This is a genomic window from Nocardia flavorosea (assembly GCF_015477805.1).
Classification (GTDB): Bacteria; Actinomycetota; Actinomycetes; order Mycobacteriales; family Mycobacteriaceae; genus Nocardia; species Nocardia flavorosea_A.
Window position 1 is genome coordinate 1 of record NZ_JADLQL010000002.1, and the last position, 230,686, is coordinate 230,686.

Annotated in this window: 202 protein-coding genes, 2 tRNA genes, 3 pseudogenes and 1 riboswitch (1 of these 208 cut by a window edge); of the genes and pseudogenes, 77 read left to right on the forward strand and 130 right to left on the reverse strand. The window is 67.3% G+C overall.

The genetic code is table 11. The features are described from left to right. Nucleotides 1–438: 438 nt before the first annotated feature. From murA to argS, 23 genes are all read right to left on the reverse strand, one after another. Entirely contained in the window at nt 439–1,698 is a 1,260-nt protein-coding gene (gene murA / locus IU448_RS09025; protein ID WP_195055149.1) for a UDP-N-acetylglucosamine 1-carboxyvinyltransferase, read from the reverse strand. Nucleotides 1,699–1,853: 155 nt separating this feature from the next. After that, on the reverse strand, nt 1,854–2,510 hold the full coding sequence (locus IU448_RS09030; RefSeq protein WP_195055150.1) for a cob(I)yrinic acid a,c-diamide adenosyltransferase: 657 nt from the start codon (nt 2,508–2,510) through the stop codon (nt 1,854–1,856). Nucleotides 2,511–2,603: 93 nt separating this feature from the next. Next, a complete protein-coding gene (locus IU448_RS09035; RefSeq protein WP_195056184.1) occupies nt 2,604–3,026 on the reverse strand; it encodes a DUF2550 domain-containing protein in 423 nt (140 codons plus the stop codon). Between the two features lie 264 nt (nt 3,027–3,290). Continuing rightward, the gene (locus IU448_RS09040; RefSeq protein ID WP_195055151.1) at nt 3,291–3,668 is read right to left on the reverse strand and encodes a F0F1 ATP synthase subunit epsilon; all 378 of its coding nucleotides are present in this window, start codon (nt 3,666–3,668) and stop codon (nt 3,291–3,293) included. A gap of 6 nt (nt 3,669–3,674) precedes the next feature. Then, entirely contained in the window at nt 3,675–5,123 is a 1,449-nt protein-coding gene (gene atpD, locus IU448_RS09045) for a F0F1 ATP synthase subunit beta (RefSeq protein ID WP_195055152.1), read from the reverse strand. Nucleotides 5,124–5,145: 22 nt separating this feature from the next. Further along, a complete protein-coding gene (locus tag IU448_RS09050; RefSeq protein ID WP_195055153.1) occupies nt 5,146–6,117 on the reverse strand; it encodes a F0F1 ATP synthase subunit gamma in 972 nt (323 codons plus the stop codon). A 61-nt stretch (nt 6,118–6,178) separates the two neighbouring features. Then, nucleotides 6,179–7,816 (reverse strand): F0F1 ATP synthase subunit alpha, encoded by a 1,638-nt coding sequence (gene atpA / locus IU448_RS09055; protein ID WP_195055154.1) that lies wholly within the window; start codon nt 7,814–7,816, stop codon nt 6,179–6,181. A gap of 84 nt (nt 7,817–7,900) precedes the next feature. Continuing rightward, nucleotides 7,901–8,710 carry a F0F1 ATP synthase subunit delta gene (locus IU448_RS09060; RefSeq protein ID WP_195055155.1) on the reverse strand — a complete coding sequence of 270 codons (810 nt, stop codon included), beginning with the start codon at nt 8,708–8,710 and terminating at the stop codon, nt 7,901–7,903. Between the two features lie 19 nt (nt 8,711–8,729). Next, nucleotides 8,730–9,290: a F0F1 ATP synthase subunit B gene (locus IU448_RS09065; RefSeq protein WP_195055156.1), complete on the reverse strand. Its 561-nt coding sequence runs from the start codon at nt 9,288–9,290 to the stop codon at nt 8,730–8,732. Nucleotides 9,291–9,295: 5 nt separating this feature from the next. Beyond that, complete coding sequence (locus IU448_RS09070; protein ID WP_033247481.1) at nt 9,296–9,544, reverse strand: ATP synthase F0 subunit C; 249 nt, start codon at nt 9,542–9,544, stop codon at nt 9,296–9,298. 77 nt (nt 9,545–9,621) lie between these two features. Further along, the gene (gene atpB, locus IU448_RS09075; protein WP_280458110.1) at nt 9,622–10,347 is read right to left on the reverse strand and encodes a F0F1 ATP synthase subunit A; all 726 of its coding nucleotides are present in this window, start codon (nt 10,345–10,347) and stop codon (nt 9,622–9,624) included. Nucleotides 10,348–10,744: 397 nt separating this feature from the next. Beyond that, on the reverse strand, nt 10,745–11,221 hold the full coding sequence (locus tag IU448_RS09080; RefSeq protein WP_416382977.1) for a hypothetical protein: 477 nt from the start codon (nt 11,219–11,221) through the stop codon (nt 10,745–10,747). 1 nt (nt 11,222) lies between these two features. After that, nucleotides 11,223–12,389 carry an MraY family glycosyltransferase gene (locus tag IU448_RS09085; protein ID WP_195055158.1) on the reverse strand — a complete coding sequence of 389 codons (1,167 nt, stop codon included), beginning with the start codon at nt 12,387–12,389 and terminating at the stop codon, nt 11,223–11,225. Between the two features lie 52 nt (nt 12,390–12,441). Then, complete coding sequence (locus IU448_RS09090; protein WP_195055159.1) at nt 12,442–13,107, reverse strand: L-threonylcarbamoyladenylate synthase; 666 nt, start codon at nt 13,105–13,107, stop codon at nt 12,442–12,444. Nucleotides 13,108–13,831: 724 nt separating this feature from the next. Continuing rightward, complete coding sequence (gene prmC / locus IU448_RS09095) at nt 13,832–14,716, reverse strand: peptide chain release factor N(5)-glutamine methyltransferase (RefSeq protein ID WP_195055160.1); 885 nt, start codon at nt 14,714–14,716, stop codon at nt 13,832–13,834. A gap of 349 nt (nt 14,717–15,065) precedes the next feature. After that, nucleotides 15,066–16,145 carry a peptide chain release factor 1 gene (prfA, locus tag IU448_RS09100; protein ID WP_195055161.1) on the reverse strand — a complete coding sequence of 360 codons (1,080 nt, stop codon included), beginning with the start codon at nt 16,143–16,145 and terminating at the stop codon, nt 15,066–15,068. Nucleotides 16,146–16,444: 299 nt separating this feature from the next. After that, complete coding sequence (gene rpmE / locus IU448_RS09105) at nt 16,445–16,678, reverse strand: 50S ribosomal protein L31 (RefSeq protein WP_195055162.1); 234 nt, start codon at nt 16,676–16,678, stop codon at nt 16,445–16,447. A gap of 260 nt (nt 16,679–16,938) precedes the next feature. Then, nucleotides 16,939–19,041 carry a transcription termination factor Rho gene (gene rho, locus IU448_RS09110; RefSeq protein ID WP_195055163.1) on the reverse strand — a complete coding sequence of 701 codons (2,103 nt, stop codon included), beginning with the start codon at nt 19,039–19,041 and terminating at the stop codon, nt 16,939–16,941. A gap of 313 nt (nt 19,042–19,354) precedes the next feature. Next, a complete protein-coding gene (gene thrB / locus IU448_RS09115) occupies nt 19,355–20,332 on the reverse strand; it encodes a homoserine kinase (protein WP_195055164.1) in 978 nt (325 codons plus the stop codon). A gap of 2 nt (nt 20,333–20,334) precedes the next feature. Then, nucleotides 20,335–21,396 (reverse strand): threonine synthase, encoded by a 1,062-nt coding sequence (thrC, locus tag IU448_RS09120; protein ID WP_416383001.1) that lies wholly within the window; start codon nt 21,394–21,396, stop codon nt 20,335–20,337. 122 nt (nt 21,397–21,518) lie between these two features. Beyond that, nucleotides 21,519–22,895: a homoserine dehydrogenase gene (locus tag IU448_RS09125; protein WP_195056186.1), complete on the reverse strand. Its 1,377-nt coding sequence runs from the start codon at nt 22,893–22,895 to the stop codon at nt 21,519–21,521. 23 nt (nt 22,896–22,918) lie between these two features. Continuing rightward, nucleotides 22,919–24,334, reverse strand: a complete 1,416-nt coding sequence (gene lysA, locus IU448_RS09130) for a diaminopimelate decarboxylase (RefSeq protein ID WP_195055166.1) — start codon at nt 24,332–24,334, stop codon at nt 22,919–22,921. Between the two features lie 58 nt (nt 24,335–24,392). Beyond that, nucleotides 24,393–26,051 carry an arginine--tRNA ligase gene (gene argS / locus IU448_RS09135; protein ID WP_195055167.1) on the reverse strand — a complete coding sequence of 553 codons (1,659 nt, stop codon included), beginning with the start codon at nt 26,049–26,051 and terminating at the stop codon, nt 24,393–24,395. Between the two features lie 91 nt (nt 26,052–26,142). On the opposite strand from argS, the gene IU448_RS09140 reads away from it, so the two are divergent. The 3 genes from IU448_RS09140 (at nt 26,143) to IU448_RS09150 (ending at nt 27,987) form a co-directional block, all read left to right on the forward strand. Further along, entirely contained in the window at nt 26,143–27,114 is a 972-nt protein-coding gene (locus tag IU448_RS09140; RefSeq protein WP_195055168.1) for a DUF3105 domain-containing protein, read from the forward strand. Further along, a complete protein-coding gene (locus IU448_RS09145) occupies nt 27,114–27,821 on the forward strand; it encodes a DUF305 domain-containing protein (protein ID WP_195055169.1) in 708 nt (235 codons plus the stop codon). The genes IU448_RS09140 and IU448_RS09145 overlap by 1 nt, the downstream gene beginning before the upstream one ends. Nucleotides 27,822–27,914: 93 nt before the next feature. After that, nucleotides 27,915–27,987: transfer RNA gene (locus tag IU448_RS09150), tRNA-Arg, on the forward strand. Between the two features lie 119 nt (nt 27,988–28,106). On the opposite strand, the gene IU448_RS09155 is transcribed toward IU448_RS09150, so the two are convergent. Then, nucleotides 28,107–29,138: a hypothetical protein gene (locus IU448_RS09155; protein WP_195055170.1), complete on the reverse strand. Its 1,032-nt coding sequence runs from the start codon at nt 29,136–29,138 to the stop codon at nt 28,107–28,109. 259 nt (nt 29,139–29,397) lie between these two features. Further along, nucleotides 29,398–29,856 (reverse strand): nitroreductase family deazaflavin-dependent oxidoreductase, encoded by a 459-nt coding sequence (locus tag IU448_RS09160; protein WP_195055171.1) that lies wholly within the window; start codon nt 29,854–29,856, stop codon nt 29,398–29,400. A 254-nt stretch (nt 29,857–30,110) separates the two neighbouring features. Here IU448_RS09160 and IU448_RS09165 point away from each other — a divergent pair, with 254 nt between their 5' ends. Beyond that, nucleotides 30,111–30,653 carry a MarR family winged helix-turn-helix transcriptional regulator gene (locus IU448_RS09165; RefSeq protein WP_195055172.1) on the forward strand — a complete coding sequence of 181 codons (543 nt, stop codon included), beginning with the start codon at nt 30,111–30,113 and terminating at the stop codon, nt 30,651–30,653. An 87-nt stretch (nt 30,654–30,740) separates the two neighbouring features. Continuing rightward, a complete protein-coding gene (locus tag IU448_RS09170; RefSeq protein WP_195055173.1) occupies nt 30,741–31,787 on the forward strand; it encodes a hypothetical protein in 1,047 nt (348 codons plus the stop codon). 26 nt (nt 31,788–31,813) lie between these two features. Here IU448_RS09170 and IU448_RS09175 read toward each other — a convergent pair whose 3' ends face one another. The 7 genes from IU448_RS09175 to IU448_RS09205 form a co-directional block, all read right to left on the reverse strand. Next, nucleotides 31,814–32,590, reverse strand: coding sequence for an enoyl-CoA hydratase (locus IU448_RS09175; RefSeq protein WP_195055174.1), 777 nt, complete (start codon nt 32,588–32,590; stop codon nt 31,814–31,816). 103 nt (nt 32,591–32,693) lie between these two features. Further along, on the reverse strand, nt 32,694–33,512 hold the full coding sequence (locus IU448_RS09180; RefSeq protein WP_195055175.1) for an ESX secretion-associated protein EspG: 819 nt from the start codon (nt 33,510–33,512) through the stop codon (nt 32,694–32,696). Continuing rightward, entirely contained in the window at nt 33,491–34,294 is an 804-nt protein-coding gene (locus IU448_RS09185; RefSeq protein ID WP_195055176.1) for an ESX secretion-associated protein EspG, read from the reverse strand. Before IU448_RS09185 ends, IU448_RS09180 begins: the two co-directional genes overlap by 22 nt. Further along, the gene (locus tag IU448_RS09190; protein WP_195055177.1) at nt 34,291–36,975 is read right to left on the reverse strand and encodes a hypothetical protein; all 2,685 of its coding nucleotides are present in this window, start codon (nt 36,973–36,975) and stop codon (nt 34,291–34,293) included. The genes IU448_RS09185 and IU448_RS09190 overlap by 4 nt, the downstream gene beginning before the upstream one ends. Before the next feature lie 90 nt (nt 36,976–37,065). Next, entirely contained in the window at nt 37,066–37,545 is a 480-nt protein-coding gene (locus IU448_RS09195) for a YbaB/EbfC family nucleoid-associated protein (RefSeq protein WP_195055178.1), read from the reverse strand. 135 nt (nt 37,546–37,680) lie between these two features. Then, on the reverse strand, nt 37,681–38,004 hold the full coding sequence (locus IU448_RS09200; protein ID WP_195055179.1) for a hypothetical protein: 324 nt from the start codon (nt 38,002–38,004) through the stop codon (nt 37,681–37,683). A gap of 28 nt (nt 38,005–38,032) precedes the next feature. After that, nucleotides 38,033–41,986, reverse strand: a complete 3,954-nt coding sequence (locus IU448_RS09205; RefSeq protein WP_195055180.1) for a hypothetical protein — start codon at nt 41,984–41,986, stop codon at nt 38,033–38,035. Nucleotides 41,987–42,321: 335 nt separating this feature from the next. Between IU448_RS09205 and IU448_RS09210 the strand changes: the two genes are divergently transcribed. After that, on the forward strand, nt 42,322–43,008 hold the full coding sequence (locus IU448_RS09210) for a hypothetical protein (RefSeq protein WP_195055181.1): 687 nt from the start codon (nt 42,322–42,324) through the stop codon (nt 43,006–43,008). Nucleotides 43,009–43,335: 327 nt separating this feature from the next. On the opposite strand, the gene mmsB is transcribed toward IU448_RS09210, so the two are convergent. The 5 genes from mmsB to IU448_RS09235 all read right to left on the reverse strand — a co-directional run bounded on the left by mmsB (nt 43,336) and on the right by IU448_RS09235 (nt 49,293). Next, nucleotides 43,336–44,238 carry a 3-hydroxyisobutyrate dehydrogenase gene (mmsB, locus tag IU448_RS09215; protein WP_195055182.1) on the reverse strand — a complete coding sequence of 301 codons (903 nt, stop codon included), beginning with the start codon at nt 44,236–44,238 and terminating at the stop codon, nt 43,336–43,338. Next, nucleotides 44,238–45,323 (reverse strand): enoyl-CoA hydratase/isomerase family protein, encoded by a 1,086-nt coding sequence (locus tag IU448_RS09220; RefSeq protein ID WP_195055183.1) that lies wholly within the window; start codon nt 45,321–45,323, stop codon nt 44,238–44,240. The genes mmsB and IU448_RS09220 overlap by 1 nt, the downstream gene beginning before the upstream one ends. Nucleotides 45,324–45,360: 37 nt before the next feature. Beyond that, nucleotides 45,361–46,512 (reverse strand): acyl-CoA dehydrogenase family protein, encoded by a 1,152-nt coding sequence (locus IU448_RS09225; protein WP_195055184.1) that lies wholly within the window; start codon nt 46,510–46,512, stop codon nt 45,361–45,363. 2 nt (nt 46,513–46,514) lie between these two features. Then, nucleotides 46,515–48,014 carry a CoA-acylating methylmalonate-semialdehyde dehydrogenase gene (locus IU448_RS09230; RefSeq protein ID WP_195055185.1) on the reverse strand — a complete coding sequence of 500 codons (1,500 nt, stop codon included), beginning with the start codon at nt 48,012–48,014 and terminating at the stop codon, nt 46,515–46,517. A gap of 226 nt (nt 48,015–48,240) precedes the next feature. Next, complete coding sequence (locus IU448_RS09235) at nt 48,241–49,293, reverse strand: DUF2157 domain-containing protein (protein ID WP_195055186.1); 1,053 nt, start codon at nt 49,291–49,293, stop codon at nt 48,241–48,243. 722 nt (nt 49,294–50,015) lie between these two features. On the opposite strand from IU448_RS09235, the gene IU448_RS09240 reads away from it, so the two are divergent. Then, nucleotides 50,016–51,074, forward strand: a complete 1,059-nt coding sequence (locus IU448_RS09240; protein ID WP_195055187.1) for an amidohydrolase family protein — start codon at nt 50,016–50,018, stop codon at nt 51,072–51,074. A 295-nt stretch (nt 51,075–51,369) separates the two neighbouring features. Here IU448_RS09240 and IU448_RS09245 read toward each other — a convergent pair whose 3' ends face one another. Both IU448_RS09245 and IU448_RS09250 read right to left on the reverse strand, forming a co-directional pair. Then, nucleotides 51,370–52,134, reverse strand: coding sequence for an SWIM zinc finger family protein (locus tag IU448_RS09245; protein ID WP_195055188.1), 765 nt, complete (start codon nt 52,132–52,134; stop codon nt 51,370–51,372). Then, complete coding sequence (locus tag IU448_RS09250) at nt 52,134–54,938, reverse strand: DEAD/DEAH box helicase (RefSeq protein ID WP_195055189.1); 2,805 nt, start codon at nt 54,936–54,938, stop codon at nt 52,134–52,136. The genes IU448_RS09245 and IU448_RS09250 overlap by 1 nt, the downstream gene beginning before the upstream one ends. A 318-nt stretch (nt 54,939–55,256) precedes the next feature. Between IU448_RS09250 and IU448_RS09255 the strand changes: the two genes are divergently transcribed. Then, nucleotides 55,257–55,619, forward strand: coding sequence for a hypothetical protein (locus IU448_RS09255; protein ID WP_195055190.1), 363 nt, complete (start codon nt 55,257–55,259; stop codon nt 55,617–55,619). A gap of 54 nt (nt 55,620–55,673) precedes the next feature. Further along, nucleotides 55,674–56,381, forward strand: a complete 708-nt coding sequence (locus IU448_RS09260; protein WP_195055191.1) for an HNH endonuclease family protein — start codon at nt 55,674–55,676, stop codon at nt 56,379–56,381. A gap of 38 nt (nt 56,382–56,419) precedes the next feature. On the opposite strand, the gene IU448_RS09265 is transcribed toward IU448_RS09260, so the two are convergent. The 4 genes from IU448_RS09265 to pdhA all read right to left on the reverse strand — a co-directional run bounded on the left by IU448_RS09265 (nt 56,420) and on the right by pdhA (nt 61,082). Then, nucleotides 56,420–57,235, reverse strand: coding sequence for a sulfurtransferase (locus tag IU448_RS09265; protein ID WP_195055192.1), 816 nt, complete (start codon nt 57,233–57,235; stop codon nt 56,420–56,422). 105 nt (nt 57,236–57,340) lie between these two features. Continuing rightward, a complete protein-coding gene (locus tag IU448_RS09270; protein WP_195055193.1) occupies nt 57,341–58,945 on the reverse strand; it encodes a dihydrolipoamide acetyltransferase family protein in 1,605 nt (534 codons plus the stop codon). 38 nt (nt 58,946–58,983) lie between these two features. Beyond that, nucleotides 58,984–59,958, reverse strand: coding sequence for an alpha-ketoacid dehydrogenase subunit beta (locus IU448_RS09275; RefSeq protein ID WP_195055194.1), 975 nt, complete (start codon nt 59,956–59,958; stop codon nt 58,984–58,986). Continuing rightward, the gene (pdhA, locus tag IU448_RS09280) at nt 59,955–61,082 is read right to left on the reverse strand and encodes a pyruvate dehydrogenase (acetyl-transferring) E1 component subunit alpha (RefSeq protein ID WP_195055195.1); all 1,128 of its coding nucleotides are present in this window, start codon (nt 61,080–61,082) and stop codon (nt 59,955–59,957) included. The genes IU448_RS09275 and pdhA overlap by 4 nt, the downstream gene beginning before the upstream one ends. 144 nt (nt 61,083–61,226) lie before the next feature. On the opposite strand from pdhA, the gene IU448_RS09285 reads away from it, so the two are divergent. After that, the gene (locus IU448_RS09285; protein WP_195055196.1) at nt 61,227–61,721 is read left to right on the forward strand and encodes an Lrp/AsnC family transcriptional regulator; all 495 of its coding nucleotides are present in this window, start codon (nt 61,227–61,229) and stop codon (nt 61,719–61,721) included. 78 nt (nt 61,722–61,799) lie between these two features. Further along, on the forward strand, nt 61,800–62,639 hold the full coding sequence (locus tag IU448_RS09290; RefSeq protein WP_195055197.1) for an SDR family oxidoreductase: 840 nt from the start codon (nt 61,800–61,802) through the stop codon (nt 62,637–62,639). A gap of 162 nt (nt 62,640–62,801) precedes the next feature. Here the strand turns inward: IU448_RS09290 and IU448_RS09295 are convergent, their stop codons facing one another. The 7 genes from IU448_RS09295 to IU448_RS09325 all read right to left on the reverse strand — a co-directional run bounded on the left by IU448_RS09295 (nt 62,802) and on the right by IU448_RS09325 (nt 69,266). Continuing rightward, nucleotides 62,802–63,236 (reverse strand): acyl-CoA thioesterase, encoded by a 435-nt coding sequence (locus IU448_RS09295; RefSeq protein ID WP_195055198.1) that lies wholly within the window; start codon nt 63,234–63,236, stop codon nt 62,802–62,804. An 89-nt stretch (nt 63,237–63,325) separates the two neighbouring features. Next, nucleotides 63,326–64,276, reverse strand: coding sequence for an AraC family transcriptional regulator (locus tag IU448_RS09300; RefSeq protein ID WP_195055199.1), 951 nt, complete (start codon nt 64,274–64,276; stop codon nt 63,326–63,328). 279 nt (nt 64,277–64,555) lie between these two features. Then, nucleotides 64,556–65,695, reverse strand: a complete 1,140-nt coding sequence (locus tag IU448_RS09305; RefSeq protein WP_195055200.1) for a DUF5925 domain-containing protein — start codon at nt 65,693–65,695, stop codon at nt 64,556–64,558. A 159-nt stretch (nt 65,696–65,854) separates the two neighbouring features. Next, nucleotides 65,855–66,301: a nitroreductase family deazaflavin-dependent oxidoreductase gene (locus IU448_RS09310; RefSeq protein WP_195055201.1), complete on the reverse strand. Its 447-nt coding sequence runs from the start codon at nt 66,299–66,301 to the stop codon at nt 65,855–65,857. Between the two features lie 86 nt (nt 66,302–66,387). After that, complete coding sequence (locus tag IU448_RS09315) at nt 66,388–67,809, reverse strand: NAD(P)(+) transhydrogenase (Re/Si-specific) subunit beta (protein ID WP_195055202.1); 1,422 nt, start codon at nt 67,807–67,809, stop codon at nt 66,388–66,390. Nucleotides 67,810–67,812: 3 nt separating this feature from the next. Then, on the reverse strand, nt 67,813–68,133 hold the full coding sequence (locus IU448_RS09320) for an NAD(P) transhydrogenase subunit alpha (protein ID WP_195056187.1): 321 nt from the start codon (nt 68,131–68,133) through the stop codon (nt 67,813–67,815). Continuing rightward, a complete protein-coding gene (locus IU448_RS09325; protein ID WP_195055203.1) occupies nt 68,133–69,266 on the reverse strand; it encodes a Re/Si-specific NAD(P)(+) transhydrogenase subunit alpha in 1,134 nt (377 codons plus the stop codon). Before IU448_RS09325 ends, IU448_RS09320 begins: the two co-directional genes overlap by 1 nt. 276 nt (nt 69,267–69,542) lie before the next feature. Here IU448_RS09325 and IU448_RS09330 point away from each other — a divergent pair, with 276 nt between their 5' ends. Genes IU448_RS09330 through IU448_RS09340 form a run of 3 tightly spaced genes read left to right on the forward strand, consistent with a single transcriptional unit; the run spans nt 69,543 to nt 71,524 of the window. After that, entirely contained in the window at nt 69,543–69,998 is a 456-nt protein-coding gene (locus IU448_RS09330) for an HIT family protein (protein ID WP_195055204.1), read from the forward strand. Between the two features lie 46 nt (nt 69,999–70,044). Continuing rightward, complete coding sequence (locus IU448_RS09335; RefSeq protein WP_195055205.1) at nt 70,045–70,881, forward strand: maleylpyruvate isomerase family mycothiol-dependent enzyme; 837 nt, start codon at nt 70,045–70,047, stop codon at nt 70,879–70,881. A 1-nt stretch (nt 70,882) separates the two neighbouring features. Then, on the forward strand, nt 70,883–71,524 hold the full coding sequence (locus IU448_RS09340) for a Type 1 glutamine amidotransferase-like domain-containing protein (protein WP_195055206.1): 642 nt from the start codon (nt 70,883–70,885) through the stop codon (nt 71,522–71,524). Nucleotides 71,525–71,705: 181 nt separating this feature from the next. Here the strand turns inward: IU448_RS09340 and IU448_RS09345 are convergent, their stop codons facing one another. After that, nucleotides 71,706–72,116 (reverse strand): GtrA family protein, encoded by a 411-nt coding sequence (locus tag IU448_RS09345; RefSeq protein ID WP_416382978.1) that lies wholly within the window; start codon nt 72,114–72,116, stop codon nt 71,706–71,708. A gap of 265 nt (nt 72,117–72,381) precedes the next feature. On the opposite strand from IU448_RS09345, the gene IU448_RS09350 reads away from it, so the two are divergent. The 3 genes from IU448_RS09350 (at nt 72,382) to IU448_RS09360 (ending at nt 75,490) form a co-directional block, all read left to right on the forward strand. Beyond that, nucleotides 72,382–73,368: an NAD(P)/FAD-dependent oxidoreductase gene (locus IU448_RS09350; protein WP_195055208.1), complete on the forward strand. Its 987-nt coding sequence runs from the start codon at nt 72,382–72,384 to the stop codon at nt 73,366–73,368. Nucleotides 73,369–73,779: 411 nt separating this feature from the next. After that, nucleotides 73,780–75,138 carry an FAD-binding oxidoreductase gene (locus IU448_RS09355; protein WP_195055209.1) on the forward strand — a complete coding sequence of 453 codons (1,359 nt, stop codon included), beginning with the start codon at nt 73,780–73,782 and terminating at the stop codon, nt 75,136–75,138. A gap of 64 nt (nt 75,139–75,202) precedes the next feature. After that, on the forward strand, nt 75,203–75,490 hold the full coding sequence (locus tag IU448_RS09360; protein ID WP_195055210.1) for a GNAT family N-acetyltransferase: 288 nt from the start codon (nt 75,203–75,205) through the stop codon (nt 75,488–75,490). A 73-nt stretch (nt 75,491–75,563) separates the two neighbouring features. On the opposite strand, the gene cutA is transcribed toward IU448_RS09360, so the two are convergent. The 3 genes from cutA to IU448_RS09375 all read right to left on the reverse strand — a co-directional run bounded on the left by cutA (nt 75,564) and on the right by IU448_RS09375 (nt 78,340). Then, entirely contained in the window at nt 75,564–75,887 is a 324-nt protein-coding gene (gene cutA / locus IU448_RS09365; protein WP_280459160.1) for a divalent-cation tolerance protein CutA, read from the reverse strand. A gap of 221 nt (nt 75,888–76,108) precedes the next feature. Beyond that, nucleotides 76,109–76,921 carry a sigma factor-like helix-turn-helix DNA-binding protein gene (locus IU448_RS09370; protein WP_324188551.1) on the reverse strand — a complete coding sequence of 271 codons (813 nt, stop codon included), beginning with the start codon at nt 76,919–76,921 and terminating at the stop codon, nt 76,109–76,111. Nucleotides 76,922–77,935: 1,014 nt separating this feature from the next. Then, nucleotides 77,936–78,340, reverse strand: coding sequence for a VOC family protein (locus IU448_RS09375; RefSeq protein WP_195055212.1), 405 nt, complete (start codon nt 78,338–78,340; stop codon nt 77,936–77,938). Nucleotides 78,341–78,430: 90 nt separating this feature from the next. Between IU448_RS09375 and IU448_RS09380 the strand changes: the two genes are divergently transcribed. Further along, on the forward strand, nt 78,431–79,021 hold the full coding sequence (locus IU448_RS09380; RefSeq protein WP_195055213.1) for a TetR/AcrR family transcriptional regulator: 591 nt from the start codon (nt 78,431–78,433) through the stop codon (nt 79,019–79,021). 110 nt (nt 79,022–79,131) lie between these two features. Here the strand turns inward: IU448_RS09380 and IU448_RS09385 are convergent, their stop codons facing one another. From IU448_RS09385 to IU448_RS09405, 5 genes are all read right to left on the reverse strand, one after another. Continuing rightward, entirely contained in the window at nt 79,132–80,292 is a 1,161-nt protein-coding gene (locus IU448_RS09385) for an acyl-CoA dehydrogenase (protein ID WP_195055214.1), read from the reverse strand. A 114-nt stretch (nt 80,293–80,406) separates the two neighbouring features. Beyond that, nucleotides 80,407–81,111 (reverse strand): TetR family transcriptional regulator, encoded by a 705-nt coding sequence (locus IU448_RS09390; RefSeq protein ID WP_195055215.1) that lies wholly within the window; start codon nt 81,109–81,111, stop codon nt 80,407–80,409. Nucleotides 81,112–81,141: 30 nt separating this feature from the next. Next, on the reverse strand, nt 81,142–82,392 hold the full coding sequence (locus IU448_RS09395) for a cytochrome P450 (RefSeq protein ID WP_195055216.1): 1,251 nt from the start codon (nt 82,390–82,392) through the stop codon (nt 81,142–81,144). A gap of 79 nt (nt 82,393–82,471) precedes the next feature. Then, entirely contained in the window at nt 82,472–82,945 is a 474-nt protein-coding gene (purE, locus tag IU448_RS09400) for a 5-(carboxyamino)imidazole ribonucleotide mutase (protein WP_195056189.1), read from the reverse strand. A gap of 46 nt (nt 82,946–82,991) precedes the next feature. Then, entirely contained in the window at nt 82,992–84,164 is a 1,173-nt protein-coding gene (locus IU448_RS09405; RefSeq protein WP_195055217.1) for a 5-(carboxyamino)imidazole ribonucleotide synthase, read from the reverse strand. 87 nt (nt 84,165–84,251) lie between these two features. On the opposite strand from IU448_RS09405, the gene IU448_RS09410 reads away from it, so the two are divergent. Next, nucleotides 84,252–84,803 carry a GtrA family protein gene (locus IU448_RS09410; RefSeq protein WP_280426918.1) on the forward strand — a complete coding sequence of 184 codons (552 nt, stop codon included), beginning with the start codon at nt 84,252–84,254 and terminating at the stop codon, nt 84,801–84,803. Between the two features lie 36 nt (nt 84,804–84,839). On the opposite strand, the gene IU448_RS09415 is transcribed toward IU448_RS09410, so the two are convergent. The 4 genes from IU448_RS09415 to IU448_RS09430 form a co-directional block, all read right to left on the reverse strand. Next, a complete protein-coding gene (locus tag IU448_RS09415; RefSeq protein ID WP_195055219.1) occupies nt 84,840–86,150 on the reverse strand; it encodes a sensor histidine kinase in 1,311 nt (436 codons plus the stop codon). A gap of 1 nt (nt 86,151) precedes the next feature. Next, nucleotides 86,152–86,829: a response regulator transcription factor gene (locus IU448_RS09420; protein WP_068041400.1), complete on the reverse strand. Its 678-nt coding sequence runs from the start codon at nt 86,827–86,829 to the stop codon at nt 86,152–86,154. A 39-nt stretch (nt 86,830–86,868) separates the two neighbouring features. Further along, nucleotides 86,869–87,381: a PH domain-containing protein gene (locus IU448_RS09425; protein WP_195055220.1), complete on the reverse strand. Its 513-nt coding sequence runs from the start codon at nt 87,379–87,381 to the stop codon at nt 86,869–86,871. 66 nt (nt 87,382–87,447) lie between these two features. After that, nucleotides 87,448–88,245: a biotin--[acetyl-CoA-carboxylase] ligase gene (locus IU448_RS09430; RefSeq protein ID WP_324188552.1), complete on the reverse strand. Its 798-nt coding sequence runs from the start codon at nt 88,243–88,245 to the stop codon at nt 87,448–87,450. A 595-nt stretch (nt 88,246–88,840) separates the two neighbouring features. On the opposite strand from IU448_RS09430, the gene IU448_RS09435 reads away from it, so the two are divergent. The 3 genes from IU448_RS09435 to IU448_RS09445 all read left to right on the forward strand — a co-directional run bounded on the left by IU448_RS09435 (nt 88,841) and on the right by IU448_RS09445 (nt 91,599). Further along, a complete protein-coding gene (locus IU448_RS09435; RefSeq protein ID WP_195055221.1) occupies nt 88,841–90,481 on the forward strand; it encodes an acyl-CoA carboxylase subunit beta in 1,641 nt (546 codons plus the stop codon). A gap of 112 nt (nt 90,482–90,593) precedes the next feature. Continuing rightward, nucleotides 90,594–90,926 (forward strand): acyl-CoA carboxylase subunit epsilon, encoded by a 333-nt coding sequence (locus IU448_RS09440; RefSeq protein ID WP_195055222.1) that lies wholly within the window; start codon nt 90,594–90,596, stop codon nt 90,924–90,926. 25 nt (nt 90,927–90,951) lie between these two features. Next, nucleotides 90,952–91,599, forward strand: coding sequence for a Maf family protein (locus IU448_RS09445; RefSeq protein WP_195055223.1), 648 nt, complete (start codon nt 90,952–90,954; stop codon nt 91,597–91,599). Here IU448_RS09445 and IU448_RS28810 read toward each other — a convergent pair. Then, nucleotides 91,525–92,490, reverse strand: coding sequence for a helix-turn-helix transcriptional regulator (locus IU448_RS28810; RefSeq protein ID WP_228812572.1), 966 nt, complete (start codon nt 92,488–92,490; stop codon nt 91,525–91,527). The two genes, IU448_RS09445 and IU448_RS28810, sit on opposite strands and share 75 nt — an antisense overlap. A 168-nt stretch (nt 92,491–92,658) precedes the next feature. On the opposite strand from IU448_RS28810, the gene IU448_RS09455 reads away from it, so the two are divergent. The 3 genes from IU448_RS09455 to IU448_RS09465 all read left to right on the forward strand — a co-directional run bounded on the left by IU448_RS09455 (nt 92,659) and on the right by IU448_RS09465 (nt 97,081). Then, nucleotides 92,659–93,519, forward strand: coding sequence for a sulfurtransferase (locus IU448_RS09455; RefSeq protein ID WP_195055224.1), 861 nt, complete (start codon nt 92,659–92,661; stop codon nt 93,517–93,519). A gap of 684 nt (nt 93,520–94,203) precedes the next feature. Continuing rightward, on the forward strand, nt 94,204–95,991 hold the full coding sequence (locus IU448_RS09460; RefSeq protein ID WP_195055225.1) for an acetyl/propionyl/methylcrotonyl-CoA carboxylase subunit alpha: 1,788 nt from the start codon (nt 94,204–94,206) through the stop codon (nt 95,989–95,991). A 145-nt stretch (nt 95,992–96,136) separates the two neighbouring features. Beyond that, nucleotides 96,137–97,081 (forward strand): patatin family protein, encoded by a 945-nt coding sequence (locus IU448_RS09465; RefSeq protein WP_324188553.1) that lies wholly within the window; start codon nt 96,137–96,139, stop codon nt 97,079–97,081. A gap of 360 nt (nt 97,082–97,441) precedes the next feature. On the opposite strand, the gene IU448_RS09470 is transcribed toward IU448_RS09465, so the two are convergent. Next, the gene (locus IU448_RS09470) at nt 97,442–98,977 is read right to left on the reverse strand and encodes an aldehyde dehydrogenase family protein (protein ID WP_195055227.1); all 1,536 of its coding nucleotides are present in this window, start codon (nt 98,975–98,977) and stop codon (nt 97,442–97,444) included. A gap of 113 nt (nt 98,978–99,090) precedes the next feature. On the opposite strand from IU448_RS09470, the gene IU448_RS09475 reads away from it, so the two are divergent. Next, nucleotides 99,091–99,543 carry an Lrp/AsnC family transcriptional regulator gene (locus IU448_RS09475; protein ID WP_195055228.1) on the forward strand — a complete coding sequence of 151 codons (453 nt, stop codon included), beginning with the start codon at nt 99,091–99,093 and terminating at the stop codon, nt 99,541–99,543. 85 nt (nt 99,544–99,628) lie between these two features. Continuing rightward, complete coding sequence (lat, locus tag IU448_RS09480; protein ID WP_195055229.1) at nt 99,629–100,981, forward strand: L-lysine 6-transaminase; 1,353 nt, start codon at nt 99,629–99,631, stop codon at nt 100,979–100,981. A gap of 37 nt (nt 100,982–101,018) precedes the next feature. On the opposite strand, the gene IU448_RS09485 is transcribed toward lat, so the two are convergent. Then, nucleotides 101,019–101,378: a hypothetical protein gene (locus tag IU448_RS09485; RefSeq protein ID WP_195055230.1), complete on the reverse strand. Its 360-nt coding sequence runs from the start codon at nt 101,376–101,378 to the stop codon at nt 101,019–101,021. An 890-nt stretch (nt 101,379–102,268) separates the two neighbouring features. Here IU448_RS09485 and IU448_RS09490 point away from each other — a divergent pair. After that, complete coding sequence (locus tag IU448_RS09490; protein ID WP_195055231.1) at nt 102,269–104,110, forward strand: serine/threonine-protein kinase; 1,842 nt, start codon at nt 102,269–102,271, stop codon at nt 104,108–104,110. A gap of 19 nt (nt 104,111–104,129) precedes the next feature. Here IU448_RS09490 and IU448_RS09495 read toward each other — a convergent pair. Continuing rightward, nucleotides 104,130–104,732: pseudogene (locus tag IU448_RS09495) on the reverse strand (histidine phosphatase family protein). Between the two features lie 48 nt (nt 104,733–104,780). Here IU448_RS09495 and IU448_RS09500 point away from each other — a divergent pair. The 5 genes and pseudogenes from IU448_RS09500 to IU448_RS28815 all read left to right on the forward strand — a co-directional run. Continuing rightward, a complete protein-coding gene (locus IU448_RS09500; protein WP_195055232.1) occupies nt 104,781–105,020 on the forward strand; it encodes an antitoxin in 240 nt (79 codons plus the stop codon). Nucleotides 105,021–105,072: 52 nt separating this feature from the next. Continuing rightward, on the forward strand, nt 105,073–109,968 hold the full coding sequence (locus IU448_RS09505; RefSeq protein ID WP_195055233.1) for an ATP-dependent helicase: 4,896 nt from the start codon (nt 105,073–105,075) through the stop codon (nt 109,966–109,968). A gap of 266 nt (nt 109,969–110,234) precedes the next feature. After that, on the forward strand, nt 110,235–111,014 hold the full coding sequence (locus tag IU448_RS09510; protein WP_195055234.1) for a DNA-formamidopyrimidine glycosylase family protein: 780 nt from the start codon (nt 110,235–110,237) through the stop codon (nt 111,012–111,014). 114 nt (nt 111,015–111,128) lie between these two features. Next, nucleotides 111,129–111,320, forward strand: coding sequence for a hypothetical protein (locus tag IU448_RS09515; RefSeq protein WP_195055235.1), 192 nt, complete (start codon nt 111,129–111,131; stop codon nt 111,318–111,320). 43 nt (nt 111,321–111,363) lie between these two features. After that, nucleotides 111,364–111,486: pseudogene (locus IU448_RS28815) on the forward strand (SAM-dependent methyltransferase); the annotation flags it as partial. 248 nt (nt 111,487–111,734) lie between these two features. Here the strand turns inward: IU448_RS28815 and glpD are convergent. Next, nucleotides 111,735–113,468, reverse strand: coding sequence for a glycerol-3-phosphate dehydrogenase (gene glpD / locus IU448_RS09520; protein WP_195055236.1), 1,734 nt, complete (start codon nt 113,466–113,468; stop codon nt 111,735–111,737). 126 nt (nt 113,469–113,594) lie between these two features. On the opposite strand from glpD, the gene glpK reads away from it, so the two are divergent. Continuing rightward, nucleotides 113,595–115,091, forward strand: coding sequence for a glycerol kinase GlpK (gene glpK / locus IU448_RS09525; protein WP_195055237.1), 1,497 nt, complete (start codon nt 113,595–113,597; stop codon nt 115,089–115,091). On the opposite strand, the gene IU448_RS09530 is transcribed toward glpK, so the two are convergent. From IU448_RS09530 to IU448_RS09545, 4 genes are all read right to left on the reverse strand, one after another. After that, nucleotides 115,073–116,293 (reverse strand): PLP-dependent aminotransferase family protein, encoded by a 1,221-nt coding sequence (locus tag IU448_RS09530; RefSeq protein WP_195055238.1) that lies wholly within the window; start codon nt 116,291–116,293, stop codon nt 115,073–115,075. The two genes, glpK and IU448_RS09530, sit on opposite strands and share 19 nt — an antisense overlap. Nucleotides 116,294–116,374: 81 nt before the next feature. After that, complete coding sequence (locus IU448_RS09535) at nt 116,375–117,484, reverse strand: hypothetical protein (RefSeq protein WP_195055239.1); 1,110 nt, start codon at nt 117,482–117,484, stop codon at nt 116,375–116,377. 73 nt (nt 117,485–117,557) lie between these two features. Then, nucleotides 117,558–118,565: a hypothetical protein gene (locus IU448_RS09540; RefSeq protein WP_280458450.1), complete on the reverse strand. Its 1,008-nt coding sequence runs from the start codon at nt 118,563–118,565 to the stop codon at nt 117,558–117,560. Nucleotides 118,566–119,260: 695 nt separating this feature from the next. Continuing rightward, nucleotides 119,261–120,664, reverse strand: a complete 1,404-nt coding sequence (locus IU448_RS09545; protein WP_195055240.1) for an NAD(P)H-quinone dehydrogenase — start codon at nt 120,662–120,664, stop codon at nt 119,261–119,263. 211 nt (nt 120,665–120,875) lie between these two features. Here IU448_RS09545 and IU448_RS09550 point away from each other — a divergent pair, with 211 nt between their 5' ends. Then, nucleotides 120,876–121,355 carry a gamma-glutamylcyclotransferase gene (locus IU448_RS09550; protein ID WP_195055241.1) on the forward strand — a complete coding sequence of 160 codons (480 nt, stop codon included), beginning with the start codon at nt 120,876–120,878 and terminating at the stop codon, nt 121,353–121,355. A gap of 149 nt (nt 121,356–121,504) precedes the next feature. Here IU448_RS09550 and IU448_RS09555 read toward each other — a convergent pair whose 3' ends face one another. Together IU448_RS09555 and IU448_RS09560 are read right to left on the reverse strand one after the other, a co-directional pair. Continuing rightward, nucleotides 121,505–122,662, reverse strand: coding sequence for a M20 family metallopeptidase (locus IU448_RS09555; protein ID WP_416383002.1), 1,158 nt, complete (start codon nt 122,660–122,662; stop codon nt 121,505–121,507). A gap of 272 nt (nt 122,663–122,934) precedes the next feature. Next, a complete protein-coding gene (locus IU448_RS09560) occupies nt 122,935–123,639 on the reverse strand; it encodes an enoyl-CoA hydratase-related protein (protein ID WP_195055242.1) in 705 nt (234 codons plus the stop codon). Between the two features lie 107 nt (nt 123,640–123,746). Between IU448_RS09560 and IU448_RS09565 the strand changes: the two genes are divergently transcribed. Then, complete coding sequence (locus IU448_RS09565) at nt 123,747–124,526, forward strand: purine-nucleoside phosphorylase (RefSeq protein WP_195055243.1); 780 nt, start codon at nt 123,747–123,749, stop codon at nt 124,524–124,526. Then, nucleotides 124,526–126,025 carry a phospho-sugar mutase gene (locus tag IU448_RS09570; RefSeq protein WP_195055244.1) on the forward strand — a complete coding sequence of 500 codons (1,500 nt, stop codon included), beginning with the start codon at nt 124,526–124,528 and terminating at the stop codon, nt 126,023–126,025. The genes IU448_RS09565 and IU448_RS09570 overlap by 1 nt, the downstream gene beginning before the upstream one ends. A gap of 6 nt (nt 126,026–126,031) precedes the next feature. Here the strand turns inward: IU448_RS09570 and upp are convergent, their stop codons facing one another. After that, on the reverse strand, nt 126,032–126,655 hold the full coding sequence (gene upp, locus IU448_RS09575) for a uracil phosphoribosyltransferase (RefSeq protein WP_195055245.1): 624 nt from the start codon (nt 126,653–126,655) through the stop codon (nt 126,032–126,034). A gap of 157 nt (nt 126,656–126,812) precedes the next feature. Between upp and IU448_RS09580 the strand changes: the two genes are divergently transcribed. The 7 genes from IU448_RS09580 (at nt 126,813) to IU448_RS09610 (ending at nt 131,624) form a co-directional block, all read left to right on the forward strand. After that, a complete protein-coding gene (locus IU448_RS09580; RefSeq protein WP_195055246.1) occupies nt 126,813–127,127 on the forward strand; it encodes a type VII secretion target in 315 nt (104 codons plus the stop codon). Nucleotides 127,128–127,130: 3 nt separating this feature from the next. After that, a complete protein-coding gene (locus IU448_RS09585) occupies nt 127,131–128,225 on the forward strand; it encodes a C40 family peptidase (protein ID WP_195055247.1) in 1,095 nt (364 codons plus the stop codon). A gap of 63 nt (nt 128,226–128,288) precedes the next feature. Further along, a complete protein-coding gene (locus IU448_RS09590; protein WP_195055248.1) occupies nt 128,289–128,639 on the forward strand; it encodes a hypothetical protein in 351 nt (116 codons plus the stop codon). Between the two features lie 70 nt (nt 128,640–128,709). Further along, complete coding sequence (locus IU448_RS09595) at nt 128,710–129,057, forward strand: YbaB/EbfC family DNA-binding protein (RefSeq protein WP_195055249.1); 348 nt, start codon at nt 128,710–128,712, stop codon at nt 129,055–129,057. 174 nt (nt 129,058–129,231) lie between these two features. Further along, a complete protein-coding gene (locus IU448_RS09600) occupies nt 129,232–130,482 on the forward strand; it encodes a primosomal protein (protein WP_195055250.1) in 1,251 nt (416 codons plus the stop codon). Between the two features lie 181 nt (nt 130,483–130,663). Further along, complete coding sequence (locus IU448_RS09605) at nt 130,664–130,861, forward strand: type II toxin-antitoxin system VapB family antitoxin (protein ID WP_195055251.1); 198 nt, start codon at nt 130,664–130,666, stop codon at nt 130,859–130,861. A 79-nt stretch (nt 130,862–130,940) separates the two neighbouring features. Then, complete coding sequence (locus IU448_RS09610; protein WP_195055252.1) at nt 130,941–131,624, forward strand: JAB domain-containing protein; 684 nt, start codon at nt 130,941–130,943, stop codon at nt 131,622–131,624. Nucleotides 131,625–132,018: 394 nt separating this feature from the next. Here the strand turns inward: IU448_RS09610 and IU448_RS09615 are convergent, their stop codons facing one another. From IU448_RS09615 to sdhC, 7 genes are all read right to left on the reverse strand, one after another. Then, the gene (locus tag IU448_RS09615; RefSeq protein ID WP_195055253.1) at nt 132,019–132,927 is read right to left on the reverse strand and encodes a metal ABC transporter permease; all 909 of its coding nucleotides are present in this window, start codon (nt 132,925–132,927) and stop codon (nt 132,019–132,021) included. Nucleotides 132,928–132,973: 46 nt separating this feature from the next. Then, complete coding sequence (locus IU448_RS09620) at nt 132,974–133,708, reverse strand: metal ABC transporter ATP-binding protein (RefSeq protein WP_195055254.1); 735 nt, start codon at nt 133,706–133,708, stop codon at nt 132,974–132,976. Beyond that, nucleotides 133,705–134,622 carry a metal ABC transporter substrate-binding protein gene (locus tag IU448_RS09625; protein ID WP_195055255.1) on the reverse strand — a complete coding sequence of 306 codons (918 nt, stop codon included), beginning with the start codon at nt 134,620–134,622 and terminating at the stop codon, nt 133,705–133,707. The genes IU448_RS09620 and IU448_RS09625 overlap by 4 nt, the downstream gene beginning before the upstream one ends. Nucleotides 134,623–134,761: 139 nt before the next feature. Beyond that, nucleotides 134,762–135,535, reverse strand: coding sequence for a succinate dehydrogenase iron-sulfur subunit (locus IU448_RS09630; protein WP_195055256.1), 774 nt, complete (start codon nt 135,533–135,535; stop codon nt 134,762–134,764). Then, complete coding sequence (gene sdhA / locus IU448_RS09635) at nt 135,535–137,364, reverse strand: succinate dehydrogenase flavoprotein subunit (protein WP_267467060.1); 1,830 nt, start codon at nt 137,362–137,364, stop codon at nt 135,535–135,537. Before sdhA ends, IU448_RS09630 begins: the two co-directional genes overlap by 1 nt. 15 nt (nt 137,365–137,379) lie before the next feature. Then, complete coding sequence (locus IU448_RS09640; RefSeq protein WP_195055258.1) at nt 137,380–137,811, reverse strand: succinate dehydrogenase hydrophobic membrane anchor subunit; 432 nt, start codon at nt 137,809–137,811, stop codon at nt 137,380–137,382. Nucleotides 137,812–137,814: 3 nt separating this feature from the next. Next, nucleotides 137,815–138,213: a succinate dehydrogenase, cytochrome b556 subunit gene (sdhC, locus tag IU448_RS09645; RefSeq protein WP_084492922.1), complete on the reverse strand. Its 399-nt coding sequence runs from the start codon at nt 138,211–138,213 to the stop codon at nt 137,815–137,817. 692 nt (nt 138,214–138,905) lie between these two features. Here sdhC and IU448_RS09650 point away from each other — a divergent pair. From IU448_RS09650 to IU448_RS09670, 5 genes are all read left to right on the forward strand, one after another. Further along, nucleotides 138,906–139,301 (forward strand): cytidine deaminase, encoded by a 396-nt coding sequence (locus IU448_RS09650; protein WP_195055259.1) that lies wholly within the window; start codon nt 138,906–138,908, stop codon nt 139,299–139,301. A 131-nt stretch (nt 139,302–139,432) separates the two neighbouring features. Then, complete coding sequence (locus IU448_RS09655; RefSeq protein ID WP_195055260.1) at nt 139,433–140,434, forward strand: LLM class flavin-dependent oxidoreductase; 1,002 nt, start codon at nt 139,433–139,435, stop codon at nt 140,432–140,434. A 144-nt stretch (nt 140,435–140,578) separates the two neighbouring features. Beyond that, complete coding sequence (locus tag IU448_RS09660) at nt 140,579–141,877, forward strand: thymidine phosphorylase (RefSeq protein ID WP_195055261.1); 1,299 nt, start codon at nt 140,579–140,581, stop codon at nt 141,875–141,877. A gap of 331 nt (nt 141,878–142,208) precedes the next feature. Beyond that, nucleotides 142,209–143,306, forward strand: coding sequence for an adenosine deaminase (locus tag IU448_RS09665; RefSeq protein WP_195055262.1), 1,098 nt, complete (start codon nt 142,209–142,211; stop codon nt 143,304–143,306). A 198-nt stretch (nt 143,307–143,504) separates the two neighbouring features. After that, nucleotides 143,505–144,803, forward strand: coding sequence for a D-alanyl-D-alanine carboxypeptidase family protein (locus IU448_RS09670; protein ID WP_416382979.1), 1,299 nt, complete (start codon nt 143,505–143,507; stop codon nt 144,801–144,803). A gap of 27 nt (nt 144,804–144,830) precedes the next feature. Here the strand turns inward: IU448_RS09670 and IU448_RS09675 are convergent, their stop codons facing one another. From IU448_RS09675 to IU448_RS09695, 5 genes are all read right to left on the reverse strand, one after another. Further along, nucleotides 144,831–146,117, reverse strand: coding sequence for an ATP-grasp domain-containing protein (locus IU448_RS09675; RefSeq protein ID WP_195055263.1), 1,287 nt, complete (start codon nt 146,115–146,117; stop codon nt 144,831–144,833). After that, nucleotides 146,110–147,363: an MFS transporter gene (locus IU448_RS29545; protein WP_195055264.1), complete on the reverse strand. Its 1,254-nt coding sequence runs from the start codon at nt 147,361–147,363 to the stop codon at nt 146,110–146,112. The genes IU448_RS09675 and IU448_RS29545 overlap by 8 nt, the downstream gene beginning before the upstream one ends. Before the next feature lie 162 nt (nt 147,364–147,525). Next, nucleotides 147,526–148,563 carry an inner membrane protein YhjD gene (gene yhjD, locus IU448_RS09685; protein WP_195055265.1) on the reverse strand — a complete coding sequence of 346 codons (1,038 nt, stop codon included), beginning with the start codon at nt 148,561–148,563 and terminating at the stop codon, nt 147,526–147,528. A 43-nt stretch (nt 148,564–148,606) separates the two neighbouring features. Then, nucleotides 148,607–149,641, reverse strand: a complete 1,035-nt coding sequence (trpS, locus tag IU448_RS09690; protein WP_195055266.1) for a tryptophan--tRNA ligase — start codon at nt 149,639–149,641, stop codon at nt 148,607–148,609. A 21-nt stretch (nt 149,642–149,662) separates the two neighbouring features. Beyond that, on the reverse strand, nt 149,663–150,601 hold the full coding sequence (locus IU448_RS09695) for an oxygenase MpaB family protein (protein ID WP_228812576.1): 939 nt from the start codon (nt 150,599–150,601) through the stop codon (nt 149,663–149,665). Nucleotides 150,602–150,881: 280 nt separating this feature from the next. Between IU448_RS09695 and IU448_RS09700 the strand changes: the two genes are divergently transcribed. Continuing rightward, nucleotides 150,882–151,559 carry a TetR/AcrR family transcriptional regulator gene (locus IU448_RS09700; protein ID WP_195055267.1) on the forward strand — a complete coding sequence of 226 codons (678 nt, stop codon included), beginning with the start codon at nt 150,882–150,884 and terminating at the stop codon, nt 151,557–151,559. A gap of 130 nt (nt 151,560–151,689) precedes the next feature. Here the strand turns inward: IU448_RS09700 and IU448_RS09705 are convergent, their stop codons facing one another. The 3 genes from IU448_RS09705 to IU448_RS09715 are packed head-to-tail and all read right to left on the reverse strand — an operon-like array spanning nt 151,690 to nt 153,457. Beyond that, nucleotides 151,690–152,175 (reverse strand): barstar family protein, encoded by a 486-nt coding sequence (locus IU448_RS09705; RefSeq protein WP_195055268.1) that lies wholly within the window; start codon nt 152,173–152,175, stop codon nt 151,690–151,692. After that, nucleotides 152,175–152,678, reverse strand: a complete 504-nt coding sequence (locus tag IU448_RS09710) for a ribonuclease domain-containing protein (protein WP_195055269.1) — start codon at nt 152,676–152,678, stop codon at nt 152,175–152,177. Before IU448_RS09710 ends, IU448_RS09705 begins: the two co-directional genes overlap by 1 nt. Then, on the reverse strand, nt 152,675–153,457 hold the full coding sequence (locus tag IU448_RS09715) for an exodeoxyribonuclease III (protein WP_195055270.1): 783 nt from the start codon (nt 153,455–153,457) through the stop codon (nt 152,675–152,677). Before IU448_RS09715 ends, IU448_RS09710 begins: the two co-directional genes overlap by 4 nt. Before the next feature lie 137 nt (nt 153,458–153,594). On the opposite strand from IU448_RS09715, the gene IU448_RS09720 reads away from it, so the two are divergent. After that, nucleotides 153,595–154,761, forward strand: coding sequence for a phage tail tip lysozyme (locus tag IU448_RS09720; protein ID WP_195055271.1), 1,167 nt, complete (start codon nt 153,595–153,597; stop codon nt 154,759–154,761). Between the two features lie 116 nt (nt 154,762–154,877). Further along, the gene (locus IU448_RS09725) at nt 154,878–155,726 is read left to right on the forward strand and encodes an alpha/beta fold hydrolase (protein WP_195055272.1); all 849 of its coding nucleotides are present in this window, start codon (nt 154,878–154,880) and stop codon (nt 155,724–155,726) included. A gap of 227 nt (nt 155,727–155,953) precedes the next feature. Here IU448_RS09725 and IU448_RS09730 read toward each other — a convergent pair whose 3' ends face one another. After that, entirely contained in the window at nt 155,954–157,201 is a 1,248-nt protein-coding gene (locus IU448_RS09730; RefSeq protein WP_195055273.1) for an acyl-CoA dehydrogenase family protein, read from the reverse strand. Nucleotides 157,202–157,420: 219 nt separating this feature from the next. Here IU448_RS09730 and IU448_RS28825 point away from each other — a divergent pair, with 219 nt between their 5' ends. After that, the gene (locus IU448_RS28825) at nt 157,421–158,530 is read left to right on the forward strand and encodes a transglycosylase SLT domain-containing protein (RefSeq protein WP_228812578.1); all 1,110 of its coding nucleotides are present in this window, start codon (nt 157,421–157,423) and stop codon (nt 158,528–158,530) included. A gap of 148 nt (nt 158,531–158,678) precedes the next feature. On the opposite strand, the gene IU448_RS09740 is transcribed toward IU448_RS28825, so the two are convergent. After that, nucleotides 158,679–159,896, reverse strand: a complete 1,218-nt coding sequence (locus IU448_RS09740) for an NADP-dependent isocitrate dehydrogenase (RefSeq protein ID WP_195055274.1) — start codon at nt 159,894–159,896, stop codon at nt 158,679–158,681. A gap of 273 nt (nt 159,897–160,169) precedes the next feature. Continuing rightward, a riboswitch (SAM riboswitch) is annotated at nt 160,170–160,280 on the forward strand. A 184-nt stretch (nt 160,281–160,464) separates the two neighbouring features. On the opposite strand from IU448_RS09740, the gene metX reads away from it, so the two are divergent. After that, nucleotides 160,465–161,610, forward strand: coding sequence for a homoserine O-acetyltransferase MetX (gene metX / locus IU448_RS09745; RefSeq protein WP_324188555.1), 1,146 nt, complete (start codon nt 160,465–160,467; stop codon nt 161,608–161,610). A 54-nt stretch (nt 161,611–161,664) separates the two neighbouring features. On the opposite strand, the gene IU448_RS09750 is transcribed toward metX, so the two are convergent. The 3 genes from IU448_RS09750 to IU448_RS09760 form a co-directional block, all read right to left on the reverse strand. Then, nucleotides 161,665–161,910 carry a DUF3017 domain-containing protein gene (locus IU448_RS09750; RefSeq protein WP_195056196.1) on the reverse strand — a complete coding sequence of 82 codons (246 nt, stop codon included), beginning with the start codon at nt 161,908–161,910 and terminating at the stop codon, nt 161,665–161,667. Nucleotides 161,911–162,018: 108 nt separating this feature from the next. Next, nucleotides 162,019–163,083 carry a DUF6745 domain-containing protein gene (locus IU448_RS09755; RefSeq protein WP_195055276.1) on the reverse strand — a complete coding sequence of 355 codons (1,065 nt, stop codon included), beginning with the start codon at nt 163,081–163,083 and terminating at the stop codon, nt 162,019–162,021. Nucleotides 163,084–163,126: 43 nt separating this feature from the next. Then, entirely contained in the window at nt 163,127–163,450 is a 324-nt protein-coding gene (locus IU448_RS09760) for a hypothetical protein (RefSeq protein WP_195055277.1), read from the reverse strand. 282 nt (nt 163,451–163,732) lie between these two features. Here IU448_RS09760 and IU448_RS09765 point away from each other — a divergent pair, with 282 nt between their 5' ends. From IU448_RS09765 to IU448_RS09780, 4 genes are read left to right on the forward strand one after another with little or no spacing between them, the layout of a single operon-like run. After that, complete coding sequence (locus IU448_RS09765; RefSeq protein ID WP_195055278.1) at nt 163,733–164,872, forward strand: STM4014 family protein; 1,140 nt, start codon at nt 163,733–163,735, stop codon at nt 164,870–164,872. Between the two features lies 1 nt (nt 164,873). Next, nucleotides 164,874–165,770: an STM4013/SEN3800 family hydrolase gene (locus IU448_RS09770; protein WP_195055279.1), complete on the forward strand. Its 897-nt coding sequence runs from the start codon at nt 164,874–164,876 to the stop codon at nt 165,768–165,770. Beyond that, nucleotides 165,767–167,101 carry an STM4012 family radical SAM protein gene (locus IU448_RS09775; protein WP_195055280.1) on the forward strand — a complete coding sequence of 445 codons (1,335 nt, stop codon included), beginning with the start codon at nt 165,767–165,769 and terminating at the stop codon, nt 167,099–167,101. The genes IU448_RS09770 and IU448_RS09775 overlap by 4 nt, the downstream gene beginning before the upstream one ends. 6 nt (nt 167,102–167,107) lie before the next feature. After that, the gene (locus IU448_RS09780; RefSeq protein WP_195055281.1) at nt 167,108–168,031 is read left to right on the forward strand and encodes an STM4011 family radical SAM protein; all 924 of its coding nucleotides are present in this window, start codon (nt 167,108–167,110) and stop codon (nt 168,029–168,031) included. Between the two features lie 21 nt (nt 168,032–168,052). Here the strand turns inward: IU448_RS09780 and cycA are convergent, their stop codons facing one another. Next, nucleotides 168,053–169,531: a D-serine/D-alanine/glycine transporter gene (gene cycA, locus IU448_RS09785; RefSeq protein WP_195055282.1), complete on the reverse strand. Its 1,479-nt coding sequence runs from the start codon at nt 169,529–169,531 to the stop codon at nt 168,053–168,055. A 281-nt stretch (nt 169,532–169,812) separates the two neighbouring features. Between cycA and IU448_RS09790 the strand changes: the two genes are divergently transcribed. Both IU448_RS09790 and IU448_RS09795 read left to right on the forward strand, forming a co-directional pair. Next, on the forward strand, nt 169,813–170,277 hold the full coding sequence (locus IU448_RS09790; protein WP_195055283.1) for a tRNA (cytidine(34)-2'-O)-methyltransferase: 465 nt from the start codon (nt 169,813–169,815) through the stop codon (nt 170,275–170,277). Nucleotides 170,278–170,316: 39 nt separating this feature from the next. Continuing rightward, nucleotides 170,317–170,667 (forward strand): hypothetical protein, encoded by a 351-nt coding sequence (locus tag IU448_RS09795; protein WP_195055284.1) that lies wholly within the window; start codon nt 170,317–170,319, stop codon nt 170,665–170,667. Between the two features lie 94 nt (nt 170,668–170,761). On the opposite strand, the gene IU448_RS09800 is transcribed toward IU448_RS09795, so the two are convergent. From IU448_RS09800 to IU448_RS09815, 4 genes are all read right to left on the reverse strand, one after another. Next, nucleotides 170,762–170,989 carry a DUF167 domain-containing protein gene (locus tag IU448_RS09800; RefSeq protein WP_195055285.1) on the reverse strand — a complete coding sequence of 76 codons (228 nt, stop codon included), beginning with the start codon at nt 170,987–170,989 and terminating at the stop codon, nt 170,762–170,764. A gap of 5 nt (nt 170,990–170,994) precedes the next feature. Continuing rightward, nucleotides 170,995–172,122 carry a DUF4349 domain-containing protein gene (locus tag IU448_RS09805; protein ID WP_195055286.1) on the reverse strand — a complete coding sequence of 376 codons (1,128 nt, stop codon included), beginning with the start codon at nt 172,120–172,122 and terminating at the stop codon, nt 170,995–170,997. A 187-nt stretch (nt 172,123–172,309) separates the two neighbouring features. Next, nucleotides 172,310–175,864 (reverse strand): error-prone DNA polymerase, encoded by a 3,555-nt coding sequence (locus IU448_RS09810; RefSeq protein ID WP_195055287.1) that lies wholly within the window; start codon nt 175,862–175,864, stop codon nt 172,310–172,312. 8 nt (nt 175,865–175,872) lie between these two features. Beyond that, nucleotides 175,873–176,325, reverse strand: a complete 453-nt coding sequence (locus IU448_RS09815; protein WP_195055288.1) for a hypothetical protein — start codon at nt 176,323–176,325, stop codon at nt 175,873–175,875. A gap of 170 nt (nt 176,326–176,495) precedes the next feature. Between IU448_RS09815 and IU448_RS09820 the strand changes: the two are divergent. Further along, nucleotides 176,496–177,470, forward strand: a pseudogene (locus IU448_RS09820) (SDR family NAD(P)-dependent oxidoreductase); the annotation flags it as partial. Between the two features lie 36 nt (nt 177,471–177,506). Beyond that, complete coding sequence (locus IU448_RS09825; protein ID WP_195055290.1) at nt 177,507–178,070, forward strand: TetR/AcrR family transcriptional regulator; 564 nt, start codon at nt 177,507–177,509, stop codon at nt 178,068–178,070. Nucleotides 178,071–178,326: 256 nt separating this feature from the next. On the opposite strand, the gene IU448_RS09830 is transcribed toward IU448_RS09825, so the two are convergent. Continuing rightward, on the reverse strand, nt 178,327–179,727 hold the full coding sequence (locus IU448_RS09830; RefSeq protein WP_324188556.1) for a serine hydrolase: 1,401 nt from the start codon (nt 179,725–179,727) through the stop codon (nt 178,327–178,329). A 74-nt stretch (nt 179,728–179,801) separates the two neighbouring features. Between IU448_RS09830 and IU448_RS09835 the strand changes: the two genes are divergently transcribed. Continuing rightward, nucleotides 179,802–181,352 carry an MFS transporter gene (locus IU448_RS09835; RefSeq protein WP_195055291.1) on the forward strand — a complete coding sequence of 517 codons (1,551 nt, stop codon included), beginning with the start codon at nt 179,802–179,804 and terminating at the stop codon, nt 181,350–181,352. A gap of 31 nt (nt 181,353–181,383) precedes the next feature. On the opposite strand, the gene IU448_RS09840 is transcribed toward IU448_RS09835, so the two are convergent. Continuing rightward, complete coding sequence (locus IU448_RS09840; RefSeq protein WP_195055292.1) at nt 181,384–182,394, reverse strand: sulfite exporter TauE/SafE family protein; 1,011 nt, start codon at nt 182,392–182,394, stop codon at nt 181,384–181,386. A 173-nt stretch (nt 182,395–182,567) separates the two neighbouring features. On the opposite strand from IU448_RS09840, the gene IU448_RS09845 reads away from it, so the two are divergent. Both IU448_RS09845 and IU448_RS09850 read left to right on the forward strand, forming a co-directional pair. Further along, a complete protein-coding gene (locus IU448_RS09845; RefSeq protein ID WP_195055293.1) occupies nt 182,568–183,593 on the forward strand; it encodes an NADP-dependent oxidoreductase in 1,026 nt (341 codons plus the stop codon). Between the two features lie 150 nt (nt 183,594–183,743). Beyond that, nucleotides 183,744–185,996 (forward strand): hypothetical protein, encoded by a 2,253-nt coding sequence (locus IU448_RS09850; protein WP_195055294.1) that lies wholly within the window; start codon nt 183,744–183,746, stop codon nt 185,994–185,996. Between the two features lie 386 nt (nt 185,997–186,382). Here IU448_RS09850 and IU448_RS09855 read toward each other — a convergent pair whose 3' ends face one another. Together IU448_RS09855 and IU448_RS09860 are read right to left on the reverse strand one after the other, a co-directional pair. Then, on the reverse strand, nt 186,383–186,949 hold the full coding sequence (locus IU448_RS09855; RefSeq protein ID WP_195055295.1) for a DUF6069 family protein: 567 nt from the start codon (nt 186,947–186,949) through the stop codon (nt 186,383–186,385). Between the two features lie 303 nt (nt 186,950–187,252). Next, entirely contained in the window at nt 187,253–188,179 is a 927-nt protein-coding gene (locus IU448_RS09860; protein ID WP_195055296.1) for a D-isomer specific 2-hydroxyacid dehydrogenase family protein, read from the reverse strand. Between the two features lie 96 nt (nt 188,180–188,275). On the opposite strand from IU448_RS09860, the gene IU448_RS09865 reads away from it, so the two are divergent. Continuing rightward, the gene (locus tag IU448_RS09865) at nt 188,276–189,103 is read left to right on the forward strand and encodes an SDR family NAD(P)-dependent oxidoreductase (protein WP_195055297.1); all 828 of its coding nucleotides are present in this window, start codon (nt 188,276–188,278) and stop codon (nt 189,101–189,103) included. 148 nt (nt 189,104–189,251) lie between these two features. Here IU448_RS09865 and IU448_RS09870 read toward each other — a convergent pair. The 9 genes from IU448_RS09870 to IU448_RS09910 all read right to left on the reverse strand — a co-directional run bounded on the left by IU448_RS09870 (nt 189,252) and on the right by IU448_RS09910 (nt 197,620). After that, nucleotides 189,252–189,325: transfer RNA gene (locus IU448_RS09870), tRNA-Leu, on the reverse strand. A gap of 58 nt (nt 189,326–189,383) precedes the next feature. Further along, nucleotides 189,384–189,938: a hypothetical protein gene (locus tag IU448_RS09875; RefSeq protein WP_228812580.1), complete on the reverse strand. Its 555-nt coding sequence runs from the start codon at nt 189,936–189,938 to the stop codon at nt 189,384–189,386. Between the two features lie 5 nt (nt 189,939–189,943). Then, the gene (locus IU448_RS09880) at nt 189,944–191,422 is read right to left on the reverse strand and encodes an amino acid permease (RefSeq protein WP_195055299.1); all 1,479 of its coding nucleotides are present in this window, start codon (nt 191,420–191,422) and stop codon (nt 189,944–189,946) included. A gap of 38 nt (nt 191,423–191,460) precedes the next feature. Next, nucleotides 191,461–192,921, reverse strand: coding sequence for a peptide MFS transporter (locus tag IU448_RS09885; protein WP_195055300.1), 1,461 nt, complete (start codon nt 192,919–192,921; stop codon nt 191,461–191,463). A gap of 82 nt (nt 192,922–193,003) precedes the next feature. Beyond that, the gene (locus IU448_RS09890; RefSeq protein ID WP_195055301.1) at nt 193,004–193,951 is read right to left on the reverse strand and encodes a Ppx/GppA phosphatase family protein; all 948 of its coding nucleotides are present in this window, start codon (nt 193,949–193,951) and stop codon (nt 193,004–193,006) included. A 52-nt stretch (nt 193,952–194,003) separates the two neighbouring features. Continuing rightward, entirely contained in the window at nt 194,004–194,522 is a 519-nt protein-coding gene (locus IU448_RS09895) for a DUF501 domain-containing protein (RefSeq protein WP_195055302.1), read from the reverse strand. After that, nucleotides 194,519–195,112 (reverse strand): FtsB family cell division protein, encoded by a 594-nt coding sequence (locus IU448_RS09900; RefSeq protein ID WP_195055303.1) that lies wholly within the window; start codon nt 195,110–195,112, stop codon nt 194,519–194,521. Before IU448_RS09900 ends, IU448_RS09895 begins: the two co-directional genes overlap by 4 nt. An 8-nt stretch (nt 195,113–195,120) precedes the next feature. Further along, nucleotides 195,121–196,404, reverse strand: a complete 1,284-nt coding sequence (eno, locus tag IU448_RS09905) for a phosphopyruvate hydratase (RefSeq protein ID WP_195055304.1) — start codon at nt 196,402–196,404, stop codon at nt 195,121–195,123. Between the two features lie 481 nt (nt 196,405–196,885). Then, a complete protein-coding gene (locus tag IU448_RS09910; protein WP_228812811.1) occupies nt 196,886–197,620 on the reverse strand; it encodes a lytic transglycosylase domain-containing protein in 735 nt (244 codons plus the stop codon). Nucleotides 197,621–197,989: 369 nt separating this feature from the next. On the opposite strand from IU448_RS09910, the gene IU448_RS09915 reads away from it, so the two are divergent. From IU448_RS09915 to IU448_RS09930, 4 genes are all read left to right on the forward strand, one after another. Then, nucleotides 197,990–199,093 carry a DUF7373 family lipoprotein gene (locus IU448_RS09915; protein ID WP_195055306.1) on the forward strand — a complete coding sequence of 368 codons (1,104 nt, stop codon included), beginning with the start codon at nt 197,990–197,992 and terminating at the stop codon, nt 199,091–199,093. Nucleotides 199,094–199,149: 56 nt separating this feature from the next. Next, nucleotides 199,150–200,325 (forward strand): DUF7373 family lipoprotein, encoded by a 1,176-nt coding sequence (locus IU448_RS09920; protein ID WP_195055307.1) that lies wholly within the window; start codon nt 199,150–199,152, stop codon nt 200,323–200,325. Between the two features lie 122 nt (nt 200,326–200,447). Next, nucleotides 200,448–202,004 carry a serine/threonine-protein kinase gene (locus IU448_RS09925; protein WP_195055308.1) on the forward strand — a complete coding sequence of 519 codons (1,557 nt, stop codon included), beginning with the start codon at nt 200,448–200,450 and terminating at the stop codon, nt 202,002–202,004. Nucleotides 202,005–202,022: 18 nt separating this feature from the next. Next, nucleotides 202,023–203,180 (forward strand): DUF7373 family lipoprotein, encoded by a 1,158-nt coding sequence (locus IU448_RS09930; RefSeq protein WP_195055309.1) that lies wholly within the window; start codon nt 202,023–202,025, stop codon nt 203,178–203,180. An 86-nt stretch (nt 203,181–203,266) separates the two neighbouring features. On the opposite strand, the gene IU448_RS09935 is transcribed toward IU448_RS09930, so the two are convergent. The 4 genes from IU448_RS09935 to eccCa all read right to left on the reverse strand — a co-directional run bounded on the left by IU448_RS09935 (nt 203,267) and on the right by eccCa (nt 209,544). After that, nucleotides 203,267–203,575: a WXG100 family type VII secretion target gene (locus tag IU448_RS09935; RefSeq protein WP_195055310.1), complete on the reverse strand. Its 309-nt coding sequence runs from the start codon at nt 203,573–203,575 to the stop codon at nt 203,267–203,269. A 39-nt stretch (nt 203,576–203,614) separates the two neighbouring features. Then, entirely contained in the window at nt 203,615–203,941 is a 327-nt protein-coding gene (locus IU448_RS09940; protein ID WP_195055311.1) for a WXG100 family type VII secretion target, read from the reverse strand. Nucleotides 203,942–204,073: 132 nt separating this feature from the next. Then, nucleotides 204,074–205,513 (reverse strand): type VII secretion-associated protein, encoded by a 1,440-nt coding sequence (locus IU448_RS09945; RefSeq protein WP_195055312.1) that lies wholly within the window; start codon nt 205,511–205,513, stop codon nt 204,074–204,076. Then, nucleotides 205,510–209,544 (reverse strand): type VII secretion protein EccCa, encoded by a 4,035-nt coding sequence (gene eccCa / locus IU448_RS09950; protein ID WP_195055313.1) that lies wholly within the window; start codon nt 209,542–209,544, stop codon nt 205,510–205,512. The genes IU448_RS09945 and eccCa overlap by 4 nt, the downstream gene beginning before the upstream one ends. Before the next feature lie 172 nt (nt 209,545–209,716). Between eccCa and eccD the strand changes: the two genes are divergently transcribed. From eccD to IU448_RS09970, 4 genes are all read left to right on the forward strand, one after another. Next, nucleotides 209,717–211,183, forward strand: a complete 1,467-nt coding sequence (eccD, locus tag IU448_RS09955; RefSeq protein ID WP_195055314.1) for a type VII secretion integral membrane protein EccD — start codon at nt 209,717–209,719, stop codon at nt 211,181–211,183. Nucleotides 211,184–211,224: 41 nt separating this feature from the next. After that, the gene (mycP, locus tag IU448_RS09960) at nt 211,225–212,586 is read left to right on the forward strand and encodes a type VII secretion-associated serine protease mycosin (protein ID WP_280457539.1); all 1,362 of its coding nucleotides are present in this window, start codon (nt 211,225–211,227) and stop codon (nt 212,584–212,586) included. 1,439 nt (nt 212,587–214,025) lie between these two features. Then, nucleotides 214,026–214,337: a hypothetical protein gene (locus tag IU448_RS09965; protein ID WP_195055315.1), complete on the forward strand. Its 312-nt coding sequence runs from the start codon at nt 214,026–214,028 to the stop codon at nt 214,335–214,337. Beyond that, nucleotides 214,334–216,109, forward strand: coding sequence for a hypothetical protein (locus IU448_RS09970; protein ID WP_195055316.1), 1,776 nt, complete (start codon nt 214,334–214,336; stop codon nt 216,107–216,109). Before IU448_RS09965 ends, IU448_RS09970 begins: the two co-directional genes overlap by 4 nt. 756 nt (nt 216,110–216,865) lie before the next feature. Here IU448_RS09970 and eccB read toward each other — a convergent pair. After that, nucleotides 216,866–218,335 (reverse strand): type VII secretion protein EccB, encoded by a 1,470-nt coding sequence (gene eccB, locus IU448_RS09975; RefSeq protein WP_195055317.1) that lies wholly within the window; start codon nt 218,333–218,335, stop codon nt 216,866–216,868. 111 nt (nt 218,336–218,446) lie between these two features. On the opposite strand from eccB, the gene eccE reads away from it, so the two are divergent. After that, nucleotides 218,447–220,129 carry a type VII secretion protein EccE gene (gene eccE / locus IU448_RS09980; protein ID WP_195055318.1) on the forward strand — a complete coding sequence of 561 codons (1,683 nt, stop codon included), beginning with the start codon at nt 218,447–218,449 and terminating at the stop codon, nt 220,127–220,129. 81 nt (nt 220,130–220,210) lie between these two features. Here the strand turns inward: eccE and IU448_RS09985 are convergent, their stop codons facing one another. The 3 genes from IU448_RS09985 to IU448_RS09995 form a co-directional block, all read right to left on the reverse strand. Further along, nucleotides 220,211–220,984: a hypothetical protein gene (locus IU448_RS09985; protein WP_195055319.1), complete on the reverse strand. Its 774-nt coding sequence runs from the start codon at nt 220,982–220,984 to the stop codon at nt 220,211–220,213. A 230-nt stretch (nt 220,985–221,214) separates the two neighbouring features. Then, nucleotides 221,215–221,775, reverse strand: a complete 561-nt coding sequence (locus IU448_RS09990; protein ID WP_195055320.1) for an NADPH-dependent FMN reductase — start codon at nt 221,773–221,775, stop codon at nt 221,215–221,217. Nucleotides 221,776–221,810: 35 nt separating this feature from the next. Further along, entirely contained in the window at nt 221,811–222,620 is an 810-nt protein-coding gene (locus IU448_RS09995; protein ID WP_195055321.1) for an S-methyl-5'-thioadenosine phosphorylase, read from the reverse strand. Between the two features lie 119 nt (nt 222,621–222,739). Here IU448_RS09995 and IU448_RS10000 point away from each other — a divergent pair, with 119 nt between their 5' ends. After that, nucleotides 222,740–223,072, forward strand: coding sequence for a metal-sensitive transcriptional regulator (locus IU448_RS10000; RefSeq protein WP_195055322.1), 333 nt, complete (start codon nt 222,740–222,742; stop codon nt 223,070–223,072). A gap of 209 nt (nt 223,073–223,281) precedes the next feature. Here IU448_RS10000 and IU448_RS10010 read toward each other — a convergent pair whose 3' ends face one another. The 9 genes from IU448_RS10010 to infA form a co-directional block, all read right to left on the reverse strand. After that, complete coding sequence (locus tag IU448_RS10010; protein WP_195055323.1) at nt 223,282–224,109, reverse strand: LLM class F420-dependent oxidoreductase; 828 nt, start codon at nt 224,107–224,109, stop codon at nt 223,282–223,284. A 480-nt stretch (nt 224,110–224,589) separates the two neighbouring features. Continuing rightward, nucleotides 224,590–225,417 (reverse strand): tRNA pseudouridine(38-40) synthase TruA, encoded by an 828-nt coding sequence (gene truA / locus IU448_RS10015; RefSeq protein WP_324188557.1) that lies wholly within the window; start codon nt 225,415–225,417, stop codon nt 224,590–224,592. A gap of 365 nt (nt 225,418–225,782) precedes the next feature. Next, nucleotides 225,783–226,295 (reverse strand): 50S ribosomal protein L17, encoded by a 513-nt coding sequence (rplQ, locus tag IU448_RS10020; protein WP_195055325.1) that lies wholly within the window; start codon nt 226,293–226,295, stop codon nt 225,783–225,785. A gap of 123 nt (nt 226,296–226,418) precedes the next feature. After that, nucleotides 226,419–227,477, reverse strand: a complete 1,059-nt coding sequence (locus IU448_RS10025) for a DNA-directed RNA polymerase subunit alpha (protein ID WP_195055326.1) — start codon at nt 227,475–227,477, stop codon at nt 226,419–226,421. Nucleotides 227,478–227,574: 97 nt separating this feature from the next. Then, entirely contained in the window at nt 227,575–228,180 is a 606-nt protein-coding gene (gene rpsD / locus IU448_RS10030; protein ID WP_195055327.1) for a 30S ribosomal protein S4, read from the reverse strand. 22 nt (nt 228,181–228,202) lie between these two features. Then, a complete protein-coding gene (gene rpsK, locus IU448_RS10035; protein ID WP_033244291.1) occupies nt 228,203–228,616 on the reverse strand; it encodes a 30S ribosomal protein S11 in 414 nt (137 codons plus the stop codon). A 10-nt stretch (nt 228,617–228,626) separates the two neighbouring features. Further along, nucleotides 228,627–228,998, reverse strand: coding sequence for a 30S ribosomal protein S13 (rpsM, locus tag IU448_RS10040; RefSeq protein ID WP_033244290.1), 372 nt, complete (start codon nt 228,996–228,998; stop codon nt 228,627–228,629). A gap of 190 nt (nt 228,999–229,188) precedes the next feature. Beyond that, the gene (rpmJ, locus tag IU448_RS10045) at nt 229,189–229,302 is read right to left on the reverse strand and encodes a 50S ribosomal protein L36 (RefSeq protein WP_025347279.1); all 114 of its coding nucleotides are present in this window, start codon (nt 229,300–229,302) and stop codon (nt 229,189–229,191) included. Between the two features lie 287 nt (nt 229,303–229,589). After that, a complete protein-coding gene (gene infA / locus IU448_RS10050) occupies nt 229,590–229,811 on the reverse strand; it encodes a translation initiation factor IF-1 (RefSeq protein ID WP_003418601.1) in 222 nt (73 codons plus the stop codon). Between the two features lie 318 nt (nt 229,812–230,129). Between infA and IU448_RS29550 the strand changes: the two genes are divergently transcribed. Continuing rightward, on the forward strand, nt 230,130–230,686 hold the 5' end (the start) of the coding sequence (locus tag IU448_RS29550) for a MinD/ParA family ATP-binding protein (RefSeq protein ID WP_324188558.1). Its footprint extends 2,329 nt past the window's final position; the window shows 557 of its 2,886 coding nt (coding positions 1–557); it begins with the start codon at nt 230,130–230,132; its stop codon lies off the right edge, out of view.

The following is a 230,686-nucleotide window of genomic DNA, read 5'->3' on the forward strand; positions in this document are numbered from 1 at the left end:
GCCGGAATTTAGCTGACTTAAATGTTCGGCCCTCCACACGGGGGTATGAAGAACCGAAACCAAATTAAATATTTGGCACTGACATTCATCAACACACTATTGAGTTCTCAAAGAACACACGCACACACCATCTCGTGGCTTTTAAGCCATTCGATCGGTGAGGCAACTTCTCAAGCTTAGCTCATCCGCTTTCCCGATTGCAAATCGGGGGTTCCGGCGGAGCCAGTGTGATCGCCAGGCGCTCCTCGTCCTACCTCGTTTCCCTGGTCCCTCCGGCTCGGCGTTTCCGCCTCGCTCCGGGCCCCTGGTCGGTGTCCGTGTCGCTCTGACGTTGAATAAGTTACGCGGCAACCAAAACGATGTCAAATCGCCTGGTCACAGTAGGTAAATCGCGACATTCGCGTAATACCCGTGCGCACCCTTTCGGCCGAGAAACCCTCATCCTGCCGAACCCACGCGCTTCACATCCGCACCGAGCGCTTGCAGCTTTTCCACGAAGGCCGGATATCCGCGGTCGATGTGGAATACGTCGTGGACTTCGGTGACCCCGTCGGCGACCAGCCCGGCCAGAACCAAACCCGCGCCGGCCCGGATATCGGACGACCACACCGGTGCACTGGACAAGCGCGGAATGCCACGGACCACCGCGTGATGGCCATCGGTGCGGGCATCGGCACCCAGCCGGACCATCTCCTCGACGAACCGGAACCGCGCTTCGAACACGTTCTCCGTGATCATCGACGTTCCGTCGGCGATCGCGGCCAGGCCGATGGCCATCGGTTGCAGATCGGTGGGGAAGCCGGGGAAGGGCAGGGTGGAGAAGTTCACCGCGCGCGGGCGATCGGCCTGGATCACCCGGAAGCCGTCCTGTTCGAACGAGATACGCGCGCCGGCCGAACGCAGTTTGTCCAGGACCAGGGCGAGATGCTGCGGATTGACCCCGGTGACCCGGACATCACCCCTGGTCATCGCCGCGGCGATACCCCAGGTCGCAGCAACGATCCGGTCGCCGATCACGCGGTGCGTCGTCGGCGAGAGCCGCTTCACGCCCTGAATCGTCAACACCGAGGTGCCGGCTCCCCGGATATGCGCACCCATCTGGGTGAGCATCGTGCACAGGTCCACGATGTCGGGTTCGCGCGCGGCATTGTCGATCACCGTCTCCCCCTGCGCGAGCACCGCGGCCATGAGGATGTTCTCGGTCGCGCCGACCGACGGGAAGTCGAGCCGGATACGCGCGCCCTGCAGTTCGTCGGCACGGGCCACAACGCATCCGTGTTCGATCTCGCTCGTCGCCCCCAGCAACCGCAGGCCCGCCTGGTGCATATCGAGGGGCCGCGACCCGATCGCGTCACCACCGGGCAGCGCGACCACCGCGCGTTTACACCGCGCCATGAGCGGACCGAGCACGCAGACCGACGCACGGAACTGGGTCACCGCCGGGAAATCGGCGTGGTACTTGGGCTCGGCGGGAGTGTCGATGGTGACGACATCGCCCGCGATCGTGACATCACAGCCCAAACCGCGCAGGACCTCCGCCATCAAGGGCACGTCCAGTATGTCCGGGCAGTTCGTGATGGTGGTGGTGCCTTCGGTCAGCAGAGCCGCGGCCATCAGCTTCAGGACGCTGTTCTTGGCGCCTCCGACCGAGACCTCACCGACCAGCCGGTTGCCGCCAGTTACCAAAAACCGTTCCATGCCGCCTCTCCGAGTATTCGGCGCACCAGTGGGTGCAAGGATAGAGCGCTGACGTGCGCACGAGTGTGCCGGTCGCACGATTGTTCCGGCGCCGGGCGCCGGGTTCGCCCCGGCGGCCGTCCGGTACCGCTAGCACTGCCGGAACCGGATCTGCTTCAGTGTCCCGACGGATTACCGGAGCGCCCCGGCGAGGTACCGGAATCCGCTTCCGGCTCGTTACGCCCGGCAGTCTCGGGGCCCGCACGCCCGCCGCCGGGCTGCCAGAGCACATCGCCCTCCGGATTGGTGTACCGACTGAGGATGAACAACAGATCGGACAGCCGGTTGAGGTACTTCGCCGGCAGCACATTCGTATGGTCCGGATGGGCCTGCACCGCGGCCCACGCCGAACGCTCGGCCCGGCGAACCACCGTGCGGGCCGTGTGCAGCAAGGCCGCCAGCGGTGTACCGCCGGGCAGGATGAACGAATGCAGAGGTGCCAGTTCGGCATTGAACTCGTCACACCAGGCTTCCAGGCGTTCGATATACGCCTCGGTGATGCGCAACGGCGGATATTCCGGATTCGGCACCAGCGGTGTCGACAGATCAGCACCGGCGTCGAACAGGTCGTTCTGGATACGACGCAGTACCTCGACCAACTCCACGGCGGGAGCACCCAGCGCGATCGCCACACCGAGTGCGGCGTTGGCCTCATCGCAATCGGCGTAGGCGACCAGACGGGGATCGGTCTTGGCGACTCGCGAGAAGTCGCTCAGGCCGGTGGTCCCGTCGTCGCCGGTTCGGGTGTAGATCCGCGTCAGGTGCACGCTCACAGGACCCACCATAAACGCTCACCGCGTCCCGGACCGGGTTACCGATACTGCGTATATGTGCCGCGCGACACGGACGTCACCGCATACAGGTGGTCAGTGGCCGCGAAGCCGGCGGGCACGTTCGGAAGGACGTGATTCGACCCACGAAAGAAACGCCGTCAACGCGGGCCGGTCCAGTGCCAGTTCGTAGTCGCCGTTGCGGTCGGATACACCGATGACCGAGATCGCGTCGGTCATGATGTCGTACTCGTCACCCCGGGGGCCGCGGCGATCGCCGATCTCGATACCGCGGCGGCGGATCACCGAATCCGCGCCGAGCTTGAGACTGGTGAGTTTGAAGAAGACGAGATGATCCTCGTCGTACCGGATGACGCCATGCCGCCAGCGTTCCCCACCCCGGGCGGGCAGCACCCGCAGGATGGCCGCAGTGCCGCCACGACGCAGCATGACCAGGCGATAGGTGGAGACGAGGGCCAATGCGACCAGCACTGCAACCAGAATGATCGCAATCACCATCCCGGTCTGCAATGCCGCACATCCCTTCGCTCATCCGAGGCGATCGCCGGCTGGGCTCGGCCGATGCGCCCGCCGCCATTCAACCATGACCCAGTTTACAAACCGCATGCGGATGTCTCGGAAAATGCGATCTCATCCATCCAGGTGGGACAGGGTGACGGCACCCACTTCCCATCTGTGCCCGGACGAGAATCGGCTCCGGCCGGCGACGGATGCCCGTCACCGGCCGGAGCCGAAATATTCTGTTGGTCTCCGGATCGGAGATCAGGAAGCCGCGGCCTGTTCGACAGCGCGAACCCGGGCCTGTGCGGCCAGCTGGTCCGCCGGCGCGGCCGCACCGTCGGACAGCACCTTACGGGCCGCCTCGATATCGACCTCCGTGGAGAACTCGGCGGTCTCGGCCAGCACACGCACGGTATCCGCGGTGACCGAGAAGAAACCACCGTGTACCGCGGCCACGACCCGGTTGCCCTCGTTATCGACGATGGTCACCGTGCCGCCCTCGACCAACTGCCCCAGCAAGGGCTCATGACCGGGCATGATGCCGATCTGGCCCTCCGTGGTCTGGGCGCTGACGAAGTTCGCCCGACCCGACCAGAGCCGCCGCTCGACCGCGACGAGATCAACTGACATATCCGCCATGAAGGACTACTTTCCGGCGATCTTCTTCGCGGCCGCCTCGACATCGTCGAGACCACCGCAGCTGTTGAACGCCTGCTCCGGGAAGTGGTCGAATTCGCCCTTGCAGACTCGGTCGAAGTCGTCGATGGTCTGCTCCAGCGGCACGACCGAACCGGGCTGACTGGTGAACTTCTCGGCCACGATGAAGTTCTGGCCGAGGAACTTCTCGAGACGACGCGCCCGGCCGACGAGAACCTTGTCCTCTTCGGAGAGCTCGTCCATACCGAGGATGGCGATGATGTCCTGCAGTTCCTTGTACTTCTGCAGGATCCGCTTCACCTCGTTGGCCACCGCGAAGTGCCGGTCGCCGACGATCGAGGCCTCGAGGATACGAGAGGTCGAGGTCAGCGGGTCGACGGCCGGGTAGATACCCTTCTGCGAAATCGGGCGGGAGAGCTCGGTGGTCGCGTCCAGGTGGGCGAAGGTGGTCGCCGGCGCCGGGTCGGTGTAGTCGTCGGCGGGAACGTAGATCGCCTGCAGCGAGGTGATCGAACGGCCACGGGTCGAGGTGATTCGCTCCTGCAGTTCACCCATCTCATCGGCCAGGGTGGGCTGGTAACCGACAGCCGACGGCATCCGACCCAGCAGGGTCGAAACCTCGGAACCGGCCTGGGTGAACCGGAAGATGTTGTCGATGAACAGCAGCACGTCCTGGTGCTTCACATCGCGGAAGTACTCCGCCATGGTCAGCGCCGACAGGGCGACGCGCATACGGGTGCCCGGCGGCTCGTCCATCTGGCCGAAGACGAGGGCGGTGTCCTGGAGGACGCCCATCTCTTCCATTTCCAGGTGCAGGTCGGTGCCCTCACGGGTGCGCTCGCCGACGCCGGCGAACACCGAGGTACCGGAGAACTCCCGGGCGATACGGGTGATCATCTCCTGGATCAGAACGGTCTTGCCGACACCGGCACCACCGAACAGACCGATCTTGCCGCCCTTCACGTACGGGGTCAGCAGATCGAGCACCTTGACGCCGGTCTCGAGGATTTCGGTCTTGCCCTCGAGCTGGTCGAAGTTCGGCGGCTTGCGGTGGATACCCCACTGCTCGCCGTCGCGGCCGAGGCCGGGGCTGTCGAGGCAGTCGCCGAGGGCGTTGAACACGTGCCCCTTGACGACATCGCCGACCGGCACCGAGATCGGCTTGCCGGAGTCACGGACCTCGGCACCGCGAACCAGGCCGTCGGTGGGCTGCATCGAGATGGTGCGCACGATGTTGTCACCGAGGTGCTGGGCGACCTCGAGGGTCAGCGTCTTGGCCACCGACTTCAGGGTGATATCGGCGGCGAGAGCGTTGAACAGTTCAGGGATGGAACCCCGCGGGAACTCGACGTCCACGACGGGGCCGATGACGCGGACCACGCGGCCGCTGGCGGCGCTGGTCCGGCTCGAGTCTTCTCGAGTAACAGCTGCGGTCATTTCTGGTTTCTCTTCCTGCGTCTCAGTCGCGTTCCGAGCTCGCCGCCAGGGCATTCACGCCGCCGACGATTTCGCTGATTTCCTGCGTGATGTTGGCCTGCCGCAACGAGTTGGCCTGCCGGGACAGGGAACTCGCCAATTCGTTGGCGTTGTCGGTGGCCGCCTTCATTGCGGTGCGCCGAGCCGCATGCTCGGATGCCGCTGCGTCGAGCAACGACGCGTAGATCCGCGTATTGATGTACTTGGGCAGCAGGGCCGCCAGCAGTACATCGGCGTCGGGCTCGAATTCGTACTGTGCGCTCACCTCGGCCGTGGGCGAATCGGTGAGCATATCCTCGCCCAGGTCGAAGTTCTCGTCGACGAAGGAGATCTGGATCGGCGCCATCCGGCGCACCTCCGGCGTCTGCGACAGCATGCTCACGAACCGGGTGTAGACGATATGGAGCTCGTCCACGCCCGCGATCGGACCGGTGCCGTCCGGTGCCGGAACCTCGCCCGCCGACCCGGCCATGAAGCTTTCGACCAGGTGATTACAGGCCGCCGAAGCATCTGGATAGTTCGGCTGCTGGGAGAAACCGGTCCACGAAGCGACCGGCCGGCGATCACGGAAGGTGTAATACGTCAGGCCCTTGTTACCCATGACGTAGAGCACCGGCTCCTTGCCCTCATCGCGCAGGGTGGTCATCAGCTCCTCGGCGCGTTTGAGCACATTGGAGTTGTAACCACCGCACTGGCCGCTGTCGCTGGTGATCACCAGCACCGCGGCCCGTTTGGGATCGGGGCGCTCGGTGAGCAGCGGATGCGACAGATTCTTCGACGCACTCGCCAGCTCCGCGACCACCTTGGTGATCTCCTCGGAGTACGGCTTCGCGGCCGCCACCCGGGCCTGGGCCTTGGTGATACGCGAGGTCGCGATCAGTTCCTGGGCCTTGGTGATCTTCTTGATCGAGTTGATTCCACGAATACGGGAGCGCAGCTCGCGCAAGGTAGCCATCGGCGGTTCACACTCCCTTCGTTCGCGGCGTTACAGGAAAACAGCGCATGGTTCGCCCGGTCTACTTCTCGACGTGCTTGCGGGTGACCGACAGCGACTCGACCTCTTCGTGGGCCAGTTCGCCGGCTTCGGCTTCGTTCACCACGCGGCTGCCGTCGGAGGCCAGGAAGCCCTGCTTGAACTTGTCGGTGGCCGCCTTGATCTGCTCGGCCGCCTCGTCCTGCAGCACCTTGCCACCGGCGATGCTCGCGAAGGCATCGGCCGCATTGGCGTGCAGGTCCTCGAGCAGTTCGACGTTGAACCGGCGGATATCGGCCACCGGAACCGAATCGTAGTAGCCGGCGTCGACCAGGTAGATCGAGACGATCTGGTCCTCGACCGCGACCGGCGAGTACTGGTCCTGCTTGAGCAGTTCGACCCAGCGTGCGCCGCGCTCGAGCTGGGCCAGCGACGCGGCGTCCAGGTCGGAGGCGAAGGCGGAGAATGCCTCGAGCTCGCGGTACTGGGCCATTTCCAGACGCAGCGAACCGGCGACCTTCTTCATCCCCTTGGTCTGCGCGGCGCCACCGACACGGGAGACCGAGGTGCCGACGTTGATCGCCGGGCGGACGCCCTTGTTGAACAGGTCGGACTCCAGGAAGACCTGGCCGTCGGTGATGGAGATGACGTTGGTCGGGATGAAGGCCGAGATGTCGTTGGCCTTGGTCTCGATGATCGGCAGGCCGGTCATCGAACCGCCGCCCATCTCGTCGGAGAGCTTGGCGCAACGCTCCAGCAGACGGGAGTGCAGGTAGAAGACGTCACCCGGGTACGCCTCGCGGCCCGGCGGGCGGCGCAGCAGCAGCGAAATGGCGCGGTAGGCCTCGGCCTGCTTGGTCAGATCGTCGAACACGATCAGCACGTGCTTGCCCTCGTACATCCAGTGCTGGCCGATGGCCGAGCCGGTGTAGGGGGCCAGCCATTTGAAGCCGGCGGAATCGGAGGCCGGGGCCGCCACGATGGTGGTGTACTCCAGCGCGCCGTGCTCCTCGAGCGCGGATTTGACGCCGGCGATGGTGGAGCCCTTCTGGCCGATCGCCACGTAGATGCAGCGCACCTGCTTGGCCGGATCGCCCGACTCCCAGTTGGCCTTCTGGTTCAGGATCGTATCGATGCAGACCGCGGTCTTACCGGTCTTGCGGTCGCCGATGACCAGCTGACGCTGACCCCGGCCGATCGCGGTGAGCGCGTCGATGGCGGTGATACCGGTGGCCATCGGCTCCTCGACCGGCTGCCGCTCCAGCACGGTGGCGGCCTGCAGTTCCAGCACACGCCGGTCGGTGGACTCGATCTCGCCCAGACCGTCGATCGGCTGGCCGAGCGGGTTCACGACACGGCCGAGGAAGTTGTCGCCGACCGGGACCGAGAGCACGTCGCCGGTGCGGCGCACCTGCTGGCCCTCTTCGATCTCGGCGAACTCGCCGAGGATGACGGCACCGATTTCGCGGTCCTCGAGGTTCAGCGCCACACCGAGCACGCCACCCGGGAATTCGAGCAGCTCGTTGGCCATGGCCGAAGGCAGGCCGCTGATATGCGCGATGCCGTCACTGGTATCGGTGACGACACCGACTTCCTCGATGGAGGTTTCCGGGGTGTAGCTCTGGGTGTAGCTTTCGATCGCGCTACGGATCTCGTCGGAGGAGATCGTCAGCTCCGCCATGTTCTTCCTGCTCTCGGTCTCTGGTCTGGAATGTCGGGGGGTGTGGTGCGGCCGATGCGCCGGGGGATGACCCGGTGCGTACCGCTAGGTCAGCGAGCGGCGCAGCCGTTCCAGTCGGCCGATCGCACTACCGTCGATCACATCGTCACCGATGCGTACGACGAGCCCGCTCAACAGCCCGGGATCGACTTCGATATGCACGGTGACGGCCTTGCCGTAGATGCGGCCCAGCGCGCCGGCCAGCCGCTCCCGCTGGGAATCGGTGAGCTCGATCGCCGACCGCACATGGGCCACGATCTGCTGTCGCCGGGACGCGGCCAGATCGGACAGTGCGTCGAAGGCCGGACCGATACCGGAACTCTGCCGGGCCACCACCTGTTCGGCCAGGGCCTGGGTGACGGACTCGGTCTTGCCCGACAGCAGCCGCCCCAGCAGTTCGCGTTTGGCCGCCGGGGAGGCGGCACGATCGGACAGCGCCCGCTCGAGCTCCGGGTTGTCGTTGATGATCCGGCCGAGCCGGAACAGCTCGTCCTCGACCGCGGTCATCCGGCCCTTTTCGGACGCTGCTTCCAGCAGCGCCAGCTGCCCGAGCAGGACCAGGGTGTCGACCAGGTCGCGGGCACGGGACCAGTTCTGGGCCACCGCGGTGGTCAGCACCGCCTGCGTGGCAGCGCTGACCTTGCTCCCGAACACCCGTTCGCTCAGTTCGGCGCGGGCCGAACCGGGCACCGACACGTCCGCGAGCGCCACACGCAGCGGACGCTGGTCGTCCAGTACGTCGACAACGGCGAACAGTTCGGACCCCGTCGTTGCCGCGACACCGTTGCTTCCGGTCAGCGCGGCCCGAAGAGCCTCCTTGGACCGGGAGCTGGCCTCACGGCTTGCTGCGTACATGGTTCTCACGCCTCCGTCGTTACCTTCCGACCCCGATACCGGCATCCGACCGATCGATCTCATCGAGGAACCGGTCGATCGTCGCGGCCTGCTTGGCCTCGTCCGATACCGACTGCCCGATGACCTTCTCGGCCAGGTCCACCGCGGTGCGGCCGACCTCGGCGCGCAGCTCGGTCAGGATCTGCTGGCGCTGGGCTTCCAGCTGGGTGTGCCCGGCCGCGACGATACGGTCGCTCTCGGCCTGGGCGTCGGCCTTCATCTGGGCGAGGATCTGCTGTCCCTGGGTGCGGGCGTCTTCGCGGATCTTCGCGGCTTCCAGGCGGGCGTCGGCCAGCTGCTTCTGGTACTGCTGCAGCGTCTCCTGGGCTTCGGCCTGCGCCGATTCGGCCCGTTCGATGCCACCGGAGATCTTGTCGGCGCGCTCGTCCAGCACCTTCATCAGGCGCGGAACGGCGTACTTGTAGACCACGAAGGCGATAATCGCCACGCAGACCGCCGACCAGACGATGTCGTACGTCGCGGGGATGAGAGGATTCACATCCTCTCCCTCTTCCGCTGCGAGCAGAATGAACTCGTTCATCGGAATCAGAAGATGAAGCCGGCGACGAGACCGATCAGTGCCAGGGCTTCGGTGAACGCGATGCCGAGGAACATGTTGGTCCGGATGGTGCCCTGGAGCTCGGGCTGGCGGGCGATGCCCTCGATCGCCTTACCGACGACGATACCGACGCCGATGCCCGGGCCGATGGCGGCCAGGCCGTAACCGACAGCGCCGAGGCCCTTCAGCGTGGATTCGTTGGTGGCAGCTTCCTGGGCCAAGTACGAGAGGCTCATGAGTCTTCCATTCCCTTTCTGTTGCTCACCCGCCGGTCGGCGCGGTGCAGCAGGTTCTTATCGATTGTTCCGGTCGGTCAGTGATCGTCGGCGTGCTGGGCGAGGCTGATGTACACGGCCGTCAGCAACGCGAACACATAGGCCTGCAGGAAAATGACCAGCAGTTCGAAGAGGGTGAAGGCGAGTCCGCCCAGCAGCGAGAAGGGCGAGAAGATCTTCATCCAGTTGTCCGCGTCGAAGAGGAAGAACTGGGTCGCGCTGAAGAACAGCACCAGCATGATGTGACCGGCGAGCATATTCGCCATGAGTCGGACGGTCAGCGTGAACGGGCGCAGGATGAAGGTCGAGACGAACTCGATGGGAATGAGCAGGACGTGCATGGCCGGCGGAACATTCGGAACGACGACGCTGCTGCGCATATAGGTGAAGAAGCCGTACTTCTTGATGCCCACATAGTTGAACGCGATATACGCGATCGCGGCCAGTACCAGCGGCATGCCGATACGCGCGTTCGACGAGATGTTCAGACCGGGAATCACACCCGAGAAGTTCAGGAACAGAACCGTGAAGAAGATCGTCGCGATGAGCGGGAAGAACTTGCGGCCGGTTTCTTTGCCGAGGATCTCCTCGCAGATCTGTTCCTTGACGAAGACCATCCCCATTTCGCCGATGCTCTGCAGTTTCTTCGGCACCAGACGCGGGCTGCGGAAAGCCAGGAACAGGAATGCCGCCAGCACGGCGGTCATCAGAATCCGGACCAGCATCAGCCGATCGAGTTCGAAGGGAGTTCCCTCGAACAGCACCGCCGGAGGGAAGAAGTCGGTTAGCGACGGCGCGTGAAACTCCGCGGCCAAGGTGGTGACGCTCAGCGTTCTCTCCCGTGTTCGGGCCGCGGGATGTTTTCGTTCCCGCGGTTCGATCGGACATTGACGATCAATGTGGGTCGACTGAGGTCGGCTCGAAGTTCGTCAGCAGCTGTGGCGGGAGAACCGCGCTGGCGTCTGTACGTGTGTCGGCGACATCGTCGACATGCAGAACCGTGCTCTGTACAAGCCCGGTACGGCAGTAGCATAGCGGCAGCTCGCGGCACCTTGTCGGCACCCCTTACTGAGTCGCTTGCTTACCAAGACTTTACCAAGAGATCTACGACAACGTGTAGCGGGGGCGATGTTATCTACGACAGGTTGTCGTTGAGGCCGGTCAGCGTGTTTCGGAATCGCCCGCCGAGCCCTGATCAGGGAGGTTGACAATGGGCACTTTGGTGCGCAATACACCGTAAGTCTCCGCGCCCAGCACGATGATCAGCGCCCCCACCACGGTCAGGAACAATGCGAGCCGATCGTAGAACTCGAATTGCCGCAATACCGCGATAACGATCAGCGCGACCAGCAGTTTCCCGACCCAGCTTGCCAGCATTACCAGCCCGGCCGTCGTAGGCGGCAATTTGGCACCCAGCAACACCACCGCGGCCGTGGTCAGGATGAAACCGCCGCCGATCGCGGCCCCCAGCAGGGCACCCCACAGTCCGGCCACGCCGGCGGCCAGGCTCGCCAGCACGACCGCGAGCACCGTCAGCACCACCAGACCGATCAGTCCGTACCGCAGGGCGGCCCGCAACGGCGCGTCTTGGTGATCGGAGGTACCGGAACCGGTAGAGCTGATGGACACAGTCCGCACTCTACCCGGACCCCGTAGCCGACCCCGCCGCCTCCCGCCGCGCCTGCCGGCGCCACAAACCGGGAACAGCGGTCACGACCAGCGCGAACAGGAAACCCGCGGCCATCAGCACCACGACCACGCGCCGATCCATCACCGAAGTGCCCACGGCGCCGAAAGCGAGGATGCCGACCCAGAGGTAGATCACCAGCACCACCCGGCGCTGCGAATGGCCGATCTGCAACAGCCGGTGATGCAGATGCATCTTGTCCGGTGTGGAGAAACTGACCCCCGCCCGCACCCGGCGCACGATCGCCAGCAGCAGATCCAGCACCGGGATGAACATCACCGCACCCACCAGCAGCAGCGGCGAGAGCAGGCCGACGATATCGCGCGGCCCGTACCCCTGCAACGGGATCCGGCCGGACGCACTGGTGGATACGGCGGCCAGCACCAGCCCGATCAGCATGGAACCGGAATCACCCATGAAGATCCGGGCCGGGGAGAAATTATGCGGCAGGAAACCCAGACAGGCGCCCGCCATTGCGGCTGCCAGCAATGCGGGCGGATAACTGTCCACGGATCCGCCCTGCTCGGTGAGCAGACCGATCGCGAACGCGAAAACCGCCACCGAGGCGATCAGGCCCAGCCCCGCGGCCAATCCGTCCAGGCCGTCCACGAAATTCATGGCGTTGATCAACGTTACCGCCACCCCGACCGTCACCAATCCACCCTGCAGGCTGTCCAGCACAACGGTGGAATTGTTGAACGGGTCGTAGATCAGGTACCAGCCCAGGCCCATCACCGCCATCACCCCCGCGGCGGTGACCTGACCGGCGAATTTGGTGAGCGCGTCGAGACCCCACCGGTCGTCGACGATCCCGACCCCCACGATGATCGTCGCCGCCACCAGCACCGCGGCGATATCGGGCCGGTAGTCGAAACCGCGGCGCAGCGCCGGCAACTGATGGGCGAACAACACGGCCGCCACCACCCCGATGTACATGCCGACCCCGCCCATCCGCGGAATCGGTTTCACATGCACATCCCGATCACGCGGAATGGCCACCGCACCGAACCCGATGGCCAGTGTCCGGATCCCGCCGGTCGCCAGGAAGGTGACCACCGCCGAGATCAACAGAACCAGCAGGAGTTCGCGCAGCGGGACAACCGCACCCGACCCGGTCATCGCACCGACCACCCCGTCACCGCGGGTACTGCCTTCGCGCAGCCCGGAACACTCACTGCGCGACGGATCCGATCAACGCCTGGGGTGTGGTTCCGAGCACCTCGGCGACGGCCTCGGTGGACACGGCGCCCGCACGCAGAATACGCGGCTGATCGCCGGTCAGATCCACGATGGTCGAAGCGGTGGCGTGCTGCGCCGGACCGCCGTCGAGATAGACACCCACCAGGGAACCGAGCTGCGCACGCGCCTCGTCCACGTTCCCGGCCGCGGGCCGACCGGAGATATTGGCGCTCGATACGGCCAGCGGACCCACCTCCTGGAGCAACTCCAGCGCCACCGGATGCAACGGCATGCGCAGCATCACCGTGCCGCGCGCGTCACCGAGATCCCATGCCAGCGACGGCGCCTGCTGCACCACGATGCTCAAACCACCCGGCCAGAACGCCCGGATGAGATCGCGCGCCTGCGGCCGCACCGAAAAGACCAGGCCATCGATGGTGTTCCACGACCCCACCAGCACCGGCACCGGCATATCCCGGCCCCGCCCCTTCGCCGCCAGCAGCGATGCCACGGCCGCCGAATCGAATGCGTCGGCCGCGATACCGTAAACCGTATCGGTAGGCACCACGACCAACCGGCCCGATCTCAGAGCACTGGTGGCCGCGGCCAGGCCGGCGGCACGCGAATCGGGGTCGGCGCAGTCGTAGACGGTACTCACGGCAACAATCGTATTGCGCCCCCTCCGGCTGTGCCGGTTTCGGCCCCCTCGACCCTCGACGCCGGGAGTCCGCGGCCTCGCTCACGCACAGGCAGTGTCCGGCCGGGCGAGATTGCGCCGCGCGGTATCCACTGCCGGACGACGGGTCGCAGCGTCGGTGCCGAGGCCCGAATTCCACCGGGCACTCGTCGACGCCGGGACCGCGTCGACCCGGATGTATCCGGCGACGCCGCCGCGTCCGGCCGGACACCCGAGCTCGGCAAACGCCGACCGAAAGCTTGGGGGCACCGGTTCCGGCGAATCCTGCGATGCGCAGACAAACCGACCCGATCAGCGGCGGCACTCGTAGTGGAACGCGTCCACGGAACGAGGAGACTTCGGAGCCGTTCGAGAACCCGCTGCGGGGCCGGTTGCGATCACAGACGGGGAGGCGCGGCGGAGGCCGGACATACGACCGGTACCCGCCGGGTATCGGCCTGTTCCGGCTGCGCTGTGCGTCACAGACCGCCCTTACGTCTCTCGGCCGCCCCTGCCACCGGCCGGCGCGCGACAGCAGGGAGCCGGACCGGACAGCACCGGGACCGCCATGCGGCCGGCCCGTGAGAAAACGCAGCGCAGCAGGCGGCCACCACGGGCCGGCGACGTCGGCTGTGGAGTCACCGCCCGCGTGCGCTGCGGCACCGCCTCTACCCCAGGCGACCCTTCGCGCCCGATCACCGCCGGCTCAGGCAGGCGGCGCCGACGACACAGCCGCCACGAAGCGCGGCTTCCCGGCCAGATCGGGGTGTTCGGCGATATCACCGAATCGGCCGTCGGCGGCCAGCAGACGGGCCAGTTCACCGCCGTTGCTGTCGTCGTGTTCGATCGCCACGCCGCCGCCCGGACGCAGGAGCCGGCCGATGAGCGGCACCATCGGGCGGACCACATCCAGGCCGTCGGGGCCCGCGAACAGCGCACGGTGTGGGTCGTGCTCGGCCACCTCAGGCGACAACTGCGCGTCTTCCGGGATATAGGGCGGGTTGGCGACGACGATATCCACCCGGCCGTTCAATTCGGTCAGCAGATCGGGATCGGTGACATCGGCATGATGCAGGGTGATCGGGGTATCACCGGCCGCGCTGCGCACGTCGGCGTTGCGGCGGGCCCAGCGCAAGGCGTCCGGGTCCAGCTCCACCGCATGGACCTCGGCGTCCGGGCGAGCGTGTGCGATAGCCAGCGCCAGGGCGCCCGAACCTGTGCACAGGTCCACCGCGATCGGGGTGTGGTCGTGCCGGACCGCCTCCAGCCGGGCCAGCGCCCAGGCGAACAGCAACTCGGTTTCCGGGCGGGGAACGAAGACCCCGGGACCGACCTCGAGATCTATCTCACCCATGGACGACCGTCCCGTCAGATGCTGTAGCGGTACGCGCTCGGCCCGGCGGGCGACCAGCTCACGGTAAGTGGCGAGTTGCTCGGGATCGATCAGCGGTGCGAGCAGCAGCCGGCCTCTCTCCACCCCCAGCACATGCGCGGCGAGTTGTTCGGCGTCGGCGCGCGGGCTCGCCACGCCGGCTGTCCGGAGGATCTCGATTGCCTCGACGAGCACGGGGCGCAACTGCACACGGGTCACTGTGTCATTTTGCGCCGCCTGCGTCGGCGCGGGTTTCGGCCCCCTCGGCGCGGTCCGGGCGGCATCCTCTTGTTCGGCAGGGTTTCGGACGAACCCACGAGCGCGTTCGGTCGAGGTCGGCCCGGCGGGCCGGTGTGCGGGCGCTGTGTCGCGACCAGCCGACGCGCCGGTGGCGGCTGCCGAGCGGACCGACGCCATCGGTCGCGGGCCGGACGAGGCCGCCTATGTCACGGGTGCCGACTCGGCCGGCCCATGTTCGCAGAGCCACATCCGGCCATCGGATTTCCGGCCGTAGCCGCCGAATAGCGACCCCGGGCTCGCAGGTGCCGTACCGCGGGGCTCGAATGGGTTATTCGGCCGCCATCCGGGCGTTGCGATCGGCGGTGCCGAGGGCGTCCAGGAGGGCGTCCATATCGCCGTTGAGCACGGCGTCGAGGTTATGTGCCTTGTAGCCGATGCGGTGGTCGGCGATGCGGTTCTCCGGGAAGTTGTAGGTGCGGATCCGCTCCGAACGGTCGACGGTGCGGATCTGGCTGGCCCGGCCCTCCGCAGCTTCCTGCTCGGCCTGTTCCTCCGCGAGGGCCTGCAAGCGGGCGGCCAGCACCTGCATGGCGCGGGCCTTGTTCTGGAGCTGGGAGCGTTCGTTCTGGCAAGTGACGACGATACCGGTGGGCAGGTGGGTGATCCGGACCGCCGAATCGGTGGTGTTCACACCCTGGCCGCCTTTACCGGACGAGCGGTAGACGTCGACACGCAGATCGTTCTCGTCGATCTGCACCTCTTCCACCTCGTCGGGTTCGGGGTAGATGAGCACGCCGGCCGCCGACGTATGCACCCGGCCCTGCGATTCGGTCACCGGCACCCGCTGGACCCGGTGCACCCCGCCCTCGAACTTGAACCGCGACCACACCCCGTCGCGCGCGGCATCGCGGCTCTTGATCGACAGAGTGGCTTCTTTGTAGCCGCCCAGATCGGAGAACGCCGCGTCGAGCACCTCGACCTTCCAGCCGTGGCGTTCGGCGTAGCGGATGTACATGCGGGCGAGGTCGGCGGCGAACAGCGCCGATTCCTCACCGCCCTCACCGGATTTCACCTCCAGCACCACATCGTCACCGTCGTGCGGGTCACGCGGCGCGAGCAGATCGGCCAGCTGGGTCTCCAGCTCTTCGAGCTGTTGCTCCAACGCGGGCACCTCCGCCGCGAACGCCGGATCGTCGGCGGCCAGTTCGCGCGCCGCCTCCAGATCGTCACGGGTGGCGGCAAGTTTTTTGTACGTCGTCATCACCGGCGCGAGTTCGGCGAACCGCTTGCCCACCCGCCGGGCCGCCCCCGGATCGTTGTGCAGCGCGGGATCCGCCAGCTGGGCCTCCAGCCCGGCGTACTCGGCCAGCACATCGTCGATCGCCGACGGTGCGGTCTTCTCGGCCATACAGGTCTCCTACCACGCAACTGATTCCGACGGGAAAGCAAAAACTTCGAGATTCCGGCCCCCGTACCGACCCCGACAGCAGCGCCGAACTCACCAACCCGACGCGCAAACCGTGGTGCCGAGTCCAGCGAGGCCCGCGGAGGTTCGGTCCGCGAGGGCCAGAACCCGCGCCGTCGCAGGCGGCGCAAAACAACACAGCAACCTTCACGAACGGGCCGACCTCTCACCTTCCCGGCCGGCCCGTCAAAAACGCCAGCGCCCGGCCTGCACAAGGGCAGGACCGGGCGCTGGCGGGGAAGCTACTTGGCGTCGGCGTCGGCTTTCTTGGCGCGCTTGCCGTAGCGGGCCTCGAAGCGAGCCACACGACCACCGGTGTCCAGGATCTTCTGCTTGCCGGTGTAGAACGGGTGGCACTGCGAGCAGACCTCGACGGTGATATGCCCGGATTCCTTGGTGGAGCGGGTCTGGAAAGTGTTACCGCAGCCACAGACGACAGTGGTGTCGACGTAGGCCGGGTGGATTCCTGCCTTCATGGATGTCCTCTCGATATTGGTCGCCGGGTCGCTCGCGTATGTCGTCGAACGTGAACCGGAACCGACTCAGGCGGGATTGTCTGCGCGGCTCGCAGACGCACGGCGCTCGATTATGCCAGAGCCACCGATGCCTGCTGAAACGCACCTCCCTGGGTTTTTGTTCCACCGGACCGGCGCTGATGCACACCCCGGAAAACGACCCGTGGGCCGACCTCGTCGAAGGCCGGCCCACTCGGTGCCGAGTTCAGCGAGCGCACCGCTTACTCGTCCAGGGCTCCCGGTGCGGTCTTGGAGACCTGCATCAGGAATTCCAGGTTGTTCTTGCTCTTCTTCAACCGGTCGATCAGCAGATCGATCGCCTGGTGCGAATCCAGGCCGGACAGGACGCGGCGCAACTTGTGCAGGACCGCGGCTTCGTCCGGGCTGAGCAGCAGTTCGTCCTTACGGGTACCGGACGGATTGACGTCCACCGCCGGGAACACGCGCCGCTCGGCGATCTTGCGGTCGAGTTTGAGCTCGGCGTTGCCGGTGCCCTTGAACTCCTCGAAGATCACCGTGTCACCGGTCGAACCGGTTTCCACCATGGCGGTGGCGATGATCGTCAGCGAGCCGCCGTTCTCGATATTGCGCGCCGCGCCGAGGAACCGCTTGGGCGGATACAGCGCGGTGGAATCGACACCACCGGACAGGATGCGTCCGGATGCCGGCGAGGAGTTGTTGTAGGCACGGCCCAGACGGGTGATCGAGTCGAGCAGGACCACCACGTCCTTACCCATTTCGACCAGGCGCTTGGCCCGCTCGATCGCCAGTTCGGCGACCGAGGTGTGGTCGGACGGCGGCCGGTCGAAGGTGGAGGCGATGACCTCACCCTTCACCGAACGCTGCATATCGGTGACCTCTTCGGGACGTTCGTCGACCAGCACAACCATGAGATAGCACTCGGGGTTGTTGATCGCGATCGCGTTGGCGATGTCCTGCATGATCGTGGTCTTACCGGCCTTCGGCGGCGACACGATCAGAGCACGCTGCCCCTTACCGATCGGCATGATCAGGTCGATGACCCGGGTGGTCAGCTTGTTCGGCTGGGTTTCCAGGCGCAGTCGCTGATTGGGGTACAGCGGGGTGAGCTTGTTGAAATCGGGCCGCCGTTTCGCCGAATCCACCTCGGCGCCGTTGACCGTGTCCAGGCGCACCAGTGGATCGAACTTCTGTCGCTGATTGGCCTGTTCACCCTCGCGCGGGGCACGCACCGCCCCGGTGATCGCGTCACCGCGGCGCAGGCCGTTCTTGCGGACCAGGTTCATCGAGACGTAGACGTCGTTCGGCCCGGCCAGGTAACCGGAGGTACGCACGAACGCGTAGTTGTCCAGGACATCGAGGATGCCCGCGACCGGCTGCAGAACGTCGTCTTCCCGGATCTCGGGCTCACGGGCCTCGCCGCCGCCCTCACGGTCGCGGCCGCGGCGGCGCTCACGGAACCGGCGACCCCGGCGACCGCGGCCGCCTTCTTCGTCGTCGCCGCCCCGGTTGTCGCCACCCCGATTACCACCGGAACCACGCTGATCGCCCTGGTTCTGCTGGCCACCCTGGTTCCGGTCGCGTCGACGTTCGCCCTGGTCGGAGTCCTTGCCGTCCTGTTTGGGCTCGGACTTGCCGCCGTCGGACCTGCCGCCGTCGGACTTGGCGTCGTCGGGACGCGTCTCGCCGGAATCACCGGCGTTCTTGCCCTGCTGATCGCGGCCGCGACGCTGCCGGCCGCGACCACGCTGGCCGGAATCCCGGCCGGTGTCCTCGGCGTCGCCGGATTTGTTCTCCGGTTTGGCATCGGCGGATTTGCTGTCGGCCGAGGTATCGCCCTTGGCGTCGGCGCGGGCCTTCGAATCGTCGGCCTTCGCGGCCGACGCGGTGCCGTTGGCGTTCGCCGCACCGTTGGTGGCGGCCGGCTTCTCAGCGCTCTTGGTATCGCCGGACGCACTATCCGTGCCGGTCGCGACCGGCGCGGGCGCGGGGGCTTCGACCGGAGCGGCGGCGGGCGCAGCCGCAGCCGTGGCCGGCGCGGACTCCGCGGACTTACGTTCCTTGGCAGCCTTCGCGCGAGTGTTGCGCTCCGCGGCGGCAGGTCTGCCGGCCTGGTTTTCCTTGATAGCGGCGATGAGATCACCCTTGCGCATACCGGAGGTGCCTCGAATTCCGAGTTCCCCCGCCAGTGCGCGCAACTGCGGCAACAACATTCCAGTCAGCCCCGATCCGATGTCGGTGTTTTCGCTCATCTTCGAAATCTGTCCGGAGTCACTTTCGCGGTTGCCCGAGGGTACGGAGTCGGATTCCACCCCGGGTGTCGCGAGCAGGTCCGTATCTGTCACGGAGATCCTTTCCTTCCCTCGATGGCCGTGTGCTGTGTCGAGGGTTTCGTTCCGTAGCCCGATCTCGCTGCCGGACTCGGATTTGTAGCCGTATCGCCTGCCCCTCCGGGACCGGGTGCTTCGCCACCGAGGAAAATGGTGGAAGAGATCATTCCAGGTCAGAGGCTGCGCGGCACCCCCATGGCATGGAGGCTCGAGCCTGGAGCCTGCTGGAGCGATTGCCCTGATGAAGCACCGGCGTCTGATGCGCGCGATGTACGGACCTGCCCAGGATAGCGGGCAACTACGAACCTCGGCAAGACGGACGCGCCCGTCAGGCGATCCGGACGCCTTCCGCGAGGCCGGGCTCGACCACCCGCAGCCCGTCCGCCGCGGCACGCGCACGCAGTTCGTCGGGGAAAGCGCTGGTCCCGAGTGCGAGCACCGTGGGGCCGGCGCCGGAAACGGTAGCCGCGATTCCGGCGGACCGCAAGCGGTCGATCCAGGCGGTGGTCAACGGCAGCGCGGGTGCGCGCTGGGCCTGGTGCAGCCGGTCCGCGGTGGCCGGGAGCAGCAGATCGGGGCGCTGGGTCAGCGCGACCACCGCCAGCGCGGCCCGGCTCACATTGAAAGCGGCGTCGCGATGCGCGATCAGTTCGGGCAGCAGACCCCGGGTCTGTGCGGTGGAGGACCGCTCCTCGGGGACGAGTACCACCGGTCGCAGGCCGGGGTGCCCATCGAGGCGGACGGCACGGTAGATCCGCTGCGGCGCAGCGATATCACCGATGGCCTCGGGACCCGGGCCGGTCTCGGTCCAGGAGACGACGATACCGCCGAGCACGCTGGCCGCCGCATTGTCGGGATGTCCCTCGAATTCGGCGGCGAGCTGCACCATCCGGTCGGTGCCGACGGCCAGGGCGGGGTCGAATTCCGCGGCCAGCGCGCAGCCCGCGGCGATCCCGCCGACCACGGCTGCCGCCGAGGAACCCAACCCGCGGGAGTGCGGAATCGCGTTCCGGCACAGCACTTCCAGGCCGTCGGCCCATACACCGGCCGATTCCAGACCGCGTTCGATGGCCCGGACCACCAGATGCTGTGGCCCCCAGGGCACCTCGTCGGCGCCCTCCCCTTCCACGCGGATATCCAGTCCGGAATCGGCGCTGCGTACCTCGATCTCGTCGTAGATACCGAGCGCCATCCCCAGCGAATCGAATCCGGGGCCGAGGTTCGCGCTGGACGCGGGAACCCGGACGGTGACGGTGAGCCCGGCCGGCAGGGTGGGAGCGGTGAGCCGGCTCTCGCGCGTATCCAAGATCAGGCCAGTTCGAGTCGAGCGGCGACGGCCACCGGATCGACCGCGATGGCCTGCACCTCGGGCATACCGAGGAGAGCGGTATCGGGATCCTTGAGCCCGTTACCGGTGACCGTGCAGACCACCTTCAGCCCGGGTTCGAGCCAGCCGTCGGCGCGGGCGGCCAGCACCCCGGCGACGCTCGCCGCGGAAGCGGGTTCCACGAAGACCCCTTCTTTCGCAGCGACCAGCCGGTATGCCTCCAGGATCTCGTCGTCGGTGGCCGCGCGGAACGCGCCACCGGACTCCTCCTTCGCCGCGACCGCTCCATTCCACGATGCGGGCGCACCGATCCGGATGGCGGTCGCGATGGTTTCCGGTTCCTTCACCGGGGCGCCGTTGACCAGCGGTGCCGCTCCGGCGGCCTGCACGCCCAGCATGCGCGGCAGCGAACCGGTGACACCGTCGGCGTGGTATTCGCGGTAGCCGCGCCAGTAGGCGGTGATATTGCCGGCATTGCCCACCGGCAGCGCGTGCACATCGGGGGCGGTTCCGAGCACATCGCAGATTTCGAACGAGGCGGTTTTCTGACCTTCGATCCGCGCCGGGTTCACCGAGTTGACCAGCCCGATCGCCGGGAAATCGGAGGTGACCTTACGCGCCAGTTCCAGGCAGTCGTCGAAATTGCCCTCGACCTGGATCACCTTGGCGCCGAGCATCACAGCCTGGGCGAGTTTGCCCATCGCGATCTTGCCCTGCGGGATGAGCACCGCGCAGGTCATCCCGGCGCGGGTCGCGTAGGCGGCGGCCGAGGCCGAGGTGTTGCCGGTGGAGGCACACAGCACCGCCTGCTGTCCCCGGTATTTGGCATCGGTCATCGCCATGGTCATACCGCGGTCCTTGAACGAACCGGTCGGGTTGGCGCCCTCGACCTTGAGGTACACCTCGCACCCGGTGAGTTCGGACAGGTACGGAGCGGGCACCAGCGGGGTGCCGCCCTCGAACAGGGTGACCGGCTCCCAGTCGGCCGCGCCCGCGAGCCGATCCCGGTAGGCGGCGATCAGCCCGGGCCAGCGGGAATGCACGCCGGACTGCGCGGCCACGCCGGAAGGCCCGCCGCCGCCCCTGACGGAATCGCTGCGCGATGCAGTTGGCCCGCCCGTCGCCCCACCGCCGCCCCTGACGGAATCGCTGCGCGATGCAGTTGTCATTCTTCGGTGCCTTCCAATCTCAGAACGCTGGTGACAGATGTGACGGATTCCATATCCGCGAGTGCGGCCACGGTTTCGGCCAGCGCCGACTCCGTCGCCAGGTGGGTGACCACGACGAGCCGTGCCCGGTCATCGTGCCCCTCCTGCCGGACGGTGGAGATACTGACCCCGTGCTCGGCGAATTTACCCGCCACCCGGGCCAGCACACCGGGACGGTCTTCGACCTTCAAGTTCACGTGGTAGCGGGTGGGTGTATCGCCCATCGGCGCGATCGGCAGCGCCGCGTAGACGGATTCACCGGGCGCCCGGCCACCGAAGAACTTGTTGCGCGCGGCCATCACCAGATCACCCAGCACCGCCGAGGCGGTGGGCGCACCACCGGCGCCCTGACCGTAGAACATCAGCCGACCGGCGTTCTCGGCCTCGACGACCACCGCGTTGAATGCCCCGCTGACCGTGGCCAGCGGATGTTTGCGCGGAATCAGGGCCGGATAGACCCGCACCGAAACCCGTTCCTTACCGCCCTCCGCCGGCCCCGGCTCCCCCGGTCCGGCCGGAACCCGTTCGCAGATCGCGAGCAGCTTCACGGCGCAGTTCACCGCGGAGGCGGTTTCCAGATCCTCGGAGGTGATCGTGGAAATGCCCTGCCGGAACACATCGGCGGCCGTCACCCGGGTGTGGAAGGCGAGCGAGGCGAGGATGGCAGCCTTGGCGGCGGCGTCGTAGCCCTCGACATCGGCGGTCGGATCGGCTTCGGCGTACCCGAGGCGGGTGGCTTCGGCGAGGGTCTCGTCGTAGTCCGCGCCGGTTTCGTCCATGGCGGACAGGATGAAGTTCGTGGTGCCGTTGACGATGCCGACCACCCGGTTGACCCGGTCGCCGGACAGCGACTGGATCAGCGGCCGCACCACCGGAATGGCCCCGGCGACCGCGGCCTCGAAGTAGAGATCGGCGCGGCTGCGTTCGGCCGCGGCAGCCAACTCCCCGGTGTAGTCGGCCAGCAGCGCCTTGTTGGCGGTGACCACGGATTTACCGGCGTTGAGCGCGGCCAGGATGAGCGCACGAGCCGGGTCGATACCGCCGATGACCTCGACCACCACATCGACATCGGACCGGGCGACCAGGCCCTCGGCGTCGGTGGTCAGCAGTTCGGCGGGCACACCGCGGTCCCGGTCGAGGCTGCGTACCGCGACCCCGCGCAGGGTCACCGGTGCGCCGACCCGCGCCTGCAGATCGTCGGCGTGCTCGCGCAGAATCCGCACGACCTCGCTGCCCACATTGCCCATACCCAGTACCGCGACCCCAATGGGCCGATCCGGCCCCCACTGGCCCGGTACGACATCGTGCACCGCGGGCACGCTCACCTCGGGCATATCCGCCCCTTTCGTCGCGTCCATCAGACCTCCAGACCGAGCAGATCGTCGATCGTTTCCCGGCGCAGGATCAGCCGCGCCGTGCCGTCCGCGACGGCCACGACCGCGGGTCTGGTCAGCATGTTGTACCGGCTCGACATGGAATAGCAATAAGCACCCGTCCCGGCCACGGCAACGAGGTCACCGGGCCCGGCGTCGGCAGGCAGCCAAGTATCGCGAATGATGATATCGCCGCTCTCACAATGCTTTCCGACGACGCGGGCCACCACCGGCCCGGCCTGCGAACCGCGCGAGACGAGTTGGCAGTGATAATCGGCCTGATACAGCGCGGGGCGGATGTTGTCGCTCATCCCGCCGTCGACACTGACGTACCGGCGGCGCAGGCCACCGTCGAGGGAAACGTCTTTGACGGTGCCGATCTCGTACAGGGTCACCGTGCCCGGCCCAGCGATCGCCCGGCCCGGTTCGACCGCGATCCGCGGCACCGGCAGCCCGGCCGATTCGGCTTCCCGCGCCACCAGGGCCCGCAGCTTCGCGGCGAACGCGTCCAGTTCGGGCGGGGTGTCCGACGGCAGATAGGAGATACCGAGCCCGCCGCCCAGGTCGAGCAGCGATACCTGCGCGGTACGTTCGACACCGAATTTGTCGACGGCTTCCCGGAGCAGCCCGAGCATCCGGTGCGCCGCGATTTCGAAACCGTCGATTTCGAAGATCTGCGAACCGATATGGCTGTGCAGGCCGACCAGACGGAGATTATCGGCCTCGAAAACCCGGGCCAATGCCTCCATGGCATCCCCGCCGGCGATGGAGAACCCGAACTTCTGATCCTCGTGCGCGGTGGAAATGTATTCGTGGGTATGCGCCTCGACCCCGACGGTGACGCGGACCAGCACATCCTGGACCACTCCGGCCGTGCCGGCGACGGCTTCCAGCCGGTCGATCTCGACCAGCGAATCGACCACCACATGGCCGACTCCCGCCGCGACCGCGGCCTCGAGTTCGGCGACGGATTTGTTGTTGCCGTGCACCGCGATACGTTCGGCCGGGAAACCGGCGTGCAACGCGACCGCCAGTTCACCACCGGAGGCCACGTCCAGCGACAGTCCTTCGTCGCGGACCCATCGCGCCACCTCACCGCAGAGGAAAGCCTTGGAGGCATAGTGCACTCGCGAATCCGGACCGAAAGCGCGCACCATATCGCGGCAGCGGGACCGGAAATCGTCCTCGTCCACCACGAACAGCGGAGTGCCGAACTGCGCGGCGAGTTCGGTGACCGGCACGCCCCCCAGCCGCACGACATCATCGGCGTCGCGGCTGGCGTTACGCGGCCAGACATTCTCGGGCAGATCGATCATTTCGCGCGGCTCCCCGGGGCGCTGCGGCAGATTCGGCGCGTGCGGGATATCGGCGTGCCGGGGCCCGGCCGGATGGACACTCATCGGTCTCCCTTCCTCACCCACTGCCGGAACAGTCGGTCGTTGCGATAGTGGGTGGCGGTCACATCCGCTCCGGTGCGGTAACACCCAGCAAGGCCAGCCCGTTGGCGAGCACCTGCCGGGTGGCGTTGGCCAGGACCAGCCGGGCGGCGTTGACCGGGCTCACGGGTTCGTCGCCCATCGGCAGCACGCGCAGCGCCTTGTTGGACTGGAACGGATGGTAGGCGCCGGCCAACTCCTCCAGGTAACGGGCGATGCGATGCGGTTCCCGCAGAGCGGCCGCACTCGCCACCACCCGGGGGAACTCGCCGAGGGTCCGGATGAGCGCGCCTTCGAGATCGGAGTCCAGCAGTGCGAAATCCGGTGTCACCGCGTCGTATTCGAACTCGGCGGCATTACGGGCGATCGACGCGGCGCGGGCGTGCGCGTACTGCACGTAGTAGACCGGGTTGACGCTTTCCTGTTTCGTCCACAGATCCAGGTCGATATCGATACTCGAGTTCACCGAACTGCGCACCAGCGAATAGCGGGCGGCGTCCACGCCGATGGCCTCCACCAGGTCGTCGAGGGTGACGACGGTGCCGGCGCGTTTGCTCATCCGCACCGCGACGCCGTCGCGCAGCAGGTTCACCATTTGCCCGATGAGGACCTCGACGCTGTCGGGATCGTCGCCGAACGCCGCGGCGGCCGCCTTCAGGCGCCCGATGTATCCGTGATGGTCGGCGCCGAGCATATAAATGCACAGGTCGAACCCGCGTGACCGTTTGTCCTGCAGATATGCGATATCACCGGCGATATATGCCGCATTGCCGTCGCTCTTGATGACCACCCGGTCCTGATCGTCACCGTATTCGGAGCTCTTGATCCACCAGGCGCCGTCCTTCGCGTACAGGTCGCCGGAGTTCTTCAACGTCTCCACCGCGCGCTCCACCGCGCCGGAGGCGAACAGCGAACTTTCGTTGTAGTACACATCGAAATCGGTGCCGAACTCGTGCAGCGTTTTCTTGATATGGGCGAACATCAGTTCCACGCCCTCGGCGCGGAACACCTCGAGGCGCCGTTCGGGGTCGAGGTCGAGCACACCGGGATGCGCGGAAACGACCTGGTCGGCGATTTCGGCGATATAGGCACCCGCGTACCCGTTCTCCGGTGTCGGCGCGCCGGTGGCGGCCGCGACCAGCGATTCGGCGAACCGGGTGATCTGCGCACCGTGATCGTTGAAGTAGTACTCGCGGGTGACCTCGGCGCCCTGCGCGGCGAGGATCCGCCCCAGCGCGTCGCCGACGGCCGCCCAGCGAGTGCCGCCCAGATGTACGGGACCGGTCGGGTTCGCGGAGACGAACTCCAGATTGATCTTCGTGCCGGCGAGTGCGGCGGCGGTGCCGTAATTCACACCCGCGGTCAGCACCTGTTGCAAGATCACGCCCTGCGCCGATGCTGCCAGCCGGATATTCAGGAAGCCGGGGCCGGCCACCTCCGCGCTCGCCACGCCGGAGGTATCGCCGAGCGCTTCGGCCAGCCAGCCGGCCAGCTCACGCGGATTCGTACCCGCCTTCTTGGCGACCCGCATCGCCACATTCGTGCTGTAGTCACCGTGTTCGGGATTACGCGGACGCTCCACATCGACCTTGTCGGGCAGGACCGCGGGGTCCAGTCCGCGTTCGGCGAGGACCTTCGCGGCCGTCGCGTGAAGGAGATCTGCAAGGTCGGCTGGAGTCACGAGTCTCTATCCTATGGTCCGAGTGGGTGCGCGCCGCGAGTGGGCACCGCAGCTATGCACTGTTCATCACGTGGAAAGAGCTAGGACCGGTATGCCGAACAGGACCAGCGCCAAATCGGCGAAAGCCGTCAAGGCGGCGGGCAAAGCTTCTTCCGCCAAAGGCGGCGGCGGTAAGAACAGGAACAAGCCACCGCTCATGCAGCGTATCCCGTGGCTCACGGTGGGCGCCGTCGTGGTGCTCGTCGCGCTGGTCGGAGCGCTCGCGGTGAGCCTTGTCCCGAAGTATCAGGAGCAGGCCGCGCTGCGGGAACGCCAGGAGGAAGTCCGGCAGTTACGCGAATCGCTGGGCCAGCAGTTCGCGCCGACCGAGCAGAACCAGGACCCGTCCACACAGATCCAGGGCGTGGTGACCCAGGAGTATCCGGCGGGTCTGCACGTCGATGCGACCCAGCGTGTCGCCTACGACAAGACGCCGCCGTTCGGCGGCCCGCACGACGCCTCCTGGGCCGACTGCATGGGCACCGTCTACGACAAGGCGATCCGCGAGGAGAACGCCGTCCACTCGCTGGAGCACGGCGCGATCTGGATCACCTACAACCCCGAGAAGGTCGACGAGGACGGAATCGACACGCTGAAAGCCTGGGTGGACGGTGAGCAGTACATGCTCATGTCCCCGCACCCCGATCAGGAAGCGCCCATTTCGCTGCAGTCGTGGGGGCACCAGCTCAGCGTGCCGAACGCCGACGACGAGCGGATCGGCCAGTTCGTCACAGCACTGCGCTTGAACAACTACGCCTACCCGGAAGTCGGTGCCAGCTGCACCAACCCGACCTTCGGTACCGAGAATCCGCCGGCCTACGACCCGAGCGAGCCCGGCGCGGATGCGGTGCCGATGGACGGCGGCGGCATCCAGCCCGACCAGAGCGAGATGAGCGGCGCACCGGGCGGGCTGCCCGGCGGACTGCCCGGTGGTATCCCGGCCGTCCCGGGGATGCCGGGCACGCTGCCGCAACAGCAGCAGGCGCCGGCGGGTGCACAGCCGGCGCCTGGGGCCGGGCAGTAATGCCGGGTACCGAGACCGCACCGGACGAATCGCGGCCGGGGCGCGGCCGGCGCGCGCAAGTGCGCGCACAACGCGTCCCGCTGCTGATCATCGGTGCGATCACCCTGCTCGTGGCCGGGTTCGGCGCCGGTGTCCTGCTGGCGCCGGACACCACCGGTGACGGCAGTCCGGCCGGTCCGGTGGATATCGGGTTCGCGCAGGATATGTCGGCGCATCACGCGCAGGCCGTAGAGATGTCCGGAATAGCGCTGAACGGTTCCACCGACACCGACGTCCGGCGGCTGGCCTTCGACATCCTCACCACCCAGCAGGGCCAGATCGGACGAATGCAGGGCTGGCTGCAGATGTGGGATGCACCGGCGAGCCTCCCCGGCAGGTATATGACGTGGATGCCGGCGGACGAGCACGGCGGTCACGGGCACGACCACGGCGGCGTGGGCATGGCCGCGATGCCGGGGATGGCCACGACCGATGAACTCCGGCAGCTCCGCGCCGCCCGGGGCGCACAACTGGACACGCTTTTCCTGCAACTGATGCTGCGGCACCATCAGGGCGGGGTCCCGATGCTCGAATACGGCGCCGAACACGCCGAGACCACAGAGATAAAGACACTCGCCGGTCAGATGCTGCCCGCTCAGCAAGGCGAATCCCGGTTGATGACCACGATGCTCGCCGACCGCGGCGCACGACCGCTCCCGTTCGAATGAGCCGCCACCACGCGTTTTGGCCCTACCGCGACTGATGCGTTACGCTGTGGACCGCCCGATCGACCGGACTTCCGGCCCCTCGGGTGGATCCCCGCCCTCGTAGCTCAGGGGATAGAGCGTCTGCCTCCGGAGCAGAAGGCCGCAGGTTCGATTCCTGCCGAGGGCACACACAGAAGAAGCTCCCGACCAGATATTCCGGTCGGGAGCTTTTTCGTTCACTACCGGCGCTGCCGGCCGCGACAACGACCGGCAGCGCCTGAACTGTGATTGCTTTCCCTGGAGCTATCAGTCGGGAGATTCGGCGAGCTGTGCGTGCAGGTCCAGTAGGGCGGGTATCTGCTCGGCCGGGCGGCGTCCCATACCGCATTCGGTCGCGATCCCGAAACGGGGGACGAACCCGCGGGCGGTCTTGATTCGGCGCCGGGCGCCCTCCCATCCGTCGGACGCATGAACCAAGCCCAGGTACAGCGTGGTCTCCGGCCGGAGCGCGAGACCGGCGAGCGGAGCGAAATACTGCTCATCGGTGCGGTCCTTCGGCACCGGCATATGAACCCACTGCAGTGGCCGGTGCAGCGCGGTGGCCACACCCGACGCCACCGCCACCAGTTTCGACGTGTCGGCGGGTTCGACGAAATGCCGGTGTCCGAAATCTCCGTAACACAGGTGGTAACCGAGCTCTACTTCCGCGGGGACCGCATCGCCCAGGCGAGCCGCCCGTTCGATCACTCCCGCGAGCAAGCCGGCCGCATCGCCGCCGAACCATGTCGGGAACACCCCCTCGAAGAGGGCGAATTCGACCGCTGCGTCCCACTGGACGGCCAGATCGCGATGCGGAATGTTATCGACGATCTCCGTCAGCTCGGCCAGGACGGCTGCCTCGTAGCGCCGCTCCAATTCCGCTTGCGGGCCCGCCATGAAGGCGCCGACCACTGCGATCGGTGTCGGCAGACTGACCTGGAAACGGGTACCCGGTGCGATCACTCCCCGTTCACGCAACCGCTGGAAGACCTCCCAGGAATCGGCCGCCGCCTGCGCGTAGCCCAGCTTTCCCAGTTCGATGGTGGCCGGGTCGATTCCGGGCGCGGGCTGAACGCGCTCACTCGGGCCGTACTCCGGGCTCGGCGGCGGCACGGTGACGAGATCGGGGTGGTTCTGTAGTTTGGGTAGTTGCCAGACGACCCAGTTGTCGCGTTCTCCGGTCTCGCCGTCGGGGATTCGCGAGATATGCCGCCCCAACCTGGTCGCGACTTGCTCGAAAACTGCGGCAGTATCCGCAAGCGGGATGCTGCCGCACAGGTGGACACCGGGACCGGACATCGAAACCTCCACATATAACTGTTCCTGCTGAAAGAACGCCGAGTGTAGGACTGCGATCTCGATGGGCACCGCCGAGACGGCTTCCCTCCAGTGATAAGGACCGTTCAGTTTGTCTGCGGTCATCGCGGCGGCCGGGTCGCGAACCGGAACGAATCGACAGCATTCGCAGGTTCCGACCGGGCAGTCGGAGCCACCTAGGGACCAGAAGGCCGTATGGCCGGTCCCTGCCGCAGGTATATGTGGCCCGAACCCACCGCGATCAGTGCCGGGTCAATCGCACCACCGGGTATTCCCGGGCGGATTTCTGCTGATATTTGCCATACCGCGGCTGCTGCCGGGTGATGTGTTTCCATGCCTCGGCCCGGTCCTCGCCGACGAGACGGTGTGGGGTCACCGCAACGGCCGGACTGCCGTGCAGTTCGACGGATGCCTGCTCGGGATGGGCCATCAGGTTCGCGTACCAGTCGGGATTCCTTTTGCCGCCGCCCGAGGCGACCACCAGCCACCCGTCGTCATCGGGGAACCAGGTGATCGGCGTTTCCCGGGGTTCTCCGCTCCGGCGGCCGGTGGTGTGCAGGATCAGCAGGTCCATCCCCAGGTATTTACCGCCCTTCCGGCGGATTTTGCCGGCGGTCCGCGCGTTCATCTTCCGCTGCATCCACAAGGAGAGCGCGCTGGGCGAACCCTTCTTCCGTCCGCTCTTCTGCTCCTGCGACATACCCCTACCTCCCTCTCGACCCATGTGCCGAACCGAACCGATCCGCTGGACCGGCCTGTTGTACACGACGCTAGTCGCGCTCGGCTGATCAGTGCTTCTCGATTCCGGACCGGGTCTGGCCCGGGAGGACGCCGACCAAGGGCGTCTTGGAGCGCGGGCGGGCGGAAGCGGCGCGCATCGCCGGAAAAGATCACGATCACCAACGGCGAGCGCGCGGTGGGGCCGGCCCGTCGCGCCGTGCGATGATCGACCACATGTCTCGTCCCCGGCCGCTACCACTGGACCCGATACAGGAGGCCCATCGTCAATGGGTCGGCCACGGCTGGGGCGCGGTCGCCGACGGGATGGCGGCGGTGACGTCGCTGGTCCGTGCACAGCAGATCGTCATGGCCCGGGTCGACGAAGCGCTGCGACCCACCGGGCTCACCTTCTCCCGGTACGAACTGCTGCAGTTGCTGAGCTTCAGCACCACCGGTGCGCTACCGATGGCGGTGGCCAGCGCGCGCTTGCAGGTCCATCCGACCAGCGTCACCAATTCGGTGGACCGGCTCGAGGCGGCGGGGCTGGTGAACCGGGTACCACATCCGAACGACCGGCGCGCGACCCTGATCGAGATCACCGACGCGGGACGTTCGCTGGTCGCCGAGGCCACCGAGTACCTCAACGAGCGGGTGTTCGCCCGTCCGGAACTCCCGCCGGACCGGCTGCGGACGCTACTGCAGTTGCTGGCCGAGTTCCGGCATACCGCGGGCGATTTCGACACCGGCGAGGAGCCGGCCCGCTGGAACGAGCCCTGAGCCGGCGAACAACGCCCAAGCACCCGATCAGCAAATTTCTCACCGGTTCGGCTTGGCAACCCGGGCCCCACAGCGCACCATATGTTTATGGTGCTGGTTCTCGGGGTATCGGTGGGCTCCTCGGGAGCGCGCGCCGTACTGACCCATTCCGATCAACCGCACCTCCCGCCGATCGACCGCTGCCATATCCCCCGCCCGCCCGGCGCACCGCTGGCCGACCCGGTGCTCGCCGCGGTCCAGCGAATGCATACAGCGGCCCGCCGGCGCGACGAATACATCACCGGTACCGCCGTGACCTGCCGGGACCACCGGCACGCCGAACTGGTCACCGAAGCCCTGGACACCGACCGGGTCGCCCTGGTGGACGAGCCACTGGCCCAACTCCGGTACCTGCGGTTCACCGAACAGCTACCGCTGTCCGGTTCGGTGCTGCTGTTCGATCTCGGAGCGTCCGGGCTCACCCTGACACAGGTGGACTGCCGCACCGATTCGGTGATCGCCGCCGCGCACTGCCCCGGCCTCGGCGGCGACGCCTACGACGAACTGCTGTGCGAATGGCTCGACAAGGCGGGAGTGTTCACCGACGAAGCGGCCGCCCGCCGGTACCGGGAAGCGCTGAGCAGCACCCGGGTGGTCACCGCCGCCGATCCCGCCACCGCCGAGCGCACGGTGATCACCCGCTGCGATCTCACCGAACTCTGCGCCGAACCGGTGGCGGAGGCCGCCGCCCTGATCCGGCGGGTGAGCGAAAAATCGGAGGTTCCGGCCGAAACCGTCGCCCTGCTCGGCGGATGCGCCCGCAATCCGGCATTACGCTCCCGGCTGGCCGAACTGTTCGACGTACCGCTGATCTGGGACCGGGAACCGGAGTATGTCTCGGCCCGCGGGGCGCTGCTGTTCGCGGCCCGGCGACCGTCCGCCGGAGCCCACACCGCGCATATCCGGGCAGGAGGTCAGGTGGTGCCGCTGCACCCGCCGGTGGCCGGCCGGCGGCGGGTGTATGCCGCGGCGGCCGTCACCATCGGATTGGGCGCCACCGTCGCGGGCCTGCTCACCGCACAGAACGGTACGGCGCAACCGGCCCGGAACACCTACGTGCCGACCGATGTTCTCGACGCTCCGCCCGAGCCCTGACCGGGCCCGGACGCCGATTCGGTGGTTCAGCGGTTGGTGAATTCGGCCGTCCGCTTGTCCACGAACGCCGCCATCCCTTCCTTCTGATCCGCGGTGGCGAACAACGAGTGGAAGACCCGCCGCTCGAAACGCAGCCCCTCACTCAGGGTGGTTTCGAACGAGCGGTTCACGGCTTCCTTGGCGATCATGGCCACCGGCAGCGACATCGCGGCGATGGTGGTAGCGACCTCGAGCGCGGTATCGAGCAGTTCTGCCGCGGGCACGATCCGTGAGACCAGCCCGGCGCGTTCGGCTTCCTCGGCATCCATATTGCGCCCGGTGAGCACCAGATCCATGGCCTTGGCCTTACCGATGGCGCGCGTCAGCCGCTGCGACCCACCGATCCCCGGGATAACGCCCAGCTTGATTTCCGGCTGCCCGAACTTGGCGGTATCGGCCGCGATCAGCAGATCACAGGTCATGGCAAGTTCGCAGCCGCCGCCCAGCGCGTATCCGCCCACGGCGGCGATGGTCGGCTTGCGGAACTGTGCCAGCCGCTCCCACCGCGCGAAGTAGTCGTCCATGAACATGTCCATATAGGACTTGGGCTGCATCTCCTTGATATCCGCACCGGCGGCGAAGGCACGATCCGATCCGGTTATCACCACCGCGCCGATCTCGTCATCGCGTTCGAGTTCGTCGAGGGCCGCGATCACATCGTCGAGGACCTGCGCGTTCAATGCGTTCAGCGCCTTGGGCCGGTTCAGCGTGATGAGGCCGACCTTGTCCTTACGCTCCAGCAGAATCGTCTCGAAGTCGGTCACAGCACATCCTCTTCGTCGAAACGGTTACGAATACCGGTGACGATACCGTCAGGGTCCGGCGGGTCACGGTGGCAGTCCCGGCCCGGCAGATCAGGGGCGCCGGTCATTCGCCGCTGTCCAGCCGGTGCACGATGGCGTCGATCCAGCCGTCGATCCAGCCCGACAACTGCCGGTGATCCATACCGGTGACTGTCGACCGCGCCCCTTCCGAACGGATCAGGTACCGTCCGTCCCCCGGCAGGTCCCGCCATACCGCGGAGGTCTGCAGGATGCCGGGTAGCCGGAAATGCAGCCGGCTCTGCAGCACCCGCAAGTAGCCGGTACCGGCCGCGGGAGTATCGAAGAACGCTCGCGCGCCCGCCGCGGTGGTCTCGGTTTCCGACGCCGAGCCGGACTGCACGGTGAACGCGGGCCGGGCACCCGCCGTGGCCGCCGGCAACAACCCGGCCACCGCGGCGGCCAGTTCCGCCACAGGGCATTCGACCACATCGAATCCGTTGCTGTGCTGAGTGGTTTCCCCGACCCGCTGCCGAAGGACGTACCCCCGTGTGCCCTGGCGTACGGCGTGCACATAGGTGCATGATTCCGGTGCCTGCGGGTCGCGTTCGTCCCAGCCGCGGGCCACCACGATCACATCCGGCCGTACGATCGCGCCGGCCATCGCCGCGAACGCGGTATCCGAGCGGGCATCCAAGGTCCGGCGTGCGTGCTCCCGGGCGGCAGCGTACGCATCGGCCGACCGGATCCGGCTGGTGAACGTGAAGGGTTTGGGCAGCTTGCCGCGACGTAAATCGTCGCAGAGCACCTTGAATTCGATATCGGTGAACAGCCAGCGTCGCGCGGCCCCCGGTGGATCGGCGAACACATCGGGCGTACGGCCCGGCGTGGACACCGCGGCCCCTACTCGTCCTCCCAATTCCATTCCAACCGTGACATCACGAACGCAACCTGCTGGTCTACCCACTTCACCATCTCTTCGGTCCCCGAGCCCGCGGCCACCGGCGCCGGATGATCCATGGGAATCACATAGCGGCCGTCGCCGGGAAGATCACGCCACAACACCCCCATATCGATCCGGCCACGCGGCCCGAATTTCGACCGCCCCTGATAGACCCGGATATATCCACTGCGGGTGGCGGGGGATTCGAAGAACGCCGTGGCGCGGTAGGAATCGTCGTCCTCGGGTTCGTCGTTGTCCGACACCATCGAACCGCCGAGCACGAACCCGATGTCACCGGCGTTCGCCGCCGGCTGCGGGACCGGGATATCGGGCAACCGGCCGGATTCCGCGAAAGGCAGGCCCGCAAGTACCGCATCACCCAGTGACTCCGGATGGCAGGCGAGGACGTCGAATCCTGCGCTGTGCGCGAGCGTCTCCCCCGGCCGCTGTGTGACCAGGTAACCGCGCGTCCCGCGGCGCACCGCGAGCATACGGGTCCGGTCGGCCGGGTTCTCGAAATCGCCGTCGGTCCAGGACTGTGCGGCCACGTAGACATCCGGCCGGTCCAGTGCCGTACCGAGTTCGTCCAGGTCCGCATCCGCAAGTCGCAGCAACCGCCCGCGAATGTTCGCTTTCGCCATTTCGTAGTCGTCCTCCAGCCGGATCCGGCTGGTGAATGTGAAGGGACGCGGCAGGCGCGGTTGGCCGTGCTTCTCGCAGAGCACCTTGAATTCCAGGTCGGTGAGTTCCCATCTGCGGTTCACGGTTCGATCACCGGCTTCACCCGATCCGGGACGTCCCAGGCCTCATCCAGGTTCTCCCGGCCCTGGAGATACTTCGCGGACTTGTACTCGTTGTTCTGCCCGCCCGCGCTGCCGGCACCGGCGCCTGGCGCACCGCCCATCGGCGCGCCGCCCATCGGATGCGGCGAACCGGTCGGTGACTGGTAGCCGGCGGTCTCCATTCCGGGTCCCGCCAGTGCCGCCCGCGGGAACAGTTGCGCACTCTGCGGCTCCGGGTAGGGCGAAAGCGGCGGTGTGACACCGGCCCCGGGTACGCCCGCACCCGCACCGCCGCCGGCGCCTCCACCGCCCAGCGCCCCGGCCAGCTGATCCAGTTGCTCACGAGCCGGATCCAGCAGGCCCTGCACATGCTGCTGGAGCTGGGCCGGATCGAGCATGCGGGCCAGCTCGTCCATTCCGGGAAGCCCGCTTCCGAGCTGGGTGAACGCCTGGATTCCCTGGGTGAGCAGGTTGGACAGGATCCCCAGCGGATCCTGTCCGCTGGGACTCGAACCGCCGCTGCCGGTGCCCGAATCACCGGAATCCCGTCCGCTGCCCGCTCCGTCGGCACCGCCCTCACCGGTGACCGATTCGAGCAGATCGTCGACCGACGAATCCTCACCGAACAATGTATCCGCCGAACCGTACGGCGAATTCTCGTCGTAGAGCGAGGTCAGCGGCGTGTCCTTCAACCCGTCCGGCATCTCGTCCAGTGGGATGCCGGTGAGTTGGGACAGGGCATCGGCCAGGCTGGGCTCGCCCGAACCATCCGACGCGGTGATCTTGCGTCCGTCGAGCGACGCCGGTAGCTGCGACTTGGGTATACCGGTGAGTTTGCTGAGAATGTCCGCGGCAGTGGGATTCTTCGGCATCGTGCCGCTGCCGCCCCCGGAGCCGCCGAACGAACCGCCGCCGGCCCCGTCCTCGCCGCGCGAGCCGCCGGGACTCGAGCCGGAACCACCCATGAAGTCCTCGGCGGAGGGAATCCTGGGTACCGAGGGAATCGACGACCCGGTCCCACCACCACCGGCCGAACCACCCCCACCCGATCTCCCGGAGGACCCGTAGCCGCTCTGGCCGGGCCCGAGGCTACTGCTGTTGCCGGGACTCGAGCCGGAACCACCCATGAAATCTTCGGCCGAGGGAATTTCGGGTACCGAGGGAATCGACGACCCGGTCCCACCACCACCGGTCGAACCATCCCCGCCCGATCTCCCGGAGGACCCGGTCGGACTCGACTGCCCCGCGGACAAGTTGGGAATCGACGGACCCGATCCAGAACCGCCGGACCCCAGCCCGGCCCGTGAGCCGCCCAGCCCGGAGGAGCCGGAGCCACCCGATCCGGAGCCCACACCGCCCCCGGAACCCGAGCTGCCTCCCGATCCGTAATCGGAGCCCGAACCGGACCCATGACCCGAACCGCTACCGCCCAGCTCGTCCTGCGCGTCTTCGTATCCTTGTTCGTAACCGTCGTCGTACCCGTCCTGGTAGCTGCCGGTCCCCGTACCTGTGCCCGTACCTGTACCTGTCCCTGTACCCGTACCCGTACCGGTTCCAGTTCCCGTACCTGTACCGGTTCCAGTTCCCGTACCTGTACCGGTTCCAGTTCCCGTTCCAGTTCCAGTTCCGGTACCTGTCCCCGTACCGGTACCGGTACCCGTTCCGGACCCGTCCCCTTTGCCGCTGCCTGCGTCCTTGGTGACCGGCCCGTCCAGCAACGGCATACTCTCCGCCGTGTTCTTCATACCCGTGAGATAGGTCTTCTCCAGAGCGTCACGGTAGTTGTCGGTGAGGTCGTCGCAGCCGGACTTGGAATCCATATCCGGCGGCATGACCTGTTTGGTGTAGTGCAGCCAGTTCGCCGTGTATTCGAGCAGTTTGCTGACCTGGAGTATCGAGGTGAACAGCGGGTCCATGTTCTCCTGATACGAAGTGACCGCATCGGCCGCCCCCTGCGCGCCCGAGCCGACCCAGGACCGGTTCAGCGCCGCAACATCGTCCACGAACTTCGACAATTTGGTGTCGAGATCGTTGCCGAACGACTTCCAGGTGGCCGAGGCATCCATCACCGGCTGGGCCGCAATGGCCTGCCCGAGGTCGTACATCTCCCGGAACGTCACCGAATCCTTGGCCTCGACCGTCACCACAGAACCCGGATCCTTGTTCGGGAAATCCTTGATGGTGGACGGGAACTCGGTAGTGTCGATATCCTGCCAGATACGCCCCCAACTGGGCGATCCGTCGCCCAGATCGGTTCCGTCGGTACTGGGCTTGTAGGACTGCGGCTTATCCGGAAAGGTCAGCTCGCCGAGACTTTTGAAGGTGCCCGAAGAATCGGTTTCGGCGTTCTCATAGGCGCGCCCGGCGGCAATGAACAGATCACCCATCTCCCGCACGATCGTGGCGTGCTCGTTGAGCACAGTGCTGAGCCGGGTCGCCTTCTTGCTGAACACTCCGGCCAGTTCCCGGCCGGAGTTGAGAGTGCCGAACGGGGCCAGATCGTTCAGTCCAACCTGCGCCACGGCATCTGCCATACCCAGCAGGTCGTCGTGCAGATCTGCCGCCGCCTGCGCACTCTTCAACGCATCATCCGGGACGAACTGCAGTGTCCCGCCGTTGACCTGATTCGTCAGACCCGTGATAAGTCCCGGATCGAGGGGCATATGCGTTCACCTTTGCCTATCGGAAGTGCGGCCTCGCCCGTACCCGCTGTGCACCGCGGCGCCCCGGGCCCGGTCGTCGCGCGTGGAATATCAATCCCGGTCCGCAACCACCGACCGCGGACCCGAGTCATCCGGTTCATCCGGCCGGTTGCCCGGCCAGTCGGGCGAGTCCGGCGATACCGTCGGGGTCTTCGTCGGCTGCGGAATCAAGCCACCGAGATCCGGTGCTCCCTCGATCATTTCGGACAACTTCGGCATCGAGTTCCGGTGCGCCAGCAGTGGGTCCATCAGCTCCCGCGCCCGCTGCTGCACCTGAGCCGCCGCGTCCTGCACGGCCTTGGTGAGCGCTGCGGCGATCTCGTCCATGGTGAGGTCGAGAACATCGTCGGCGAACTTGGTATCGATGAGTACACCATCGGCATTCACCGTCACCTCGATCCGCTTCTCCTCGGCCAGAACCGTAGCGGTGAGCAACGAACGTTTCTTCTGTATCTCGGCGATACCACGCATCTGATGGCTCAGGCCGGACAGCATGGTCGCCATATCCTCTTGCAGGCGTTCGTTCACCACGGCGCTACCTCAGTCCTTCCGGTCCCGGGGGGCGGCACCCCACACCGGAGTGCACCCTCTGCGGATTACAGCGCACGACATTGAATATCCGGTGGCGTGCATGCAAATTCGGCGCGCTGCCCGGCCCTCGCGCACTCAGAACTGGCTGTCCATATCGTTGAGCTGGTCCACAGCATCACGCTGTCCGGTGGCGAATGCGCCGAACGTAGCGCCGATGCCGTCGACACCGTCCAACAGGTTCGGTTTCGACGTGCCGTACCCGTCGTTGTTCTTACCGTTGATGAACTTCTCGCCCATCGAATCGTTACCCCAGGGCTGTTGGGTCGACTCGTCCTCGATACCGTTCAGCCGATCGCGAAGTCGCTTTCCGACATCCAGCACCGACTCCGACACGTCCTGGGTCAGGTCTGCGGCCTGCCCCAACGCCACCGGATCGACCTCGACACGGTCTGCCATCATCTCCTCCTCACCGCCGGCTCACGCCGGCTCATTTCAAGGTGAACGGCACATCGACCGAGGCACTCCCCGGATCCGCGCCGCCGAACACTTCTCCCGGCGGCACCACGGTGCCGTCCGCAACCACGGCACCGGGAGGGATCACCGCCCCCTCGCCCACCACCACGTTCTTGCCGACCTCGGCACCCGGATGCACCACCGCGCCGCGCTCCAGGACAGTGCCGGCGCCGATCACGGCATCGGTCTCGACCGACGCACCCGAATGAACGACGGCGCCTTCCCCGATCCGGGCACCGCTGCCCACGACCGCACCGGCCTCCACCTGCGCCCCGGGACCGAGAATCGCCCCGGGATCGACCCGCGCCCCGGGGTGGACAACCGGGAGCTGCGGCGGATCGTCGGGGGGTTGCTCGCCCGGATCGACACCCGGCGGCACCGCATTCTCGGGGAGCCAGCCGTCGCCCGCGGCATCCGGTGGCCGGAACTCCGGGATCGGGTACGGCACCTTCATCGGCCAGCGCTGCGGTCGCGGTTTGCCGCGCACATCCTTGCCCTCGCCGATGAAATGGTGGTCCCGGTTCTCGGCGAACCATGCCCGGGCTGCCTGATAATGCTCCACCGAGTTCTGTTGCACTCCCAGGACCTGCCACATCTGCGGCGGCCGGCTCCGGTCGCTGTCTCCCAGCAACCCGGGTGGCACTCGGTTCCACTGCTGCTGCAGGGTTCGGTCCATCTGCTGCCGCAACTGGTCGATCGCGTCGCGCTCCTGAGCCAGCCGCTGCTCCTGGCGCAGCTGTTCCGGCGGCAACCGATTCAGCTGGTCCTGCCGCATTCTGTCCAGTTCGCGCTGTAGCTGGGCCGCCTGTGCCCGGATCGCCGGACGCTCGCCTGCCGGGGCGTGGCCGGCTGTTTCGCGCAGCAGGTCGAGCTGCGTTTGCAGCCACTGCTCGCGCTGCACCTGTTGCCGCAACCATTCGGTATAACGGCGTTGCTGTTCCAAGGCTGTCTGCTGACGATTCAGCTCCTGTTCCTCCCGGATCAGATGTGCCTGTGCCTGTGCCCGATCCTGATCCCCCGTGTGCTGATCGCGCAGCGACCGCAGCAAATCCACCTGCTGCTGCCGCCGCCGCACATCCTCCCTCAGGGTGTTTCCCGCTTCCTCCTGCCGCTGCAGCTCCCGCCGGCCCGGTGATTGCGAGTTCTGGTGTTCGGGTAGCGCCCGCCACTGGTCGAGCAGCCGCTGGCGTTCGGCCTGCGTACGCAATTCCCTTTCGTGCTGCCGCATACGGTCGACCTGCTCATCCAGCCACTGCCGGTGCGCGATCTGCTCGTCCCGATCGCCGCGCACCAACCGCCCCGGCGGTGGAGGCGGCGGCCCGCCAGGTGGAGGCGGCGGTCCGCCGGGCGGAGCAGGAGCTGGCCGCGAGGGCACCAACCAATCCGCATCACCCGGACCCCGATTCACCACCGGACCACCCTCGCCCTCGGACACGACCGGCGAACGCTCCGGCAGTGGAGGCGGCGGCCCGCCGGGCGGAGCGGGAGCCGGACGCGACGGCACCAACCAATCCGCATCACCCGGACCCCGATTCACCACCGGACCACCACCACCCGGCGGAACAGGAGCCGGACGCGACGGCACCAACCAATCCGCATCACCCGGACCCCGATTCACCACCGGACCACCCTCGCCCTCGGACACGACCGGCGAACGCTCCGGAAGTGGAGGCGGCGCGTCCTGCCCCACCGGCACACGCCCCGGCGGCTGCGGCGGAGCGGGAGCCGGCCGCGAGGGCACCAACCAATCCGCATCACCCGGACCCCATTTCACCACCGGACCACCACCACCCGGCGGAACAGGAGCCGGACGCGACGGCACCAACCAATCTGGATCACCCGGACCCCGATTCACCACCGGTCCACCCTCGCCCTCGGACACGACCGGCGAACGCTCCGGAAGTGGGAGCGGCGCATCCTGCCCCACCGGCACACGACCCGGCGGCTGGTGCCTCGAGGTGGAAATCGTCCCCTCGCCCGTGGTCGTGGAGCCGATCGGAGTCGCTCCACCGCGGGGAACGGTCTGGGAGGAGTTGGGCGGCGATTGCTGGTGCGACTGCTGCGGAGCAGGTGAGGATGTGTTTGCTGCAGCCGACTGCTGCGATGTCCCCGGCGGAGGCGCCTGCGGTTGCGGAGCCGTGGCCGACTGCCCGGACAGGTTCTGCTGCGAGAAGCTCGTTGGTTGCGATGCAGGAGCAGGAGCAGGAGTATTGCTGTTCAGGCCGATTCCGGGGGGCCCCGATGTGCCGCCGGTTATCGCCCCGCCGCCACCGTCTTCCAGAGGAGAGACCGAGCGTTCGATAAGGCGGCCCCCATCGACACTCCACCCATCCGAACTCCCCAACGGCGACACCGGGGCCTGGTAATCAGCGGGTCCGAACGCTCCTTGCGGCGCAGGCGACCAGTTCGTGTCACCCGTAATGCCGGCTCCGAAATTGTTGCCGCCGGAATGCGCCGTCTCCCCGGTCGAGTGAAACCAGGCACTCTGCGGCATCGGGTTCGACCAGTTCGATGTCGACTGCTGGCCTCCGAAGCCCGCTCCGCCCGTACCGAAATGCTGGCCACTGCCACCGGCATTCTGCCCGCCGCTTCCGCTTTGACCGCCGCCGGCAACGAAGCCCCCACCGGAGTGCGTAGAGCCGGAAACGGCGGAGGTCGCGGTGTTCAGGCTTGCCGTATTACCGACTGCCCCCGCATTACCGACCACCCCTGCATTACCAGGGTTTCTCGTGTTGTTGGTCATCGTATTGGTGGCATCGGTGGTGCCGGCGGTGTCCGGAGTGCTTCCACCAGCCGGTGCAACGCCGGTGCCACCGGACGGCCCGCCCCCGAACAGCCCCGCCTCGGAGCGAGGAAAGAACCAGGCATTGCCACGCAACCACTGGTCTTTCCGGAAGGCCGCCATATTGGTGAAACCGTCGGTAGTTTTCGGCACATAGCTGTTGAACGCGGAGGCACCGCGGGCCCCGCCGACCAGCGCGCCCTGGGCGAAGTTCCCGACCCAGCCCGGGCCGTTGGAGAATGCCGAGAAATCGCCCCCGGCGGCCAGTGCGGTGGCCAGGTTGCCGAACACCGCCCCGAATCCGTCGGACATGGCACCGATGAACATGCCGTTGGCCGTCCGGCCCGCGACGTTGTTCAGGTACTTGCCCGCCACCTTCTCGATACCTTCGCCCAGGTACCGCCCGAACTCGCGGGCCGGGATGGCCCCGGCGGCGCCGCCGAGAGCGGACAGGCCGAACTCCTGTCCGTTGAACGAGCGTCGTTTCCCGTCGGCGATCTGCCCGGCTTGGATACTGCCGTTGATCGCCATCGGGACGATGGCGCCCTCCGCGGCCCGGGCGCCGTATACACCCCAGCCCTTCGCGGTGGGCCAGCCGGGATTGCCCTTCGCCAGTTCCTTCCAGAAATGCCGCTTCGTGTTCGGCGCACCTGCCCGGCGGGCGATGTTCTGGATGGTTTTCTGCACGAAATCCTGAATGATCTTGAGGTATGACCGGGTGGAGGCGATCGCCGCGGCCTCCACTGCGGGGGCCGTCGGCGGAAATAGCCAGGCCCAGGCGATTTCGATGGCCAGCCAGCAGAGGGTGACGATGATGGTGAGCTTCGTCGCCTGAAGTTCGGTGCCCATATCGAAGGTCGAACCGTATTGGGCTTCCATCGATGTGGCGAGCTGTTCCAGCGATTGGTCCCCGCTGCGCAGCATATCGTAGCGAGCGCCCATTTCGGTGCGGGCATCACCCTCCGGGTACGCCGCCATGGTGGCCTGTTTGGCCTCGTCGATCCTGGCCAGCAGGTCGAACAGTTCCTTGCTCGCGTCTTGCCACGCCGCGGCGACTTCCCAGGCCTTGCCCTCGTCACCGTCCGGCCACTGCGCACCCGCGATCCAGCCGAGCCAGCGGAGCTCGGGGGGAAGGTACAAACTCATAGCGGCGCAGCTCCGACGGTTCGGGATCGCGGACCAGGGTCGTGTAAGCCGGATTCATCGTGGCGGAGCGCGTTGAATTCGCGATGGCGCCCAGGCGAATTCGAGAACATATCCCCGCAAAACCTGCCCGCGGCCGAGCCGCTCGGGCGAGCGTGCGCGACGGCGCCGGTGGCAATGCGGACCGCACCGTCGCACCTGGGGCGAATCGGTGAACGGCCGATGTCACGCGGAGAAATCCGAGCGGGCCACAGCGTAACCGCCCAACCGTGCGAGCTGCGGCCCGGACGTTCGGCGGTACGGTTTGCCCGATCGTGGTTGTGTCGGAAGGTCGGGAAATGGATCCGTCGCGTTGTGTTGTCCTGGTGCCGGTCGCTCACCATATCGAGAGCGGGTGTGAGGAGGCGCTGCGGAAACTGGAACGACGGGGATACCGGGTCTGGCGGCGCTTCGGCGCATCGGCCATCGATCAGGCGCGGAGCCAGCTCGCCACCGATGCTCTGGCCGAGGGGTTCGACGAGTTGATGTGGATCGATTCGGATATCGGTTTCCCGCCGGACGCGGTGGATATGCTGCGCGAGCATGATCTGCCGGTGGTCGGCGGTGTGTATGCGAAGAAGAACTCCCGGGCGATCGCCTGCTATAAACTTCCCGAATCGGAGAGTTTCGTTTTCGGCGAGGGCGGTGGTCTCACCGAACTGCACTACGCCGCGACCGGGTTCCTGCACACCAGGCGCGAGGTCTACGAGAAGATCGCCGAGAAGGAGCAGCTTCCGGTCTGCAATCTGCGCTTCGACCGGCCCATCGTCCCGTATTTCCTGCCGATGCTGCTCCCCGAGCCGGGGGACGACCACTGGTACCTCGGTGAGGATTTCGCGTTCTGTGAGCGCGCCCGGCGCAGCGGGTTCACGCTGTACGCCGATACGCGGATCCGCCTCGAACATTTCGGGACCTACGGATTCACCTGGGAGGATGCAGGTAGCGACAAACCGCGTTACGCGACATACAACTATCGTTTCGACTGAGCGCTCGGATCACGCGGGGCGCGCCCCCGTGACCACAGCGCCGATGCCTAACCGGCGATCCAGCCCAGCCAGCGCATTTCGGGCGGCAGGTAGAGACTCACGGTGGTAGGGCGGCGGCTGCTGCCGGGCTTCTCACCGCCACCTCCTCATCGGGAAACCGATCAACCCGATTACATCGGAGAGGAGTGAACAAACGATGTCGCACAGGCTAATTCACCGACCGGTTCCTCGGCGTGCACGAAACCTGAGCCGCAGGCAATTGGTCACCGACCGGGCCCGGGGCGTGGTGCAGCACACCACGCCCCGGGCCGCCGGTCTCGCGAACTCTCAGTCGGCGTTCTGCGACCCTGCGCTGCGTTCCCGCACCTCGGTGATGATCGCCGAGAAGTCCCGGCCGCCGGAGGTTTCGTTGAACTCACGGTAGATTTCCGCGGCCAGTTCGCCGATCCGGCCCGGCACCCCGTTGGCGCGCAGCGCGTCCACCGCCAGACCCAGATCCTTGTTCATCAGCGCGGTGGCGAACCCGGGCTGATAGTCGTTGTTCGCCGGGCTGGTCGGCACCGGCCCCGGAACCGGGCAGTAGGTGGTGAGCGCCCAACTCTGCCCGGAGGCCGTGGACACCACATCGAAGAACGCCTGGTGGCTCAACCCCAGCTTCTCCCCCAGCACCAGCGCCTCGGACAGTCCGATCATGGAGATCCCGAGCAGCATGTTGTTGCAGATCTTGGCCGCCTGCCCGACCCCGGCGCCACCGCAGTGCACAACCTTGGCGCCCATCACCTCGAGTACCGGCTGGGCCTCCGCGAAATCGGCCTCCGCCCCACCCACCATGAAGGTGAGCGTACCGGCGGCCGCGCCCGAAACACCCCCGGAGACCGGCGCGTCCAGCGCCCGGTGCCCGGCCGCCGTCGCCGCCTCCGCGGCCGCCTTGGCATCGGCGACATCGATGGTCGAGCAGTCGACGAACAAAGTGTTCGCCCGCGCCACCGGCAGCAGTTCGGCGTACACGTCACGCACCAGTTTGCCGTTGGTGAGCATCGTGATGACGATATCGCGGTCGGTGGCGGCGGCAACCCCGGTATCCACCAGCGCCACACCGTCTTCGCGGGCCTGTTCCCGGGCCGCGGCCGACGGGTCGAACGCGTGTACCTCGTACCCGGCCTTCACCAGGTTCGCCGCCATGGGCCCGCCCATATGGCCGAGGCCGAGGAAGCCGATCGTCTTGCTCATCACTTGTCCTCCGGAATCGTCAAACCCAGTTCCCGCGCGCCCAGTTCGGCGAAGTATGCCTCGACCTCGGCGGCGGTGACATCGGTCAGAGTGGCGGGCGACCAGTGCGGATTGCGATCCTTGTCGACAACCTGCGCTCGGATCCCCTCGACCAGATCGTGCGAGGCCAGCGAGGCGATCGACACGCGATACTCCTCGTTCAGCACCGCTTCCAGGCTCGTGGCCGTGCGGGCCGACCGCAGCGACCGCAGGGTGACCTGCAACGCGATCGGCGATTTGCCGAGGATCGCGGTGGCGGCTGCGTTCGCCTCGGTATCGGCGTGTTCCTGCAAATGAGCGACGATCTCGGCGACCGTCTCCGCGCCGTAGCAGGAATCGATCCAGTCCCGCTGTCCGAGCAGCGCCGAGTCCGGTGCCTCGGCGGCATATTTGGCGATCGCGATATCGGCGGATTCGGTCTGCAGGGTGGCCAGCAGAGCCGGAATCTGTTCGGCCGGAATGTAATAGTCCGCGAACCCGGTGGCTATCGCGTCGCCTGCTTTCATCCGCGCGGTGGTGAGCGCGATATGTGTGCCCAGTTCACCCGGTGCCCGCGACAGCAGGTACGTACCGCCCACATCGGGGATGAAACCGATCCCCACCTCGGGCATTCCGATGGTCGACTTCTCGGTGACGATCCGGTGGCTGCCGTGCGCGGACAGCCCGACCCCACCACCCATCACGATCCCGTCCATCACCGCGACATACGGTTTCGGATAGCGCCCGATGAGCGCGTTGAGGATGTACTCGTCACGCCAGAACTTGCCGGTGGCCGAATCCGCCGCCGTCCCCACATGCCCGGCCGCCTGCTGTTCTTTGGCGTCGTGATGGATGGCCACGATATCGCCGCCCGCGCACAGCCCCCGTTCCCCGGCACCGGTGAGAGCGATGGTGCGCACCGAATCATCGGTGGCCCAGGCCCGCAACTGCTCGGTGATGGTGCGCGTCATGGCATGGTTCAGCGCGTTGATGGCCTTGGGCCGGTTCAGGGTGATCAGGCCCAGGCCGTCACGCTGTTCGACCAGGACTTCGGGTTCGTCGCTCATATCGTTCCTTCCGCGCCCGCCGGCCGCTCCGGCGCGATCACGAGGCGCCCACCGCGGACGCCGTCATCGACCGGGCCACGACCAGGCGCATGATCTCGTTTGTGCCCTCCAGGATCTGATGCACCCGCAGGTCCCGGACGATCTTCTCCAGACCGTATTCGGCCAGGTAACCGTAACCGCCGTGCAGTTGCAGGGCGGCGTTGGCGACCTCGAATCCGGAGTCGGTGGCGAATCGTTTGGCCATGGCGCACAGTTCGACCTTGTCCGGCGCGTCCGCGTCCAGGGCAGCCGCGGCCCGCCACAGCAGGGTCCGGGCAGCTTCCAGTTTCGTCCGCATATCGGCCAGTTCGAACTGCAACGCCTGGTTGTTCAGCAGCGGTGCGCCGAACGCGGTGCGCTGGGCCAGGTAGGGCACGCATTTGTCGAGTGCGGCCTGCGCCCCGCCCATCGAGCACGCCGCGATATTCAACCGGCCACCGTTGAGCCCGTTCATGGCGATCCGGAAACCGTCGCCCTCGGCGCCGAGCCGGTTGGCCACCGGGACGCGGGCGTCGGTGAGGGTCACCAGCCGGGTGGGCTGGGCGTTCCAGCCCATCTTCTTCTCGTTCGGGCCGACCTCCAGGCCGGGGGTGCCGGCCGGGATCACCAAGGTCGAGATACCGCGCGCTCCGCTGTCCTGGGTGCGGACCATCATCACGTACACGTCGTTGCTGCCGGCACCCGAAATGAACTGTTTGGCGCCGTTGACGATGTAATCGTCGCCGTCGCGCACCGCCCGGGTGGTGATGGCCGCGGCATCCGAGCCCACCCCCGGTTCGGTGAGCGCATAGCTGGCCAGCAGGTCCATCCCGGTGAGCCCGGGCAGCCAGCGGCGGCGCTGCTCGTCGTCGCCATAGGCGTCGATCATCCAGGTCGCCATGTTGTGGATGGAGATATAGGCGGCCACGGCCGGGCAGCCGGTTGCGAGTTCTTCGAAGATCCGCACCGCGTCCAGCCGGCGCAGCCCGGACCCGCCGAACTCCTCGCGCACATAGATGCCGCCCAGCCCGACCGCGCCCGATTTCCGCAGGACGTCCACCGGGAAATGCTTTTGCTGGTCCCATTCCACGGCGTGCGGCGCCAGGTATTCGTCGGCGAACTCCCGGGCGGTGTCGCGGATGGCTCGCTCGTCGTCGTCGAGAGTGAACATGCTCATTCCATCGTCGGGATGACGAAGCTGTTGCTCTCCTTGAGCCCGGCGGGCCAGCGCTGCGTCACCGTCTTGGTCTTGGTGTAGAAGCGAATGGAATCGGGCCCGTGCTGGTTCAGATCGCCGAACCCGGAGCGCTTCCAGCCGCCGAAGGTGTAGTACGCGATCGGCACGGGGATCGGGACATTGATACCCACCATGCCCACCTGGACCCGGGCGGCGAAGTTACGCGCGGCGTCACCGTCACGGGTGAAGATCGCGACGCCGTTGCCGTATTCGTGGTCGTTGGCCAGCGCGAGAGCTTCCTCGTAGTCGTTCGCGCGCACCACGCTGAGGACCGGGCCGAAGATCTCGTCGGTGTAGATCGACATATCCTTGGTGACCCGGTCGAACAGGGTCGCGCCGACGAAGTAGCCGTTCTCCGCGCCCTCCACGGTGAGTTCGCGCCCGTCCACGACCAGTTCGGCGCCCGCATCGATGCCCTGCTGGACGTACTTCTTCACCCGGTCAACACCGTCGAGACCCACCAGCGGCCCGAAGTCCGCGCCCGGATCGTCGGATTTACCGACGTTGAGCTTGTGCACCCGTTCGGTGAGCTTCTCGACCAGCCGGTTCGCGGTCTCCTCGCCGACCGGTACGGCCACCGACAGCGCCATGCAGCGTTCACCGGCCGAACCGTATCCGGCGCCGATCAGCTGGTCGGCGACATCGTCGAGATCGGCGTCCGGCATGACGATGGCGTGGTTCTTCGCGCCGCCGAAGCACTGGGCGCGTTTACCGTTCGCGGTGGCGGTTTCGTAGATGTACTGCGCGATCGGGGTGGAGCCGACGAAGCCGACGGCTTTGATCCGCGGGTCGTGCAGGAGCGTGTCGACGGCTTCCTTGTCGCCGTTGACCACATTGAACACCCCCTCGGGCAAACCGGCCTCGAGGAACAGTTCGGCGAGCCGCAGCGGGACCGAGGGGTCACGTTCGGAGGGCTTGAGGATGAAGGCGTTACCACAGGCGAGCGCCGGGCCGGCCTTCCACAGCGGGATCATCGCCGGGAAATTGAACGGGGTGATGCCGGCGACCACGCCCAGCGGCTGCCGCATCGAGTACACGTCGATCCCGGTGCCCGCGCTCTCGGTGTATTCGCCCTTGAGCAGGTGCGGGATACCGACCGCGAATTCGATGACCTCGAGCCCGCGCTGGATATCGCCCCGGGCGTCGGGGATGGTCTTACCGTGCTCGCTGGAGAGCAGGGCGGCGAGCGAATCCATCTCGTCGTTGACGAGGGTCAAGAACTTCATCAAGATCCGGGCCCGGCGCTGCGGGTTCATCGCGGCCCATGCCGGTTGCGCGGCTTCGGCGTTCGCGATGGCCTGCTCGACCTCGGATTTGCTCGCCAGCGGCACCCGGGCCTGGACTTCGCCGAGGTTGGGGTCGTAGACATCGCCGAATTTGCCGGACGCGCCGGGGACCTGCTGCCCGCCGATGAAATGGGTGAGTTCTCGAACCATTGCGATTCCTGCCTCGTGTCGGGGGTGGCGGGCGCGGCGCAGCGGCCGTCCGTCACACGAAGATTATTCTTGCGGTAGTCCAATAGTTGGACGTCCAAGCAAAACGATACACCCGGCTGCGCCGACAAACCAGACTTCCCCGCAAGATATCCATCATCTGCGGAAACACCCCGCTCGACGCCCGATCGGCTGCGCCCAGCCTATCCGCCCCCGAATCCCGGCGGAACTATCTCGGCACAGACTTCTTCGCAGACCTGGTCAGCAGATAACTACCGATTCCCAGCACCACCGCACCGACCACAAGAATCGCCCCGGACGCCCCCGCCGACTCCCCCGTCCAGTCGACGACCGCCTCCACCGCCGCCAACGTCAGCGCGGCCGCGCCGCCGAGGCTCAGCACCCACGAACGATCGGTGGCGTAGAGGGCGAAACACACCACCGCAACCACCGCCGTGAGCACATACGCCGGCCACCTCACATCGACCACGTCGACGGTCTGTGCCCCGGCCACCGCCAGCACCACCCCGGCCGCATAACCGGCCCACCGCTCGAGAACGGCACCGAGCCTGGTCACGCCGAGCCAGCCGAAACCGAGAACGAGCAATCCCGGACCCGCCAGATCGTCCAACCCGAATACCTCGTCCAGCAACCCCGACACCGCGGCCGCACTGAACCCGGCGCACAGCAGCAACCCCAGCAACGAGGGCAGCGCGGCATACCCGGCAACAGCGGCCACCAAGCCCGCCACGGCGGCATACACCCAGGTGAGATCGGTGGTGTCGTTCCCGTCGTCCAGAATCGATCCGGCCGCGGCCGCGATACTCACCGCCGCCAGCGCGAAGAACACCGCCGCGAGCCGGGCACGAGCGGTATGGCCGGCAGGCGCGGATCGGCTCCACGCGGGCCGGAAGAGTGCCTGCCACCCGCCCGCGGTCGCCACACCGGCCACGGTCAAACCCACCGCTATCAGGACGAACAGTACGAACCGGCCGAGCTTGGCCATATCGTCCCAGGATTCGGCGAGGACCAGCACGAGCCCACTCAGCAGCAGCCCGGCACCCGCGTAGGCCGCGATCTCGGCGAGCAACCGCGCCGGTGTGGGCCGTGGCTCCGGCTTCGCCAGCGCGGTCACCACCGCCCCCAACTGGGTTTCATCGAGAACGCCCCGGCGTACCAGGTCGGCCAGAGACTGCGGGACCTGCGCAGATACCGGCCCCGCAGCGGCCGAAAGGCGGGGCGCTGCGGTCGGGTCATCGCTGCCGCTACCGTCGGGTGTCATTTCGCTATCCGTTCCAGACTTCGATCGCCCACGGCCGGAATCGGTGCCGTCACCGGGTACGGTCGGCGGATTCTTGCGCCGCGTGCCGAACAGGGACCGGAGACCACCGAAACCAGAGGCAACCGCGCCGCCGCCAGGCGACTCGTTTCCACCACCGATGGCGAGCCCCTCTCCACCGGCCCCGGTGAGAGCCTTGTTGCCGGCGGAACCGGCCGGTGAATCACCACCGCGGGTTGCGGTGCGGCCCGATTTTCCGCGGGTTCCCGCAGGCCCTGGACCGACTGGTCGCTGTGCTCGCTCACTGGGCCGCTCGTCGGCGGCGGAGGCATTCAGTCGCTCACCGACGCCGTATCCAGGCCCGGACTCGACCGGCCCCATGGAATCGGTACTGCGATCGGCTCCGGCCGGCGATCCAGCGCCGTGAGTGCCGGACCCGGCTTCCGCCGCCGAATGGCCGGCAGCGCGCGGGTCGCCGCTGCCACGGTTGCCCGGTATACCCGGATCGTGCGCGATCGGCGTCACGGGGACAGCGGGGCGCGACTCACCCCGGCCCCCCTGCTGCGACGCTTCCGGCGCCGAATCCTGTTCGGCCACAGCACCCAGTATGCCGCCCCGGGCCCCGGCGTACGCGGCGCGCGAGCAAACCTGCCCACCGGCGCTGGTCACGCGCTACGCTCGGGCCCGCGAACCGACGACCATCGCAGGAAGGTGCCGGCAGCGCCATGGACATCGCCGATATCCGGATCATCGACGCACATATCCACCAGTGGGACCCGTTCGGCAACCCACGCGAGTTCAGCCGGACGGCCAGACTGCTGCGCACCCTCCCGCTGCCGCTCGGGCTCGCCGTGCGGCTGGCATCGCGGCGCGACCGGGAGTTCGTCGGCGAGCCGTCGGCATATCTGGGTCCGTATCTGCCGGCCGACTACCGCACCGACGCCGGGGCGCTGCCGGTCGAATCGGTGGTGCATATCGAGGTCGAGTGGGCCGGGCCGAAGGCCGAGGAAACCCGCTGGGTCACCGCCCTGCCGTTCGGTGTGGACACTCCCGCGCTCGCGGCGGTCAGCGGTGGTGGTTCCCCGGCCGATCCGGGATTCACCGAACTCCTCGAAGCCCACCTGTCGGCGTCGCCGCTGGTACGCGGTATCCGCAGTATGGTCGCGCAGCACCCGGACACCGGAATCCGCAGCTTCGCCGACGGACCGAACGCGCTCCGCAGCCGGGCGTTCCTCGACGGTTTCGCCGCGCTCGTCGAACGCGATCTGGCCTTCGAAGCCTGGGTGTACTCGCATCAGATCCCGGAGGTGACCGCCCTCGCCCAGCGCTACCCGGAGGCGACGATCGTCCTGAACCACCTGGGCACGCCCGCGGGGATCTTCGGCCCGGTCGGTAAACACACCGGCCGTGACGCCGAAGCCCGCGCCGGAATTCTCGAACGCTGGCGCACCGATATCGCCGACCTGGCCGAATCCCCGAATGTAGTGGCGAAAGTCAGCGGCCTGATGATGCCGATTCTCGGGCATCCGGTACCGCGCGCCGGCACCCCGACGCCGGTCCCCGAACTCACCGACCGGATCGGCCCGCTGCTGCGGCACGCCGCCGACACCTTCGGCGCCGATCGCCTCATCTGGGGATCCAACTTCCCCGTCGACCGGCCTATCACCTCGATCACCGGCAGCGCTGAGGCGGTCGCGACCGTCCTGGCCGAGCACCTGGGCGACTCGGCACCACTGGAAAAGGTCTTCCGGGCCAACGCACAGCGGGTCTACCGGCTGGACTGAGCCGCGGCAACGGCCGGGCCAATTGCCCGGTGACCGATTCATCGCTTCGGCGCGGGGCGTCGATCCCAGGCCTCGGATCCCGGCATACCGGCCGCGAAGGCCACCCTCGGCGCACTGCCACCAGGTGTCGAGGACGGTGATGCCGGCAGCCCCCGACTCGGTGGCTCTGAGGGACGGGGTGGTATGCCACCGTCGCGCGCCCCGAACCGGTTGCCGGCCGATCCCGGCGCCTCAGGAGGGTTCCGGGAGCGGAGCAACTATCTGGTCCGCGATAACCATCGGATATCGGCGGTTTCTATCGCTCGGTCATCGACGAGTACATCGTGACCAGGGCGCGATTCCCCGCGGCCGCGGTGGTTTCGTCGCCGCAGAGCATGCGCAGCGCACGTCGCAGCAGCGCCGGATCCAACTCGTCGAGCACGGGGCCGCCGCGCGGGACGGGCAGCTCGGGTAGTTCGAGTGCGTTGCCGTAGGGGTCGGTGGTTTCGTCCACCTGCTCGGTGGCCGTTTCGACGCCGCCGATCAGCCGATCGATGGTCAACCCGCGCACCGCGAGCAGATCGCGGGGGTGTTCGTCGAGCCGTTCGGCCAGCAGGCAGACGACGGCGATCGCGTGTTTGCACGGCCAGCCGGGATCCGGGCAGCTACAGCCGAAGTCGATATCGGCGGCGGTGTCCGGCACCAGATGCGGGGCCAGTTCGCGGGGCAGATCGCCGGATACGATCCGGGCCAGCATGCCCGGCGCGGACCGGATCACCTCCACCACCAGTTCCACCTCCTCCGGCCGCAACCGGCGGATTTCGCAGGTGGTGGTGAACGGACGCGGCTGGCTGCCCTGCACCTCGGCGGTGACGAGCCCCGGTTCGATGCGGTAACTCACCACCTGACCGGCCCGTGCGTAGGTGCGCCCGCGCGCGAGCCGGCCGGGATCGGCGAGCCGTTCCATCACGTCGAGCAGGGCCTTGCCCCAGAAGTTGCGGGCGAATCCACCGCGGCGGTTGCGGGCCGACACCCCGCCGGTTACCGGCCGGCGCTTACCGTATTCGGCGAAATCGGCCATCACTCCCCCACCGCCTCGGCACCCAGGCGGAACAAACCGGCCAGCTCGTCGTCGCCGAGTTCGGTGATCCAGTTCTCCCCGACCCCGATCGTGAGATCCGCGAGTTCGCGTTTCCCCGTGATCATTTCGTCGATCCGCTCCTCGATCGTGTCGACGCAGACCAGTTTGCGCACCTGCACCGTGCGCTGCTGCCCGATCCGGAACGCGCGATCGGTGGCCTGGTTCTCCACGGCCGGATTCCACCAGCGGTCGAGATGCACCACATGGTTCGCGGCGGTCAGGTTCAGTCCCGTACCGCCGGCCTTGAGCGAGAGCAGCATGAGCGGCGGTCCGTCGGCCCGCTGGAATGCCTCGACCATGCCGTCGCGGCGCTTCTTGGCGACCCCGCCGTGCAGGAACGGGACCGGGCTGCCGAAACGCTCGGCGAGATACGGAACGATCAGCTCCCCGAATTCCCGGAACTGGGTGAACAGCAGCGCCTTCTCCCCTTCGGCGAGCACCGCGTCCAGCACATCCTCGACCAGCGCGAGCTTGCCGGAGCGATGCGCGCCCCGGCGCAGCACCGCGGAGGAATCGCCGAGGAAGTGGGCAGGATGGTTGCACACCTGCTTCAACCTGGTGAGTGCACCGAGTACGGCACCTTTGCGCGCCATTCCTTTGGCGTCGCGCAGTTTCTCGAGCATATCTTCGACAACCGCCTGATACAGCGCCGCCTGTTCGACGGTGAGATTGGCCCGGACCGTCATCTCGAATTTCTCCGGAAGATCATCAATCACGGCCGGGTCGGTTTTCACCCGCCGCAACAGGAACGGCGAGGTGACGGCGCGCAACCGGGTGACGGCGTTCTGATCGTTCTCCCGTTCGATCGGCACGGCGAAACGGGCGCGGAACGTCTGCGGGCTGCCCAGGAGTTTCGGTACGGCGAAGTCGAAGAGGGAACGTAGTTCCTCCAGCCGGTTCTCCACCGGGGTGCCGGTGAGCGCGAGCCGATGCCGGGCCGGTAACGCCCGCGCCGCCCGCGCCTGCCGGGTGGCGGCGTTCTTGATGTGCTGCGCCTCGTCGAGGACCACCCGCTCCCACTGCTGCCGGGACAGATCGGCGATATCGCGGGCGAGCAGCGCGTAGGTGGTGATCACCAGATCGGCATCGGTGACGGCCTCGTCCAGTTTCCCGCCCTGGGCCCGGCCGGCCCCGTGGTGGACCAGAACCCGCAGGTCCGGGGCGAACCGGGCGGCTTCCCGCTGCCAGTTGCCCACCACCGACATCGGGCACACCAGCACCGTCGGGCGCGGGGCGCTGCCGCCTTCGCGTTCGTGCAGCAGCAGCGCGAGGACCTGGATCGTTTTCCCCAGCCCCATATCGTCGGCGAGAATCGCCCCGCAGTTCAGCCGGTTCATCGTGGCCAGCCACGCCAGCCCGCGCTCCTGGTACGGGCGCAGCTGCGCTTTCAGCCGGGCCGGGGCGGCCACCGGTTCCTGCGCGCGACCGGGGTCGAAAAGATCCGCGGGCCACCCCTGCGCGGTGACCTCGGTGAGCGGTACCCGCCCGACCTGGTTCCCGGCGATCTCACCGATCAGATCGGCGAGGGTGATCTCGTCGTCGCCGGTGTGCAACGCGACGAATTTCGCGGCGGCGGCGAGCGCACCGTGGTCGGCCTGCACCCATTCCCCGCGCAACCGCACCAGATCCGATTGCACCGTGATCAGCTGCCGCATCTCGGGTTCGGACAGCACGGTATCGCCGAGTGCCAGCTCCCAGCGATAGGACACCAGTCCGTCCAGCCCGACCGTGCTCTCGGCGGCCGGCACCGCGGCACCGCTCACCCGCAGCCGCAGGCTGGGTTCGGTGATATTCCAGGCCCGCGGCAGCAGCAGCGGGATCCCGGCGGCCGACAGCGCCTGCGCGCCGTGCGCCACCAGATCGGAAACCACCTCTGTCGGCAACAGCAGGTCGAGGCTGTGCGGGTCGGCCGGGACGTCGCGGAGCCGGGGGTAGGCGCGCTGGGCTTTACCCAGCCATTCCAGGCCGGTACGCACCTCGTCCGCGATTCCCGGCACCGGAATCGGCCGCGGTGCCGCACCGTCGGCGCGCAGGCAGACCTCCAGCCGCCACAGCGCGGAATCGGCGGGTACTTCGGCGAATTCGCCGTCCGGTTCGCACAGCCGCAGCACCAGCTCGGGTTCATCGGAGGACCGGGTCTCCCGCCACCGCCGCAGCACCTCGGCCGCCTGGTGGCTGCCCGTTTCCACCGCAACGTCCATGGCCAGCGCGTGGGCCAGCGGATGTGGATGGGGCTTGGCGGCGAGCAGTTCGCGCACCATCGGATCGGTGAGCTCGGTGACCATATCGTCGAGCACATCGGCCGGTTCACCCGGGACGCGCAACGCCGGCGGTGCCAGCGCCGCGAGTTCGGCCAGCCAGGCGCGCTGGCCGGATCCCCCGGCCGGCCGCCAGCGCGCCCACCACCGGCCTTCCTCGCGCCGCAGTTCCGGTACCACCGCGCCCGCGCGTATCCACCGTTCCAGACCCGACGCGAGGTGCGCGAGGAATCGCAGATCACCGGCGACGGCCGCGGGTGGCAACCGCTGCCGCAAGGCGGCGGCCGCGGCGGCGGGCGCGAGCGCGTGGGCCCGCACGGTCTCCCGCCGAGCCCCGGCCTCGTCGACCAGGAGCACGTCGGCGCGGTGCCGGAACCGCGACTCCGCCAGTACCGAGCCGAGCAGGCCCCCGACCGGCTCACCTTCCTCGCCCGGGGCACGCCACAGCAGTAGCCCGGCTCCGGGCGACCACAGTCCGTGCAACATGACCCCATCAAATCAGCCGGCTCCGACACGCCGTGAACCGTCCCCGCCCCTCCCGGCCGGCACCCGCTCCGGCGCGCCGAGCCATTTCTGGATTTATCCACGACAACGGCACATACTGGGAAATATCCGCTGGTCACCGCTGTTATCCGCCATCCATGCCCGCCGGGCGGAGCCCGGCGGGCATGGATGGCGGGCGGAGCCCGCATCGGGCGAGCTGTCCCGCGTCAGCGGCGGCACCCGGCAGGCGGCACACACCGGCCCGGAAGCGGCGGTCCCCACAGCACACAGCGGCGTCACCGAACAGCGGAGGGCAGCAGTATGACAATTCTGCTCCAGGTTCTCGAGCAGAGCTACACGCCGACCACACCCTGGGAACGGCGCAAATTCACCTTCGTGGATGCCGGCAAGATCGTCGGCATGCGGCTGGACGGCCAGTGCGGTGTCTGGCTGGACCTGTCCCGGCCCGGCGAATCGCAGCGGCTCGCCCACACCGAACGGCCCGAGGATGCCATCACCTTCCTGCTCACGGCCTTCGCCAAGATCGCCGAATGCCTCGACAGCGGCGGCTCCTGGGTGATCGGCCACGACGGGGTGCATATCGAATCGCTGGCCGCCACCCGTTTCCCACCACGGATCAGCGGGGTCGACAACGACGAACTGCTGGCCCGCGCCTGGCTGTGATCCACCGGGTGCCGGCGGAACCTGTCGGCGCCGTCGGGTATACCGGTAACCGTGATGACACGGGGGAAGATTCACAGGGTTTTCGCACTGCTCACCGCCTGTTCGATCGGCTTGCTCACCGCCTGCGCGGTCCCGCCGGGCCTGCGGCCCGCACCGGGTAGTCCCGGGCGCGCCCAGCTCGAACAGTTACTCGCCGCGGTCCGCGTGATTGCGGAACGCCCGCACACCGCCGGTTACGAGCGTGATTGCGGAGCCGGACAGGGGTGCGTTTTCGGACCGGCCTGGTCCGACGATCACGACGGCCCCGGCGGTCACGACGGATGCGATACCCGCAACAATGTGCTGGCCCGTCAACTGGTGGACGTCGCCTACCGGCCGGGCACCGGGGGATGTGTCGTGCAGTCCGGCACCCTGGCCGATCCGTACACCGGCAACCGGACCGTGTTCAGCAAGGAGAACGCCCGGCAATTGCCGGTCGACCACATCTATCCGCTGGCCGCTGCCTGGGATATGGGAGCCGCTGCGTGGCCGGCCGCCCAGCGCATCCGCTTCGCGAACGATATCGACTACAACTTGCAGGTCACCGACCGCGCAACCAATACCGATAAAAGCGACAGCACCCCCGCCGAGTGGTTACCGCCGTCGCGTCCGGGCCACTGTTACTACGCGGGCAGATACCTCACCGTCGCCGTGCGCTATCAGCTTCCGGTCACCGGAGCCGACCACGCGGTATTGCGCGATATCGCGGCACGGTGCGACTGATCTGCAATGGCGCGGATCACCGGTCGCACGCGGCCCGATCAGGCTCCCGTCGCCACGGGCCGTTTCGAATCGTGCGCCCACTGCGACCAGGAACCCGGATACAGGGCAGCCTCCACGCCCACTACCGCCAGTGCCGCGATGGCATGCGCGGCGGTGATTCCCGAGCCGCAATACACCGCGACCGGTTCGTCGCCGATATCGCGGTAGCGCCGACGCAACAGCTCCGGCGGCAGGAAGCAGCCGTCCTCATCGAGATTCTCGCTGGTCGGGGCACTGATTGCGCCGGGTATGTGGCCGGCGCGGGGGTCCACCGGTTCTTGTTCGCCGCGATACCGTTCGGCTGCCCGGGCATCGATCAGCACGCCTTCCCAGCGGGCGGCGGCGTCGGCGTCGATCACCGGCAGCCGGCCGGGTTCGAGTTCGATATCGCCGGGTTCGGGGTCCGGCTCCACTCCGGTCGCGAGGTCGCCCCCGCTGCGCAGCCACGCGGGCAGCCCGCCGTCGAGGATGCGCACATCGGTGATCCCGGCCCAGCGCAGCAGCCACCACGCCCGCGCGGCCGACATACCGCCGAGTGCGTCGTAGACCACGACGGGATCGCCCGCGCACAGCCCCCAGCTGCGAGCACATTTCTGGAGCTGCTCGGGATCGGGCAGCGGGTGCCGGCCGAGGGCCGGGGTGGGCAATGCGGCGAGTTCGGTATCGAGGTCGACGAACACCGCGCCCGGGATGTGGCCGTTCTGGTACTGCTGTGGCCCCTCGGGGTCACCCAGCTGCCAGCGGACATCCAGCAGGCGCAGGTTTGCTTCCATCGATTCACGGAGTTCTTCAGCCGAGATCAGTACCGCGTTCACCGCAGCTCCTCGTCAAAGAGTCTGGAACAGGTTTGGTCACCGTACGCGGGCGTGGCCGGGGGCGTCCATGCGGCCACCGGAAAATTCATCTACCGCCGGGCCTGCTCAGATTCGCGCCAGCAAGGTCAGCGGATCTTCCAGTGCCCCGGCGACCGTGGCCAGGAACCGGGCGGCCAGTTCGCCGTCGATCATGCGATGGTCGAAACTCAGGGTCAGCGTGACCACCGAGCGCACTGCCAGTTCACCGCGGAAGACCCACGGCCGCGCACTGACCGCGCCGACACACAGGATCGCGGCTTCACCCGGGTTGACCAGCGGCGTTCCGGAGTCGACGCCGAACACGCCGACATTGGATACGGTGAACGTCCCCCCGCGCAGATCGGCCGGGCCCGCCCGGCCGTCGCGCGCGGTCTGCGCGAGCCAGCCGATCTCGCGGCACAGTTCCCGCAGGCTCAGCGTCTGCGCGTCTTTGATGTTGGGAACGAGCAGTCCGCGTTCGGTGGCCACCGCGATACCCAGGTTGACGTAATACCGGGTGACGATCTCCGAATTCGCTTCGTCCCAAAAGGTGTTGATACCAGGGTATTCGGCCAGCGCCGCCAGTACGGCTTTGGCGATGAGCGCCAACGGTGTGAGGGTCAGTCCTTCGAAGCCCTTGGTGGCACGCAGGTGTTCCAGCAGTTCCAGCGAGGCGGTGATATCGACGGCGCTCGAGGTGGATGCCTGCGGGATGGTGCGGGCACTGGCGACCATGGCCGCCGCGGTCCGTTTACGTACCCCGGCGATCGGTGTGCGTTCTTCCCGAACCGTCCCGCGGGCCGGTTGCTGCCCCAGTGCGGATTCCGCGCCGTCATGTTCGCGGCGGTCGGGCTCGGAAACCGGTACGGCACCGCGGACGTCGGCCACCGTGACCGCTCCTTCCGGGCCCGAACCGGCGACATGCCAGAGGTCGATCCCCAGTTCACGCGCCAGCTTGCGGGCCCCGGGCGTGGCGGCGACCCGCCCAGTGCCGAAACCCTCGGCCCCGTCGGGCTGACGCCGCGGTCCGGACTCCTCCCCTGCCGCGAAATCGATTGTGCCGCCGACGGTTTCTGCCGATTCGCGCCCCAGCTCGACGGTCCGCGAATCGGCCGGCTCACCTCGATAACCGCCGGCGCTTCCGCCCCGCGGTCCACCGGCCTGTTCTGCGGACTCCGCACCGGCCGCACGTGCCCGCACGGCGGCGGACTCGTCCGCGTAACCGCCGGCAGCGGCCCCCGCGCCACCCGACTCACCGGTGTCCACGCCGATAACACCGTTCCGGTAGGAAATTGCCGCGACCCCTGGCTCTTGCGATTCTCCGGGCGCCTGCCGGGCCGCCCGGCGCCGGCGCCTGGACGGCTGGTCCTGGTTTTCCGGCCCATATCCGACCAGCACCGAGGTACGACCGCCGGCCGCCGGTGCCGCGGTCCGGATCCGCAGCAATGGCGCCCCCACCTCGACCGTCGCGCCGGGTTCGGCAAGTAGTTCCACCACGGTGCCCGCGAACGGCGAGGGCAGTGCGACCACCGCCTTGGCGGTTTCCACCTCGGCGATGGTCTGGTTCAGTTCGACCTCGTCGCCCACCGCGACGGTCCAGTTCTGCAGTTCGGCATCGGTGAGGCCCTCGCCGAGATCGGGCAGCCGGAATTCCAGGATCTCGCCGGATTCGGCGGTTGCGGCATCGTCCACGGTGGGCACCTCCGGCTGGGCGTCAGGGGGCGGGGCACTCAGGCGGCAAGCGTGCTGTCGACCGCCGCCAGGATGCGGTCCGGGTCGGGCAGGTGATGCTTTTCGAGCTTAGCCGGAGGGTAGGGAATATCGAATCCGCCGACCCGCCGGACCGGGGCCTCGAGTCGATAGAAACAGCGTTCGGTGATCCGGGCCGCGATCTCCGCGCCGATTCCGCCGGTGACCGGCGCCTCGTGCACCACGATCAACCGGCCGGTCCGGTCCACCGATTCGGCGATGGTGTCGATATCCAGCGGCGCCAGGCTGCGCAGATCGATCACCTCGAGCGAAAGCCCCTCTTCGGTGGCGATTTTCGCGGCAGCGAGCGCGGTGGCGACCGTCCCCCCGTACGCGACGAGAGTGGCGTCGGAGCCGGGGACGCAGACTCGCGCCCGGTCCAGCGGCAGGGGATCGGTTGCCGCCGGGTCGAGTTCGGCCTTGTCCCAGTAGCGGCGTTTGGGTTCGAAGAAGATGACCGGATCGTCCAGTGCGATCGCCTGCCGGATCATCGTGTAGGCGTCCGCCGGATTGCTCGGCGAAACCACCCGCAAGCCCGCGGTATGCGCGAAATACGCCTCCGGCGATTCGGAATGATGCTCCACCGATCCGATCCCGCCGCCGAACGGAATACGGATCGTCAACGGCGCGCTCACCTTTCCGCGCGTCCGGTAATGGATCTTGGCCACCTGCGAGACGATCTGATCGAATGCCGGGTAGACGAACCCGTCGAACTGGATCTCGCACACCGGCCGATAGCCGCGCAGCGCCATCCCGAAAGCCGTGCCCACGATGCCGGATTCGGCCAGTGGCGTATCGATCACGCGGCGGTCGCCGAAATCCTTCTGCAGCGTATCGGTCACCCGGAACACGCCGCCCAGCCGGCCGATGTCCTCGCCCATCAGCACCACCTTGGGATCGTCCTCCAGGGCGGTGCGCAACCCGGCGTTGAGCGCCGCGGCGAATGTGGTGATCATGAGCGCACTCCTTCCTCGCGCCGGGTAGGCGCAGCATGCCCGCCGGTGGCCGGATCGTCGGCCAGGTATTCGGCGTAGCCGCGGCGCTGGGCCGCGACGGCTCGATGCGGGGTCGCGTAGACGTGGTCGAACAGTTCCAGCGGGTCGGGATCGGGCATGCCGAGTGTGGCCGCCCGGACCCGGTGCGCCACCTCGTCCGCGCGATCGTCCACCCGCCGCTGCGCCCCCGGATCGAACAGGCCCTCGCGTTCGAGCAGCCGCCGCATCCGCAGGATCGGGTCGCGGCGAACCCATTCTTCGGTTTCCGCGGATGTGCGGTAGCGGGTCGGGTCGTCGGCGGTGGTGTGCGGACCCATGCGGTAGGTGATGGCTTCGATGAACGACGGCCCGCCGCCGGTACGCGCTCGAGCCGCCGCGCGGCGGGTGACCGCCAGGACTGCCAGCACATCGTTTCCGTCCACCCGGCTCGCCGGGATTCCGTGCCCCACCGCGCGCTGCGCGATCGGGGTCGCGCTCTGCAGATGGACGGGTTCGCTGATCGCCCAGTGGTTGTTCTGGCAGAAGAACACCACCGGTGAACTCCAGGTGGAGGCGAAGGTCAGTGCCTCGGCGATATCGCCCTGACTGGTGGCGCCGTCGCCGAAGTAGGCGACGGTGGCGATCTCCGCCCCGTCGAGGTGGGCGGCATAGGCGTACCCGGTGGCGTGCAGGCCCTGTGCGCCCACCACGATCGCCGGGTTGGTCATATTGATCTCGGCCGGATCCCACGACGAATGCGCGACCCCGCGCCACATCGTGGTGATGACGCCCGGATCCACGCCGCGGCAGTAGGCGACAGCCGCTTCGCGGTAGCTGCTGAAGATGTAGTCGTCGGGTTGCAGCGCGTGTGCAGACCCGACCTGTGCGGCTTCCTGCCCCTCCCCCGGCGCCCACAGGCCGAGCTGACCCTGCCGGGCCAGCGCGACCGCTTCGGTATCGATCCGCCGGCTCACCACCAGGTCCTCGTAGAGCTGCCATAGTTCGTCCGGCCCGATATCGGCGACCAACGCCTGGTATTCGGGGTTGTGCACCCGGGCGCCGTCGGGCTGGATCAGTTGCACCGGATACTCGGTTGTGCCGGGCATCGGCCTCGCCTCCTCACGCGGGTCACGCGCTGATGTGGCCTACAACACACAGCATCCACGCTTTGGCGAACTGCGCAAGTCTCGATCCGGCAACTGAGCATCTCGCACGGTTTTCACCGGCCAGTCGCTGTCATACTGCGCTTTATGACCAGTCAGGAAAGTGCCGACCCGGTATTGGACGCCACGGACGCGCGGCTGCTGCTCGAACTGACCGCCAACCCCCGCGCCACCGGCGTCGAACTGGCCGCCCGGCTCGGACTCTCCCGCAACACCGTGCAGGCCCGGCTCGCCCGCTGGGAAGCCGCCGGCGTCCTGCGCAGTTTCGAACTCCGGGTGCAGCCGCGCGCGCTGGGATACCGGCTGTCCGCGTTCGTCGCGGTGGTGGTGGACCAGCACCGCCTCGATGCGGTGGTCGACGAACTGGCCGAAGTGCCGGAGGTGACCGAGGTCTGCGGTATGACCGGACCCACCGACCTGACGGTCCGCGTGGTCGCCCGTGACGCCGACGACCTCTATCGCATCGCCGGCCAGATACTGAAGATCCCCGGCGTGGTCCGCACGAATATGACGTTGGTGATGCAGGAGTTGGTGGGTCCGCGCACCGCGCCCCTGCTGCGGCGCCTGGCCGAGCCCGGCTGAACCGCGTCGACCTGGCGCCGGAACACTTATTAAGCGACATACCTAGGCTTGTGTCGCACCACGGGCTAGGGTGCCGATATGGAGAGCACAGGCACAGTAGACGACACATTCGCGGGCCGGACCGCCATCGTCACCGGCGGCGGATCCGGAATCGGCGCAGCCTTGGCCCACCGGCTCGCCGAGCACGGGGCGCAGGTGCTCGTCGCCGACCTCGACCCCGCCACCGCCGCGAAGGTGGCCGCCGAGATCGGACCCGCCGCGATCTCCGCAAGCGGTGACGCCGCCGACGATGCCGTGATCGCGCAGCTGATCACGACTGCGGAATCGTCGTTCGGCCCGGTCGACTTCTACTTCGCGAACGCCGGTATCGGCGGCGGCGCGGGCCTGGACAGCACCGACGCGCAATGGTCGGCCGCCCTCGAGATCAACACCCTCGCCCATATCCGCGCCGCTCGCCTGCTCGTCCCCGGCTGGCTCGAACGCGGCCGCGGCTATTTCGTCTCCACCGCCTCCGCCGCCGGCCTGCTCACCCAACTCGGCTCCGCACCGTACTCGGTCTCCAAACACGCCGCTGTCGGCTTCGCGGAGTGGTTGTCGATCACCTACGGCGACAAGGGGATCGGCGTGAGCTGCGTCTGCCCGATGGGCGTGGACACGGCCTTGTTGCACGAAGGAATGATCCCCGAGAACAACGCCGAAGCCGGCCGCCTGGCGATCACCGCCGTCAAATCCGCGGGCGTCGTACTCAGCGCCGAAGAGGTCGCCGACACGGTCCTGGCCGGGGTCGCGGCCGGCGAGTTCCTGATCCTCCCGCATCCCGAAGTCCTGCAGATGTACCGCAACAAGGGCTCGGACTACGACCGCTGGATCCGCGGTATGCGCCGCTTCCAGGCCGCCCTCGAAAACCCGGCCTCCTGACAGCACCGCAGGCCCAGCGGTTCGCTCCGAGACGTCCGAACGACGGCGCGATCTACCGGGCAACTGCGCAGGTGCCGGCCGTTCGGCCATAACCACGCTCCCGCTGTGCCGGTGGGCTTCTCAGCGGCCGCCCCGGGACGGCGTCGACCGAGCGCGGGGCGGTTACTGCTCGGTGTCGTCGGTGACCAGTGTCAGAGCGGCAGTGCGGATGACCTCGGGGATCTCGACCGGTTTCCGGGTCGTCTCGTCCACGTAGACATGGACGAAGCTGCCGGTGGCCGCCGGTTCGAGATCCTCGCCCGCCACGCGGAAGATCGCCAGATCGTAGGTGATGCTGGAGCGGCCCAGCCGGGCGATCCGCAAGCCGACCCGCAGCTGGTCGGGAAAGCTGAGGGAGGCGTGGAAACGGCAGGAGGTCTCCGCGACGATCCCGATCGCGGGCAACTCGCGAATATCGGTACCTGTCGCGTCCATGAGCCACGCGTTGACGGCGGTATCGAAGTAGGCGTAGTAGGTCACGTTGTTCACGTGCCCGTAGTGATCGTTATCGGCCCAGCGGGTGGGCACCGGCCAGAGCACCGGATACTGCGTCGTCACCCGGCCGACGATACCGGGTCGGCCGATCGGTCTCGCCGTGGCGACGTGGTACCCGGGTCGGGCCGATGTGCCCGGATCCGGTGCCGGCGTCAACTGGCCGAGGAGACCGCGGCAGCTCCGCTGGTCCGGTGTTCTCGGGGGCTGAGCCCGAAATGGCGTTTGAACGCGGTACTCAAGGCGAACGCACTCCCGTACCCGACCCGGCGGGCGATCGCCTCGACCGTGTCCTCGGTGCCCTGCAACAGGTCCGCAGCCAGATCGAGACGCCATTCGGTGAGGAACGCCATGGGTGGTTCCCCGACCAGTTCGGTGAACCGGCGGGCCAGCGCAGCCCGCGACGCCCCGGCTTCCTGGGCCAGCGCAGCCACGGTCCAGGGGTGGGCGGGGTTGTGCTGGAGCAGCCGCAGGGCCTTGCCCACCAGCGGGTCACCGTAGGCGTGGTACCACGGGGGTGCGTCGGCGCCGGAGAACCAGGTGCGCAGGGTCGCGATGAGCAGCAGGTCCAGCAGGCGGTCGAGCACTACGCCCTGGGCGGGCAGGTCTTTGACGGTTTCGTCGGTCAGCAGGGCCAGGAGCCGATCATCGGAACGGCCGCGTGGCAGCACCAGCATCGGCGGCAGCGCACGCAGCAGGCGCCGACTCACCGCGCCCAGATATTCGTAGGACCCGGTGACCAGAACTGTTTCCCCGGCGGGGTCGTTACCCCATTGCCGGACCCCGAGACTCATCGTCTCGCAGAGCACTTCCCCGTCCACAGTCGTGGTGACCTGCCCGGGATTGATCAGAATCTGCGGTTCGGTTCCGGGATCGTCGGCAACGGTGTAGGGCTGCGGTCCCCGGAACACCGCGACATCCCCGGCCGCGATCCGCCGCGTCTCGCCGTCGGCGGTGAGCACCCATGCCGAGCCCCGGACCACGGTAACGAGCGTCAGCGGCGACTCGTCCTGAATCCGCAGCGACCACGGCGGGCTGAGCATCGACCGCAGCACGAAGGCATCCCGTGCCCGCGGACCCTCCAGCAACGCGGCCAATGCATCCACCCGTAAACGATAACCGCAGCGCGGTCCTCAGCGCACAGGGTGCAAAAGCAAATGCCCGAGCAGTAGTTCGACGAGCAGCACCGGCGCCGGCCACATGAGCAACGAGCACAGCGGCCGCGGACGCCGGAGCGAAGCCGTAGGTCACCGCCGCAGCGGTCCAGCCGTAGCCGAACATATCGGATCCGAGGAGAGCTGCCACCGCGACCACGAGCCGCGTTCGGTCCGCGGGCCACGCGAGCGCGCCGGCGGCCGCGGCACCACCGGGACCGGCGGAAGTGGTCAGAGGTACATGCCGCCTTCGATGTGCCCCGTGCGCACAGCGATACTTTCGCTCCGGTCCCGCAGAGCCACGAGTTCCGCGAGCGTGGCACCTCCGGCCGGAATATCGGCGGGCGTATCGCCCAGCCAGGTCCGCGCCTCGGTAGCGGTCAGCTTGCCGATCTCCACCTGGGCCAGGCACCTGCCGGGCCGGGTCACGGCAGGGTGCAGCCGGGACAGGTCCTCGTTGGTGCTGATGGCGACCAGCACGTCACGGCCCTGCCCGAGCATTCCGTCGGTGAGATTGAGCAGCCGGGACAGGCCCTGTCCCGAGGAGGATTTGGCCTCGGCGTGGATCAGTTCGTCGCAATCCTCCAGGATCAGCAGCCGCCAGCGGTCGGATTCGTCGTCCTCGCCTTCGGCGCCCATCGCGGCCCGCATCAGATAGCCGGGTTTGGCGAACAGCATCTCCGGGTCTAGCACGCAGTCGGCCTGGCACCACGGCGACCAGGCGCGGGCGAGTGAGCGCAGGGCAGTGGTCTTACCGGTGCCGGGCGGGCCGTGCAGGAGCAGCAACCGGCCCCGGATATCGGCCGGGCGCATTGCGGTCAACCGGTCCAGCGCACCCGCGACAGGCCCACTGTAGTTACCGCGGATCTCCGGCCACTCGGGCGTGGTGACGGTCAGAGCGCGCCGGGTCGCTCCGCGGTCGCCCTGATGCCAGAAGCCCATTTTCACCGCGGTCACGTCGGCAGGGGCGGGCTGCTCGGCATCACGGACCGATTCGGTGACGATACGTTCGGCCAGCTCGTCACTTACCGCGACCACTTCCAGCGTGGCCGATTTATCGGCCCATCGGTCGGCGCGCAGGGTCCAGCCCTCACCGAGTACCAGAATCGACTGGGAATCGGTTTCCACGATGGAACGCGAAATCTGCGAATCCGGTGGTCGCAACAGGGCGTCCGGCCGCACCCGATCCAGTTGTCGCTTGCGGTAGTACGGCTGCACGCCCCGGCCGAAGAGGCTCAAGGTCAGCATGTCGAGCAGATCTCGGGGCGTGGAATACGAATCGAGTACGGCCGACCACGGCATGGCGTCGGCCGGATCGGCGGTGCTGGGATCGAATTCGATCAGGCGAAGTGGTTCGTTGCGTTCGGGCATCGCCGACCATGATCTGCCCGGATATACCGCAGCGTCCACCCAATTTCCCTCGTCGAGGGCCTATGCGGCGGAGAACGGCTCGCGGTGCCGATGCCCGAGGCGCCGCCGGAAAACCGGGCTCGCACGCCTCGTCCTATCCGCCGGGTCGGCGGAACAGGTTCAGGACATGGACAACTCGACCATCGGCACCGTATCGATACCCCGTCCGGTGGCCTGCTCGATGATGCCGCTCAGCTTCCGGTAGGCCTTCGGATGGCGGACCCGGTAGTCCGCCAGCACCGTGGCCGTCTCCGCGGGCTCCAGTGGCCGGGCCACCGCGGACCGTCGGTAGCCAGTGCCGATACTCACCCGGCAGTGCGGATCGGCCAGCAGGTTCCGGTACCACTGCGAGGTCTCGCCGAAGCCCGAGGCGATGATCACCGTATCGGGGCCGGGCCGGGCCACTGTTTCCAGTGCGACATACCGCACTTTCCCGGACGTCCGGCCGGTGTGCTCGAGCAAGAGCAGCCGACCGCCGAACAGGAATCCGAGCCGGGCCCGGAACGCCCAGATCGGGGCACGCACGAACCACCGAGTACGCAACAGTTTTACGCCGAGATCCGCCATTGGTCGACGCTAACAGCAAACGGCCCCGGCACACGCTCGGGGGGGGTGAAACCGAACGCGCGCCGGGGCCGCTGGAATTCGCGTGCTTACAGCGCCTTGAGTTCTTCGGTGACCGCACCCACCGACTTCTTCGCGTCACCGAAGAGCATGGAGGTGTGGTCGGAGTAGAAGAGCGGGTTGTCGATACCGGCGAAGCCGCTGTTCATCGAACGTTTCAGCACGATAACCGATTTCGCCTGGTCGACGTTGAGGACCGGCATCCCGTAGATCGGGCTGGACGAATCCTCGCGGGCGGCCGGGTTGGTGACGTCATTGGCGCCGATGACCAGGGCGACATCGGTCCGGCCGAATTCGCCGTTGATATCGTCCATTTCCTTCATGGCGTCGTAGGACACCTCGGCCTCGGCGAGCAGCACGTTCATATGCCCGGGCATGCGGCCGGCCACCGGGTGGATGGCGTATTTGACCTCCACGCCCTTGGCTTCGAGCAGACTCGCCATTTCCTTCACCGCGTGCTGCGCCTGGGCAACGGCCATACCGTAGCCGGGCACCACGATCACCTGGTTGGCGTAGGCCATCTGGATCGCGGCGTCGGCGGCGGAGGTCGCCTTGGCCTGCTTCTGCTCGCCACTGCCCGAACCCGCGGCCGCACCGCCGCCGCCACCGAATCCACCGGCGACGATGGCCGGGATGGAACGGTTCATGGCCTTGGCCATGAGGTTGGTGAGGATGGTGCCGGAAGCGCCGACGATCATGCCGGCCACGATCATGGCGGTGTTGTTCAGCGCGAGACCGGCCGCCGCGGCCGAAAGCCCGGTGAGGGCGTTCAGCAGCGAGATGACCACCGGCATATCGGCGCCGCCGATGGGCAGCACGACCATGAGGCCCAGCACACCCGCGGCCAGCAGCAACCCGACCATCCACCACTGCGTGACGCCGCCGTCGGCGGCGCCGAGGCCGATCACGACCGCCGCAGCGACCGCGATCACCAGCAGCAGCAGGTTCACCGGCTGCTGCAGTTTGCCCAGCCCGATCGGTTTACCGGGCAGGATCTCCTGCAGTTTGCCGAACGCGATCAGCGAGCCCCAGAACGAAATCGAACCGATGATCGCGGCGAACAGTGAGCCGACGATGATGTGCACCGTCGGTTCCTCGCCGTGATGGAAGCTGGAGAACCCGGTGGTGTCGATGAACTCGGCCCACGCGATCAGCGCGACCGTACCGCCGCCGACACCGTTGAACGCCGCCACCAACTGTGGCATCGCGGTCATCTTGGTCCGCAGCGCGGGCGGCACGCCCAGGCCGACACCGACCACCAGGCCGGCGACGAGCAGGATCCAGTTGCTGGTATCGCGTACGGCGATGAGCGTGGCGATCACCGCGATGGCCATACCGGCCGCGGCGATCCAGTTACCCCGGACCGCGGTCTTCGGGCCGGTCAACCCCATCAGGCCGTAGATGAAGAGGGCGAAGGACAGGATGTAGAGGATATCGACGAGATTGTCCATGGATCACTGACCTGCCTTCTCGGCACCCGCGCCGGGCTTCTTACCTTTGAACATGCCCAGCATCCGGTCGGTCACCACGAAACCGCCGACCACGTTCAGGGTTCCGAACACCAGGGCCACGAACAGGATGATCTGGACCCCGATCGACGGGTCCTCCATCCGCCCGAGGGTCACCAGCGCGCCGAGCACGACGATGCCGTGGATGGCGTTGGTTCCCGACATCAGCGGGGTGTGCAGGGTATTGGGGACCTTGGAGATCACCGCGAACCCCACGAATCCGGAGAGCACCAGAATGGCGATATTCGCCAGTAGCTCGCTGTACATCATTCGGCTTTCGTTGTCGGTTCGGCGTCACGGGTGACGCAGGAATCGGCCAGCACCTGATCGGAGAAGTCCGGTTTCAGTTCGCCGTCGGCGAGCATCAACTCCAGCAGTGCGGCGATATTCTTCGAATACAGCTCGCTGGCGTGCTCGGGCATGGTGGCGGGCAGGTTCAGCGGCGAACAGATCGTCACCTCGTGCTTGACGACGGTTTCGCCGGGCTCGGTGAGTTCGCAGTTGCCGCCGGTTTCGCCGGCCAGGTCCACGATCACACTGCCCGGCTTCATCCCCGCCACCGCATCCGCGGTCACCAGGCGCGGCGCTGGACGGCCGGGCACCAGCGCGGTCGTGATCACCACGTCGAAGCCCTTGATCGCGTCTTCGAGGGCCTGCTGCTGTTTCGCCTTCTCCTCGTCGGTGAGTTCGCGGGCGTAGCCGCCCTCACCGGCGGCGTCGATACCGAGATCGAGCCACTGCGCACCGACCGAACGGACCTGATCGGCGACCTCGGGCCGGACGTCGTAACCGGTGGTTCGCCCGCCGAGCCGCTTGGCCGTGGCCAGCGCCTGCAAGCCCGCGACACCGACACCGAGCACCAGCACGGTCGCCGGTTTCACGGTCCCCGCCGCGGTGGTCAGCATGGGGAAGAATCGGGTCGACTCCGACGCCGCCAGCAGGACCGCCTTGTATCCGGCGACATTCGCCTGCGAGGACAGTGCGTCCATCACCTGGGCCCGCGAGATGCGCGGGATCGCCTCGACGGCGAACGCCTGCACCTTGTTCTTCTTCAGGGCATCGATCTGGTTGTCGGCATTGCGCGGCGCCAGGAAACCGATCAGCGTCTGTCCCGCGGCCAGTTTCGCGACCTCGGCATCCGTCGGCGGCGCGACCTTCACGACCACATCGGCCGACCAGGCATCACCGATGGTGGCACCGGCCTCGGTGTAGGCGGTATCGGGAATGAGCGCGCCCTGTCCGGCTCCGGTTTCGACCACGACCTCCACACCCTGTTTCACCAGGGCCGGAATGATCTTCGGCACCAGGGCGACCCGCCGCTCGCCCGCGGCGGTTTCGCGAACGACACCGACACGCGCCCCGCGCGGCGACGAATCGCTCACGGTCTGCGTTGTCTCCACTTGTCTGTCTTCCCTCTCCTACGTTTTCCGGCCGCCGATTACGGCGGCGGGCGGGGTGTTCGTGAACACCCCGCCCGAAATCCTCGCCACCGTACATCGGCGGAAGTGAGATTAGCTGAGATGCCCGTCACATCACTCCCTCGGGGGCGGCAACCTTCACATCGGTAAATGCTGATCAGGGTGGTTAACGAGAGAACCGTGCCTGTGGGTCTGAAAAGTTTGCTAATTCCACCAGGCGGCCGGGTCCGGCCGGGCCGTACGCCGTAGAGTCGCCCTGTGAGCGAATGCGTTTTCTGCCGGATCGTGGCCGGTGCCGCGCCGGCCCACCGGGTCTACGAGGACGACACCGTCTGCGCGTTCCTCGATATCCGGCCGATCACCCGCGGGCACACCCTGGTGATCCCCCGCAACCACGCCACCGATCTGTCCGAACTCGATGCCGAAACCGGTGCCGAACTGTTCCGGGCCGGGCATCGGATCGCGCGGGCGGTGCAGGGTCCGGCATTCGCCGCCGACGGAGCGAACCTGCTGATCAACGATGGCAGAGCGGCATTCCAGACGGTCGGTCACGTGCACCTGCACGTACTACCCCGCAAGCACGGGGACAAGTTCCGTTTCGCGTCGGGACTGGTTCTGCGCCGATCGCGGGAACCGGATCGGGTCGCAGCCGCGATCCGCGCCGGTCTGGCCGGTCTCGACACCGCCGCCGAAACCGATACCGATACCGGCTGATCCGGTTTCCACACCGACCCGCCCCATCCCACGGAAGGCACCGCATATGTCCGATCTCCCCGACCGCCCAGAACTCGTCCGGCTGCTGTCGGACCAGTTCGACGCCTTGGCCGAACTGGTCGGTGGGCTCGACGAGGACCGCTGGCGGACACCGTCGCCCCTGCCCGGTTGGACGGTTTTCGACGTGATCGGCCATATCATCGGCACCGAATCGCTGTTGCTGGGCGATAAGCCGCCGGCCCGTGCTTCGCAGGCTCCCGATATCGACGTCAAAACACTGCCGCATGTCCGCAACGACATCGGCGCGCTGAACGAGATCTGGTTGCAGCGGTTGCGGCCGCGGTCCGGCGCGGAACTGCTGCGCATGTACCACGAGGTGATCGACCGCCGCCGGAAAGCGTTGTCCGGCATGGACGATCAGGCGTGGCTCGCACCTTCGCAGTCCCCGGTCGGGGAGGTGCCCTACGCGCGGTTCATGCGGGTCCGGTTGTTCGACTGCTGGATGCACGAGCTCGATATCGCCGACGCGCTGGGCGAGCGGGTCGACGAGGGCGGTGCGCGGGGCGAAGTCGCGTTCGCGGAGTTCGCCCAGTCGCTGCCGCGGGTACTCGCGAAACGCGGTGGCGCGCCGGTGGGTTCCCTGATCACCCTCCGGCTGACCGGACCGCTCGCGCGGACTCTGCATATCGAGGTCGGCGACCGGGCCGCCTACGTGACCGCACCCGAGCTAGAGCCCACGGTGACGCTGGAACTCGATTCGGGTCTGCTGGTGCGACTCGGCGGCGGACGCGTCGACCCCGAGACCGTACTGGACCGCATCGACTTCGGTGGCGACGCCGAATTGGGCCGGCAGCTGGCGCGGAACCTCGCGTTCACCATCTGAGATGCGGCTCTTCCTGGCCAGTTACCGGTTCGGTGAACACTACGACGTGTTCGCCGAACTGGCCGGCGCCCCGGGGCCGATCGCGGTGATCGCCAATGCCTGCGATTCCTGGCCCGGAGCGCGCACGGCAGCGGTGACCAGCGAACTGGTGCCGTTGCGGAAACTGGGCTTCGTCCCGCAGGAGGTGGATCTGCGCGAATACGCCGGTCGCCCCGACCGATTGCGCCGGACTCTGTCCCGGTTCCCCGCGCTGTGGGTGCGCGGCGGCAACACCTTCGTACTCCGTGCCCAATTCGCCCGCAGCGGCGCCGATACCGTGATACCGGAACTGCTCGCCGCGGATTCCTTCTTGTACGCGGGCTACAGCGCGGGCGCCTGCGTGCTGGGACCGCACCTGCGCGGCCTGGAAACCTCCGACGACCCCCGGGAGGTGCACCCGACCTGCGGTATCGACCCGATCTGGGAAGGGCTCGGGTTGATCGACCGGCCGATCGTCGCGCACCTGAATTCCCCCACCGACCCCGAGGGCGCGGGCAATACCCTCGCTGCCCGTTTCCGAGCTGACGGCACCCCGCACTGGGCACTCACAGACGCCGATGCCGTCGTCCGCAACGGGTCCGAAATGCGTGTCTACTCGGACTGATTCGTTCGCAGCAGATCAGTCGCCGCCGCCGCGTACCCGGGCGAGTGCGCATCCCGGGTCCGGCAGCGCAGATCGGTTCGGCAGCCCTCAGCCCTCCGCCGTGTCACCGGACCGCGGCCCTTCACCGGAGCCCGCGACGAGTACGACCACCGCGGTGTTCGCGAGCAGGGCCGCAGTCGGTTCAGCGGCGACGGAAGACGATCCAGCGCATGGCGGAGTACATGTACACCGCTTCACAGGCACCCGCCAGTAGTCGCGAGAGGTGGTACTGCACACCCAGCGCCGCAAGCCCCGCCCCCACCCCCAGGATGAACGCCAGGTAGTTGATCACGACCACGACGGTGTAGACCACCGCCTGCCGGCCGGCCGGTGCGTGGGATCGGAAGTTCACGGTGCGATTGAGGTAGAACGCCAGCGCGAAAGCGCATACGTAGCCGACCGTCACCGACAGCCAGCCCGGCAGGCCGAGCCCACTGCGCATTCCGGTCAGTATCAGCAGGTCGACACCGAAGGTGAAGCTGTTGATCAACGCGAAACCGAGGAAGGTCGGCGCAACCACCCGGTCCAGCCCCCAGGGCAGACGCGCGGCCACCGCCTCGCACCATCGGGCGAACCGGCTCGCCCACGTTTCAGCTCTCGTCGCCGCCTCCTGCACGCGGCCAGCGTCGCAGCGGTAGGTGACGAGGGAGTGAGCGGGCGGCAAACCACGAACTCGTGATCGTTTCGGACTGCCGGAGCAGCGGTATTTCGGTCGACGGCGGTGCGCCGAGCCGCCCCGGGCCATTTTGTCGTTTCGGCAAATTTACTTGCCGAACTGACGAGCTTTCTGGATAGTCGGTGCGAAGGAGGTGGTCGAGGTGACCGAACAACCGGACAACGACCGGCTGGACAACAACTATGACGTGGTGGTGGCCGGCGGCGGGGCGGCCGGGCTGAACGGAGCATTGATGCTGGCGCGCTCCCGGCGCACAGTAGCGGTGATCGATGCGGGCGCACCCCGCAACGCTCCCGCCGAAGGAGTGCACGGACTACTGGCCCGCGACGGAATGCCGCCCGCGGAACTGCTGGCGCGCGGCCGGGCGGAAGTACGCAGCTACGGCGGGCATGTGGTGTCCGGGGAGATCACCCGGGCCGCCCGGACCGAGGACGGGTTCACCATCGGCCTCGCCGATGGGCGCAGCGTCCGAGCCCGGCGACTACTGGTCACCACGGGGCTGACCGACGAACTCCCGGATATCGCCGGTCTCCGCGAACGCTGGGGTCACGATGTCGTGCACTGCCCGTACTGCCACGGCTGGGAGGTCCGCGATCGCGCGATCGGCCTGCTCGCCACCGGCCCGATGGCGATGCACCAGGTCCAGCTGTTTCGCCAGCTCAGCGACGATATCGTCTTCTTCACCCACGATGGCCCCGAGCTCACCGCCGACGACGCCGAACGGCTGGCGGCACGCGGTATCCGCGTGGTGACCGGAAAAGTCACCGCCGTCGAGACGGACAGCGACGGGATCACCGGACTGCGCCTCGCCGACGGCACGGTCGTCGCCCGCGATGTGGTCGCCCTCGGAACCCGGATGGTCGCCCGCGCCGGTTTCCTGGACGATCTGGGCCTACCCGCCGTCGACCACCCGACCGGCGCCGGCCGCTACATCCCGGCCGACCCGACCGGCCGAACCGAGGTCCCCGGAGTATGGGCGGCGGGAAACGTCACCGATATCTCCGCACAGGTCGGGGCCGCCGCCGCGGCCGGGGCGATGGCCGGGGCGCAGATCAACGCGGACCTGGTCGAAGAAGAGGTCCGCACGGCAGTGGCCACCCACGCATCAGGTCTCGACGAGCCCCGCTGACGCCACTGGCGAACAGCACCGGGACCGACAGCCGCGAGCAACGGCGAAGCTTCCCGCGCAGCCACGGTCGCGACGTCCGCGGCGATGCGCGCGAATCGGTGCAGAACTCGGCATCGCCGCGTGCGACCGGCAGCGACCGTATCGGGTCGACAGTGCGGATATCGGGTATCGACGTCCGCGTCGCGCGCCGACGCCCCGGGGCCGGCCGGTCTACGACATTCGAGCGGAGCAGTGGTCCCGCGCCTGCGGGAACGTGCCGGTAGCGGAATAACCACCGGCGGCGCATTGCCCCTCGAGCGGCGATGACCTGTACAGCCGAGTGGGTTCGGCTGTACAGGTTGTCGGCAGCGAGGACGCCACAGTGTTCCCGGGGCGCTGTGGCCGGTCGGGCGGGGGCGCTACCGTGACAGCGTGGACCTGCGCGCATTGACCGAGCGGCTGCCCGCCGGCGCCGTGATCACCGACCCCGATATCGTCGCCGGATACCGGCAGGACCGGGCCCTGGACCCCGCAGCCGGGACACCGGCCGCCGTGGTCCGCGCCACCGCGGCCGCGGATGTACGGGAAACCCTGCTCTGGGCGGATGAGCACCGGGTGCCGGTGGTTCCGCGTGGTGCCGGTTCGGGTCTCTCCGGTGGGGCGACCGCGCTCGACGGCGGGATCGTGCTGAGCACCGAGCGCATGCGCGATATCCGGATCGACCCGGTCACCCGGACCGCCGTGGTCCAGCCCGGGCTCTTCAACGCCGAGGTGAAGCGGGCAGCCGCGGAGCACGGACTGTGGTACCCGCCGGACCCATCGTCGTTCGAGATCTGTTCGATCGGCGGTAACGCCGCCACCAACGCAGGCGGGCTGTGCTGTGTGAAATACGGCGTGACCACCGACTACGTACTCGGCATGGAAGTCGTGCTCGCCGATGGCGCCGTGGTGCGGCTGGGCGGACCGCGATTGAAGGATTCGGCCGGTTTATCGCTGACCAAGCTGTTCGTCGGCAGCGAGGGCACACTCGGTGTGATCACCGAACTCACCCTGCGCCTGCTACCCGCGCAACCCGCCCAGTGCACCGTCGTCGCCTCGTTCGCGACGCTCACCGCAGCCACCGAGGCCATTCTCGCCATCACCGGGGCGCTACGGCCGGCCATGCTGGAATTCATGGATTCCGTCGCGATCAACGCGGTGGAGGACGAAATGCGGATGGGACTGGACCGCGACGCCGCGGCGCTGCTGGTTGCCCGGTCCGATGCCCCCGGCGAGCACGCCGCCCACGAGGCCCGGGTGATGCTGGAGGCATGCCGGACGGCGGGCGCGACCGAGGTCTTCGAAACCGCTGACGCCGACGAGGGCGAAGCCTTCACCGCGGCCCGCCGCTTCGCCATCCCGGCGGTCGAGCGGATCGGCCGGCTACTGCTCGAAGACGTCGGGGTACCACTGCCCCGGCTCGGTGAGCTGGTCACCGGTGTTGCCGAGATCGCCCGGTGTAACGACGTCACGGTCTCGGTGATCGCGCACGCGGGCGACGGCAACACCCACCCGCTGATCGTCCACAACCCCGACGATCCCGGCGAAACCGAACGCGCGCATCGCGCTTTCGGCGAGATCATGGATCTGGCCATCGCCCTCGGCGGCACCATCACCGGCGAGCACGGGGTCGGACGACTGAAGAAGGACTGGCTCCCCGATCAGCTGGGCCCCGGCGTGATGGCGCTGACCCGCCGGATCAAGGATGCGCTCGACCCGCACGGCATCCTCAACCCCGGCGCCGTCCTCTGAGCGCGTTTCCCCGCGATCTCCGGCCGTTGGAACAAACCCGGCACGGAAGGCCGTTCCAACAGAGGTGAGCACCGAACTCCGACACAACGCGGCCGATACCCGGTTCGAGATCTATCTCGACGGCTCCCTGGCCGGCTATGCCGACTATGCGGAAACCGAGAGCCCGAAGGTTCGCAATTTCCACCACACGATCACCTTCCCGGAGTTCCGGGGACGCGGGGTGGCCGCGCAGGTGGTGAAGTACGCGCTCGACGAGAGCCGGGCGGCAGGCTTCTCGGTCGCCGCCACGTGCTGGTACGTGGACGAATACATCGGCAAGCATCCCGAGTACGCCGATCTGGTCCACCGCTGAGCCGCATCGGCCGGTCGCAACGCTGTTCGATCGGCCGACAATCTGCGCCGTGCGTCGCCGGGCGATCTTCCGATCAACTGGTCTCGGCCAGTATCCACTCCCCGTACGCGGGGTTCACACCGGTGACAGGCACTGCGACAACCTGCGGCACCTCGTCGGGGTGCTCGGCATTGGCGCGCTCGATGATCGCGGCGATATGCGAAGCCCGGGTGTGCAACACCACCACAGCTTCCGATGCATCCTCCACCTCCCCCTCCCACCTGTAAATGGACCGGACCTCCGGGTGGATGTTCCCGCACGCCGCCAACCGGTCGGTCACGAGCCGGCGGGTGAACTCCGCCAGCCATTCTTCGTCGGGTCCGCTGATGGTGACGTCCACAAGATCGCTATCGCTCACGGCGTACATAATCCACCAACACAGCGCGTCCCGCGCGGTCAGCCCACCCCGGGAACGACGGGAGCCCGCGATGCTGCCCACCCGAACCGGGAAGCGCCGAAAACCCGCTGGCAGCAGCAATTTACGATTTGCCGGGGCGTTGGTGCACTGTCACCCCACATCTTTCCGAGGGGCAAAGGATCGGGTTTTCACTCCGCCGGCCAAGAAGGACCGAAGCACCGTCAACGTCTGGTTGTGAACGGGCCCGCGACTGCTCGGCTGTCGGTAACCTCCAGATCCGCGACCTCGCATTCGACCACTGCGCTGACCGAGCGCGCCGACGGTTCGTAGAGTGCGGCCACATTGCTGTCCAGCCAATGCGCGACGCCGTGCGCTCCGGCGTCCGTCAGGCCGGCGATCTGGACGATGACGCGACCGTCCTCCTCCCGGCGGCCGAGGAATCCGATATCGACACCGGACTGCCGCTGCGCCGGCCGGGAATACCGGCGCCCGGTCGCCTTGTCGACCAGACACCATTCGCCGTCGACCTTTTCGAGGTTCAATGCGTCGTCGGCGGCGAGCAGTTCTTGCGCCACCGGGGCCGAGCCGGGGTCACAGATCACCACGGTGTCGCCGGCCGGCACGTCCTGGGCGTCGGGGTCGATCTCGTAGCGTGAGGTGGCGAGCGACAGCCGTGCCAGCACTTTTTCGATGAGTTGCCGGGCCGCTCGGTCGCTTGCATCGACAACGGCATCATCCGCGGTATCACGCCGGGGAACACCGACCGCCACTGGACCTACGCCGAAGAAGGCGCGTTCGGCCGGTGGCGCACCCGATTTGATCTGGCTGATCCGGCCTTTGGTGATTCCGAGCAGTTCCGCTATCTCGGTGTAGTTCAGTCCTTTTCGGTGGGCCTCTTCGATCGCTTCTTTGCGCAGCCGCGCCAGTTCGGCGGCCCGCTGCTGGTAGAGCGTGATCAGTTCGGTCGCCCGCCGCCCGCGCCGTATCGGATCCGGCTCGGAACGGACATGCTCGAACTCGCTTGTGCCACCCACGCCCTGAGTCTAGAGATACCGACTTGACCGCAAGACGGGGTCGACGTAATATCCTGGTTTACCCCCACTAAACGTTCTGCGACTCGCTCTGTTCTACCGGTTTAGGCAGCATAAATCACGGCATGATCGCCCGCATACCGATTCGCGGTCTGCGGGTTCCGACGAATCCATGAACCACGAGGTCGCCCAATGAACCATGCTCGGCCACGCTTGCCCTCGAGAACTCCCGCCAACCACGCCGGCGCAGCGGTATTGCGACTGTGGCGGCTCGGTGAATGCACCGACCCGGCCGTCCTCGCCCGGGTCGCCGCCGAGTTACGCGCACTCCCCGACCACCGGCCACCGACCACCTCCGGTGGCCACGAAAACTACAGCGGCGCAACTGGTTTCCCCTGCCCACGCCGCGACATACAGCACCGGAACCCACCGGCCGCGCTGGGCGACCGATGACCCAATCGGAACAACCCGCCTGCCACTGCGAAGACGAACCGTGGATTCACCACGGGATGCTGCGCAGCACAACCACTCCCGGCCGCTTCCGATGCCCGGAGACACAGCACTGCCTGCACGGTGCCACCGTCGAGAACGGACGGATCGCCGACCACTGGAGAAATGTGCCCGGTGAATGCCCATGGACCGGCGTGAAAGTCACCGACCACCCCCGCTGCCCCTGCGGGCGGGGTCCATGGATCAAACTCCGCCACCTACGCCTGTTCACCCGCAAGGGCCTCACCGGCCCGGTTGTTTCGCTCTCCTGCCCGGGCCTGTGCCCGGGCCCCCAGGTCGCCGTCCACGCTCATCACATCTGCGACCACTCGCGCGACAACCACACCCGATGCCCGTGGTCCGGCACCAGAATCGCCCCGGTGGGCATCGCGCCACCCCTGTTCGTTTCCGATCCGCGGACATACTGAACCATTCCGGGACAGGCAGTCCGGGCGATCGTCCCCACCAGCGATTCGATACCGGGCAACTCAGGTCTGTCCGGCCGGACAGGTCGCAGACGGGGCCGGACTATCCGGCATACTCGCCGACAGGCGGGATCTCGGTGATGACGTCCACCAGGACGCCATCGGGTGCGGCCAGGATGAAATGCCGCTGGCCGAAATCCTCCGAACGGATATCGAGTTCGGGCGACAGCCCGCCTTGCACTACGAGCCGCTCCCATTCGGCGTCGACATCGTCCACCTCGAAGTTCAGCAGCAGGCCCTGAACCGGCTTGCGGTACCCCTCGGGGACGGTCGGATGGGCCGGGTCGAGCAAGGCCAGTTCGTAGAAACGCTCGCCTTCGGTGCGCCGCAAGCTGACGTACCAGTCCGCTTCGAAGACGATCTCGAAACCGAACCAGTGGGTGTAGAAATCGCGTGCCGCCGCGATCCGGGTCGTGCCGAGTACGGGATAGAAGCTGCTGAGTGTCATTTTTCCTCCACGCCGGGCCGAATTCACATACCGCTGGTATGTGAACTAAGCTAGGTCGCATACCGTCGGTATGTCAAAAGAAAGGCTGGAATGGCGGGTTCAGTACGAGGCCGGCAACGCGAAGAGACACGCCAGACCTTGCTACGCGAGAGCAGACGACTCTTCGCCGGCAACGGCTACGCCGGCGTGAGCATCACCGATATCGTCACCGCGGCCGGAGTCACCAAAGGTGCGCTCTACCACCAGTTCGCCGGCAAGCTCGAGGTGTTTCGCGCCGTCCTCGAAGACGTTCAGTCCGAGGTCGCCGACCGGGTCGCCGCGGCCGCGGACGCCTGCTCCGACCCGTGGGATCAGCTCGTCGCCGGATGCGAAGCCTTCCTCATCACCTGCGCCACCCCGGAGATCCAGCGGATCATGCTGATCGACGGCCCCGCCGTCCTGGGCTGGCAGGAATGGCGCGCAATGGACGAAGCCACCTCCGCCCGCCACCTCGCCGAGGCATTGACGGCGTTGATCGCCGCGGGCATCCTCGCGCCGCAACCCGTCCAGCCGCTGACACACCTGCTGTCCGGAGCCATGAACGAAGCGGCCCTGTGGCTGACCTCTGCCACCGAACCCGATGCACTCGCCGAAACCCTCACCGCCCTGCGCCGGATCCTCGACGCACTCCCGGCCCGGTAGCCGTCGCAGCCGGCCACCGCAGAACACCCCAGCCGTCGTCGAGCGCAGAAACGCCACCGGCGACCCGGGAACGATTCCCAGGCCGCCGGTGAGCGTCCGAAACCGGGGACCTACCCCTTGAGCAGGGCGCGGGACATGACGACCCGCTGGATCTGGTTGGTGCCCTCATAGATCTGGGTGATCTTGGCGTCGCGCATCATCCGCTCCACCGGGAAATCGGTGGTGTAGCCGGCGCCGCCGAACAACTGGACCGCGTTGGTGGTGACCTCCATCGCCACGTCCGAGGCGAAGCATTTGGCGGCGGCCGAGATGAAACCGAGGTTCGGCTCGCCGCGTTCGGCGCGGGCGGCGGAGGTGTAGACCATCAAACGCGCGGCTTCGATCTTCATGGCCATATCGGCGAGCATGAACTGAGTGTTCTGGAAATCGGCGATCGGCTTCCCGAACTGCTTACGGTCCTTCGTGTAGGCCAGGGCCGCGTCCAGGGCGCCCTGGGCGAGGCCGACGGCCTGCGCGCCGATGGTGGGACGGGTGTGGTCGAGAGTCTGCAGCGCGGTTTTGAAACCGGTGCCGGGTTCGCCGACGATCCGGTCGCCGGGGATCTTGCAGTTCTCGAAGTACAGTTCGGCGGTCGGTGACCCCTTGATGCCGAGTTTATGCTCGAGCGGGCCGACGACGAACCCCTCGTCGTCCTTGTGGACCAGGAACGCCGAGATCCCGTTGGCGCCCTTGTCCGGGTCGGTCACGGCCATCACCGTGTACCAGGACGATTTGCCGCCGTTGGTGATCCAGCATTTGGACCCGTTGAGGATCCAGTCGTCACCCTCCTGCCGGGCACGGGTGCGCATTCCGGCGGCGTCCGAACCGGCTTCCCGCTCGGACAGGGCGTAACTGGCCATCTCGCCGTTGACGATATCCGGCAGCACCTTCTGCTTGAGCTCCTCGGAGCCGTTGAGGATCATGCCCATGGTGCCGAGCTTGTTCACGGCCGGGATCAGCGAGGAGGAACCGCAGACGCGGGCGACTTCCTCGATGACGATGCAGGTCGCTACGGAATCGGCGCCCTGACCACCGTATGCCTCCGGGACGTGGACAGCGTTGAAGCCCGCGGCATTGAGTGCCGCCAGGGCCTCTTCGGGGAAACGCGCATGCTCGTCGACATCCTTGGCGTGCGGCGCGATCTCCTTCTCACAGAGAGCGCGGATGGCCGACCGCAGCTCGTCGTGGAAATCCTCCAGCTTGAACAGATCGAAATCCGGGTTTCCCGCCATTGGGTTCACTCCTGTTTGCCGGTGCGGTGCCACTCATCGGCACTCGGTGTCAGATCTTCCGCCACTATACCGCCTGCAAAACACCCCTTCCCAGGCGAGTGATGGCACTCAGTGTCAATCGCTTGCCGTCTCCGCCGAACCGCCGAGCCGCTGCTGCAGCAGTTCGGCCACCTGCCGCGCCGGCAGATCGCGCCGGAACACCGCGAGCACCAGTTCCTCCGCATCGGCCGCGCGCCGGTCACCCCGCGGAATCGTACTCAGCTCGGCTCGCAGGTCCGCGGGTCCGGCGGCCGACTCCCCGCGAACCATCCGGCGCAGCAGATAGTTGTGGGTGGCAGTCACCGCGGCAGTGAACTGCACTCGCGCCAGATCCGAGGAATCGGGCAGCCGATCCCGCAGAAAATCGGTGAACAACCGCTCGTAGCGGAACACCGTCACGATCTCGCGATCACGCAACGCCGGCACCCGGCGCACCACGTGATAGCGGCGCTCGGCGATATCGCGCCAGCGGGTGAACCGCTCGAAAACCTGCACCGCCGCCTCACACACCGCCTCCCACGGGTCGCCCGGCGCCTGCTGCAGGAACTCCCGCGCCGCGACCAGCTGAGCTTCGTGATCGGCGAAGATCACATCCTCTTTGGACCGGAACTGCCGGAAGAAGGTGCGCCGCGAGATACCGGCCGCCTCGGCGATCTCATCGACCGAGGTCGCCTCGTACCCCTGGTCCGCGAACAACCGCAGCGCCTCGTCCACCACACCCAACCGGAATCGGACGAGCTCGGCTGCGCCGGCCCGGCGCACGTTTTCCTCGTTGTCCATAGCGTCACCGTATCGAGCGGCGAAATACGGTCAGCGTCGCCGGTCACCGGCCAGGTGCACCTGTGCGCCACTGAACAGTAAATCGGCCGCGCGCGGCGGTACCGCCGGACCGGGCAGCTGATAGGCATCCGGGACGAGGGTGCGCAACTGGTGCAGAAATACCTCCACCGCCAGCGTCGCCGACTGCTTACCCGGACATACGTGCGCACCGAAACCGAAGGTCAACGGCATCTTTCCGGGCCGGCGCAGGTCCAGACAGTCGGGGAAAGCCGCCGGGTCGCGGTTCGCGGCCGCGAACATCACCAGCACGGGCCCCGCCGGTAATTCGGTCCCGGAGGCGAGCGTTACCGGGCGCAATACTCGGCGTTTCCACGCGACCAACCCCGGATCGAGCTGCAGGACCTTGGCGGCCACCTGCCCGGCCGTATCCGGGTCGGCCAGCAGATCCCACCAGACTCGCCGAGGATCGGCGAGCAGCCGCTGGACCCCCTGCTGAATACTGCCGCTCACCGTATGCACGCCGGCCGCCAGCGAGTTCGCCACCGCGGATACCGCGACCCGGCGCGGGATCCCGGCATTCCGCAACCGAGTCGCGAATCCGACGGCCCCGCTGCGCAACTCGTGATCGACGGCGCGGCCGCTCACCGTGAACAGGCGGCCCAGGGCGGCCACGGCCGCGGCGAGTTCACGGCCGCGCATCCGCCGGCCGAGCAACCCCGACTGGGCGCCGCTCCACAGCGCGACCTGCGGCCATTCCGCGGCCGGAAGCCCTACCGCCGACCCGGTCACCCGGGTCGCGTAGGCGATCGACAGCGCGGTCACATCCAATTCACCCGGCCCCGGGGAGAGCTCGGCGAGCGCGGCGTGGAAATGCCGCGCCATCGCCGCCGCGCGCGCCGGCTGTTCCGCGGCCGGGATCCGGAAATGACCGGCCGGGCCCGCCATGGTGTCCCACACCCGTTTGTGCAGTGCTCGATCGGTGAGATCGGCGGTCGCCTTCGCGGGTAGCGGGACCAGATGCCGGACCATGGGCGCAATCGCCCGCGCGGTGGTAGCGATCCGCGGATAACCGACCAGCGGTTCCAGGGCGTTCGCCGGCGTGATCGCAGGCGTCGCGGCCGCCAGCACCTCCCGGACGTCCTCGTACTTCCAGATCATCCGCAGTCCGCTGCTGTGCCGGTAGGAGCGCGCGGGCCAGTCGTGCAGCCGCCGGTACCGCTCATCCCGCTCGGCGAAGGACAACTCGTTCGCGGTTACCGTCGCGAAAGGAAACTCTGCCACCGCACTCCCGACCCGATCCGATACAGCAGTCGAATCGTAGGCGGCCGGACCGGCAGATGCTCCCGGATGCCGGGAAATCTCAGCCCAGCAGGCGCCGGCGCAGTGCCTCGTCCTTCTCCAGGACCATACTCTCCAGGCCGGCCTGGAACTGCTCCATCCGTTCCCGCAGCGCCGGGTCCGCGGCACCGAGAATGCGCGCGGCGAGCAGACCCGCATTGCGGGCGCCGCCGATGGAAACCGTGGCCACCGGCACCCCCGCGGGCATCTGCACGATCGACAGCAGCGAATCCATACCGTCGAGGTATTTCAGCGGTACCGGAACACCGATCACAGGCAGCGGGGTCGCCGAAGCGACCATGCCCGGCAGATGAGCGGCCCCGCCGGCGCCCGCAATCAGGACCTGCAGGCCCCGGCCGGCGGCATCGCGGGCGTAGTCGAGCATGCGCTGCGGCGTGCGGTGCGCAGACACCACGCCGACCTCGAACCGGATTCCGAATTCCGCCAGCGCCTCGGCCGCGGCTTCCATGGTCGGCCAGTCCGAATCACTGCCCATGATCAGCCCGACCGCCGGGGAACCCGGGATACTGCCTGCCACCACGTCACTCATGCGGATCCCATCCGTCGGTCCATACCGCGTGCGACATCCAGTGCGCCGCACGCTCGGCTCGTTCCCGCACCACGGCCACATCCTCGCCGAGCACGTTCACATGCCCGATCTTGCGGTCCGGGCGTTCGCCCTTGCCGTACAGATGCACCTTCGCATCGGGCATCCGCGCGAACAGATGGTGCAACCGTTCGTCCATCGACATCGCCGGCGCCTCGGGCGCACCGAGAATATTCGCCATCACGGTCACCGGGGCCAGCGGGCTGGTGTCACCGAGCGGATAATCCAGTACGGCGCGCAGATGCTGTTCGAACTGTCCGGTGCGGGCGCCGTCCATTCCCCAGTGCCCGGAGTTGTGCGGTCGCATGGCCAGTTCGTTGATCAGGATTTCGCCGGTTTCGGTCTCGAACAGTTCCACCGCCATGGCTCCGACCACCCCCAGGTCGCGGGCCAGCCGCAGGGCGAGCTCTTCGGCCTGGGCGGCGAGTTCTTCGGACAGGTCCGGGGCCGGCGCTATCACCACCGCGCATTGCCCGCGCCGCTGCACGGTTTCCACCACGGGCCAGGTCGCCGCCTGACCGTATGGCGAGCGCGCCACCATCGCCGACAGTTCCCGTTTCAGCACGACCCGGACCTCGGCCATCAGCGACACCCCGGCGCCGAGCTGCTCGGCGGCGATCTTCGCCGCCTCCGCCGCGTCGGCGGGCATCCACACACCGCGTCCGTCGTATCCGCCGCGGATCGCCTTGATGACGATGGGCCAGCCGTGTTCGTCACCGAAGCGGATCGCGTCCGCCTCGGTCTCGACCACGGTGAACGGCGGGACCGGCAGGCCGCGCGCCGACAGCTCGCTGCGCATGGCCAGCTTGTCCTGGGCGTAGCGCAGCGCCTGCGGCGGCGGCAGCACGGCGACCCCCTCGGCGACCAGCGCCTCCAGATGCTCGGTGGGAACGTGTTCGTGGTCGAAGGTCAGCGCGTGCGAACCGGTGGCGGCCCGGCGCAGGGCATCCAGATCGGTATGGCTGCCCAGTACGACATCGGGGCTGACCTGGGCGGCCGGATCGTCGGGCCGCTGCGCGAGCACCCGGAGCCGCTGCCCCAGTGCGATGGCCGCCTGATGCGTCATCCGCGCCAGCTGCCCGCCGCCGACCATGGTGACGGTCGGCATCGCCGCGGGATCGAATCTACGAGCGTTCACGTCGGTAAATACTGTCACGTCCAGCGCGAACGGTGGCTAGCGGTATGCTCTCGCCTTGTGTCAATCGTCGACGACGTGGTCCGCGTCCTTCCGCAGCCCCTGCAGGATATTGCGTTCCGGAATCGCGAGCTGATCAAGTTCGCGATCGTCGGCGCCACCACGTTCGTCATCGACAGCGGCATCTTCTACGCCCTGAAATGGACGGTTCTGGAGGAGAAACCGGTCACGGCCAAGATCATCGCCGGTGTTATCGCGGTGATCGCCTCCTACATCCTCAACCGGGAGTGGTCGTTCAAGAACCGCGGTGGGCGGGAACGCCATCACGAGGCGCTGCTGTTCTTCGCGGTCAGCGGCGTGGGCGTCGTGCTCAGCATGCTCCCGCTCTACATCTCCCGCTATGCCTTCCAGCTGCACCAGCCCACGGTGAGCTTCATGGTGGAGAACATCGCCGATTTCATCAGCGCCTACATCATCGGCAACCTGTTGCAGATGGCGTTCCGGTTCTGGGCGATGCGGCGCTGGGTCTTCCCGGACGAGGTCGATCAGATGCTGGAAGATCTCGAAGAATACGTCGAAGAAGAACACCACCGGCGACCGCTCGGCCGCTGACCTCGCACCGCCGCGGCCGATATCCCGCAGGCATCCTCAGCGGGGTTCGCCGACTCGCCGGCCGTCCATCCGCGCCGCCAGCGGTTTACCGAGAAATACCGCGAACAGAGCGGGGCGGCGACGCTGCAACTCCAGCCGTCCCCCGTCCGCCTCGATCAACGCGCGCGCCAGCGCCAGCCCGACCCCGGTGGATCCGGCGCCGGAGAACCCCCGATCGAAGATATGCGGCGCCAGTTCGTCGCTGACCCCGACTCCTTCGTCGGCCACCTGGACACACACCAGCGGATCGCGATCCCGGCCCGGCCGGACGGTACGCACCGAAACCGTGCAGGTCCCACCGCCGTGCATCAACGCATTGTCGACCAGTACCGTCACTGCCTCCCGCAACCGCGAACCGGTGATCGGGGCACGCAACGATTCGTCGCCGGTAAGCGACAGCACGCGCCCGGCCTCCCGGAACGGTGGTGTCCACTCGGCGACGATGCCGCGGAGTTCGTCCATCACCGGAACCGGGTCGCGGTCGGTGGCGTCCTCGTCCCGGGAGGCCCGCACCAGATCGTCGATGGCCTCGGTCAGGCGGTCGACCTGCGCCATGGCCTCGTCGGCCTCGTGCACCACCGCCGGATCGGAATGCGCGGACAGTTCGTCGAGCCGCAATCGCACCGCGGTGAGCCGGCTGCGTAACTGATGCGATACATCGGCCACCAGGGCATGCTCGCGCTGCAACCGGCCGGCGATCTCGACGGTGGCCGAATCCAGCACATCGGAGACCCGGTCCAGTTCCTCGATACCGTGGCGGCGCGGGTCGGCGCGGAAATCTCCCATGGTGAGCCGGGCCGCGCGGGCAGCCACATCCCGGATCGGGTCGGCGACGCGGCGCGCGGTCACGATGGCGACGGTGACGGCCGCACCGAGGGACAACGCCACGGCCAGCCCCACCCCGGCCACCGCCTGCCGCTGCCGGGCCTTCATCGGCGTCGCGGGAACCTCGAGCCGCAAGGACCCCTCGGTGCCCATCGACAACGATTCCACCAGCGGATCGTCGACGGCGATCGCACCGATCTCCACCGTCGCCGCGTTGTCCTCCGGCGACGGATACACGATCGTCAGCCGGCCGCCCTCCGGCACGAGCGGCCCTACCGTGCGCAGATCCAAACCGCCGTAGATCACGCCGGTGCCGCGTTCCTGACCGATGACCTCGGTGGAGATCTGTTCCAGCCGGCCGCGCAGATCGTTGCGAGTGATGTCCTCGACCCACAGCCAGGCGGTATAGGTGAGTGGGATCCCGAGCACCACCGTGGTCAGCATCAGCACGGTCAGCATCGACCGCAGAATCCGGCGCCGCACGTCAGTCGGTGTTCAACCGGAAACCGACACCGCGCACGGTGACGATCCGCCGTTCCGCCATCGGGCCCTCGTCCCCGATCTTGCGCCGCAACCAGGACATATGCATATCCAGGGTTTTGGAACCCCGTAGCTCGGCGTCCCCCCACACCTCCCGCAGAATGGTTTCGCGCGACACCACCTGCCCCGCCCGGTCGATCAATACCTTGAGCAGCTCGTACTCCTTGTTCGCCAGCCCGACTTCCACCCCGTTGACCAGCACCCGCCGGGCCGCCGGTTCCAGCCGGATCCCGCCGACTTCCACCGTGTCGTCCCCGATCCCGCTGCGCCGCAGCAGGGCGCGCACTCGGGCCAGCAGTTCGGCCAGCCGAAACGGTTTACCGACGTAATCGTCGGCGCCGGCGTCGAGGCCGACCACGAAATCCACCTCGTCGGTGCGGGCAGTGAGCATCAGCACCGCCATCTCGGCGCCGCGGGCGCGAACCTGCCGGCACACCTCCAGACCGTCCATTCCCGGCAGTCCCAAATCGAGAATCAGCAGGTCATGGTGCCCTTCCAGAGCCCGGTCGAGCACCGCGGGACCGAAACTCTCCACGGTCACCGAATACCCCTCGCGGCCCAGCGCCCGCGACAATGGCGCGGCGATGGCCTCGTCGTCTTCGCCCAGCAGTACGGCGGTCATGCGAACAAGGTTACGGTCCGCCGATCTTGCGACCGGTTCTCAGTAGCCGCCGTGCCGCGGCGCAGCCTCGAAAACCTGGTGGTACAGCAGTGCGTGCACCTGTTCCACTTTCGGAATATCGGAGTACTCCAACGGTTCCTCCGAGGACGAACCGATGATCAACTCACCGGTCCCGAACATCCGGTCCACCAGACCGTGCCGGAACTGGACACTGGAGATCCGGCTCATCGGGATATCGAGACCGCTGTGCGTGAGCACACCTTCGCGCACCAGCACACGGCGGTCGGTGACGATGAAATGCGTCGATCGCCAGTCCAGGATCGGCCCCACACTCCGCCAGGCCAGCACGGCCAGCCAGATCGCCAGGATCAACAACAGCAGCACCGAACGCGTCGACCCCTCGGTGGTACGCGACACCAGACCACCCAGGAAACCGGCCAGCGCGGTCGCGACGATGAGCGTGGTGACGGGCCACAACAACATCTTCCAATGGGGGTGGGTGTGCAGGATCAGCTCCTCGTCGGGCGCCAGCGCATCCTCCGGATAACCCATGACCGCACATTACCGCCGCGAGCCCGGGTCTCCGCCTGCGACGCGGGTTTGCGGGTCATTCGGCGCTCAGTTCGGGCGCAAGTGGGTGATATCGCCGGCGGAAACCGCTTCCTCGCCGATCAGCAACCGGCCCGCCGAATCGATATCGCGAGCGATACCGGTGAGCAGCCCGTCACCCGGAAGTTCGGCGCGGACCGGCGTACCGAGCGTCGCGCACCGCTCCCGATAGGCGGCGGCGAGATCGCCGGTGTCCCAATCCGCGTCGCACCAGGCGGTATAGCGGTTGGCAAATTCCGTCAGCAGCGCCAAGACCAAGGCGGTGCGGTCGGGATCGGGCACATCGCAGAGAATGAGCGAAGTCGCATGCGGGACGGGCAGTTCGTCGGCACCGAGACTCACGTTGACACCGACCCCCATCACCACGGCCGGTCGCGGACCCCCGGCCGTGGCCTCGGTGAGAATCCCCGCGATTTTGCGCCCCTCGACCAGCACGTCGTTGGGCCATTTCAGCGCGGCCGGCACACCGGTCGTCGAACGCAGCGCATCGACCACGGCCGTGCCGGTGAGCAGCGGCAGCCAGCCGAGCAGTTCAGGATCCAGGCCGTCGGTCCGGACGAGCAGCGAAAGTGAGATCTGCGCACGCGGCGGACTGGACCAGGGCCGGGCGAGCCGGCCGCGCCCTTGCTCTTGAGCCTCTGCGACCAGCACGATCCGATCGGCTTCCGGATCCTCGGCCCGCGCGAGTAGATCCGCGTTGGTGGAGCCGGTCGACTCGATCACATCGATCCCGGTGAAGAACTTCAGTTCCGGGGTTTCGGTGAGCGCGCGCCGCAAACGTTCGATATCCAACGGAGGCCTGTCCACTCGGGGCAGGGTACTGGGTCGGCTTGCGCGGCGGCGCGCGCGGTCTCGAGGGGCGGATCATTGTTCGCATCCGCCCTGTGTGGTGGTATCCGGACCTTCCGTGAAGGGATGGGAGAGTTATCCAGCGAGGTCGAAATGCTCGGCGGAAGCCGGGCGGGAGATATCTTCGGGTTCTGATTCTTCGGGTACGGATTCGGTTTCGGGAACCTGTTCGGTGAACGTCGGTTCCGGCTCGGCCGCGCGCCGCGTGAATGCCACGGCTTCCGGATACTGTCCGGTGCGAGTCGTCCAGTGCCACATAGCAGGCCCACCTCCCCTCGTGGCTCGAAAATCGGCCTGCTGCAAGGATATTGCCTCGGGTAGGTGGCGGGAAAGCGATTTAATTCCCGTCGGCTCCGGGACGGTGTCCGCAATGCCGGCGCGATCGCTCGCACGCGGCTGCCCATCGTGTGTCGTCACCACTGTTCGCGGCGATTTGCGGTACACATAACAACCAGCGGCGACCGACCCACCTGGGGTTTTCATCACCGCGCTCTACTCGCGAGTAGCGAGATCTGGGTTAACAGCGCGATACGGCTCTGGTTACACTCCGACCATGACGAGTGTCCAGCAGCAGCCCACGCCGGATTCGGCAGGTGCGCCCGATATCCACACCACCGCCGGCAAACTGGCTGACCTGCGGAATCGGCTGGAAGAGGCCCAGCATCCGATGGGTGAGGCCGCGGTCGACAAGGTCCACGCCAAGGGCAAGATGACCGCCCGGGAACGTATTCTCGCCCTGGTCGACGAGGGCTCCTTCGTTGAACTCGATGCCCTGGCCCGGCACCGCAGTGTCAATTTCGGTCTCGATAAGCAGCGCCCGCTGGGCGACGGCGTGGTAACCGGCTACGGCACCATCGACGGCCGCGAGGTGTGCCTGTTCAGCCAGGATTCGACCGTGTTCGGCGGCAGCCTCGGCGAGGTGTACGGCGAGAAGATCGTCAAGGTCATGGATCTGGCACTCAAGACCGGCCGCCCGCTGATCGGGATCAACGACGGTGCCGGCGCGCGCATCCAGGAGGGTGTCGTCTCGCTCGGTCTCTACGGCGAGATCTTCCACCGCAATATCCAGGCCTCCGGCGTGATCCCGCAGATCTCGCTGATTCTGGGCGCCGCCGCGGGCGGGCACGTGTACTCCCCCGCGCTCACCGACTTCGTCATCATGGTCGATCAGACCAGCCAGATGTTCATCACCGGACCGGACGTCATCAAGACGGTCACCGGCGAAGAGGTCACCATGGAGGAACTGGGCGGCGCTCACACCCATATGGCCAAATCGGGAACCGCGCACTATGTGGCTTCCGGCGAACAGGACGCCCTCGACTACGTCAAGGATCTGCTGTCCTACCTGCCCAGCAACAACCGGGCCGAAGCTCCGCGCTTCCCGGCGTCGGATCCGATCACCGGCGCGATCGAGGATTCGCTCACCGAAGAGGATCTCGAACTCGACACCTTGATCCCGGATTCGCCGAACCAGCCCTATGACATGCACGAGGTCATCCGCCGGCTGCTCGACGACGACGAATTCCTCGAGATCCAGGCCGAGCGGGCCATGAACATCATCGTGGGCTTCGGCCGGATCGACGGCCGCAGCGTCGGCATCGTCGCCAACCAGCCCACCCAGTTCGCCGGGTGCCTGGATATCGACGCCTCGGAGAAGGCCGCGCGCTTCGTGCGCACCTGCGACGCCTTCAACGTCCCGATCATCACCCTGGTGGACGTGCCCGGCTTCCTGCCCGGAACCGACCAGGAATACAACGGCATCATCCGGCGCGGCGCCAAACTGCTCTACGCCTACGGCGAGGCCACTGTGGGCAAAATCACGATCATCACCCGCAAGGCCTACGGTGGCGCCTACGACGTCATGGGCTCCAAGCATATGGGCGCGGATGTGAACCTGGCCTGGCCCACCGCGCAGATCGCGGTGATGGGCGCTTCGGGCGCGGTCGGATTCGTGTATCGCAAACGGCTCGCCGAGGCCGCCAAAGAGGGTGCTGACGTGGACAAACTGCGTCTGGAGCTGCAGAACGAGTACGAGGACACGTTGGTCAATCCCTACGTCGCCGCCGAGCGCGGTTACGTGGACGCCGTGATCCCGCCGTCGCATACGCGCGGCCAGATCGTCTCCGCCCTGCGACTGCTCGAACGCAAGATGGTGACCCTTCCGCCGAAGAAACACGGCAACATCCCGCTGTGATCCAGCGATACGCTCAATAAGCCGCACACTGATCGGTGGAAACCGGATCGGTGGAAGGTGATCGGGCCGAACTACGCGCGCCCGATCAAGGCAAGAGAGAGGATCTGGCACTGTGACGATCGTGGCAGAAGAAGAAGTATTGGCCGCAGCCGAACTGGACCTCGCCACCGGGGATCCGGCGGTCGATACCGTAAGCGCTGCCGATGCGAGCCCTGCCGCCGCGACGACCGATGGCCGGCAACCGTTCCTCGTCATCGAGAAGGGTGCGCCGAGCGACGCCGATATCGCCGCACTGGTCTGCGTGTTCACCGCTGCCGCCGCTGCGGCCGCGGCGCCCGCCGACAACGGGCCACAGGATCTGTGGGGCCGGCCGACCCTGCTGCATCGCGGTAGCTCGCCGTTCTCGCCGTACTCCTACCCGCAGCTGTCGCACCTGCGTTTCTGATATCGAACACAGGAGAATGCCGGACGTGACCCGCCTGGTCCTCGCTTCCGCGTCCCCGGCCCGCCGAGCGGTGCTGCGTGCCGCCGGTATCGAACCGATCGTCCGGGTGTCCGACGTGGACGAGGACGCCGTCGCGGCGGCACTGCCCGCCGATACCGGCCCCCGCGATATCGTCGTGGAACTGGCCCGGGCCAAGGCTCGCGCAGTGGCCGCCACTCTTGCCGGGAGCGGGCCCGGCCCGGACGAGGATCTCGTCGTAGTCGGTTGCGATTCGATGCTGCTGATCGGCGATGAACTCCAGGGCAAACCGCATACCGCCGAGGTGGCTCAGGCGCGTTGGCAGGCCATGGCCGGAAACAACGCCGATCTGCTGACGGGGCATTGCGTACTACGGCTGTGTTCCGGCGCGGTGACCGCGGAAGCCTTCGATTGCAGCGCGACCACGGTGCATTTCGGCAAACCGGACCCGGCCGAACTGGACGCCTATATCGCCACCGGCGAACCACTCCGGGTGGCGGGCGCCTTCACGCTGGACGGCCTGGGCGGCTGGTTCGTCGACCGGATCGACGGCGATCCGTCCAGTGTGGTCGGTATCGGGCTACCACTGCTGCGCCGACTGCTGCAGGAAGTGGGCGTCGGTATCGACCGGTTGTGGGCCGACGGCCGGGCCTGAACCCGCCGGCGAGCGCAATACCCGCCCGCCCTGCTGCCGCGCCGCGGGCGTGAGCGGTCCCGAGGCCGGCAGGACACCGCTGCCCGGCGCCGCCGACGCCGGTGGGAGCTGACTCCCCGGCCGCACCGCCTGTCCCGCCAGCCGCGACATCCCGGCCGCTTTACCCGCGGCCGCGTCGATCAGCCCCGGTTCGGCGGGGGCCCGCGACGGTCCGGAAACCGGGGTTTGTCCCGGGCCGGCGGCGGGCTCCGACGGTTCGGCGCGCCGCAATCGCACTTCACATATCTCATCGGCCACGAACGGGACGAGTTCGGCCTCCACCTTGCCCTGCGCGCCCGATTTCTCCAGGAGCTCCGCGAGCAGGCCACGATGCACCCCGCACACCACATCGGTGTGGGTACGTGCCAGATCCCGCAGGGGGCAGGCCGTCAGCCGGATCACCGCCGGGTCCTCGGTGTCGCGTCCCGCGCTGTCGCGTTCCGGGGCGAAACCCAGTTCCGACATGAGCGAAACGGTCCGGTCCTTCGCGTCCTGCACCGATTCGATCGGCTCGTCGGGTGTCTCGAGTTTGCCGCCCCAGGCGCGGCCCGCGGCCATCCCGGCGGCCGCCTGCTGCTCGGGGTCGGGGCCGAGCTGATCGGCGAGCGCCTGGGCCAGATCCTGGTAACCGATACTGCGCTGGACCGCGCGGTAGCCGATACGTGGACGGCCGCGCCCGCGGGGCGGCTGCTGGAACTGCCGGACCAGCGATTCGCGGGTGAGAATGTCCAGGTGGAAACGCACCGTGGTGACATGCTGACCGGTGATCTGCGCCAGTTGCTGGGCGTCGAGGGGAACGCTCGCGCTGCGGAGGATCGCGAGCAGGCGCCGGCGCGGCCAAGAATCAGACATAGCTCACCCCTCCTTCGGGGAGACTTTATCGGAGCCGTATGCGGCTAATTCGCCCATTGCACCGACTTTGTGCTCTGCAACAAGTTCACGTCAAGTCACACTTACTATCCACAGTGCGGCTCGAACCTGTCGTCAGCACTGCCCGCCTCCTGTGAAGGATCCTTGAACGTGCCCGTCGCCCCGGACCCATATCCCGCCTTCGGCTCGTACGCTTGCCCACACCGTTTGGTAACCACGCAATGGTTGTCGGCAAACCTCGGCACCCCCGGTCTGAAGATCATCGAATGTAATGCCGACGTCCTTCTCTACGGCATCGGCCATGTTCCGGGCGCAGGCAAGCTCGACTGGCGCAGCGATCTCGACGACCCCGTAACCCGTGACTATATCGACGGTGAGCGATTCACCGAACTCATGTGCTCCCAGGGCATCGAACACGACGACACCATCGTGCTGTACGGCAACGACGGTAACTCGCATGCCGCACACGCGCTGTGGGTTTTCACCATGTTCGGCCACGAGGATGTGCGGCTGCTCGACGGCGGACGCGACGCCTGGATCGCCGAGGCCCGCGATACCGTCTTCGAAACCCCCGAACCCACCCGCAGCCACTACCCTCGGGTCCATCGCGACGACGAAACCGTGCGCGCGTTCCGGGAAGACGTTCTCGAACAGCTCGGCACCGCCCTCGTCGATGTCCGCTCACCGCAGGAATACGCCGGTTTCACCAGCGACACCGACCCCGGCGGCGCCCTGCGCGGCGGGCATATCCCGACCGCCGTCAACATTCCCTGGACCAGCGCCCTGGGCCCTGACGGCCGTTTCCGCTCGCGCGCCGAACTCGACGCGGTCTACGGCCACCTCACCAGCGCCGACCCCCTCACCGTCTACAGCGGAGTCGGCGAACGCTCCAGCCATACCTGGTTCGTGCTGAAGTATCTGCTCGGCTGCGCCCCCGTCCGCAACTACGACGGTTCCTGGACCGAATGGGGCAACTCGGTCCGGATGCCCATCGCCACCGGCAGCGCGTAGTCCCCATGCGGGCGGACCGACTCGACCGGCGACGCCACCGAGTTCGGCGGTCACCCGGACGTTCGCGTTCGCGCACCGGCCGGCGCGCCCGGTGACGATACCGAACGCGCGCCCACTGAGATCCGAGCGGCTGCCACCCCCGAAATCCAACACAGCCGCCGACAGCGCCGACCCCGGCGAGTCCCCGACAAGTTCCGGCCCACGAACAACCCCGACACAACCGGCGACATTTTCCGGGCCGAGAGCGAGGCCCTCGAGGGTCCGGCCCGCAAACAATGTCAACGCACCCAGCGGCGAAGCCGGGCCGAGCGGGGCCCTGAAAGGTTCAGCCTCCGAAAACCCTACGCAACCAGCGGCGGAGCCCAGTCTTACGAGACCTTGAAAGGTTTCGACCGAGGGGCCGAAACCCCGCGCGCCACAGGCGCGCCGTCAACACTGTGATCTATCCCCCTACTACTCAGTAGGGCTATCCGAGTTCCGGCATTGTTGGCAGACTGCCTACACTGCCCAAGACATACATGTCGACCACGGGCGCGGAGCCCGCGCAGCGGATCCGCACCCACGGAAGCGGAGCCCACGAAGCGATCCGACCCATTACGGACCGGCGGACCCCGATCCGCGGGAGCGGAGCCGATACGCGGCCCATCCCGCACAGCGACCACAGAGATTGCAACAGGAGGCTCAGTGCCCAGCCATGCCAGCGCGCGGATCACGAAGGTACTCGTAGCTAACCGAGGCGAGATTGCCGTGCGCGTTATCCGGGCGGCCAAGGACGCCGGTCTCGGCAGTGTCGCGGTTTACGCAGAACCCGATGCCGACGCGCCCTTCGTCAAGCTCGCCGACGAAGCGTTCGCCCTGGGCGGGCAGACCTCGGCCGAGTCGTACCTGGTCTTCGACAAGATCCTCGATGCCGCGGCCAAGTCCGGCGCGGATGCCATCCACCCCGGTTACGGCTTCCTATCGGAGAACGCCGACTTCGCCCAGGCCGTCATCGACGCCGGGCTGATCTGGATCGGTCCCTCCCCGCAGTCCATTCGCGATCTGGGTGACAAGGTCACCGCCCGCCATATCGCCGAGCGTGCGAACGCGCCGATGGCGGCGGGCACCAAGGACCCGGTCAAGGACGCGACCGAGGTCGTGGAGTTCGCGAAGAAGTACGGCGTTCCGGTCGCGATCAAGGCCGCGTTCGGTGGTGGCGGTCGCGGTATGAAGGTCGCGCACACCATCGAGGAGATCCCCGAGCTGTTCGAGTCGGCAACCCGTGAAGCGGTGGCCGCCTTCGGTCGCGGCGAATGCTTCGTCGAGCAGTACCTGGACAAGGCCCGCCACGTCGAGGCCCAGGTGATCGCCGACCAGCACGGCAATGTGATCGTCGCCGGCACCCGCGACTGCTCGCTGCAGCGCCGTTTCCAGAAACTGGTCGAGGAAGCCCCGGCCCCGTTCCTGACCGACGAGGTGCGTGCCGAGATCCACGCCTCCGCCAAGCGGATCTGCAAGGAGGCCGGTTACTACGGTGCCGGCACCGTGGAATACCTGGTGCAGGGCGATACCGTGTCGTTCCTCGAGGTCAACACTCGCCTGCAGGTGGAGCACCCGGTCACCGAGGAGACCTCCGGCCTGGACCTGGTCCGCCAGCAGTTCCGGATCGCCAACGGCGAGAAACTGGAGCTCACCGAGGACCCGACCCCGCGCGGGCACTCCTTCGAGTTCCGGATCAACGGCGAGGACGCCGGCCGCGGCTTCCTGCCCGCCCCCGGCCCCGTCACCGCGTACTCCGAGCCGACCGGCCCGGGCGTGCGCGTGGACTCCGGCGTGGTGGCCGGCAGCGTGATCGGCGGCCAGTTCGACTCCATGCTGGCCAAGCTCATCGTCACCGGCGAGAACCGGACCCAGGCGCTGGAGCGGGCGCGGCGCGCGCTGGCCGAATTCCACGTCGAGGGCCTGGCCACGGTGATCCCGTTCCACCGGGCGATCGTGGAGGATCCCGCCTTCGTCGGCAACGGCGAATCGTTCGACGTCTACACCAAGTGGATCGAGACCGAGTGGAAGAACACCGTCGAGCCGTTCACCGGCGGGGCTCCCGCCGAATCGGACGAGGAACCGCGGCAGAAGGTCGTGGTGGAGGTCGGCGGCCGGCGGGTCGAGGTATCGCTGCCGGGTCAGTTCTCGATCGGTTCGGACGCTCCCGCGGCCGGCGGTGCGGTACGAAAGAAGCCGAAGCCGCGTAAGCGTGGGGGTGCGGGCGGCGGCGCCGCCTCCGGTGACGCGGTCACCGCGCCGATGCAGGGCACCGTCGTGAAGGTCGCTGTCGAGGAAGGCCAGTCGGTCGAGGCCGGCGATCTGATCGCGGTGCTCGAGGCCATGAAGATGGAGAACCCGGTGAACGCGCACAAGGCCGGCGTGGTCACCGGACTGAATGTGGCGGCCGGCGCCGCGATCACCCAGGGCACGGTGCTCGCCGAGATCAAGTAGTCCGGGCGGGTCGGGGGCACCTCGCGGGTTCACCGCGAACAAGTGCGCGACGGTATGCCGACAGCCGGGCCAACACTGGATGCACAGTGTCGCGGAGCGGGTGCGTGGTCGAGGCCACGCACCCGCTCCGGCGTATGGTGACCTGGTGAGCGCAGCACTACCGACGGTCGCGGAGGTGATCCGCGGCCGTTTCGCATCCGGAAGCCGATCCGACGGCCATCGACTGGTGCTCGTAGTCGAAGGCGGCGGCAGCCGCGGCGTGTACTCCAGCGGGATGGTGCACGCCCTGGAGGATCTCGGGCTAGCCCGGATATTCGATGCCGTCTACGGCACCTCGGCGGGCGCCATCAACGCCGCCTGGCTGCTGTGCGGGCGAGCGGGTCGCGGGTTGCATGCCTGGACCGACGCCGCGATCATGCGCCGGGCGATCGATCCGGCGCGGATGCTGCGAGGCCGGCCCGCCTTCGATCTGAACTACCTTGTCCACAAGGTCTACGACGGCCTGCACCCGATGGATTTCCCGGCGATCCTGGCGAACGAGACCACCTTCCATCCCATCGCCACCGATATCCAGACGGGCCTGCCGGTGGATCTGCACCCCTACATCGTGGACAAGTCGACGTTGAAGACCGCACTGCGCGCGTCCTCGGGTCTGCCGCTGCTGGCCGGTCCCCCGGTTGCGCTGGGCGGGCGCCGATACTTCGACGGCGGGCTCTCGGAAACCGTTCCGCTGCGCAGCGCCCTGAAGGCCGGCGCCACCCACGCGTTGATTCTGCGGACCCGCCGCGCAGACGAACACCGCCCGCCCCCGCCACGGCTGCACGACCTCGTCGGCGGCACCTATATGCGGTTCACCGCGCCCGGCGCCTACCGGGCCTGGAAACAGCGACCCGGCCAGCAGGCGCTCGAGGACGGGGTCATCGCCGGGATGGGCGCTGCCGCGCATCAGATCCACCCGCCCGCCGGGTCACCGGATATCAGCAGCGTCGAAACCGACCCGGGAATGCTCGCCCGCGGAATGGAAATCGGCCGCCGCGCCGTCGCCGACTTCTTCGCTGCACTGAGCCCCATCGCCGCCGAACCCGGCTGACGGCCACCGTATCCAGCAGGCGCCGGCGTGGTCCGGGCGGTCGTCCGGACCACGCGCCGCGGCCGTGGTGGCGCCGTGTTCGCGTGCTTCGCCGTGCAGCCATCCGCCGAGCCGCCGTCAGTCGTGCAGGGTTGCGGTTCCCGTCAGCGGCGCGGCGCGCAGGCGACGTTGCTGTCGTGGGCCGATCGGCCCGGGCCCCGTTCGCTTGCCCGGACGCCCGGGTCTCAGCGCTCCGGGAGCGGCGCGACCGCAGCGGGCAGCTCCCGGCCGACCCGGCGGACCTGATCGGGCTCACGGATCTGCCGGCAATCCGCGGCGTGAACCGCCTCCGGGATGCTTGCTGCCGGGCCCGATACGTGGTCAGTCGAAGCGGATGCCCTGGGCGAGCGGTAGGTCGCTGGAATAGTTGATCGTATTCGTGGCCCGGCGCATATACGCCTTCCACGCGTCCGAACCGGATTCGCGACCGCCGCCGGTATGTTTCTCGCCGCCGAAGGCACCGCCGATTTCCGCGCCCGAGGTGCCGATATTGACATTGGCGATACCGCAGTCCGAACCGTCCGCAGCCAGGAAGCGTTCGGCCTCGCGCTGATCGGTGGTGAATATCGCCGACGACAAACCTTGCGGCACCCCGTTGTGCAGGGCCAGAGCGGTTTCGAAGTCGTCGTAGGTGAGTACGTACAGGATCGGGGCGAAGGTTTCCTCGCGCACGATCTCGGTCTGGTCCGGCATCCGGACGATCGCCGGATGGGCGTAGCGGGCGGCGGGTCCGACCCCGTCGACCGTGACTTCGTGCCCACCGCAGACGAGCCGGCCGCCGTCGCGACGGGCCAGATCGAGTGCGTCACGCATCCGCTCCCATGCTTCGGGGCCGCTGAGCGGGCCCACCTGGACGCCGGCGTCCAGCGGATTGCCGATCCGCAGCTGCCGATAGGCGGCGGCCAGCCGCGTCAGCAGTTCGTCCGCGACCGCGGTGTGCACGAGCAACCGGCGCAGGGTCGTACAGCGCTGCCCCGCAGTGCCGACCGCCGCAAACACGATGGCGCGTACCGCCAGGTCCAGATCGGCCGACGGGGTAACGACCGCCGCATTGTTACCACCCAGTTCCAGCAGGCAGCGGCCGAACCGGGCAGCCACCCGCGGACCCACCTGGCGGCCCATCGCCACCGACCCCGTAGCGCTCACCAGCGCGACCCGTTCGTCATCGGCCAGTTGCGCACCGGCCGCACCGGTGCCGAGGATCAACTGGTGAATTCGCGGATCTGTCGCCGTGGTGCGGGCGGCGCGGCGTAAGAGGGCATGACAGGCCAGGGAAGTAAGCGGTGTCCGGTCCGACGGCTTCCACACCACGGTGTCGCCGCAGACCAGGGCGACCGCGGTATTCCAGGCCCAGACCGCGACGGGGAAATTGAACGCCGAGATCACCCCGGCCACGCCCAGCGGATGCCAGGTCTCCATGAGCCGGTGCCCGGGACGTTCCGAGGCCATCGTGTAGCCGTAGAGCTGCCGGGACAATCCCACTGCGAATTCGCAGATATCGATCATCTCCTGGACCTCGCCGCGCGCCTCGGCCGGGATCTTCCCAACCTCGAGGGTGATCAGCTCGGCGAGTTCGTCCTGGTGCCGCCGCAAGAGCACGGCCAGTTCCCGGACGACCGCCGCGCGCTGCGGCGCGGGGACGGTACGCCAGTCGCGGAATGCCGCGGCGGCCTCCGCTATCGCGGTTTCTATTTCGGCGGGGGTGCCGGGCCGCAGCTCGATGAGCACCTCGCCGGTGATCGGGCTGGGTACGGCCATCTCACCGGTGGGGGGCGGTTCGACCCCCAGAGCGTTCAGCAGGGCGGGTACCCGGTCGGCGAGCCGGACGGTTCGGGTCTCGCTGTCGATTTCGGTCATCGCGAACTCCTCGGGTTCGGCCGGACGAAATACGCTGTGCGAATGGCACGGCCGGAGAATGAACGTTCACAACTCCAGTTCCGGCAGTGTGCCCGCTACGTTAGCCTTCGCTGATGGCGGAAACACCGGCAAAACCGACCCTGGATGAGATCGATCGCCTGCTGATCCGGGAACTGATGGCCGACGGCCGGGCGACACTGTCCAATCTGGCCGAGAAGGCGAGCCTTTCGGTATCCGCCGTGCAGTCGCGAGTACGCAGGCTCGAGGCGCGCGGTGTGATCCGGGGCTACACGGCCAAAGTGGATCCCGAGGCGCTGGGGCAGTTGCTGTCGGCATTCGTCGCGATCACTCCTCTCGATCCGTCTCAGCCCGATGACGCACCCGCGCTGCTGCAGCATGTGCCGGGGATCGAGGCCTGCCATTCGGTGGCCGGCGAAGAGAGCTACATGCTGTTGGTCCGGGTCGCTTCGCCGCGGCACCTGGAGCAACTGCTGCAACAGATCCGGGCGACGGCCAATGTCCGCACCCGAAGCACCATCATCTTGCAGACATTCTACGAGAAGTAATTGATAACGTAACAAATCCTTCTTGTTATGGTTCTGTCAGGAAAATTTCCCGACAGAACGGAACGGGCTCCCGTACGGTCGGATTGTGACCATCGAACTGGAACGATCCGGCGCCGGCGGTGACACCGACCGCATCCCCGCGACCCGCGTCCACGAGACGCTGTCGGCGAATATGCTCGCCGACGGATTCGATCTGGTACTCGACCTCCCCGCCTCCTACGGCCGCCACCTGGTGGACGCCCGCGACGGCACCGACTACCTCGATATGTTCGGGTTCTTCGCCTCCAGCGCACTCGGGATGAACCATCCGGCACTGGCCGGGGACGCCGCCTTCCGGAACGAACTGACCACGGCCGCGGTGAACAAGCCGAGCAACTCCGATATCTACACCGTCGAGATGGCCCGGTTCGTGGACACCTTCGTCCGGGTGCTCGGCGATCCCCGGCTACCGCATCTGTTCTTCATCGACGGCGGCGCGCTCGCGGTGGAGAACGCGCTCAAAACCGCGTTCGACTGGAAGAGCCGGCACAACGAACTACACGGGCGCACAGCACTACCCGGCCGGGAAACCGGTGTCCTGCACCTGACCGGCGCATTCCACGGCCGCAGCGGGTACACCCTGTCGCTGACCAATACCGACCCGGTGAAGACCGCACGCTTCCCGGCCTTCGACTGGCCGCGGATCGAAACCCCGTGGCTCGGCGGAACCGCCGATATCGACCGCGCCGAACAGTCTGCGCTGGACCAGGCCGTACGCGCCTTCGCGGACCGGCCGAACGGAATCGCCTGTTTCCTGGCCGAACCCATTCAGGGCGAAGGCGGCGACCGGCATATGCGGCCGCAGTTCCTGCAGGCGATGCAGCGGTTGTGCCACGCCAACGATGCGCTGTTCGTCCTGGATGAGGTGCAAACCGGCGTCGGCGCCACCGGAACGGCCTGGGCTTACCAGCAATTGGACCTACAGCCCGATGTGGTCGCATTCGGGAAGAAGACCCAGGTATGCGGAATCATGGCGGGCGGACGGGTCGACGAAGTGCGCGATAATGTCTTCACCGTCCCGTCCCGGCTGAACTCCACCTGGGGCGGCAACCTGGCCGATATGGTCCGGGCCCGGCGGATACTCGAAGTCGTCGAACGCGACGGTCTGATCGAACGCGCCGCGGGACTCGGTGAACACCTGCAGGCGCTGCTGGGTGAACTCGCGCAGCGGCATCCCGCGGTGACCGATCCCCGCGGCCGGGGCCTCCTGTGCGCGATAACCCTGCCCGATACCGATTTCCGCGACTCGGTGCTCACCACACTGCGGGAACGGGAACACGTCCTGATGGTCGGCACCGGACCGCGCGGGATCCGCTTCCGGCCGCCGCTGACCGTGGAACCCGCGGAGTTGGACGCGGCGGTCGCCGCCCTGGACCGGGTACTACAGGATCGAGCCTGAGCGGTCGCAACGCATGTTCTTGCCGGAGGCTCGGCGATCAGCCGGCCGAACCGGCGACCGATTCGGGTCGTAGCCCGAGTGCGCCCGCCACGAACCGATGCACCGCCCCCAGCCCGGACTCCAGAGCGTTCTCGTGTCCCGGCCTCGACCAGCCGGATACGCGTGCGGCACCACCCGCTTCCGGCGCAACACCGATCTCCGCGACCAATTCCGCCGTGACGGGGTCGCACACCGCCCAGGAAAAATACGACTCATCGGCCCACTGTGCACTCCGCCGGACCACGTATTCCGGATCCGTTATCCCTCCGGCCAACAGCGCGGGCCGATCATCGACCCGTTCGTCGGCCCGCAATGCGCGCAGATACCACGCCCCCGCATTGATCTCGATCGGCTCCATCCGCCCACCCTGACATACCCACGCGACACCGCCCGGACGCCCCCGCAAAGCCGGGCACGAACCCCGCCCACAGCGGACGGGACGTATTCGTGCAGCGCGAGTCGTCATGGATCGATTCGCAGGCACCCGTACATCCTGGATCGGCGGCAGGCCGGTCAGCGCAGCTGTCCGGCGATGCGCCCGTGCCGGGGATCGCTGCGGCCCGGCCCCGCACATACTCGCCCGCATCCATCTCGATCGCATACACAGACCCGCCTCGGGCTCCGCCGAGGAACCCGCGGCGACACCCGATGCGAAAAGCCGGTCCCGATCTCAGCGGTGCCCCGCATCGGTATCCATAGCTCAGCGGAACGCGTCGGGAGCACCCCGGCCACCGTGGCCGAACCGGCAACCACCGTGCTGTTCGACGGATCGGTCGATCGGATACTCGACGAACGCGCCAGGGCCTCAGCCACCGCCGCTCACGGCAGTACGCAGCTCCCATCATCGATAGCTCCTCCGCAAGCGGACGGCTCTCCGACCTTGCCGTGCCCCGAGACCTCATGTTCACCGCCGGAACCGGCCGCAGTGCTGTGAATAATCCGGCCGCGCCCGTCTGCTCGGGCCGGCCGGGGCCGCGCGAGATTTCGCGTACCGGTCGAGGCACAGCCGCACTCGCGCGGCCGGCGCCGTCGCACTCGCCGCGGCCGCGCGGAGATCACCGACGCCGGCGGAGCATCCAACCGCCGGTGCCCGGCACTGCGCCCCCGGGCGCTCACTCGGTGCGACCGGTCACGCTGTGCCGGGTGGCCGGACACTATTAGGGTCTGAGTACAGTCCGGGCGCCGCACGGCCCCGGAGCACCGCGCCCGCCGCGACCCGCGGCCGCGACGGTGACAGGAAGGATGGGCATGGCTGGGCAGCGACTGGGCCCCTACCGGCTCGAACGGCTGCTCGGGCAGGGCGGTATGGGCCAGGTGTGGCTGGCGCACACCGATCCCACGGGTGGGCGGCCGGGGCGGAAGGTCGCACTGAAACTGCTGCCCGCCGAGCTCGCGGCCGACCCGACCTATCGGAGCAGGTTCGAACGGGAGGCCGAGCTCGCCGCCCGGCTGCGGGACCGGCATCTCGTTTCGATCCACGCGCACGGTGAGCTGGACGGCCGGCTGTTCATCGAAATGGAGTACGTCGAGGGTGAGGATCTGTCGCGGATCCTGCACCGCGGGCCGCTACCGCCGGAACGGGCCGTCGATATCGTCGCGCAGACAGCGGCCGCGCTGGATGCCGCGCACCGGGCGGGTTTGGTGCACCGGGATGTGAAACCGTCCAATATCGTCATCCGGCGAGATGGTCTGGTGTACCTGATCGATTTCGGTATCGCGCACGGTGCCGGCAGTACAGCGCTGACCGCATCGGGTCTGGCGGTGGGCACCTGGGCGTACATGGCGCCGGAACGATTCACCGGCAGTACCGATGCCCGGGCGGATATCTATTCGCTGGGCTGTGTGCTGTTCGAATGTCTCGCCGGTATCCGGCCGTTCGGCGATACCGACCCGGCACGGCAGATGCACGACCATCTCACCACCACTCCGCCCAGTGTGCGGGCACTGGTGCCGGGCATCCCGGACCGGCTGGACGCGGTGATCGCCCGCGCGCTGGCCAAGGAACCCGGTGACCGCTTCGCATCGGCCGGGGAGTTCGCCCGGGCCGCGGCGGCGGCCGTGTCGGCTCCACCGAGCCAGAGCCCGCCGCGTACGCCGGTACCCGCCGAGCATCCCGGCGTCCGCCACTACGAACTCGACGCGAGTCCGGCGGCTACCCGCAGCTATGAACCACCGGACCTGCCCGCCACCCGCCGGTACGAAACCCCGCCGCCCGCGGACGCCCACCATGACGTACCCGGCCCGAATCCGAGAACTCGCCGCTATGAGCCCGGCGCGAGTCCGGCGGGCACGCGCCGATCCGAGGCGGCCGCGCCGTCTCCGGGGACCCGCCCCTATACCGGTCTCGCCGGGGCCGGCGCCGCCCACGAGGCGGCCGGCCCCGGCCATCCACCGACCCGGGCATACACCCGGCTGGAAACCGGGCACGCCCCCGGCAGCGCACCGCGCGGCGGGGAAATGTCGCATGCCGGAGCCCGGCCGGTCGCGCCGGCTCGCCCGGCGCCCCGCACCCCGGCGCCACCCGCCCGGCGTACGCCGCGGGTCCGTCCGGCGGCCCGGCCCCGGCGACGTAAGAGCCGCCTGCGCAGGCTGGTGCTGTGGTCGATCGTGCTGGTGGCGATACCGCTGTTCCTGATCGGCGGGTGCATGGCGGCGCTGGTGCAGGGCGTGGGATCGATCGAGGTCTTCTCCGGCGACGACCGGCCCACCGCAGCCACAGGCACCGCGGTCCGCGACGGCAATTTCGAGTTCGTTGTGCGGAATGTGGAATCCGATGTGCCCACGATCGGTTTCGACCGCGCCCAGGGCATGTTCGTGGTGGTGAGTTTCACCGTCCGCAATATCGCGGCCGAACCGAAGACCTACACGCCGCTGGGTCAGGAACTGCACGATACGGCCGGCGGCAAGTTCGGCCCGGACGTGACCGCCACCGCCCAGCGCGCCGCCACCGCCGCCGCCCCGCGCACGCTGCAACCGGGTGAATCACTGGGTACACACCTGGTGTACGAGGTGCCCGCCGAATCAGTACCGGCGAGTATGACCTTCCGCGATTTCCCGTTCTCCCTCGGCACCTCGGTCGCGCTGGGCTGACACTGCCGGGGTCCGCCGGCTACGGCAGTCGCAAGGTCCACGCGTCGCGGTGGTGCAGCCGGGTCCGGCTGCCCGGTGCCACATCGATACGCCAGAATGATGCGGTCGCGGCGTCCAGGGCCGGCACCAGCGCGGCCCGGATCACGGCGGGATGGGCTACCGCGATCGTGGTGGCCGCCGGTGCGGCGGCGAGATCGGCGAGCCGACCGCGGGACCCGTTCGAGCAGGTCCAGCACCGATTCACCGCCGTGCCCCCGGAATCCGGGATCGGTCCGCCAGTGCCGGAACTGCTCCGGCGCGAGAGCGGCGAGTTCCGCGCCGCGCCACGCACCGGCGTCAAGATCGCGTAACCTGGACAGTGGCGCGGCGTCCAGGCCGAGCAATCGGGCAGTCTCTCTGGTTCGCCGCTCCGGGCCCACCAGCACCTGTGCGCCCGCCGGTGGCTCGAAACGCCCGGCCCGCCGGTGCCGCCCGCCCTGCCGGGTGAGCGGTTCGTCGGCCGGGAAACGTGCCGCCTCAGCGCCGCGGTGACACCGTGGGAGATCGACTCGAGTTTGCGAACACCAGGCACCGTCGCAGCATAGAAACATCGAACTGTCACCGGTCGCCGGCTCGGATCCATCGCCGGCTCCCGGCCCGTCGTGCCCCCGCGAGCAGGAGGTGATCGAGGATGACAGATATTCTGATCCGTGCCGTGCCCGGCGCAGTAGTCGACGAGATAGACCGGCAAGCTCAAGCCCTCGGGATATCCCGGACAGCGTTCCTCCGCCGCCGCCTCGACCGGGAATTCCGGCCGGTCGGTGGGGTGAGCACCGCCGATCTGGTTCGCCTGGCCGAATTGATCCGCGATTCCGGACCTCCCGAGATCACCGACGAGGATCCCGAACTGGTCGACGGCAGCCGGCCCTGAACACGGGGGTGTCCCCCGGTGGCTGTCGGTGGCCGGGTGCAGACTGGAATCCATGATCCAGTTCTCCGCCGCCACCCAGCAGTGGTTCGACGGTGCGTTCCCCGCGCCCACGGACGCTCAGCTGGGTGCGTGGCGGGCTGTCGCGGCCGGTGAGCACACGCTGGTGATCGCGCCCACCGGCTCCGGTAAAACCCTGTCGGCGTTCCTGTGGGCCATCGACGAGCTCGCCCGGGCCGACCCGCCGGTGGCCGGCACCTCCGTGCTCTACATCTCCCCGCTGAAGGCGCTGGCGGTGGATGTGGAACGCAATCTGCGGGCGCCGCTCGTGGGTGTGCGCCAGACGGCGCGGCGGCTCGGGCTGCCGGCACCGGAGATCAGCGTGGGCGTCCGCTCCGGCGATACTCCGGCGCAGGAGCGGCGGCGGTTACAGCGCACACCCCCGAATATCCTGATCACCACCCCGGAATCGCTGTTCCTGATCCTCACCTCGGCGGCCCGGGAGACGCTGCGCGGGGTCCGGACGGTGATCGTCGACGAGGTGCACGCCATCGCCGGGTCCAAACGCGGTTCGCATCTGGCGCTCTCCCTGGCCCGGCTGGATACGCTCACCGAACGGCCCGCCCAGCGGATCGGGTTGTCGGCGACGGTACGTCCGCCGGAGGAGGTGGGCCGGTTCCTGGTGGGTCCGGCACCCATCACCATCGTGTCCCCGCCCGCACCGAAGACGTTCGACCTGTCGGTGCGGGTACCGGTCGCGGATATGACCGAACCGGGCGATTCCGAGCAGCCCGGGTCGCTGTGGCCGCATGTGGACGCATCGATCGTCGACTTGGTTCTCGCCCACCGGTCCTCGATCGTGTTCGCCAACTCCCGGCGCCTGGCCGAACGCCTCACCGCCCGGTTGAACGAAACCTATGCGGAGCAGCTCGGGGCAGGTCCGGATACCGGGCAGGCTCCGCCCGCTCAGCTCGGTTCCCCCACCGAGGTCGCGCATGGCGCCGAACCGCTGCTCGCCCGCGCGCACCACGGGTCGGTGAGCAAGGAGCAGCGGGCCCTGATCGAAGACGATCTGAAAAGCGGGCGGCTGCGCTGCGTGGTGGCCACCAGCAGCCTCGAACTCGGTATCGATATGGGCGCGGTGGACTTGGTGGTGCAGGTCGAGGCCCCGCCCTCGGTGGCCAGTGGGTTGCAGCGGATCGGCCGCGCCGGGCATCAGGTAGGCGAGATATCGCGCGGGGTGCTGTTCCCGAAACACCGTACCGATGTGGTGCACTGCGCGGTGGCCGCCCAGCGGATGCTGGCCGGGCAGATCGAAGAACTGAAGATCCCCGCGCATCCGCTGGATATTCTCGCGCAGCAGACGGTGGCGGCCTGCGCGCTGGAACCACTGGACGTCGACACCTGGTTCGACACCGTCCGCGGCACCGGAAGCTATGCGGCGCTGCCGCGGTCGTCCTACGAGGCCGTGCTGGACCTGCTGGCCGGACGCTACCCCTCCGACGAGTTCGCCGAGTTGCGTCCGCGGCTGGTCTGGGACCGCGACGCCGGCACGCTGACCGGCCGTCCCGGCGCCCAGCGACTCGCGGTGACCTCCGGTGGCGCCATCCCCGACCGCGGGATGTTCGCGGTCTACATGGTGGGCGAGAAGGCTTCCCGGGTGGGCGAACTCGACGAGGAGATGGTCTACGAATCACGGGTCGGCGATGTGTTCGCGCTCGGCGCCACCAGCTGGCGGATCGAAGACATCACCTACGACCGCGTCCTGGTGACCCCCGCCTTCGGCCATCCCGGCCGGCTGCCGTTCTGGCACGGGGATTCGCTGGGCCGCCCGGCCGAACTGGGCGCCGCGCTGGGCGAATTCGTCCGCAAGGCCGGTTCGGATACCGAGTCCGGGGATTTCACCGCGCGCACGGCCGCCGCCGGACTCGACGAGAACGCCGTCGCCAATCTGCGTGCGCTACTGGACGATCAGCGCACCGCCACCGGCCGGCTCCCCACCGACCGCACCCTGGTGGTGGAACGATTCCGCGACGAACTCGGCGACTGGCGGCTGGTCCTGCACTCCCCCTACGGCATGCCGGTACACGCGGCGTGGGCGCTGGCCGTCGGCGCCCGGCTGCGCGAACGGTTCGGGGTGGACGCGTCACCCAATGCCTCCGACGACGGAATAGTCGTGCGGCTGCCCGACACCACCGACGAGCCCCCCGGCGCGGAGCTTTTCGTGTTCGAACCGGACGAGATCGACGAAATCGTCACCGAACAGGTGGGCGGTTCGGCCCTGTTCGCCTCCCGGTTCCGCGAATGCTCCGCTCGCGCACTGCTGTTGCCCCGGCGCGATCCCGGTAAGCGGGCGCCGCTGTGGCAGCAACGGCAGCGGTCGGCCCAACTGCTCGATGTGGCCCGGAAATTCCCGGATTTCCCGATCCTGCTGGAGACAGTGCGCGAATGCCTGCGCGACGTCTACGATCTGCCCGCGCTACGGGATCTGCTGGGCCGGGTGGCGCGCCGGCAGGTCCGGCTGGTCGAAGTGGAGACCGCCACGCCGTCGCCGTTCGCCAACGCACTGCTGTTCGACTACATCGGCCAGTTCATGTACGACGGCGACAGCCCGCTGGCCGAACGCCGTGCCGCCGCGCTGTCTCTGGATTCGAGCCTGCTCGCCGAACTGCTGGGCCGGGTGGAGCTGCGCGAACTGCTCGACAGCGAGATCATCGCGCAGACCGAGCGCGAACTGCAGCGGCTCACCCCGGAACGCACGGCCCGCGATGCGGAGGGGCTGGCGGATCTGCTGCGCCTACTGGGCCCGCTCACGGCCGATGAAGCGCGGGCACGCTGCCGGGAAGACCCCGCGGACTGGTTCGCCGAGCTCGCGGGCGCCCGGCGCGCGTTGGAAGTTACCTATGCGGGCGAGGTCTGGTGGGCCGCGATCGAGGACGCCGCCCGGCTCCGCGACGCGCTGGGGGTTCCGCTGCCGATCGGCACCCCGGCGGCCTTCATCGAGCCGGTACCCGATCCGCTGGGTGATCTGGTGGCCCGATTCGCCCGCACCCACGGACCCTTCGGTACCGAAGCGGTCGCCCGGCGATTCGGTCTCGGACCGGCGGTGGTCACCTCCGCACTACATCAGCTGGTGGCCGAGAAGCGGGTGGTGGAAGGCGAATTCACCCCGGAGACGGCGGGCCCGGAATGGTGTGACACCCAGGTCCTGCGCCGACTGCGCCGCCGCAGCCTGGCCGCCGCCCGGCACGAGATCGAACCGGTCTCGACCGCCGCCCTGGCGCGTTTCCTTCCCGACTGGCAGCACATCGGCAGCGGGGAGTTGCGCGGTGTCGACGGGGTGGCCGCCGTGGTCGATCAGCTGGCGGGGGTTGCGGTGCCGGCCTCGGCGTGGGAATCGCTGGTACTGCCCGCCCGCGTCCGCGACTACACCCCGGCGATGCTCGACGAACTCATGGCCACCGGTGAGGTCCGGTGGTCCGGGCACGGGATGATCAACGCCAAGGACGGATGGATCGCCTTGCATCCCGCCGATCAGGCTCCGTTGACACTGCCGCCCCCGGACCAACCGGAATTCGACGACCTTCACCTCACCCTGCTCACCGCGCTGGGCGCCGATCCGTCCGCCTGGGTCGCGCCGGCCGCCGGTTCGGCCCCGGGACGAGGTGCGGCGGCCGGGAGCGAGCCACGGTCATCGGCGAGTTCTGGCAGGGGACCCGTTACGACGAACGGAAACGAACCGCGGCCGCCGACAGGTCCTGCCGCGGGACGCGATATGCCGGGCGGGACCGACCGGCCGCCGACGGGTTCTGCCGTGAGAGCCGATACGGCAGGCGGGAACCAACCCTGGCCGCCTACGGGTCCGCCCACGGGACCCGATACGACTGAAAACGAACTGCGGTCAACGGCGAGTTCTGCCGCGGAACGTGATCCGGTGGGCGGACGGCTCGAGCCGTGGTCGTCGGCGGCGGGCTCGGCCGCGACGCGCGAGCCGGCCGAATCGGGTCGGAGTGGGGCCCCCTTCGCGGCTCTGCGCGGCGGCGGGGGCGCTTACTTCTTCCGTCAGCTCGCGGACGCGACCGGTGTTCTGGACGACGCCCGGGTCGCCGCGGCACTCTGGGACCTGGTTTGGGCCGGCTTGATATCCGGCGATACCTTCGCGCCGGTGCGCGCCCGCCTGTCCGGGGCGACCCGGACACCGGCCGCGCATCGCACGCCACGGCGCGCCCCGCGCGGACGCGCCTATCTGCCCCGGCCCGCCATGCCGACCCGGTCGGGACCGCCCACGGTGGCCGGCCGCTGGTCGCTGCTGCCCGAGCGTGCCCTGGACAATACGGTCCGCGCCCACGCCACCGCCGATCTGCTGCTGGAACGCTACGGCGTAGTGACCAAGGGCGCGGTGCAGAACGAGGGGATGCCGGGCGGGTTCGCGCTCGCCTACCGGGTGCTCAGCGAATTCGAGGACCGCGGCCGCTGCCGGCGCGGGTATTTCGTGGACTCCCTCGGCGGTGCGCAATTCTCCACCACCGATGTGGTGGACCGGTTGCGCTCCTTCGAGGGCGACCGGCGCCCGGCCGGCCCGGCGCTGGTACTCGCGGCCTGCGATCCGGCCAACCCGTACGGTGCGGCCCTCGGCTGGCCCAAGACCGCCGGCGGCGCCGGACACCGGCCGGGCCGCAAAGCGGGGGCGCTGGTCGTCCTGGTCGACGGCGAGCTCGTGCTGTATCTGGAGCGCGGCGGCCGGACGCTGCTCACCTGCACCGAAGACCCGGCCGCCCGGCACGCCGCGGCCACCGCGCTGGCCGAACTGGTGCACTCCGGGCGGGTGGATTCCCTGGTCATCGACCGGGTGGACGGTGAATCGGTGCACGGCAACACCTTCGCCGGTTTCCTCACCGAAGCCGGTTTCAGTGAAACCCCGCGGGGCCTGCGCCTGCGCGGACGACGGTGATCGCCGTACGCCCGGCCCGCGTGGTCGCCGCCGATCTGCCGGCGGTCCGGGCATCCCGGTCACCAGGTGCCGGGGCGCTGCCATGATCCCCGCCGGCACTCGTTGCCGACCCCGGTACCGGACGACCACGTCCGGGGCCGAGCCGGTGGTCCGGTCGCCCGCTGCTGCTGCCGAGGGACGGGCACCGGACAGCCACGCTCACAACGACCTGGCCTTCTGCCCGGTCCTCGGCGGGGGGCGTGCGTGCGGGACAGCGGAGGAGGGTTATGCCCGAAGGTGATGTGGTGTTCCTCGCTGCCGGCCGGCTACGGGCGGCGCTGGCAGGCGAAACGCTCACCCGTAGCGATTTCCGGGTCCCCCGATACGCCACCGTCGACCTGCGCGGTCAGGTGGTGGAAAGCGTCGCCAGCTACGGGAAACATCTGTTCGTCCGTACCGAGACCGTCAGCATCCACACCCATCTGAAGATGGAGGGCAGCTGGCGGGTGTTCCACTGCGGTCAGCGCTGGACCAAGCCCCGCGTCACCGCCCGGCTGGTACTCGGGACCGCCGAGGTGGAGGCGGTGGGATTCGACTTGGGCCTGGTGGAAGTGCTGCGACGCGCCGACGAACACACCGCGATCGATCATCTCGGGCCCGACCTGCTCGGGCCCGGCTGGGACCCGGCCGTCGCCGTGGCCCGGCTGGCCCGGCAGCCGGAGCTCCCGATCGGCCTTGCGCTCCTGGATCAGCGCAACCTCGCCGGAATAGGCAATATCTACCGCAGCGAGATCTGCTATCTGCGCAAAGTGCATCCGGCCCGGCCGGTGGCCGAGGTCGACGATCTACTCGCCCTCGCAAACGAAGCGCATCGTGTCCTGCACCGCGCCGCCCAGCAACCGCCGTGGCGACCGTTGGTCTACGGCCGCGCGCGCCGCCCCTGCCAGCGCTGCGGTACTGCGATCCGGGTCGAGCTCCTGGGCGAGACGGCGCCACGCGGCGATCAGGTGAGCCGCCGGGAACGCGGAATCTACTACTGTCCGAAATGCCAGGTCATACCGGATTGAGCACGTAATCTGTCGCATATCGGCCGTTGCCACTTCTGTGACGGTCGTCATCGGCGTGGTAATGATCGGCATCTTCGCGACGACACACGGGTACCGCACCGGAAGCAGGTCCCAATGAACGCCCGAACCCTCCATTTGGCCGCCTTCGCCGGCAAATTGTTGTCGGCGATACTGGCGATCGTGGCGACCGCGGTGTTCTGTTATTTCCTGCTCAACCCGGCTTCCGCCCCCTCGGGCACCCCGCCCGCACCGCTCGGCCCCGCCATCACCACCGCGCCCGCCGGCAGTCCACCTGCGGCCCACTGACCGCGGCCGGTACGCCGGACACTGTCACGAAGCATCGCCACCCGTGCACGAGGGCGATATGCGGCTCCTCGGTGAAATCGCCGGGAAGAGGATCCTCGAACTCGGCTGTGGTTCGGCCCCGTGTGCCCGCTGGCCGGCCGGTCAGGGAGCACATCCGGTCGGCCTCGGCGGTCCGCGGCCGATCGACCACTGCCGCGCCCCGGAGCACCGGCCGACGATGCGGAGCGCCCCGGTGCTGTGTGTTCGCCGGTACCGCCGGAGCGGGTCGTTCTACAGAAGACGGCGGACCAGGCCCCGGGTATGCCGCGAGCAGCCGTCGCCGCCGCGCTGTCCGCGATAGCCGCCGGTCGGGTTGGTTCGTCACGGCGCCTCGGAGTCCGTCTCCCCGATAGATGCGACAGCCGCGATCCGCTTTCAGCGTTCGATCGGCACCGGTTCCAGGATCTCCGGCCGGGGTTCCGGCGCGGCGACCCGCAGCGCATCGGCGGAGGCGTCGTCGGGCTGGGTCTGCGAGCGGATCTCGGCATCGACCCGCGCCAGATAGGTCCGGACCTCCCGGCCGGTTTCGGCCTCGTCCCAGCCGAGCACCTCGGCCATCAGGCCCGCTACTTCTTCGGCGCAGTCGGCGCCGCGATGCGGATATTCGATGGAGATACGGGTGCGGCGGGCGAGCACATCGTCGAGGTGCAGTGCGCCTTCCGCGGCGGCCGCGTAGACGGCCTCCACCTTGAGATACGACGGTGCGGCCGCGATCGGCTGCCGGAGTTCCGGGCGATCCGCCGCGAGCGCCATGACCTCGTCGATCATCGAGCCGTAGCGGTCCAGCAGATGTTTCACCCGGTACGGGTGCAGCCCGTACTCCTCGGCCAGTTGGACGGTCTGGTTGACCAGCGCGAAGTAGCCGTCCGCACCGAGCAGCGGCACCTTCTCGGTGATCGAGGGCGATACCCGGGCGGGTATATCCTGCGCGGCCTCGTCCACCGCGTCGTAGGCCATCACCCGGTAAGTGGTGTATTTGCCACCGGCAATCGCGACCAGGCCCGGCGCGATCCGTGCGACCGCGTGCTCACGCGACAGTTTCGACGTGTCGTCGCTCTCCCCGGCCAGCAAGGGCCGCAGGCCGGCGTACACGCCGTCGATATCGTCATGGGTCAGCGGGGTGACCAGCACCTCGTTCACCCGGTCCAGCAGGTAGTCGATATCGGCCTTGGTGGCGGCCGGATGGGCCAGGTCCAGATTCCAGTCGGTATCGGTGGTGCCCACGATCCAGTGCGCACCCCACGGGATGACGAACAGTACCGAGGTGGCGGTGCGCAGGATGATCGCGGCGTCGCTGACGATCCGGTCCCGGGGGACCACGATATGGACCCCCTTCGACGCCCGCACATGGAACCGGCCGCGCTGCTGCGACAGCGCCTGTACCTCGTCGGTCCACACTCCGGCCGCATTGATCACCACATGGGCGCGCACCTCGGCGCTGCGCCCGTCCTCGCTGTCGCGGATCCGGACGCCGACTACCCGGTCCGCTTCACGGAGGAACCCGACGACCTGGGTCGAGGTGCGGATCACCGCGCCGTAGTGGGCCGCGGTCCGGGCCACCGTCATGGTGTGCCGGGCATCGTCGACCACAGTGTCGTAGTAGCTGATCCCGCCGATCAGCGAATTACGCCGCAACCCCGGCGCCAGCCGCAGTGCGCCGTGCCGGGACAGGTGGTTCTGCCCGGGCACCGATTTCGCGCCGCCCATGGTGTCGTAGAGGAACAGGCCCGCGGCCACGTATGGACGTTCCCAGCCGCGGCGCGTGAGCGGATACAGGAAGCGCAGCGGTTTCACCAGATGCGGCGCGAGCCGCGCCATGGACAGTTCGCGCTCTTTCAGCGCTTCCCGCACCAGCCCGAATTCCAGCTGTTCGAGATAGCGCAGACCGCCGTGGAACATCTTCGACGAACGACTGGAAGTGCCCGACGCCAGATCCCGCGCCTCCACCAGTGCCACCCGCAGCCCGCGGGTCGCGGCATCCAACGCGATACCGGCGCCGACCACGCCGCCGCCCACCACGATCACATCGAAGTGTTCCTTGCCCAGCCGGTCCCAGGCCGTACGCCGCTGGTCCGGTCCCAGAAACTGCGATCCCGGTTGCACGGTCATCGTTCCTCCTCCGGAGCAGGTACACAGGGTCCGCGAGTTCGCCCTACAGCCTATGCGCTGATCCGTCCCGATCGGGTGCAGCGAGACACCCATCACCGACATGCCCGGTTACGCTAGCCTCCTGCCATGCGCTATGTGGCCGCCATCGACCAGGGCACGACTTCGAGCAGATGCATTCTCTTCGACCGTTCGGGGCATATCGCGGGTCTGGCCCAACGCGAACACGATCAGATCTTCCCGAAACCGGGCTGGGTGGAGCACGATCCGGAAACGCTGTGGCGCAATACCGAATTCGTGCTCGGCGCGGCGCTGGACGAGGCCGGCGTCCGGGCGCGTGATATCGCGGCGGTCGGCGTCACCAATCAGCGCGAGACCACGGTGGTGTGGGAGCGCGAGACGGGCCGGCCGATTCACAACGCCATTGTCTGGCAGGACACCCGCACCGACCGGCTGTGTACCGAACTGGCCGGTGACCAGGGCGCCGACCGCTACGCCGACCGCACCGGTCTACCGCTGTCGACCTACTTCTCCGGTCCGAAAGTGCGCTGGATCCTGGATACGGTTCCCGGTGCCCGGCAGCGAGCCGAGGCCGGGGAACTGTGCTTCGGCACCGTGGACAGCTGGGTGCTGTGGAAGCTGACCGGCCGCCACATCACCGATGTCACCAATGCCTCACGCACGCTGCTGATGGATCTGCGGAGCCTGCAGTGGGACAGCGAGATCTGCGCGGAGATCGGCGTGCCGACGGCGATGCTGCCGGAGATCCGCAGTTCCTCCGAGGTCTACGCGGAGATCGGAGCGGGGCCGCTGGCCGGGATACCGGTCGCGGGCATCCTCGGCGACCAGCAGGCCGCGACGTTCGGGCAGGCGTGCCTTTCCCCCGGTGAAGCCAAGAACACCTACGGCACCGGCAACTTCATGCTGCTCAACACCGGCACCACACCGGTGTTCAGCGAACACGGCCTGCTCACCACCGTCTGCTACCGGCTCGGTGACCAGCCGCCGGTGTACGCACTGGAGGGGTCGATCGCCGTCACCGGCGCCCTGGTGCAATGGTTCCGCGACAATCTCGGCATCATCGACGCCGCCCCGGAGATCGAAGACCTGGCCCGTACCGTGGACGACAACGGCGGCGCCTATATCGTGCCCGCCTTCTCCGGGCTGTTCGCCCCGCGCTGGCGCCCCGATGCCCGCGGCGTCATCGCGGGTCTCACCCGATTCGTCACCAAAGCGCATCTGGCGCGCGCGATCCTCGAATCGACCGCGTTCCAGACCCGGGAGGTGATGGACGCGATGCGCGCGGACGCCGAGGCCAACCGGCTGAACCTGGAATCGGTTGCGCTCAAGGTGGACGGCGGGATGGTCGCCAACGATCTGCTCATGCAGTTCCAGGCCGATATCCTCGATCTTCCGGTGGTCCGCCCGCTGGTCAACGAGACCACCGCTCTCGGCGCCGCATACGCCGCCGGCCTGGCGGTCGGTTACTGGGCGGGCACCGACGATATCCGTGCCAACTGGGCCGCCGACACCACGTGGAACCCGGCCATGCCGGCCGCCGAACGCGAGATCCGGCTGCGGGACTGGAACAAGGCTGTCGAACGCACCTACAACTGGGCGGACTGACCGGCTGCCACGACCGGCACCGGCGGCTGCCCCGCAGCCCGGGCCAGCCGGACGGCAGCCGCCTCGAGAACCTCCGGCGCGGCGGTGGTGAAACACATTCGCATGGCGTGCGAGTACGGGGTGGTGACCGCGAACGCCTGCCCGGGAACGAAGGCGACACCCGCGGCGAGCGCACGGGGCAGCAGTTCGGTGGTGTCGGTGCCGTCGGTGAACTCCGCCCACACGAACATCCCGCCGGAGGCGGAACTGCAGCGCAGGCGGTCGCCGAATGCCGCAGCCACGGCATCCACCAGCGCGGTGGCGCGGGCGGCATAGACGCCGCGCACCGTATCGATATGGCTGCCGAGCCATTCGCTATCGGCGAGCAGTTCGGTGGCGATCTGCTGGGTCAATGCGGAACCGCACAGGTCGGCGCCCTGTTTCAGCAGTTCGACCGCCCGGCAGACGCGCTCCGGTGCGACCATCCAGCCCACCCGCAGGGTCGGGGCCAGGATCTTGGAGGCCGAAGACAGCCGGATCACCGCCGGCGAATACGTGGCGACCGGCGCCGGCGCGGGCCGGTCGAACCACAACTCCCCGTAGGGATCGTCCTCGATCACCCAGAATCGGTGCTTGTCGGCCGCGGCGGCCAGCGCACGGCGGCGGCGGGGACTCATGGTGACGCCGCCCGGGTTGTGGAAGTTGCTCACCGTATGCACAACCGCGGGACGTTGTCCGGCCGCGATCAGTTCTTCGAGCAGGTCGACCCGCATACCTTCGTTGTCCAGCGGCACCGCCACGATCTGCGCCCCGGCAGCGCGGAACACCTGGAGCGCGCCGACATAGGCCGGATCCTCCACCACGACCAGCGCGCCGGGGTCGAGCAGCACCTCCGCGAGCAGCGAAAGGGCCTGCTGGGATCCGTGAGTGACGAACACCTCGCCGAGCCCGACCGGCCGGCCCAGCCGCGCGATTTCCCGTTCGGCGAGTACCTCGCGCAGCGGTCCCCAGCCGGGCGACTCGGTGTATTGGAGCGCGGCGGGACTGCGCAGCGCCGATTCCGCCGCGGCCGCGATCCGTGGACCGGGCATGAGCGCGGCATCGGGCAGACCACCGGCGAGGCTGATGACATCCGCCGCGGCGGTGAGCTTCAGCAAGTCGCGGATGGCGGAACTGGTCAGGCCGGCAAGTTTTGTGGCCAGCGGCGCAGCGTTATCGGGCATGGGGGCCTCCGGGTATCGCCTGTCGATACCCAATCATCCCATGAAAACCATAATATGAAATTGTGATCTCACCTTATGGGATCAACGGCGGTCTTCGATCACCCACAGCAGGGTCTTGCCGTCCCGCTCCACCGTGGTGACCGTCTGCTTGTACACCGTCGTCGTCCCGTTCGGCCGGCGTTCGGTGAGATCCACGTCGAACGTATCGGCCGCCCGCTCGGTGATCCGCACACAATGCTGCGTACCGACCGGAATCTGCTCGTCGATCGCCTTCTGGATGGTCTCGGCGGAAGAAATGGTCTGCGAATCCGGCGCCACGAATTCCCGGGCACCCGTACCGCTGCGCTCGGCATAGAAAGCGTGCTGGAACCCGAGCACGGCATCCGGCCCGCTCGTCGTATCGCCCGCACCATTGCCGACGGTGACTGCGCCGTCCTGCGTCGCCGGGCAACTGAGCCCCTCGACGGCCTCCGCGGCGGACCCGGCACCCCCTTCGCCACCACCACCGCGGACCACGATGATCGCCACACCGACCGCGATGAACGCCACGATCACCGCCGCCACCGCGACAATCGTGCCGACAGGCAACTCCCGACGCGGCTTCTTGGCCAGCGTGCTCGACACCGACTGCGGCGTGAGCTTCTGCGCGATCGGATCACTGTCCCACGACAGGCCACCCGAACGCCGCCGCGCCGGCTCCCCTACCGGATCGCCCGGTCCCGGCGACGGCTCCGTACCCGGCCAGCGCAGATCCGCGGCACTGTGCCGGACAGTTGCCTGTTCCGGCTCGACTGCCCGATCGGCACCCGGTCGACCCGGCGGCGTTCGATCCGCCGGCAACGAATGACGCACCGTCGTGTCATCGGTCCCACCCGGTCGCGGGCGCGTCACCGGCACGGAATCACCGGTTGCCGGAGGATAGGCCGGCGTGGAACTGTCCGGCGCGCGATACTGCGGCGGCGGCGCAGGTACCGTCGGCGGCTCCGGCGAACCGTCGGCCGGCCGCCAGGCCAGCTCCGGATTGTCCGCACCCGCCGGTTGCCAGCCCGATACCGGCAGATCACCGGTCGGCGGACCGAATTCCGACACCGGCGGGCCGAATTCCGATACCGGCGGCCCGAATTCGCCCGTGGGCGGACCGAAATCCGCCGGGTCGGATTCGCGCCCTTTACCTTCGCCCTCGCCGGTCACAGCCTATCCCTTTCGAGACACGCGGGTGGGGCGGCCGCAACCGACCGCCCCACCCGGCAAGATTTCACTCGTATCAGTACTGGAGCGAACCACCCCACTGGGTGTTGACACCAGCGACGTTGATCGTCTGCTCCGGATAGTTACCCGGCGGCAGCAGCGGTGGAGGCGGCGGAAGCTCGGACGCGGCCTTCAAAGCGGCCGCGCCGCCCGGCTGCATGGCGATCCAGTGCTCGACAGCCGCCTTGGCGTTGTTCACCGGGGTGGTGTCGATCGTGTGATCGAGCCGATTGTCGGGCAACCCGTTCCCACCGGTGAAGGTGGAGACATTGATGGTGTTCTCGTCGACGAACTCCACCGAGATACCGGCCTCGCCGGTACCCGTGGGGGTACGGAAACCGGCCGTGCCGACATACCCCGACTGGTTCGTGAAGTGATGCGTATTCGCGAAATGCCCGGGTGCCAGCGTCCCACCGTCGAGCGCGGCACCGACCTCCATATGCGGGCCCTGCATCTCCACCACCGGCGCCACCGGAGCCGATTCCAGACGCGGCGCCTCCCACTGCGGGGCCTGCGGCTGAACCAAGGTCTCGGTGCCCGGATCGGCGGCCTGCGCGTCGCCCTCGGTCTCGGACTCGGGAGCGACCGGCCGATCGCCCGGCTGCCCCGGCGCCGCAGGCTGCTCGCCCTCGGGCTTGTTCGGCGCGATCGCCGGCTGCACCGCCTCGTCCTGCCCCGGAACTGGCAGCGGCGCCACACGCGGTGCGGTGACACCCGGCTGAGTCGGGCCCGGGCGGGCCTGCTCGCCTTCATCACCCGGCTTCGGCGCCGTCACACCGGGCTGACTCGGAGTGGGGGTGCTACCCGGCTGCTCCGCGTTCCCGTCCTGACTCTGCTCGCCTTCGTTCTGCACACCCGGCTGGCTCGGCGTGGTCTCCGGCCCCTCCTGCTCCGGCGTGGCCCCCGGCTGCGCGGGTGCCGGAGTCGTCGGCGTGGTCGGCTGATCGCTCGGAACGGCCCCCGCCGGCGATGCGAAGATGGCCATGGCCGCGGCGGTCGCAAGCGGCAGCGAAGTGCTCGCCACCGCCCGAGTCGCCCGGCTCGGCTTACGATGTTTCACTATTCGCCCAATCCCTTTCCCGGATGCGGCGGCACCTGTGCACCGCAACCAGTTCTGCCTCATCTGAGACACGACTCCAGCGGTGGCCCGGGTGGGCCGTTCGCTGTCGGAGTCCGAAAGGACGAACCCCCCGGCACCAAACTCCGCGACCGCCCGCCGATCGCAATCTCTGCCTCGAAAGTCAACCACACCCGAGCCCGTCCGGCAATCTGTGCTGTATCTTTTGGCGCCGCCTGCGGCGGCGCGGATTTCGGCCGCTGTGTTTATTCGGCGCCGCCTGCGGCGGCGCGGGTTTCGGCCCCCTGGGTCCCTGCTGTCCGAAACCTTTCAGGGCCTCGCTCGGCTCAGTTGGGCCGCTGGTTGCTTTGGGCTGTTGTGGGCCGGAATCTTTCGGGCCTTGTAATACTCGGTGCCACCGCTGGTTATGCCCGGTTTTCGTGGGGCAAAGCTTTCACGCCTCACCCAGCTCGGCGTGCCGCTGGCTGCGTTGATGTTGGTAGGGGGCCGAAAACGTTCGAGATCTCGCCGGATTCGGCCGTGCGGCTGGGGCAGCCGGTCGCAGCGCACCCGCTTGCGACAGCGCGCACCGGATCACCTAGTCATCGAATACCGGCATCGCGGCTATCCATGGACCGGCACCGGAGCGGAGCGACTACGTGTCAGCCCAAGTCGTCGTGACGCATGAGTTGGCGGGCCGCTTCCATCACCGAACCGGTGAGCGACGGGTACACCGAGAACGTCTGCGCCAGATCGTTGACCGTGAGGTTGTTCTGCACCGCGAGGGCGATCGGCAGGATCAATTCCGAGGCGATTGGGGCAACCACGACACCGCCGATCACCACGCCGGTCGCCGGGCGGCAGAAGATCTTCACGAAACCGCGGCGCAACCCCGACATCTTGGCGCGCGGGTTGGTGTTCAGCGGCAGCATCACTGTGCGGGCAGGGACTTCACCGGTGTCGATCGCGGTCTGGCTCACACCGACCGTCGCGATCTCGGGCCGGGTGAACACCGCCGAGGCCACCGTTTTGAGGCGGATCGGGCTCACGCCCTCACCGAGCGCGTGGTACATCGCGATCCGGCCCTGCATGGCGGCCACCGAGGCCAGGGGCAGCAAACCGGTGCAGTCGCCGGCCGCGTAGATACCGGGAACGGGGGTGCGTGAAACCCGGTCGACCCGCAGATATCCGCCACGGTCGAGTTCTACGCCGGCTTCTTCCAACCCGAGGCCGGCGGTGTTCGGGGTGGAACCGACCGTCATGAGAGCATGCGAACCGGTAACCGTGCGGCCGTCGGACAGGGTCACCAGCACACCGTCGGCGGTGCGCTCCACCTTGTCGGCGCGGGCGTGCTTGACCAGTTCGACACCGCGCTCGGCGAAGGCGTCCTCGAGAACCAGTGCGGCATCGGCGTCTTCGCCCGGCAGCACTCGGTCCCGGCTGGAGACCAGGACCACACGAACACCCATTTCCGTATACGCGGAAACGAATTCCGCGCCGGTGACACCCGAACCGACCACCACCAGGCTTTCCGGCAGTTCGGCCAGGTCGTAGAGCTGACGCCAGTTCAGGATCCGCTCGCCGTCGGGCTCGGCCCCGGGCAGCACTCGCGGCGAAGCGCCCGTTGCGATCAGCACCACCTCGGCCTCTACGGTCTCCTCGGCGGCGTCCGGGCAGTTCACGACGACCCGGTGGGTTGCCCGGCCCGCCCCCGGACCGGCCAGCCGGCCCCAGCCGGGCAGCACCCGGACACCCGCGGCCTGCAGTTTGGACCGGATATCCGACGACTGCGCCAACGCCAGCGCCTTCACCCGCTCGTTGACCTCCGGCAAACGCACTTCGGCCTGGCTCGGATCCAGCGTTATCCCGAGGTTGCGGGCCCGCCGCAGATCGGTGCGAATACCGGTGGACGCGATGAACGTCTTGGACGGGACACAGTCCCACAGCACACACGCCCCGCCGATACCGTCGGAATCGATCAATACGACCTGGGCACCGTGCTGGGCCGCGACCAGCGCCGCCTCGTAGCCCGCGGGTCCGCCACCGATGATTGCAATGCGGGTCATAACTTCCCCTGTCCTGATCACCCGCGCCCGGCGCGCGGCAGCGTCGCGGCCCTCACTCGCCGAGACAAGCCTAGTCGGTGCTGTTCAGCGAGGCCCATCGACAGTCCCGGCACGGCCGGACCCCGCCCGGGACCGCGCGCGAAGCGCACCCGGCAGCACCAATTACGACGCCCCGTACCGGTGCGAGCCCGGACACAACTAAGCTGCCGGTGTGCCGATCTACGCTGCCTACGGGTCCAATATGGATTCGACCCAGATGCTCGAGCGCTGCCCGCACTCTCCCATGTCCGGGACGGGCTGGCTGGAGGGCTGGCGCCTCACCTTCAGCGGGGACGACATCGGCTGGGAAGGCCCACTGGCCACCGTCGTCGAGGAGCCGGGGTCCCGGGTCTTCGTGGTGCTCTACGACGTCTCCCCGGAAGACGAGCAGCGACTGGACCGGTGGGAGGGCTCCGATTTCGGGATCCACCGCAAGATCCGCCTGCGCGTGACGCCCAGCCCCGGGAGCGGAACCGACCCGATCCTGGCGTGGCTGTATGTTCTCGACGCATACGAGGGTGGTCTACCGTCGGCCCGCTACCTGGGCGTTATGGCTGATGCCGCCGAAAAAGCCGGCGCCCCAGCGGACTACGTGCACGCCCTACGCACCCGCAACAGCCGCAACGTCGGACCGGGCAACAACTTCAGTTGATTCTTGCGACGCCTGCGGCGGCGCGGGTTTCCGCCCCTTGGTCCCTGACCTTTCAGGGCCTCGCCGAACTCACCGCTGGTTACGTTCGGGTTTTCGTGGGCCGGAATCCCGCGGGATCCACTGACCCGACGGTGATGAGTTTGCGCAGGTCAGATGCCGAGTTCTGCGCCGGCCTGGAGAACGAGGTTGGTGAACGTGCGGACTCCGATCGCGAGGGCGCGTTCGTCGATGTCGAAGGTGGACTGGTGGAGGTCCAGCTGGGGGCCCATACCGGACCAGACGCCGAGCCGGGCCATCGCACCGGGTACTTCTTCCAGGTACCAGGAGAAATCCTCGCCGCCGCCGGATTGCGGGGTGTCGGCGAGCGCTTCCGGGCCGATCTCGCGGACCGCGTCGCTGAGCATCCGGACCGACTGTTCGTCGTTCACGACCGGCGGTACACCGCGCCGGTAGTCGAGCTGGTAGCGCACGCCGGTGGGAGCGAGCAGGCCGTCGACTATTTCGCGCACCAGCGGCTCCAGCAGCGACCAAGTGGCGTGGTCGCCGGTGCGGACGGTGCCGGTGAGCATCCCCGTCTGCGGTATCGCGTTGGGGGCTTTGCCGGCGCTCACCGCACCCCAGACCATGACCGTGCTGGTGCGGGGGTCGATCCGCCGGCTGAGCAGGCCGGGCAGGCCGGTGATGACGGTGCCGATGGCGTAGACCAGGTCACTGGTCAGATGGGGCCGGGAAGTGTGCCCGCCGGGCGAGTCCAGAACCAGTTCCACGGTGTCGGCCGCGGAGGTGATGGCACCGACCCGGATACCCACGCGCCCCACCTCGAGCCGGGGATCGCAGTGCAGGGCGAAGATACGATCCACATCGGTGACGGCGCCTTCGGCGACCATGTCCAGGGCGCCGCCGGGCATCACTTCCTCGGCATGCTGGAAGATCAACCGGACCCCGACCGGCAGGTCCGCGTCGGCCAGGGCCAGGGCGGTACCGAGCAGGATGGCGGTATGCGCATCGTGTCCGCAGGCATGGGAGACGCCGGGAACCGTGGAGGCGAAATCCCGGCCGGTGAACTCCTGCAGCGGTAGCGCGTCCATATCGGCGCGCAGAGCGATCCGGGGAGCGTCCTCCGGGCCGATATCGCAGATCAGGCCCGTCCCGCTGGGCAGCACCCGGAACGACAGGCCGGCCTTGGTCAGCCAGGTGCCGACGAATTCGGTGGTGGCGAACTCGGTGCGGGACAGCTCCGGGTTCGCGTGCAGATGCCGTCGCCACTGCACGAGATCGACCGTGTGCTCGGCCAGCCACGCCGTCACCGCGTCCTGTCCGTCGCGCACCGAACGGCCGGTTGTGCTCACCGAATATCCTCCTGTCGTAGAACGAGCAGCTGCGAACCACTTCTCCCGTGCCGGGACCGGCCCGTAACACATATCGCCCGCGACCTGCGTCGCGGTACACCGGCGGCGGTTCCACTCGTCCCCCCGGAGAACGGCCGTCACCTCCAGTTTCCCACCACGGCCGGATCCGCGCCCGGCGACGTCCCGGGTGTGACCACCGGAACTATGACAACGAAACGGATACCCGAATGCTAACCCTTGGCGAATTCCAGGTTGTCCGGTGTGGTCGGGACCGCCAAAGCGGACAGTACCTCCGCATGCAGGGCACGTTTGATCACCGGCAGGCTCGCGGTCCGGTTGGCCGCCAGGGCGGCGGCCCGGGTGATCGCGGCATTCCGCAGATCAGCGGCATCGGCGATCTCGTCGGCGATCCCGGCGGCGAGCGCCTCCGGACCGCCGTACCGGTGGCCCGTGGTCATCGCGGTGAGGGCGACCTGGTTGGACAACCGGCCCGTGACCAGCGCGTTCATCCCGATGGTGAACGGCATCCCGAGATGCACCTCGGGTAGGCACCAGAAACCGCGGTCGGCGCGCATGATCCGGAAATCGTGCGCGCTCGCCAGCATGGCACCGGCACCGAACGCATGCCCGTTCACCGCGGCCAGGGTGGGCAGCGGGAAGGCCAGGATCCGGCTGAACAAGCCGTGGACGCGATCGAGGTAGCCGTGCATGCGGTCGAGGTTGGCGAACAGCCAGTCGGTGTCGAGGCCGTTGCTGAAGAATTTACCGGTGGCCGTGGTGACCAGGGCGGCGGGTCCCGCACTCGCTTCCACGGTGTCCAGCAGGGCATGCGCCGCGTCGAGCCAGTCGTGGCTGAATCGGTTCTCGCTGTCGGTCTGGCCCTCGTTGCCCAGCGACAATACGAAAACGTTGCCCTCGCGTTCCAGGTACGGCATAGGTGCAGCGTATCGGCAGGACCACGGGATTCCCACAGCGGTCGGCTGCGGTCGCCATATCCGTATGACACCGGTACGGCGCGCCCGCAGGCCATACACTGACCGCCATGCTCGCCGAAGAGGCTGCCCAGGAAATCGCCGCCCGGACCTCCGTGGCCCGGCACCGAGTCGCGATCGTGCTGGGGTCGGGGTGGCAGGACGCCGCCGCCGAACTCGGGACCCCGAACGCCGAAATCCCCATGCCGGACTTACCCGGGTTCGCTGCCCCCACCGCACAGGGTCATATCGGCCGGGTGCTGTCGGTCTCGGTCGGTGGCACCGATGCCCTCGTGCTCATGGGGCGCCAGCATCTCTACGAGGGGTACTCCCCCGCCGAAGTGGTGCATCCGGTGCGGGCCGCGGTGGCGGCGGGCGCGGAAACGGTGATCCTGACCAACGCCGCCGGTGGTATCGGGCCTGGCCTGCGGGTCGGTGACGCGGTACTGGTGCGAGATCACATCAACCTCACCGGTACGACCGCCCTGACCGGGCCCACATTCGTCGATATGGTCAACGCTTGGGATCCCGAACTGCGTCACCTCGCCCGCCGGATCGACCCGGACCTCGCCGACGGCGTGTACGCCGGCCTCACCGGACCGCAGTACGAAACCCCCGCGGAAATTCGCATGCTGGCCACCATCGGGGCCGACCTGGTGGGGATGTCCACGGTGCTCGAGGCCATCGCGGCGCGCGCACTGGGCGCCCGGCTGCTCGGGATCTCGCTGGTCACCAACCTGGCGGCCGGTGTCACCGGGGCTCCGCTGGCCCACGCCGAGGTGCTGGCCGAAGGACAGGCCGCCGCGCCCCGGCTGGGCAAACTGCTGCGTGGAATGCTGGAGCAGTTGTAGTGCTGACCTTCGGCACCGCGGGGTTGCGGGGCCCGCTGGGGCCGGGCCCGGACCGGATGAACGAAACCACCGTCGCGCACGCGACCGCGGGCCTCGCGGCGTGGCTGCGGGACCGCTGTCTCGGCGGTGGGCAGGTGGTCGTCGGCCGCGACGCCCGGCACGGGTCGGCGGAGTTCGCGGAGGTCACCGCCGAGGTACTGGCTGCGGCCGGTTTCCCGGTGGTCCGGCTACCCGAACCGTGGCCCACCCCGGTGACCGCGTTCGCCGTCCGTGAGTTGGGCGCGGCGGCCGGCGTGCAGATCACCGCCTCGCACAATCCGCCCGCCGACAACGGCTACAAGGTGTACGTGGACGGGGGTGCGCAATTGCTCGCTCCGGCCGATACCGAGATCGAACAGCGGATCGCGGCGGTGACCGAACCGATCGCGCGTACCCCGGTGGACGTATCCGGCGTTGATCTCTTCTCCCGCTATCTGACGCGAATCGCCCAACTGCCGCAGCTCATCGGCGGGCCGGGGGAACGCGCGGGTATCCGGATCGCGTTCACACCGCTGCACGGGGTGGGCGGCGCCACGGTAGCGCAGGCACTCACCGCCGCCGGGTTCACCGATATCCACGCGGTGGCCGAACAGTTCACTCCGGACCCGGATTTTCCGACGGTCGCGTTCCCGAACCCCGAGGAACCCGGCGCCGCCGATCTGTTGTTGCGCCTGGCCGAGCGGGTGGACGCCGATCTGGCCATCGCCCTCGACCCCGACGCGGACCGTTGTGCGCTGGGCGTGCCCACCCCCGAGGGCTGGCGGATGCTGCGCGGCGACGAAACCGGTGTGCTGCTGGCCGACGCTGTACTGCGCACCGCCCCGCCCGATGCGCTGGTGGCGACCACAATCGTTTCGTCGCGGTTGCTCGCCCGGCTGGCCGCCGAACGCGGTGCCCGCTATGCCGAAACCCTCACCGGTTTCAAATGGCTCGCCCGCGCGGGCGAGGGCTTGGTGTACGCGTACGAGGAGGCGCTCGGTCACTGTGTGGACCCGGCGGCCGTACGCGACAAGGACGGTATCTCCGCCGCGGTACTGGCCGCCGACCTGGTGGCGCGGCTACGCGCCGGCGGCCGCACGCTACTCGGCGAACTCGACGATTACGCACTCCGTTTCGGGGTGCACGCCGGCGAGCAGGTCTCGCTGCGCCTGCCGGATCAGCGGGCCGCGGCGGCGGTGGTGAACACCCTGCGTACGACACCACCGCGCGAACTCGCCGGTACCGCGGTCGATTACACCGATATGGCGGAGTTGCGCGGCCGGATGCGCACGGACGCCCTGCTGTTCACCGGTGACGGCCTGCGGCTGGTGGTGCGGCCCTCGGGCACCGAACCCAAGCTCAAATGCTATCTGGAGGTGGTGCAGCCGGTTTCCTGCCGGGACGATCTGCCTGTCGCGAGAAATACAGCACAGCAGCGTCTTTCGGCCGCTGCCGCGTACTGCCGGACGCTGGCCGGCTGATCGCGCTCAGCGCGGGCCGAACTGCCGGTCGCCGGCGTCGCCGAGCCCGGGCACGATGAATGCATCGGCGTCGAGCCGGTCGTCGATCACCGCGGTCACCAACCGCACGGGCAGGCCCGAACCGGCCAGCGCGGCGATTCCCTCGGGCGCCGAGACAACACATACCGCGGTGATATCGGTGGCCCCGCGCCCGGCCAGAAGTTCCAGCGTATGCACCATCGAGCCGCCGGTCGCCAGCATCGGGTCCAGCACCATGACCGGTGTCGTGGACAGATCCGCGGGCAGCGATTCCAGATAGGGCACGGGCTGGTGGGTCTGTTCGTCCCGGGCGAGCCCGACGAAACCCACCCTCGATTCCGGGATCATATTCGTGGCCGCCTCCACCATGCCCAGCCCGGCCCGCAGGACGGGAACCAGCAGCGGCGGGCGGGCCAAGCGCACACCGCGGGTGGCGATGACCGGTGTATTGATGTCGTAGTACTCGACCTGCGCATCGCGCAGCGCCTCGTAGACCAGCAGTCCGGACAGGTCGCGCAGGGCGGCCCGGAATGCGGAATCGGGGGTGCGTTCGTCGCGGAGCGTGGTCAGCAGGCTCGCCACGAGCGGATGATCCAGGGTGTGCGTACGCATAGGGAAACGATAAGGTCGAACCCGCGCGCGCCTCGCCTGCCGTCGCGCCGGGGATTTCCGGATTTTCGATTTCGGTGGAACCGAGCGGGAAGCCGGTGCGTCGAATCCGGTAGATGACATACTCTGCCCGTTAACGAAGTCGATGGGGGAACCTCTGATGGTGAACATCTCAGCCGATGCCGAGGGCATCGCGGCCTACGGCACCACCGCCGGGGTGATGGCCTCCGAGCTCGCGGCGGCCGGGGCCGGCGCATCGGGTGCCGCGCCGGCGATTCTGGGCCCGGTCTTCGGCTTGGTCGGCGGTGATTTCCTGGCCGCCTACGCCGCCGCGCACGCGGGCCATCTGGCGACGATCGGCCAGTTGTCGGCCGTCCTGGGCACCATGAGCGGAGCCGCGGGTGTGGCCGCCGTGAGTTACGCCGAGGCCGACACCAGCAATGCGGCCGCCCTGCGCGGTGCCGCCGGGGAGTGACCGGTGATCGATATCAGCGCGCTCGCCAAACCGATCCTCGATCTGCTCGCCGGTTTCGGCACCGGCGTGCTCGGCGCCGGTGGCCCGGGTGATTCGCTGCGGGCGGCGTCCACGGCGATCGATCAGGTCCATTCACTCGGCCGCACGAGCATCAATCAGATGAACACCGCGTGGGATGGTACCGGGGCGGACGCCGCGACCTCCAAAGCATTGCGGGTGCAGACCTCCGCCGCGAGCATCTCCGACCGCGGCAACGAGATGGCCACGGTGATGGGTCAGGCGGCCGCCCATGTCGAGACCGGCAACAAGGATCTCACCGCCATCGCGCAATCGTTCGTGAACAACGCCTCCGCCATGGCCCCCGCCCTGGGCACCCCGGCCGGGTTGACACTGCTGGTCGGGTCCGCGATCGACCATCTGGGGCAGGCATTGGGGGTGGTGGGCCGGGTGCAGAACGAACTGCAGACCCATACCGCCTCGATGAACGAGCTCGCCCCACCGCCGCCCACTCCGCCGGCCGCGAACGCCGCCCCGGTGGCCGGTCAGGCGATATCCACGGTGACCTCGGGGCTCAGCAGTGTCGCCGGAGTGGCCGGCACGGTGATGAGTACCGCGATGTCGAGTCCTAGCGGCAGCACCACCACGACGAGCGCCGGAACACCGGGGAAGACCACCACTTCCGCCGGCACCACGTCCGGCGAGGGTGTCGAGATCACCCTGCCCGACGGCAGTGTCGTGGAGGCGCCGAACGAGAAGGCGGCCACCGCGGTGAAATCCGCGCTCGGTTGCGTCGGCACGCCGTATGTCTGGGGCGGAAACACACCGGGCGCCGGCCTGGACTGCAGCGGTCTGACGAAATACGCGTACGGCGAAGCAGGCGTGGAGATTCCGCGCCTCGCCCACGAACAGGCCAACGGCGCCACCCCGGTCTCCCCCGGCGACCTCATGCCCGGAGATCTGGCGGTCTGGGACGGCCATGTGGCCATGGTCATCGGCAACGGCCAGCTCGTCGAGGCCGGGGATCCGGTACAGGTCGGCGCCATCCGCACCGAGAACAGCGGGATGGAATTCTACGGGTTCTACCGGCCGACGGAATGAGTCGGCCACACGTCAGCCTGCCCCGGATGGGCGGATATCGGATCATGACGACTGGACAGAAGTATGAGTGAGCAGCAGGTTCCCGAGATACCGAACGTCACCGTGGCCGGGAGCAGGAACCGTTCCGGCACATTGTCGGTACGCGCCACCGATCAAGGCATGCCGGTGGAGATCAAATTCGAGCGCAGCGAATACCGTTACGGCGCGCAGGCACTCGCCGACGAGATTCTGCGGCTGACCAAACGCTCGACGATCGCGGCGAAGGCGAAACGCCGGGAACTGCTGGCCGAGAACGGAATGCCGGCGGAGGTCCTGGACCAGCTCGGCTTGCCGACCCGGCAGCAGGCAGTCGACGAACTGGATCGGATGGACGACGCCGACACCGGGCCGACGAGCTGGATGCGGCCGGTATGAGCCGCCGCGAACAACCGGTCGCGGCGAACCACCACGGCGCGGTACCGCGGGGATCCAGGAGGGATGGAGTATGAGCGCGGAAATGGACGCCCTGGTCGCGGGTGCCACCCAGAAACTGGAGGCGCTCGAAGCGGCGCTGTACGGGCTGAAACAGATCCGGGGCCGGTTCACCACCGAGGACGGACTGGTGAGCGCGGAGATCGACAGCGACGGCGCACTGGTGGCCTTACAACTCGCCGAGGGGGTGACCTCGCTCCCGCCCGCCGAAGCCGCGCAGTTGATCCTGTCGGCCTGCCGCCAGGCGGCCGAGGATGCCGGGGGCCGGCGCTCGGAGGTCGTTGCCGCGCTGAACGAATCGTTCGCGCCGGCTGCGCAGGCGGCGGCGCAACCGGCCGGTGGAGAACCCGGTAACTCCTGATCACGGCGGGTCGCCGGCGTGTTCGGCAGGTGTCGTGGCGAGCGTACGGTGCCGCCGGGTGTACCTCGGCGTATGCTCCGGTCGTGCACCGCACGGGGAACGTTCACCTTCCGCTCCGGCTGTGGTCGGCCCAGGGGTGGGCCCGGCCCGGCTCTACCTATTAGGCTTCCGCGTATGGCTTCTGGAGACATCGTCCCGATCGAGCTCGGTCTGACCGACGGCGATCTCGTCACCCTCTGGGCACCGCGCTGGCGTGACGGGGATGACGAATGGGAAGCGTTCCTAGGACACGAGGACTCCCTCTACGGCTTCGAATCCGTGGCCGAACTGGCGGCCTTCATCCGGACCGATTCCGATAACGACCTGGTCGACCATCCGGCCTGGAAAGTTGTCGCCGGTCTATCGGCCGCGGAACTGGAGCCCGAGGACAACTATTCCTTCGATCTGGTCGGGGTGCCGGAGCTGGCCGCCGGGGATCCGGATGTGGATACCGTCGCCGAACTCGAGGACACGCTGGCCATGGTCCGCAATATCGGCGAGGTCTGCGAACTCGAAACGGTGACGAAGTTCTTCGCCACGCAGCCCGCGCTCGGTGCGCTGGCCGGCGGCACCGGGATGTTCGCAGGCCGCGAGGGCCTGGAACTGTGGGACCGGATCGGCGCCGCAGTGGCCAAGAACTGGGACGATGTGCTGGATTCGATCGATTCGGTGATGCATGTACCGGCCGTGGACGCCGAAGCGGTGGCGCTGGCCGAGGCAGAACTGCTGGCCGCCGAGGAGAACGAGGTCGACGCCGACGATGTCGCCGATACCGATGACGACAGCGATATCGAACCGGTCGATCTGAATGCCGACGACGAGAATGACGACGAGGATCTCACTTTCTGGGAGGAGGTCGGGATCGACCCGGTCAAGATCGTCACCTCGGATGCGGAATACTTCACGCTGCGCTGCTATCTCGACGACGAGCCGATTTTCCTCGGGGCCAGGAAATCCATTTCCGTATTCGGCAGCGAACGCGCCCTGGCCCGCTATCTCGCCGATGATCACGAACACGATCTGGCCCGCGTGAGCACCTTCGCCGAGGTGCAGACCGCAGCGGTGGACGGCTCGCTGGAGGTCGAGGTCACCGACGAGAACGTGTACGTCCTGCCCGGCCTGGCCGACGATCTGTCCGAGGGACCCGAAGCGGTGGATACCGAGCAGCTGGATCTGGTGCTGGAGTTGTTCACCGACGCCGCCGATTACGCCGAGGACGACGCGGTGGAGCAGGCACTGGCGAAATCGACTCCGCTCGGCTGGTACGTCTCCTATCTGCTGAACCCGGACCCGACCCGGATGGCGCCGAATCCGCCGTTCGATGCCGAGGCCAAGGCTTGGCGCGAACTGGAACGTATTTTCGAATCCCGGCTGTCTCCGCGCTGAATCCGCCCGGTTCGCGGGCCGGTAGGTCTCGATGTGGACACACGCCGGATCATTCGGGCGATAAACCGGCACGGACTCGGCAAACTGACTGGCCAGCGGTGTTCGTCGTCGCGCAGCCCCGGCCGGTGCTCCGTCCGGGGGCGGCTGCACCGCCACGGCAGTGATGTACGAAGGAGGACGCATGCCGACAGTGCGGATCGATCTGGATCAAGATCTGCTGGCGGCCGCCGGCGCAATCATGGGCACCGGGACCGACAAGGCCACCATCCACGAGGCGCTGCGCCGGATCGTGGTTCATGAACGGCAGCTGCGGCATTTCGAGCGGCTCGCGGCCTCGGCGCTGAACCGGTCACCGCTGCCCGCGACCATCGACGGCTGATAACTCGATCGGCAACCGTCGCGGGAACTGTCGGTGATCGCTGGCATTATCCGGGCATACGGAGTCCGGAGGGGGAATCATGTCGGTACCGATCACCGCGCTGCCCATCGACCAGCGGCCCCGGGAGCGGCTGTACGCATTGGGCCCGCAGGCACTGAGCGACGGCGAACTACTGGCGATACTGCTCGGTCAGGGCAGACGCGGGGCGAGCGCGGTGGAACTGGCCTTCGCCCTGCTCACCGAATTCGGCGGGGTAACCGGTTTGTCCTCGGCGCGCCCCGAGGAACTCGCCCGCCTCGGGGGTGTGGGCACCGCCAAGGCCGCGGCGATCATTGCCGCCTTCCACCTCGCCGCCCGCGCCCGTCTCGGCCCGGCACCCGCGGTACCGCTGTTACGCGCCGCGGATGTTGCGCGGGCGGCCGCTCCACTGTTCGCCGGGGCACGGGTTGAGCGCCTGCTGGTGCTGGTCTGCGATACGCGCAACCGGTTGCGGCGGTCGGTGTTCGTGGCCGAGGGCGCGATCGACGAGGTCGCGGTGCCGGTGCGCGAAATCCTCAACACCGTGCTACGGCACGACGGCCGCGCCTTCGCCCTCGTACACAACCACCCCTCCGGCGACCCCGCCCCCAGCCTCGACGACCGGCGCGCCACCAGCGTGCTGGCCGTCGCGGCGCATACCGTCGGCCTGCGTTTCCTGGACCATGTGGTGCTCGCCGGGGAGGAGTGGCGCTGCGCCGCACCACTCGAGGAGCCGGACCTTTGACCGCGGCCGAATAGTCCGATACCGGCGCATCGAACAGAACGCCTATAGCGGTGACCGGCGCGTGTGTGGCATGCACGCCGCCGATCACCGGCGACCGCCGCCGGACTTCCCGTGATTCACGATGGCTGTGCCGACGTCGAAGATAAGCACCGTGTTACCGGTGTCGTGGAATCGGCAGCGCGGGGCCGATCGGCAGGCGCCCCTGCACGGACCAGCGGCACCAACACCTGGGCCACAGCCCTGAACGCCCGGGTCCCCGGGAGCTCGCGGCCGTGGGCACCGTATGACGGAATCGGCAGCCGGGCACTCGGGGTACACCGAACGGCTCGGGCGTTGCGTGTGATGGCCAACCTCATGGCGCACCGGAGCCCCGCCCCGGCGGCCGGTCACGCGTTCAACCAGGCAGGGCAGACGTGTCGTCGGCGATCGCCGACGGACGACTGTCGCGGGCGCGGCGTCGCGCGGTGACCAGGCGGGAGCCGATGAGTCCCTGCCGGGGCGCGAACAGATAGATCGCGGTGAACACGGTGCCCTGCGCGAGGACCATCGTCGCCCCGGGCGCGGTATCGGCGTAGTAGCTCACGTAGAGACCGGTGAGGGCGCAGATCGCCGAGATGGACGGGGCCAGTATCAGCATCCGGCCGAAGCGATCGGTGAGCAGGTAGGCGGTGGCGCCCGGGATGATCAGCATGGCCACCACCAGGACCACACCGACGGCCTGCAACGCGACGACCGCGGTCAGCGCGAGCAGCCCGAGCAGTGTCGCGCCTAGTACGCGCGGGTTCAGGCCGATCGCGTAGGCGTGGATGCGGTCGAAGGCGTACAGCGTGAAATCGCGCCGTTTGAGTACGAGCACCACGAAGACGAATGCGGCCAGCACCACGATCTGCAGCAACTCGTCCGGACCGACACCGAGGATGTTGCCGAAGATGATGTGGTTGAGGTCGGTATCGCTGGGCGTGACCGAGATCAGTACCAGGCCGAAGGCGAACAGGGTGGTGAACACGATGCCGATGGCGGCGTCTTCTTTCACCCGGCTGGTATCGCGGACCAGGCCGATCAACGCTACGGCCAGGAAGCCGAAGATCACCGCGCCGACGGCGAACGGCATCCCCGCGATATAGGCCAGCACCACCCCGGGCAGTACGGCGTGCGAGACCGCGTCTCCCATGAGGGACCAGCCGACGAGTACCAGCCAGCACGAGAGCAGGCCGCAGACGATCGCGGCGACGAGGCTGGTGATCAGCGCGCGGACCATGAAGGCGTACCGCAGGGGTTCGATCAGGAATTCGGCAATATCCATGACACTCACCTGATTGCTCCGAGGAAGCCGTCGGCCCGGGCGGAAGTCAACGTTGTTCCAGCACGTCGAGTCCGAAGGCCAGCGCGAGATTTTCCGGTCGTAGAGCCTCCTCGGTGCTGCCGTGTACCAGTACTCGGCGCATGAGCAGCGCCGCCTCGTCGGCGAGTCCGGGCAGGGCGTGCAGGTCGTGGGTGGAGATCAGAACTGTCGCCCCGCCGGCGGCCAGTTCGCGCAGCAGTCCGGTGATCGTCGCCTCGGAGCGTTTGTCCACGCCTGCGAAGGGTTCGTCGAGCAGCAGGATCCGGGCGTCCTGTGCGATCCCCCGGGCCACGAAGACGCGTTTGCGCTGGCCGCCGGAGAGCCGCCCGATCTGCCGGTCCGCGAGATCGGTCAACTCGACGCGCTCCAGCGCCTCGTCCACCGCGGCCCGGTCGGTGCGGGTGGCGCGCCGGGTGAAACCCATCCGGCCGTAGCGCCCGGTGGTCACCACATCGCGGACCGACAGCGGGAACGACCAGTCCACCGCTTCGCTCTGCGGTACATATCCGAGGACCCCCGAGCGACGTGCGGCCGCCGGTTTCTCGCCGCCGATCCGTACGCTGCCGCGGTCGGGAACGACCATGCCCATAAGGGTTTTGAACAGCGTCGATTTACCGGAGCCGTTCATGCCGATCAACGCGCAGACCCGGCCCGGGTCCACCGCCAGCCGGACACCGTCGAGCGCCTGCACCTCGCCGTAGTAGACGGTGACGCCGTCGACGTCGATCGCGGGGACTGTCATGACCGGCTCCCGGTGAGTGCGGCGGCGATGGTTTCGGCATCGTGGCGGATCAGGTCCAGGTAGGTCGGGACCGGGCCGTCGGCGGCGGATAGCGAGTCCACGTAGAGGACACCGCCGAAACGCGCACCCGTGGCCTCGACGACCCGCCGCATCGGCGCATCGGAGACGGTGGATTCGCAGAACACCGCGGGCACCTGATTGTCGCGGACGTATTCGATCACCCGGGTGATCTGCTGCGGTGTGGCCTGTTGTTCGGCGTTGACCGGCCAGATATAGGCCTCGGACAGGCCGGCGTCGCGCGCCAGATAGGAGAATGCGCCTTCGCAGGTCACGAGGGCTCGTTGCCGGCGCGGCAGGTCGCGTAGCTCGGCGACGAGTTCGTCGTGCACCTGCTGCAAGCGCTGTTTGTAGTTGTCGCCGGCGGCCCGGAACGCGGCACCGTGTTCGGGTGCGAGGCGGGTGAAGGCGGCCACCATATTGTCGACGTAGGTCTGGACGTTGAGCGGCGACATCCAGGCGTGCGGATTGGGTTTGCCCGCGTAGGCGTCGGAGGTGATGGGCACCGAGGCCACGCCCTCGCTCACGGTGACATGCTCGGCATCGAGGTCGGCGACGAACTGCCCGAACCAGGCCTCCAGGTTCATTCCGTTGTCCAGGACGAGATCGGCTTTGGCGGCGCGTTTGATATCGCCGGGAGTGGGCTCGTAGCCGTGGATCTCCGATCCCGGTTTGGTGAGCGACTGCACCTCGAGATGTTCGCCGGCGATATTCGCGGCGATATCGGCCAGCACGGTGAAGGTGGTGACCACAACCGGTTTCCCGTCGCGCGGCAGGTGGAATGTTTCGCAGGCGGTGAGCACGACCGCCGTCGCGCAGACCGCGAGCGCAGCGATGACCCGGAGAAATACCCGCATGCCGAACCACCGCCTTCCAGTCAGAATGGTAAGTTCGGGTACCCGAATTATCAAGTTCGCGTATGGGAACCGAACCGGCCGGGAAAGCAAAACCGCCCCCGTGCCGGGCACGGGGGCGGTGTCGGCGGCAACGCCGGACTCAGCGCGCGAACAGCAGCGCGCGCTTCACTTCCTGGATCGCCTTGGTGACCTCGATACCGCGCGGGCAGGCGTCGGTGCAGTTGAAGGTGGTGCGGCAGCGCCACACCCCGTCCACCTCGTTGAGGATGTCCAGACGCTCCCGGGCGCCCTCGTCGCGGCTGTCGAAGATGAAGCGGTGCGCGTTCACGATCGCGGCCGGGCCGAAGTAGCTGCCGTCGTGCCAGTACACCGGGCACGAGGTGGTGCAGCAGGCACACAGGATGCATTTGGTGGTGTCGTCGAACCGGGCGCGGTCGGCCTGGCTCTGGATCCGTTCGAAGGTCGGCTCGTTACCGGAGGTGATCAGGTACGGCTTCACCGCCCGGAACGCGTCGAAGAACGGTTCCATATCGACGACCAGGTCCTTCTCCACCGGCAGGCCGCGGATCGGCTCGACAGAGATCGTGACCGGCTTACCGTTCTTGGGCAGCATGTCCTTCATGAGGACCTTGCAGGCCAGCCGGTTGACTCCGTTGATCCGCATCGCGTCGGACCCGCACACCCCGTGCGCGCAGGAGCGCCGGAAGGTGAGCGTGCCGTCCAGGTAGGACTTGATGTAGATGAGGATGTTCAGGAACCGGTCGGTCGGCAGCGCCGGCACCTGGAACGACTCCCAGTGCTGGCCCTGCCCGTCCTCCGGGTTGAACCGCGCCACCTTGACGGTGATCATGGTCGAGCCCTCGGGCACCGGTGCCGGGTTCGCGGCTGCGGGCTTTTCGGCTACAGCGGTCATCAGTACTTACGCTCCATCGGCTCGTAACGGGTCTGCACCACCGGCTTGAAGTCGAGCCGGATATCCGAGAGGAGATCCGCGCCTTCCTTGTAGGCCATCGTGTGCCGCATGAAGTTCACGTCGTCGCGGTCCGGGTAGTCCTCGCGGGCGTGGCCGCCGCGCGATTCCTTGCGGTTGAGCGCGCCGACCACCGTGACTTCGGCCAGCTCCAGCAGGAAGCCCAGCTCGAGGGCCTCGAGCAGATCACTGTTGTAGCGTTTGCCCTTGTCCTGCACCGTGATCCGGGCGTAGCGCTCCTTGAGCGCGTGGATATCGGTGAGGGCCTGCTTGAGCGTGTCCTCGGTGCGGAACACCGAGGCGTTGTTGTCCATCGACCGCTGCAGTTCGGTGCGGATATCGGCGACCCGCTCGTTGCCGTGGTCGGACAGGATCAGCGCGAGCCAGTCCTGCACCATCTGGGCCGGGTTCTCCGGCATCTCGACGAATTCGGCGCGCTGGGCGTATTCGGCGGCGGCGATACCGGCGCGGCGGCCGAAAACGTTGATGTCGAGCAGCGAGTTGGTGCCGAGCCGGTTGGCGCCGTGCACGGAGACACAGGCGCATTCGCCGGCGGCGTACAGGCCGGGCACGATATCGGTGTTGTTGCGCAGCACCTCGCCCTGGATGCGGGTGGGGATACCGCCCATCACGTAGTGGCAGGTCGGGAAGACCGGCACCAGTTCCTTCACCGGGTCCACACCGAGGTAGGTGCGGGCGAATTCGGTGATATCGGGCAGTTTCTCCTCGAGGACGTCCTCGCCGAGGTGGGTCACGTCGATGTAGACGTAATCCTTGTTCGGGCCGGCGCCGCGCCCCTCGAGTACCTCGAGCACCATCGAACGGGCGACGATATCGCGGGGCGCGAGGTCCTTGATGGTGGGCGCGTAGCGTTCCATGAACCGCTCGCCGTCCACGTTGCGCAGGATGCCACCTTCGCCGCGGACCGCCTCGGAGATGAGGATGCCGAGCCCGGCCAGGCCCGTCGGATGGAACTGGTGGAATTCCATATCCTCGAGCGGCAGGCCCTTGCGGAACACGATCGCCATACCGTCGCCGGTGAGCGTATGCGCGTTGGAGGTGGTCTTGTACATCCGGCCGGAACCGCCGGTGGCGAAGACGATCGACTTGGCGTGGAACACGTGCAGTTCGCCGGTGGCCAGCTCGTAGGCGACCACACCGGTGGCGACCGGGCCCCGCTCGGTATCGGTCATCACCAGGTCGAGCACGTAGAACTCGTTGTAGAACTCCACGTCGTGCTTGACGCAGTTCTGGTACAGCGTCTGCAGGATCATGTGACCGGTGCGGTCGGCCGCGTAGCAGGCGCGCCGCACGGGGGCCTTGCCGTGGTCACGGGTGTGCCCGCCGAACCGGCGCTGGTCGATCTTGCCTTCGGGCGTCCGGTTGAACGGCAGGCCCATCTTCTCCAGATCCAGCACCGCGTCGATGGCCTCTTTGGCCATGATCTCCGCCGCGTCCTGGTCGACCAGGTAGTCGCCACCCTTGACCGTGTCGAAGGTGTGCCACTCCCAGTTGTCCTCTTCGACGTTGGCCAGGGCCGCGCACATACCGCCCTGGGCCGCGCCGGTATGGCTGCGGGTGGGGTACAGCTTGGTCAGCACCGCGGTACGCGCCCGGGGGCCGGCCTCGATGGCCGCCCGCATACCCGCGCCACCGGCACCGACGATCACGACGTCGTAGCGGTGCTCCTGAACAGGCCGAGACACAACTGTTCCGCTGGTTCGTTCGCCGCTCTCACTTGCGGCGTCGATTCGTTCGCTGCGCTCACTCATGCGAGGGGGCCGTTCCTAACTGATGTTGGGGTCGAAGGTGAAGATGACGTAGGTGCCCACGCCCATGATCAGGATCATCGACAGCACCAGCAGCGTGTTCAGCCAGAAGCGGGTCGAATCCTTGCGCGAGTAGTCCGCGATCACGGTGCGCAACCCGTTGGCGCCGTGCAACTGCGCGAGCCACAGCATGGCCAGGTCCCAGATCTGCCAGAACGGGCTCGCCCAGCGGCCGGCGACGAACGCGAAGTTCAGCCGTTTCACGCCACCGTCGAGCAGCAGCATGATCGCCATATGACCGAGGACCAGCACGATCAGCGCGACACCGGAGAAACGCATGAACAGCCAGGCGTACTTCTCGAAGTTGCCGTTGGTCCGGGCCCGGGGCGAGCGCGGCAGGTCCAAGCTCGCCGGACGATCGTAGGACTTACCGAGAACAGGTGCAGTCATGGCTCAGTGCTCCGTCAGCAGTAGGTAGAACATGCGACCGATCGTGGGCACCAGAAGGACCACCAGCAGGCCGATGATTCCCCAGAGCATCTGCTTCTGGTAGCGCGGCCCCTGCGACCAGAAGTCCACCAGGATGATCCGCACACCGTTGAGCGCGTGGAACAGCACGCAGAAGACCAGGCCCATTTCCATGAGCGCGACGATCGGCGTCTTGTAGAGCTCGATCGCCTCGTCGTAGATTTCGGGACTGACCCGGACCAGCGCGGTGTCCAGGACGTGCACGAACAGGAAGAAGAAGACCGTGACACCGGTGATCCGGTGCAGGGCCCAGGACCACATACCGGGGTCGCCGCGGTACAGCGTTTTGCGCTTCGGCTGAGCCGGAGCTTCTATCGTGGCCATAGAGTCTCGGTGCCTCCAACATCGTTGATGGACCCGGTCACAGATCCCGGCACCGAGTGCGGTGGCGCCGGGATTCGGTGACGCACCAGCCGGGGTGTGACAGGGCCCTATCCCGGGGCCGCGGTCGCTGGGCTCGCCGCCGCCGAACGTGTAACCGATCTGTTCTGGACTCTAATCCCCTTACATTGGGGGAACTAATTCGGCGTGCCGTGCGTTGCGGGGTTATCAGGCAGGTTAGGCTGCCCTTTGTAAGGTCGCCACACGGTTACGCGGCGGGTCGCCCACGCCCATCCGAGCCGGGATTTCGAACCCCCCGCAACCCGGCATTATTCACGTAAGACATTGCCCGACAAGGACTTTCGAAAAACCGAAAGTTTTAACGCGACCGCAGCCCCAATTCCGCCGGCACGGAATGCTCTCGATGCCGGGGTCGCCATTGTGCGCCGGACCGGTGTGCAAAATGTCTCAGCGGAACGGGTCAAGTTACCCGAGAGTAGCCGAAGGATCGGGCGGCCGGTGAAGTTCCGCGGAAATCGCGCCCCGTGCCCGGACGGAGTGACAGACCCTGTGCCCGGTGCCCTCGCGAACCTCCGAACCGAACGCCTGCTTCCGGTGTTCGATCGCGATGGCAGGTGACAGGCTGGATACGAGAAAGCCGACCGGCAGGCCGATCACACCCCGCGGGAGCACGTATGGATATCGACTGGACAGGGTTGCGGGCGCAGGCCCGTACGGCGATGGGCAGGGCCTACGCGCCTTACTCGCGGTTCCCGGTAGGAGCGGCGGGCTGGGACGGGGAAGCGATCTCGATCGGCTGCAATGTGGAGAACGTGTCCTACGGGCTGGGGTTGTGCGCGGAATGTGTCCTGGTCGGCAACCAGCGCACCCGATCGGCGGCGCGCCTGATCGCGGTATCGGTCTGCGATTCGCGGGGTGAGATCCTGCTGCCCTGCGGTCGCTGCCGGCAGGTGCTGTACGAGTTCGGCGGGAAAGAACTCCTGATCGACCACTCCGCCGGCCCGGTCGCACTGGGCGATCTGCTCCGCGACGCTTTCGGCCCGGACGACCTCGCGGCCGGCCGCACCTGATCGGTATCCCCGGCGTTGCCGGTCAGCGGCACTGTCCGTGTGACGGCGCTCCACGCGAGCCCGCCTCGTCGGCTGCCCACTGATTCGGGTACGACCGGAATCTCCACGCGACCGCGCGGGTTGGTTCCGGTATGACTGTTCCCCTCTCCGTGCTCGATCTGGCCGCCGTCGCCGCCGACGGATCGCATCGGCAGGCCCTGGCCGATACCGTGACCGTCGCCCGCGAAGCCGAACGGCTGGGGTACCGCCGGTTCTGGGTGGCCGAGCACCACGGTATGCCGGGGATCGCGAGTTCGGCGCCGCCGGTGCTCATCGCAGCCGTGGCCGCGGCGACCGAACGGATCCGGGTCGGTTCCGGTGGGGTGATGCTGCCCAACCACGCTGCCCTGGTGGTCGCCGAACAGTTCGGGACGCTGGTCGCGCTGTACGGGGACCGGATCGATCTCGGCCTGGGCCGGGCCGCGGGAACAGACCCGTTGATCTCGGCGACCATCCGGCGCGGCGCCACCGCCGAAGCCGTCGAGGATTTCCCCAAACAGGTAGTGGAGCTGCTGGCCTATTTCGGCACCATCCCGCCGCTCCGGGGCGGCCAGGGCGACCGGATCCGGGCGATACCGGGCGAGGGCGACCCGCCCGAGATGTGGCTGCTGGGTTCCAGCGATTTCAGCGCCCGGCTGGCCGCCATGATGGGCCTGCCGTTCGCCTTCGCCCACCATTTCGCGGGCGGACGCACTACGCCCATGGTCTTCGAGCTGTACCGGCGCGAGTTCCGCCCTTCGGAGGTACTGAGCGAACCACGGTCGATGCTGGCAGTGGCGACGGTGGTCGCCGATACCGAAGCCGAAGCCCGCCGCCGGACGCTGCCGCAGAGTCTGGTGCAGTTGCGGATGCGCACCGGTCAGCTGCCGCAGCGTATCCCGACGCTGGAGGAAGCAGAAACGTACCCGTGGTCGGACGCCGAGAACGCATTCGTCGACGACCGCAACGCCGACCAGGCCATCGGTACCCGCGAGCAGGTCATCGACCGCCTCGACACGCTGGTGAAGGAAACCGGCGCCGACGAGGTCATCGTGGCGCCCACCGGCCCCACCGTGCAGCACCGAATCGAAACCCTGCGTGCGCTACAGGCATGAGCACGCGCACCGTCGACGGCTACCGTGCCCGAAGGTTCACGATGAGATCGCGGGCCTCGAGCACGGGGTCCTGGGCCGGTCTCGCGGCGGCGCCGGCGAACCGGGCCATATGCCTTCTGCCGCGCCCGCTGCGAGACTGAGGACGTGACGGTACACGACGCGATATCGATCATCAGGGCGAAACGGGACGGCGGCGAACTCACCGACGAACAGATCGACTGGGTCGTCGACGCTTTCACCCGGGGCGAGATGGCCGACGAGCAGATGTCGGCATTGGCGATGGCCATCGTGCTACGCGGGATGAACCGCCGCGAAACCGCACGCTGGACCCGCGCGATGATCGACTCGGGCCGCCGGCTGGACTTCACCGGCCTGCCGCGGCCCACCGTCGACAAACACTCCACCGGCGGCGTCGGCGACAAGGTCACGCTGCCGCTCGCCCCACTGGTCGCGGCCTGCGGCGCGGCGGTTCCGCAACTGTCGGGCCGCGGGCTGGGCTACACCGGCGGAACCTTGGACAAGCTGGAGTCGATCCCGGGCTGGCGCGCCGATATCGACCCGGCCCGGATGCGCGAAATCCTCACCGACCCGGCCGCCGGCGCCGTGGTGTGCGCCGCCGGCGCCGACCTGGCACCGGCGGATAAACGCCTCTACGCCTTGCGGGACACCACGGGAACGGTCGAATCGATACCGCTGATCGCAAGTTCGATCATGAGCAAGAAGATCGCCGAGGGTACCGCCGCCCTCGTGCTCGATGTGAAGGTCGGCGCGGGCGCCTTCATGCCGACCCGGGCCCAGGCGCACGAACTGGCCACCACGATGGTCGAACTGGGCGCTGACGCCGGAGTGCGCACGGTCGCATTGCTGACGGCCATGGATACACCGCTCGGCCGCACCGCGGGTAACGCGCTGGAGGTCGCCGAAGCGGTGGAGGTGCTGGCCGGCGGCGGCCCGGCGGATCTGGTCGAACTGACCCTGGCGCTGGCCCACGAGATGGTCGCGCTGGCCGGACTGGACACCGATCCGGCACAGGCGCTCGCCGACGGCCGCGCAATGGATCATTGGCGCGCCATGATCCGCGCCCAGGGCGGCGACCCGGAAGCGCCGTTACCGGTCGCGAAGCACACCGAAACCCTGTCCGCGCCCACTTCCGGCACGCTGACCGGGCTGGACGCGCGCGCTGTCGGGATCGCCGCGTGGCGATTGGGCGCCGGACGAGCCCGGCAGGGAGACCCCGTCCAAGCGGCCGCGGGTATCGGCCTGCACGCGACCGTCGGCGACCGGGTGACGGCCGGCCGGCCGCTGCTCACACTGCACACCGACACCCCGGAAGCACTACCCGCCGCTCGCGAAGCGCTGGCCGAGGCGATCACCATCAGCCCGAGCGCCCCCGAACGCCAGGGCCGCGGGCCCCTGATACTGGACCGCGTCGGCCCGAGCTGAGGTCGGGGTCGGGGTCGGCGTGCTCAGCGGTCGGCGACCGTCGACGGCGGCAACGGCGAAGGCCGCAACTAACCGTTCCGGTGGCGTACCCGGTCGCGGCCGAATCCCCGCCGCCCAGTCGCGGCTGCTGCCGGGCTTTGGGCTACCGGGCACAGCCGGGGCTACCCGAGGGACCCGCACGACCCGGGATCCCGCTCGTGTCCTTCGTCGGCTTGCCGACCCGCAACAATGCCCGACCGCCCTGGAAACCCGAGGTGAGCGGCAGCCGAAGAGGTGAGGCCGATCGGAGCGTACGGCTGCCCGGCCCGGAAATCGGCGATACGGTCGATACATGACCGGACCCATGCCGTTGGACCTCGCCACTTTGCGCCGGGCGCCGAAGGCGCTGCTACACGATCACCTCGACGGGGGGCTGCGGCCGGCGACAGTCCTCGAACTCGCCCGGAACTGCGGCTACGACGATCTGCCCGCCGACGACGCCGCGGGATTGGCACGGTGGTTCCGGGAAGCCGCCGACAGCGGCTCGCTGGAACGCTACCTGGAGACGTTCACCCATACCGTCGCGGTGATGCAAACCCCCGAGGGCCTGCATCGAGTGGCCCGGGAATGCGCCGAGGACCTGGCGGACGACGGAGTGGTCTACGCGGAGGTCCGGTTCGCACCGGAACAGCATCTGGAACGCGACCTCACCCTCGACGAGGTCGTCGAACACGTACTGGCCGGGTTCGCCGCCGGAGAAGCGGCGGCCGCGGAGACCGGGCACCCCATCGTGGTGCGCTGCCTGCTGACCGCGATGCGGCATGCCGCCCGCTCCCGCGAAATCGCGGAACTGGCGGTCCGGTTCCGGGACCGCGGGGTATGCGGTTTCGATATCGCGGGCGCGGAGGCCGGCTATCCGCCCACCCGGCACCTGGACGCCTTCGAATACATGCGGGTGAACAACGCCCACTTCACCATCCACGCGGGTGAAGCGTTCGGCCTACCGTCCATCCACGAAGCACTGGCCTTCTGCGGTTGCGACCGCCTCGGGCACGGTGTGCGCATCGTCGACGATATCGAGGTATCCGGCGATATCGACAGCGCCCGGCTGGGACGGCTCGCCCAATACGTACGCGATACCCGGGTGCCGCTCGAACTGTGCCCCTCGTCGAATGTGCAGACAGGGGCGGTGCCCTCGCTGGACAAACATCCGTTCGACCTGCTGGCCCGGCTACGTTTCCGGGTCACCGTGAACACCGACAACCGGCTGATGAGCGATACCAGCATGAGCCGCGAGATGCTGAAACTGCACCAGACCTTCGGCTACGGCTGGAGCGATCTGGAACGATTCACCATAAACGCGATGAAATCGGCGTTCATCCCGTTCCCGGAACGCCTGCGCATCATCGACGACATCATCAAACCCGGCTACGCGGTCCTTCTCGGCTGAGCTGGGTTTATTTTGCGGCGCCGCGGGTTTCGGCCCGAAACCTTTCAGGACCGCACCGCCGCCGGCGTACGGTTCTGATGGCGGCCGGGCCCGGCGTGCTTACTGAGCTGGGGGTCGTCACCGGGAGGTCCGTGGGCGGTGGCGGCGAGTCCTTTGCCGATGTCTCGCTACTGGAAAAACCTTCTAGGCTTTCCCCCGATGTACACCACCGAGCTCCACCAGCGCACCGCCCGCCGTTTCGGCTCGGTGCTGACCGCCGCGCTGCTCGCGGCCGGACCGATGATCATGGGCGGTCCCGCGACAGCCCAGCCACCGCCCACGACCACCCCGTTCGCGACCCCGGTCACCGACGACTGCCCGCAGAAGACGCAGCCGCCGCCGGCCATCGACTCTTCCGAGGTTCCCGAGCCCGGCGAGGCTGCGCCCACCGCCCTGCCGATACCGGACCCGCCGGTCGGCGGAAAACGCCTCGGCGAATGCGGTGTCGTCCTCCCCTCGGGCGCACCTGCGGTACCGCCGGATATCTCCGCGACCGCGTGGATGGTCTCCGATCTGGATACCGGCGCGGTGCTGGCCGCCAAGGACCCGCACGGCCGCTACCGCCCGGCCAGCACTATCAAGGTGTTGCTTGCCACCGTCGCATTGCGCACGCTCGACCTGGACAAGGTCGTCGTCGGCACCCAGGCCGATGCCGATGTGGAGGGTACGCGGGTCGGGATCGGCCCGGGTGGCCGGTACACCAACCGGCAACTGCTGCACGGCCTGGTGATGGCGTCGGGCAACGACGCCGCGCACGCGATCGCCGCCCAGTTCGGCGGGGACGAGGCCGCGGTCGCGAAGATGAACGATCTCGCGAAAGCCCTGCACGCCTATGACACTCGCGCGGCCACACCGTCCGGTCTGGACGGCCCCGGGATGAGCACATCGGCTTACGATCTGTCGCTGCTGTTCCGCGAAGCCATGTCGATACCGCTGTTCGCGCAGATGATCGCTACCGAACAGCTCGATTTCCCCGGTTATCCCCCGAACCCGGCGATTCCCGGCGATCAGGACCATCCCGGTTTCCCGATCGCGAACGACAACGGGCTGCTCTACAACTATCCGGGCGCGCTCGGCGGCAAAACCGGTTTCACCGACGATGCCCGGCAGACGTTCGTGGCGGCGGCCGAACGCGGCGGACGGCGGCTGGTCGTCACGCTGCTACAGGCCGATGTGCTGCCGATCCGCCCGTGGGAGCAGGCCGCCCGCCTGCTCGATTACGGGTTCGGGCTCGATCCCGCCGCCAAGGTCGGCGATATCCCCGGCGACGAAGCCGAAACCGTTTCCGACACCCCGAGTCCGGCCGTACCACCCGATAACGGCGATATCGCGTACTCGGCACAACCCGCCACAGACGGGGAATACGAAGAACTCTGGATGCTGCTCATGGTCGCCGGCCTGATCCTGGTGCCGATCCTGCTGGTCGGTACGTGGCACGTCCGGACCCGGCGGCGCTGACGATCCGGTTCACGCGACGATGCGCAGTCACACCGGCGCGGCCGGCTCTACGGCGGCGAAGTAGTCACCGGCCCGCTTGTGCACCTCGGCGCATCGGATATCCAGGTCTTCGGCCGTATCCGCGACCACGAAAGCCACTCCCAGCGCCATCGAGTCCATCATGGATCGCGTGGCGGGATACACCATGTCCTGCTCCGCGGCCATCCGGACCTCCCGCACGCCGGGCAGGCCGGCCAGTTCTGCTTCCGCCCCGCCCAGGTATCTCGATGCGCGCTCGACACTGAAGAGCGCCAGTGCGCCGTGCCCGCTCGACGGGTAGCCGGCACGGCGCGGCCGGATGGGGTCACCAATCCCGAGAATCCCGGCTATATAGGCGCATTCGCGGTGAATCTGCGAGTTCCCGGTGAGCAGGTAGGTCTGCGCGGGATGGCCGATTCCGTGTGCGCGCGCCCCGAAATCGATCAGTCTCGGCCCCAGCGGGCCGGACATTATCTCCATATGCGCCGGCCCGGTCCGCACCCCCAGCGCATCCAGCACCCGGCGCGCGTACTTCCACAGTTCACCTACTGCCGGATCTTCCTGACCGAGCCACCGCCCCCGTTCGTAGACGAAATCCCCGGATCCCGAAACCCGCTTGTCGTACACGCTGACGCAGATCAGTTCGTGCTCACCGGCGCAGGAGAAGGTGTCCACGGCGTATTCCACCCGCGGTGCCGGATACATCTGCTGGATCAGGGCCGCCGACCGGCCGCCGAAGAACCCGGTGCTTTCGGTGATCGCGGAGACGGCGGCAGTGAGTTGCCCGGGGTCCGCCACCAGGCGAACGTCCACCGACGCGGCGCCCCGGGCGGGTTTGACGACCAGTTTCCGTCCCTGCCGCAGTTCCGCCACCGCCGCCACCGGCACCGTGCTGTCTCCGGCGGCGACGGACCGGGTTGTCAGGGTGGGTACGCCGGCGGCCGCCAGCGCCTCGAACATGTACTGCTTATCCCATCTCCGCATCGGCATGGTGGTCTCGTTGCCGGGGCAGCCCGGGAGGTCGGCGCGCAGGCGCTCGCAGAGTTCGACACCGGGCTCGGAACCGGCGACAACGTATTTGACCGAACGATCCACACACATTCGCAGCAGCCGCTCATAGGACCCCGCGAAATCGGTCTCGAAACTCAGCGCGCCCGCAGTGGGTGCGCTGCGGAAGCCCGAGACCAGGGCTCGGGCGGTATCCACCAGGATCGTCTCGATCCCGTATTCGGCGAGCACGGGCGCGTACAGCTTTCCCGAACTCACCGGATCCACGATCAACACCGGATCAGACATGAACCGCACTCCTGTCCTTCTGCATTCCCGCTACTACCGCGATCGCCCCGGCGGCGAACGAAATCTGGACGACCAGCGTCCAATACAGCGCGCTGTCGTACAGCACTCCGAAAGCCCCTATTCCGGGCCCGACCGCGAAGCCGATCGACTGGGCGGCCGAAAGATAGCCTTGGAACCTCGGGTTCTCCGTATGCGTGGACATATCGGCTATCGCGGCACTCGCCTGCGGAATGAATATCGCTTCTCCCAGCGAGAACAGCAGAAATCCGAAAATACATACGGTCCAGCTCGTTCCGGCACCGCATACCGCGAGGCCGACACCGGTCAGGAAAATTCCGAGCCCGAGCGCATAATTCCATCCGACCTTCGCCAGCAGGGTGCTGAGCGGTAACTCGAAAACAATGATGAAAACCGAATTGACGACCAGTAGCGCACTGTAGAGCTGCGCGCCGTCGGGCAATTCCCCGACCGCCAACGGAATACCGCTGGTGCTCTGTGCATAGACCGCCATGGCCGTTCCGAATACCGCGACGATCCACCGGAGCCGGGTGATCCGCGAGCCGTCGTAGCCCGAAGCGGCGAGTACCGGCGGGCCCGATTCCGGCGCGGTCCGCTGCCCCCGGGCGGCGGCTCCGTCCTCCGATGCCCGCAGCCGCTGCCGTTCGAACAGCAACACCACCGCGGTACCCAGCGAACCGAACGCGGACACGGTGAACAGCAACGAGAAGTTGTCCGCTCCCACCGCCGCGACCGCGATCGGCGCGACCGTGACACCGCTGCTGAGAAAAATCCGGTGGAACGCGACCACCGTCACCGTATTGCCTGTGTAGCTCGAACCGGTGATCAGCGCCGACGCCGGACCGGAGAACGACTGCGTCACCGCCACACTGAGCGATGCCACCACGATCGCGGACACCGGAGCGTCGGTCAGCCGGCCGAGCAGCAACAGCAGGGGCACATTGAGCAGCGATCCGGCGATGAGCACATCGGTGGAGCCGAACCGGGCGGCCGCCCAGCCGCCCGCCAGCGAACCGAGCACCCCGGTGAAACCGGCGGCCAGCAATGCCGCGGACAGCGTGAACGCATCCAGGCCCAGCGAGGTGTAGAACACCGTGGCGAACAACGCCAGAAACCCCACCGAGCGGCTGAGGAACGTGGTGATCGAAACGATCCACACTTCCGGCGGGAACGCCACGGTTTTCCGGCGACCGCTCCCCGGGCGCCTGTCCGATAGGTCGGGGTCCACCGAATCCTCCTGTTCGGCAGCGGTCCCGTACCTCTACCGTCCGGCTCGTGGGCGGACAGCGCGCTGCCGAAACAGACCGTATGACCCGCACGGCAAGCAAAACATGCGCATAAAAGTGAACTCTTGGTGCCCGCCGTGAGATCTACCCGACAGTCGATACGCCTAACGTATGCCGCGGCGTCCCCGGCGCCACCGGGCAAGGCCCAGCATCGCGAGCGCACCCGCGCCCAGCAACGCCGCCGCGCCACCGAATCCCGGGCGCGCCCCCGTCTGCACCCGCGGCCGGATCACCGCGGGTTCCGGTACCGGCACAGATACCAACTGCTCGTTCTCCCGGGCGGTCGCTGCCCACGCGGTGGCGAACAAGATGATCCGGTACACCACATAGCTGAACACCATGATGCCGATCACCGAACCGAATGCCGCGCCCGCCGGGCTGCTCAGCACCGACCGCATGTAGATACCGGCGATGTTCTTGAACACCTCGAACCCGATCGCCGCCAGGACGGCGGCCTTCGCGGCACTGCGCACGGTGACCGGCTCGCGGGGTAGCCGGGCGATGATCCAGGTGAACAGCGCCCAGGAGGCGATCAACGCCAGCAGCGTCGACAGCAGCCACAACAGCCACCGCGACCCCGGCATCTCCTGAAGCCCCACCAGTTCGAGCAGCTGCACGCCCAGCCGGCTCGATGCCAGGATCGATAGTCCGAGCGAAAGCGCCAACGCCAGGAACAGTCCCAGCAGAGCGAGCAGATCGGAGAGCTTGGTGTGGAACCAGTTCTGCTCGTTCGATTTCTGTTCCCACTGCTCGGTCAGCGCCTTGCGCAGATTCGCCATCCAGCCGAGCCCTGAGTACAGGCCCGTGAGCAGGCCGAGAACACCCACCGCGCCACGCGAACCCACCGCCTGATCGATCAGGTCGTTGAGCTGCGTTCCCATTTCGCCGGGAATGTTCTCGACGACCTTGCCCTGCAGTTCCCGCAGCAGCTCGTCGTTGCCGGCGAGCACGAACCCGGCGATCGCGAAAGCGATCATCAGCAGCGGAAACAGTGACAGCACGGTGAAATACGTGATCCCCGCCGCGTAGTAGTCACCACGCTGGTCCTGGTATCTGCCGAACGCCCGGACCATATGGTCCAGCCAGGGCCGCTGCCCGACCATCCGATTGACCGTGGCTTTGACGTTGTCGATCACCTGCACTGTCTGCGCCCCTCACGCCAACGCGCACGGGCCGCGCGACCGATCAGCGGGCGAGGAACCCGACCCGGTCGTAGACCTGTGCGAGAGTGTTACCGGCGATCTCGCGCGCACGCTCGGCGCCGATGGCGAGAATGCGATCGAGTTCGCCCTGATCCGCCATGTACTCTTCCACTTTCGCCCGCAAAGGGGCGGCAAATCCGACCAGTGCGTCGGCGACATCGGCCTTCAGATCACCGTAACCGCGGCCCGCGTAATCTTTCTCCAGGGTCACGATGGGCGTCTCGGTGAGTGCCGACAGGATCACCAGCAGATTGCTGACGCCCGGCTTGTTCTCCACGTCGTAGCGGATTTCGCGTTCGGTATCGGTGACCGCGGACCGCACCTTCTTCGCCGAGATCTTGGGGTCATCGAGAAGATTGATCAGGCCGGCATCCGAACTCGCCGATTTGCTCATCTTGGCGGTGGGATCCTGCAGGTCGTAGATCTTGGCGGTGCCCTTGACGATATGGGCCTCCGGGACCACGAAGGTCTTCTTGAACCGGGTGTTGAACCGCTGGGCGAGGTTGCGCGTGAGTTCCAGGTGCTGACGCTGATCCTCGCCCACCGGCACCTGATGCGGGCGGTAAAGCAGGATATCGGCGGCCATCAGCACCGGGTAGGTGAACAGCCCGACGGTGGTGTTGTCCGCCCCCTGTTTCACCGATTTGTCCTTGAACTGCGTCATCCGGCTCGCCTCGCCGAAGCCGGTGATACAGCTCAGCACCCAGGCCAGTTCCGCGTGCTCGGGCACCTGCGATTGCACGAACAGCGTGGAGCGGTCCGGGTCGATCCCCAAGGCGAGCAGTTGCGCCGCCGCGATGCGGGTGCGTTTGCGCAGTTCCTTCGGCTCCTGCGCCACCGTGATGGCGTGCATATCCGGGATGAAATACAGCGCGTCGTAGTCGTCCTGCAGGGTGACCCAGTACTGGAGGGCACCGAGATAGTTCCCGAGATGGAACGAGGCGCTGGTCGGCTGGATACCGGAGAGCACCCGCTGTTTACGTTCCCCCGCGGTGGGGGTCTGAGCAGGACTGGACATGCCCCGATCTTCGCATGCCGCTCAAGCGGAATTTCGCTCTGCCCATTTGCGCGGATCGATACCGGGCATACTGCGCTTTCCGGCCTTGGCCAGCTCCTGCTCCTGTTCGGTGATCAGCCGGTACACCGGCGCGCTCGGTCCGTTCAACGCGGTGAGCACCGGCCGCGGCACCAGCCACGCCGGCACATTGTGCGCATTGCGCACCGACTGCGCCAGCCCGCGGTAGGCGAGTTCGTCGGCGCGTTTCCATTCGATCCCGTACATCCGCCGGATCCGCTCCGGCAGGCTGCCCTGCACCAGCAGGTAGTACGCGGAGCTCACCTGCCGCGCCGGCGGCCGTTGGGGGTAGGGCACCACATGCCCGCACAGATAGTTCCCGACCTTGCGCGCCTCGTCGGTGAGGAACAGCTCGTCGGAGGCGAGGTAGCCGTCGAAGTACTCGCGGAACGCCCGGTAGTCGGCCGGGGCGGCCTCGCGCGGCATCCCGAACAGCTCCCCCCACCGCACATAGTCCTGGTACAAACCCTCGCGCTCGCCATCGGTGAGCCGCTTGACCAACAGGTCGTACATGACCTCCGCGGATTCGAAGGTGAACGCCATGGTCATGAAGCTCAGATGCGGGTCGTAGGCGGAGTACGCGGTCCCCGCCGGATGATGCTCCCCCGCATCCTCCGGTATCCGGCCCACCACCTTCCGATGCTTCTTCCGGGTGAACTCGAGCGCCCGATCGGCTTCCTGTTCGGTCCCGAAGAACACCGCCTCGAACAGTTTTCCGGTGAGCGCCAGCCGGGTGTAGGGCGTATCCCGGTGCTCGGTGGATTCGGCTGTTCCCACGTACAGCAGCGGATGGACCGCACCGATCACCAGTGCCCGCAGCCCGTAGGTCAAGCCGACGGCCCGTTTCCGCATAACCCGGCGGATCATCGAATCGTCGGCAAAGTACCCCGTGTCCATGGCCATCTCAGCCTCCCGGTCCCGCTCTCCACTGAGCACGCATCTGGCAATAGCATCTACCAGTTTTCATCTTCTGGCAAGACTCACCACCAAATCGCCCTCGCTCCGCTACGCACGGACCGCGACAGAAAGCCGCCCGCGAACGGCGACTGGAAAGTGGGAACCCAAGGCCGGTCCGCGGCTCTGCCGTCAGGGCCGTGTCACACCACCGAACGGCGATACGACCCCGACCAGCACGATTCGCCCCGGCTCCACCGACCGGCCGCCGACCGGCCATGATTTAGAGATGGCAGCGCAGCGCACCTATGGCGGATTATCCGCGGAGGAACGGCGGGCCCAGCGACGGTCCGCGCTTCTGGACGCGGCACTGGAGATCATCGGCACCCAGGGCCTGGACAAGCTGACCGTATCGGGCATGTGCGCACAGGCGGCCCTGAACGAGCGCTACTACTACGAGAGTTTCAGCAGCCGCGACGATGTACTCACCGCCCTGGTGGACAGCATCGCCGAAGAGCTTGTGCTGGCCATCGTCGCCGCCGCGCACGCCGCGACCGGCGATTCCCGTGCCAAAGCCCACGCCGCGATCACCGCCGGTATCCACCTGCTCACCGACGACCCCCGCAAAACCGAGGTCACCATGGTTGCCGCCATGGCCACCCCGCAGCTGCGCGCCCGCACCACCGAAACCATCCGCACCTTCGCCCGGCTGGTGGCCAGCGAAGGTATCGAGTTCTACGGAATCACCGATCCGGCCCCCGACCCGGTGATCGATTTCCGCGCCACCTACCTGGTGGGCGGCCTCGTGCAAAGCCTCACCAGCTGGGTCCGCGGCGATCTCGCGATCACCCGCGACACCCTGATCGACTACACCACCGACGTCTTCGTCCTCCTCGGCGAAGACGTCGCCCGCCGCAGCGACCCCGCACGACTCCCCTCTGCTGCCCACGAACCGGGCGCTCAATAGCGCCCGGCGCACGAGGCGAACCGAGGCAGCGGCCGGTCGCGAGCCGAGTTCCCGGGACGGTCGGGGCCCCGCGTCGAGATAGACGGCTCACCGCGGGGTCGCGCGGGAGCCGTGAGCGTGGCCTACACGATCAGAAATGGACCGGAACGGTAGCCACTCCCCGCGGTTGCCCCTGCAGGATCACCCGGAACACCACATCGCGCGACGGCCAGAAATCCGCGCATGCCGCGATGACCGAGGCGAACCATTCCCGCTCCTCCGGTGTATCCGCGAGCAGCTGGTCGGCGTCACGGATCGCGAGCACGTAGCCCTCGGCTTCCCCGAGTGTGTCGTCGATGCCCAGCAGGCATTCGTCGAACGAATCCTTGTTCGGCCGGAAATAGTACGGGAACTGCAGGGCGGCCGCGAATTCGTCGTAGAGCGCCGGCACGGTCCGCATCCGGCTGCCGCGCAGTTCGCGTACCCGGAAGCCCTGCGGGGCGCGGAAGCGGACGCCACTGAACTCGGCCGCATCCACGTGCATCGCGCCCAGAGCGGTCATGCTGTCGTCGTTCGGGCGCAGTTCGGCGTCGTAGGAGAAGTCCAGGAAGTCCGCGAGCGCGAGCGGTTCGGGCATCAGCGCATCCTTGTGAAGGTGTCGTAGTGGTCGCCGGTGTACCAGGCCGAACCGTCGCTGCCGGTGACGATACGTTCGGCGTCACGGGACTGCCCGGGCTTCTTCGGGTTCACATCCCATTCCCGGTACGTGAGCCGATCACCGGAATCATCGGTCGCCGGGAGCCGGCCCTCCCGGTTCCCGAAGGTGATCCCGCCTTTCGTACCGGGTGCGTTCGCCGAATCCGGCCAGCGGCCCGCGTCGATCTCTTCGAGGGTTTCGTAGGCGCGTTCGGGTACACCGGCCACACGCGAAACCACCGGGGAATCACCGGGGGCGGTCTTTCCCGTGACCGGCTGGCCGCCGACCGACGAAGTCGCCCCGGCCGAGAGCGTGGCCGCGGTATTCGAGGCACCTTCGTCACCGGCCTGGGTGCTGAGCAGGGCGACGACGATCGCCACCACCGCTGCGCCCACCGCCGACAGGATCTTCACAGCTTTCGCCCGCACAGAACTCCCCTTCATCGATACTGGACCGTCACCGGCGCATGATCCGACCAACGCTGCGCATAGGACGCGGCGCGTTCGACCACGGCCTGTTTCGCCCGCTCCGCCGCCGCCGGCGTTGCCAGCTGATAGTCGATCCGCCAGCCCGTATCGTTGTCGAACGCGCGCCCACGATAGGACCACCAACTGAACGGACCGTCGCCCTCCGGGTGAAGTTTTCGCACCACATCCACGTACCCGGCGGCCGATTGCCGGTCGAGCCAGGCCCGTTCGGCGGGCAGGAAACCGGATTTCTTCAGGTTGCCTTTCCAGTTCTTCAGGTCACGCTCGGTGTGTGCGATATTCCAGTCACCCGCGATAACGAAGGCACCGGTACGTGTGGCCATCCGGGCGGCCAGTTCATCCAGGAACCGATACTTCTCGTCCTGCCGCGGCGTATCCGCCTCACCGGTGTGCACATACACGCTCGCGACCGTGACCTCGTCGAACTCGACCTCGATATACCGGCCGGTGCCGACGAATTCGCTGTCCGGTTCGATACCGATCCGCACCGATTTCGCGGGCCGGCGCGACAGCACGCCCACCCCCGCCCGGCCCTTCACTCCGGGTTCCGCGTGCGCCAGCACCCAGCCGTCGGCGAGCGCAGGAGCCAGAGCGGCGGCGATCTGCGCATCGTCGGCGCGGGTCTCCTGCAGGCAGACGATATCGGCCTCGGTCCGAGCCAGCCAGGGCAGCAAACCCTTGCCCGCGGCGGCCCGGACGCCGTTGACATTGACGGTGGAGACGATGTATGGCACGGATCGACCGTACAAGGACACGTCGCCGCAGTTCACCGGCACCCGCCCGATCTGCGACGCGAGCAGTTCCCACGCTCGGGGACATCCGATAATCGACAAGTGTCGACCGTTTCTTCCCAGCCGAGAATGGAGTGCAAATGAGCCCTCCTGACCCCAAGAAGATCGGCGACCTGGAGACCCTTCCGGGCTGCGCCCCGAAAGCGTTGCAAGCGCTGTTCGACGCGGCCGAGGAGGTCATCCAGAGACAGGTCCAGCTGCTGGGGGAGGGTACGCCGTCCAAGGCCCCGGACCTGCGACAAGAGCTCCGCCAGGAAGGTATCGCCAACCCGGACCATCAGTCGACGATGCTGACGAATTACGGCAACAGCCAAGCCAAGGTCGACAACGTCACCAACGAATTCAGGACCCAGGACGGAGAAATCCCCGAACACACGGCCACAGTCGGCGGGGCTGTCGGGGACGCCTACAGCGCCATCGAGACCGCGGTCGGGGATCTCAACGACACGATCGCTGAAGCCCACAAGCCGGAAAACATTGTGGTGGTGAAAAACGACAAGGGAGAGGTCACTTCGCGACATCTGACGGATAAGATGCTCAAGGACCTCTTCAACGGACTCTGGGTTGCGGTGGACAAGACGTACGATGAAGTCAGTAACGTTTCCGACCAGGCGGCCGAACAGGCACGGAAGATCGCCGGCGGCGAGACATCCTTCAACCGGAGTCCTTATAACGGGACCCCGCCGCCGGTAATCCCCACCGTGTCCGGTCCGAGCGGAACACCCACAGCCTCGGTGACCCCTACCTCGGGTTTGATGAGTCCCCCAACACCCTCCGGCAACGCACCCGATCCGCTGGAGGTAATGAAATACTTGATCGAGGAGCATGGATTCACTCCGGCGCAGGCAGCGGGAATTGCCGCCAACGTGGCATACGAGTCGAGCTTCAATGTCGGGGCGACCGGTGACAATGGAACGGCTCACGGATTATTCCAATGGCGTTTCGATCGATACGCCGGGCTTCAGGAGTTCGCGAGCCGACCTGGCGAGAATATCAACAGCTGGGAAACACATATCGATTACATGGTCCACGAACTCCGTAGCGGAAGCTCCTACCAGGCAGCCGAGAATGCCGTGTACGGCAACCCCAATCAAGCCGACGTAGTGGCGAGCAAATTCGACGAACTGTACGAGCGAAGCTCAGGAGCCACCACCGCGGCGCGTGCAAATCACGCACTGACACTCCTCAACGATTGGAATTCTCCCTCGAATCAGTGGAAGAATTCCGAATCGAATATCGCCATCTGAGCCGCGCGGTGGAGCCGGGCCGCCCATCGGCTGGACCTCCGCCCTGGACAGGGTTGACGGCTGCGGCCGTAGAATGACAGGTCACCGCTACTTGCCAGGAAGGGGTGACGACATCGATGTCAGGCACCTCCGCAACCCCAGCGCCCGAGCCGGTCACCGCCCTGCATCTGGGCTCCGGCGAACCGCTACTTCTCCTGCACGATATCCTGCTCTCTCCGCATTGCTGGGAGCGGACCGCCACCCTGCTGGCCGCGCGGTGTGAGGTTTTCGCGCCGGCGCTCGGCGGGCACTGGGGTGGCCCCGAGTTCCCGGGTGGCCGCTACTCCGCCGCCACCCTGGCCGACCGGGTCGAGGCACAATTGGACGATCTGGGCTGGCGAACCTGCCATATCGCCGGGAATGCACTGGGCGGCTGGGTGGGGTTCGAATTGGCGCGCCGCGGCCGGGCACGTACGCTCACCGCGATCGCACCGGCCGGGGGCTGGAAAACCCCGTCGGCGACCCAGCTCCGCGCGGCCGCCGGTATCGCGTCGATGATCCCGGCAACCGAAGTCTTGCGGAAGCTGGGTAGTTCCCCCGTCGACAACCGGTTCGTGCGTTGGGGGACGGCTCATTTGCTGACGAAGAACACGGGGGCTGTCTCCCGCACGGATATGTCCGCCGTCATCCTGGCCGCACTGCACTGCTCCGCGCTGCCCGCGCTGACCGCGGCGGCCTTGCGGGGACCGTCCCTGACGAACATGTCGGACCTGGCGACCCCGGTCCGGGTGATCCTGGCCGACTCCGATCGTGTTCTACCGGCCACGGCGCACGGCCGGCGGTTCCTGCGTGAGCTGCCGGAATCGGCGGACCGCATCATGCTGAACCGGGCCGGGCACGTTCCGATGCTGGAGGATCCCGAACGGATCGCCACCCTCGTCGCCGAACATATCTACGCCAGCCGCGACCATCTACGGGCTGTGTAATTTTGCGGCTGTACCTCTTGGCGCCGCCTTCGGCGGCACGGGTTTCGGCCCCCTGGGTCCGTAACCTTTCAGGGCCTCATAAGATTCGGCACCGCCGCTGGTTATGTTGGTCTTTCGGGGGCGGAATCGGTGAAGTCCCTGCTTAACTCGGCGCTGTCCAGGCACGCTCGGTCCAAGGTCTGTGGCGCCTCTATCACCGGGCCCTGCAGATCTCTCGCCGACCGTTTTCAGAGGGCGAGAATGCCCTTGGCAACATGGGTCACCTGGATTTCGTTGCTGCCCGCGTAGATCATCAGGGATTTGGCGTCGCGGGCCAGCTGTTCGACCCGGTACTCCGACATGTAGCCGTTGCCGCCGAACAGCTGTACAGCTTCCATGGCGACCTCGGTGGCCGCTTCCGAGGAGTACAACTTCACCGCGGAGGCTTCCGAAAGGCTCAGCGGTTTGCCGGCTTTCCCGCGTTCGATGATGTTGAAGACCATGTTCTGCACATTGATCCGCGCCACCTCCATCTTCGCGAGCTTGAGCTGGATCAGCTGGAAGCGGCCGATTTCCTGTCCCCACAGTTTGCGGTTGCGGGCGTACTCGGTGCACAGCCGCAGGCATTCGTTGATCACCCCGAGCGCCATGAAGCCGATGCCGACGCGTTCGGCCACGAAACTGGATTTGGCGCTTTCCCGGCCGTCACCGCCGCGGTGTTCCTCGGTTTCGCCGAGCAGCCGGTCGCGGCCGACGCGGACGTTGTCGAAGAAAAGTTCGCCGGTCGGTGAGGCGTGCAGGCCCATCTTCTTGAACGGTTTGCCCTGGGTGAGGCCCTCCATGCCCTTGTCGAGCACGAAGGTGAGCACCTTGCGGTCGCGGGCCGGGGTTCCGTCGCCTTCGTCGAGTTTCGCGTACACGACGAGCGTGTCGGCGAAGGGGCCGTTGGTGATGAAGGTTTTCTGCCCGTTGAGAATGTAGTCCTCGCCGTCGCGGCGCACGGAGGTTTTCATACCGCCGAAGGCGTCGGATCCGGAATCCGGTTCGGTGATCGCCCAGCACGCGATCTTGCGCAGGCTCACGATATCGGGCACCCACCGCTCCTGCTGGGCGAGTGTGCCGCGGGACAGGATGGTGGCGCCGCCGAGCCCGGTGCTGACGCCGAGTGAGCTGCACAGGCCCATGCACACGCCGGAGAGTTCGCTGGTCAGCACGGCCATCATGGTCTGCTGATCGAATCCCGCGCCGGAGGATTCTTTGTCCCCGGATGCCGGTTTCTCCGCGCCTTCGGCCGCCGCGCGCCTGGCGGCCAGCTGCTTGTTCAGCGCTTCCTCGGCCATCGCGCCGATACCGAAGTCCGCGTACAGCTTGCGTAGCACCGGGTAGGGCAGCATTTCGCCGCTGTCGAGTGCGTCGAGGTGGGGGCGTACTTCCTTATCGATGAAAGTCCGGACCGCGTCGCGGACCATCAGATCGGTATCGGACCATTCGAACATCGTCACCCTCCGGGATCACCGTGCTACAGCGTAAACCGCGGGCCGCAGGCGCCGCCGCTTGTTGACAGCGTGCCAGTTTCCATCCTCGGGCGCCATAGCTCCATGCACTTTCGCGCTGTCGACGGCTCCGGTGCGGCAGCCGGCCGGCCTCCTACCCATTCCTGGGGAGAAGGACCGTTCCACAGCGATAATGGACGCTGTGGAAGGTGCCGGATTTCGATGAGACCCGCAGGGTATTGGCAGGTCGAACTCGCCTCACCGCCGGGAGCGAGTAGTGGATTCGCCGCGGTCCTCGACGCCGCCGAACAGGCGATCCAGAACTGTGCCGATCTGATGGCCACCGGGGCACCGACCGGGGCCGTGAACATGCTGGACATGTTGGACACCCAGCGGCTGGTCCAGCCGGGTGACAACTCGATCATGATCGAGAACTACAACACGAAAATCGCGCAGGTGGACACGATCCGGCACGCACTGCAACGACAGCACGAGCAGGTGCTGCTTTCCGCCGACAGCACCTACGACGCCTCCAGCACGAAACTCACGGCCATCAAATTCCATGTGCAGGCTCTGCAAATACGCCTGGGCGGCTCGTACCCCTTGGACCGAAACGGAAGGCTGCCGGCACATACCGAGACGAAGCTTCTCGAGCTCGTCCTCGATACGGTCGACGATGTATTCGGAGAAACCGAGTCCGCCGCATCGTGGATCGGCGAGCAGAGTTACCACATCGATGGCGGCACCTCGGATCTCGGCCGGGCCGCCACCCCCGACCTCGGTAACACCGGTACCACCGCCGCCGGAAACAGCGGGAGCTTCCCGCCGATATTCCCCATGATGCCGCTGGGTGACATGGTGGCGGGTGACGACGAACGCGATCGGGACGATGAGCGGGAAGACGACCGGCCGACGTACCTGTCGTCCGCAGAGTCCGACTACTCCCGCTACACCGGCAATACGAGCACCGCCGCGGCCATCTCCGGCGCATTGGACGCCTTGGGCATCCAGGATCCCGAGGCCCGGGAGAATTGGACGCGTGGATACCTGGTGTTGATCGCGCGAGAGTCCGGCGGCAACCCCAATGCCGTCAACAACTGGGACAGCAATGCCGCGGCGGGGCAGAATTCACGGGGACTCACGCAGACGATCCCCAGCACCTTCCGGGCATACCACGTGCGGGGCACGTCCACCGATATCCACGATCCGGTCGCAAATGTCGCGGCCAGCATGAATTACGTGATGGATCGATACGATGTCGACCCCGACGGCAGCAACCTGCAGTCCGCCGTCCAGCAGGCCGATCCGAACAGACCCGCGAAGGGCTACTGAACGGCGATATCCGGACGAGCGGGATCCGCACTCCCGGACCCATGACAAAGGGCGCCGAGAACACAGCCCTGTTCTCGGCGCCCCGGAAGGCTGCGGCTCCACGATCCGGGTGCTGTTCGCACGCCGGTGCCGTGGGGCCGCGGATTTGTCAGCGCAGCGCGCGCGCCAGGTTGGCGTCGAGCGCGGCAAGGAATTCCTCGGTGGTGAGGTAGCCCTGGTCGCCACCGACCAGCAGCGCGAGATCCTTCGTCATCTGGCCGCCCTCGACGGTCTTGATGACCACATCCTCGAGAGTCTGCGCGAAACCGATCACCTCGGGGGTGTTGTCCAGCTTGCCGCGATGTTCGAGGCCACGGGTCCAGGCGAAGATCGACGCGATCGGGTTGGTCGAGGTCGGCTTGCCCTGCTGGTGCTGGCGGTAGTGCCGGGTGACGGTGCCGTGCGCGGCCTCCGCCTCGCAGGTCTTGCCGTCCGGGGTGAGCAGCACCGAGGTCATCAGGCCCAGCGAGCCGAAGCCCTGCGCGACGGTATCGGACTGCACATCGCCGTCGTAGTTCTTGCAGGCCCAGACGTAGCCGCCCTCCCATTTCATGGAGGAGGCGACCATATCGTCGATCAGCCGGTGCTCGTAGGTGAGGCCGGCCGCGTCGAACTGGGTCTTGAACTCGGCGTCGAACACCTCCTGGAAGGTGTCCTTGAACATGCCGTCGTAAGCCTTCAGGATGGTGTTCTTGGTCGACATGTAGACCGGGTAGTTCTGCTGCAACCCGTAGTTGAACGAGGCGCGCGCGAAGTCCTCGATGGACTTCTTGAAGTTGTACATGCCCATGATGACGCCGCCGTCCTCCGGCATCTTCACGACCTCGTGGACGATCGGCTCGCTGCCGTCCTCCGGGGTGAAGGTCAGGGTGACGGTTCCGGCCTGGAACGCCTTGAAGTCGGTGGCGCGGTACTGGTCGCCGAAGGCGTGGCGGCCGATGATGATCGGCTTGGTCCAGCCGGGGACCAGGCGGGGAATGTTGGAGATGATGATCGGCGCGCGGAAGATCGTGCCGCCGAGGATGTTGCGGATGGTGCCGTTGGGCGACCGCCACATCTTCTTGAGACCGAACTCCTCGACCCGGGCCTCGTCGGGGGTGATCGTCGCGCATTTGACGCCCACGCCGTGCTCTTTGATGGCGTTCGCGGCGTCGACGGTGACCTGGTCGTCGGTCTTGTCGCGGTACTCGATGCCGAGGTCGTAGTACTCGAGGTTCAGGTCGAGGTACGGGTGGATCAGCTTGTCCTTGATGAACTGCCAGATGATCCGGGTCATCTCGTCGCCGTCGAGTTCTACGACGGTGCCTTCAACCTTGATCTTGGACATGGATCTTCGTGTCCTCCTAAGATGGTGCCCTCATTGCACAACCAGGCGAACACGCTTGTGAGCGGACCCCAGCTGTTCAACAGACAACGTATACATCCCGCGTTGTCCACGAGACGTCTGATGTAACCAAGACGAGCGTACTGCTTGTGATGATCGCACGGTGCAGCCAGCCCCGGCCGTGAGATTTCACAGAGTGAGTCGTGCCACAAGGTTACCCGGTGGCGCACCATGCCGATTTCGATCCGCCACACCCCACCGCTACCATGTTGAACAGGTCATGAGCGCCAGCGCCAAGCCCCGGCTCGCTGGCCGGCAACCCTCCAGCTGCGGTGGGGTGCTCCGGGTGATGACCGGGCTTCCGAGAGCCGGGAGCAAGCGCATGTCAGGAGGTCGCCGTTATGTGCCGGTGCTGGTCGCCTCGACCCTGGCACTCCGTATCGCGGCGAGCAACCCCCTATTTTCTGGAGCACGAGATGATCGACGGCAGGATCCCCGCCCACCTCACGACCGTGACTCATATGGCTCGGCTATCGCCGCCGGTCGCGGCCCGGCGGGCGGAAGCCATCGCGTGAGGGTGAGCACCGAACAGACCACGGCCGTACCCGTGGCGCAGCTACCACCGCCCGACGGCACGCTCGGCGTGATCGAGATCGGCGATCTCCCCCTGGAGAACGGGGCCCATATACCGGCGGTCGGGCTGGCCGTCCAGCGCTGGGGTGAACTGTCCCCGGCCATGGACAACGTGGTGCTCATCGAGCACGCGCTGACCGGCGATTCCCATGTGGTGGGCGAACCCGATGCCGATCATCCGCAACCCGGATGGTGGAACGGGATGGTCGGGCCGGGCGCGCCCATCGACACCGACGAATGGTGTGTGGTCGCCACCAATGTGCTCGGCGGCTGTCAGGGCAGTACCGGCCCCGCGTCCCCGGCGCCCGACGGCGCATCGTGGGGGGCACGCTTCCCGGAAATCTCCATCCGCGACCAGGTGAGCGCCGAACTGCGGTTGTTCGACCTGCTCGGTATCGACCGGATCGCGGCGGCGATCGGCGGTTCGATGGGCGGTATGCGGGTCCTGGAATGGATGCTCTGCGCACCGGAGCGCCTGGCCGCGGCACTGATCCTCGCCGTCGGCGCCCGTGCGACCGCGGACCAGATCGGCACCCAGACCACTCAGATCGCCGCCATCACCGGCGACCCCGACTGGCAGGGCGGGAACTACCACGGCACCGGCCGGGCACCGATGGCCGGAATGGGTATTGCGCGGCGGATCGCGCATCTCACCTACCGCACCGAGGTCGAACTGGACAGCCGGTTCGCCAACAGCCCGCAGACCGGTGAAGACCCCTGGGACGGCGGCCGGTACGCGGTGCAGAGCTATCTCGAATACCAGGCCGAGAAACTGTGCAAACGGTTCGACCCGGCCACCTATGTGCTACTGAGCGAGGCCATGAACCGGCACGATATCGGCCGCGGTCGCGGCGGGATCGAGGCGGCGATGGCGAGAGCCGAGGTGCCGTGCATCGTGGGCGGTATCGATTCCGACCGCCTGTACCCGCTGCACACTCAGCGGGAACTGGCCGAGGGGCTGGCCGGCTGCCGGCATTTCGAGGTGATCTCCTCGCGCGACGGTCACGACGCCTTCCTCACCGAGGCCGAGGCGATCGGCAAGCTGCTGGTCCAGACGATGGAGCTGACGCGCGCACACCGCTGACGCGGCATCACACCGGCGGCGGACCGGGCCGCCGAGCGCGGTCCCGCCCCGGTATCAGCTCACGCCGAGCGTGTTGATGGTGGCGGCGAGAAATACGATCACGCTGCCCAGCAGGGTCAGCGCCCCCACATCGAACGGTTTGCTGCGCACCGCCAGCAACCCCACCCGCACCGTGGGCAGGCACAGCCGGAACGCTGCGGCGATCAGCGTCGCACCGCCGAAGAAGAACGCGCCGCGCCGCCACCGGTCCTGCGCGACGAACACCACGGCGACCGCGATCACCGCGACGACCACCACCATCGGCAGATGGCAGCGCAGGAACACGGCCAGGCGGCTACCGGTGCCGGGATCGCCCTCGGTCACAGTCTCGGCGTCGGTCACGGATGCGATTGTTCCAGATGCGGCCGCTCAGGTCTGCGCCACCGGTTGGTACTCCGGGGCGGTCAGGCCGAAGGTCCAGGCGACACCTTCCCGCGCGGTGCGGGTGGCCGGCGGGACACGCAACCAGTAGGTGCGGTAGGTACCGTCCGGTTCGGGTGTCGAGTTGACCACCTCGACCATGACGACATCCTCGTCGTCGGGCAGCGCGATACGCCAGAGGATCCCGGTTTCGTCGCGCTGCAGCGGCTGGGCGCCCGATTCGGCCAGGTAGCGGTCGTAGCCGTAGTACTCGAGCATGACCCGGCGTAGTTCGGCGTTCTCCTCGGCCCGGATCCGCTCGGGCGTCAGCGAGACGAGTTCGTCCAGGAATTCGCCGGGTACGGGCATGCCGCGCCAGGCATACAGGCCGAACCCGTCGGAATAGCCGACGGCCGGACCGTCCCCGCAGTCCAAGCGCCCGGCCTCGTCGCGATGCAGGGCGGTAGGGCGTTCGCTGAGCACCGCGAGGTTCTCGTAGGGCCACCACCACCCGGTTTCCCGGGCCACCGCGGCCAGACCGGCCAGTGGCGAGCCGGCGGACGTATCGAATGCCGACAGCCAGGCCGCGTCGTGCTGACCCGTCACCGCGTCCAGCAGCAGCATCCGGACCCGCAACTCCGCGCTGCGGGCAGCGCGCAGCGCTTCCTTCTGCGCGTCGCTTCCGGAATCGGTGGGCTCGGGCACCGGGGCGGCCGCGGCGACGACGCCGGCGCGGATACGGTCGACGATCGGTTCGGTCGATTCCCAGAGGGGCGCGCCGGTCACCTGCCAGTGTCGCGCGAATTCCCGCGCGCCCAACTCGGCGTGCGACCGGTCGCGGGCGGCCGCCCACGGCGCGGTACGCACCTGTTCACGTACCGACCGGCCGGCCCGCGCCAGCTGCTCGGGGTGCAGCAGCCGCACAGCTTCCAGAGGTGAGCGAGCCCAGACGATCCGGTCGGGCGCGGGCAGCCCCGCGCTCGCGTAGGCGAGTCGCACGCCCGCTTCGGCCGCCGCGCGATCGCCGGGGCCGGTGCTCGCGGAAATCGCCCGCCACTGTTCGAAATCGGTCAACGTCGTTCTGTTTCCTGTCTGTCCGCAGTTGCCGGTTGCCGGGTCAGTCCGCGACGATCCGGACCGCTCCCGGTACGTACTCGCGTTGCCGCACCACCCGGTACCAGCCCTTGGGCAACCCGATCGCGGCATGTTCCTCGTGCACCACCCGCCCGCCCTCCGGCAGATGCAGCACCATGGAATTCGGTGTGTGCGGATCGTGGAAGAGTTTTCCCGGCGAGGAGATCGCGTGGGCGTGGCCGGTCACCTCGCCGAGCGCGAGCACCATCCGGCCCCGCCGATCCCGTGGGGTGGGCAGCCACCGCGCGGCCGGGGCGGCCGCCTCCTCCGCGATGGGAACGATCAGGACGTCTCCCTGGCGATACATGCGCTTCCTCCCGTTCCGGCACGCTCGCGCCGTTGTCCAATGGAAGGTATCGGTGAGCACCGACAGTGTTCCGCGGCAGCATGTTTCCTCGATACGAGGGGGCCGGGGCGCACCGGCTCGATCTCGGCATGTCGGACCGGGTTGGTAGAACGATCCCGGATATCGAGCCGGTATCGGCTCACGGAGAGGAAAGAGAATGCCCGAGTACCTCGAGCCGGCGGAAGAGCTTTCCGATGCCGGGGCGACCCCGTTCCTCGCCCACCGATACGTCTCGGTGAGCGGATGACGGCCGCCCACAACGCGGACGGTTACCGCTGGGTGGTGGTCGGCAACGGGGCGAACCGGCGGGTCCGGTCGTTCTGCGCGGCGGTGACCGAGTCGGCGGCGGTTGCGCCGCGAGTGGTCGAATGGCTCGATGTCCTTCGCGACGGCGGACATACCTTCGCCGAGGACGAACTGGTGCGGCTGGATTCGCCCGGCGAGGAACCGGGGGTGGACCGGCTGCTGCGCGGGGTCACGGATCCGACCCGGGTCGAGGGAACGGCCCGCTGGTACCGCGCCTTCGGTTCCGCGGTGGCCTCGCTGCGCGGCGGAATCCGGCTCGACGATCCGGCGGAGCTGGCGGTGCTGTTCGACAAGCGGCTCTGCCATGCCCGGCTGGCCGCGGCGGGCGTCGCGGTGCCCGAATCGCCGACATCGGGTCGCGGGCAGCCGATCACCGGCTGGGACGATATCCGCGAGCATCTGCGGGTACCGGGTCTGCGGCGGATGTTCGTGAAGATCGCGCACGGATCTTCGGCCTCCGGGGTGCTCGCGGTCGAAGCTCATCCGCGCGGTCCGGTCCGGGCCACCACCTCGGTAGAACTCACTGCCGAGGGGGCGTTGCACAATTCCCTGCGCGTCCGCCGCTACCGCACCGAGCCCGAGATCGCCGCGATCGTCGACCGCCTCGCACCGGACGGCCTGCATCTCGAACGCTGGGTGCCCAAATCGACACTGCGCGGGCGCGCTTGCGATCTGCGGGTGGTGGTCGTCGCGGGGCGGGCCACCCATATCGTCGTCCGCACCGCTTCGGTGCCCATCACCAACCTGCATCTCGGCGGTTCCCGCGGCGATCCGGCGGCGGCCCGGGAAGCCGCAGGGCAGCAGTGGCACCGGGCCATCGACCTCGCGGAACAGGCCGCGGCCTGTTTTCCCGCCACCCTGTGCGTGGGGGTGGACCTGCTGCCCACCCACGGCTGGCGCCGCTTCGTCGTCGGCGAGGTGAACGCTTTCGGCGATCTGCTGCCCCGGACCACCGGCCTGCCGGGGACACCGGCGGCGGGTCTGGATACCTACGCGGCCCAGGTCGCCGCCGCACCCCGCTGGTACGGTGCCATGCGCACCGCATCGGCACCGGAGGACGTCCATGTACCGGCCTGAAATGAACGAAGTGGTCGGCCGGGACGATCTACTCCTGCTCACCCTCGACACCCTGCGCTTCGACGTGGCCGTCGAGGAGGCCGGCTCGGGCCGGCTGCCGAATCTGACGGCGATGCTCCCGGGCGGGCAATGGGAACAACGCCATGCCCCAGGCAGTTTCACCTATGCCTCCCACCAGGCCATATTCGCCGGATTCCTGCCTACGCCGGCCGAGCCCGGCCCGCATCCCCGATTGTTCGCCGCCCGGTTCGCGGGTAGTGAGACCACCGCCGCGGGCACGTTCGTCTTCGACCACCCCGACCTGCCGACGGCACTCGCGGCGGTCGGTTACCGCACGATCTGTATCGGCGGGGTGGGATTCTTCAACAAACAGGGGGCACTGGGCAGTGCCCTGCCCAGTCTGTTCGCCGAGAGCTACTGGGAACCGGAGTTCTCGGTCGCCTCGCCCACCTCGTTCGAGGCGCAGGTCGCCCGCGCCGAGCAGTTGATCGCCGGCACTCCGGCCGATCGGCGACTGTTCCTGTTCCTCAACGTCTCCGCCCTGCACCAGCCGAACTGGTTCCATCTGCCCGGGGCGACACGGGAATCCGGTGACACCCGGCAATCGCATGCCGCGGCGCTGCGCTACGTCGACCGTCACCTGCCCCGTCTGTTCGACGCACTGCGGACGCGCGGCCGCTGTTTCGCCATCGTCTGCTCCGATCACGGCACCGCCTACGGGGAAGACGGTTACACCGGGCACCGGCTCGGCCACGACGTGGTGTGGACGGTCCCCTATGCCCATTTCTTCCTGGAACCCGCGGAAGCCGGTAGCGGCCCGAAGGCTCCCGCTGTGCCGGATACATCTCGGGACTCCGGCGATGCGCAGGACCGCGAAGGCACCGAGGGTCCGGCATGACCCGCGCCCGCGTCCGGCTCCCCCGGCCCTATCAGAGTTACGTCTACGCCTACCCGCACAAGACCGCCTACCGCCCGCTGGCCCCGCAGCGCCGGCTCCGGGATCTGTGGGCCGGTGAACCGCGCGACGCGCTCTCGTTGTACCTGCATATCCCGTTCTGCGAAATACGCTGCGGTTTCTGCAATCTGTTCACCCGGGTCGGCGCGCCCGGCGACCTCACCACCCGCTATCTCGACGCTCTCTCCCGCCAGGCCGAAACGGTGCGCGATGCCCTGGGTACCCCACTGCGTTTCGCCACCGCGGCTTTCGGCGGCGGCACCCCGACCTATCTCGATGCCGGCGAACTCACCCGATTATGCGATATCGCCGAGCACACCATGGGCGCCGATCTCCGCGGTATCGGCTTCTCCGTGGAGACCTCCCCCGCCACCGCGACCGCCGATCGCCTGGCCGTGCTCGCGGCGCGTGGCGCGACGCGGATCAGCCTCGGTGTCCAGAGCTTCGACGAATCCGAGGCCCGGGCCGCGGTACGCCCGCAGCGGCGCGCGGAGGTGGAATCCGCACTGGCCCGGATCCGCGATACCGGAATCGCGAACCTGAATATCGACCTCATCTACGGCATCGACGGGCAGACCACACAGAGCTGGCGTGCCTCCCTCGACGCGGCGCTGGCCTGGCAGCCCGAAGAGCTCTACCTCTATCCGCTCTACGTGCGTCCGCTGACCGGACTGTCCCGGCGCCGGGACGAGGCCGCGGATACGGTGTGGGACTCCGAACGCCTGCGGCTGTACCGGCAGGGTCGCGACCATCTGCTCGCACACGGCTATCAGCAGCGCTCCATGCGAATGTTCCGCCGCGCCGATGCCCCGGCGACCGGACCCGAGGACTACTCGTGCCAGACCGACGGCATGATCGGCCTCGGCTGCGGCGCCCGTTCCTACGTCCGGGGCCTGCACTACTCCTTCGACTACGCGGTAGGAATCAACGAGATCCGGGCGATCATCGACAGTTACACCGCCACCACCGATTTCGGTTACGCCGTCCACGGCCGTGAGATCGACGAGGACGAGGCCCGCCGCCGCTTCCTGCTCCAGTCGATCCTGCAGGCGGACGGGCTGGTGATCGCCGATTACCGCGGCCGTTTCGGCACCGACCCGCATACCGATTTCCCGGCCGAACTCGGCGTGCTCGCCGACCGCGGCTGGCTCACCGCAACCACCGGTGGGTTGCTGCGGCTCTCCCCCGAGGGACTGGCGTATTCCGATGCCATCGGTCCCGAGTTCTTCTCACCCGCGGTGCGTGCCGCCATGGACGACTACGAATTACGGTGACCGGCCGTGGACCTGACCTTGCTGTATCGCGGACCGCTCGCGTCCTGCGATTACGACTGCCCCTACTGTCCGTTCGCCAAACGACGCGATACGCCCGCGCAGCTTCGCGCCGACCGCGCGGCCCTCGAACGTTTCACCGCATGGGTCGGTGCGCAGCGTGGCGACCGGATCTCGGTGCTGTTCACTCCGTGGGGTGAGGGTCTGGTCCGCTCCTGGTACCGGCGGGCCCTGGTGACGCTGTCCCACGAGCCCCAGGTGAGCCGGGTCGCCATCCAGACCAATCTGAGCTGTCGTACCGAATGGCTGGGCGATGCCGACCGTGACACCGTCGCACTGTGGTGCACCTACCATCCCGGCCAGACGCCCTACCGGCGATTTCTCGAAAAGACCGGGCAACTGACCGAGGCCGGCATCCGGTTCAGCGTGGGCATGGTGGGCCTGCCGGAGCACCTGGACAGTGCCCGGCGGCTCCGCGCCGACCTGCCCGGCGATATCTACCTCTGGATCAACGCCGCCGAAGGCCACACTTACACCGATTCCGCCGCCGCCGAGTGGACTGCGCTGGACCCGCTCTTCGGGTTCAGCCGCGACCCGCACCGCTCACTGGGCCGGGCCTGCCGGACCGGCGATACGGTGGTGTCCGTCGACGGTGACGGCACGGTGCGCCGCTGCCATTTCGTGCCGGAACCGCTCGGTAACCTCTACGACGGTTCCTATCGCGATGCGCTGCGGCCCCGCCCCTGTTCGCGTGCGCTCTGCGACTGCCATATCGGTTACGTCCACCTGGAAAATCTCCCCCTCTACGACGTGTTCGCGGGTGGAGTGCTCGAACGGATCCCGACCGACACCGCCCGGCGCGGCGCGGTCGAGCTGCCCACACCCGGGCTCCCGGCGCCGGGTGACGCCTTCCCACCGGCTCCCTGCCGGTAGTGCGGCGCCGCCCGGTCCGGTTCAGCGCAGTGCGGCGGTCTCCGCGAGGACCTTCTGCTTGTGCTGTTGCCGCAACGCACTGTGGTGCGGGCTACGGCGCACGAACAGATAGGCGATCGCCAGGACCACGAACCAGATCGGTGTCACCAGCAGCGCCTGCAGGGTATCGCTCTCCTGGGTGAGCGCCCAGACGATGAAAACGAAGAACGCCAGGACTGCCCAGACCATCGGGATCCCGCCGGGCATCTTGAACGTCGATGCGGCATGCAGCTGCGGGCGCCGTTTGCGATAGACGAGGTAGCTGGCCAGGATCATCGTCCAGACGAACATGAAGCACAGCGACGAGATGGTCGTGACCACCGTGAACGCTTCGACGATCGACTGCCCGGCATAGAGCAGCACCACGCCGATCAGCAGGAACGCGCAGGAGAAACGCAGCGCGTTGGCCGGGACCCGGCGCGGGGACAGTTTCCCGAACACCGCGGGCGCGTTACCTTCACCGGCCAGGCCGAACACCATCCGTGAGGTCGAGTAGATACCCGAGTTGGCGCTGGAGGTCGCACTGGTCAGCACGACGAAGTTGACCACGCTCGCGGCGATGCCGAGCCCGGCCAGGGTGAACATCGCCACGAACGGGCTCTCGTCGGGCGATACCTGACGCCACGGGGTCACCGCGCAGATCACGACGAGAGCGCCGACGTAGAAGAGCAGGATCCGGACCGGGATCGAGTTCACCGCGCGGGGCAGGGTTTGCGCGGGATTCTTGGTCTCGGCGGCGGTGGTGCCCACCAGTTCGATACCGACGAACGCGAACACCGCGATCTGGAATCCGGCGACAAAGCCCATCGGGCCGGTCGGGAAGAAACCGCCGTCGTTCCACAGGTTGGCCAGCGAGGCCGGCGTGCCGCCGTCACCGGTGAATCCGGTCAGCACCATCACCAGACCGGTCACGATCAGCGCACCGATGGCGACGATCTTGATCAGCGCGAACCAGAATTCGGTTTCCCCGAAAGCGCGGACAGTGGGCAGATTCAGAACCAGCAGCACCGCGATACAGACCAGCGCCGGAATCCACAGCGGCAGATCCGGCCACCAGAACGCGACATACCCGGCAATCGCCACCACATCGGCGATACCGGTGACGACCCAGCAGAACCAGTAGGTCCAGCCGGTGAAGAACCCCGCCCACGGGCCGAGCAGATCGCCCGCGAAATCCGCGAACGATTTATAGCCGGAATTCGACAGCAGCAACTCCCCCATCGCGCGCATGACGAAGAAGAGGAAGAAACCGATGATCATGTAGACGAGAATCACCGAGGGCCCGGCCAGCGAGATCGTTTTACCCGACCCCATGAACAGCCCGGTGCCGATCGCGCCGCCGATCGCGATCAGCTGGATATGTCGATTGGCCAGCTGCCGGCTGAGGCCGCCGGGTCCTCCCGGATCACCCGTCCTCGCCCCGTCGTCGCCAGAACCCCCGTGACCCTGCAGCACGGCCATCTTTACTCCCTCCAGAGTCGATCGGACAGCCCATTCGACCACCAACGGCGCTATCGCGCAGCGCAGCGCAGGCGCGCCGCGATGGGGCAGCCGACCGGCTCCGCCACCCGGTGCAGTGAACGCGGAGCCTTTGCGGAACGGCCGTCCCTGTGCCTCCGAACTGGTCAGAGCGGGTCCGTCCGGGCCTGTGGCCCGTCGAGGAACGGTACGCCACCCGATAACCGCCCCGGCGCGGGGCTGTGCCCAGCAAACCTTGCGCCCACCTGGTTGACTGGTCGGCTGTGTTCCGATTGATGTTCCACGAACCGCGCATACCCGGCAATACGGGCAATGCGATCCGGCTGGCCGCCGGCACCGGCAGCGAGTTACATCTGATCGAGCCGCTCGGATTCGATATGTCGGAGGCCAAGCTGCGGCGTGCCGGGCTGGACTACCATGACCTGGCTTCGGTGACCGTCCATCCGGACCTGGCCACCGCATGGTCGCGGATGCGGCCCGAACGGGTGTACGCGTTCACGACAAGAGCGCGCACGCCACACACAGATATCGCCTACCGGGCCGGTGACGTGCTGCTCTTCGGCGCCGAACCGTCCGGGCTACCAGCCGAAGTCCTCGCCGACGAGCATCTCACCGAAGAGATCCGCATCCCGATGCTGCCGGGGCGCCGGTCGATGAACCTCGCCAACGCGGCAGCGGTCGCGGTGTACGAGGCGTGGCGCCAGCACGGGTTTCCGGGCGCGGTCTAGTACCGACCGCAGGTCCTGAGCCGGATCTACGATCGCGTTATGCCGATCGTCGAAGTGACCTATGCGCCCGATCTCGCCGAATCGACGCTTCGCGAACTGGGGGCTGCGCTACCGCACCTGGTATCCGAGGCCGTGGAGTGCCCCGAGGAACCGTACGACGGAAATCTGCAACCGGGCGATGTGGAGATTCGCTTCCGGAAACTGAGCCCGCTGGATCGCAGCGGCTTGGTGGCGGTGATCGAGGTGAAGTCCAAATGGTTCGAGAGCAGGAGTGCCGACCGCCAGGATCGGGTGGACAGGCTGCATGCGGGCATCCGGGCCGCCACCGGGCTCAGCGAGTTCGGTGTCTACCTATCCCTCCCGGTCGCCGCGTGGTCGCAGGGCGAGTGAGGTACCTCACCCTTTACGTTCGGCCCGGACCTGTCACCGGCTGCGTTCCGGCGTCGGCATCCGAAATGTTCCTCGGCGACGCACCGTTCGGCGGTCAGCCGATTTCGAACCTTTTGTGCCGGGCCGTCGCACCGGCGGTAAGGCGTACCGCACTCTTCGGGACCCCGAAATAGCCCGCGAGCAGTTCGGTGGCGGCCTTGTTCGCTTTGCCCTCGACGGCCGGCGCCCGCACCCATAGCTGCAAGGTGCCATCGGGGAGTTCTTCCACCAGCGGTCCTTTGCGGCTGTTCGGCTTGATCACCGCACGCACTGTGGTCGGCACGCGGCCTACTCCCCGGCCGATCCGCTCGACTTCTCCGCAGACCCGCCGGCATCATCCGCGGACCGAGCGGACTCCTTCGCGGGCGCACCGGTCCCGGGCGACGATGCCGCACGTTCACCGGCCGTACCGGAAATATCCGCAGTCGGGCTCGGCGAAGCCGCCGCTGCCGCGGATTCCCCGGCCGTGCCGGGCCCGTCGGCGGGCACTGCGGTGGCGTGCGGGGCTGCGGATCCCGCCCCGGGGGCGACCGTAGCGGTACCGCGGATTTTGTCACGTCCTTTCTGGAAGACCCGGACGATGGCCGCGACGATCGCGCCGAGTACGGCGAGGAAGCCCAGCCACGGCAGTGCCTGCCCGGCGAATACCACGGCATCCCTCAGCCAGTCGATCAGCGAATTCCATCCGTCGACCACACCGTCCCAGAAGTTGGCTGGTCCGGTATCGCCTTTCTTCGCCGCAGTGGCGCTGATATCGATGGTCAGCGTAGAGAGGCCGATCTGGTCGTCGAGGTAACGCCGTTGGCCGGTGAGGCTGTCCAATTCGGCCTGCCGGTCGGCGAGAGCTTCCTCGGCGGCGATGAGGTCGGCGGTGTTGGCGGCGCGGGCCATCAGGTCGCGGAGCCGGTCGACCGAGGCGCGCAGGGCCGTGATCCGGGCGTCGAGGTCCTGCCACTGCAGGGTGACGTCGTCGCGGTTGGTACTGATCTCGGTGACCTCACCGACCTCCCCGAGACCGTCGATGAACGCATCGGTGTCGCCGGCCGGGATGCGGATGACCAGATTCGCGTGCGGATCGTCGTCCTCGGTGCCGGGGTTCTCGGTGCGCTGATCGATCCGCCCGTCCAGCCGGGCCACGCGGTCGGCGAGGGCCTGCGCGGCGGCGATCGGATCGTCGGCGGTCAGATCCACCGTCCCCGTGACGACTTCCTTACGATCGGTGACCTGCGGCCCGTTGTCCGGCGCGGGCGCCTGCTCCCGGGCCGGCGACTGCTGGATCCGGAAACCCGGGGTCGCGGCGGGTGCCCCGCCCTCCGCCGACGCCGGGGCATGCGAAGTGGATCCGGAATCGCTACCGCACCCGGCCAGCAGCACCGCACCGCACAGAACCACGAACAACACCCCGAGCCTTCGCATGCTGGCAGCGTAATGCGTTTCCCGGGATCCGGTACCCCGAACACCGGGCCCCGTCCGAGGACCGGACCGCACAAACCACACCAACGCAACCAGCCGCGGAGCCGAGTCTTACGGGGCCCTGAAAGGTTTCGGCCCGTCCCTGCTGGCCGAAACCCGCGCCGCCGCAGGCGGCGCAAAATAAACACAGCTAACGGAAGTCGCGGGAGCGTGAACCGATGCGCATATCCAGGCGGCGCAGGTGTTCGGCGTAGATGCTCACCGCTCCTTCGGCGTTCTGGACCCGTCCGCGGATCAGCAGCGCCGTCGCGCTCTGTGCTGTCCGGCGGTATCGCGTCCACAGGCCGGCCGAGCACACCACGTTCACCATGCCGGTTTCGTCTTCCAGGTTCAGGAAGGTGACCCCGCCGGCGGTGGCGGGCCGTTGCCGGTGGGTGACCGCACCGCCGACCAGGACCCGGGTCCCGTCGGGGACGGCGAGCAGCCCGGCGGCCGGGATCACTCCGAGCGCGTCGAGGCGGGGGCGCAGGAACTGGGTGGGGTAGCTGTTCGGTGAGATCCCGGTGGCCCAGACGTCGGCGGCGGCGTGTTCGAGGTCGCTCATTCCGGGCAGGGCGGGTGTGCTGGTCGAGGCGCCGGTTCCGGGGAGCCGGTCGGCGCGTTCGCCCGCGGCGGCGCCGGCCGCCCACAGTGCTTCGCGGCGCGAATACCCGAGACAGCCGAGCGCACCCGCGGTGGCCAATGACTCCGCTTGCGGAATTGTCATTTCCACGCGTCCGGTGAGGTCGAGGAAAGACGTGTAGGGTCCGCCTTCCGCACGTGCCGCCACGATTTTTTCCGCGAGGTCCGAACCGATACCGCGTACCGAGGCCAGCCCCAGTCGTACCTCGGTGCCCTGTTGTTCCAGCGTGGCCTCGACGAGGCCGGCGTTGATATCGGGGCCGTGCACCGCGACCCCGTGCCGGCGGGCGTCGGCGACCAGGGACTGCGGAGAGTAGAAGCCCATCGGCTGCGCCCGCAGCAATCCGGCGCAGAATGCCGCGGGATAGTGCAGTTTGAACCAGGCGGAGTAGAACACCAGGGCGGCGAAGCTCTGTGAATGACTTTCGGGGAAACCGAAGTTGGCGAAGGCGAGCAGTTTCTCGTAGATACGGTCGGCGAGGTCGCCGGTTATCCCGTGTAGATCGCGCATTCCCTGGTAGAGCCGGCCGCGTAGCCGCTCCATTTTCTCCGGAGAGCGTTTCGATCCCATGGCGCGGCGCAACTGATCGGCTTCCACCGGGGTGAATCCGGCGACGTCCACCGCCATCTGCATCAACTGTTCCTGGAACAGCGGTACGCCGAGAGTCCGCTCGAGCGAGTTCCGTAGTGCCTCGTGATCGAAGGTGACCTTTTCGAGCCCGTTCTTGCGGCGGATATAGGGATGCACCGAGCCGCCCTGGATGGGTCCGGGCCGGATCAGCGCCACCTCGACCACCAGATCGAAGAAGTTCTTCGGTTTCAACCGCGGCAGGGTCGCCATCTGGGCACGGGATTCCACCTGGAAAACCCCTACCGAATCCGCACGGCACAGCATTTCGTATACGGCGGGTTCGGTGAGGTCCAGGGCGTGCAGTTCGACTGTCACTCCGATGTGTTCGCGCACCAGATCGATCATGTAGTGCAATGCGGAGAGCATACCCAGCCCGAGCAAGTCGAATTTCACCAAACCCGCTGCGGCGCAATCGTCTTTATCCCATTGCAGGACGCTGCGCCCGGCCATCCGCGCCCATTCCACCGGGCATACATCGGCGATGGGCCGATCACAGATCACCATTCCTCCGGAATGGATTCCCAGATGCCGTGGCAGCCCTTCGATATCGGCGGCCAGTTCCAGTACCGGCGCGGGGATATCGGTGCCGGTTTCCGCGCCCACCCCGGTCCACCGGCTCACCTGCCGGCTCCAGGCGTCCTGTTGGCCGGGTGCGAAACCGAGCGCGCGGGCGGCGTCGCGTACCGCGGATTTTCCGCGGTAGGTGATCACATTCGCCACCTGCGCCGCATTCTCCCGGCCGTATCTGCGGTACACGTATTGGATCGCCTCCTCGCGGCGATCCGATTCGATATCCACATCGATATCGGGTGGCCCGTCCCGTTCCGGAGAGAGGAAGCGTTCGAACAGCAACTTGTTGGCGACCGGATCGACGTTGGTGATCCCGATGGCGAAGCAGACCGCGGAATTGGCGGCCGAACCCCGCCCCTGGCACAGGATGTCGTGTTCGTGGCAGAACCGCACGATATCGTGCACCACCAGGAAATAGCCCGGGAACCCGAGTTGCTCGATCACGGCGAGTTCGTGTTCGAGCTGCCGGTAGGCTGCCGGATTCCCCGACGGCGGCCCGTACCGGCCGGCGGCGCCGCGCCGGGTGAGTTCACGCAGCCAGGAGTTCTCGTTGTGGCCGGCGGGCACATCGAACGGCGGTAGTTGCGGCGCGATCAGCTTCAGATCGAATGCGCACTCCTGTGCGATGAGTACCGAATTCGCCACGGCAGCCGGGAATTCCTCGAACAGGCCGGCCATTTCCGCACCCGAACGCAAATGGGTGCCGCCGGTGGGCGCGAGCCAGCCGGCGAGATCGTCGAGGCTGCGCCGGGCCCGGATGGCGGCCAGCGCGGCGGCGCGGCGGCCGCGGGCAGGAGTCGCGAAATGGGCGGCGGTGGTCGCCACCACGGGGATTCCCGCCCGGTGCGCCACCGCGGCGAGTGCGCTGTTGCGCTCATCGTCGCCCGGCAGTCCGTAGCGGGTGAGCTCCACCGCGACGCGGTCGGCGCCGAAACGTTCGCACAGGTCACGCAGGGCCGCTTCGGTGCGTAGCGGTCGCCCCCCGTCCCCGAGATCGTGTTCCAGTGCCCGTCGCACGCGGCCTTTGCGGCAGCCGGTGAGTATCTGCCAGTGCCCGCCGGCTGCCGCGGTGAGCGCGTCGAGGTCGTAACGCAGAATCCCCTTCTCCCCCGCTGCCATATGCGCTGCTGCGAGTTCCCGGGACAGCCGCCGATAACCTTCCTGTCCGCGCGCCAGCACCAGCAGATGTTCCCCTCCCGGATCCGGAATACCGGTACGGGGTGGAGAGTCCGCATTCCCCAGCAGTTCCGGTCCGGCACCCGTGCGCCATATCGGATCGGCATCCGCGCCCTGCACCGAGCCGGCATCATTGCGAAGCACCGAATCGACATTGTTGCGAAGCACTGGATCGACATTGTTGCGAAGCACTGGATCGACATTGTTGCGAAGCACTGGATCAGCGCCGTTGCGACGCACCGGATCGGCGCCGTTGCGTGACCGGGCAGAACCTACCCGGGCATTCGAAATGGTTTGCGGTGTACCGGTTCCGACCAGGGTGAGCTCGGCCCCGTACACCGTGGGCATGCGGTATTCGGCGGCGGCCTCGGCGAACCGCACCACCCCGTAGTACCCGTTGTGGTCGGTGAGCGCGATCGCCGACAGACCCAGCCGCGCGGCCTCGGCGACCATCTCCTCCGGCGGCGAGGCGCCGTCGAGGAAACTGAACGCCGAATGCGCATGCAGTTCCGCGTAGGGGACCACCGGCCCCGCCGGCCGGACCAGCGGTTCGGCCCGGTACTCACCGCGGCTGCGGCTCCATGCTGGGGCGTCGCCGCCGTCGCCGGGTTGCTGTCCGGGCTTCGCGCGCCCGGACAGCACCCGTTCCAATTCCGCCCAGCTGGGTGGACCGTTACTCCATCCCATACGCCGCCTCAGCAGGCCACTCGGTCGGTGGACTCGGCTGCCAGCAGGGTTGCGACATGGTCCACTCCGGCCCGGATAACCCGCCCGTAGGCATCGTCGGCGAGCACGCTCGCATGCCCGCGAGCCAGGGCCAGCTGCATCCGGGCCACATCGAAGTCGCCGACCAACCGGTGGCTGTCGGCCAGGCTCAGATACAGCGCCGGCAGGAATCCGAGCAGTCCGTCGTCGAGCGGAACGCCGGGCACGAATGCCGAGTCGAGCGCCCGGGTGTCCCAGAGCAATGCCCCCTCGGCCGTGTCCTGGAGATCGGCCAGGTGGTGGGCGATCACGCTTCGATGCAGCGGTTCCCCGTCCGTACCGAGCTGATCCCACAGCAGGTGCAGCGCCTGCCGCGCCGCCTCTCGATTCACGCCGCCGAGCCGCACCGCGGCATAGATATCCGCCATCCGATCGTCCGTCATGAACCCAATTATCGCACATATGTTCGAACAATGAGAACGGTAATCGAACCTGCTTTCGAACAGACTCGACCCTGGCGCGCTTTCTTACTTTGGAGTAAGTTCGGCCGGGATAGACCTGCACAGAGGGGCTGCCGATGAGCGCAAACGGAAACCACCGGGGCAAACGCGACCTCACCGGGCGCCACGTCCTCATCACCGGCGCCTCGTCCGGGATCGGCCGGGCGGCGGCGCTGGCGGTGGCGAAGAAAGGCGCGGTCGTGCTGCTGCTCGCCCGCCGCGAGGACGAACTCGGCGCCGCGGTGGACGAGATCAGGGCCGCCGGCGGCACGGCCCATGGATACCCTTGCGATATCACCGATACCGCGTCGGTCGAGGCGGCGCTGGCGGAGATCCTCACCGAACACGGCCACGTGGATATGCTCGTCAACAATGCAGGCCGCTCCATCCGGCGGGCCATCCACCGCTCCACCGACCGGCTGCACGATTACGAACGCACCATGGCCGTCAACTACTTCGGCGCGCTGAGACTCACACTGGCCTTGCTCCCGCAGATGCGGGAGCGAAAATCCGGCCATATCGTCAATATCAGCAGCGCCGGCGTGCAGGTGGCCACCCCGCGGTATTCCGCGTACCTGGCCAGCAAGGCCGCGCTGGACAAGTTCACCGAGGTGGCCGCGGTGGAGACCATGGCCGACGGGGTCACTTTCACCACCATCCACATGCCGCTGGTCCGCACCCCGATGATCGCTCCCACCGGCAACCAGGGCCCGGCCGAATCACCGGAATGGGCGGCCGCGACGATCGTCCGCGCCCTCACCGAACGCCCCCGGCGGATCGACGTTCCGGTCGGCACGCTCGGCGAATACGGCGCCCTCTTCGCTCCGCGTATCCGCGACCTCGTCCTGCACCGCTACTACCGGATGATTCCCGACTCACCGGCCGCGCGCGGCGAACAGGCCGAACCGCTGCCGCAATCACGACTCCCCATGATGCGCGACGTGGAGACGAGCATCCCCGAAGACGAGGAAGCCCCACCTGTCCGGCGAGCAACCGGCCCGCTGCCCCGCGTACGGGCAAGGGCGGCCCGGGGCACCGGGACGGTCCTGCGCCGCGCCGCCCGCTGGGTTCCCGGGACGCACTGGTGAACCGGGGGAAGCGGCGCGACGGCACGATGTACGTTCGTGAGCAACGAGAAAGACACCGTACTCGACGTAGTGCTGGAGTTGATCGCCACTCGTGGCGTAGGTGAAACGACCCCGCGGCGGGTCGCGGACCGATCGGGCGTCGACGGAAAAACACTGCGCCGGCTGTACGGCGACCGCTACGGGATGCTGATGACCGTAGCCAAAACACTCGAACTGAACCAGGACCGCCTGCTCGCCGCGGCCGAAGAAGCCCACCGTCGCACCACGGTGACGAACCGGCGCAACTACCTCGAGGCCGTCGCACGCGCCCTGCTCCTCGGCCTCGGCAACCACCGCGATCTGCTGGCCCGCACCGAGCTGATCGCGAACGCGCGACTCGTGGGTGGATTGGAGGCCGAGACCCGCTGGATGGGCGAACGCGACCGGGCCGTCATCGCCGAAACCCTGGAACGGGTGGGTGTCACCGATATCGAACTCGAAACCGAGCGGCTGGTCGCCCTGCTCAGCGGATTGGCTTTCGAACTCGTGTACCCGCACGGCGCCCGCGCAGGCTCGGCAGATCGGGTGCTCCGGCACCATATCGCCTCGATCGTGCACTGATTCCCACGTCCTCCGGCATCCACGCGATGCCGCGACGATATACGGGCGTCGACGCCGCGAGCCAGGGCTCATGGAGCACAGACACCCCTGGCAAGGCAGACCGCCGGTCAGATACGGCCGGCGGACCCGCTCGGGCCGACATCGCCGCCGAACCCGGCTGAGCAGACACCACCAGCAAACTCTGCCGGGCCGGCACGGTCTGCGCAGACACAGCCGAGGGGCCGGCCGAGCAGAGGTGGCCGGCGCGCCGTGGTCTTCAGAGGTCGAAAACTCGCTGAGCCGGCGGCACCGGCGGGCACGCCGCGGAGATCTGCGCTACGAGCTGCCACGGCCGGTTCCCGTCGACCGACGATTTACCACTGGTCAGTATCCCGCCGGCGAGACCGCGTTCCGGGTCGGCCCAGCCGTACTGGGTGGTGAACCCGCTGCGCCCGAAATGCGCTGTGGTGTCGCGGCCGAATTTCGAACGCCGGCCACCCAATTCGTAGCCGCCGCGGCTCACCCGCCCGGCGACACCGGGCACTCGCGGCGCCGGCCGCACCATCTCGCGCACGGTTTCCGGGCGCAGCACCCGGACTCCGTCGAGTTCCCCGCCCCGCGCCAGGATCTCGTAGAAACGCGCGAGTTCGGCGGCGGTGGTCACCAGGTTGCCCGACGGCAGCTCCGCGGTCAGGAACGCACGGTTGGACTCGCGGTTCACCGCATCCTTCGCGAATCCGCCGCCGAGCGCTTTACCGGCGACGAACGAGGCGATACGCGACGGCGGCGGCCCGGTCTTGACGCTCGGCACCACCGCGTCCACTTCCTCGGGCCGGACGCCGAGGTTCGTCCAGCGGAACCCCAGCGGGTTCAGCACATGCTCGGCCAGATGGTCTCGGATCCGTTTGCCGGTGGCCCGCTGCACCAGCAGACGCAGGATCAAACCGCTGGTGAGAGCGTGATATACGCGAAATCGGCCGGGCGGGTAGCTGGGTTTCAGCGCGGTCAGCCCGCGGAGGCAGAGGTCTTCGTCGAAGGTCATTTCGTGGCCGCGGAACGGCGGGGCCACGAACGGCACCCCGGCGGAATGGGCGAGCACCTGACCGATGGTGATCGCGGCCTTACCGTTCGCCGCGAATTCGGGGATGTAATCGCTGACCCGGTCGTCGTAGCCGAACATCCCCTGTTCGATGAGCAGGTAGATCACTGCCGCGGAAACACCCTTCGCGGTGGAGAAACCGCAGAACGGCGATTCCGTGGTCACCGCAACGCGCTCGGTATCCGGGCCGTCGCCTGGGGCGTTACCCCAGCCGTGGCCGATCGCCCGGTTCAGCACGACCTTCCCGTTACGGCGCAGGCACACCTGGATCGCGGGTGTTCCGCCCAGCCGGTACCAGTCGCGTACCGACGCCCAGATCGCGTCGACGTCCGCGGGATCCAGGCCCGCGCCGGCCGGGTCTGCTTCCGGGCCGACGGAGGTGATGTCGTCCAGCTGGGCGGCGACCGGGACCAGGAGCGCGGAATCTGCCTTCACCGTTCCCAGGGTAGCCACGCGAGCCGCGCCGGGCCGGGCCGAGGACGTGCCGGCCCGGCCACTCCCGGCCCCGGGCCGCCCTTCGGTCCAGCGTTCGCGGACCGGCACGATGACCTGCCCGAACACCATCGTGACAGAGATCACCGAATGCGGTTACCGGCGGCTGTGCTCTGATCATCGAAGAAGCAATGCTCGTTTCCGCCCGTCGAGAGGTGACCATGACGTCCGCGAATACGCGCTTGTCCCGGGCACACATCTGGCTGCTGACGCTGTCCTCGCTGGCCGTCGCACTGGTCATCGCCGCGATGGCCGCGCTGTATACGGCGCTGCCGGAGATCGCCGCAGATACCGGAGCGAGCCAGCAGCAACTCACCTGGGTGGTCGACGGCTACACCCTCGCCCTGGCCTGCCTGGTGTTGTTCTCCGGCGCATTCGGTGACCGCTTCGGCCGCCGGATCATGATGGTGCTCGGACTGGGTATTTTCGCGATCGCATCGGCCATACCGCTGTTCCTGGACGCGCCCACCTGGATCATCGGTTCCCGCGCGGTCGCCGGAATCGGTGCGGCGCTGGTCATGCCGTCCACGCTGTCGCTGCTGACCGGTGGTTTTCCCGCCGAGAAACGCGGGGTCGCGGTAGGGCTGTGGGCCGGTGTGGTCAGCGGCGGCGCCGTCATCGGCATTCTCGGCTCCGGCCTCCTGCTTCAGGTGTGGTCGTGGCAGGCGATCTTCCTCGCGATGACCATCGCCGGCGTCGTCCTCGCGATCGCCGGTTGCACCGTGCCCGAATCGGTGGACGAACTCCGTCCACCGCTGGACTTCTGGGGCGGGATCACCTCTTCCCTCGCTGTCGGAGCGGTCGTGGTCGGCGCTATCGAGGCCCCGGTGCGCGGCTGGTCCGATCCCGTGGTCCTCGGCCTGTTCGGCGGCGGAATCCTCGCCGCTGTGGGTTTCGCGACGGTGGAACTGCGGGTTCCGCATCCGCTGCTGGATGTCCGGCTGTTCGCCGACCGTGGTTTCGGCAGCGGCGCGGTGAGCGTGGGGGTGCAGTTCCTGGTGGCGTTCGGCTACTTCCTGCTGTTCGTCCAGTACATGCAGTTGATCTTCGGCTATTCACCGCTCATGTCGGCGCTGGCGATGGCGCCGATGATCGCACCGCTCATCGGTATCTCGGTCTTCGCGCCCCGGCTGGCCGAACGTTTCGGCCTGCGCCTGCCGACACTCGTCGGACTACTGTGCGTCGGCACCGCGCTGATCCTGGTCTCCCGGACCACCGTGGACAGCACCTATATCGATGTCCTGTGGCCGCTGCTGATCCTCAGCACCGGTCTCGGCCTGTGCACCGCCCCCGCGACCGCCGCCATCATCAATGGCACACCGCCGGAAAAGCACGGGGTGGCGTCGGCGGTCAACGACGCGTCCCGTGAGGTCGGTGCGGCCATCGGGATCGCGGTCTCCGGCAGCATCCTGGCCGTCGGCTACACCGACCGGATCGCGCCGGCCCTGCCCGGCCTGCCCGAACAGGCCCGCGGCCCGGTCGGCGATTCACTCGCTGCGGCACTGGAGGTCACCGAACAGGCCGGGCCGGTCGCCGCGCCGCTGGCGGATTTCGCCAAGGAAGCCTTCGTGCACGGAGCACAGCAGGCCTCGCTGGCCCTCGGGGTCCTGACCGTGGTGATGGCGTTCGTCCTGGGCGCCTGGGCCCCCGGCCGGGTCCGCAAGACCACCAGCGACTCGACCTCGGACGACCAGGCGCTGACGAACCGCTGAGTCGCGGCCGAGCCAAGTAGCCAATAGCGTCCTATCTGACCGGCGCCTTCACCGATCGAGGCATTTCTTCGTCACCGCCGGCCCGGGCAGTGGTCCGCGCCGGCTCGGCGTCACCGTCCGCGGGATCGGCCTCGCCGCCGGCACCGGCGGTATCGCCGAACGCGGGCTCCGCGGCCCGGGCCGCCCGGGATTTCCGCCACGCATACCCGGTGAGCGCAACCGCCACCAGCGCGATCACCACGTAGGCGACTGTGCGTGGCGCCCCCTCGATATCGAAAGTTTTGAACAGCGTGCGCGCGTTCGTCAGCACCAGCACACCGCCGACGCCGGTGCCGAGCACCGCCGGAGCCACCCGGCTCACCAGCCATGCCGCCAGTGGTGCCGCCAGCACACCGCCCAGCGCCAGGCCGGCGATGATCAGCAGATTGTCGAAGAAGTCCGAGCCGAGTCCGAGCAGGAATCCCGCACTGGCCGACGCCGAGACGATGAACTCCGAGGTGCTCACCGTACCGATCACCCGGCGAGGCGCGGACCGGCCGGTGGTCAGCAGCGTGCTGGTGGTGACCGGTCCCCAGCCGCCCCCGCCGCTGGCGTCGATGAAACCGCCGAACAACCCGAGCGGGGTCAGGAACTTCGCCGAATGCGCGGCCTTCTCCGAAGCCGCGATTTCCAGCGGCGGCCGGGACGAGAACCGGACGATCAGGAAAACGCCGATGGCCAGCAGGATTCCCGCCGTCACCGGCTCGGCGGCCTCGGTCGAGATCCGGGAGAGCACGGTCGCGCCGAGGAATGCGCCGATACCGCCGGGCACCCCCAGTCGCAGCACCATCTTCCAGTCGACATTGCCGAACCGCCAGTGTGAGATTCCCGAGGCCAGCGTGGTCGCGACCTCCGCGAAATGCACCGCCGCGCTCGCATGTGCGGCCCCGGTACCGCTGAGAACGAGCAGGGTCGTCGCGGTGACGCCGAAGGCCATCCCGAGCGTCCCGTCGACGATTTGCGCGCCGATACCCACAAGGGTGAAAACAAGTAACTTGATCATGACGGTGTGCTCCCGAACCTGGACCGGAGATCCGAGGCTACGACGCGCATACCGCCGTGACACCGGTTGCGATCACCGTGAATCCAACCCCTCCGGCGCGACATATCCGCACATCGAGAGGTTTCGTCGGAAAATCGTTCGGCAAGAACCACCACTGCTGGTAAGACTGGCCGGTGCCCGTCCAAACCTGCCGCCGGATAATCCTGCGGGACCGGCCTGCCGCCGCGATCACCGCCACCACCTTCGCCACCGAGACCGTTCCCCGGCCGGTCCCGGCCGACGGCGAGGCACTGGTCGAAGTGTTCTGGCTCGGTATAGACGCGACCCAGCGCACCTGGCTCAACTCCGGACCGACCTACATCCAGCCGGTCGATATCGGTGCCGTGATGCGCGGCAGCGGAGTGGGCCGGGTGATCGAATCGCGCAATCCGGAGCTACCGGAAGGCCAGTGGGTCTACGGCGAACTCGGCTGGCAGGAGTACGCGATCGCGCGCACGGGCGGCCTGTTCGGCGTCAATCCGGTGCCGCCGGGTATCGAACCCCGTCATACGCTGACAGTTTTCGGGGTCAGCGGACTCACCGCCTACATCGGTGTAGCCGAGATCCTGCGGGTTGCCGAATCGGACGCGGTGCTGGTCACCGGGGCGGCCGGAAGTGTCGGTTCGCTCGCCGGGCAGATCGCGCGGCTGGCCGGCGCGCGAGTGATCGGTACCGTGGGATCGGACCGGAAGACCGACTGGGTACGCGAGACCGCACGGTTCGACGCATGCCTGAACTACCGCACCGACGACGTCCGGGCCGGATTACGCGATTTCGCGCCGGACGGTCTCACCGCGGTATTCGACAATATCGGCGGTGTTCTGCTGGAACGGGCACTCGACAATCTGGCCGTGCACGCCCGGGTCGCCCTGTGCGGCTCCATTTCCTCCGGTTATACCGCCGAGGGTTACGGAACCGGGCCGGCGAACTATATGCAGCTGGCCTTCCGGCGCGCCCGTATGGAGGGTTTTCTGTTCTTCGATCACGCCGCGATGTTCCCGGCGGCACTGAACCGGTTGGCGGGCTGGGTTTCCACGGGCGATCTGCGCTGGGCCGAGGACATCGTCGACGGCCTGGAAAATGCGCCGGCCGCACTGCAACGGCTGTTCGACGGTTCGAACCTCGGCAAGCAACTGGTCAGGGTACGGGCAGCGCAATAGCCTCGGTCCGATACTGCCGGCGCTGTGGTCGCCGCTCGTGGTCCGGCGGCGGCCTGCGCGCACTTCGATAGCCGCCAGTATCAAATGAGACCCACAACACTTTCATCGCCGTGCCGCCTGTAATGTCACTGAACCGTGCCTGACTTCGGTGTGCGTGCTGAACGAAAGACGACGTTGTTCTGGGCCGCCATGACCACCCTCGGGGTGCTCGCCGGGTATGCCGCGGTACTGCTCGCCAATCCGCGGCACTTCTACACCGACGACACCGAAGCCCAGTACGTTCCCCTTTGGCTGGACGTCGGACGGCGCCTGCGCGAAGGGAATTTCCCGGGTATCGCACCGGAGCAGTGGATGGCCGGGAACTTCCTGGTAGAAGGCCAGGCCAGTGTTTTCAACCCGCCGCAGTTGCTCGTCGCGCTACTGGCGCCGTCGTTCGACAACCTGGTCGTCCTGGCCACCCTGGTAAAGCTCGCGTATTCGATCGTTCTCGCACTCGGTGTGTTCCGGGTGTGCCTGGCGTACCGGGCGCACCCGGCATGGGCGGCGGTGGCGGGTGTCGCATTCTGTTTCTCGGGATGGTTGCTGTTCCTGGACCAGGCGAGCTGGGTGCTCGGTCTCGCCGGTACGGCATGGCTCACGCACGCTTGGGCTTCCGGGGTGCACTACGCACGCGGCCGCGGCGGGCCGATCCCGGTGTTCGTATTCCTGTTCTTCGCGATCACCCTCGGATACGTCTGGCCCGGTGTGGAATCCGCACTCATGATCGTCGCCGTCGCTGCCGGGGAGTGGGTGTATCAGCGCAGGCCGTGGCCGTCGGTGCGGCTACTGCTGGCCGCCGGATACGCCGGAGCGGCGGGCCTCATGACCTACCTGCCCCCATTGCTTTCGGCCGACGTGACCTGGCGGACCGCCGACGAGGCGATCCACAACGACGGTTTCATGACCGTACCGTGGTCGGAATCGCTGAATGCGAGCCTGCCCAGCACACTTCCGTCGTTCAACTCGTGGTTCGGCCTGATCCAGCCGATGCCGATCGTCTATATCGCCTGGTTCCTGCTTCCGGCACTGGCATTCATCGATTGGAAGGCCGCCGGGCAGACATTGCGGGAGTCCGCCGGGGCGGTGATCTTCGCCGGTATCGCGCTGATGTGGACAGCGGGCCCGGCCGCCTTCGGTCCGCTGCGGTGGCCGGCGCGGGTACTGCCGATGCTCGCCCTGGCCTTGCTCGTACTGTGCTGTGTTCTGCTGAGTCGCCATGCGACCCTCACGAACTGGCGGACGCGCGGTGGGGTGGCCGGACTGCTGGTGCTGATCCTGCTGGTGCGGTCGGTGTCCGCGGCCCCGAGCAACCGCATCTGGACGCATATCGGGGCCGCCGCGGTCGTTGTGGCTCTGGGCATCGTGGTCGGGCTGGTGTTCGCGAAATGGGGCCGGACCGCGGCCTGCGCGGCGTTATTGGCCACCATCGCCCCGATCGCGTACTACCAGGTGGACAGCTCCTATCCGCATCCGATGTCGTGGAACCTGCCTGCAAGCCGCTCCGCGGCCCAGGCGCTCTTCCCGGACTTCGACGGCACCACCCTGCAACTCGGCAACAGTTCGATCTTCCCCGGCGACGCCAAAGATCTCACCGGCGTCTACAGTTCGCTGGTCGTGGGCCTCTATGCCGCGGACCTCGGACTCGACTACGTCAACGGCTACACCCCCATCGGCCACCGGGCGTTCTCGGAGCGCACCTGTATGCGCTGGGAGGGCAGCACCTGCCCGGAAGCCTTCGACAAGATCTTCGCCCCGGAGCCGGTGACCGGTGAACCACTGGTCGACCTGATGAAAGTCGATCGGATCACCCTGATGCGGCTGGTGTACCCGGATGCCCGCGATAATCCGCCCCCGCCGGGCTGGCACTGGGTGGACTACCCGCCGAACGATAAATGGATCTGGGTCCTGGAACGCGATACCGGCCCGGTATCGACGGCCGAAGGCCGAATCGCGCACACCGACGGTGTCGACGCGGTCTCGGTCTCGGAAACCGAGAACACCAGTACCGTGCGGGTCTCGTCGGCGCACGGTGGACGGATCACATTCGCCCGCCTGGCATGGCCGGGCTACCGGGCCACGATCGACGGCCGCGAGCACGATTACGTGGCCCTCGACGACATATTCGTCTCGGTGGAGATACCCGCGGGCACCGAGAACGCCGAACTCGAGATCACGTGGCGGCCGCCGGGGATGCCGCTCGGAATCGCCACCTTCGTACTCGGACTCATCGGTATCGGTGTGCTGCAACTCGGCTACATTCGCCACTGGTGGCGGTCCCGTCCCCGTACCGGGAAATCGGATCCGCGACCCGACCCGCTTGCTCCGGCTCCGGCGGAACACGCGGAATCATTCGCCCGCGTGTGAACCGGAGCAACCGGTCGCCGAGTATCTACGCCCGCGGAATTGCGGGCGGCGCTGTACAGGCCGACCCGGTGGGTGCGTCCTGCACTGGGCTCGGACGGGCCACCGCCTTTACGCGATGTCGATGGCTACATTTCCGCCGGGTCCGAGTCACGGCGCGGCTCGCCTCCGGTGGAACGGCCGGCGGTAGCGGCCGGACGTAGGCGCACCTGCGCGTATACCGCTGCCTCCGGGGGCACGCAGCACTCGCCTTCTTCGGACAGGGCCCGCACGGGCGCGGGGTCCACGCGGTCATGACCATCAGATGTCCGGAACCGCGCCGGGCAACCGGAGTCGCGATCGGGCCCGTCCAGTGGTGTACCCGAGGGCTCCCGGCGGAATGCCCCGGCTCAGTACTGCTGACGCCGGTCGACCGCGCCCGCCCCGATCGACCCCAGCAGCGTGATGATGCACAGGCCGGCGATCAGGTTGATCGCGGCGGTGGCGATCTTGGCGTCGAGTCCGGCCACCAGGGTGAACGGCAGCAGCACCGCCAATGCCGTGACCAAGCCGGTGATCCAGTAGAAGAACTGCAGCGGATTGGGCATCAGCGCCAGAAGCAGGTTCAGCAGGCCGGTGGCGGCGATCGCGGCGGCGGCGCCGGCTATCGCATACGAGGTGGTGGAGACCGTACCGTAGGCGCCCGCGCCCTCCGGGGAGAGCACCGCGATATTCAGGATGCCGCGTACCAGCATGATGGCGACCACGATCACCAAGGCCACCACCACGGCGGTGCCGAGCCCGCCTGCCCACAGCCGGCCCAGATTGATCTTCGGCTCCGCCGGTTCCGCGTAGCCCGCTGGTTCCGCATATCCCGGCGGCTCGGAATACCCCGGCTGGTGCGGGTACCCCGGCTGTTGTTGGTGACCCTGCCGGTAAGGGTCCTGCCGTCCATAGTTGTACGACGGATCCGTCATAGGCAGAAACTACCCCGCCCGGGGCCGCGCTCCCACTCGAATCGGGCAGGTATGTCGCCGGAGGACCGGCAGGGCGGTCGCCGACCACGATCGATCATTCCGCGACCGCCGCACAGGGCGTGGCCCGCGGCGCGACCCGACACTCACCGAAGCGCCCGCTTCCGGTCTGCGGCGGTACACCGAACGGTGGCACCGCCCGGGCCGAGGCGCTGGATCGTTCCCGGTATTCCGGGGTGGGCGTTCGACCGCTGCTGGGCGCCTCATATCGTCATGCCTTGGAGGGCCACGGACCGGCCGATAATTTCAGTAGCCGCGCTCCGTGTCGATCACCGCGAGCAGCTTGTCTCCGGCCGCGAAACGCTCGACGTTGGCCGTCACATGGGCTGCCAAAGCCCTGGTGAGCCCCAGCGGGGGATTGGCGATATGCGGCGTGATCAGCGCGTTGGGCAGGGTCCACAGCGGATGATCGGCGGGTAGCGGTTCCGGATCGGTGACGTCGAGCGCGGCACCGCCGATCGTGTTGTCGCGGAGCGCGGGCACCAGCGCCTCGGTATCGACCAGGGTTCCGCGGGCCACGTTCACTATCCACGCTGTCGGTTTCATCTGTGCCAGAGTGTCCGCGTCCACGAGGTGCGCGGTATCCGCGGTCGCCGGGGCAGCGATAACGAAGTGGTCTGCACGCGACCATATTTCGGCTGTCCGGCTCGCGGGAATCGTCTCCGCCGCACCGGGCACCGGAACACCGGATCGGGTCACTGCCAGAACCTGCGCGCCGAACGCGGTGAGCAGCGGGATCATCGCGCGGCCGATACCGCCACAGCCGACGATCGCCACCGTCGCGCCGTGCAGGGTGCCGACGCGCGCATCGATCTCCCCCTTACGCCAGGAGGTCGCACGCGCCTGTTCGGCGAGGCCGCGCACTCCGGCGAGCAGCAGCATCGTCGCGTGTTCGGCGACCGTGCCGGCGTATGCGCCGGCCGCGGAGGTCCAGACGCGCTGGTTGTCGACGAGTCCGGCCGCCAGCCACGGTTCGACACCGGCATAGGGCAGCTGCACCCAGCGGACGGAATCCGGGAGCCGGGCCGGAAAGGTACCCGGACCCTGCGTCCAGACCACCGCGTCTGCTTCGGCGAGCGGGACCAGCACGCCGCCGCCGCGTTCGATCCCGCCGGCCAGGACGGCCTCGTGTTCGGGACCCAGATGGATTCGAGGCACACTCGTGTTCGACACACCTCGACTATGCCCGATGCATGGGATGACTTCACCCGGTGCACGATCCTGCTGATACGTTCGGACAGCTGTCCAGCAACAAACAGGAGATCGAGCATGCAGGTCGCGGGAAATGTTTTCGTCGTCACCGGAGCCGGAAACGGTATCGGGCGCTGCGTCGCGCTGGAGTTGATCGGCCGCGGCGCGACCGTGGCCGGCGCCGACCTCGACGAGCAGGCTCTCGCCCGCACCGCTGCCATGGCCTCGGATCCGAACCGTTTCACCTCCTATCGGCTGGATATCGGCGACCGCGCCGCCGTGGCCGCATTCCCCGCCACCGTGATCGCCGCACACGGCCGGGTGGACGGATTGTTCAATATCGCGGGAATCCCGCAGAACCTCCAGACCACCACGGATATCGACGACGATCGGATCGAAACGCTGATGCGCGTGAACTTCTTCGGCGCGGTGTGGCTGTCACGCGCTTTCCTTCCGCACCTCGAGACGCGCCCGGCGGGGGTCATCATGAACACATCGAGCCTCTCGGCGATCGCCCCGTTCCCGGGTTCGGCGGTGTACGGCGCGTCGAAGGCCGCACTCGCGCTGTTCAGTTACGGGATGGAACAGGACTTGCGCGGCAGCTCGAATGTCACCGTCACCACGGTGCTGCCCGGGACGGTGTGGACCGAGCTCGTACGCAAGGTTTCCCAGCAGATGGGCGCGCCGGAGAAGCTGGCCGAGGGGTTCGCGGCGAAACCCGAGAACGTCGCGCGCCGGATGGTCGACACGACGATGAAGGGCAAGGGCCGGGTCGTCATCGGCAAGGACGCCCACGTCTTCGATATCGTCCGGCGTTTCAGCACCCGCGCGGCCGACCGCCTCGCGTATCTACAGGTAGGCCGCGGGGTGTACAAGAAGCGCCCCGAATCCACGCCACAGCCATGACGACCGGCCGGGAAGAACACTCGTCTCCCCGGCAATCTCGACCCGGTAGCCGACTCGATGCATCGCTGCCGCGGACTCTCTGCGGACCGAACAGGGGTCCGGCACCGCTTCTGCCGCAGGAAACACCGATCTACCTGCGGCATAGCCGTGCCCCCAGTGGGACTCGAACCCACACTTGGCGGATTTTAAGTCCGCTGCCTCTGCCAATTGGGCTATGGGGGCGTGCGGACCACACACTACCGACTCGTACACCCGTACCGGAATACCCGGCGCATGTGAGTCACATAGTGGGATCTGTCTGAATAGCCTGGCATGCCTCCACCAGTACGTCCGCCGCTAGCAAACCCGATTCCTCCGCCGCCTCGCGGACCTCGTCGGGCAGGTCGTAATCCGTGGTCACGGCCAGGAGGGCCAGTTGCAGCGCCTCGCCCAGCCGGCCCAGCCGGCGGGCGATCAGCGTTTCGTCCATATCCGGGCCCAGATTCTCCCAGCCCACCGGCTGCACCCCGTCGATGCGGTAGCGGCGCAGCGTGTCCTCGCCGAGCACCTTCATGAAATCCACCGCCGAGGCCATACAGCGATTATTCGCCACCCGGTACTCGGTGCGGTCGGCGATCTTGTCGATGAGTACCGCGACGATCGTCGCGGCCGTGAACATACCGTCGCAGACCCGGGCCGGAGCCGCCTCGGGCGGGCCGGGAGGGGCCGTGGCCAGGCCGGTGGTGACCGCATCGATCCACTCCACCACCAGCTCGGTGCCCGAGGCATCGGACAGCCGTGGTTCGTAGACATTCGGTTCGTCCCGGCGCCGGAACCACCGCCACGGTAGACGCATCGCCATCACCTCTGTTCGGAAGCAGACTTGCCGAGCAGCGAATGCCGTCGGCCGTATGCGAAGTACATCACCAAACCGAGCAGCATCCAGACTACGAAACGCAGCCAGGTTTCCACGGAAAGATTCACCATCAGCCACAGGCAGGCCAGCACCGCCAGGATCGGCACCAGCGGCACGAACGGAACCCGGAAACCGCGCGGCAGATCCGGGCGGGTGCGGCGCAGCACCACTACGCCGATCGAGACCAGCAGGAACGCGAACAGGGTACCGATATTGACCATTTCCTCGAGCGTGCCGAAATCGACGAGACCGGCCAGGATCGCGCACACCACGCCGACGGTCACCGTGATCCGCACGGGCGTGCCGCGCGACCCGGTCTTGGCGAACCAGCGCGGGGTGAGACCGTCCCGGGACATGGCGAACAGGACCCGGGTCTGACCGAGCAGCATCACCATGACGACAGTGGTCAAACCGGCCAGCGCGCCGATGGAGATGATCCGGTGCGCCCAGGTGGCGCCGTGGACTTCGAAGGCGGTGGCGAGAGTGGCGTTATCGCCGGCGAGTTCGGTGTAGGGCACCATCCCGGTCAGCACCACCGTCACGGCCACGTACAGCACGGTTACCACGATCAGCGATCCGATGATTCCCCGCGGCAGATCCCGCTGCGGGTTCTTCGTTTCCTCGGCGGCCGTCGCGACCACGTCGAAGCCGATGAACGCGAAGAAGACCAGGCTGGCCGCCGCGAGCAGGCCGTACCAGCCGAAGCTGCTGTTACCGCCGCCGGTGACCCAGGAGAACAGCGACTGGGTGAGCCCCTGCCCTTCCTCGCCGGGTACCGCTTCCGGGATGAAGGGGGTCAGGTTGGCGGAATCGAAGAATGTCAGGCCGACGACGATCACCAGCAGGATGACCCCGATTTTGATCGCCACGGCCACCGCCGAAACGCGCGAGGACAGTTTGGTGCCGAGAGCGAGCAGCGTGGTCAGGATCGCGATCAGCAGTACCGCACCCCAATCGAAGGTCACCCCGGCGATATGGACGACCGCGGCGCCGTGATCGAACACCTGACCGAGATACTGCGACCATCCCTTGGACACCACCGCTGCCGCGAGCGCGAACTCCAGTAGCAGATCCCAGCCGATGATCCACGCGGCGAGTTCGCCGAAGGTCGCGTAGGAGAACGTATAGGCACTACCGGCCACCGGCACGGTCGAAGCGAATTCCGCATAGCACAGGGCGGTGAGTCCGCAGGCGATGGCGGCGAATACGAACGCCAGCGATACCGACGGACCCGCGACATTGCCCGCGGTCCGGGCGGTGAGGGTGAAGATACCGGCACCGATCACGACGGCGACACCGAAGATTCCGAGGTCCCACGCGGTCAGGTCTTTGCGGAGTTTCGCGCCGGGTTCGTCGGTGTCGCGGATCGACTGCTCCACCGATTTGGTGCGGAACAGCGAACTCCGGCTTTTCGGGGTCGTCACTGCGGCCTCCTGTGTTACTGGCGCGAGTACCGGGAACGCTAGTGCACTCCCGACATATATCGGGTTATCCACGACGACAGCGCCGCAATCGCCAGGCCGGCCGCGACAGCCACCAGACCGGTGATCCCGAAGTAGGCGAATTCGGCATCAGCGGAGTAGAACCGGGCCAGCACGCCGGACAGCGTGGTGCCCAACGCCACCGACAGAAAGTAGAGCGCCATCATCTGGGCCCGGAAATGTTGCGGCGCCAACTGGGTGGTGACCGCCAGCCCGATCGGCGAGATCAGCAGCTCCGAGACCGCGAACACCGCCATGATGAACAGCACCACCAGCGCCGGCACGGCCTTACCGGTGGTCCCCGCCAGCGGCACGAACAGCAGGAACGCCGCGCCCATACCGATCACGCCGAAGGCGAACTTACGGGGTGTGCTCGGTGCCCTGCTTCCCAGCTTCGTCCACAGCAGCGCGAACAGCGGCGACAGCGCGATGATCCACACCGGTTCCACCGAACCGATCCAGTTCGACGGCGCCGTCCAGCCGAAGATGTTCCAGTTCATCCGTTCGTCGGAGTACACCGCCAGCACGGTGAAGATCTGCTGGAACAGCGACCAGAACACCACATTCGCCACGAACAGCGGCACGAACGCCCACACCCGGCTCCGTTCGACCGCGGTGACCCGGCGATGGGTGAGCAGCACGGCGAAATATCCGAGGGCGGCCACCACGATGAGCGCCGTGGTGACATCCGGCAGATTGCCGATGGTGACCAGACCGGTCACCAGCACTCCCACGATCACCAGGATCGCGACGAGCAGCAGTCCCGCCAGCGGGCCGAGCGCGCGGCGCGGCAGCGGATCCGGCACGTCACGACCGGCGGTACCGAGGTTGCGCCGGAACATCACGTACTGGATCAACCCGAGCGCCATCCCGACCGCGGCCGCCCCGAAGCCCGCGTGGAAACCCCATTCCTGCTGCAGCAGACCGGTGAGCAACGGCCCGGTGAAGGCGCCCAGGTTGATTCCCAGATAGAACAGCGTGAAACCGCCGTCGACGCGCGCGTCACCCTTCGGATACAGGGTGCCCAGCAGCGCGGACGCATTCGATTTCAAGGCGCCACTGCCCAGGGCGACCAGGACCAGCCCCAGCCCGACTCCGGCCAGCCCGGGCACCAGCGCGAGCGCGATATGCCCGGTCATCACCACGACTCCGCCGTAGAAGACGGTCCGTTCCATCCCGATCAGCCGGTCGGACACCCACCCGCCGAGCACCGTACACAGATAGACGAGCCCGCCGTAGGCGCCTACCAGTCCGACCGCGACGTCCTGATCGATCCCGAGCCCGCCCTCGGTGGTCTCGTAGTACAGGTAGTAGCCCAGGATCGTGAGCATCCCGTAGAAGGAGAACCGCTCCCACAGCTCCACACCGAACAGGTTGACCAGGCCGATGGGGTGCCCGAAGAAGGTCCGGCCGGGGACCGCCGTGGAGGGTGCGTCCGACATTCCCCGACTCTGCCACGAACCAGACCTGCCGCGTGGCATACCGCACCGAACCGATATCGCACGTTGACGCGGGCGCCCGGGCTCAGGCGATCGACTGGGCGATACCGTCCAGGATGTCGTGTTCGCTGACGACCAGCGCCCGGATACCGGCCCGCTCGGCCAGTTCCGCCGCCAGTACCTCGGTGATCACCGCACCGCCGCCGATCACGTCCACTCGGCCCGGATGCATCGGCCCCAGCGCGGCCCGCTGGTCGTGATCCATCCCGATCAGCCGATCGCAGACCGCGTTCAGTTCCGGCAGTTCGATCCGCGCGAGATGCGTTTTGGCCGAATCGTATTCCGGCAGGTCCAGGGCCACCGCGGCCAGTGTGGTCATCGTGCCGGCCACCCCGACCCAGGTGTGCGCGCCGTCCACCGGCACCCGAGTGAAAGCCTCGGTGAGCCGCTCGGTCGCGAAATCCCGGGCAGCGGCCACCTGATCGGCCGAGGGCGGATTTCCGTGCAGGCATCGCTCGGTGACCCGCACACAGCCGATATCGGCCGAGAACGCCGCCTGCACACCGGTGCTGTCACCGACTACCAGTTCGGTGGAACCGCCGCCCAGATCGACCACCACGAAAGGGCCGTCGTCCGGCCGCAACTCACCCACCGCGCCCGCGAACGACAACCGGGCCTCCTCGTCGCCGGTGATCACCTCGGCTTCGGCGCCCGGCACCACACGACCCAGTTCGGCGCGCGTCATCGCAAAGAAATCGTCCCGGTTCGACGCATCACGGGTCGCGGAGGTGGCGACCATTCGCACCCGCCGCACCTCGTGCTCGGCCATCAGCGTCACATAGTCGGCCAGCGCCACCCGGGTGCGTTCGATCGCCGCCGGATCGAGCCGGCCGGTCGCGTCCACGCCCTTGCCGAGCCGCACGATCCGCATCTCCCGATGCACATCGGTGAGCGCGCCGTCGGTGCCGATATCGGCGATCAGCAGGCGGATCGAGTTGGTGCCGCAATCCACGGCCGCCACCCTGTCGTTCACAGCGACTCCTTCGAAGCTGGTACATACCGTTCGCGGCGGCCGGGGTATCGCCTCATGATTCCGCCTCCGGCGCGTACCGCGGCCAGTCCGCCGGAACCGCGGTCCCCCGCAATCCGTTCTCGGCCGCCAGGGCCACCGCTTCGTCACCGAGCGGATTCACCCCCGGCCCTTTGGCGAGCGCGTGCGCGATCAGCACATGCAGGCATTTCACCCGGTCCGGCATACCGCCGCCGCTGAAATCGGTGCCCAGCGATTCGATCTCGTCGCGTTCGGCCAGATAACTCTCGTGCGCGGCCCGGTAAGCGGCAGCCAATTCGGGGTCGCGGCCCAGGCGTTCGGTCATCCCTTTCATCACGCCCGCGGATTCCAACCGGCTGGCCTCGGCCGTGAGCCGCGGATCGGTCAGGTAGTACAGCGTCGGAAAAGGAGTCCCGTCGGGCAGTTTCGGCGCGGTCTTCACCACCGCGGGCAAACCGTCGGGTGTCCGGTAGGCGATGGCGAGCACCCCGCGCGGGGCGCGGCCCAACTGTTCGGCGACGATCTGCAGATCTCGGTCGTCGGGTGTGCTCACCTGTTTCCTTCCGGCTGCGGCGCGGGCGGTGCCGCTTCTTCGACGGGTGGTGGTTCGGAAATACTGCGCCACAGGTCGGTGTACCACGGGTCGGGAACGTCGCGCGGCGCCTGCGGGTCGGGAATGGCAGGTACCTCGATCCCCGGGACCTGCACGATATACGGGGTCTCCCCCGGCATGACAAGTCGCAACCGGTCCCGCGCCTCGGACCGGATATACGCCGGATCCTCCTGCTGCGCCCGGCGATCCTTCAGGACGGCGATATCGGCCTCGAGCGTCCGGCGTTCGGCCGCCAGCTGGGCGGCCTCGGAGCGCTGCGTGAAATAGGTGCGCATGGGCACCGCCAACGTCATGGCCAGCGCGCACACCACCATCGCCAGGATGATCGCCTTACCGGCGGAAAGCCCGAGGATGGTCCGTTCGGTCCAGTCCCGGGTCCCCGCGGCGCGGCTGCGGGACCGGCGGGTGGTCCGGCGCACCCGTTCGGCGCCGCCGTGTACAGCGGCAGCGGGCCGCCGGGACGGCGCACGCGACGTGCGCCGGTTACCCCGCCCGGCCGGGCTGGTCCCGCGCGCACGCCGCTCCGCCATCTTCTTGCTCAGTCCTCGAACGTGAACCGCGGGAACGCGACATCGCCCGCATAACGAGCCGAATCGCCGAGCGCGTCCTCGATCCGCAGCAGCTGGTTGTACTTCGCCACCCGCTCGCTGCGCGCCGGCGCACCCGTCTTGATCTGTCCACTGCCGACGGCGACGGCGAGATCCGCGATGGTGGTGTCCTCGGTTTCACCCGACCGGTGCGACATCATCGTCTTGTACCCGTTACGGTGCGCGAGTTCGACGGCGTCCAGGGTCTCGGTGAGCGTGCCGATCTGGTTCACCTTCACCAGCAGCGCGTTCGCGGCGCCCTTGGCGATACCGTCCTCGAGCCGTTCCGGGTTGGTGACGAACAGGTCGTCGCCGACCAGCTGCACCTTGTCGCCGATTTCGTCGGTGAGCGCCACCCAGCCGTCCCAGTCGTCCTCCGACAGCGGGTCCTCGATGGACACCAGCGGGTACGCGGCACGCAGCTCGGTGTAGAACTTCGCCATCTCCGCGGCGGTACGCGCCGAACCCTCGAACTGGTACGCACCGTTGGAGTAGAACTCGGTCGCCGCAACATCCAGGGCCAGCGCCACATCCCGGCCCAGTTTCAGCCCAGTCTTCCCGATCGCGACGCTGATCAGGTCCAGCGCCTCCCGGGTACCGGCGACATCCGGGGCGAATCCGCCCTCGTCGCCCAGCCCGGTGGCCAGCCCCTTCTCCTTCAGCACCGCTTTCAGCGCGTGATAGACCTCCGCGCCCCAGCGCAGCGATTCCTTGAACGTCGGCGCCCCGATCGGCGCCACCATGAACTCCTGCACATCCACCCCGGTATCGGCATGCGCGCCACCGTTGAGGATGTTCATCATCGGTACCGGCAGCACATGCGCGTTCGGTCCGCCGAGGTAACGGAACAGTTCCAGCCCCGACGACTCCGCCGCCGCCCGCGCCACCGCCAGCGACACACCCAGCAGCGCGTTCGCACCCAGCCGGGACTTGTCCGGGGTGCCGTCCAGATCCAGCAGCGCCTGGTCGACGGTCCGCTGTTCGACAGCGTCCAGCCCGATCACCGCCGGGGCGATCTCGTCCAGCACCCCCTCAACCGCCTTCTGCACCCCTTTACCCAGGTAGCGCTCCCCGCCGTCCCGCAGCTCCACGGCCTCGTGCTCACCGGTGGACGCACCCGACGGCACCGCGGCCCGGGTCAGGGTGCCGTCGTCGAGGGCGATCTCGACTTCGACGGTGGGGTTACCGCGCGAATCCAGGATCTCGCGAGCTCCGACCTGTTCGATGATGGCCACGAAAACAACACTCCTTCGGCTGTCGGCACGGTGTGATCAGGAAAGAGCCGTGCAGTCGCGAGCCTAGTAGGCCCGCTCGGAGCCAGTCCATCTGCCGCCCCGCACCACGCCGAGCTCCCCGGAAGCTCCTGCCCATCCGGTACACCGCCACGCGCCCAACCCCGCCGTGCCGGACAGTGTCACGAGGTCACGCGCACGCGCCGCCCATGAGCCACAGCACGCCCGAGCGAGGTCGGTCCGCGAGCAGCCTTGCCCAGGGACCCGTAGTCGGCGGCCGGTGGGCGAGACTCTGCGCACGCACCGCACACATCTCGACGGCGCAGGGACGAGCTGACTCGACCTGTTCCTCGCCGGGGCGACGGTTTCCCACGGCGACCTCGGCGGAACGCGGGCGCTGCAGGTTCGCCGGCACTCCCAGTGGAGGTCTCGCCCAGCCCCAACAGCCATGCGCCGAGTTCAGAGAGCAGGGGCCGCATTCCCATCACACGCGTCGGCCGACACTGTAGGCTGCCGCCCGGTCACGGACCTCCTCCATATAGCTCTGCGACCGGTTATAGGTGAACAGCGCCCGGCTCCACCCTTCCGCACTCAGCAGATCCCCGCCGCTGACACACAAGTAACGGGCAGCCGTCAACGCCGCATCATCGATACTGTGCGGATCGGCCACCCCGTCCCCATTGGCGTCCACTCCCCACTTCCGCCAGGTCTCCGGGATGAACTGCATCGGCCCGACCGCCCGATCGTAAACCGTATCCCCATCGAACCGCCCACCATCGGTATCCCGGATCTCCGCCACCCCCGGCGACCCGTCCAGCGCAATCCCGATGATCCCCGGCTGCACCAGCCCATCCGCCCCTACCTCCGCACCCTGATGCCGGCCGTGATCGCTCTCCACACTCCCGATCCCCGCCAGCGTCGTCCACGCAACCCCGCACTCCGGCCGCGACCTCCCCATCACCGCCGCCGCATACCCATACGCCTCCAACGCCGCCACCGGCATCTCCAGCCCATCCGCATGCTCCGACGCCCACCCGTTCAACAAGGCCGCGGTCCGGCCGGGCGCATCGAGATCGATCACCGGAACCGGCACCCCGGGGCCGGGCGGGGTCCCCTCGGGAATGGGCACGAGTTCCTCACCCACCCCACACCCGGTGAGCAACAACGCGACGATCGAAGCGGCGATAACGCCGTACCTGCGGGAACGCACACCATCCATCATCCAGATCGGAACGCCGCAATGCGCTGACCGCACCGAGGCTGTGGCCGGCAGCACGCCGGACGCGCTCCGCTCATGATCGGCACTCCACCGCGATCCGACCCAGCCGCCTTCGCCTGCCACCGGCCCGCGACCCACGTGCTGATCATCGGAAAGCTTTAGCTATCAACGGTCTACATAACCGCACTTCACTGCTGATCAATCAGAACTTGTTACGGTCCCGGCGCACAACGTGCAGTACGATTCCGCGGGATCGTAATCGTTAGGGGGGCCGCCATGCACCGACGACAACTCGCAAGGCTGCGCAACGCGGTCGCCGTGTTCGCGACAGCGGCGATGGTGACGGGAACAGCGGGGTGTGGATCGGTAGTGAACGGCCAAGCTGTTCGACCGAAGCCGGACCTGTCCGGTCTGGAAGTCGGTAATTATCCGACCGAACCGATCCACGTCGGAACCGCGGGCGACAAGGAGGCCGCGCGCTACCGCGAGGGAGAGCGGCTGGGTGATTTCGTTGTATTGCCGTTCGAAGCTGATCCCGCTTACTCGCGGATGGTGGTGGGAACGGGCGGCCCTGTTGTACTCAACCGCAAGGACATGCAGTCACTCGTCATCAACGACACGTTCGACGAGGTAGCCGCAGACTTGACGGCAGGTTGGGTGCACACCTGGGCGACGGAAGACCACCCCACGACCGCCCAGGAGATGAGCATCGCGGTCTTGATGTTCCCCGATGCGCCGACCGCCGAACGTGTCGCCGCGGGTCTCGAACACGACGATTTCACCTTCAACACAGACAACCGGCCTGTTCAGCTTCCCGAATACCCTTATGCAAAAGCTCATTGGCGCCCGGGTGTCGCCTCGCTGGGCAGCTGGACGAATCATGATCGCTACGTGGTCTTCGTCAAGTTCGACGACAATTCGAACAAGACAGACCTTCCGGATATGGTCCGACGGACCGAATCCCTGCTCGACCTCCAGATGCCGTTGCTCGACAAGTTCGAGCCCACGCCTGCTGATCAACTCGAGAATATCGAACTCGACCCAGACGGAATCCTGAGTCTGGCATTGCCGAAGAGCGAAGAGGTCGCCGCCGCGCTAGGGCCTTCCAGCGCTTTCCGGGGGCGAGGAGCGCTGCACTTCATCGGTTTGTCCAGCTTGGAGTTTCTGGACAAAGGCGAAGTCAGCGCGATAGCCCTCGCGGAAACTGTAGTCATCCGCAGTAGGTCTACCCAAGGCGCCGAAGCCCTCTGGGAACTCCTCCGCCCGGACGAAACGACGGACTCACAACCGATCGCTGCCCCCACCGGTATAGACGGCGGGGTCGAGTGCTTCCGAAGAAAAGTCGAGGAGCATCAGCGGCCGTCCAGCTTCTGCGTACTCCGAACGGGTAAATACTTTACACACGTGGAAGGCGCACAAATCCAGGATCTACATCAAAAGACCGCCGCCCAGTACGCCTTGCTTGCAAGATAGGGTGCGAATTGACGACAACGGGTACCAGTAGAAGGCCGAGCCGTAGACAACTGTTGGTGGCGGCGCTGATCCTGACAGTCACGGCGGCGGTGACAACAGCATGCGGTCAGGCGATCGTCGGCCACCCCGGGCCGGGGATGAGTCCGGCGGCCGTGGACAAACTCGATGTCGGGCTCTACCCGACGGAACCTGCCGATTTCGATATGAAGATCGGAACCAACGTGGACGTGTACTCACTGGAGGCACGCAGGATGCTCGGGTATCTGATTTCACCGTACAGCGTGGACCCCGACCTCCGATACCTCTGGGATACCGCACTTTTGTCGGGTAGTTCTCCCCCGGGCCCCGGCACGTACCCCGCGGACCTCGAACCGATATCGGAGAAGAACTATTTCATCGCCGGCGCCGCAACGATACGAGCCAACAACAGTGCCAGGAACGAAAAGCGCACAGCCATCTCCATATTGAACTTTCCCGACGCCGACTATGCGCGAACGGCCGCAGCGGAGTACAACGCCGCCATCGATCACGCTGTACCGGGACGGCAGAAGATCGATATAGCCGGATACAGCGATGCCCATGCAGCCTTGTCCCCGAGCCGCAACGAAGGGCTGTTGTTCGCAGCCCGGGGACCATTCGTGGTGCACGCTTCGATACTGGCGCCACCGGATCAAGCGGAGCAGATGGGCGACCGGATGAAGCGAATCCTGGATCTCCAGTTCTCGGCCCTGGATGAATTGACACCCACGCCACCGGACGACATGTTGGATCTTCCCATCGATCCGGAAGGAATTATGAGGATCACCCTGCCGGACGAGTATCCGGGCAGCGCCGCGTACAACGACATGGCCGGAGCTTATCCACCGTCGGCACACCTCCATATGGAGACCGACGCAGGAGTGACCGGCGATTACACGCCGTACGGTGTCGACCTCGTTGCCAGGAACGGAGCCACGGTCTACCGCACCGGCAGTATGCAACAGGCTTTTTCACTACAAACCGCACTGACACGGGCGGAAAAGTACGACGAGGAACTACCCAATCCGCCGGGCCTCACCGACGCCCGCTGTCTGATGCGTGAATTCTCAGGCATACAGGACAGCTTTTCCTGCGTCATCGTGTACGACCGCTACGTCGCAGTCATAGATGCCTTCGGCATCGGAAATGCGCCATCGCCTGAACTCTATCAAGCCACAGCCGCCCAATACGCGATGCTGGCCAATAGTCGATGACGTCGGGCCGTGGAGAGCGCACGTTCGCCGTGCCGGACCGTTCTTGCCGGACCACAATCGCTGTGACGGCATCCGTACAGAATACCCCGCCGCCGGCGTGACCGAAGGTATAGGAGGAGCGAATGGCATTGCCGCCAGGTGCCGTTATCGGCGGTTACCGTATAGAACGCGTACTCGGCAGCGGCGGTATGGGCGCGGTGTACCTCGGCCAGCACCCGAGTCTGCCACGTCAGGACGCGATCAAGGTCCTCAACGAGGAACTCTCCAACGACCCGGAGTTCCGCGCACGCTTCGAACGTGAGGGCAGTCTCGCTGCGGGCCTGGACCATCCCAATATCGTCCCGGTGTACAACCGCGGTGAAGATCACGGTCTGCTGTGGATCGCGATGAAATTCGTCCCGGGCACCGATGCATCCGAGGAGGCCCAGAAGGGGCCCGCGGTGATGACGGTACAGCGCGCCTTGCGAATCATCTCCGAGGTCGGCAAGGGGCTCGACTACGCGCACCGGCGGCGTTTGCTGCACCGCGATATCAAACCGGCCAACTTCCTGCTGTCGAACTCTCCGGATGATGATGAAGAGCGGGTCCTACTCACCGACTTCGGCGTTGCCAAGTCCGTGGAAGACGGCCAGGATCTCACTGCAACCGGCAAGTTCATGGCTACGATCGCCTACGCGTCGCCAGAGCAGTTACTCGGACAGCAGATCGACTACCGGTCCGACATCTACAGCCTGGGATGTTCGTTTTTCAAATTGCTGACCGGTCAAAATCCCTACCCGTCGACCGTCCCGGCGATGGTGATGATGGGTCACTTGAACGAGGCCCCACCGCAGATCTCGGCGACGCGCCTTGATCTGCCGCCCGCCCTCGACCGAGTCTTTGCAAGAGTGCTCGCCAAGAATCCGGCGCACCGTTACAGCAGCTGTCGCGATTTCGTTGCCGATGCCGAGTCCGCCCTCTACGGACGGCCCCAATTCGCCCCGGATGGTGGCTACCGGACGACACACCGCGCAGTGCCCGTCGCCTACACGGGCTCGGGCTCGCCGACAGCGACAGCCGTTACCCAGCGCGATCAGTCTTCGATCATCACCCAGCCGCGAGAGGATTTCGGCCGTTCCGCCCCGGAGTCCGGTATCGGCCGTGCTCGCAGGCGGAAACTTCTTGTTGCTGCGGCCTCGGCGATTGTCGCTGTCCTTGCAATCGCGGCGGGGGTGTATGCGATTTCCGGAAATGGCTCGGGATCGCCCACAGGCCCCGATCTCGCCCAGGTACGTTCAGCACACCCCGAATTCGCGAACAAAACCGTAGCAGTATTCAATTACGGAAACTCCCTGTTCTCGGCCGCCCTCGACGGCTCCCCCCAGGCGAACTTCCTCCGTGATCTCGGATTCCGATACAGCGAAGCCTACCTCCCGCTCAAGAACGAGAAGTCGCCACGTGAGCTCGCGCCAACTGGATTCAGTGTCCCGAAGCTCTTGGACCTGGTAATCGTCGGAAGAACCGACAGCGCTGCCGGAAACGGCGGCCTCAACGGGCTACCCAACTCATTCTTGAATTCAACCGCAAAGATCGTCGTGGTGGACGACGTCACAACAGTACAGGCATTGCAAGTATGGACCGATCAGTCACCTGAACGTCTTGTGAACGAATTGGTTCCAGCCATATCGAGGGTTATTTAACCTGTCGGGGAGGCCGATATGCACACTATGAAACGCTTATCCATCGTGCTGCCTGTCTGCGTAGCACTGCTGACCGCAACCGGCTGCGGCGATGATTCTCCGGCCTCCGGCCAGGACGTTGATACCGCCTCGCTACAGCCGGGGAATTACCCGACTACACCACGGACCGCAGAGGAGGTCCGCACACCTGAGAATATCGATATTCAGGAGCCCCTCCGACTGGGTGCACATGTACCGATGATAATGGAGACCAGCCCGCGGCTCGTCTTCAATCGGGTCGAGGCCCAGCGCAAGATACTCACACCGCTCATGCCGCCGTTGAAACCCGAGAATTTTCTCTCGGGCGCACCTGGTTTCATCGCCGGATGGGAGACGATGGGGCAACGGCGGCAAGATTCCAACCATGGCAGAACCATCGAACTCAGCGTGATGAGGTTCGCCGAGACCGGCCAAGCTACCGCCGCCGCACAGTTCCTCGCAGACACTGCTATGCATGGCAAGTATCCGCCCGTCGAGACCATTTCCATACCGGAATATCCCTCTGCATTCGGGCAGGTCAGCAAGTTCGGTGCAGTCTCGACATGGATTGCACAAGGCCCATTTGTGTTGAAGACATGGGTGGGCGCAGGTGTCGATCTTCCACCTGATCCCGCGGCCTTGGCCGGTCTCACCAAGACGGTATTCGACGAACAGTTCGCCGCCCTTCGAGACTACGAACCGACACCGCCTGACCAAATGGACGATCTCCCCGTCGACCGGGACGGAATACTGACCTATACCCTTGCCGGATCCGAACCGGCTGCCGAGTTGGTTATGAGTCCAGTGGTCGCGTTGAACTTCCTGGAACGACCGGACCTGGCAAAGCGGGCGTTCGAGGATGCCCACGTCGACTTGGCAGTGCACGCCGCAGCAAGGATATACCGCGCCGGCGATCCGGATGCAGCAAGCCGTTTGAAGGCATATTTCATATCCCAGCAGGACTCTGCACGTCAACGGGTCGATTCGCCACCGGGGCTACCGGCGGCTTACTGCACCGACGACCCCGAGTCGACAGGTTCCCTCTCGTGTGTGTTCACAGTTGGCCACTACACTGTCATTATCGAGGGCTCCAACCAGATTCAGGATCTACACCAGCAAGTTGCGGCACAGTATCTTCTCCTGGAGCAAGCACCCTGAATCGAGCATGAGTGATGCCCCGGGTAAAAAACCCCGGGGCATCACCGTATTGGATCGACAGCCGATGATCGGCATTGTCAAGCAAATTACATCGACATCCAGGCGCCGGCATTCCGCTTGTCGGTGTCGGACATATTGATCGCACCGTCCTGGACAACCCGCGAGATGCGATTCAGGACATCCAGCAGCTCGATCTGGGCGACTTTCCACTCGTTCTGCTTGACCATATAGGCTTCGTACGCGCCATCATTTCCCGAACTGCTGTCGCTTTCCCACGACTGGGCAAGATTCTGCGCGTAACCCATCAGATCATCATTCTGGGTCCTGAGCTCGCCGACCCTCCTGTCGATATCGGTCGACAGCGCCATGAGCTGCTCTTGGCTGTACTTCAACATTGGAAACTCCTGGTGGTGTTCGTAGAGCGGCCGAGGTGCCTAGAGCTTGATGGTCGATGCCGAGAGGGCGGATTCCACAGCAGCGATGGACTGCTGGTTCTCCTGCTCGGAGGTTTCGTAGTTCTCGCCGTTCTTGCGGATCATGGTTGCAATCTCGGTCAGCACGGTGGCCAGACGCTGCGACTTGGCATCGTAATCGTCCATGACACGCCGGAAAGAGCCGGCGGCAGCACCTTCCCAGTTGCCGGCGCTGCCCGCCACCAGATCCCGAATGTTCCGGAGCACGCCCTGCATCTGGTCATTCACATCATCGATGTGCTTGGCGCCTGTGGACATCCCGGATGAGTCGACTGTCAAACCAGCCATGGTTTCTCCTCATTGTGAGTTCGGTTCCGGACCCCCTGCGTCCGCAAACGGCCCGAACTTGCCCTTCATCTTGATTGGACGCGTTCCGCGTCCAATCGGTTCCATGGATTCTCGAAAATATCCCGGCAGGAGTCATGGGTTGACATCTAGCGAGGATGCGAGGTCTTCACAGATAGGTGTAATCGAGTCGTACCCCCCTGTCCGATACTGGCATCCGATGCTGATCTGGATACTGTGTTCGACGATAACATGCCAGTCAACGGTAGATCCGTCCTCTGGATGCTCGGTATAGGCCAACCCCGGCCGGCCACCGAAGACCACGTCGCGACGAACTGGAGAGTACAAACCAGCTGGGCCGGCGGCTATTTTGGTCTCGAGGTCGGAGGCGACCAAGTCGTAGCCGGCCCTGGCGATCTGTAACTGCTCCTGGGTGACTGTGATTCGGGCCTTGGGACCCGTATTCGGCTCGAGCACCAAGCGAACGGTGGATGCGGTATGCGGGTCGATGATCCGCCAGCCTTCGGGCACGGTCAACGCCACGTAGCCGACAGTGACGGAACCGGCGTCGAGCTCCGGCTCTGCGGAATCTGCGGACGCGGGGGGTTCGGTCGAAGTAGGCTCGGACGCGGCAACCTCCGCATCCCCAGCGGTGGACATTCCGAGGAAAACGCCGACGGTGACCAGGGCCGCTATCGCTGAAACAGCGACGGCCCCGATATACAGCGGAGTTTTCGAGCGGGGCGGACGGGTGGCGGCGGCCCGTTCCCGCAGCGACTGTAGCCATTCGGCGTCGGCAGCAGCCGGAGGAATGGTTGGCCGGTGGTCAGCAGGTTCGGTGGCGCGGACCCGCACGAGATCTGCGCCGGCGACCACGAGAAGATCAGCGCGGCACAGTTCGGCGACCACATCGGCGATCAGATCGAGGAAATCGGCATCGGTACGACCGACTATCACCACCGAATCGACCTGACAGCCTTGGGTCAGACGCTCCAATAACGAACGGAAAGCATTCCGACCGTGCTCGCCGGCGCCGATCTCGGCGGCGGCGAGGGCCGGCTCATGCTCGCAGAACTCCAGGCGGGGACCGTGATCGCTGGGAACCACCGTGGTCGCGGTCGTCGACAGCGGTCCGAATTCCAGGACTACGCTGCGTACATCGCGGATCCGCCGAGTCGCAACGGCCGCGCGCAGGGCGATCGGCTCCAAGTTCACCTGACCGCAGTGCCTTGCGGCAGCGGAATGCAGCACGTTCAGTCGATGAGGATCCCATTCGCTGGGGTGTAACACTGTCAGCAGCCCGCACGGCGAGTGAACGCGCAACTGTGCAAGGGCGTGGGCGAACACAGCAGCGAGCGCATCCACCGGTACCGGCATACCGGGGTCGTATGCGATGCGATCGGCGGCGATCAGTTGCACCGGCGATACCGCGATCGACGGTGGGGCCAGAGGTTCACCCACCACGAGGCTGCGGCCGTCGCCGGCCGGGACGACCGAGGGCACGAAGTCGGCGTGGGTGGTCGCGCTCCAGGCCCAGAGCCGGGCTTCGGTCAGCGCGATCTCCACATCGGTCATTGCTGGCCCGGCATCCACGCGGTCTGGATGAGTTCGGCCTCTGTCCGGCCGACGAGGGTTCCACGACCCGGCGGCATCGCTGTCGGGCGGACATTGCCCATCAGAGTGCCCTCCTCCCGGCTGCCACTCATCACCAATCCCGGAGTAGCCAAGTCACGTAGGCGCGAGATCACCGACTCGTACATCGCGCGGCCCGCACCACCGGAACGGCGGGCAATGATCAGGTGCAGGCCGATGTCTTTCGCGTGGGCGAGATAGTCGACGAGCTGCGCGACAGGATTACCGCTGGAACCACTGGACACCAGGTCGTAGTCGTCTACCACGACAAAGAGATCGGGGCCCGACCACCAGGACCGGTCACGCAATTGCTGCGGCGTGACGTCCGGTCCGGGCATGCGGGTCTGCAGGATAGCGGCAAGATCGCGCATATTCGTCGTGAGACCTTCTGCGCTGGTCGCATAGGCGGCCAGGCGATCCGGGTCGAAGGCCCCGAGCATCGTTCGGCGGAAGTCGACCAGCACGACAGCGGCATCGGCGCGCGCGTTGGATTCGAATATTCCAGCGACGATGCTGCGCAGCAGCGTGGTCTTACCGCATTCGGTGTCACCGAAAATGATGAAGTGCGGATTGTGGTCGAAGTTGAGGAAAACCGGTGCGAGTTCGGATTCGTTGATACCGATCGGGATCGCGGCATTGCGTCGGTCGGGCTGGCCCTGCCACGGCCCGATGGCGCGGACGAACTGGTCGCGGTCGAGGCGTTCCGGCAGCATCCGTACCTGCGGGGCGGGGCGACCCGGAGTGGCCTGCTGTAGCCGGGCGACAGCATCGGCGACGCCGCGGCTGAGATCCTCGGGGTTCGACGATCCGTCTACCCGCGGGAGCGCGGTGAGCATATGCAGGCTCTCCGGCGTCATACCGCGACCCGGGCGACCCTGCGGCACCAGCGCGGCGACCTTGCGGCCGAATTCCGAGTCGGCCGGATCGCCGAGGCGGAGTTCGAGGCGGGTGCCGATCTGGTCCTTGAGCTGGGGGCGCGCCTCCATCCAGCGGGACAGGGCGATCACCACGTGCACACCGTAGGACAGGCCCTGGACCGCGAGGTTCATGATGGTTTGTTCCAGCGCCTCGAAATCCTGGCGGATGGAGCCATAACCGTCGATCACCAGGAAGGCGTCGCCGAACGGGTCCTCGTGGGCGCCGGCGGCAGCCTGACTGATCGATGGGTCACCGGCGCGCAGGCGACGGAACTCCGACATCGATTCGATACCGAGCTGGCGGAACCGCAGTTCGCGATTGCGCACGATGGTGGTCATTTCGGCGACCGTGCGGCGGACCTTGTCCTGATCCAGGCGGCCCGCGACCGAGCCGACATGCGGTAGGCCCTCGAGGCTGGCGAGGGTGCCGCCGCCGAAGTCGAGGCAGTAGAACTGCACCTGCTCGGCGGTATGGGTCATCGACATCGACATGATCAGCGAACGCAGCATGGTCGATTTACCGGACTGCGGGCCGCCGACCACGGCGACGTTGCCGCGGGCACCGGACAGGTCCACGACCAGCGGATCACGCCGCTGGTCGTAGGGGCGGTCGACGATGCCGATGGGAGCGCGCAGGCTCGCGACGGCGTTGTATTCGCCGGTGAGGATCGAATGCTCGTTCAGTTCGTCGAGCGGTGGGGCGGCGTCCAGTGGGGGCAGCCAGATGGGGTGCGCGGGGCGGCCGTGCCCGCGGATCCGGGCGGCGATCATGCCCAGGTTGGAGATCTGCTCGCCGTCCTCGACCAGGGGTTCCGGCTCGTCGATCGGTTCGGGGGCCAGGGGCACCCGGTCCGCGGCACGGAATTCGACGTGCTTGGCGAGGAAGGGCCGCGCGGTGACATCCATTTCACCGGCGCTGGTCGCGACCGAAATATCGCGCTGCGGACCGCCGCCCACGTACGGGCCGGAAACGTAGGAGGCCTGGAAGCGCTGGATTTCGCCCGAATCGGATTTCAGGTAGCCGCCGCCGGGGACGCCCGGCAGGTTGTAGGCGTCGGGAACGCCCAGTACCTGGCGGGATTCGTTGGCGGAGAACGTTTTCAGGCCGATCCGGTAGGAGAGGTGGGATTCGAGGCCCTTGAGTTTGCCCTCCTCCAGTCGCTGTGAGGCGAGGAGTAGGTGCACATGCAGCGAGCGACCCAGGCGGCCGATCATCACGAAGAGTTCGGCGAAATCCGGGTGCTGGGTGAGCAGTTCGGAGAATTCGTCGAGTACCACGAACAGCGCGGGCAGCGGTTCCAGGTCGGCGCCGGCGGCACGGGCTTTCTCGTATTCGGAGACGTTGGCGAAGTTGCCGGCCTGGCGCAGCTGTTCCTGCCGGCGGTTCATCTCACCGGCCAGGGCGTCGCGCATACGGTCGACGAGGTCGGCCTCTTCCTCGAGGTTGGTGATAACGGCCGCGACATGCGGGACGCCGTCGAGGCCGAGGAAGGTCGCACCGCCCTTGAAGTCGACCAGGACCAGGTTCAGCTGATCGGGCGAATGGGTGGCGAGCAGGCTCAGCACCAGGGTGCGCAGGAATTCCGATTTACCCGAACCGGTGGCGCCGATGCACAGGCCGTGCGGGCCCATACCGGATTCGGCGGCCTCCTTGATATCGAGCACAACGGGCAGGCCGTCGGCGCCGACGCCGAACGGCACCCGCAGGCGTTCCCGGCCGTAGCGGGGACGCCAGGCGCTCTCCGGGTTGAAGGAGCCGAGGTCGCCGAGGCCCATGAGCTGAGCCCAGGTGTTGATGGTTTCGCCCTCGGTCACCTCGACATCGCTGCTGCGCTGGGTCGCGGCCCGGTACGGAGCCAGCCGGCGGGCCACCTGCTGGGCCTGCTCCGGGCTGAGCCGGTCGATCATCGCGAAGCGTTCCTGGTTACCGGTGGCACCGCGACCCAGGCATTCGCCGTTGCGGATGGTCAGGGTGATGCCGCGGGATACGGCGAGCCGCGGAGCGTAGCCGCACAGGTCGATCACGGTGACGCCCTCGTACCCGGCCTCGCGGAGCTGATCGTCCTCGGCCTCGAGCAGGCCGCCGTCCACCACGATCACCACATGCACCATGGCGGAGTTGGTGGGCTGGTTACGGGAGTAGCGGACCCGGTTCGCGAGCACCGGCGCCAGACCGGCCATCATCTCCCGGACCGACCCGTAGAACATCCGCTGACTGCCGATACCGTCCTGCGCGTCCGGATGCTGGGTATGCGGCAGCCATTTGGTCCATTCCCATTCCGCGCTGGTATCGGGACCGCAGACCACCGCGGTGAGTACCTGGTCGGGGCCGTGGAACATGGCCAGCTGGACCAACATCGCGCGCACCATATCGCGGGCCTGCGCGCGGTCGCCGTCGAGCGCGATCGTCGCGAATCCCTTCACCGCGACGGCGGTCGGCAGATCCGGGACCGTGGAATGGGCCCGGACGAAACGCCGCAGCGATACCGCGGCGATGGGTTCGAGTTCCTCCACCGGGCCGGTTTCCGGCGCCACCAAACGGGTCGCCAGGCGCTGGCCGCCGAGCCCGATGCGCACATGGCAGAAATCCTTGTCGCTGGGGCGGCGCTCCCACATCCGGGAGGTACCGGCGAGCATCCAGACCAGGCCGGGTTCGGGATGGCTCCATTCGACCGCGGCCCGCTGTTCGGCGGCGGTCACGTCGACATCTTTGCGGACCTGATCGAGATAACGCAGGTAGTCTTTGCGGTCCTCGTTGGCCTCGGCCGCCTTGGCTCCCTTACCGTTGCCCTGACCGGCGAACATGCCGATCATCGAGACCATCATCATCATCGGGAACATCAGCGTCATCGGATTGGACGCGATACCGCCGCCCCGCGTGAACATCAACGCCATCATCCCGACCATGCCGAGGACCATCACCACCGGCATGAGCTTCATCAGCAGGTTTCCGGGGGTTACCCGGGGAATCTCGGGCGGCGGTTGCAGTGTCACTTCGCCGCCCGGGGTCCGTGGAACCTCCCGGCGCGCACGCCGCTGAAACCGAACCGTGGTCATCGAGCGAGATCCCCCTTGTGGCAATGCGATGTTCGGGCTCAGTGTAGAGGCAGGCGCGAACATGTCGTACAGTTCGACCTGCATTCTGCTGGCCGCGACGTGGGCACGCAACCCGCGCCATCTGCTGGGAGAATGTGAAAACAGCAGGGTAGCGAGCAAACTTGGGGGAAGCGTGACGCATGCGCGACTCGACCATATGGAGGAAGATTCCTCGCGGGGTATAGTCCGCGCACCGGATCTCACCAGGGTCACCATTCTGGCCAAACACACGCAGGTGGATATGGCCATCCCGGTCGATGTGCCCGTGGCCCTCGTGATTCCCAGCGTCGTCGATATGGTCGCCGCGCACAGCCGCACCAACGAGTTCGACAATCAGGGCGAACGGTTCGAACCGGCCGACTGGGTGCTGGCGCGGATCGGTCAGCCACCGCTGTCGAATTCGCTGAGCCTGGGTGATCAGGGCATTCGCGACGGTGAGTTGCTGATGCTGGAGAGCTCGGCGAACACCGCGCCCACTCCCCTGTTCGACGACATCATGTACAACGTCGCCGTCGCCGACGCCGAACATTTCCGCGGCTGGAATCCGAAAACCGCGCGGACCACCGGCTCGATTCTGGCTGTTCTCGCCATGCTGGCCGGCTGCACGGGCCTGCTGGCCGCGCCGGATGCGATGCCCGGCTGGATCACCGGCGCCATCGCGCTGGGCGTGACCGTACTGCTGGTGGTGGCGGCGATGATCCTGAGCCGCGTCTACGGGGATCCGAAAACCGCGCTGGTACTCGGCGGGTGCGCGTTGCCATCGGCATTCACCGGCGGGATGCTCATCGTCCCGGACCATTACGGCTGGGCGCATCTGCTGCTCGGTTCCACACTTTTCGGGGCCACCGCGATCCTGGCCTGGCGAGTGACCGGTGTCGGCCTCGGGCTGTTCATCGGCGCCGGCACCGTCGCGATCTTCCTGGTGCCCTCGGCATTGGTCGGCCTGCTCACCGCACAGCGGCTCGAGGCCGTCGGCGCCGTGGTGGCGGCCCTCGGACTCGGGGCGCTGTCGCTGGCCCCGCGTATCTCGATGATGCTCGCGAAACTGCCGCTGCCGCCGGTACCCGCCCCCGGCACTCCGATCGATCCCACCGAGGACGATCCCGACGACCACCGAGCACTGCCCACTCTCGACGTACTGCAGGCCAAATCCATGCGGGCACGCACGTACCTGAGCGGATTGGTCACGGCGACTGCGCTGGTCACTGTGGTGGGCGCCCTGGTCGCCACCGATCCCGACTACGGCGGTTTCTACTGGCAGGGCATCGCCCTGGCGCTCGTCTGCGCGGCGGCTCTCATGTTCCGCAGCCGCACGTACGCCGGCGCGGAACAGGCCGTAATCCTGATCGTCGCCGGCGCCGCGATCCTGCTGGTGATGCTCACCGCCATGGCGTTCGTGGCCGATCTGCCGATGGCCGCATTCGGGGCCGCGCTGGTGATGGTTATCGCGGCCCTGGTCCTCGGCATCATCGTCCCCAACCAATCGGCGACACCGCCGATGCGGCGCGCTGCCGAACTGATCGAATACGGGTTCGTGGCCGCGGTGCTGCCGCTCGTGTTCTGGGTGGCCGACCTCTACTCCCTCGTCCGCGGGCTGTGAACCGGGGGGTCCGCACCGCGGCCGTGGCCGCGGTTGTGGGGGTGAGCGCAGCACTGGGTTTCGCGCAACCGGTTGCCCACGCCGACCGGCCACCCGCCGTCGACCCGGGCCAGGTACCCGCCGGTGACCCGGCGAAACCGAGTGAACCGACCGAACGCAAGGCCAATGCCCCGTGCACCAGCACGGTCGCCGGTGGAGAGGGGCCGGCCGTGCCTGCCGCACAGGCGGCGCTGGATCTGCCGCACGCGTGGCAGTTCTCCAAAGGAGAAGGCCAGCTCGTCGCGGTGATCGATACCGGTGTCGCCCGGCATCCACGGTTACCCGGCCTGCGGCCCGGCGGTGATTTCGTCGCCAACAGCGGCGACGGCACGGAGGACTGCGATGCGCACGGCACCTTGGTGGCAGGTATCATCGCCGCGAGTCAGGTTCCGGGACAAGGCTTTTCAGGAGTGGCACCGGCCGCGACCATTCTCGCGATTCGCCAGACGAGCGATAAGTACGTGAAAGCCGGCAGTAACGCCACCAAATCGCCCGAAGATCTCTCCAAAGAGGGATACGGCAATGTCGCGACCATGGCGCAGGCCATCCGCCGCGCCGCTGATATGGGCGCCACGGTGATCAACATTTCCGAGGTCGCCTGCAGTTCCAGCCCCATCTCCGACGGATCGCTCGGCGCGGCGCTGCACTACGCGGTGCATACGAAGAACGCGGTGGTCGTCACCTCTGCGGGCAACACCGACAACGACAACTGCAAGGGCAACACCAACATCCTGGACCCGCTGGACCCTGCCGCGGATCCGTGGAGCAAGACAACCGTCAATGTCACCCCGGCCCGATACGACGATCTGGTGCTCTCGGTCGGCTCCATCGATGCCAACGGTGCGCCGTCCGACTTCACCGTTCCCGGACCGTGGTTGAGCGTTGCCGCCCCCGGCGAGAACATCGTGTCACTGGATTCGGTCGGGACCGGGATCATCAACGGCACCCAGGGCCCCCAGGGCCAGCAGAGCATCAACGGAACGAGTTTTGCCGCACCCTATGTATCGGGTGTGGTCGCACTGGTCCGCTCACGATTCCCGGAACTGTCGGCCGTGGATGTGATGAAACGGATCCAGGCGACGGCGCACGCACCGGCCGAAGGCTGGAATCCGTACGTGGGCTACGGCGCCATCGACGCGGTAGCCGCCCTGACCAACGAGGTTCCCGACGAACTGCGCCCCAAACAACCGAATCCGCCGATGAACAAACAACTCGCGGTACCCGCCCCGCCCGACCCACCTGACCACACGGCCCGCAATGTGGCACTCATCGGCAGCGGAATCATCGGCGGCAGCCTTATCCTCGGCTACCTGGCGTCGTTCCCCACCCGGCGGCGGTTCGGGGTCGGCGAAGACGACGCCTGAGCGCGATTCCGAATACCGGTCTACCTGACCGGATCATCGCCGGATCGGGCCGAACGTCCACAAACGACACGGTCGCCGCGACCTCTCGTATCGAGAGTGTTGCGACGACCGCGTAAGCCTCGGTATCAAGCCGGTGGCTGCTTCTTCATGAGCGCCCGCACACCACCGGGGAGTAGCTACTCCGCGCCAAGCGCGCTAGCGAGTACCTCCCTCATGATTCTGGTTCTCCCACTCCTCCACCTGTTCAGGTGTCATGGTGCAACCCTTATCAAAGTCCGGACACATCTCATTCGGATGGTTCGGAACGAAGCCACCCGTATCTGCACCCGCGACTCCGGAGCCCAATGCGAGTGCTGCACCGATTCCAGCGACGAGTATTGCCTTCTTGATCATTTAGATCACCCTCCCCTAATCGAGCGACCGGGTTCGGCACCGAAATGCCCGACGAATAGCGGAGCTCACCTGCAACGGCCGCTACATCAGATGCGCTATCGCGCTACGAAGTCCACCGCAGTTTCAACATTACCCGGCTGCATTCCGGTGTCGGTCAGGACCTTGAAGTCGCACCTGCTTCGCAGCTTGTACCAGCGGCCCCTGTCGATACGGACACTCGAGTGCAGTAGATAATCGGGTGGAATATCGGAATGATTGTCCGAGTATCCCGATATACCACCTATCGTGGTACGGCAACTCATTGAACCGTAGACGACCCGCTGGGTAGCCACAGTGAGTTTCAGAGCCCAGGCGAACGTGCTTGTACTATAGTCCACTTGCCCGGTGAATCGGGCAACGTTGTTATCATATTCCCGATAGGGCGAACTCGTAGTGAATTCAAGGTCGGCCGGATTCGGCGCCGCATGGGCTATTCCCGGAAAGGCTAGCAGTAGAGCCGCCGTCGAGATCAACGCCGAAACTAGCTTGTTCATTTATTTCCCCCACTGAAATTTTATCCTATACCCAGGTTATGAGCACAGCTCGTCGATCGTGTGAGTCCTGTTGAGCGAACTCATAGGAAACTTCGACGACATCACCGATATTGATATCATCGAAGTTTCGCCCACGCAGAGAATCCAAGCCGAACCAGATTTGATCGCCAGCCGTTGATTCCACGATCCCAGTTGCGCGCTTCCTGTTCCAGCGCCAGATCGTGCCCCTCGCAGTGTGCACCCCCTCAGCCTGCATAACACGCATGCTACAGGGCTCGTGCATCCCATGCAATCCGTTCAGGGCGACAGTGGGAGCCATGCTTCTGGATCCGAACATCGGTTGTTCCTCGACAAAGGAATTTTTTTTATGGATCGTGGAACCATTCGAGGTGTGCCAGCGTCAAACTTTGTGGCAGTGTGAGTTTCGGTTCCGGACCGAGCCTGGCAGCTGGAAGTTCACCGAGTCGGCGGAGGGTGGCGCTGCAGGGTGTTACCGGATAGGGAGGATCTGGGATGTTGATGGATGTGGGGGCGGTGCAGCGCATCGCCGGTGATTTGCGGGGGTCCGCGGTGGCGGTCGACGATGCCGCGGTGCGGGTCGCGGATACATTGCGCGGGTTCGATGCTTCCTGCACGGGACGCGATTATGGGTCCGTGGGCGAGCAGTTGTATCGCGGTTTGGACGGTGTGCGGCGCTCTGTGTTCGCGTGGGCCAATTGTGTGCAGGATTGCGGTTCGGCATTGCAGGCCAGCGCGGACAACTGTGCCGGCGTGGATCAGTCGACAGCGATCAATCTCGGTGCGGTGGCGGGAGTATTCGAGTGAGGTCAACTGCCACCGAAAGCGTCGATACCCTACTGGATGCCGGTGCCGCGGGTCTGCGGTTCTTCGAAGTCTTCGAGCCGCGGTACCGGGAATGGACCGGCCGCACCCCGGCAGGTGGGGACTACTTCGCCCTGGCTGCCCGATATGATCAGCAGCGCGGCACCGACCTGGAGTCCCTGCAGAACCTGGCTACTGTGTTGGCAGAGGAACTCGACGGCCGCCTAGGTGATCAGGCCGGCACTCAAACCAGCCGATTCGGTGAGGTGCCTGGGTATTGGAACGGGTCCGCTGCTGCCGATGATGCGCACCAGTTCCTGGCCGCGACCGGCACCACGATCAGCTCACACCTCGATACCCTGCGGGGCGTGCAGACCGCTGCGGCCACGGCGGTATCCCAGATCGAGGACGCTGTCCAGGTCAAGGCCGACACGATAAAAGCCGAATTCGATCCGGCCAGGGCGGCGGGTAAGACACCGCGGCAGATCGACTGGTTCATCGATATGGCTCAGGGACGCGGTGACACCGCCAGTGTGTCGGTACAGGATCGATTACGCCGTGAGCTAGCCGAGTATTACGTCGACGGTTCCGACCCGACCGTGGTCTGCCGGGGGTGGCTGGACCAGGTGTTCGTCACCGAGATCGACGCCAAGATCTCCCGTTTCACGACGCTGTGCACTGATGCGCATACCGCTGTGACCGGTGCCTACACGCAGTTGGTCACGGCGGTCGAACAGGTCGTGCCGACCGTGTTCGTTTCCCCAGCCGGCACCCCGGCAGCAGACACCGCACTCACCACCACTGCCGGACAACCCAGTCTTCTTGCCGCGGTCGGTGCACCTCAGGCCGTCACTCCCCCCGAGGACGACAACACACCGACCGGGCAGAACCCTGCCCAGACTCCCCTTGGTGTCCCGCAGTCCCCGCCGGACCAGGACACCCCGACAAATTCGGCATCGACCAGCCCACCAGCGGGCACGGAGATCAGCAACACCGGAGGCCAGCCCGACGAATCCGGCGCCGGAGTCCCGGCCGGGTCCGGCCTCCCCAGCAAGAACGGCGATTCCACGGCCGCGGGAAACAATTCCGAAACCGAAACCGCCTCGAAGCCGGGCGACGACTCCGGCAAGGACGTGCCGGACGCGCCGGCCGGGTCGCCGCAGACGGCGGCAGCCGCACCAGAAAACTGGACACCTGCCGATATCACCAACATGGTGTCCGCGATCGGCGATATCACCGGCACCGTTCCCGACCTGATCAGCGCGGTCAGCGACCTGACCGGCAACCTCGACGAGGTCATCAAAGCCACCGGCGACGCTACCGCGACCATCATCGACGCCGCCGACAACCAACCGTCGGCACCTGCTGCCCCGGCCGGTGCCGGCCCCTCGGCACCGGAAGCCCCCATCGCAACCGGCGACCAGGATCCGCAAGAAGGGCTCACGGTGAACGCGGGCGACGACGCCGGCGCCGGCAACCCCGCTGGGGCACCCGGAATGGAAGCCCCCGACCAGGAACAACCCGATGAGGAACAACCGGTCGAGACACAACCTCAAAGCGTCACGAACCCCACCGGCGACGACCAACCGCAGCAAAACCAACAATCGGGTACACCGACACCACCACCCGCTCTCGGGACCAACCCCGCCCTGGTCGCACCCGTATCCAGTCTCCGCGGCCTGGCCCCCACACCACCCACCACCCCGAACACCCCTCCAGAGCCCACCCCGAGCACAGCGGCCACACCGGAGACGGGAAGCTCGCTAACCCTCTGAAGCCGGGGCGGCCGGGCCCGTTTCTTGCGGGTGTACCAGGCGACGATGTTGCGGTTCCTGCGTGCTGACGGGCTACTGCTGCCGGCGGCGTATCAGCGGTAACGCCGCCGGCTCGCCCGGCATCGAAAGGCCGTGTTGGCTGTCGAGTCGACGGGCGGTATCAGGTGTGGCAGTTGAGCTTCAACGGAGTTCGAGACCACAACCCGCGGGGACCTGACGGATCGCCAGATACCGGAACTATTTGTCGAATACGAACACCGATCCGACGCGACCGGACTCGGGACGATGCTGCCACCGTCAGTCGGCCCCGATTCTTCGCCCGGGCTCTCCGGCAGGCTCGAGCAGCCATCAGAAGACCGTATCCAGCGCCCTCGGCGGCGCAAACCAGCGGTGACACTGGTGGGGGCGGGCTGGTTTCGGCGTCCGGGAAGTCGGAGGTGCCCGTACAGGCGATGGCCCTGGAAGAGGCGCACCGCCCGTAGTGGATCATCCTGGCCAGCCAGGTGGCGGTTCGGGCTCGTTGTGCGTTCGGAACCGACCAACCCGATGCTCGATACGGTCCGTGAATTACGGTGCCCAGGTGCGGGAACCGTGCAGCACAGTGGAACGATCACGGTCGCACAGACCGACTGGATCGACGAGGGCGCCGATGGCGAATGAGACTGTTGCACAGTAGGTGACGCCTACTGTGCAACGGCTTCTCCGTTTCTCCGTGCAGCTGGCCGGTGTGTTGTCGGGGCGGTATAGCTCGACGTGTTATTTCCCCGTGGAGACCGGTTGCGCGGCGGGCGACTGGTCCGGTGCTACGCCGTCATGGGCTACCAGCGCTCCCTCCCGGCCCAGGCTGGGTCCCGCGGCCAACAGCCCGACGATCGGCCAGGGGGCCGGTTCGGCCTTCTCCGGCATACCGAGTGCCTTCGCGGCGTCGGCGTTCTTGATCCCGAACCGGACTCCGGTATCAGCGATATAGAAGATGCTGTCCTTACGCCTGCTGTCCGGCTCGATACCGGTCGTCTGGACGTAGGCGCCGGTGCCCGGAGCGATATAGGTGGAGTCGACGTTCTGGCCCGAACCGTCGGCCTGCGCGAGCGGAACCAGTTTGGCTTGATCAGCCAGGGGCAGGCTCACCCCGGTGATCACCTGGAGTTCGGCACGAGTACCGGTGTTCTCGCCCGCCTCCGGGATCGGCTGCCACGACAGACAGCTCACCGGGCGGTCCATGGCGTCGAGAACGCTCGGCGCCGTCGCCGGGTAGGTCTGCACCTGAAGTGCCGAGGAGACATCAGCGTGGGTGCGCTGGACCTGATCGATGGTGTAGTTGCTGGAGGTCTGCGGATTGGAGTTGCGGATGATTTCCGCGGTCAGCGGTGAGACCTGCTGCAATCCGTCGGCGAGCACCACATGGTATTCGTCCTCCGAACTGCCGACCTGCACGACCTCACCGATCCGGTGACCGCCGATCTCGTAGCCGGGAACACCGCCGGGATCGGCGATGGGCGGGGCGATCAGCGGCAGCACCTCGGGGATCGAATTGATCAGCCCCTCGCTCACCGGCCGCGGAGTGGCACCGGTGATATTCAGGGCGTCGGTGACCGGGCGATCGTTCATATCGACGCGGGCACGTTTGTTGTCGTAGACCAGGTACGTATGGTTGTCCCCCTGCACCAGCAGCGCCTTCCCCGGCTCCATGGCCGAGGCTTTGGCACCCAGTTCGAGACCGCCCGCGAGTACCGAGGTCGTCCGGTCGGCGCTGCCGTCGTTCTTCAGCACGTCACAGATGGTCCACTGCCGGCCTTTGCCTTCGGAGTCGAAGTGGATCGCGCCGGGCGCACCGGGAATACCGATCAGCGGACCACGCGCCTTCTTGCCGACCTCGGATTCCTTGACGATCACCGCATCCGGCGCCTCACCGGCGGCCAGCCGGGCCGAGGCGAGGTTCAGCGCCGGATGCACCACATCGTTGAGCACCACGTAGACGGCGCCGGATTCCTTACCGATGAGGATTTTGTTGTCGCCGACCTTGTCCTGCGGGCGGAGCAGAGCCAGCACACCGCAACCCGCCAGCACCACGACGGCCAGTACCAGGCCCACCACATAGGCGCGCACCTGGGAACGCATGGGATCGTGCAGCATTCGCACGTCGCGTCGCACCAGCGCATGCTCCATGCGGCGCACCAGAAAGTTGTAGCCGCTGATCTGCCACCGAGTTGTGGGCTTTGAAGGCATCGTCTTCCCCCGAACTGTGCTCGTGCTCGCGGAACACAGTACAGTTCCCGGGGACGTAGTTCAGCTCGGCCGCCCGATAATCGGCCGACACCGGGTACCTGGGGGACTCTTATGGCCGTGCCAGCCACCGCGGGACGCAGGCGCAACCTGCTGTTCGGGCGTATCTCGATGCCGAACCTGCTCATCGCGCAGGTTCTCGCGCTCGGCGCGGCGGCCGTCGTGCTGGTAGTGGGGTCGAGTCCGTGGATCGCGGTGGGGGTCGCGGTGGTGACCGGGCTTGTTCCGTTGATCCCGATCGGTCGCCGGGTACTGCTGGATTGGATCGCCACCTGGTGGCACTACCGCGCGCACCGGGAGTACCGGATCGGCGACAGCGATGATTTCCGTGGCCCGGACGACCGTTCGCTCGGCCTGTACTGGGACGAGAGCCGGGTCGTCGCCGTAGTCGAGGTACTGCCCCCGCCCGGCGGACTGACCCGTATCGACCGCACGGCGGTCCACGCGTCGCATCTGCTGCCGATGGCCGAACTGGCGACCTGCCTCGCGCAGCACGACATTCTGCTCAGCGGTATCGATATCATCAGCCACGGTCACCGCAGCCGCTCCGGGACCCCGGCGGGCGCCATCTACGAATCACTGCTGGGCCCGCTCCCGGCCACGGCGCATCGCACCGTCTGGCTGGCGATCGGGTTCGATATGGTCGACTGCCCCGGCGCCGCGGCCCGGCGTGGCGGTGGCGACGAGGGGGCCGCGCGCTCGGTGACCATCGCGACCCAGCGGATCGTGCGCACCCTGGAGGACGCGGGCTGCGCGTCGCGGCTGCTGACGGCATCGGAGATCCGGGCGGCCGTGCGGCAGGTCATTCACGGCGCGGATGCGCGGGATCTCACCCATCGTTGGCGTTACGCCGAACTCGGCAACAGCGTGAACATCGGGGCGGCGATCGATCCGAAACAGCTCGGGTCGGAGATACTTTCGCAGTTGTGGGTTGCGGAGTCGCGGGGTACCACGGTGGCGGTGCGGTTACGTCCGGGCGCGACCGCGGAGACCGTACATGTGGGGGCGGCCTGGCGGTCGACGCTGCGGGAGATGCCGGAGAAGACGAAATCGAGGGGCATGGTGTCGGTGAACGGCCGGCACCGCGACAGCCTGCTCGCGCATCTGCCGATCGGTATCCCCGATCTGGAAGATGTGGTGCCGACCGCCGAATATCCCATCGAGGTCTTGGACGCCCTCGCCCTGCCGTCGTCGGGCTGCGGGCAGCTGATCGGCTCGGACGACGAGGGCAACGGCGTGGCGCTGCGCATCATCGGCGCCGGTATCTCCGCGGTGTATGTGGCCGGTGAGCTGTATCTGGCCCAGCAGCTGGTCTTCCGGGCGCTGGCCGTCGGTGAGCGGATCCTGGTCCGGACGAATCGGCCGCATGCCTGGTATCAGCTGATCGAAACCATCGGAAACCCGGAACGCCTGATGCTGGCGATGGAAACCCACCAGTCGGACGCCGGGTTCACCGCGACGGTCGTCGACGGAGTGATGGCGCCCGCACCGCACGCCGGCATCACCACGATCTATGTCACCGGCGACCCGATGGGCTGGCCCGCCACCAAACCGGATCTGTCGATCCAGCAGCCCGGGGCAATCGGCAGCCGGGTGGTGCTGCGTACCGCGACCACCCAGATCCCGCTGAACCTGGTCTCCATCCCGCGCGAGCACACGTATATCGGCGAACCCCGTACTCGCCGGCCGGCGGACCGGCCCGGGCCTGCCCCCGCACGCCAGCCGCAGCGCCGCTGAGAAGACCGGCGCCGCACCCCGGCCGGAATGGCTGGAGTCGCACCGTGGCCGAAAGACCGGAATCGGACTGCGGTGCCGGGTTCACCGGCCGAAGACGGCGTTCCAAAGGTCGGCCACGAACCGGTTCATCGGCACCACCACCCGACGGTGTACCCAGGCGATCGGGCGCACGACGACCACCTCGCCCGCGGCCACCAGGGCACGCAGTGCCGGGCGCAGTACCCGGCGGTAGGCGAACGCACAGGGCGTAACGACCAGCACACGTACCAGCGCGGCGGCAACCCGCCGGCCGTATCCGACGACGGCCACGAGCAGAATCCTGCACGGCCGCACAAGCCATCGCTGCACTATGCGCAGCGGCCGTACGACACACCACTGCCACGACCACCGACCGGCGACCGCTACCGCGTGCAGCGCCGGGTGCAGCAGCCACCGCCAGAACCATCCGGCGGCTGCCTCGATCGCGTACAGCACCGGCCGCAGCAGCCACCGCCAGAACCATCCGGCGGTTACCTCGATCGCGTACAGCACCGGGCGGAGCACCCATTTGCGCACGAGCCCGGCCAACGGTTCGAGCACCAGCCCCCACAGCACATGATGTAAGGCCCAGCCCCACAGCACATCCTTCAGGAACAACCACAGCGGCCGGACCATCCAGTTCCGGACGAACCGGCATGCCGGCACCAGCAGTTTGTCCCGGAAGAAGATGCCCGCCGCCACGATCGCCCGCCCGCACAGATTCAGCGCCTCCCAGATCAGCCGCACCGGTACGAGCAGCACCACTGCGACGGCGCGGGCCACCCATACCCCGATCGATACCGGCGGCCGCGGCTTCGGTGGTTCTGTCGGTTCCATCGAATCCTCCTCCCGGGGCCATCATCGCACTCGGGCCGGCAGTTCCGATACGAAAACCGCGTCGGTGCCCCTCGGAGGGGCCGGCGACGCCGGTTCGAGCACCGCCGGCGGCGCAGCAGAATCCGGTGTGAAGATCGAGCCCGGCGGACTTTCGCCGAGAGTGCCCGGTGGTGAAGGGTATCCGGGCGCGCCGGCTGCACGAAGGTTGCCGGCCTCCATGCGAACCGGTGTCACCCCGGGTAAGGGTCGCTGTCCCGGGCGACGGCCGAGGCGCCGGCCCACCAGGCCAGTTGGGTGAGCATCCGTTCGGCTGCGTCGATGGCGGGGCCGTTATCGGTATTGCCCTCGGCGTCGAACTGTTTACGTGCGCGGTGGAAGCTCACCGATTCGCGGACCGAGACCATATGGATTTCCGCGACGACCTGCCGCAGCTGCTCCACCGCCCGCAGTCCACCCGACAGGCCGCCGTAGGAGACGAATCCGATCGGTTTGGCCCGCCATTCGTGTTTGGCGCTGTCCAGCGCGGTTTTCAGCGATGCCGGGTAGCCGTGGTTGTATTCCGAGGTCACCGCGACGAAGGCGTCGGCGGTAGCCAGCCGTTGCCGGAAGCGCTCGGTTTCCGGTGTTTCGGACAGGTCCGGTGGGAGCGGGGTGTGCAGTAGATCGATGACCCCGGTGTCGAATTCCGGCCGGGTGCGGGCCGTGCGGACGAACCAGTCGGCGACCACGGGTGCGAACCGTTGCGGCCGGATACTGGCGATGATCACCTCTAGGCGAAGCGGAGTGTCCACGGCAGGAGGGTAGCCCGCTACCGCACCGGTCCGGTTCACGGCAGTTCGAAGGGGAGTGCGACACCGGCGTGTACCCGGCAGTGCTCGCAGGTTTCGGTATCGGCGATGGCGGCGACGGCATCGTGGACGAGCTTTTTGAAGGGCACGATATTGCGTTCGAATTCGGCGAAGACGTCCGCCGCCCGCACTCCTTCGCCTTCGGTGACCCCGGCGTCGAGGTCGGTGACCAGGGCCAGGGCGGCATAACACATTTCCAGCTCGCGGGCGAGGACGGCCTCGGGATAGCCGGTCATATTGACCAGTTCCCAGCCCTGCGCCGCATACCACCGGCTCTCGGCGCGGGTGGAGAAACGCGGGCCCTGGATCACGGCCATGGTGCCGTGCGGTTGCACGTGAACTGCGCTGTCGGCGGATTTCACCGCGACCGCGCGCAGGTCGGGGCAGTACGGGTCGGCGAACGATACGTGGATGCCGTTGGCATCGAAATAGGTCTGGGCCCGGCCGGAGGTCCGGTCGACCAGTTGATCCGGGATGACCACGGTGCCCGGCCCCCAGTCCGGGCGGAGGCTGCCGACCGCGCACGGGGCGAAGATCCGCCGTACCCCCAGCGAACGCAGTGCCCACATATTCGCCTGGTAGGGCACCGTGTGCGGAGAGTATTCGTGCCGCGTGCCGTGGCGGGGCAGGAACGCCACCGGACGTCCCTCGACGGTGCCGACCGATATCGGCGCGCTCGGGTCGCCGTACGGGGTGCGTACCGTAACCGCTTCCATGGCTCCGTCGAAGAAATCGTAGAATCCGCTACCGCCGATAACCGCCAGCGCAGGTCGATCGTGGGATGTCATAGTGTCGATTCTCGCGCGCGCGGCCCGTGAACGCACGGCGGACACCTGACAGAAAACGCCGGTAGATGTACCCTGTGGGGGTATACACGGTCTTCCGACCGGCACAGAGGAGACACCCGGTGACTACCGATCCCGAACCCACCGATACAGCGGCCGCCCATGGGCACGCCCACCACGGCTACATCACGAGCAAAGAAGACTATCTGAAGCGGCTACGCCGGATCGAGGGCCAATCGCGGGGCCTGCAGCGGATGGTCGAGGAGGAGAAGTACTGCATCGATATCCTCACGCAGGTCTCCGCGATGACCAAGGCGCTGCAGGCTGTCGCCATGGGGCTGCTCGAGGATCACCTGAGCCATTGCGTGGTCGATGCGGCGGTCGCCGGCGGCCCGGAGGCCGAAGCCAAGATCAAGGAAGCCACCGACGCCATCGCCCGTCTCGTCCGCTCCTGACCCAGCGAGGCGATCGCCTCATCGAAGGCATCTGCCGCAACGGCCACGAAGCAATCGGAAAACCCGAGCCGTTGCGGCAGCGCCTCTCCGGCTACCGATTCGCGCCGGATCACCGGAGAACAGCGTCTCGTCTACCGGGTCGGCAACGAAACGGTCATTGCGTCTTTGCTTGCCGATTCCGGTACCGATAGCCCGGCGAGGGGTGTTGTTCAGGGGTTCCGGGTGAGCAAGGGGGCCAGGGCGCGCAGGGTGGCGAGATAATCCTCGCCCAACGGTTGCAGAGCCAGGTGGTCGGCGCCCGCCGCAATATGCGCGCGGACCTGCTCGGCGACCTGTTCGGCGGAGCCGTGCACGGCGAGCGCGTCCAGCAGCCGGTCGCTACCCGGCTTGGCGATATCGTCGTCGGTATAGCCCAGGCGCCGCAGGTTGGTGGTGTAGTTGCGCAGCCCGAGATACATCTCGACCACCGTTCGGCCGGTGGCCCGGGCCCGTTCCGGGTCGGTGTCGACGACCAGTTTCTGCTCGGGTACCAACAGCGCGTCACCGACCGTGCTGCGGGCCTGCTCGGTGTGCTGCGGCGTGGTGAGATAGGGCAGGGCACCGGCGGTGCGATCGGCAGCCAGTTTCAGCACCTTGGGGCCGAGCGCGGCGAGCATCCGGGCGGAAGCCGGCACCTTCGCGGCGTCCAGTTCATCCAGGTACTCGACCAGTGCCTCGTACGGGGACCGGTAGGGCTTATCGGCTTCGGGATGACCGCAGCCGATACCGAGCACGAACCGGCCCGGGAACCGCTGCTCGATCCGGTGGAAGGATTCGGCGACCGCATCGGCCGGCGCGGTCCAGATATTGACGATGCTGGTGCCCACCTTCAGCGTTGCGGTCGCTGCGAGCAGGTCCTCCACCACCGGCAGATCAGGAGTCGGCGAACCACCCAGCCACAGCGCCCCGTATCCGAGGCCCTCCAGCTCGGCCGCTGCTTCCGGGGTGAACAGTTTGTAGTAGCGCCATACGCCGTAACGTCCGAGATCAATCGTCATGTCTACCGCAACCTTGTCGTCGACCGGACAATTCCGTCACCGACCCTATCGCCGTCCCCACCGCGCTGACGTCGCCCGCCGCCCGTCCTACACCGAGAGACTTCATCGACCAACCGAAACCTACTGCCGCGATACCGTTTTCACGCGCTTCCGGCAACGTCAGGCACGCCGGGGATCTCGGCATCGAGGCTCCCCGAATCAGCCGTGCCGCACGACGCCGGACCGCACCCTGCGGATGCGCACCACACTGCGCCGAGCCATACCGCATCAGGCCACACACCACCGCACCGGGCCACACCGCTGCACCGGGACCACCGGGCCGGGCCGCAGCGCAGCCGGGGCACCGCATCACAGTCCCTTCGGTAGTGATTCCGACTGATCGGTCGCCTGCCGTCTCGCTATGCGGCAACGGTGCCCCGTGGTGTACGCCCACCCTCCTGAACAAGCGCGCGGGCCATGCCTATTGGAAGGCTATGCCGATCAGCCCCCGCAGCAGCCACCCGGTGCAATCGAGCGGACTTCCCGGGTCTGCGCGTTGCGGGCCGCGAGCTCGGATTCCGCAGGGTAGTCGACCGCGACCAGGCTGAGCCCGTGCGCGGGCGCCACCGTCACCGAACTCGAACGCTGCCGTTCCTCCAGCAACCCGGCGACCCATTCCGGCGTGCGCCGCCCCTCTCCGACCGCAAGGACCGCACCCACCAGGCTGCGCACCATCGACCAGCAGAAGGCGTCCGCGCTCACGTAGGCGTCGAGCCGGTGGCCGTCGCGCACCCACTCGTAGCGCTGCAACTCCCGGATCGTGGTCGCGCCTTCCCGGCGCCGGCAGAAGGCGGCGAAATCGTGCAGACCGAGAAGAGCGCGGGACGCGGCGCGCATCGCTTCCAGGTCGACCGGCCGGCACCCCACCACACTGCGCGCGGCCAGTGGGTCGGCACCGTATGGCGCGGTGGTGAGGCGGTAGACGTAGTGCCGGCGGATCGCCGAGAAACGGGCGTCGAATTCGGCGGGTACCGGGCGGATTGCGGTGATCCGCACGTCCCGGGGCAGGAACTTCGCCATCCGGTGGATCAGCTTGTCCGTGTCCACGTCCGCCGCGGTATCGAAGTGTGCGACCTGTCCCTCGGCGTGCACACCGGCGTCGGTACGCCCCGCCACCGTCAACTGCACGGGCTCCCGCAGTACCTTGCCCAGGGATTCCTCGATCCGGCCCTGTACGGTCCGCAGTCCGGGTTGGCGCGCCCAGCCACTGAAGTCGGTGCCGTCGTAGGAGATATCGAGCCGGAAGCGCGCCACGCGGGTGTCCGCCACGCTCTCCTCCGACCTCCGCGACGCGACACGATCGCCGCCGGCGTTCGGGGACACGCGCTCCTGCTCCGGCTCAGGGGATGCGAGCCTGCCCGCCGGAGACGGACGGGTGGAGCCGGCTACCGGCTCACCGCCGGCGCGACCGGATCTCGATCGCCCGGTGTGGCCCGAGACGCCGGCCGCGGTCGCCGTGCCGTCCGCAGCGGCGCGGCGACCGGTAACCGTGGTTCGGGAGCGAGCCCGGGGTTCCGGCTCGAATTCGCTCACCAGATCATCCTCCCGAAACGGGACGAGCCCGCCACCCGTAATGGGGCGGCGGGCTCGTCGACGAACCACAGAGGCGACCCATCACCTCCGCGGCAGACGAATTACGCCTTGTCGTCGGCCTTGTCGTCGGCCTTTTCCTCGGCCGCGGCTTCCTCGGCCGGCGCCTCGGTCGCTTCGGTTTCGGTCTCGGGGGCCTTGTCCTCGGCCTTCTTCGACGCGGCCACCCGGCGGGCGCGATCGGCCTCGCTGGTCACGGTCTGTTCCCGGACCAGCTCGATGATCGCCATGGGCGCGTTGTCACCCTTGCGCGGCAGGGTCTTGATGATCCGGGTGTAGCCGCCGTTGCGGCCCTCGAACGACGGGCCGATCTCGGCGAAGAGATCGTGCACGACGTCCTTGTTCCGGATCACCTTGAGCACCTCGCGGCGGTCGGCCAGGGTTCCGGCCTTGGCCTTGGTGACCAGTTTCTCGGCGTAGGGACGCAGCGCCTTGGCCTTGGCCTCGGTGGTCGTGATCCGACCGTGCTCGAAGAGCGCCGTGGCCAGATTGGCGAAGATCGCCTTCTGGTGCGACGCCGACCCGCCGAAGCGAGCGCCCTTCTTGGGCTTGGGCATTGTGGGTTCTCCTTGTGTATGTGCGGTGTGGGTGGTGGCCAGCCGTTCTGGATCGAGTTCCGGCCGCCACCGCCCTCACATCGCGGGCGCAAGGCCGACGCGGGTGCCTACCCCTGCGGCGACCTAGAGCTGTTCGGTTTCGGCGTAGTCCTGCTCGCCGCCGTTGTCGTCGCTGAAAGTGCCGCTGTCGGACCAGGTTCCGGTGGTCGCGTCGTAGCCGACCACGCTCGACGGGTCGAAGGACGCGGGGCTGTCCTTGAGGGACAGGCCCAGCGCGTGCAGCTTGACCTTGACCTCGTCGATGGACTTCTGGCCGAAGTTGCGGATATCCAGCAGATCCGATTCGGTCCGCGCCACCAGCTCGCCGACGGTGTGCACACCCTCGCGCTTCAGGCAGTTGTAGGAACGGACGGTGAGGTCCAGATCCTCGATCGGCAGCCCGAAGGAGGCGATGTGATCCGCCTCGGCCGGGGAGGGGCCGATCTCGATACCTTCGGCTTCGACGTTCAGTTCACGGGCCAGGCCGAACAGTTCGACCAGGGTCTTGCCCGCCGAGGCGAGCGCGTCCCGCGCGCTGATGGAGTTCTTGGTCTCCACGTCGAGGATGAGCCGGTCGAAGTCGGTGCGCTGCTCGACACGGGTGGCCTCGACCTTGTAGGTCACCTTGAGCACCGGCGAGTAGATCGAATCCACCGGGATCCGGCCGATTTCCGCACCGGTCGCCTTGTTCTGCACCGCCGGGACATAACCGCGACCGCGTTCGACGACCAGCTCGATCTCGAGCTTGCCCTTGTCGTTCAGGGTGGCGATATGCATATCCGGGTTGTGCACGACCACACCCGACGGCGGCACGATGTCATCGGCGGTGACGGTCCCCGGGCCCTGCTTGCGCAGGTACATGGTGACCGGCTCGTCCTCTTCGGAGGACACGACCAGGCCCTTGAGGTTCAGGATGATGTCGGTGACATCTTCCTTCACACCGGGCACGGTGGTGAACTCGTGCAGGACGCCGTCGATGCGGATGCTGGTCACCGCGGCCCCCGGAATCGAGGACAGCAGGGTGCGCCGCAGCGAATTACCGAGGGTGTACCCGAAACCCGGCTCGAGGGGCTCGATGGTGAACTTCGAGCGGTTGTCGGCGATGACCTCTTCGGTGAGGGTCGGACGCTGGGAAATCAGCATGGGATCAATCCTCCTGTTGTGGGCGCCCGCTATTTGACGCCTCGTCTAGGGGTTGTGCGGGCCGGTCGCATCCGGCCCGCACCAGCGGCGCAACTGATTACTTCGAGTAGTACTCGACGATCAGCTGTTCCTGCAGCGGCACATCGATCTGGGCGCGCTCCGGCAGGGAGTGCACCAGGATCCGCAGCCGGCCCGGGACGACCTGGAGCCAGCCGGGGACCGGACGATCGCCCAGGGTTTCCCGGGCGACCTGGAACGGCAGGGTGCCCAGCGACTTCTCCTTGACATCGATGATGTCGTACTGGGTCACCTGGAACGAAGGCACGTTGACCTTCTTGTTGTTCACCAGGAAGTGGCCGTGGCTGACCAGCTGGCGGGCCTGACGACGGGTCCGGGCCAGACCGGCGCGGTACACGACGTTGTCCAGCCGGGTCTCCAGCAGGCGCAGCAGGTTGTCACCGGTCTTGCCCTTGAGGCGGTTGGCCTCTTCGTAGTACCGGCGGAACTGCTTTTCCATAACTCCGTAGGAGAAGCGGGCCTTCTGCTTCTCCTGCAGCTGCAGCAGGTATTCGCTCTCCTTGATCCGCGCGCGGCCGTGCTGGCCGGGCGGGTAGGGGCGACGCTCGAAAGCCTGGTCACCGCCGATCAGGTCGACGCGCAGGCGACGCGATTTGCGGGTGATGGGTCCGGTGTAACGGGCCATTGTGCTCTACCTTCCTTCCCGCTTAGACGCGACGCCGCTTGGGCGGACGGCAACCGTTGTGCGGCTGCGGAGTGACATCGGAGATCGTCCCGACCTCCAGGCCGGCGGCCTGCAGCGAACGGATCGCGGTCTCGCGGCCCGAACCGGGGCCCTTGACGAACACGTCGACCTTCTTGACGCCGTTCTCCTGCGCCTTGCGGGCCGCGTTCTCGGCGGCCAGCTGCGCGGCGAACGGGGTCGACTTGCGCGAACCCTTGAACCCGACGTGACCCGAGGACGCCCAGGAGATGACGTTGCCCGTGGGGTCGGTGATGGACACGATCGTGTTGTTGAACGTGCTCTTGATATGCGCGTGGCCGTGGGGAACGTTCTTCTTTTCCCTGCGACGCGACTTCTGGCTCTTCTTCGGGCCGGAGGCCCGGGACTTCGGAGGCATCTGCTATCCCCTACTTCTTCTTGCCGGCGACGGTGCGCTTCGGGCCCTTGCGGGTGCGCGCGTTGGTCTTGGTGCGCTGGCCGTGGACCGGGAGGCCACGACGGTGACGCAGGCCCTGGTAGCAGCCGATCTCGATCTTGCGACGGATATCGGCCTGAACCTCGCGGCGGAGGTCACCTTCGACCTTGAGAGACGAGCCCTCGATGTAGTCACGCAGCTGCGTGACCTGCTCGTCGGTGAGATCCTTCGAACGCAGGTCCGGGCTGACACCCGTGGCCGCCAAGATCTCCTGCGAGCGGGTACGACCGATGCCGTAGATGTAGGTCAGTGCGATCTCCATGCGCTTCTCGCGCGGGAGATCGACGCCCATGAGACGTGCCATCTGGCAGTTCCTTCACTGTTGCGGAGGTCTGCTCCCTGTCCGTCCCCTCGTCTGGTGGGGCCCCGGCCTCCGTTCCGGGGGTAGGCACGCACACCCTCCGGGCGAACCCGGAAAATCCTCAGTGTGCGGCTGGCGCTGGGAGGTCTTCTGTAGTGCCAATCCGAACCGCGTTCGGTGCTCGGCGCCGGTGTCAGCCCTGCCGCTGCTTGTGCCGCAGGTTGTCGCAGATCACCATGACCCGGCCGTTACGCCGGATCACCTTGCACTTCTCGCAGATCTTCTTGACGCTCGGCTGAACCTTCACGTCCGTCCAATCCTTCGTTGTGGTCCGCACCGCGGTGCGAACACAGTTTTTCCCCGGCCATCTGACCGGGGAAGCCTTTGTCACCGCCGCGGCGAGTCGGTCACCGGACCACCCGGTCGGACACGCACCGGTCGAGATTCTCGACGTGGTTCGCATCCGGTCGGGTTCGCACCCGACGGGGGTCCGGGGGCGAAGCCCTCCGGGCGGGGTGCGGGGGTTGCACCCCCGCAAAACACCAAGTGAATCGGCGTTGGCGAGCGCTCTCCGCGAGCACACGTCCCCCCGATTCACTTGTATCGGTAGACGATCCGACCGCGGGACAGGTCGTACGGTGACAGTTCGACGACGACCCGGTCCTCCGGCAGGATGCGGATGTAGTGCTGCCGCATCTTGCCACTGATATGCGCGAGGACCTTGTGCCCGTTCTCGAGCTCGATCCGGAACATCGCATTGGGCAACGGCTCGACAACCCGCCCCTCGACCTCGATGGCCCCGTCTTTCTTCGCCATATCCTCCGCGATCCCGGTTACACTCAACCTGGTCTGATTGCCTGGTACTGCCCGGTGCACCCGGCCGGAGCCCCGCGACCGCCACCCACGGCGGCTCGCACTGCACAACGCGGATGACCACAACCGATCGCACACGAACAGGCGGCGCTTTGATACACCGCCTGGTCAGCTTACCGGTAGGCACGCAATCGGGCAAAAAGGGGTATGCGCTGGTGGCGTCGCGCGGCCTCGGCCGAAGTCTGCCCAGCGCTGAGTGGAATGGGACTTGTCGCGTAAACTGGCCGCTGACCGAGGACGACCATTCCAGGAGGGGAACCGGTGAGCCGCAGCAACGACGGCCTCCCCATGCTGCCGCCATGGCTGGCCGATACCGAGGTCACCGGGGTCGGGCAGACGAACTTCCGGAACTACGAGCCCCCACCGGTCGAAAACCTCCCACAGGACGAGGTCATCCCGGAGACCCCCGAGCCGGCCAACGGCTTCTTCAACCGGCGCGGACGCGGCGACGACCGCTCCGATTCCGACGGTGACAAGAAAAAGGGCAAAGGCTGGTTCCGCAACAAGAACAAGTCCGAACCCTCGCTCGAGGAACGTGTCGGTGAACTACTGCCGAACAACAACGGCCCGCGGCCGTCGCAGCGCAACAACTGGGCCGAAGGCACCGCCCAGTGGTCGACCCAGCAGGTTCCACAATCCTCCGCCGATCCGAACGCCGCGGACCGTCCTTCGCAACCCGGTCTGCCCCCGGTTCCCGACACGTCCCCGCAAGCCGGTCCGAGCGCACCTCCCGCACAGCTTCCCCCGGTGCCCCCGCAGGGTGTTCCCGGCCCGCCGGATCAGCCGCCGGTAACGCAGGCCCCGGACGGCCGCCCGGC

Excerpts from the sequence above, each read along its gene's own strand:
- murA (WP_195055149.1), bottom strand. The coding sequence starts at position 1,698 with ATGGAACGGTTTTTGGTAACTGGCGGCAACCGGCTGGTCGGTGAGGTC.
- IU448_RS09035 (WP_195056184.1), bottom strand. The coding sequence starts at position 3,026 with ATGGTGATTGCGATCATTCTGGTTGCAGTGCTGGTCGCATTGGCCCTC.
- IU448_RS09040 (WP_195055151.1), bottom strand. The coding sequence starts at position 3,668 with ATGGCGGATATGTCAGTTGATCTCGTCGCGGTCGAGCGGCGGCTCTGG.
- atpD (WP_195055152.1), bottom strand. The coding sequence starts at position 5,123 with ATGACCGCAGCTGTTACTCGAGAAGACTCGAGCCGGACCAGCGCCGCC.
- IU448_RS09050 (WP_195055153.1), bottom strand. The coding sequence starts at position 6,117 with ATGGCTACCTTGCGCGAGCTGCGCTCCCGTATTCGTGGAATCAACTCG.
- atpA (WP_195055154.1), bottom strand. The coding sequence starts at position 7,816 with ATGGCGGAGCTGACGATCTCCTCCGACGAGATCCGTAGCGCGATCGAA.
- IU448_RS09060 (WP_195055155.1), bottom strand. The coding sequence starts at position 8,710 with ATGTACGCAGCAAGCCGTGAGGCCAGCTCCCGGTCCAAGGAGGCTCTT.
- IU448_RS09065 (WP_195055156.1), bottom strand. The coding sequence starts at position 9,290 with ATGAACGAGTTCATTCTGCTCGCAGCGGAAGAGGGAGAGGATGTGAAT.
- IU448_RS09070 (WP_033247481.1), bottom strand. The coding sequence starts at position 9,544 with ATGAGCCTCTCGTACTTGGCCCAGGAAGCTGCCACCAACGAATCCACG.
- IU448_RS09085 (WP_195055158.1), bottom strand. The coding sequence starts at position 12,389 with ATGACCGGGTCGGGTGCGGTTGTCCCGCTGCGCGAACTCCTGCTGGTT.
- prfA (WP_195055161.1), bottom strand. The coding sequence starts at position 16,145 with ATGGCCGAGAAGACCGCACCGTCGGCGATCGACGATGTGCTGGCCGAG.
- rpmE (WP_195055162.1), bottom strand. The coding sequence starts at position 16,678 with ATGAAGGCAGGAATCCACCCGGCCTACGTCGACACCACTGTCGTCTGT.
- IU448_RS09125 (WP_195056186.1), bottom strand. The coding sequence starts at position 22,895 with ATGCCCGAGGTGAGCGTGCCCGCGGTGCACGATGTCGTACCGGGCCAG.
- lysA (WP_195055166.1), bottom strand. The coding sequence starts at position 24,334 with ATGAGTGTCCATCCGGCCGGGCCCCGGCACGCCGATATCCCGCACGCG.
- IU448_RS09140 (WP_195055168.1), top strand. The coding sequence starts at position 26,143 with ATGCCGAACAGGACCAGCGCCAAATCGGCGAAAGCCGTCAAGGCGGCG.
- IU448_RS09145 (WP_195055169.1), top strand. The coding sequence starts at position 27,114 with ATGCCGGGTACCGAGACCGCACCGGACGAATCGCGGCCGGGGCGCGGC.
- IU448_RS09155 (WP_195055170.1), bottom strand. The coding sequence starts at position 29,138 with ATGTCCGGTCCCGGTGTCCACCTGTGCGGCAGCATCCCGCTTGCGGAT.
- IU448_RS09160 (WP_195055171.1), bottom strand. The coding sequence starts at position 29,856 with ATGTCGCAGGAGCAGAAGAGCGGACGGAAGAAGGGTTCGCCCAGCGCG.
- IU448_RS09165 (WP_195055172.1), top strand. The coding sequence starts at position 30,111 with ATGTCTCGTCCCCGGCCGCTACCACTGGACCCGATACAGGAGGCCCAT.
- IU448_RS09170 (WP_195055173.1), top strand. The coding sequence starts at position 30,741 with ATGGTGCTGGTTCTCGGGGTATCGGTGGGCTCCTCGGGAGCGCGCGCC.
- IU448_RS09180 (WP_195055175.1), bottom strand. The coding sequence starts at position 33,512 with ATGGAATTGGGAGGACGAGTAGGGGCCGCGGTGTCCACGCCGGGCCGT.
- IU448_RS09190 (WP_195055177.1), bottom strand. The coding sequence starts at position 36,975 with ATGCCCCTCGATCCGGGACTTATCACGGGTCTGACGAATCAGGTCAAC.
- IU448_RS09200 (WP_195055179.1), bottom strand. The coding sequence starts at position 38,004 with ATGATGGCAGACCGTGTCGAGGTCGATCCGGTGGCGTTGGGGCAGGCC.
- IU448_RS09205 (WP_195055180.1), bottom strand. The coding sequence starts at position 41,986 with ATGAGTTTGTACCTTCCCCCCGAGCTCCGCTGGCTCGGCTGGATCGCG.
- IU448_RS09210 (WP_195055181.1), top strand. The coding sequence starts at position 42,322 with ATGGATCCGTCGCGTTGTGTTGTCCTGGTGCCGGTCGCTCACCATATC.
- mmsB (WP_195055182.1), bottom strand. The coding sequence starts at position 44,238 with ATGAGCAAGACGATCGGCTTCCTCGGCCTCGGCCATATGGGCGGGCCC.
- IU448_RS09220 (WP_195055183.1), bottom strand. The coding sequence starts at position 45,323 with ATGAGCGACGAACCCGAAGTCCTGGTCGAACAGCGTGACGGCCTGGGC.
- IU448_RS09225 (WP_195055184.1), bottom strand. The coding sequence starts at position 46,512 with ATGTTCACTCTCGACGACGACGAGCGAGCCATCCGCGACACCGCCCGG.
- IU448_RS09230 (WP_195055185.1), bottom strand. The coding sequence starts at position 48,014 with ATGGTTCGAGAACTCACCCATTTCATCGGCGGGCAGCAGGTCCCCGGC.
- IU448_RS09235 (WP_195055186.1), bottom strand. The coding sequence starts at position 49,293 with ATGACACCCGACGGTAGCGGCAGCGATGACCCGACCGCAGCGCCCCGC.
- IU448_RS09240 (WP_195055187.1), top strand. The coding sequence starts at position 50,016 with ATGGACATCGCCGATATCCGGATCATCGACGCACATATCCACCAGTGG.
- IU448_RS09245 (WP_195055188.1), bottom strand. The coding sequence starts at position 52,134 with ATGGCCGATTTCGCCGAATACGGTAAGCGCCGGCCGGTAACCGGCGGG.
- IU448_RS09250 (WP_195055189.1), bottom strand. The coding sequence starts at position 54,938 with ATGTTGCACGGACTGTGGTCGCCCGGAGCCGGGCTACTGCTGTGGCGT.
- IU448_RS09255 (WP_195055190.1), top strand. The coding sequence starts at position 55,257 with ATGACAATTCTGCTCCAGGTTCTCGAGCAGAGCTACACGCCGACCACA.
- IU448_RS09260 (WP_195055191.1), top strand. The coding sequence starts at position 55,674 with ATGACACGGGGGAAGATTCACAGGGTTTTCGCACTGCTCACCGCCTGT.
- IU448_RS09275 (WP_195055194.1), bottom strand. The coding sequence starts at position 59,958 with ATGATCACCACATTCGCCGCGGCGCTCAACGCCGGGTTGCGCACCGCC.
- pdhA (WP_195055195.1), bottom strand. The coding sequence starts at position 61,082 with ATGCCCGGCACAACCGAGTATCCGGTGCAACTGATCCAGCCCGACGGC.
- IU448_RS09285 (WP_195055196.1), top strand. The coding sequence starts at position 61,227 with ATGACCAGTCAGGAAAGTGCCGACCCGGTATTGGACGCCACGGACGCG.
- IU448_RS09290 (WP_195055197.1), top strand. The coding sequence starts at position 61,800 with ATGGAGAGCACAGGCACAGTAGACGACACATTCGCGGGCCGGACCGCC.
- IU448_RS09305 (WP_195055200.1), bottom strand. The coding sequence starts at position 65,695 with ATGCCCGAACGCAACGAACCACTTCGCCTGATCGAATTCGATCCCAGC.
- IU448_RS09310 (WP_195055201.1), bottom strand. The coding sequence starts at position 66,301 with ATGGCGGATCTCGGCGTAAAACTGTTGCGTACTCGGTGGTTCGTGCGT.
- IU448_RS09315 (WP_195055202.1), bottom strand. The coding sequence starts at position 67,809 with ATGGACAATCTCGTCGATATCCTCTACATCCTGTCCTTCGCCCTCTTC.
- IU448_RS09320 (WP_195056187.1), bottom strand. The coding sequence starts at position 68,133 with ATGTACAGCGAGCTACTGGCGAATATCGCCATTCTGGTGCTCTCCGGA.
- IU448_RS09335 (WP_195055205.1), top strand. The coding sequence starts at position 70,045 with ATGTCCGATCTCCCCGACCGCCCAGAACTCGTCCGGCTGCTGTCGGAC.
- IU448_RS09340 (WP_195055206.1), top strand. The coding sequence starts at position 70,883 with ATGCGGCTCTTCCTGGCCAGTTACCGGTTCGGTGAACACTACGACGTG.
- IU448_RS09375 (WP_195055212.1), bottom strand. The coding sequence starts at position 78,340 with ATGACACTCAGCAGCTTCTATCCCGTACTCGGCACGACCCGGATCGCG.
- IU448_RS09380 (WP_195055213.1), top strand. The coding sequence starts at position 78,431 with ATGGCGGGTTCAGTACGAGGCCGGCAACGCGAAGAGACACGCCAGACC.
- IU448_RS09385 (WP_195055214.1), bottom strand. The coding sequence starts at position 80,292 with ATGGCGGGAAACCCGGATTTCGATCTGTTCAAGCTGGAGGATTTCCAC.
- IU448_RS09390 (WP_195055215.1), bottom strand. The coding sequence starts at position 81,111 with ATGGACAACGAGGAAAACGTGCGCCGGGCCGGCGCAGCCGAGCTCGTC.
- purE (WP_195056189.1), bottom strand. The coding sequence starts at position 82,945 with ATGGGCAGTGATTCGGACTGGCCGACCATGGAAGCCGCGGCCGAGGCG.
- IU448_RS09405 (WP_195055217.1), bottom strand. The coding sequence starts at position 84,164 with ATGCCGACCGTCACCATGGTCGGCGGCGGGCAGCTGGCGCGGATGACG.
- IU448_RS09420 (WP_068041400.1), bottom strand. The coding sequence starts at position 86,829 with ATGACCGCCGTACTGCTGGGCGAAGACGACGAGGCCATCGCCGCGCCA.
- IU448_RS09425 (WP_195055220.1), bottom strand. The coding sequence starts at position 87,381 with ATGGGTTATCCGGAGGATGCGCTGGCGCCCGACGAGGAGCTGATCCTG.
- IU448_RS09435 (WP_195055221.1), top strand. The coding sequence starts at position 88,841 with ATGACGAGTGTCCAGCAGCAGCCCACGCCGGATTCGGCAGGTGCGCCC.
- IU448_RS28810 (WP_228812572.1), bottom strand. The coding sequence starts at position 92,490 with ATGTCTGATTCTTGGCCGCGCCGGCGCCTGCTCGCGATCCTCCGCAGC.
- IU448_RS09470 (WP_195055227.1), bottom strand. The coding sequence starts at position 98,977 with ATGACCGAAATCGACAGCGAGACCCGAACCGTCCGGCTCGCCGACCGG.
- IU448_RS09475 (WP_195055228.1), top strand. The coding sequence starts at position 99,091 with ATGGCGGAAACACCGGCAAAACCGACCCTGGATGAGATCGATCGCCTG.
- IU448_RS09485 (WP_195055230.1), bottom strand. The coding sequence starts at position 101,378 with ATGGAGCCGATCGAGATCAATGCGGGGGCGTGGTATCTGCGCGCATTG.
- IU448_RS09490 (WP_195055231.1), top strand. The coding sequence starts at position 102,269 with ATGGCTGGGCAGCGACTGGGCCCCTACCGGCTCGAACGGCTGCTCGGG.
- IU448_RS09500 (WP_195055232.1), top strand. The coding sequence starts at position 104,781 with ATGACAGATATTCTGATCCGTGCCGTGCCCGGCGCAGTAGTCGACGAG.
- IU448_RS09505 (WP_195055233.1), top strand. The coding sequence starts at position 105,073 with ATGATCCAGTTCTCCGCCGCCACCCAGCAGTGGTTCGACGGTGCGTTC.
- IU448_RS09510 (WP_195055234.1), top strand. The coding sequence starts at position 110,235 with ATGCCCGAAGGTGATGTGGTGTTCCTCGCTGCCGGCCGGCTACGGGCG.
- IU448_RS09515 (WP_195055235.1), top strand. The coding sequence starts at position 111,129 with ATGAACGCCCGAACCCTCCATTTGGCCGCCTTCGCCGGCAAATTGTTG.
- glpD (WP_195055236.1), bottom strand. The coding sequence starts at position 113,468 with ATGACCGTGCAACCGGGATCGCAGTTTCTGGGACCGGACCAGCGGCGT.
- glpK (WP_195055237.1), top strand. The coding sequence starts at position 113,595 with ATGCGCTATGTGGCCGCCATCGACCAGGGCACGACTTCGAGCAGATGC.
- IU448_RS09530 (WP_195055238.1), bottom strand. The coding sequence starts at position 116,293 with ATGCCCGATAACGCTGCGCCGCTGGCCACAAAACTTGCCGGCCTGACC.
- IU448_RS09545 (WP_195055240.1), bottom strand. The coding sequence starts at position 120,664 with ATGACCCGCATTGCAATCATCGGTGGCGGACCCGCGGGCTACGAGGCG.
- IU448_RS09560 (WP_195055242.1), bottom strand. The coding sequence starts at position 123,639 with ATGCCGTACCTGGAACGCGAGGGCAACGTTTTCGTATTGTCGCTGGGC.
- IU448_RS09565 (WP_195055243.1), top strand. The coding sequence starts at position 123,747 with ATGCTCGCCGAAGAGGCTGCCCAGGAAATCGCCGCCCGGACCTCCGTG.
- upp (WP_195055245.1), bottom strand. The coding sequence starts at position 126,655 with ATGCGTACGCACACCCTGGATCATCCGCTCGTGGCGAGCCTGCTGACC.
- IU448_RS09580 (WP_195055246.1), top strand. The coding sequence starts at position 126,813 with ATGGTGAACATCTCAGCCGATGCCGAGGGCATCGCGGCCTACGGCACC.
- IU448_RS09590 (WP_195055248.1), top strand. The coding sequence starts at position 128,289 with ATGAGTGAGCAGCAGGTTCCCGAGATACCGAACGTCACCGTGGCCGGG.
- IU448_RS09595 (WP_195055249.1), top strand. The coding sequence starts at position 128,710 with ATGAGCGCGGAAATGGACGCCCTGGTCGCGGGTGCCACCCAGAAACTG.
- IU448_RS09600 (WP_195055250.1), top strand. The coding sequence starts at position 129,232 with ATGGCTTCTGGAGACATCGTCCCGATCGAGCTCGGTCTGACCGACGGC.
- IU448_RS09605 (WP_195055251.1), top strand. The coding sequence starts at position 130,664 with ATGCCGACAGTGCGGATCGATCTGGATCAAGATCTGCTGGCGGCCGCC.
- IU448_RS09610 (WP_195055252.1), top strand. The coding sequence starts at position 130,941 with ATGTCGGTACCGATCACCGCGCTGCCCATCGACCAGCGGCCCCGGGAG.
- IU448_RS09615 (WP_195055253.1), bottom strand. The coding sequence starts at position 132,927 with ATGGATATTGCCGAATTCCTGATCGAACCCCTGCGGTACGCCTTCATG.
- IU448_RS09620 (WP_195055254.1), bottom strand. The coding sequence starts at position 133,708 with ATGACAGTCCCCGCGATCGACGTCGACGGCGTCACCGTCTACTACGGC.
- IU448_RS09625 (WP_195055255.1), bottom strand. The coding sequence starts at position 134,622 with ATGCGGGTATTTCTCCGGGTCATCGCTGCGCTCGCGGTCTGCGCGACG.
- IU448_RS09630 (WP_195055256.1), bottom strand. The coding sequence starts at position 135,535 with ATGACCGCTGTAGCCGAAAAGCCCGCAGCCGCGAACCCGGCACCGGTG.
- sdhA (WP_267467060.1), bottom strand. The coding sequence starts at position 137,364 with ATGAGTGAGCGCAGCGAACGAATCGACGCCGCAAGTGAGAGCGGCGAA.
- IU448_RS09640 (WP_195055258.1), bottom strand. The coding sequence starts at position 137,811 with ATGACTGCACCTGTTCTCGGTAAGTCCTACGATCGTCCGGCGAGCTTG.
- sdhC (WP_084492922.1), bottom strand. The coding sequence starts at position 138,213 with ATGGCCACGATAGAAGCTCCGGCTCAGCCGAAGCGCAAAACGCTGTAC.
- IU448_RS09650 (WP_195055259.1), top strand. The coding sequence starts at position 138,906 with ATGGATATCGACTGGACAGGGTTGCGGGCGCAGGCCCGTACGGCGATG.
- IU448_RS09655 (WP_195055260.1), top strand. The coding sequence starts at position 139,433 with ATGACTGTTCCCCTCTCCGTGCTCGATCTGGCCGCCGTCGCCGCCGAC.
- IU448_RS09665 (WP_195055262.1), top strand. The coding sequence starts at position 142,209 with ATGACCGGACCCATGCCGTTGGACCTCGCCACTTTGCGCCGGGCGCCG.
- IU448_RS09670 (WP_416382979.1), top strand. The coding sequence starts at position 143,505 with ATGTACACCACCGAGCTCCACCAGCGCACCGCCCGCCGTTTCGGCTCG.
- IU448_RS09675 (WP_195055263.1), bottom strand. The coding sequence starts at position 146,117 with ATGTCTGATCCGGTGTTGATCGTGGATCCGGTGAGTTCGGGAAAGCTG.
- trpS (WP_195055266.1), bottom strand. The coding sequence starts at position 149,641 with ATGTCCAGTCCTGCTCAGACCCCCACCGCGGGGGAACGTAAACAGCGG.
- IU448_RS09695 (WP_228812576.1), bottom strand. The coding sequence starts at position 150,601 with ATGGCCATGGACACGGGGTACTTTGCCGACGATTCGATGATCCGCCGG.
- IU448_RS09700 (WP_195055267.1), top strand. The coding sequence starts at position 150,882 with ATGGCAGCGCAGCGCACCTATGGCGGATTATCCGCGGAGGAACGGCGG.
- IU448_RS09705 (WP_195055268.1), bottom strand. The coding sequence starts at position 152,175 with ATGCCCGAACCGCTCGCGCTCGCGGACTTCCTGGACTTCTCCTACGAC.
- IU448_RS09710 (WP_195055269.1), bottom strand. The coding sequence starts at position 152,678 with ATGAAGGGGAGTTCTGTGCGGGCGAAAGCTGTGAAGATCCTGTCGGCG.
- IU448_RS09720 (WP_195055271.1), top strand. The coding sequence starts at position 153,595 with ATGAGCCCTCCTGACCCCAAGAAGATCGGCGACCTGGAGACCCTTCCG.
- IU448_RS09725 (WP_195055272.1), top strand. The coding sequence starts at position 154,878 with ATGTCAGGCACCTCCGCAACCCCAGCGCCCGAGCCGGTCACCGCCCTG.
- IU448_RS09730 (WP_195055273.1), bottom strand. The coding sequence starts at position 157,201 with ATGTTCGAATGGTCCGATACCGATCTGATGGTCCGCGACGCGGTCCGG.
- IU448_RS28825 (WP_228812578.1), top strand. The coding sequence starts at position 157,421 with ATGAGACCCGCAGGGTATTGGCAGGTCGAACTCGCCTCACCGCCGGGA.
- IU448_RS09740 (WP_195055274.1), bottom strand. The coding sequence starts at position 159,896 with ATGTCCAAGATCAAGGTTGAAGGCACCGTCGTAGAACTCGACGGCGAC.
- IU448_RS09750 (WP_195056196.1), bottom strand. The coding sequence starts at position 161,910 with ATGGTGGTGGTCGTCGCGGTGATCGCGGTCGCCGTGGTGTTCGTCGCG.
- IU448_RS09760 (WP_195055277.1), bottom strand. The coding sequence starts at position 163,450 with ATGTATCGCCAGGGAGACGTCCTGATCGTTCCCATCGCGGAGGAGGCG.
- IU448_RS09765 (WP_195055278.1), top strand. The coding sequence starts at position 163,733 with ATGACGGCCGCCCACAACGCGGACGGTTACCGCTGGGTGGTGGTCGGC.
- IU448_RS09770 (WP_195055279.1), top strand. The coding sequence starts at position 164,874 with ATGAACGAAGTGGTCGGCCGGGACGATCTACTCCTGCTCACCCTCGAC.
- IU448_RS09775 (WP_195055280.1), top strand. The coding sequence starts at position 165,767 with ATGACCCGCGCCCGCGTCCGGCTCCCCCGGCCCTATCAGAGTTACGTC.
- cycA (WP_195055282.1), bottom strand. The coding sequence starts at position 169,531 with ATGGCCGTGCTGCAGGGTCACGGGGGTTCTGGCGACGACGGGGCGAGG.
- IU448_RS09795 (WP_195055284.1), top strand. The coding sequence starts at position 170,317 with ATGCCGATCGTCGAAGTGACCTATGCGCCCGATCTCGCCGAATCGACG.
- IU448_RS09805 (WP_195055286.1), bottom strand. The coding sequence starts at position 172,122 with ATGCGAAGGCTCGGGGTGTTGTTCGTGGTTCTGTGCGGTGCGGTGCTG.
- IU448_RS09810 (WP_195055287.1), bottom strand. The coding sequence starts at position 175,864 with ATGGGATGGAGTAACGGTCCACCCAGCTGGGCGGAATTGGAACGGGTG.
- IU448_RS09815 (WP_195055288.1), bottom strand. The coding sequence starts at position 176,325 with ATGACGGACGATCGGATGGCGGATATCTATGCCGCGGTGCGGCTCGGC.
- IU448_RS09835 (WP_195055291.1), top strand. The coding sequence starts at position 179,802 with ATGACGTCCGCGAATACGCGCTTGTCCCGGGCACACATCTGGCTGCTG.
- IU448_RS09840 (WP_195055292.1), bottom strand. The coding sequence starts at position 182,394 with ATGATCAAGTTACTTGTTTTCACCCTTGTGGGTATCGGCGCGCAAATC.
- IU448_RS09855 (WP_195055295.1), bottom strand. The coding sequence starts at position 186,949 with ATGACGGATCCGTCGTACAACTATGGACGGCAGGACCCTTACCGGCAG.
- IU448_RS09865 (WP_195055297.1), top strand. The coding sequence starts at position 188,276 with ATGCAGGTCGCGGGAAATGTTTTCGTCGTCACCGGAGCCGGAAACGGT.
- IU448_RS09875 (WP_228812580.1), bottom strand. The coding sequence starts at position 189,938 with ATGCGTCTACCGTGGCGGTGGTTCCGGCGCCGGGACGAACCGAATGTC.
- IU448_RS09885 (WP_195055300.1), bottom strand. The coding sequence starts at position 192,921 with ATGTCGGACGCACCCTCCACGGCGGTCCCCGGCCGGACCTTCTTCGGG.
- IU448_RS09900 (WP_195055303.1), bottom strand. The coding sequence starts at position 195,112 with ATGGCGGAGCGGCGTGCGCGCGGGACCAGCCCGGCCGGGCGGGGTAAC.
- IU448_RS09910 (WP_228812811.1), bottom strand. The coding sequence starts at position 197,620 with ATGGATGGTGTGCGTTCCCGCAGGTACGGCGTTATCGCCGCTTCGATC.
- IU448_RS09925 (WP_195055308.1), top strand. The coding sequence starts at position 200,448 with ATGGCATTGCCGCCAGGTGCCGTTATCGGCGGTTACCGTATAGAACGC.
- IU448_RS09930 (WP_195055309.1), top strand. The coding sequence starts at position 202,023 with ATGCACACTATGAAACGCTTATCCATCGTGCTGCCTGTCTGCGTAGCA.
- IU448_RS09935 (WP_195055310.1), bottom strand. The coding sequence starts at position 203,575 with ATGTTGAAGTACAGCCAAGAGCAGCTCATGGCGCTGTCGACCGATATC.
- IU448_RS09940 (WP_195055311.1), bottom strand. The coding sequence starts at position 203,941 with ATGGCTGGTTTGACAGTCGACTCATCCGGGATGTCCACAGGCGCCAAG.
- IU448_RS09945 (WP_195055312.1), bottom strand. The coding sequence starts at position 205,513 with ATGACCGATGTGGAGATCGCGCTGACCGAAGCCCGGCTCTGGGCCTGG.
- eccCa (WP_195055313.1), bottom strand. The coding sequence starts at position 209,544 with ATGACCACGGTTCGGTTTCAGCGGCGTGCGCGCCGGGAGGTTCCACGG.
- IU448_RS09965 (WP_195055315.1), top strand. The coding sequence starts at position 214,026 with ATGTTGATGGATGTGGGGGCGGTGCAGCGCATCGCCGGTGATTTGCGG.
- eccB (WP_195055317.1), bottom strand. The coding sequence starts at position 218,335 with ATGCCTTCAAAGCCCACAACTCGGTGGCAGATCAGCGGCTACAACTTT.
- eccE (WP_195055318.1), top strand. The coding sequence starts at position 218,447 with ATGGCCGTGCCAGCCACCGCGGGACGCAGGCGCAACCTGCTGTTCGGG.
- IU448_RS09985 (WP_195055319.1), bottom strand. The coding sequence starts at position 220,984 with ATGGAACCGACAGAACCACCGAAGCCGCGGCCGCCGGTATCGATCGGG.
- IU448_RS09995 (WP_195055321.1), bottom strand. The coding sequence starts at position 222,620 with ATGACATCCCACGATCGACCTGCGCTGGCGGTTATCGGCGGTAGCGGA.
- IU448_RS10010 (WP_195055323.1), bottom strand. The coding sequence starts at position 224,109 with ATGACGATTGATCTCGGACGTTACGGCGTATGGCGCTACTACAAACTG.
- rplQ (WP_195055325.1), bottom strand. The coding sequence starts at position 226,295 with ATGCCCAAGCCCAAGAAGGGCGCTCGCTTCGGCGGGTCGGCGTCGCAC.
- IU448_RS10025 (WP_195055326.1), bottom strand. The coding sequence starts at position 227,477 with ATGCTGATTTCCCAGCGTCCGACCCTCACCGAAGAGGTCATCGCCGAC.
- rpsD (WP_195055327.1), bottom strand. The coding sequence starts at position 228,180 with ATGGCCCGTTACACCGGACCCATCACCCGCAAATCGCGTCGCCTGCGC.
- rpsK (WP_033244291.1), bottom strand. The coding sequence starts at position 228,616 with ATGCCTCCGAAGTCCCGGGCCTCCGGCCCGAAGAAGAGCCAGAAGTCG.
- rpsM (WP_033244290.1), bottom strand. The coding sequence starts at position 228,998 with ATGGCACGTCTCATGGGCGTCGATCTCCCGCGCGAGAAGCGCATGGAG.
- infA (WP_003418601.1), bottom strand. The coding sequence starts at position 229,811 with ATGGCGAAGAAAGACGGGGCCATCGAGGTCGAGGGGCGGGTTGTCGAG.